The sequence below is a fragment of the Pseudomonas plecoglossicida NBRC 103162 = DSM 15088 genome (assembly GCF_000730665.1).
Classification (GTDB): Bacteria; Pseudomonadota; Gammaproteobacteria; order Pseudomonadales; family Pseudomonadaceae; genus Aquipseudomonas; species Aquipseudomonas plecoglossicida.
This window is the reverse complement of record NZ_BBIV01000013.1, coordinates 1-166,597: the sequence shown is the minus strand read 5'-3', so window position 1 is coordinate 166,597 and position 166,597 is coordinate 1. Positions and strand designations below refer to the sequence as shown.

Here is a 166,597-nt window from a genome sequence, read left to right as displayed (position 1 = left end):
CGATAGGACCCTCGAACACCCTATAATGCCCGCCTGTTGCCCACGAGACCCATCATGAGCGCCATCCACATCAAGTACCCCGCCCTGACCTTCAAGGCCGGCCAGCGCGCCCTGCGCCAGATCCGCGAGCGTGGCTTGCGGGCCGAGGACGTCGGCGTATTGCCAGGCGCCGCCGGTGGACCGAAACCGTTGGGTATCCAGGGCCTGGACCTGGCGCTGTTCGGTGAGTGGTTGCCGTCGGCACCGCGCCAGCGTGCGTTGATCGGCGCCTCGATCGGCTCCTGGCGCTTCGCCAGTGCCTGCCTGGACGATCCGCTGGCGGGCATCCGCCGGCTGGGTGAACTGTACACCGAGCAGGATTTCGCGATTGCCGAAAGCCGGCGCCTGGGTGACGAACTGCTGGAGCTGATTGCCACCGGGCGGCTGCATGAACGCCTGCAAGCCTTGTAGCGGTCATGCTGGTAGAATCGCCTCCAGTAATGATTCCTACAGAGTTCTGACAGCGTGGAAATTTTCAAAGAGTTCACATTCGAATCGGCCCATCGCCTGCCCCACGTGCCTGCCGGGCACAAGTGCGGCCGCCTGCACGGCCACTCGTTCAAGGTCGGCCTGCACCTGACCGGCCCGCTGGACCCACACACCGGCTGGATCCGCGACTTCGCCGAGGTCAAGGCGATCTTCAAGCCGATCTACGAGCAGCTGGACCACAACTACCTGAATGACATTCCCGGGTTGGAGAACCCCACCAGCGAAGTGATCGCCAAGTGGATCTGGGAGCAGGTCAAGCCGCTGATGCCGGAATTGTCGAAGGTGCGCATTCACGAGACCTGCACCAGCGGGTGTGAATACACCGGGGATTGATCCGGCATCTCGTTGACATCATCGCGGGCAAGCCCGCTCCTACAGGTACACCACTGACCTGTAGGAGCGGGCTTGCCCGCGATGAGGCCCGCACAGTCACAACAGAACCTCAGCCCTGTTGCCCATTTCCCAGGGCATCCCGCAAGAACCCTGGCGCGATATAGCGCTGGTAATGCGCCTCTGAAAGCAGGAAGAACTCGCGGTCGATGGCATCGCGCAACTGTGGCAGCTCCCAGTCGCGAAACTCCGGCAGCAAGACCATGCCGTAGGCTTCCAGGTCACGAATCATCCGCGCTCCGCGGGCAATCAGCTGATACGCCCAGCAATACTCTGACTGCTGCTCGACGAAGCGGATCGACCGTTGCTGCAGTTGCTGGCGCAACAGGCCTTTGTCGAACACCTCGAGCTTGGCCATCATCACCTGCACCAGCAGTTGCTCCAGGCGCAGCCACACGGCGCGTTTCTGATCGTCGTCGTAACCGTTCCAGTGAATCACTTCATGGTGGAAACGCTTGCAGCCACGGCACACCGTGTCTCCATACACCGTGGAGCAAAGGCCGACGCAAGGGGTCTTGATGGACTGGTTGGACATGAAAAACAACAGTTTGGCGGTGGAACACCGGCCCATGTTAGCCCTTTGTCTAACCAGGGTCACCCGTTAAAGTCTCGTCCAGCGCCTTACCTTCCACAAATTTTTGCCGTAGAATCATCCGGCCTTTTCAAAGGCAACAATGTCCGTTGGAAGCTGTTTTCAAAGCGTCACGAGCACAGTCAATCCGGTAGAACGGCGTTGGCCCGGGTCATGCCCCCTCGCATACCCGTGCCAGCCCTCATCAGCTCCCCGTTCTGCAGGCGTAAAACTTTGAAAGCAGCTTCTGTAAGGATTCTCTGCGACCCTGGCTGGGCGGCTCACAAAGCCGTTGTAGCGCATGGGTGCATGGAATGCTGGATGAGCGTCCCGGACTCCCTTTAGGGACCACTGATGAGGGTAATAACTGTGCTTGAAGCCTACCGCAAACACATCGAAGAGCGTGCCGCCCTGGGTATCGTGCCCCAGCCGCTGAACGCCGAACAAACTGCAGGCCTGGTCGAGCTGCTGAAAAACCCGCCGGCCGGCGAAGAAGCCTTCCTCGTAGACCTGATCACCAACCGCGTTCCGCCAGGCGTGGACGAAGCTGCCTACGTCAAGGCCGCCTTCCTGTCCGCCGTGGCCAAGGGCGAAGCCAAGTCGCCGCTGATCGACCGCAAGCACGCTGCCGAGCTGCTGGGCACCATGCAAGGTGGCTACAACATCGAGACGCTGGTCGCGCTGCTGGATGACGCCGAACTGGGCGCCGTCGCGGCCGAACAGCTCAAGCACACCCTGCTGATGTTCGACGCCTTCCACGATGTGGCCGAAAAAGCCAAGGCGGGCAACGTCCACGCCAAGGCCGTGCTGGACTCGTGGGCTGCCGGCGAGTGGTTCACCTCGCGCCCGGCCATCGCCGACAAGTACACCCTGACCGTGTTCAAGGTGCCTGGCGAAACCAACACCGACGACCTGTCCCCTGCCCCGGACGCCTGGTCGCGCCCTGACATCCCGCTGCACGCCCTGGCCATGCTGAAAATGGCCCGTGACGGCATCGAGCCCCAGCAGCCAGGTTCGGTCGGCCCGCTGGCCCAGATCGAAGCGGTCAAGGCCAAGGGCTTCCCGGTCGCCTACGTCGGTGACGTGGTCGGTACCGGTTCCTCGCGCAAATCCGCCACCAACTCGGTGCTGTGGTTCTTCGGCGACGACATCCCGAACGTGCCGAACAAGCGCGCCGGTGGTTTCTGCTTCGGCACCAAGATCGCCCCGATCTTCTACAACACCATGGAAGACGCCGGCGCCCTGCCGATCGAATTCGACTGCACCAACCTGGCCATGGGCGACGTCATCGACGTCTACCCGTTCAAGGGTGAAGTACGCCGTCACGGCAGCGACGAACTGGTCACCAGCTTCCAGCTGAAAACCGAAGTCCTGCTGGATGAAGTCCGCGCTGGCGGCCGTATCCCGCTGATCGTCGGCCGTGGCCTGACCGAGAAAGCCCGTGCCGAACTGGGCCAGGGCCCATCGGACCTGTTCAAGAAGCCGGAGCAGCCTGCCGACACCGGCAAGGGCTTCACCCTGGCGCAGAAGATGGTCGGCCGTGCCTGCGGTCTGGCGGAAGGCCAGGGCGTTCGCCCAGGCGCCTACTGCGAGCCGAAGATGACCACCGTCGGCTCCCAGGACACCACTGGCCCGATGACCCGCGACGAGCTCAAAGACCTGGCGTGCCTGGGCTTCTCCGCCGACCTGGTCATGCAGTCGTTCTGCCACACCGCGGCTTATCCGAAGCCGATCGACGTCAACACCCACCACACCCTGCCAGACTTCATCCGCACCCGTGGCGGCGTGTCGCTGCGTCCGGGCGACGGCATCATCCACAGCTGGCTGAACCGCATGCTGATGCCTGACACCGTGGGCACCGGTGGCGACTCGCACACCCGCTTCCCGATCGGCATCTCGTTCCCGGCCGGTTCCGGCTTGGTGGCCTTCGCCGCCGCCACCGGCGTCATGCCGCTGGACATGCCCGAGTCGATCCTGGTGCGTTTCAAGGGCAAACTGCAGCCTGGCATCACCCTGCGTGACCTGGTCCATGCCATCCCTTACTACGCCATCCAGAAGGGCCTGCTGACCGTCGAGAAGAAAGGCAAGAAGAACGCCTTCTCCGGCCGCATCCTGGAAATCGAAGGCCTGGACGACCTGACCGTCGAGCAAGCGTTCGAGCTGTCCGACGCTTCGGCTGAGCGTTCCGCTGCCGGTTGCACCATCAAGCTGCCAGAGAAGGCCATCGCCGAGTACCTGCAGTCCAACATCACCCTGCTGCGCTGGATGATCGGCGAAGGCTACGGCGATGCCCGCACCCTGGAGCGCCGCGCCCAGGCCATGGAAGCCTGGCTGGCCAAGCCTGAGCTGCTGTCGGCCGACGCCGATGCCGAATACGCCGAAATCATCGAGATCGACCTGGCCGACGTCAAGGAGCCTGTGCTCTGCGCGCCGAACGACCCGGACGATGCCCGCCTGCTGTCGACCGTACAGGGCGAGAAGATCGACGAAGTGTTCATCGGTTCGTGCATGACCAACATCGGTCACTTCCGCGCTGCCGGCAAGCTGCTGGACAAGGTCAAGGGTGGTATTCCGACCCGTCTGTGGCTGGCTCCGCCAACCAAGATGGACGCTCATCAGCTGACCGAAGAAGGCTACTACGGCATCTACGGCAAGGCCGGTGCGCGCATGGAAATGCCAGGCTGTTCGCTGTGCATGGGTAACCAGGCACGTGTGCAGACCGGTTCGACCGTGGTCTCCACTTCGACCCGCAACTTCCCGAACCGTCTGGGCGACGCCACCAACGTGTACCTGGCATCGGCCGAGCTGGCTGCTGTCGCTTCGATCATCGGCAAGCTGCCGACCGTCGAAGAGTACATGCAGTACGCGAAAGACATCGACAGCATGGCTGCCGACGTCTACCGCTACCTGAGCTTCGACCAGATCGCCGAGTTCCGCGAAGCGGCTGCCAACGCCAAGATCCCGGTGGTTCAGGCGTAAGCTGAGTTGTAAGGTGTAAAAAAAGCCCTGGCAGAAATGCCGGGGTTTTTTTATGGCTCTTTCGGGCCCTATCGCCGGCAAGCCGGCGATAGGGCCGGTGAAGCCAGCCTAGATCACAAACAGATCCACAAACCTGTGCACTGCCGTGCCCTCCAGCGCCTGCTGGTCCTTGCACAAGGCAAAAATCGCCTCACAGCGCTGCCGCGCAAAGCGTGTCGCCAGGTTCTCGCGGAATTTCGCCTCCAGCAAGGGTATGCCCTCCTCCCGCCGACGCCGGTGCCCAAGCGGATACTCCACCACCACCTGTTCGGTACTACTGCCATCCTTGAAGAACACCTGCAACGCATTGGCAATCGAGCGCTTGTCCGGTTCCAGGTACTCGCGACTGAAGCGCGGATCCTCCACCACTTCCATCTTCTCGCGCAGCCGGTCGATGCTCGGGTGCGCCGCATGGAACGCATCCTCGTAATCCTCGGCCTCCAGGCGCCCGAAGATCAGCGGTACCGCCACCATGTACTGCAGGCAGTGGTCGCGGTCGGCGGCATTGGCCAGCGGGCCGACCTTGGAAATGATGCGGATCGCTGACTCTTGAGTAGTAATGACGATGCGGTCGATCTCATGCAGGCGATTGCGCACCTTTCGGTGCAGCAGCAGCGCCGCCTCGCAGGCGGTCTGGGCGTGGAACTCGGCGGGGAAGCTGATCTTGAACAGCACGTTTTCCATCACGTAGCTGGCCAGGGGCTGTGGCAGCCGCAGTTCGTGCTGCCCGGCCGGCTTGAGCGCCAGGTCCTTGTTGGTGTGGCTGAACGACACGTCGTAGAACCCCCACTGCGACGCCGTGAGCACGCCGGGCACCCCCATTTCGCCACGCAGGGCGATATCGGCCAGGCGCACGCCGCGGCTCGACGCATCACCCGCAGCCCACGACTTGCGCGAGCCCGCGTTAGGCGCATGGCGGTAGGTACGCAGCGCCTGGCCGTCGACGAATGCATGGGACAACGCCGAGAGCAGTTGCTCGCGGCTGGCCCCCATCAGCTTGGCGCAGACTGCAGTGGACGCCACCTTGACCAGTATCACGTGGTCCAGGCCCACCCGATTGAAGGCGTTCTCCAGCGCCAGCACGCCCTGGATCTCGTGGGCCATGACCATGGCTTCGAGCACTTCGCGCATCAGCAGCGGGGCTTCGCCATTGGCCACGTGTTTTTGCGACAGGTGATCGGCCACCGCCAGGATCCCACCCAGGTTGTCGGAGGGGTGACCCCACTCGGCCGCCAGCCAGGTGTCGTTGTAGTCCAACCAGCGCACGGTGCAACCAATGTCCCAGGCGGCCTTGACCGGGTCGAGGCGGTAGGCGGTGCCGGGCACACGGGCGCCGTTGGGGACCACGGTTCCTTCGACGATCGGGCCGAGGTGTTTGCTGCATTCGGGGAAGCGCAGGGCCAGCAGGCCACAGCCAAGGGTGTCGATCAGGCAGTTGCGTGCAGTGTCCAGTGCCTCGGGGGATTCGACCTCATAGGTGAGGACGTAGTCGGCGAGTGTCTGCAGCACCCGGTCGTAGTCCGGGCGGTCGTTCAGGTCCACGTTGGCGCTCATCTTCAGCTCCTGTGAATGGGGGCTGCCGCGCAGCCCTTTGGCGACACAAGGTCGCTCCTACAGGTAATCGCGTACCGCTGTAGGAGCGGCCTTGTGTCGCGAAAGGGCCGCTCAGCAGCCCCAATCATCGAAAGCCGAGCGCCGTTGGTGCGTCAGAAGCTGTCGCCAGGCACCCTCACCCAGCCTTCCATCAGCACGCGAGCACTGCGGCTCATGATTGCCTTGGTCACCGTCCACTCGCCATTCACCTGACGCGCCTCGGCACCAACGCGCAAGGTGCCGGACGGATGCCCGAAACGCACGGCGCTGCGTTCGCCCCCGCCAGCGGCGAGGTTGACCAGGGTGCCAGGAATGGCAGCGGCGGTACCGATCGCCACCGCGGCAGTGCCCATCATTGCGTGGTGCAGCTTGCCCATGGACAGCGCACGCACCAGCAGGTCGATGTCACTTGCCGCGACAGCCTTGCCACTGGACGCAGTGTAGGTGCTTGGTGGCGCAACGAAAGCGACCTTGGGCGTGTGCTGACGCCCGGCAGCCTGGTCGACGTTCTCGATCAGGCCCATGCGCACGGCGCCATAGGCGCGGATCGTCTCGAAACGCAGCAGCGCCTGCGGATCACCATTGATGGCGTCCTGCAGCTCGGTGCCGGTGTAGCCGATATCGGCGGCGTTGACGAAGATGGTCGGGATGCCGGCATTGATCAGCGTGACCTTGAAGCAGCCGACACCTGGCACGTCCAGCTCATCCACCAGGTTACCGGTGGGGAACATGGCGCCACCGTCACCGTCTTCGTCGGCAGCCGGATCGAGGAACTCGAGCTGCACTTCGGCCGCTGGGAAGGTGACACCGTCGAGTTCGAAGTCGCCGGTTTCCTGCACTTCACCTTCGGTCATCGGCACGTGGGCGATGATGGTCTTGCCGATATTGGCCTGCCAGATGCGCACGGTGGCGATGCCGTTGCGCGGAAGGCGCGCCGGGTCGACCAGGCCGCTGCTGATGGCGTAGGAACCGACAGCGGCGGACAGGTTGCCGCAGTTGCCGCTCCAGTCGACGAATGCCTTGTCGATGGAGACCTGGCCGAACAGGTAGTCGACATCGTGGTCGGGCTTGCTGGCGGGCGAGAGGATCACGGTCTTGCTGGTGCTCGACGTGGCGCCGCCCATGCCGTCGATCTGCTTGCCGTAAGGATCCGGGCTGCCGATCACCCGCAGCAGCAGGGCATCACGGGCCGGGCCAGGAACCTGGGCGGTTTCGGGGAGATCTTGCAGGCGGAAGAACACGCCCTTGCTGGTGCCGCCACGGATATAGGTGGCAGGGACTTTGATCTGGGGTACATGTGGCATCGGGTGATTCCTGTCTTGAAGGTAAGTTGCCGCTTGGGGGCGCTGCGCCCCCATCGCTGGCAAGCCAGCTCCCACAGGTACAGCGCTCGCCTCAAAGGCAGTGCAATCCCAGTGGGAGCCGGCTTGCCGGCGATGGGCTGCAAAGCAGCCCCGCTACCCCTTAGGCCGAGGCCTCGAGGAAGTCCTGGGCAAAGCGCTGCAGCACCCCGCCGGCCTCGTAGATCGACACTTCCTCCGCGGTATCCAGGCGACAGGTCACCGGCACCTCGATGCGCTCACCGTTGGCGCGCGTGACCACCAGGGTCAGGGTCGCACGCGGGGTACGCGCACCCAGCACGTCGTAGGTTTCGCTGCCATCGAGCTCCAGGGTCTTGCGGTCGGTCCCCGGTTTGAACTCCAGCGGCAGCACGCCCATGCCCACCAGGTTGGTGCGGTGGATGCGCTCGAAGCCTTCGGCAACGATCGCCTCGACACCCGCCAGGCGCACGCCCTTGGCCGCCCAGTCGCGGGACGAACCCTGGCCGTAGTCGGCACCGGCGACGATGATCAGCGGCTGCTTGCGCTCCATGTAGGTCTCGATGGCTTCCCACATGCGGGTTACCTTGCCTTCCGGCTCGATGCGCGCCAGCGAGCCCTGCTTCACGCTGCCGTCTTCCTTGCGCACCATTTCGTTGAACAGCTTGGGGTTGGCGAAGGTGGCGCGCTGCGCAGTCAGGTGGTCGCCACGGTGGGTCGCGTAGGAGTTGAAGTCTTCCTCCGGCAGGCCCATTTTCGCCAGGTACTCGCCCGCCGCGCTGTCGAGCATGATGGCGTTGGACGGCGACAGGTGGTCGGTGGTGATGTTGTCCGGAAGTACCGCCAGCGGGCGCATGCCACGCAGGGTGCGCTCACCGGCCAGGGCGCCTTCCCAGTACGGCGGACGGCGAATGTAGGTGCTCATCGGACGCCAGTCGTACAGCGGCGCCACTTTCGGCCCACGGTCTTGCTCGATGGCGAACATCGGGATGTAGACCTTGCGGAACTGCTCGGGCTTGACCGCCGCACGCACCACCGCATCGATCTCCTCGTCGCTCGGCCAGATGTCCTTGAGGCGGATTTCCTTGCCATCGACCACGCCCAGCACATCCTTTTCGATGTCGAAGCGGATGGTGCCGGCAATGGCGTAGGCCACTACCAGTGGCGGCGAGGCGAGGAACGCCTGCTTGGCATAGGGGTGGATACGCCCGTCGAAGTTGCGGTTGCCCGACAGCACGGCGGTGGCGTACAGGTCGCGGTCGATGATCTCCTGCTGGATCACCGGGTCCAGCGCGCCGGACATGCCGTTGCAGGTGGTGCAGGCGAAGGCGACGATGCCGAAGCCCAGTTGCTCCAGTTCCTTCTCCAGGCCCGCCTCTTCCAGGTACAGCTGCACGGCCTTGGAACCCGGGGCCAGGGACGACTTGACCCACGGCTTGCGGCTCAGGCCGAGCTTGTTGGCGTTGCGCGCCATCAGGCCGGCGGCGATCACGTTGCGCGGGTTGCTGGTGTTGGTGCAGCTGGTGATGGCGGCGATGATCACCGCGCCGTCAGGCATCTGCCCAGGCACTTCTTCCCAGGCGCCAGCGATGCCCTTGGCCGCCAGGTCGCTGGTGGCGACACGGGCATGCGGGTTGGACGGGCCGGCCATGTTACGTACCACGCTCGACAGGTCGAACTGCAGCACACGCTCGTACTCGGCCTTGGCCAGGCTGTCGGCCCACAGGCCGGTTTCCCTGGCGTAGGTTTCCACCAGCTTGACCTGCTGCTCTTCGCGGCCGGTCAGCTTGAGGTAGTCGATGGTTTGCTGGTCGATGGCGAACATGGCGGCGGTGGCGCCGTATTCCGGAGCCATGTTGGAGATGGTCGCGCGGTCGCCCAGGGTCAGGGCACGCGCGCCTTCGCCGTAGAACTCCAGATACGCACCCACCACTTTCTGCTTGCGCAGGAATTCGGTCAGGGCCAGCACCAGGTCGGTGGCGGTGATGTTCGGCGCCAGCTTGCCAGTCAGCTCGACGCCGACGATTTCCGGCAGGCGCATCCAGGAGGCACGGCCGAGCATGACGTTCTCGGCTTCGAGGCCGCCGACGCCGATGGCGATCACGCCCAGGGCGTCGACATGCGGGGTGTGGCTGTCAGTACCGACGCAGGTGTCCGGGTAGGCGACGCCGCGGTCGTTGTGGATCACCGGCGACATCTTCTCCAGGTTGATCTGGTGCATGATGCCGTTGCCGGGCTGGATCACGTCGACGTTCTTGAACGCCTTCTTGGTCCAGTTGATGAAGTGGAAGCGGTCTTCGTTGCGACGGTCTTCGATGGCGCGGTTCTTTTCGAACGCTTGCGGGTCGAAACCACCGCACTCGACGGCCAGGGAGTGGTCGACGATCAGCTGCACCGGCACCACCGGGTTGACCTGGGCCGGGTCGCCGCCTTTGTCGGCAATGGCGTCACGCAGGCCGGCGAGGTCGACCAGGGCGGTCTGGCCGAGGATGTCGTGGCACACCACGCGGGCCGGGAACCAGGGGAAGTCGAGGTCGCGCTTGCGCTCGATCAGCTGGCCGAGCGAGGCGTCGAGGGTGGCCGGGTCGCAGCGGCGCACCAGGTTTTCAGCGAGCACGCGAGAGGTGTATGGCAGGCCGTCGTAGGCGCCGGGCTTGATCGCCTCGACCGCGGCGCGGGCGTCGAAATAGTCCAGGTCGGTGCCTGGCAGGTTCTTGCGAAATGCAGTGTTCATATCGTTATCAGGCTCGGTCACGGTGCGGTCGTGGAATGTGTAGCGCTGGGTTGTCTGTTCCGGCCTCATCGCCGGCTTGCCGGCGATGAGGCCAGCACAGCCAGACTCACTGTTCGAATCAGCGCTGCTCGATCGGCACGAACTGGCGCTGTTCGACGCCGACATACTCGGCGCTCGGACGGATGATACGGTTGTTGGCGCGCTGCTCGAACACGTGCGCCGCCCAGCCGGTCAGGCGCGAGCAGACGAAGATCGGGGTGAACAGCTTGGTCGGGATGCCCATGAAGTGGTACGCCGAGGCATGGTAGAAGTCGGCGTTCGGGAACAGGCGCTTCTGCTCCCACATGGTCTTGTCGATGGCTTCGGAGACCGGGTACAGGACCTTGTCACCGACTTCGTCGGCAAGTTGCTTCGACCAGCCCTTGATCACCTCGTTGCGCGGGTCGGACTCTTTGTAGATCGCGTGGCCGAAGCCCATGATCTTGTCCTTGCGCTCGAGCATGCGCAGCAGCTCGGCAGTGGCTTCCTGCGGGCTCTGGAAGCGTTCGATCAGCTCCATGGCCGCTTCGTTGGCGCCGCCGTGCAGCGGGCCGCGCAGCGAGCCGATGGCAGCGGTGATGCACGAGTACAGGTCGGACAGGGTCGAGGCGCAGACGCGGGCAGTGAAGGTCGAGGCGTTGAATTCGTGCTCGGCGTACAGGATCAGCGAGACGTTCATCACCTTGACGTGCAGCTCGCTCGGCTTCTTGCCGTGCAGCAGGTGCAGGAAGTGGCCGCCAAGGGTGTCTTCGTCGCTGGTGCAGTCGATGCGCACGCCCTGGTGGCTGAAGCGGTACCAGTAGCACATGACGGCCGGGAAAAGCGCCAGCAGGCGGTCGGTCTTCTCGCGCTGCTGCTCGAAGGTCAGCTCGGGCTCCAGAGTGCCGAGCACCGAGCAACCGGTACGCATCACGTCCATCGGGTGAGCATCGGCCGGGATACGCTCGAGCACTTCCTTCAGCGCCTGGGGCAGATCACGCAGACCCTTGAGCTTGCGCTTGTAGTCGGCCAGCTCGGCCTCGGTCGGCAGCTCGCCGTACAGCAGCAGGTAGGCCACTTCTTCGAATTCGGCACCGGCCGCCAGGTCACGGACGTCGTAGCCACGGTAGGTCAAGCCGGCACCGGCCTGGCCAACGGTCGACAGCGCGGTCTGGCCGGCTACCTGGCCGCGAAGGCCTGCGCCGCTGAGTACTTTTGCTTCGGCCATGGTGTTTCTCCTTTCTTGAATTTGTTATGGAATCTTTCAAGCTAATTCGGGGTGTCGTGTCCGGCCCTATCGCCGGCAAGCCGGCTCCTGCACCTGTGGGAGCCGGCTTGCCGGCGATGAGGCCAGCACAGGCTCAGCCTTTCTTCTGCGCGAACAACGCATCCAGGCTCTGCTCAAAGGCGTGGTAGCCGATGGCATCGTAGAGCTCCATGCGAGTCTGCATGGTGTCGACCACGTTCTTCTGGGTGCCGTCACGGCGCAGCGCGGTGTAGACGTTCTCGGCCGCCTTGTTCATCGCGCGGAATGCCGACAGCGGGTACAGCACCAGCGATACGTCGACCTCGGCGAGCTCCTGGGTGGTGTACAGCGGGGTGGCACCGAACTCAGTGATGTTGGCCAGGATCGGCGCCTTCACGCGGTCAGCGAAGGTCTTGTACATCTGCAGTTCGGTGATGGCTTCAGGGAAGATCATGTCAGCGCCGGCTTCGATGCAGGCGGCGGCACGATCCAGTGCGGCGTTCAGGCCTTCGACGGCCAGGGCATCGGTACGCGCCATGATCACGAAACTGTCGTCGGTACGGGCATCGACTGCAGCCTTGATACGGTCGACCATCTCCTGCTGGGTGACGATCTCCTTGTTCGGGCGGTGGCCACAGCGCTTGGCGCCGACCTGGTCCTCGATATGGATGGCGGCAGCACCGAACTTGCACATCGAGCGCACGGTGCGGGCAACGTTGAAGGCCGAGGCACCGAAGCCGGTGTCGACATCCACCAGCAGCGGCAGGTCGCAGACATCGGTGATGCGGCGCACGTCGGTCAGGACGTCGTCCAGACCAGTGATGCCCAGGTCAGGCAGGCCCAGGGAGCCGGCGGCGACACCGCCACCGGAGAGGTAGATGGCCTTGAAGCCGGCGCGCTTGGCCAGCAGGGCGTGGTTGGCGTTGATGGCACCAACCACTTGCAGTGGATGTTCAGCGGCAACGGCATCGCGGAAACGCTGACCGGGGGTCTTCACACTCATTTCTCACCTCGTGGGCTGTTGTTCTGAGCGTCCAGATAGTGACGCTCGATATTGCGCTTGGATGCACCGATGTGACGGCGCATCAGGAGTTCGGCCAACTCGCCGTCACGGTCGGCGATGGCATCGAGAATGCGGTGGTGTTCGGAAAAGGCCTGGCGTGGCCGATTGGGCGTGGCGGAGAACTGGATCCGGTACATGCGCACCAGCTGGTACAGCTCGCCGCAAAGCATCTTGACCAAGGTCTGGTTGCCGCTACCCTGAATGATCCGGTAGTGGAAGTCGTAGTCGCCTTCCTGCTGGTAGTAGCCCCGCCCGGCCTGGAACGCGGCGTCGCGCTCATGGGTGTCGAGCACCCGGCGCAATTCCTCGATGTCGGCCTGGCTCATGCGCTCGGCAGCCAGGCGGCAGGCCATGCCTTCGAGCGACTCGCGGATTTCGTACAGTTCGATCAGCTCAGAATGATTGAGCGAAACCACCCGCGCCCCGACATGCGGCACCCGCACCAGCAGGCGCTGGCCTTCGAGGCGGTGAATGGCCTCGCGCAGCGGGCCGCGGCTGATGCCGTAGGTGCGCGCCAGTTCAGGCTCGGAGATCTTGCTGCCCGGGGCGATCTCACCTTTGACGATGGCCGCCTGGATACGCCGGAAGACGTTCTCGGACAAGGTTTCCGTTTCGTCTGTGGGTGCGGGGCTTGGGGCGCTGAGGTCCAGCATATTGTCGACACCTTGCTAATCACTGGGGCAGAAATTAGCGAATTCAGCTTCGACAGTCAAAGACAAAATGAATATTGTCGACAATCGTCTAAGAACGAACTTACACAGCCGATGCGCTGTCAGATCGCGATGCGCTGGCGTCAAGCCATCGTCGTGATAGAATGCCGCGCCGCCGAAGTATGGATAGTGTGTTTGTCATCAATTCATGTTGTTGACAGTTAACGAGGAAGCTTGCGCAACCGTTGCCAGTCGCCTTGCCCCGAACCCTGCACAGCACCGCACCAGGATTATGAGACTTACACCCGCCTTAATGCTGTTATGCCTGACCCTGCTGCCGGCCTTTGGCCAGGCGGCAGGCAAGACCGTTTACGGCCTGAACGAATACGCCAGCCTTGGCGACCTCGACCTCGAGGTGGCCGCCAAGCTCGACACCGGCGCCAAGACCGCCTCCCTGAGCGCCCGCGACATCAAGCGTTTCAAGCGCAACGGTGAAAGCTGGGTGCGCTTCTACCTGGCCATCGACGCCGCCCATTCGCACCCGATCGAGCGCCCGCTGGCCCGGGTGAGCAAGATCAAGCGCCGGGCAGGCGACTATGATGCAGAGTCAGGCAAGGCCTACACCGCCCGCCCGGTCATCGAACTCGACATCTGCATGGGCCAGGCCCGGCGCACCATCGAAGTCAACCTCACCGACCGCAGCGCGTTCCAGTTCCCGCTGCTGATCGGCTCCGAGGCGCTCAAGCACTTCGACGCGCTGGTCGACCCAAGCCTTAAATACGCGGCCGGCAAACCTGCCTGTGCCACCGAAGCTCCCAAAGCAGAGTAATCCCGATGCGCTCTCTTACCCTCCATCTGAAAGTCCTGATCACCGTCCTGGTGTTGCTGGGCGTGGCGGTCACGGCTTATCAGATCTTCTTCCTCGGCATCCCGGTGACCGAGGATGAAACCGACGACCTGTGGAACATCGACGCCAAGGTCGAATTCGTCGCCAGCACCAAGGACCCGGTCAAGGTGCAGATGTTCGTGCCGCCGCTGAACCGCGACTATGTCAGCCTCAACGAGAGCTTCATCTCCAACAATTATGGGGTCAGCGTCAACCGCGCCGACGGCAACCGCAAGGTGACCTGGTCGGCCCGCCGCGCCAGCGGCAACCAGACCCTGTACTACCGCCTGGTGCTGACCAAGCGCTACAGCAACGAAAAGACCACCATCAAGGGTGCGACCTTCCGTGACAGCCTGGCGGTCGAGGGCCCCGAGAAGATTGCCGCCGAAGCCCTGATGGCGCCGATCCGCCAGCATTCGGCCGACGTCGAGACCTTCGTCAGCGAAACCATCAAGCGGGTCAATAACCTCAACGACGACAACGTCAAGCTGCTGCTGGCCGGCGACACTTCGTCCTTGAAGAAAGCCCAGGTCATCGACCTGCTGCTGTCCATCGCCCACGTGCCGATGGAGAAGGTGCACACCATCCGCCTGGTCGCCGACACCCCGCAGACCCCTGAGCTGTGGCTGCGCAGCTTCAACGGCACCGACTGGCTGTACTTCAACCCGGACACCGGCGAACAGGGCCTGCCGAGCGACCGCCTGCTGTGGTGGACCGGTGACGACAACCTGATCACCGTCGATGGTGGCAAGAAGGCCAACGTCACCTTCAGCATGAACAACAGCGAGATGAACGCCATCCGCCTGGCCAAGCTGACCGACGAGAACACCGACGCCGACTTCCTCGAGTACTCGCTGTACGGCCTGCCGCTGCAGACCCAGCAGACCTTCATGATCATGGTGATGATCCCGATCGGCGTGCTGGTGATCCTGGTCCTGCGCAACCTGATCGGCATCCAGACCCTGGGTACCTTCACCCCGGTACTGATCGCCCTGGCCTTCCGTGAAACCCAGCTGGGCTTCGGCATCGTGCTGTTCACGGTGATCACCGCGCTGGGGCTGTCGCTGCGCTCGTACCTGGAGCACCTGAAGCTGCAGATGCTGCCACGCCTGTCGGTGGTACTGACCTTCGTCGTGGTGCTGATTGCCGCCATCAGCCTGTTCAGCCACAAGCTGGGCCTGGAGCGGGGCCTGTCGGTGGCGCTGTTCCCGATGGTGATCCTGACCATGACCATCGAACGCCTGTCGATCACCTGGGAAGAGCGCGGTGGCGGCCATGCCATGAAAGTGGCCATCGGCACCCTGTTCGCCGCGTCGCTCGCGCACCTGCTGATGATGGTGCCGGAGCTGGTGTACTTCGTCTTCACCTTCCCGGCAGTGCTGCTGATCCTGGTGGGCTTCATGCTGGCGATGGGTCGCTACCGCGGCTACCGCCTGACCGAGCTCGTTCGCTTCAAGGCATTCGTGAATAAGGCTGACGCCTGATGTTCGGCCTGATCAAGACCTGGAAAGCCCTGGAGGCCCGGGGCATCATGGGTATCAACCGGCGCAACGCGGACTACGTCCTGAAGTACAACAAGCGCCACCTGTACCCGATCGTCGACGACAAGATCATCACCAAGGAGCGCGCGCTCGCCGCCGGCATCCATGTGCCGGAGATGTACGGCATCATCGAGACCGAAAAGCAGATCGAAAAGCTTCACGAGATCATCGGCGCACGCAACGACTTCGTCATCAAGCCGGCGCAGGGCGCCGGCGGCGACGGCATCCTGGTCATCGCCGACCGCTTCGAGGACCGCTATCGCACCGTGTCGGGCAAGATCATCAGCCACGAGGAAATCGAGCATCAGGTCTCGAGCATCCTCACTGGCCTGTACTCGCTCGGCGGGCACCGCGACCGCGCGCTGATCGAGTACCGGGTCACCCCGGACCAGATCTTCAAGAGCATCAGCTACGAAGGCGTGCCGGACATCCGTATCATCGTGCTGATGGGCTACCCGGTCATGGCCATGCTGCGCCTGCCGACCCGCCAGTCGGGCGGCAAGGCCAACCTGCACCAGGGCGCCATCGGTGTCGGCGTTGACCTGGCAACCGGCGTGACCCTGCGCGGCACCTGGCTGAACAACATCATCAGCAAGCACCCGGACACCACCAACGCGGTGGATGGCGTGCAACTGCCGAACTGGGATGGTTTCATGAAACTGGCAGCCGGTTGCTACGAGCTGTGCGGCCTGGGCTACATCGGCGTGGACATGGTGCTGGACCAGGACAAGGGGCCGCTGATCCTGGAGCTCAATGCCCGTCCCGGCCTGAATATCCAGATCGCCAACGACACCGGGCTGACCCAGCGCACCCATGCCATCGAGGCGCACATCGAGGCGCTGGCCAAGGATGGGGTGACCGAGGATGCCGAACAGCGCGTGCGTGTGGCGCAGGGACTGTTCGGTCACGTGCAGCCGCGCTGACCGCGATGACACAATCGCCGGCAAACCGGCGATTGTGTCAAACGCGATGTTTGAATGTCGCACCAGCGCTAGGCGCTTTTCCTACACAGGTCTACAATCGCCCTCCTCGCTTTTTCATCGCCGTCCACACTGATGCCGACCTGTACGCTCCACCCCCTGCCCTACCAGCCCGACCCAGCCGCCTACTTCGCCCGACTGCGCCGTGCGCCCGGCGCGATTCTGCTCGACAGCGCCCGCCCCGGTGCCGAGCGCGGTCGTTTCGACCTGATCAGCGCCTGGCCGCTGCAGCAGTTGCAGGCCCGGCCCGACGAGGCCGGCCGCAACTTCCTGCAGCGCCTGCGTGACGGCCTGGGGCAATTGGGACAGGCGCAGCTACCCGAGGGCAGTGAGCTACCCTTTGCCGGCGGCCTGATCGGCTACCTGAGCTATGACTTCGGCCGCCGCCTGGAGCACCTGCCCAGCCAGGCTGTCGACGACCTCGGCCTGCCGGACGCACAACTGGGTCTGTATGCCTGGGCCATGGTCACCGACCACCTGCTCGGCAGCAGCCAGCTGGTGTTCCACCCGAGCCTGGCCGGGACGGAACGCGAACGCCTGATCGCCCTGTTCGAACCCAGCGAAAGCACGGCAGTCTGTGACTTCAAGTTGCTTGCCCCCATGCAGGGCGATCTGCAACCCGATGAGTACCAGGCCGCCTTCGATCGCGTTCAGCAGTACATCCAGGCCGGCGACTGCTACCAGATCAACCTCACGCAACGTTTCCGCGCCCCTTGCCTGGGCGACCCGTGGCGCGCCTACCAGGCGCTGCGCAAGGCCTGTCCGACCCCCTTCTCCGGCTACCAGCAACTGGCCGACGGCAGCGCGCTGCTGAGTTTTTCCCCAGAGCGCTTCATCCGCGTCAGCCATGGCCAGGTGGAAACCCGGCCGATCAAGGGCACCCGCCCCCGCTCGGCGGACCCGGCCGAAGACCTGCGCAACGCCGAGGAGCTGCGCCACAGCCCCAAGGACCGCTCGGAAAACCTGATGATCGTCGACCTGCTGCGCAATGACCTGGGGCGCACGTGCGAGATTGGCTCGGTGAAAGTGCCGGAGCTGTTCAGCCTGGAGAGCTACCCCAACGTGCATCACCTGGTCAGCAGCATCACCGGACAACTGGCCGCCAACAAGGATGCGCTGGACCTGATCGGCGACAGCTTCCCTGGCGGGTCGATCACGGGCGCGCCGAAAATCCGCGCCATGCAGATCATCGACGAACTGGAGCCTACCCGACGCGCCCTGTATTGCGGCTCGCTGCTGTACGTGGATGTGCGCGGCGAGATGGACAGCTCGATCGCCATTCGCAGCCTGCTGGTCAAGGATGGGCAGGTCAGTTGCTGGGGTGGCGGCGCGGTGGTGGGCGATTCGGACTGGCAGGCGGAATACGAAGAATCGATCGCCAAGGTGCGGGTGCTGATGGAGACCTTGCAGGGGCTGTAGCCTGTACCGGCGATAGCGCCAGTACAGTCGCTGCAAAGCCCCCAGGCCAGGACGTCTACCCTGCCATTTTTTGTTACCATCAACCCACTACGAGCGCACAGCGCCACAGCCAAGATGGAAACCGCCTGATGAGCCAACCCTTCGACGTCGCCGCCCTGGCCGCGACCTATGCCGACAAGTCCCCGCAGGACATCCTCAAGCTCGCCTTCGAACACTTCGGCGACGATTTGTGGATTTCCTTCAGCGGCGCCGAGGACGTGGTGCTGGTCGACATGGCCTGGAAGCTGAACAAGCAGGTCAAGGTATTCAGCCTCGACACCGGTCGCCTGCACCCGGAGACCTACCGCTTCATCGACCAGGTGCGCGAGCAGTACAACCTGCCTATCGAGATCCTCAGCCCTGACCGCGCCAAGCTTGATCCCTTCGTCAAGGAAAAGGGCCTGTTCAGCTTCTACAAGGACGGCCACGGCGAATGCTGCGGCATCCGCAAGATCGAGCCGCTGCGACGCAAACTCGCCACTGTCAGCGCCTGGGCCACCGGCCAGCGCCGCGACCAGAGCCCCGGCACCCGCAGCCAGGTGGCGGCACTGGAAATCGACAGCGCCTTCTCCACCCCGGAGCACACCCTGTACAAGTTCAACCCGCTGGCACAGATGACCAGCGAGGAAGTCTGGGGCTACATCCGCATGCTCGAGCTGCCGTACAACAGCCTGCACGAGCGCGGCTTCATCAGCATCGGCTGCGAGCCGTGCACACGCCCGGTATTGCCGAACCAGCACGAGCGCGAAGGCCGCTGGTGGTGGGAAGAGTCGACCCAGAAGGAATGCGGGCTGCATGCCGGCAACCTGATCAGCAAGGCTTGAGGAGCAGCTGCAAGCTGCAAGCTGCAAGCTGCAAGCTGCAAGCTACAAGCTACAAGAAAAAAGAGCAGCCCGCGTACGGACTGCTCTTTCTTGAAGCTTACAGCTTGTAGCTTGTAGCTTGTAGCTTGTAGCAGTTTTCAGTGCACCGGCAGTTCGACGCCGTCGAACAGCTCTTCAAGCTCTTGCTTGTTATGGCACTGAATCGCCTTGGCCATCACTTCACGGGTCAGGTGCGGGGCGAACTTCTCGATGAAGTCGCACATGAAGCCGCGCAGGAAGGTGCCGCGGCGGAAGCCGATCTTGGTGATGCTGGCCTCGAACAACTCGCTGGCATCCAGCGCCACCAGGTCACTGTCGAGCTTGCTGTCGACAGCCATCTTGGCCACGATGCCCACGCCCAGGCCCAGGCGCACGTAAGTCTTGATCACGTCGGCGTCGGCCGCGGTGAACACCACCTTCGGCGTCAGGCCGCGGTGGTTGAAGGCCTCGTCCAGTTTGGAACGGCCCGTGAAGCCGAACACGTAGGTCACGATCGGGTACTCGGCGACCGCTTCCAGGGTCAGCTTCGGCAGCTTCGCCAGCGGGTGGCCCTGCGGCACCACCACGCAGCGATTCCACTTGTAGCACGGCATCATGATCAGGTCGCCGAACAACTCCAGCGCCTCGGTGGCGATCGCGAAGTCGACGGTGCCATCGGCGGCCATTTCGGCGATCTGCATGGGCGAACCCTGATGCATGTGCAAGGCCACTTCCGGGTACTGCTTGATGAAGCTGCTGATCACCGGCGGCAATGCATAGCGCGCCTGGGTGTGGGTCGTAGCGATGGACAGCGTACCCTTCTTCTCGTTGGAGAATTCCTGGGCGATCTGCTTGATGCTCTCGACCTTGCGCAGAATCTCGCCAGCGGTGTTGATGATACGCTCGCCGGCGGGAGTGACGCGGGTCAGGTGCTTGCCGCTGCGGGCAAAGACTTCAACGCCCAGCTCATCTTCGAGCAGGCGGATCTGCTTGCTGATACCAGGCTGCGAGGTATACAGACTCTGCGCCGTCGCGGAGACGTTGAGGTCATGGTGCGCCACTTCCCAGATGTAGCGCAGTTGTTGAAGCTTCATAGGTTTCCCTCGAATCGGCGGTAAGTCAGCGGCAGCAGGCAGCGACGAGATATAACTATATTAGTGGTTCTCGAAATAAAACTAGAACTATTTTGTTACATACCCTTCCGGCAACCCCACTTTCAGCTTCACGTTTTCCTACGCCCGAGATGCTGCGAAAGCGGCACCATGTACACCGGGACCGGTGACAGCTGAAGCAGCCGTACCGCCGTTCGCCCGAGCGGCACATCCACCCCGGCCCCGGCGCTATGGCTACCGAAGATCAGCAGATCGACACTCAGCCGCTGCGCCTGCTCAAGGATGACCTGCGACGGATCCCCCTGCCGTACCCGCACTGCCTTGATCACGGCCAGGTCAGCGTCTTCGCCCAGCTCATCACGAAAGTTTTCCAACACACGCTGCTCGATGTTGGCCATCACCGTGTTCACGCCCTCACTGTGCAACTCATCCAGGGTCTGCTCGTCGAGGTAGCTTTGCAGGAGCGATTCGGCGAACTGCCCCATGGGTTCCACTGCGTGGATGACATACAGCTCCGCACCGAAGGTGCGGGCCAAGGCCAAGGCATGCTGCATGACAAAAGGGGCGTAGACACCGAGGTCGGTGGCGTACAGCATGGAGCGGATCATTCGACCTCCTCGACTGCCGTTGCGGCAGAGCAAGCTTCAGCTTAGCAGCGCGCCGGACGCTCGCTTGGCCGTCCGGCGCGCTGCCAGCGCGGCTTGCAGAGGTTTCAGCCGGCCCGATTGGCGCGGTCGATGAACGCCAGCGACTGGTAGAGCATCTGCATGCGCGGCAGGCTGCAGCCGGCTGCGCGCGCCTGTGCCAGCGGCTCGGCATAGATAGCCTGAAGCTCCAGCGGGCGCTGCTCGGTATGGTCGTGATACATGCTCGGCCAATAGTCAGGCATCTTCTCGGTGATGCGGAACAGGTGCTCGGCATAGCCTTCCGGCAGCACATGGCCACAGGCCGCAGCGCCGTGCACCACTTCGGCCATCAAGGCCTGGATCAGCCCACGACTGTCGACATCGGCCATCAGTGGCGTGGTACTGGCGCCCAGCAACACCGACAGGCCATTGTAGGGCACGTTCCACACCAGCTTCTGCCAGCGCGCCTGGGCAAGACTGTCCATTGCCTGGGAATCGATGCCTGCGGCGCGGAACAATCCGGCGCCTTCTTCGACGATGGCAGCCCCACCATCACCCGCAGGCCCGCTGTGATAGCCGAGGTTGACCGCACCCAGCGCCTGGTGACGGATCTCGCCGGGGCCCTGGCGATTGGCGCAAATGAAACACAGGCCACCGAGCAGGTGCAGGTTGTCGGGCAAGGCTGGCCGCAGCTGCTCCTCGGCACCAAGGCCGTTCTGCAACAGCACGACCCTGGCATCGGCCGCGGCGGCCTTGACGATCAGTGGCGCCAGTTCGGCATTGCTGGTGGCCTTGGCACCTACCAGCAACCAGTCGCACGCCGGCATGTCGGCGGCGCTGACATAAGCCTGCACAGGCAACTGCAGCACACCATGCAGTGCGCTATCGAGTTTCAGGCCCTGCTCACGGACCACGGCATACTCGCTGCGCAGCAGGAAATGCACGTCGAAACCCGCACGAGCCAGCATCAACCCATAGAAGCCTCCGATGGCGCCACTGCCGATAATACCGATGCGCGGTTTACGCGGGGTCATGCTGATCTCCTGAATAGTTGTGGATGCGCTTTTTTTACACATATTACAGCTTTATGCGCACCCTATAGCAGCACTGGCCCAAATGCCCAGGGAAAAACCCTGCTACAGCAGGCTCAGGCCATTGTCGCGCCCCCTGTAACGCGCTAAGGTTCGGCTCCCCGCTGCGAACATTCTTGCTGCTGGGCCGCACGGGGATTGCTGGCGGCCGGCACCCGTGACCTGACGAGTAACACGATGGCTGATTTACCGATCGATGACCTTAACGTTGCCTCCAACGAGACCTTGATCACCCCCGATCAGCTCAAGAAGGAAATCCCCCTCAGCGCCAAGGCCCTGCAGACCGTGACTGCTGGCCGCCAAGTCGTGCGCAACATTCTCGACGGCAAGGACCATCGCCTGTTCGTCGTGGTCGGCCCGTGCTCCATTCACGACATCAAGGCCGCGCACGAATATGCCGAACGCCTGAAAGTGTTGGCCGAGGAAGTGTCCGATACGCTTTACCTGGTGATGCGCGTGTACTTCGAGAAACCGCGCACCACGGTCGGCTGGAAAGGCCTGATCAACGATCCGTACCTGGATGACTCGTTCAAGATCCAAGACGGTTTGCACATTGGCCGCCAACTGCTGCTCGACCTGGCCGAAAAGGGCCTGCCGACCGCCACCGAGGCACTCGACCCGATTTCCCCGCAGTACCTGCAGGACCTGATCAGCTGGTCGGCCATCGGCGCCCGCACCACCGAATCCCAGACCCACCGCGAGATGGCCTCGGGCCTGTCCTCGGCGGTCGGCTTCAAGAACGGTACCGATGGCGGCCTGACCGTAGCGATCAACGCCCTGCAATCGGTGTCCAAACCGCACCGCTTCCTCGGCATCAACCAGGAAGGCGGAGTCTCCATCGTTACCACCAAGGGCAACCCGTACGGGCACGTGGTGCTGCGCGGCGGCAACGGCAAGCCGAACTACGATTCGGTCAGCGTCGCCCTGTGCGAGCAGGACCTGGCCAAGGCCAAGATCAAGCCGAACATCATGGTCGACTGCAGCCACGCCAACTCCAACAAGGACCCGGCACTGCAACCTCTGGTCATGGAGAACGTCGCCAACCAGATCCTCGAAGGCAACCAGTCGATCATCGGCCTGATGGTCGAGAGCCACCTGAACTGGGGCTGCCAGTCGATTCCGAAGAACCTGGACGAATTGCAGTACGGCGTTTCGATCACCGATGCCTGCATCGACTGGTCGGCCACCGAGAAAACCCTGCGCAGCATGCACGCCAAGCTCAAGGACGTACTGCCTCAGCGCAAGCGCGGCTGATCAAAAAAAACAGGGCCGCTTCACGCCCCTCTGCCGACTTGCGGCGCGGGACGTGAAGCGGCCCTGTTTTTTTTCAAGGACTCAGGCCTTGCTCGAATGGCGCTGCTGGCGCTCCATGTAGCGCTCCACATACGAGCAGGAAGGAATCACCGTGTAGCCCATCTGGTCGGCGTACTCCAGGGCCTTTTCGGTCAGCGCGGCAGCGATCCCGCGGCCGCGCAGGGCGTTGGGCACGAAGGTGCGATAAATGTCCAGCGTCTGCTTGCCCAGGTCCATGTACGTCAGGTAGGCACGATGACCGTCCACGCTGGTCTCGAACTGATGACCGGCCTGGTCATGGTGGATGGTCAGCGCTTCATTCATCACTACTCCTCGCAGGCCTTTTCGGCAGACCCTTACCTTAACCGATGGTGGTTTATCCGGCGAAGGAACCTCTACGCCACCTTTGCCCCCTTTGACCGCAAGCCAATTGCAATGGTTCTGCCGGGTCGGGCACCCCAAATAGTAGGCGCGGCAACCGCGATTGCTCAAGGTGGTGGTGGTTAAAATTTAGCAGGATCGGGCCTTTGCGCCGCTCCCGCCGGACGCACAACAGCAGCCGGATGTTCTAGGGCTAAGACGAGCAGGGACAGTTAAAGTCACCGTTAGTTCAACAAAAAAGTTTCTGTACTACAATCGGTTGCGCCCGCTGTACGTTTTTTTCACAAAAGCGCCGCAAATCTTGTCGGAGCCACCTGCAGCAACATTTTTTTTGCAGTTCTTGCGCTCTGTCAGTTTACTTACTACAAGTAATGGGTACTATGTACGCCGGCCAGTTTCTCTTTTCCGAGAGATGGCTATTTAATAGAAAGTCCTTGAAGGGGAACACGATGAACAACGTTCTGAAATTCTCTGCTCTGGCTCTGGCCGCAGTTCTGGCTACCGGTTGCAGCAGCGTATCCAAAGAAACCGAAGCTCGTCTGACTGCGACTGAAGACGCAGCAGCTCGCGCTCAAGCCCGTGCTGACGAAGCCTACCGTAAGGCTGACGACGCTCTGGCGGCCGCTCAGAAGGCTCAGCAGACCGCTGACGAAGCCAACGAGCGCGCTCTGCGTATGCTGGACAAAGCCAGCCGCAAGTAATAATCCTCACGGATTGTTATGGAGCCGACCCACTTGTGGGTCGGCTTTTTTATTGCCTCGGCAAAAGCGTCTGGCAGATAGCACAAGGCCTGCCCTCGACGTTCAGCCGGGGGCAGGCCTTGATGTAACGCTAGAGCCGTTACTGCAGTTCTGGCGGGATGCTCGAAACCATGGGTGCCGCGCCCTGGTTATTGACCGGCACTGCGATCTCGACAGGCATGCCGTCTTCCGCGGCAACCACATCACGCACCATGTCCCAGTTCATGCGCAGGTTGTTGGCGAGGTCTTCACGCTTGAGCAACGCGTTGATCACCGCCGTATGCTTGTCGACCACCGACGGGTTGCCGTGATCGTCCAGCGGCGTGTGCGCTTCCAGATAAACCTTGCCAGCACTGATACCGAACTTGTAAGGCTCGTTGATGATGCGCACCGGTGTTCCTACAGGGACCATCTTCGAAAGTTCGAGCACATTGTTGTTGAGCATGCGGAAGCAGCCATGGCTGGTACGCATGCCGATACCGAACTTCTTGTTCGAACCATGAATCAGGTAGCCCGGAACGCCCAGGGTGAACTTGAAGGGGCCCAGCGGGTTGTCTGGACCTGCCGGCACCACGGCGGGCAGGATGTCGCCGTCCGCAGCATGCTCTTTGCGGATCGAGGCAGGCGGCGTCCAGGTCGGGTTCGGCGTCCTGGCGGTAATCTTGGTGTTGGCGATAGGCGAGCCCCACCCTTCACGACCGATGCCCAGGGGGAAGGTATGCACCACGTTCTGCCCTTTCGGGAAGTAGTACAGGCGGTACTCGGCGAGGTTGATGACGATGCCTTCACGCGGACCCGGCGGCAGGATGTAGCGGGTCGGCAGGATGATTTCGGTGCCGGCGCCCGGCAACCAGGGGTCGACACCCGGGTTGGCGGCGATCATCTCCAGGTAGCCAAGGTCGTTGGCGGTGCCGATGTCGGCGAAGGTGTCCTCGTACTTGGCCTTGATCACCTGTACCTGGCCAACGATGTCTTCACCGGGTGGCGGCAGGGGCAGCTCCAACGCGACGGCGGGGCCCGCAACCAGCAGGGCGGCCAGGGTCAGGCAACGGGTGACGGCGGGAAAGCGCGGCAACATCCGGTAAATCCTTCGAAAGGTGGGTCAAGACCATCGATTGTACACCCGCTCCGATGCGAGCGGGAGGCATTGGCGACCCACAAGCGTTTCAGATGATGAAAGGCGCTCAGAGTTCCGGCCAGATAGGGCGCATTCCGCGCCGCTGGGCATCGAGAATCGCCCGGCACAGGTCGCACAACCGACCGTCTCGGTAGATCGCGCGGGGCACGCCGGACCAACGGGGCTGTGCCGGCAGCAGGCCGCCGCACAGGGTGCGGTCGACCGGCACGCCAAGCTCGAGTTGGCGGGCCACCAGGTGGACGCGGATTTCCTGGCAAGCGAACAGGTCGAGCTGCTCATCGGGCTCGATCAGTTGATAGGCATACAAGGACCAGGCAGGGCGCGGCATCGGGGGCTCTCGAAACGGGGGGCGCAACATTAGCCGAAAGCCAGTCCCGTTTAAAGCGTCACAGCAAGGGTTTTATCGCCGGCCAGGCATTTTCCAGCAAACGCTGCTGGGCCCCTTGCGCCGGATGTATGCCATCGGCCTGCATCAGTTCCGGCACACCCCCTACCCCCTCGAGGAAAAACGGCACCAGCGGCACCTGTTCATCCGCCGCCAGCTGCTCGTAGACCTTGGCGAACGCCGTGGTGTACCGCACACCGTAATTGGGCGGCAGGCGCATGCCCAGCAACAGCACCTTGGCCCCCGAGGCGCGCGAGCGCTCGATCATCGAAGCAAGATTTTGTTGCAATTGCTCCGGCGGCTGCCCGCGCAGCCCATCATTGCCACCCAGCTCCAGCACCACCAGGCTCGGCTTGTGCGCCGCAAGCAGCGCCGGCAGGCGAGCCTGACCGCCTGCGCTGGTATCGCCGCTGATCGATGCATTGATCACCTGGTCGTCGAAACCTTCGTCCCTGAGCCGGGTCTGCAACAGAGAGACCCAACCCTGGCGGGTATCCAGGCCAAAACCGGCGCTGATACTATCGCCGACAATCAGCAGCGTTCCCGCCACCGCGCTCTGGGCCAGGCAATACAGGGCCAGACCGGCACTCAACCACCACACTCGCATCGGATTCTCCATGGGCCCCAGCATTCTCGTTGCGCAGCACCTTAGCAAAGTGGTCCCCAGCGCGGAAGGCGACCTGACCATCCTCCACGCGCTGTCCCTCGACCTGGCCCAGGGCGACAGCCTGGCCATCGTCGGCGCCTCGGGCTCGGGCAAGTCGACCCTGCTCGGGCTGCTCGCTGGCCTGGATCGCCCGAGCGCCGGCAAGGTCGTGCTCGCCGGGCATGACCTGGGCCCGCTGGACGAAGACCAGCGCGCCCGGGTGCGCGCCGAGCACGTAGGCTTCGTGTTCCAGTCGTTCCAGCTGCTCGACAGCCTCAACGCGCTGGAAAACGTGATGCTGCCGTTGGAGCTGGACGGCCGCCGCGATGCCCGCGAACAGGCACGCACCCTGCTCGAGCGCGTTGGCCTGGGCAAGCGCCTGAGCCACACCCCGCGCCAGCTGTCGGGCGGTGAACAGCAACGGGTCGCGATTGCCCGTGCTTTCGCCGCGCAGCCCGCCGTGCTGTTCGCCGACGAGCCCACCGGCAATCTCGACAGCCACACCGGCGAACGGATCAGCGACCTGCTGTTCGAGCTGAACAAGGAACGTGGCACTACCTTGGTGCTGGTCACCCACGATGAGCGCCTGGCCCGCCGCTGCCGACGCCAGATCCGCCTCGATGCAGGTCGCCTGGTTGCACCGATGGAGGCCTGATGAACCACATGCCGCTGTCCCGCCTCTGCGGCCTGGCGCTGCGCCAGCTGCTGCGCGATATCCGCGCCAGCGAAGTGCGCGTGCTGTTCTTCGCACTGCTGGTCGCCGTTGCCGCCAGCACCGCCATCGGCTACTTCGGTGCACGCCTGAACGGCGCCATGCAATTGCGCGCCAGCGAGTTCCTGGGAGCCGACCTGGTGCTGCAGGGCAGCGCTCCGGCCCGCGCCGAACAGATCGAGGCCGGCGAGGCACTTGGACTGCGCCACGCCCAGGTCGTCGAGTTCACCAGCGTGGTGGGGGGTGATAGCGCAATACAGCTGTCGAGCATCAAGGCCACGGACCACGCCTACCCCTTGCGAGGCCAGGTACGCAGCGCCGCCGCACCGTACGCAGAGGAATCGCCCGGCGGCGGCCCTGCAGCGGGCGAGGCCTGGGTCGAGCCTCGCCTGCTGGCAGCGCTGGGGTTGAAGGTCGGCGACAGCATCGACGTCGGCATGAAGACACTACGCTTGAGCCGCGTGCTGACCTACGAGCCGGACCGCGCCAACAACTTCTACAGCCTGACGCCACGGGTCATGATGAACCTCGCCGACCTGCAGGCCACCGGCGTGATCCAGCCCGGCAGCCGGGTCAGCTACCGTGACCTGTGGCGTGGCGATACCCAGGCCCTGGCCCAGTACCGGCAAGGCCTGACAAAGGGCCTGGCGGCCAACCAGCGCCTGCTCGACACCCGCGACGGCAACCGCCAGGTGGGCGGTGCCCTGGGCAAGGCCGAACGCTACCTGAACATGGCCAGCCTGGTGGCGGTGCTGCTGGCAGGGGTTGCCGTGGCCTTGTCGGCCAGCCGCTATGCGGCGCGCCGCCTGGATGCCAGCGCCCTGTTGCGCTGCCTGGGGCTCTCGCGCCACCAGGCACTGGGCCTGTATTGCCTGCAACTGGCCATGCTCGGCCTGGCCGCCGCACTGGCCGGCGCCGTGCTCGGCTGGCTGGCGCAGCTGGGCCTGTTCCGTCTGCTGCAAGGCCTGCTGCCCAACGAGGTGCCATCGGCAGGCATCGTGCCCGCCCTGGCCGGCATCGCCACCGGCCTGGTCGCCCTGGCCGGATTCGCGCTGCCGCCCATCGCCGCCCTGGGCAAGGTGCCGCCGCTGCGCGTGCTGCGCCGGGACCTGCTGCCGGTGCCGGCGAGCAGCTGGCTGGTGTATGGCGCCGCCCTGTTCGCACTGGGCCTGATCATGTGGCGCCTGAGCCTTGACCTGCTGCTGACCTTCGCCCTGCTCGGCGGCGGCCTGCTGGCGGCCTTGTTGCTCGGCGGCCTACTCCTGCTCGGCCTGCGCAGTTTGCGCCGACTGCTGGCGGGCGCACCGCTGACCTGGCGCCTGGGCCTGGGCCAACTGTTGCGCCACCCCATGGCGGGCGCCGGCCAAGCCCTGGCGTTCGGTCTCATCCTGCTGGCCATGGCGCTGGTGGCCTTGCTGCGCGTGGAACTGCTCGATACCTGGCAAGCGCAGCTGCCCAAGGACGCGCCCAATCATTTCGCCCTGAACATCCTGCCCGATGATCGCGATGCCTTTGCCCAGCGCCTGCATGAAGTGAATGCAGCATCGGCACCGCTGTATCCAGTGACGCCCGGCAGGCTCATCCAGATCAACGGCCAGCCGGTACGGCAGCTCGTCAGCAAGGACACCGCCGGCGAACGTGCGGTGCAGCGCGACCTGAGCCTTACCTGGGCGGCCGACCTGCCCGCGGGCAACAGCCTGACGGCAGGCCAGTGGTGGCAGGCGCCACCTCCGGCCGAGCAGATCCCGGGGGTTTCGGTGGAGGCGGAACTTGCCACAAGTCTGAAGCTGCAACTGGGTGACCTGCTGACCTTCGACATTGGCGGCGACCAACGCCAGGCACGCGTGAGCAGCTTGCGCAGCGTGCATTGGGACAGTTTCCAGCCGAACTTCTACATGATCTTCCAGCCCGGCACCCTGCAGGGCCTGCCAACCACCTACCTCACCAGCTTCTACCTGGCGCCGGGGCATGATCTGGACGTGATAGCCCTGTCGCGGTCCTTCCCGGCGGTCACCATCCTGCAGGTCGATGCCCTGCTGGAGCAGCTGCGCAGCATCCTCGCGCAGGTCACTCTGGCGGTGGAGTACGTGCTGCTGTTCGTGCTGGCTGCGGGGCTGGCCGTGCTGTTCGCCGGCCTGCAGGCGACGCTGGATGAGCGCGTCCGCCAGGGCGCCTTGCTTCGCGCCCTGGGCGCGGCGCGACCGCTGCTGGTCAAGGCCCGGCGCATCGAGTTCGGGCTGCTCGGCGCGGTCAGTGGTGCACTGGCGGCGATCGGCTGCGAGTTGATTACGCTGGTGCTGTATCGCTATGCGTTCGACCTGCAGTGGAGCCCGCATCCTTGGTTGCTGGTGCTGCCTGTGGTTGGGGCGCTGCTGGTCGGTGGGGCTGGGGTGCTGGGGACACAACGGGCTCTGAATGCCAGCCCGCTGGCGGTGTTGCGGGAAGGATAGGGTTGCCTGGGCCGGCGATGAGGCCAGCACGGCCCACCATCATTTCATTGGCCGTAGCTGATCTTGTTCACATACCAGGTCGCCTCGCCTGTCGGCGTATGCACCACCACCTCATCGCCCTCCTGCTTCTTGAGCAAGGCACGGGCCATGGGGGAGTCGATCGAGATGTAATCGTTGCGACCATAGATCTCGTCGTAGCCGACGATGCGAAACTTCATGGTCTCGCCCTCATCGTTCTCGATCTCGACCCAGGCGCCGAAGAACACCCTGCCCTCCTGCTGCGGGGAGTAGGCGACTACCTTGACGTCTTCGAGGCGCTTGCGCAGGTAACGGACCCGGCGGTCGATCTCGCGCAGCAGCTTCTTGTTGTACTGGTAGTCGGCATTCTCGCTGCGATCACCCAGAGAGGCTGCCCAGGCGACCTTCTGGGTGATTTCCGGGCGATACACCCGCCACAGATGGTCGAGTTCCTTCTTCAGGGCCTCGTGACCTTCCGTCGTGATGATATTGGTGCTCAACGGCGCGCTCCTCAGCGTCGGGTGATCAGGCCCTGGCGCGCGATCCGGGTGAGATGTCCGATCACTTCGGCAGCGTCTTGCGCAGCCGGTGCCTGGATCACCGCGAGGTCGAACCGGTCATTGCCGAACTGCCCCAGGTGGCAGGCGGTTTCAGCGAACTGGATAAGGAATGCGCGAGCCTGGCCCTTGCGCCGGGAAAGGCCTTCGAGGTGCCGCAAAAGGGTGGGCTGATGCAGGCCACCGAGCAGGATGCGCGGTGTGCGGGATGCCTGCGGGGCAGGCAAAGGGCTCAAACAGACACTGGTACGTGGGCAACTCATGGAGTTTTCTCTCCGCCTCGCAAAACCCGCTGGGCAGCGGTGGGAGGCGTCACCGAACCAGCGCTTTAGCGGTATTTCGGATGACCCGGTGTGGGGCGTCCCGCGCCCCGCAAGTAGCTGTTTAAATCGGCGCAAGCGGTATCCTAGAGCCTCGAGCGGCAAGCTGCAAGCAGACCTTGATCGCAACCGGCCTTCAGCGCTTGGCCACACGCTCCAGCACTGCCCGTTCACGGTTGAACGCCAGGAAGTACTTGTTCACGCTGTTGACGAAATTGACCGGCCCCATGCCAACCTGCTCCATCGCCACCCGCTCGGTCTGGAAGAACCATTGGTTGCCGTTGAGGCCACGCTTGCGGGCTTCGACGCGCATGGCCTGGACCCGCTCCGGGCCGAGGTTGTAGGCCGCCAGGGTGAACGCCATGCGCTCGCGCTCGTTGATCTTCGGGCTGGCGAAGAACTTGCGCCTGATCAACGCCAGGTAACGGGCACTGGCCTGAACATTGCCGTCCACCGTGGCCGTGTTGCCGACCCCGACCCGCTGGGCTGCCGACGGGGTGATCTGCATCAGGCCATGCGCGCCGCCACTGCCGCGTGCCTGGGTATCGAGGGTCGACTCCTTGAAAGCCAGCGCGGCGAGGTTCAACCAGTCGATCTGCTGCGCCTGGGCATGTTTCTGCAAGACTGGCCGCAGCGCGACCAGGCGCTGGCGATCCTTGCTGGCCAAGGGGTTGTGCACACGGTACTGGCGCCGGTAGATGCGCTCGAACGCCGCGTCCTGGTTCTCCGGGGCGCGGTAGCCTTGCAGGTAGCGGTCGACCGTCGCCAACAGCATTGTCGCGTCGCGCCGTACATACCAGCGCATGGCTTGTGGCTGACCGAGCTGCAAGCGGCTGTCCAGGCGCAGGTGCGGCATGACCCTGGCCCAACGCTGGGCGATCGGTCGCTCGACCATGGTCAGCGGGTAGATCCCGGCCTGGACCATTTCCAGCACGTCTTCCACCGCCAGAGTCGAATCGACCCATTCGATCTTGATCGGCGGCCGCTTGCGCAAGGCCAGCTGCTGGTTGAGCTGCTGGATCACCGCGCCTGCAGCGCTGGCGCTGGTCAGCGCCACGGTACGGCCGGACAACTGTTCGACGCGGGTGAAGCTGCGCTCGCCCTTGCGCCCGACCAACCACAATGGCACCTGGTCCAGTACCGGGGCACTGCCGCTCACCTCGCCCACCGTGGCCGGGTCGAGCAACTCGCCCGGTGCGGCAAGGTCACCTTCGCCGCGCTGCAGTGCGCCCAGCAGCTGCTCCTTGGCCCGGGGAACGAGTTGCAGACGGATCTGTTGCCCATCACCGGCACGGGCATTGAGGTAATGCTCCAGCCCACGCAGGCGGTAGTACTCGATACCCACGGGCTCGCCCTTGACCTCTCCGGAGCTGTTGCGGCTCTGGTTGACCAGTACGCGCAGCACCTTGCGGCTGCGAATCTGATCGAGGTCTCGGGATGCGCTCGCCGGCACATGCTGCTCGGGCCCCGGCAAGCGTGCGTAGGCCGGCCCCACGGCGGTCAGCCCCAACATCAGCAACAGAGTCAGCAGGTATCGCAGCATGCGAGAACGTGTCCGAGGTCGGTGGGCGCTGTTCATGTGGAACGAGCAACAGGTGATAAATGACAGTAAATGACCGCGGCAACAGCCTGAAGTTCTGGGCTTTTTCCGATTATCGCGCTTTTTGCTATGCTGGCCGCCCCGCGGCACGAGCTAGCACCATGCAACTGATCGATATCGGCGTCAACCTGACCAACAGCAGTTTTTACGACCAGCAAGCAGCCATCGTCGAGCGCGCCATCAAGGCCGGCGTGGTGCAGATGGTCCTCACCGGCACCAGCCTTGCTGTCAGCGAACAGGCGCTTGAAATGTGCCATCAGCTCGATGCCGACGGCCAGCACCTGTTCGCCACTGCAGGTGTGCACCCCCACGATGCCAAGGCCTGGAATGCCGACAGCGAGCGGCAACTACGCCAATTGCTCGGGGAATCGCGCGTTCGCGCCGTGGGCGAATGCGGGCTGGACTTCAACCGTGACTTCTCCCCTCGCCCCCTCCAGGAAAAAGCCTTGCAGGCCCAACTGGCATTGGCTGCCGAGTTGCGCCTGCCAGTATTCCTGCATGAGCGCGATGCCAGTGAGCGCCTGCTGGCCATCCTCAAGGATTACCGTGACCAGTTGCCGGCTGCGGTGGTGCATTGCTTTACCGGTGAACGAGAGGCGCTGTTCGCCTACCTGGACATGGACCTGCACATCGGCATGACCGGCTGGATCTGCGATGAGCGTCGGGGTACCCACCTGCACCCGTTGGTGGGCAACATCCCGCAAGGGCGCCTGATGCTGGAGAGTGACGCGCCGTACCTGCTGCCACGCAGCCTGCGGCCGAAACCGAAGAACGGGCGCAACGAGCCGGCGTTCCTGCCCGAGGTGCTGCGCGAGGTGGCGCTGCACCGGGGTGAAAGCCTCGAGGCCACGGCCGCGCATACCACTGCGACCGCCCGGGCCTTCTTCCAGCTTGCTTGAGCCAGACGCCGCACCCCTGACCGTTTGTTGATACACGTCAACGCCTCCCTGGCGTGGGCGGGCACAATGATGGCACCTTGCCAAGACTGTTTCCGCTCAACTCAGAGAAGACCTACCCATGGGTGCCTGGCTTAGCAATATTTCCCTGAAGTACAAGTTCTGGGCCGTCAACGCGGTGGCCTTCGTCACCACCCTGCTCCTGGTGCTCTACGCCGTGCATCTGGAGCAGCAGGCCCGGGCCGAAGCGGCGCGGGCTCAGGCCCAGGCCCAGGCTGAACTGCTGTCGGCCTGGCCCAGCGAACAACCCCTTCCCCATCAGGCCAACCTGATTGCCTGGCAGTCCGGCCAAGCCCCGAGTGTTGCCGGCCAAACCCAGGATGCCCTGCGCGATGCCCAAGGCTGGGTGGCACTGCCCACCGCCTGGATCCTGGGCGACGACCCACTTCGCGGTGCGCATGTGCTGCGCCATGGCGAGCAACAGGTCGCGGTGCTGGCCCACGCACCGAGCCTGCGCCAGGTGTTCTTCGAGCGCTTTGGCAATTACGCCGTGTGCGTGCTGATTCTGATGCTGGCCATGCTCTACGCCTCGCAGTTGCTGATCCGCTTCCTCCTGAGCCAGCTCAACACCCTCAAGGATGTGATGCTGCATGTCGAGAAGACCGGCGACCTGTCCGCCCGGGTGCCGCTGGCCAGTGGCGATGAAGTCGGCCAGATGGCGGGCGCCTTCAACGCCATGCAAGCGACTTACCACCGCGTGGTGGGCACCGTGGCCCGGACTGCCGCACAACTCGACGCCGGCGCAGCTCGCCTGGCGACGAGCATGAACGAGGTGCGCCACGGGATGCTCGGCCAGCAGAGCGAAACCGACCAGGCCGCCACGGCGATCAACGAGATGTCGGCCACGGTTCACCATATCGCCCAGCACGCCGGGGCCACCCGCGACCTGTCACAGACTGCCGACACCCTGGCCGGCAGCGGCAAGGAAGTGGTCGGCCGGGTGCAGGATTCGATTGCCGGGCTGTCCACCGGCGTGCAACAGACTGCCGAGATGATTCGTCAACTGGCCGACGACAGCCAGAAGATCAATGGCGTGGTCGGGGTAATCCACAGCATCGCCGAGCAGACCAACCTGCTGGCGCTCAACGCTGCCATCGAAGCCGCCCGCGCCGGCGACCTGGGCCGCGGTTTCGCCGTGGTAGCCGACGAAGTGCGCAACCTGGCCAAGCGCGTGCAGTCTTCCACCGACGAAATCACCCACATGGTCGCCGACCTGCAGGCCGGCACGCGCGATGCGGTGGAGTTCATGCAGGAAAGCTCCTACAAGGCCGACGACTGCGTGCAGCAAGCCCAGGAAGCGGGCGCGGCGCTGGCCGAGATCACCGGCGCGGTGGCGCAGATGCGCGAGAGCAACACCCAGATCGCCGTGGCCGCGCAGCAGCAGAGCCAGGTGGCTGAAGAGATGAACCGCGCAGTGGTGAGCATTCGCGATGTGACCGAACAGACCGTGCAGCAGACGGTCGGGTCGGCCACCACCAGCAATGAGCTGGCAGCGTTGGCCGGCGAGCTGAACAAGGCCATTGGCCAACTGAAGCTATAGTCGCCATAGCCAGCCTTGATTGGCTGGCGTTGCGCCGCAGCACTAAGCTTTGGGCATGACTGCGAGGAAATGCCCATGAGACGACTGCCCAACCTGCCCGCCTGGCAATGGCGCGGCTATCACCACAACCACCGCCACCCGACCAACCTGGTACTGCACCTGATTGCCGTGCCGCTGTTCATACTCGGGGTGTTGCTGGTGCTGTCCGGCCTGTTCGCCCTGGACCTGGGGCAGATCGCAGTAGGCATCATCGCCCTGCTCGCGGGCCTGGGTCTGCAGCGCCATGGCCACCGGCTCGAGTCAGAACAGCCAGAGCCGTTCGCCAACCGCAAGGACGCCATGCAGCGCCTGCTGACCGAACAGTTCATCACCTTCCCGCGTTTCGTGCTCAGCGGCGCCTGGTGGAAGGCTTGGCGCGAGCGGCACAAGCATCGGCATTGAAATCCATCGCCGGCAAGCCGGCTCCCACAAGGTTCCTGCAGCGTTGCACTAACCCTTGTGGGAGCTGGCTTGCCGGCGATTGGCCCACCTCGCTCCTCAGGCAAACACCGTCACAGTCTGCCGGCTCAACGCCAACAGCTCACCTTCCGCCGTCCACAGCGCAGCCGCCGCATGCCCGTAGCCATCCCGGGCATGTTCGGTCTCGACGCAGTAACGGCACCAGTCCAAGGTCGACAAGGTCGCGACCGGCTGAATGAACTCGATGGTCCAGGTCAGCGTGCTGCCGGCAGCAGGCTGCTTGAGAAACGGCATCAGGCTCGGCGGCCAGGCATCCACCAGGGCCAGCAGGTGAGCCTCATTGAGCTGCTCCTCGGCCACATCGCGCAAGCGCACCCAGCCACCCATCCGGCGTGATTGATTGCCACTGAAGGGCAACCCGCCGACTGCCCAGCGCAAGGCGACATGGCGCATGAATTCAGGGGTGACGCCCTTGACATAGGGAAGCTCCGGGGCAGCCTGGTCGAGCGGCTTCATCTCCATGGCCGGCAGCGCAGACACCTCGACCACCGAGGGCCTGCCCGCACCGAAATTGCCCTGCACCAAGGTCACCACCTGCCCTTGCTGGATGGCCCGCCCCAGCAGCGTGCTGACCGCCTTGCCCTCGCGCAGCACCTCGACTTCGAAGCGCGTAGGCACATCCGGCGCAGCCGGGGCGACGAAACTGATCGCCAGCGAGCGCACAGGGCGGTCATCGGACAGTTTCTGGCACATGGCCTGGTAGACCATCGCTGCCATCAGGCCACCGAAGGCGGCTCTGCCCTGGGCCCAGCTGGCCGGGATGCCGACCCCCTCGGGCGCTTCTCGCACGGCGTCGAGCAGTTGATTGAAATTCATGGGCCGGCTCCTGCAAGGCTATGGGTATCCGCCCATACTATCCAGCCGAGCAAGCAGGATCAGCCCGCATATCGGTCATTTGCCAGGCTTGCACCGCTCAAGCGCAGCCTGCAAGGCCGCCAGGGTGGTATCTGACTGCGCTTGCGCTGCGTGCAACTCCCGCTCCCAATCGATCTTGCAGGGCGCGAGATCGGCATGGTCGCGCGCTTGCAGGAGCCATTGCAGCCGGTCATGCCAGTCGCCCAGATCGCCCTGGGCCTGTTTCAGCAGCCTCTGCAGCTTCGTGCCTGCATGCTCGAGCTGCGGATAAGCCTGGTCGCCATAGCGCACGCGCTTGATCAACAAGCGCAGGCGATGGCGGTCATGAGCAGGATCTTGCAAGGCTTCGAGCAACTTGCGCCATTGCTTGACCAGGCGCTTGTCCACGCGTTTGCCCAACGACTTGGCCAGGCCCTCGCGCCCCGCAGCGCGCAGGAACAGCGGAAACGCGTCGAGGATGGCCAACACCCTGCCCAACTGTGCACTGCCCGCCACACCGGCGAAGGTTGCGGCGCGCCCCTGCAGGCGGCGCTGCGCGGCGTCGACAAGACCGCGCCTGGCCAATTCGCCCGCCAGCACCTCGCGGTCGCGCAGAGGCGTCGTCAACGTGCCCAGGGCCTTGGCCGCATCCTCGAGCTGCTCCACCCCAGGCAACCCGCGCAACGGGCGCAAGAGGCTGCGCAGGCGTCGGACGCCGATGCGCAGGTCATGCAGTGCCTCGCTGTCGGTATCGGCAGCCAGACGCTCGCGACAGGCCAGCAGGCGCACCTGCAAGGCGACGATCTGGGCAACCACATGATCGAGCATGGCGGACATAGGACGCTCCTCGGTCAGCGACCGGCGCGCGACTCACGAATGTAGAAACGCGCCTTTTCGGCTTTATGGGTGCAACCTTCGAAACCTTCGAACTGCTGCTGGGTCTTGGCACCGGTCAGCAGCGACAAGGCCTTGGAGTAACTGACAGTCCCGGCAAAACCTTCGGCCTTGGCCAGGTCGAGCTCCTTCCAGGCGGCATCCAACTGCGTCGCGCAGCTATCACGGTAGGCCGTCTTGCCCGCGCAGCCAGCCAGGGCCAGGGCAATCAGAGGAAGGGAAATCCAGGCTTTCATCAGGGGAACCTCAGTGGTTGGAATACAGTGGCTGTTCGACGCTCGGGCACCTGAAAAGTGCCGCTTCCGGCAGGTTTTGCCTAAAGTCTACATTGAAGCACAGGCAACGCTCGGTGCATTGTATGACCATGGTTGTAAAGCGCGGGGGACGATCATGAGCAAACGAGTAGCACTGGTGCTGGGATCAGGGGGCGCCCGGGGTTACGCCCACATCGGCGTGATCGAGGAGATCGAACGGCGCGGCTACGACATCGCCTGTATCGCCGGCTGCTCCATGGGCGCGGTGATCGGCGGCATCTACGCGGCTGGCAAGCTTGAGGAGTATCGCAACTGGATCGAGAGCCTGGACTACCTGGATGTGCTGCGGCTGGTCGATGTGAGCTTTCGCCTTGGCGCGATTCGCGGTGACAAGGTGTTCGGCCAGATTCGCAAGATCGTCGGCGAGATCAACATCGAACAACTGCGCATCCCCTACACGGCAGTCGCTACCGACCTTACCCACCAACAGGAAATCTGGTTCCAGGAAGGCTGCCTGCATCAGGCGATGCGTGCTTCGGCGGCAATCCCCAGCCTGTTCACGCCAGTGATGCAGGGCAACCGCATGCTGGTCGACGGCGGCATCCTCAATCCGCTGCCGATCGTGCCGGTGGTGTCCAGCCATTGCGACCTGATCATTGCGGTCAACCTCAACTCCACCAATCAAAAGCAGTACCAGCTGCCTGTGATCGAACGGCCGGCGGCGTTCAGGATGCGCTTCGATTCGCTGCTCAGCTCGCTGGGCTCGCGCCTGCCGTTTCGGCGAAAGCCCGCCGAGGAGCTGATGCGCATCGAGCAGGAGATCGTCGCCGAAGGCCTGGCCCCGCCCAACCCCTGGCTAGCCGATGCGGCCGACCCTGAAGCCCAGCAACCGGCGGCGGCGCCGGAGAGCGAGGGCGCGCCGAGGTCAGCCACGGGGTCGTTCATCATCGACAACGTCGGGCCGGCGTCACTGCTGGACCTGATCAACCAGAGTTTCGAGGTGATGCAGACTTCACTGGCGCAGTACAAGATCGCGGGGTACCCGCCGGATGTGCTGATCAACGTGCCCAAGCGTGTATGTCGGTTCTTCGAGTTCTACAAGGCGCCGGAGCTGATTGCCCTGGGGCGTGAGATTGCGCGGGATACGCTGGATAACTACGAGGGGGAGAAGCGCTAGCCTGGTCAGGCCCTTTGCCGGGCAGCCGGCTCCCACAGGCACCGCGCAGCAGCTGTGGGCGCTATACAACATTCGGAAACGAAACAGGCCGCATCAAGCGGCCTGTTTCGTTACAAGACACCCACTCAGTAGCGAGTGATGTCTGCACTGCCTTCCAGCTGCTTGCGGTACGCCGCGAAGTCTTGCTGGCCAGCACGCGATGCGAGGTAGCGGTGGATCTGCTGCTTCTCTTCATCGCTGGCTGCTGCGCCTTCATTGACGCCCTTGAGCTGCAGCACGACCAGACTGCCATCGGCCAGGACAACGCTGCCATACACCGGCTTGTCCTTGGTTTGCGGCTTGGCCAGGCGGAACAGCGCCTGCAGCTCGGCCGGGTCGATGCCCTCCTGGCCGCGAGTGACCGCTTCGAAGGCCTTCCAGCTCTGCCCTTCCTGGCTGGAAGTGGCAGGGATCGAACCGTCACGCAGGCCGGCAATCAGCTTGTCCGCCTTGACCTTGAGCTCGGCGGTCGCCTTCTCCTTGGCCAGGTGCTCGCGGATGTTCTTGGCAACGGCTTCCAGCGGCATCTGCTCAGGCTTGCGATGCTCCTTCACGCGCAGGACCACGGTGGTTTCCGGGTCCAGCTCGATGGCGGTGCTGTTGGCAGCCTCCTCCAGCACTTCCTCGGAGAAGGCAGCCTGGATCACGCCGCGGTTGGCAGTGATACCTTCGCCACCCTCGCGGCCGAACGGCGCCGAGGTATGTACCTTGAGGTTCAGGTCCTGGGCCGGCTGGGCCAGGTCGGCGGCCTCGTAGGCGGCGTCCTGCAACTGCTTGCTGGCGTCGACGTAGCGCTGCTCGACCAATGGCATCTTCAGGTCGTGGGTCAGCTTGTCCTTCAGGCTGGCGAAGCTCGGCACTTCCGGCGCCTGCTTGCCCAGCAACTTGATCAGGTGGTAACCGAAATCGGTGCGAACCGGTGCCGATACCTGGCCATCCTCGAGCTTGTAAAGGGCGGTTTCGAATGCCGGGTCGTACACGCCCGGGCCCGCGAAGCCGAGGTCGCCACCGCTGTTGGCAGAGCCTGGGTCCTGGGAGAATTCCTTGGCCAGCTTGGCGAAGTCCTCACCCTTGGCCAGACGCTGCTCGACTTCTTCGATGCGGGCCTTGGCCTGGGCATCGGTGACCTTGCCGTTGACCTCGATGAGAATATGCGCCGCATGGCGCTGCTCGGCGAGGTTGGCGATTTCCTTCTCGTACTGGGCCTTGAGCTCTTCGTCGGTGACCTTGACCTGGTCGAAGAACGCCGACTTCTTCAGCTCGACGTAGTCGATGACCACCTGGTCCGGAGTCATGAACTCCTTGGCGTGCTGGTCATAGTGCGCCTTGACCTCGTCTTCGCTCACCTGAACCGCCGCCGGGTCGGCCTTGAAGGTCAGGGAGGCGAAATCGCGGGTCTGGTTTTCCAGTCGGGCGAAGGCATCGACCTGCTGGTCGGTCACAAAGCTGCTGCCCGCGATGCCGGTACGCAACTGGCCGATCAACATTTCTTCGGCGAGCATGTCGCGGAACTGCATGCGGCCATAGCCCATCTGGCGGATGACCTGGTCGTAGCGGTCGGCGTTGAACTTGCCATCTACCTGGAACTCAGGGGTCTGCAGGATCACTTGATCCAGCGAAGCCTCGGAGAAGGCGAACTTGGCATCTTCGGCACCCTGCAACAGCAGCTTGCGGTCGATCAGCCCCTTGAGCGCGGCATCGCGCAGCAGCTTCTCGTCCAGCAGTGCCGGGTCGAAGTCCTTGCCCAGCTGTTGCATCAGCTGGCGGCGCTGCATGTCGGCCGCCTGGCTCAGCTCGTTCAGGCTGATGGTTTGCCCGTTCACCTTGGCGGCGTCCTGGCTATGGGTGGCGGCCTGGAAAATGGCTTCGAAGCCGGTCAACGCCATCAGCACGACGATGAGGCCGATGATGGTCTTGGCAATCCAACCTTGTGAATTGTCCCTGATATTTTGCAGCATGCGTCCCCCAGAAACGGCTGTACCACTGCGTCGACAACCGCGGAGCGTGGGTAGAATCCTGATAAAAGAAAGGCGCATCCGAGGATGCGCCTTTTCTTAGCAAACGTGTCAGGCGGGAACGTTTGCGGCCCGCCATCAGCGTGCTCGGACCAGGCCAGGCCTAGATCCGGCTGAAAGAGACGACTTAGTTGACGGCGTCTTTCAGGCCTTTGCCAGCCTTGAAACCTGGAACCTTGGCGGCAGCGATCTTGATCGCGTTGCCGGTTTGCGGGTTACGGCCGGTGCGCTCGGCGCGCTCTTTGACCGAGAAGGTACCGAAGCCAACCAGTACGACATCGTCGCCTGCTTTCAGGGCACCGGTTACGGAGTCGATCACAGCATCCAGAGCCTTGCCAGCGGCAGCCTTGGAAATGTCAGCCGATACAGCGATAGCGTCAATCAGTTCCGACTTGTTCACTCTAAGTCCCCTTATTTCTCTATTGAGTTTGTTTCTAAGTATGTAATGAAAGCGTATGAAACGTGTGCTGGGTGGCTTGATGACAATAGCGTGCCGCTTTATAGCAAGGCCCCGAAAAAACTGTCAAGGAAAGCCCCCCAAGCAAAAACTACTAGTGCGTGCTGATTCTTTCCTTGGCATCGCCGTCGCGCTTTTCGTCTTTCGCGACAATCTCAGGAGCCACATCTGGCAAGGGCTCCGGGGCGTATTGCAGCGCAATTTGCAGGACTTCGTCAATCCATTTGACCGGTTTGATCTGAAGATCCTGTTTGATATTTTCCGGAATCTCCTTCAAATCGCGAACATTCTCCTCCGGAATGATCACCGTCTTGATTCCACCCCGGTGTGCTGCCAGCAGTTTTTCCTTCAGCCCGCCAATCGCCAGAACCTGGCCACGCAGGGTGATTTCGCCGGTCATGGCGACATCGGCGCGCACCGGAATCTGGGTCAGGGCCGATACCAGTGCCGTGCACATGCCGATACCGGCACTCGGACCATCCTTCGGCGTGGCGCCTTCGGGCATGTGAATGTGCACGTCGTGCTTCTCGTGGAAGTCGGCGGCAATGCCCAGGCTGCGGGCGCGGCTGCGGACCACGGTCTGTGCAGCGGTAATGGACTCGACCATGACGTCGCCGAGCGAACCGGTCTTGATCAGTTGGCCCTTGCCAGGGATTACCACCGACTCGATGGTCAGCAGCTCACCGCCCACCTGGGTCCAGGCAAGGCCGGTGACCTGGCCGATCTGGTCCTGTTGCTCGGCCAGGCCGTAGCGGAACTTGCGAATGCCGAGCAGGTGCTCGAGCTGCTCGCTGGTGACCTTGACCTTCACCTGCTTCTGACCGATGTGTTCCTTGACCACCTTGCGGCAGACCTTGGCGATCTGCCGCTCGAGGCTGCGTACACCTGCCTCGCGGGTGTAATAACGGATGATGTCGCGAATCGCCGAGACGTCGATCTCCAGCTCTTCCTTCTTCAGCCCGTTGGCCTTGACCTGCTTGGGCGTCAGGTACTTGACCGCGATGTTGATTTTCTCGTCCTCGGTGTAACCCGGCAGACGGATGACTTCCATGCGGTCGAGCAGCGCCGGCGGAATGTTCATCGAGTTCGAGGTGCACAGGAACATCACGTCCGAGAGGTCGTAGTCGACTTCCAGGTAGTGGTCGTTGAAGTTGTGGTTCTGCTCGGGGTCAAGGACCTCCAGCAGCGCCGAGGCAGGGTCGCCACGCATGTCGCTGCCCATCTTGTCGATCTCGTCGAGCAGGAACAGCGGGTTGCGTACACCCACCTTGGTCATCTTCTGGATCAGTCGGCCCGGCATGGAACCGATGTAGGTACGCCGGTGGCCACGAATCTCGGCCTCGTCACGCACGCCACCCAAGGCCATGCGCACGAACTTGCGGTTGGTCGCCGAAGCGATCGACTCGGCCAGCGAGGTCTTGCCGACGCCGGGCGGACCGACCAGGCACAGGACCGGACCACGGATCTTCTTCACGCGCTTCTGCACCGCGAGATATTCGAGAATGCGTTCCTTGACCTCTTCCAGGCCATAGTGGTCGGCGTCGAGGATTTCCTCGGCCTTGGCCAGGTCCAGGCGCACCTTGCTCTGCGCCTTCCACGGCACCTGCACGAGCCAGTCGAGGTAGGAACGTACCACGGTGGCCTCGGCCGACATCGGCGACATCTGCTTGAGCTTGTTCAGCTCGGCCTGGGCCTTGGCCAGGGCGTCTTTGGGCAGACCCGCAGCTTCGATGCGCTTTTTCAGCTCTTCGACTTCGTTGTGGCCTTCGTCGCCGTCTCCGAGCTCTTTCTGAATGGCCTTCATCTGCTCATTCAGGTAGTACTCGCGCTGGCTACGCTCCATCTGCTTCTTGACCCGGCCACGGATGCGCTTCTCGACTTGCAGCAAGTCGATTTCGGCGTCCAGCAGGGCCAGCACGTGCTCGACACGGGTCGACAGGTCGACGATCTCGAGGATTTCCTGCTTCTGCTCGATCTTCAGCGCCATGTGCGCGGCCATGGTGTCGACCAGGCGCCCTGGCTCCTCGATGCTGTTGAGCGAGGACAGCACTTCGGCCGGGACTTTCTTGCCCAGCTGCACGTACTGCTCGAACTGCGACAGCAGGGTGCGCACGAACACTTCCGACTCGCGCTCGGCGGCATCGGTTTCGTCGATCAGGGAAACTTCGGCACGGATGTGCCCTTCCACTTCGCTGAACCGCTCGACGGCACCGCGCTGCTCACCTTCGACCAGCACCTTGACGGTGCCATCGGGCAGCTTCAGCAGTTGCAGGACGGTCGCGACGGTACCGACCCGGTACAGGGCGTCTTCGCCCGGATCGTCATCGGCTGGATTCTTCTGGGCCAGCAGGAGGATCTGCTTTTCGCCCGTCATCGCCGCCTCGAGGGCTTCGATGGACTTTTCACGCCCCACGAACAGCGGGATGACCATGTGCGGGTAAACGACGACATCGCGCAATGGCAAAAGAGGCAAGTCGAGGGTGGTCTTCATGATTTCGCCTCTACAGCGGCCTTATGGCCGGAAACCGGTGGAAATGGTGCTTGGACCTAATGTGGGGGCATGCCTGGGAAATTACAAGCGCTTGTATAGGAAAAGCAGAAAGGGGCCCGTAGGCCCCCTTCTGCTTGCTACCCGCAACCGACAATGACCTGAATCAGGCGTCGGGGGCGGCCTTGGCTTGCGGTTCGCTGTTCTCGTAGATCATCAGCGGCTGCGAAGTGCCTTCGATGACGCTCTCGTCGATCACCACCTTGCTGACATCCTTCTGCGAAGGAATCTCGTACATGGTGTCGAGCAGCACGCCTTCGAGGATCGAACGCAGGCCACGGGCGCCAGTCTTGCGCTCCAGGGCTTTGCGGGCGACGGCCTTGAGGGCGTCGGTGCGGAACTCGAGGTCCACGCTTTCCATCTCGAACAGCTTGGCGTACTGCTTGGTCAGGGCGTTCTTCGGCTCGGTGAGGATCTGCATCAATGCAGCCTCGTCGAGCTCGTCGAGGGTCGCCAGCACCGGCAGACGGCCGACGAATTCCGGGATCAGGCCAAACTTGACCAGATCGTCCGGTTCGACTTCACGCAGCGATTCGCCAACCTTCTTGCCTTCTTCCTTGCTGCGCACTTCGGCGCCAAAACCGATGCCACCTTTGGTGGAGCGGTTCTGGATGACCTTTTCCAGGCCCGAGAAGGCGCCACCGCAGATGAACAGGATATTGCGGGTATCGACCTGCAGGAATTCCTGTTGCGGGTGCTTGCGACCACCCTGCGGCGGCACGGAAGCCACGGTGCCTTCGATCAGCTTCAGCAACGCCTGCTGCACGCCTTCACCCGAAACGTCGCGGGTGATGGACGGGTTGTCCGACTTGCGCGAGATCTTGTCGATCTCGTCGATGTAGACAATGCCCATCTGGGCCTTTTCCACGTCGTAGTCGCACTTTTGCAGCAATTTCTGAATGATGTTCTCGACGTCCTCACCCACATAACCGGCTTCGGTCAGGGTGGTGGCGTCGGCAATGGTGAACGGTACGTTCAGCAGACGTGCAAGGGTTTCGGCGAGCAGGGTCTTGCCCGAGCCGGTCGGCCCGATGAGCAGGATGTTGCTCTTGCCGAGCTCGACTTCGTCGCCCTTCTTGTCACGCTGGTTCAGGCGCTTGTAGTGGTTGTACACCGCTACCGCCAGCACCTTCTTCGCGCGCTCCTGACCAATCACGTACTGGTCTAGGATGCCGCTGATTTCTTTCGGCGAAGGCAATTTGTGCGCGCTGCTCTCGGCCTGGGCTTCCTGCACCTCCTCACGGATGATGTCATTGCACAGGTCGACGCACTCGTCGCAGATAAATACCGAGGGCCCGGCAATCAGTTTGCGCACTTCGTGCTGGCTTTTGCCGCAGAAGGAGCAATAAAGCAATTTGCCGCTGTCCTCGCCGTTACGGGTGTCAGTCATTCGATCGATCCAATCCGGTAGGCTTGCAACACAAGATGAAGGCAATTGCGGGCTTTTTCAAGTCCGCAGGTAGGCGCTTTCGACACCTACCTGCTCTGGCTCCTGGGTTCAGGAGGCCAGTTGCCGCTTGTCGTATACCGAGTCGATCAGGCCGTACTCGGCCGCGCGCGAGGCGCTCATGAAGTTGTCACGCTCGGTGTCGCGCTTGATGGTCTCGAGGTCCTGGCCGGTGTGGTAGGCCAGCAGCTCGTTCAGGCGCGCCTTGATATTGAGGATTTCCTGAGCGTGGATCTCGATATCGGTGGCCTGACCCTGGAAGCCGCCCAGCGGCTGGTGGATCATCACGCGCGAGTTCGGCAGGCAGTGACGCTTGCCCTTGGCACCTGCGGCCAAGAGGAAGGCGCCCATGCTGCAGGCCTGGCCGATGCAGATGGTCGAGACGTCTGGCTTGATGAACTGCATGGTGTCGTAGATCGACATGCCAGCAGTCACCGAACCGCCTGGGGAGTTGATGTACAGATGGATGTCCTTGTCCGGGTTTTCCGCTTCAAGGAACAGCAGCTGCGCCACTACCAGGTTGGCCATGTAGTCCTCTACCGGGCCAACCAGGAAGATCACTCGCTCCTTCAACAGGCGCGAGTAGATGTCGTAGGCACGTTCGCCACGGGCGGACTGCTCGATAACCATCGGGACCAGGCCGCCTGCGGCCTGGATGTCAGAGCTCTGCTGAATATAAGAATTGCGGGACATGTCCTGCGCTCACTCCCAAATAGTCATGGCTTGAATACGCACAAGCCAGCGCGAAGGCTGGCTTGTGGGGGTTTCCTACGAGAGAAAACGTATTACTCAGCTTCGGCAGGTGCCTGTGCTGGTTTTACGGCATCTTCGTACGAGACCGACTTGTCGGTCACAGTCGCTTTCTGCAGAACAGTATCTACAACTTGCTCTTCCAGCACAACCGAACGAACTTCGTTCAGCTGCTGGTCGTTCTTGTAGTACCAGGCGATGACCTGCTCAGGCTCCTGGTAAGCCGAAGCCATTTCCTCGATCATCTCGCGAACCTTGGCGTCGTCCGGCTTCAGTTCGAACTGCTTGACCACTTCGGCGACGATCAGGCCCAGCACCACTCGGCGCTTGGCTTGCTCTTCGAACAGCTCGGCCGGCAGTTGCTCAGGCTTGATGTTGCCACCGAACTGCTGAACAGCCTGCACGCGCAGACGGTTGACTTCGTTTTCCAGCAGGGCTTTCGGCACTTCGATCGGGTTGGCGGCCAGCAGACCGTCCATGACCTGGTTCTTGACCTTGGTCTTGATCGCCTGACGCAGTTCACGCTCCATGTTCTTGCGAACTTCGGTGCGGAAGCCTTCCAGGGTCGATTCCTTGATGCCGAACTGGGCGAAGAACTCTTCGTTCAGTTCTGGCAGCTGAGGCGCCGATACGCTATTGACGGTGATGGTGAACTCGGCGGCCTTGCCGGCCAGATCCAGGTTCTGGTAGTCCTCAGGGAAGGTCACGTTGACAACGCGCTCTTCGCCCGCCTTGGCGCCAACCAGGCCATCTTCGAAGCCCGGGATCATGCGGCCGGAGCCCAGAACCAGCTGGGTGCCCTGGGCCGAACCGCCGGCGAAGGCTTCGCCGTCGATCTTGCCGACGAAGTCGATGTTGACCTGGTCGTCTTTCTCGGCGGCACGCTCGACGGCCTCGAAGCGCACGTTCTGCTTGCGCAGCACTTCCAGCATGTTGTCCAGGTCGGCATCGGCCACTTCGGCGCTCAGGCGCTCGACATTGATCGACTCCAGGCCGGCAACGGTGAACTCAGGGAACACTTCGAAGACGGCGACGAATTCCAGATCCTTGCCCTTTTCGAAGGACTTCGGCTCGACAGCCGGAGCGCCAGCCGGGTTCAGCTTCTGCTCGACGATGGCTTCGTAGAAGGAAGCCTGGACCAGGTCACCGAAGGCTTCCTGACGGGCATCGGCTTCGAAACGCTGGCGGATCACGCTCATCGGCACCTTGCCCGGGCGGAAGCCCGCGACCTTGGCGCGCTTGGCAGTCTGCTGCAGACGCTTGTTGACTTCGTTCTCGACGCGCTCGGCCGGAACGGCGATGGTCATGCGGCGCTCGAGAGCGGAAGTGTTTTCAACAGAAACTTGCATGGATATTCCTCGTTGCACAGACGTTAGCCGGCGATAGCCCGACTCCAGAATCAAGGGCAAGCATTCTAGTGAGTCACGCAGCAGAAGTCACCCCACCCGGGACGACGGGAAACTACGCCGGTCGATTAGCTTCAAAGACCCGCACGGCGTGCCGCCGGGCCTCTTTATATAAGTGCGCCGCGCAGCGCCTTGGCGACGCGCAGCCGAAATAACTTGTCAAACAACCGCAGCCCTGGAAAACGCCCTTATTCAGGGTCGATTTCATTGAACTGGCAGTACTCTTCCCACTCCATGCCCAGGGCCTCGGCCACTTCGCGATGGGTTTCCAGGCGCATCGCCTGGAGCTGCTCAGGGCTTTCGGCGATCAGCTGCAGCGCAAGCTCCCAGGGCTCGATGCCCTGCTCATCGGCTGCATCCTCGAATGCCCACTCGATCTGCTGGGCCTGCTCACGCGCATCCAGCTCACGGATTTCTTCGAGCAGTTGCGGGTTCGCCTCGGCGAAACGCTGCAGCGCCAGGGCCTGGCGGGCTTCTTTGGCAATCATGGGGCAATTCCTCTACCGACCTAACGGGCCGGGGTTTCAACCGGCTGAAATCTATCAGCTTTTATTGGGGTGCCACCAGAGGATTACAAGGGGGGGGGACCGCGTGATGGTTGCGAAGTGAGCGGCCGGAGGCTTTGTGGCGATCTCAAGATCGAGCGCCGCCCGCGCGGCGCATCGCGGGCAAGCCCGCTCCTACATTTGTTGCAACGTGCCTATGTCTGATAGGCCATGGTTGCCAGCCTTGGTGGCATGACGCGATTTTTGGGTTGGCGCAGGGGACCGGCGCGATACCTCGTCGAGCACAAAAGGCGGACAACCATGGCCTGACAGACCGTGGCACGTTGCAACAAATGTAGGAGCGGGCTTGCCCGCGATGCGCCGCGCGGGCGGCGCTCGATTTGCGCAACACCATTACTCCCAAGGCAGGCACCCGGCAATCACCCACCACAAAAACCAAAAAAGCCGCAATCAGCGGCTTTTTCAGATAATCATGGTGCGGACGAAGAGACTCGAACTCTTACAGCTTGCGCCGCTGGAACCTAAATCCAGTGTGTCTACCAATTTCACCACGTCCGCACAAAGCAGAAAAAACAAAGGCGCCTGATTATACAATCAAGGCGCCTTCGAAAAATATGGGGTGGACGATGGGAATCGAACCCACGACAACTGGAATCACAATCCAGCGCTCTACCAACTGAGCTACGCCCACCATATATCGGTCTTGCGATGTTGCGGCATTGTCCTTACAGAAGCATGGTGCGGACGAAGAGACTCGAACTCTTACAGCTTGCGCCGCTGGAACCTAAATCCAGTGTGTCTACCAATTTCACCACGTCCGCGTAGCGCTTAAAACAAAGGCGCCAGATCTGCAATCAAGGCGCCTCTGAAGAATATGGGGTGGACGATGGGAATCGAACCCACGACAACTGGAATCACAATCCAGCGCTCTACCAACTGAGCTACGCCCACCATATCGCTATACAGCCTTACTTGCTTGCCCAAGCTGCCTAATGGCGCACCCGGCAGGACTCGAACCTGCGACCATCCGCTTAGAAGGCGGATGCTCTATCCAGCTGAGCTACGGGCGCATAAGCTTAAAGCCTAACCGAACGAGCGTTGAACCACTCATTCTGCCCGACCAAGCCAACCAGTGCTAGGCTGTGCCCGACAAGTGCGGCGAATCTTATAGACGAGCGGCTAGAGCGTCAACACCTTTCTCAAAAAAATTTAAATTATTTAAGGGGTTAGGGAATTTGCCCGACCACCCGCCTTTGCCCTCGGGCTGTGTCGTGCGAGAATACGCCCTCTTTATTGTTCCTTTCTCGATGGTTAATCACGCGTCTATGACTGCACACCTAATCGATGGCAAGGCGATCGCCGCCAACCTGCGCAAAGAGATCGCTCAACGTGTCGAGGAGCGTCGCCAGCAAGGCCTGCGCACGCCGGGCCTGGCGGTGATCCTGGTCGGCACCGACCCTGCCTCCCAAGTCTATGTCTCGCACAAGCGCAAGGACTGCGAAGAGGTCGGCTTCATTTCGCAAGCCTTCGACCTGCCCAGCGATACCACGCAGCAAGCCCTGACCGAGCTGATCGACCGCCTCAACGACGACCCGGCCGTCGATGGCATCCTGCTGCAGCTGCCGCTGCCGGCACACCTGGACGCCTCGCTGCTGCTCGAGCGTATCCGCCCGGACAAGGACGTCGACGGCTTCCACCCCTACAACATCGGCCGCCTGGCCCAGCGTATCCCGCTGCTGCGCCCATGCACCCCGAAAGGCATCATGACCCTGCTGGAAAGCACCGGTCAGGACCTGTACGGCATGAATGCGGTGATCGTCGGCGCCTCCAACATCGTTGGCCGGCCGATGGCCATGGAGCTGCTGCTGGCCGGTTGCACCGTCACCGTCTGCCACCGCTTCACCAAGGACCTGCCGGGCCACGTCGGCCGCGCCGACCTGGTGGTCGTGGCTGCCGGCAAGCCGGGGCTGGTCAAGGGTGAGTGGATCAAGGAAGGTGCCATCGTCATCGACGTCGGCATCAACCGCCAGGACGACGGCAAGCTGGTCGGCGACGTGGTCTACGAGACCGCCCTGCCCCGCGCTGGCTGGATCACGCCGGTGCCGGGTGGCGTCGGGCCGATGACCCGCGCCTGCCTGCTGGAGAACACGCTGTATGCGGCAGAAGAGCTGCACAAGTAAGATTGCGTGATATGAAAACGGCACCTCTGGCAGGTGCCGTTTTTTTTGCCTGTGATTTTTTTTGTGGCTGTACTGGCCCTATCGCTGGCAAGCCAGCTCCCACACAAGGGGGATGCAATTCCCTGTGGAGCCGGCTTGCCGGCGATGGGGCCACCTCGGTCTCTAGTCAATCACTTGCGCGCCGCCTCCCACGACTTCAGCAGCTGGTCGTAGCTGACGGTCTCGCCCTTGGGTTTCTCGTTCGCCAACTTCGGCTTCGGTGCCCCGGGCTGGTCGAACCAGTACTGGGCGTCCTTCTCCGGATTGAGCTTCGGCGCACAGGTGGCCTGGGCATTGGAGCGCTGCAGCCGCTCCATCATCTTGTCCTGGTCACGCGCCAGGCCGTCCAGCGCCTCCTGCGGGGTCTTCTCGCCACTGGCCACTTCGGCGATATGGCTCCACCACAACTGCGCCAGGCGCGGGTAGTCCGGCACGTTGGTGCCGGTCGGCGTCCATTGCACCCGCGCCGGGCTGCGGTAGAACTCCACCAGCCCGCCGAGCTTGGGCGCCAGGTCGGTCATGGCCTGGGAGTTGATGTCAGATTCGCGAATCGGCGTCAGGCCGACGATGGTCTTCTTCAGCGATACGGTCTTGGAGGTCACGAACTGCGCGTACAGCCACGCGGCCAGGCGCTGCTTTTCCGGCGTCGACTTGAAGAAGGTCCAGGACCCGGTGTCCTGGTAGCCCAGCTTCATCCCCTCCTCCCAGTACGGCCCCTTCGGCGAGGGCGCCATGCGCCACTTCGGCGTGCCGTCGGCATTGACCACCGGCAGTCCCGGCTTGGTCATGTCGGCGGTAAAGGCGGTGTACCAGAAGATCTGCTGGGCGATGTTGCCCTGGGCCGGCACCGGTCCGGCCTCGGAGAAGGTCATGCCCTGGGCTTCCTTGGGCGCGTAGGCGCGCATCCAGTCGACGTACTTCTGCGTCGCATAGACCGCCGCAGGGCCATTGGTATCGCCGCCGCGAGTCACACTGGAGCCGACCGGGTGGCAATCTTCCACGCGAATCCCCCATTCATCCACCGGCAAGCCGTTGGGCAAGCCCTTGTCGCCACCACCGGCCATGGAGAACCAGGCATCGGTGAAGCGCCAGCCCAGCGAGGGGTCCTTCTTGCCGTAGTCCATGTGGCCGTACACCCGCTTGCCGTCGATTTCCTTGACGTCTTCGGTGAAGAACTTGGCGATATCCTCGTAGGCAGACCAGTTCACCGGCACACCCAGCTCGTAACCGTACTTTTCCTTGAACTTGGCCTTGAGCTCCGGCCGCTCGAACCAGTCGGCGCGGAACCAGTAGAGGTTGGCGAACTGCTGGTCGGGCAGCTGGTAGACCTTGCCGTCCGGCGCGGTGGTAAAGGACAGACCGATGAAGTCCTTCAGGTCGAGGGTCGGCGAGGTGTAGTTCTTGCCTTCGTTGGCCATCAGGTCGGTGATCGATTCCACCTTGCCATAGCGAAAATGGGTGCCGATCAGATCGGAATCGTTGACCCAGCCATCGTAGATATTCTTGTCCGACTGCATCTGCGTCTGCAGTTTCTCCACCACGTCGCCTTCCTGCAGGAGGTCGTGGGTCAGCTGGATGCCGGTGATTTCGCTGAAGGCCTTGGCCAGTACCTTGGATTCATATTCATGAGTGGTGATGGTTTCCGACACCACGTTGATCTTCATGCCACGAAACGGCTCGGCAGCCTTGATGAACCACTGCAGTTCGGCCAACTGCTGCTCGGGCGTCAGGGTGGAGGGCGTGAACTCGCTGCCTATCCACTTTTTCGCCGCGTCTTCATACTGGTCGGCCCACGCCGTGCCCTGCACGCTGGCCAGTACCAGCCAGGCGGCCAGGGTCAAATGTCGCCGTTTGTGATTGTTCTGGAACATTGTGATCTCCCGATTGAGTTATTCCCCGGAGCCGTCGCTCAGCCCCAGCGCAACACCAGCACCAGCCAGCCCAGCGACAGCAGCGAGGCCACCCACAACGGCCAGTCGCTCAGCCCTACCACCAGCAGGTGCAGGTAGGCGCTGACCAGCAGGCCGATGAACAACCGGTCGCCACGGCTGGTGACGATCGGCAGGAAGCCGCGCCGCTCGACGCACGGGCGGCGCAGCTCGAACAAGGTCATGCACAGCAGCAGCACGCCAATGGCGGTGAAGAACAGTGCGGTGGGCAGGGTCCAGGCCATCCATTCCATGCGCCTGCCCTCCTACACCCGGCCCAGGGCAAAGCCCTTGGCCACATGATTGCGGACGAACCAGATCACCAGCATGCCGGGCAGGATGGTCAGCACGCCGGCCGCCGCCAGCACGCCCCAGTCGATCCCTGAGGCGGACACGGTACGGGTCATCACCGCCGCGATCGGCTTGGCATTGACCGACGTCAGGGTGCGCGCCAGCAGCAGTTCGACCCAGGAAAACATGAAGCAGAAAAACGCCGTCACACCGATGCCGGAGCCGATCAGCGGTATGAAGATCTTGACGAAGAAGCGCGGGAAGCTGTAGCCGTCGATGTAGGCGGTTTCGTCGATTTCCTTGGGCACGCCGGACATGAAACCTTCGAGGATCCACACCGCCAGCGGCACGTTGAACAGGCAGTGGGCAAGAGCCACGGCAATGTGCGTGTCGAACAGGCCGATCGAAGAATAGAGCTGGAAGAACGGCAGCAGGAACACCGCCGGCGGCGCCATGCGGTTGGTCAGCAACCAGAAGAACAGGTGGCGGTCACCGAGGAAGCGGTAGCGTGAGAAGGCATAGGCCGCAGGCAGCGCGACGAGCAGCGAGATGAGCGTGTTCAGACACACGTAGTACAGCGAGTTGAGGTAGCCGTTGTACCAGCTGGGATCGGTGAAGATCACCCGGTAATTGTCGAGGGTGAAGGCCTGCGGCCAAAGGGTCAGGCCGCCGAGGATCTCGGTGTTGCTCTTGAACGACATGTTCAGCAACCAGTAGATCGGCACCAGCAGGAAGAAGAAATACAGCAGCAGGGCCAGCGTCTTTCTCGTGCTCATGGCCTAGTCCTTGTCGGCGTGGGTCATGGCCGTATAGAACAGCCACGACACCAGCAGGATGATCAGGAAGTACACCAGCGAAAACGCCGCCGCCGGGCCCAGGTCGAATTGCCCCACGGCCATGCGCGTGAGGGTCTGGCTGAGGAAGGTAGTGGCGTTGCCGGGCCCGCCGCCGGTGAGCACGAACGGTTCGGTGTAGATCATGAAGCTGTCCATGAAGCGCAGCATCACTGCGATCAGCAGGACATTCTTCAGCTTGGGCAACTGAATGTGCCGAAACACCGCCCAGTTCGAGGCGCGGTCGATGCGTGCCGCCTGGTAGTAAACATCCGGAATGGCACGCAGGCCCGAGTAGCACAGCAGCGCCACCAGCGAAGTCCAGTGCCAGACATCCATCACCAGCACGGTCAGCCAGGCGTCGAACGTGTCGCCGGCATAGTTGTAGCTCACCCCAAGCTTGGCCAGCGTCGCGCCAAGCAGGCCGATGTCGGCACGCCCGAAGATCTGCCAGATGGTGCCCACCACGTTCCACGGGATCAGCAGCGGAATGGCCATGACGATCAGGCACACCGACGCCCTGCGCCCCTGGGTCGGCATGGTCAAAGCGATGGCGATGCCCAGCGGGATCTCGATGGCCAGCACGCAGGCCGAATAGATGAACTGACGCAGCAACGCATCGTGCAAGCCCGGATCGCGCAGAACCTGGCGGTACCAGTCGGCACCGACGAAGTAGCGGTTGGACTGGTCGAAGATGTCCTGCAGCGAATAGTTGACCACCGTCATCATCGGCACCACGGCGCTGAACGCCACCAGCAGGAACACCGGCAGCACCAGCCACCAGGCCTTGTTGTTGGGCACCTTGTTCATGGGCCGACCTCCAGCAGCACATCGTCCACGTACAGCATCAGCCACGCCGCCGGCAGGCTGACCCAGGCCTGTGCCGCGGGCAATGGCCGGTCCTCGCCCAGGCGGGCCTTGAGCGTCGCACCGCCCAGCGCGAGGGTGACGATGCGGTAGGTGCCCAGGTCCTCGACGTCCAGCACCTGCGCCGCATGGGCCTCGTCGAACGGGCTGTCCCACAGCTGCACGAACTCGGGGCGAATCCCGACCTGCAGGCGCCCGCCGCCCGTTGCGGCCAGGCGCTCGCGCAGCCCTGGCGACAAGGTCAGGTGAACATCACCGAAGCTCACGCCATCCGCCTCGGCATGCACGTCGACAAGGTTCATCCCGGGGCTGCCGATGAAGTAGCCGACGAACGTATGCCGGGGCCGCTCGAACAGTTCGCGCGGGGTGCCGAACTGGACGATGCGGCCACCGTGCATCACCGCGATCTTGTCGGCGAAGGTGGAAGCCTCCAGCTGATCGTGGGTGACGTAGATCATGGTGATGTTGAACTGCTCATGGATCTGCTTGAGCTTGCGCCGCAGCTTCCATTTCAGGTGCGGATCGATCACCGTCAGCGGCTCGTCGAAGAGAATCGCCGAGACGTCATCGCGTACCAGCCCACGGCCCATGGACACTTTCTGTTTTTCGTCGGCGCTGAGATTTCTCGCTTTCTTCTGAAGTACCGCCGACAGGTCGAGTACCTCAGCGATTTCCTCGACCCGGCTGCGCACCCGCTCCTGCGCCAGGCCCTGGTTGCGCAAGGGGAACGCCAGGTTGTCGAACACCGTCATGGTGTCGTACACCACCGGGAACTGGAACACCTGGGCAATGTTGCGCTGCTGTGGCGGCAGGTCATTGACCGGCTCGCCATCGAACAGCACCTGGCCATGGGAAGGCGTGAGCAGGCCGGAAATGATGTTCAGCAGGGTCGACTTGCCGCACCCCGAAGGCCCCAGCAAGGCATAGGCACCGCCCTGCTCCCACACATGGTCAAGGGCATGCAGGGCATAGTCCGCCTCGCCGGTGGGCTGGCGGCTGTAGCTGTGGGCCAGTTGGCGCAGGCGGATCTCGGCCATCAGACACTCCTCGCCTGGCGCAGGCCCGGGGCCTGTACCAGTGCGCCCGCGCTGTCGAACACGAACAGCTTGTGGGTAGGAATGAACACGCGAATCGGCGCGTCCACCTGATACTCGTGTACGCCGGGCAAGTGCAGGACCATCCGCCAGTGTTCGTTGCGCACGTGCAGGAAGGTTTCCGAACCACTGATCTCGGCCAACTCCACCAGCACGGCCAACTCCAGGTCGTCGTCGTGGGATGGCACCAGGGTGATGTGGCTGGGGCGCACGCCGAAGCGGTAGTCGCCATCCCCCAGCCGTTGCAGGTCGGCGTTGCGGGCAAAATGCACGGCCTGCGCCAGGCTTACCTCGTTGCCGCTGATGCGCCCCGGCACCAGGTTGATCGGGGGTTCGGAAAACAGCTCGGCGGCCAGCACACTGCAAGGCCGCTGGTAGACCTCGGCGGTGGCGCCGCTCTGGACGATGCGGCCCTCGTGCAGCAAGGTCGTGGTACCGCCCAGGGCCAGTGCTTCATTGGCTTCGGTGGTGGCATACACGGCGATGCAATTGCGCGCGGCGAAAAGCTCGCGCAGCTCCTGGCGCAGGCCCTCGCGCAGCTTGTAGTCGAGGTTGACCAGTGGCTCGTCGAACAGGATCAGCCCGGCATCCTTGACCAGCGCCCGGGCCATCGCCGTGCGCTGCTGCTGGCCGCCGGAAAGCTCCAGCGGCAGGCGCTGCAGGTAGGCCTCGATGCGCAGCATCTCGGCGGTTTCCTGCACCCGCCGGCGAATCTGGGCCTCGGCCAGCCCGGCCTGGCGCAAGGGCGAGGCGATGTTCTCGAAGACGCTCAGGGTCGGGTAGTTGATGAACTGCTGATACACCATCGACACGTTGCGGTGGCGCACCGCCACCCCGGTCACGTCCTTGCCATCCATCGACACGCGGCCGCAATCCGGATGATCGAGGCCGGCCATCAGGCGCATCAGGCTGGTCTTGCCGGCCAGGGTGCGGCCTAGCAGCACGTTGAACGAGCCGGGCTCGAAACGCAGGGAGGCATCGATGATCCAGGCATGGCCATCGACACTTCGGCTGACCTGATCCAGCACCAGGGACATGGCTGCGACCTTTGTGATTGTTGTCCGTCACACAGAGCCAGTTCCATGCCAGCTTCCCCCTTTGGCTCTGGCACGCGCCTTTGCCGACGCCGGTCGACCAACAACGGTTCGCAACTGAACAGTTTCGCTGAACAACTGAACACTAGCGGGTTTGACATTGAACAACCGTGAACGACACTGAACTGCGGTCGGCCGATAACAACAATCACACAGGACGGGCCCATGGCCACATCCGCTTCGACCCACGCCCAACTGATCCAGGCCTCCTGGGCCCGCTGTCGCGAACACGGCCTGCAGCCGCAGAGCCCGCCGGACTTCGACTGCCTCACCCGCACTGAACTCGATGCCCTGCTGGAGCGGCGCCAGACGTTGCTGCGCCTGACCCGCGACGACGTGCTGCCGCAGTACGCGCACCTGCTTGGCAATGCCAGCTACCTGGTGATGCTGGCCGACGCCAGCGGCTGCCTGCTCGACACCTGGGGCTCGCGACGCTTCGTCGAGCCACGCCAGCAACACGGTTTCAGTGCCGGGGCCCATTGGCACGAACGGGGCGTGGGCACCAACGCCCTCGGTACGGCGCTGGTCTGTGCCGAGCCGATCCATGTCGGCCAGGACGAGCACTTCCTGCGCCAGAACCGTTACCTTGCCAGCGCCGCAGCGCCGCTGTTCGATCACGAGCGGCAGCTGGTCGGGGTACTCGATGTGGCGAGCGACGGCTACCTGCCAGCCACCCAGACCCTGGGCCTTGTGCGCATGATGGGCCAGAGCCTTGAAAACCGCCTGATTCTCGCGCAGTACGCAGGCCGCCACGCGCAACTGCTGTTCAACAGCGCTCCCGACAATCTGGACAGTCCTTGGGCCGGGCTGCTGGTCTTCGATGAACGCGGCCAGGTACTCGCCGCCAATCACCGGGCCGACAGCCTGCTGGGTGGCGACCCGCGCGGGCAGAACCTCGAACAGCTGTTCCAGATTCCGCTGCAGCAGCTGCTCGCCCGGCCCCAACGCCAGGCCTTCGCCCTGCAAGCGGCTGGGCGCAACCGCTTCCACTGCCAGTGGCAACCCCGCCAGAGCCCGCCGCGCACCCCCTCGCCTGGCAGCGACCCACGCCTTGAAAAAGCCCTGGCCCAAGCCAGCCTGTTGCTGGAAAAAGACATTCCCCTGTTGGTCCAGGGTGAGACCGGCGTCGGCAAAGAGCTGTTCGTCGAGACCCTGCACCGCGCCAGCAGCCGCGCCGGCCAGCCGCTGATCGCGGTCAACTGCGCCGCCATCCCTGCGGAACTGGTGGAATCCGAGTTGTTCGGCTACGACAAAGGCGCCTTCACCGGCGCTCACCACAAGGGCAACCCTGGCCTGATCCGCAAGGCCGACCAGGGCATCCTGTTCCTCGACGAGATCGGCGACATGCCACTGCCCACCCAGGCCCGCCTGTTGCGCGTGTTGCAGGCGCGCAGCATCCAGCCGCTGGGCAGTGGCGAGCCGGTGGCGGTGGATATCCGCGTGGTCTCGGCGAGCAACCGCGATCTGGCCGAAGAGGTACGCGCCGGGCGCTTTCGCCAGGACCTCTACTACCGCATCGCCGCCATGGCGGTGGTCGTGCCAGCGCTGCGCGAACGCAGCGACCGGCGCCAGCTGATCGAACAGGTGCATGCCCGCCACCGCGACGCCGGGCAGCCGGAACGGCTGCCGCAGGCCATCCTCGAGCTGCTCGATCACCACCCCTGGCCCGGCAATGTGCGCGAACTGGTCAGCGTGATGCAGGTGGCACTGGCCTTGGCAGGCGCCGGGCCGATCAGCGTAGATCACCTGCCGAGCGCCTTTCTGGCCGAGGCGCGGGGGGCCCTCGCACTGCCCCCTGAAGCGTCCGACGACGACCTGCAGACCCGACTGAACAAGGCCAATGGCAATCTCTCGGCCGTCGCCCGCGAACTCGGTATCAGCCGCACCACCCTGTACAAGCGACTGCGCGAACAGTGATGGCAGAGCCCTCACAGCCGATTCGGCTGCCACGCGCCTGAAATCAGCCGGTCCCGCTGGGCGCCGACCCTGCTTCAGCCAGCATGTGCCCCTGGCCCGCGCGACAATGGACCTACGCCCATTTCTGGAAGCGCTGCTGCAGGGAGACTGCCATGACCCGCTATATCGATGTGCAAGACCTCGCCCGCCTGGTCAACCGCAAGGGCCTGGCCACCTGCCTGGTGGAAATGGCCGAGTACATCCGCCAGGACTACCTGCGCTGGCAGGCCTTCGAGAAGTGCGCGCGGGTGGCCAACCACTCCCCTGACGGTGTGATCGAGCTGATGCCGGTTGCCGATGCCGGCCTGTACGCCTTCAAGTACGTCAACGGCCACCCGAAGAACACCCGCCTCGGCCTGCCCACGGTCATGGCGTTCGGCGCCTTGAGCGATGTCGCCTCCGGTGCGCCGCTGCTGCTCAGCGAAATGACCCTGACCACGGCGATCCGTACCGCGGCCACCTCGGCCCTGGCCGCCCGCTACCTGGCACGCGAGGACAGCCGCAGCATGGCGCTGATCGGCAATGGCTCGCAAAGCGAGTTCCAGGCCATCGCCTTCAAGACCCTGCTGGACATCGATGAAATCCGCCTGTACGACATCGACCCCAAAGCCACGGCGAAACTGGTCGCCAACCTGGCCGGCCGCCCTGGGCTGAAGCTGACCGTCGCCAGTTCGGTGGCCGAAGCGGTCCGCGGCGCCGACATTGTCACCACGGTCACCGCCGACAAGGCCTATGCCACGATCCTGACCCCGGACATGATCGAGCCCGGCATGCACCTGAACGCCGTGGGTGGCGACTGCCCCGGCAAGACCGAACTGCACCGCGACATCGTCGATCGGGCCCGGGTGATCGTCGAGTACGAACCGCAAAGCCGGGTCGAAGGCGAGATCCAGCAAATGCCGGCCGACTCACCGGTGACCGAGTTCTGGCAAGTGCTCGCAGGCACCGCTCCCGGTCGCGAGAACGCCGCGCAAGTGACCCTGTTCGACTCGGTCGGTTTCGCCCTGGAGGACTACTCGGCGCTGCGCTACGTGCTGGATACCGCGCGGGCCCTGAAAATCGGCCAGGGCATCGCACTGGTGCCTTCGCTCGAGAACCCGAAGGACCTGTACGCGCTGTTGCAACCCAAGGTGGTGGAAATCCGCGCCAAACCCAAGGCCGACTCTGCCTGTGCCTGATCGATTGACCCGGGGCTGCTGCACGGCAGCCCCATAACGCCTACCCTGTCCATGCCCCTTCGACAAAGAAGCCACGCGCATGGACACCAAGGACACCCCTCTCCCACCGCTGGACCGCATCGACGAAGCCATCATCAACGTGCTGCGCGTTGACGGCCGCATCACCTTCGAAAAGCTTTCCAGTCTGGTCCACCTCACCCCACGCCCGTGCCTGGAACGCGTGCGCAAGCTGGAACGACGCGGTGTGATTCGCGGCTACGGCGCGATCATCGATCAGCAGAAGATCGCCCCAGGCCTTTCCCTGCTGGTGCTGGTGGCACTGTCCAACCAAAGCGGGCGCGCCGCGCAGAAAGCCTTCGAGGCCACCATGCGCGCCTGCCCCGACGTTCATGAATGCCAGTTGATCAGCGGCCACTTCGACTACAGCCTGCGCCTGCACTGCCGTGACCTGGAGCACTACCGGGTGCTCAGTGAAAGCTGGATGAACACCGAGGCGCTGCACATCGACAAGCTGGTCGCCCACCCGGAACTGGCGGTGGTGAAAAGCAGCGCAGGAACTGTGACCGGGTAGTGTCTATCTACCCGCCTGCCTGTACAGCGCGTCGCTAGCCTTCCTGCTCCCCCCCAGCAGGAGCCTGCGATGACCCATGCCCTTCACTCCCATCTCGCGCTGATCCAGCGTCAGATCCCGCAGTGGCTGCACCAGGCCACCCCGGCACAGCGCGCCGAACTGGCGCTGCTGATCCGTGACAGTCAGCGCCAGACACAGCGCCTGAAACGGGCCTTCGCGCCGTTGCAAGCGGTCGATGCCTTCTGCCGTCCGTTGCTGAAACAGGCGCTTGCCCACTGGTTCCCGGATACACCGGCGGCGACACTGCTTCAGGCACGGGTACTGTTCAATGAAGATCCGCGCTTGAAGCACCTGTCCATGCTGGAAGCTGCCCTGCAGAATTTCTCCTCCGACGGCCAGATCAAGCTGCTCGCAGCGGATTACAGCCCGCTGGCGCTGGATACCTCGACCTTCATCAAAGGCGTGCGAAACCTTGACCTGGGCCAGCGATACCGTTTTCACCTGGGTGATGTGGTCGACAACGACGCGTTTCGTGCATTGCTCGCGGCCCAGGATCGTGCCAGTTTGCGCGCCGAGACTGCCTTGGCGAAGCTGCGTGGCCACATCGACAGCCGCGGCGAAGCACTCGCTACAGCGGCGCTGGCGAACCACTCGGCCGTGGCTACGCCCTACAGTACGCGCGCCTTGCAGTGTGCGTTTGTGAGCTTGTTCGACACGCCTCTGTACGGCCCGCTGGTGATCCAGCTGGAACAGCCGAGCGCCAGCGAACCCTGCCTCTTTTATCTGCCAGGCGACCCGCAAGGCCCGCTGCGCCAGTACGACTCCCTGGCGACGCTGAAGACCGCGCTGACACAGCGTTTGGCCGATCACGATTTTCGAGCTTTTTTCTGCCGCCACGTGCCACTGGCCGAACAGACCGGATTCAGCAAGCGCCTGCGCGAATGCCTCTACCCGCATTACCCCTACGCCGAACTGCACGCCACGCCACCGGTACTGGACAAGGGTGAGCGTTTCAGTTGGCTCAAACGTGCCTTCCCCTCGCCCCACGGCATATGGCAGGAAACCCGCGACCTGAACGCGCGCCTGCCGCTCACCCTGACGCCCTGGAAAGGCGATTGCTTCAAGGCCCGGGCGCGGACGCTGGTGCAACGCAAGTTCGTCGATGCTGCCAGCGTGGCCGTCCCGGTCCGCCAGCTCGACGCGCGTGCTCAAATGGCACGCCTCGAAAGCTGGCTGGGCACCGGGCTGACTGTACTGAACCTGGCGAGTTTCTTCGTTCCCGGCCTGGCCGAGTTGATGCTGGTGGTAGGCGGCGGACAAATCGTCGACGAATTCCTCGAAGGCGTCCACGCCGCCAACGAGCAGGACAGTGACGAGGCCATTGCCCACCTGTTCAGCGTTGTCGAAAGCCTGGCGCAGTTCGCGGCCTTGGGCGCTGCCGCCGGGCTGGTTGCGCCTGCCGGGCCATTGCAGGCCTGGCACATGGTCGACAGCGAGGTCGGCACGCGACTCTGGCACGGCGACCTGACACCCTTCCAGCGCGAGTCGGCCCCCCCGCTGACAGCAGGTGCCGACGGCCTGCATCAAGGGCAAGGACAACGCTGGCTGAAGATGCAGGGCCAGCGCTACCTGCTGGAAACGCCCCCTGCTGGCGGTCGACGCCTGGCTGCAACCCCTGGGCATCGCATCCGCCCGACCTTGCAGGGCATCGAACCAGGGCCTTGGATCTTCGCCCATGAACACCCCCTGCACTGGGATCGCGCCCAGCTGCTGCAGCGGCTGGCCAGTACCGCCACGGGCATGGACCAGCCGATGCTGCAGCGCGCGTTGCAATGCAGCGGGTACGACGAAGCGATACTGCGACGGGTGATGGTCGACCGCGAACCCGCCCCTGCATTGTTGTTCGATAGCCTGGAAGCCTTAGGGGGACAGGTCCCTCCGCCACCGGCCGTTGCACCCAATGGCAATCTGCTGGCGCGGGACTTCCCGTCGCTCAGCGCAAGGGTACGGGCCGAAATACTCGCCCAGGCGCGTCCAGCGGAACTTGAGCAGATGCAACGCACCCAGCGCCTGCCCCTGCGCCTGGCCGAAACCGCACGCCTGTACCTGCGTGATGCCCGCCTCAACCGCGCCCTGGCCCGGATGCAGCTGCGCAGCGGCCCGGCCGCTGATCGTGACGCCTTGGTATTCGGTGCCCTCGAGCACCTGCCAGGCTGGACAGGCAGCGTGCGAGTCGAGCTGCGCGAAGGATCGTCATCCGGTCGCCTGATACACGCCAGCGGCAATGAACAGTTGCCGACGAAAACGCTCATTCGCAATGAAAAAGGGTATGAGCCACGCAATGAACGGAATGAAACCCTGGCCGATCCGGTGGACATCTTCCAGGCGATCCTCAATGCGCTGCCCGACAGCGAGCGCCTGTCGCTCGGCCTGCAGATCCATGAACCCGAGGCGCTCAACGATGCGCTTTTCGACATCCTGACCGCCGACCGGAGTAATGCGGCACGCCACCTGGGCATGCAACCTGTGCGCCCCCTGTATCGCTTGCCACGACGCCTACCGGGCGGCCAGCTTGGCTATCCGCTCAGTGGCCGCGGCCAGGGCTGGATCAGCGAAGACGAGCTGTTCAACCGACTGTTCCCTGCCACCGAGCCAGAAGCCCGGGTGGTCTTGCGTCAACGCCTGATCCAGGAAGCCGGTGAACAATCGTTCGGCGCACTGCTCGAACGCCTCAGGGTCGAGTACCTGCAGCTTGAGAGCGCCCTGCAGCTGTGGATTCACGAGCCCTATGTCGCTGAAAACGGCGCCTTCATCGTGCAACGCAGTGCCCGCGCCGAAGCAGCCAGGCGCTTGCGCATGGCCTGGCGCCGAGAGTCGACCAACGTGACCAGCAGCATCGAGCATGTGATCCTGGAACTCGATGGCCGCAACCTCGGCGCCCTGCCCACGCTGCCTGCGCCGATGCCCCATGTGCGGCAGTTGGGCATCACGTTCCTGTACGAATCATCCCTGGCCAGCCTGGACCCGTTTCTCGGCAACTTCCCCAGCGTTCAGGCACTGGACCTGGAGTGCAACCTGCTCGAGCACATCCCGTCCTCCATCGAGCGGATGGGCGAATTGCAAAGCCTGGATCTGTCGAACAACGCCCTTGACCTTGACGACGGCAGCAACCTCGATCTGTTGGCAGGACGCAGCAACCTGCTGCGCCTGAACCTCAGCAATACCCTGCAGGCACTTCCGGTCGCAGCGCTCGATCGCCTGGCCAGCCTGCCGACCCTGGCGACCCTGGCCATCGACAGCAATGGCCTGAACCTCACCACCGAGCACTTCCAGGCACTGGAGCGCTGGCCGTCATTGATCGACCTGAGCATGTCCGGCAACGACACCACCCTGACCGAGCAAAGCCGCGCCGCCCTCGCCCGCCTGAACCGCCTGCACACGCTGTTCATGAGTGACAACCCGCTCGACATGGCCCCTGATGTCAGCGGCTGGCACCACCTGCAGGCACTGGACCTGCAGCGAACCGGCATTGGCCAATGGCCCAGTGGCCTCGCCGAGCTGATGAACCGACGCCCACTTCAACTGCAGAGCCTGGACCTCAGCGAAAACCAGATCATCGACGCGCCGGACCTGCAAGGTTGCGCCTTCGCCGAGGCGGTGCATGGGGGCGAACCGCGTGCCAGTTTCGACTTCGACAACAACCCGTTCAGCGAGCACGCGCAACAGCGCCTGGCCGACGCAGGTTTGCCCGCGATCAGTGTCGGCGACGCCGAAGACCCTTGGTACATCGGTTGGCCAGACGACCTGCTGGAGCACCAGGCGCTGACCGCCAACGAGCCCGCCTGGCAGCCGCTGTACCAACTGTTCGAGCGCCTGAACCAGACCGCGGACTACCTGAGCCAACCGACCCACATGCGCGCCCGCATGCAGCATGTGCTGCGTACGCTCAGCGCCACGCCTGGCGAAGCCGACAGCGGTGGCTGGGGCCGGGCGCAACTGCACGAACAGGTCATGGAGGCGATCAACGATGCCACCCAAGGCTGCGTCGACCAGGCCAGCCTGCTGTTCCAGCAGATCGAAACCGACGTGATGCTGTGGGACGCGATCAACGTCGCCGATGCCAGCGCGGCCAGCGAACAGGTCGCCGTGGACAGCGCCGCCGGGTTGCTGCGCCAGCAGCGCCTCGACGAACGCGTGGGCGACTTGTACAACGCCCGCGTGGCCAGGCGCAGCGCGCTGGCAGAGGCGGCGGACGATGCCGCGCGTGAAGCCGCGCCACCGCTGGATGCGGACGATGACCTGGACGATGGCGCACTGACCGACCCCGACTACAACATCGACGAAATCGAGATGGCCCTGCATGCGCGCATGCATCTGCGCGAATCCCTCGGGCTGCCGCCGCAACCGCAGCAGATCATGTTCGACTACCTGGCACGCCTGAGCCCGGCGACAGTAGACCGTCTGGGTGCCGCCGTAAGGTCGGATGTGAATCGCACCGTTTTCAGCCAATGGGCCTGCGAGCAGCGGTTCTGGCAGAGTTGGCTACGTCGCCTGCATAGGAATGATTTCGACGCGCTGGCCAGGGAATGGGACGCTGCAGTCGAGTACCACAGCGAATTGTTCGTAGCGACGGATAACCTTGGGGACTATACCGGGCCGAGCGTGCCGTCAGCCTACATCGATGCGCTGGAGCGGGAACTGGGCAACATCGATGGCCTGCACTGGCGGCGCGACGGTGTCGTGCAGCGGGTCGACCTGGTTTCCGACCGCTATGTCGATGAAACCGGCATCTACACCCGGGCCAGCAAGTTGCTGCTCAGTACCCGTGCACAGGCAGAACAGGCGCTGCTGCGCAGCTTGACCGAGGCCATGGCCAGCACGCTCGCCTGAGCCGGTCAGGCGTGCTTCCACTCGCTCGGTTGCCGGTAGCTCGCCACCCACTGCACCACCTGGGTGGCGGGCATCGGTGGGGCGATGCAGTACCCCTGCGCCAGCTCGCAGCCCAGCGACATCAATACCCGGCCATGTTCGACACTCTCCAGCCCTTCGGCCACCACTTCGCGGCCAAAGGCCCGCGCCAGGCCGATGACCGCGCCGGTCAGGGCCAGGTCGTCCTGGTCGTGCAGGATGTCACGCACGAACGACTTGTCGATCTTGATGGTCTGGGCTGGCAGGCGCTTGAGATAACTGAGCGACGAATACCCGGTGCCGAAGTCATCCAGGGAAAAGCGTACCCCGAGTGCCTGGCAGGCCTCCAGGCAGCGGCTGACGTGCTGCAGGTTGTCGATCGCCACCGACTCGACGATCTCCAGGTCCAGCCGGGTCGGGTCGACGTGCGGATAAGCCGTCAGCAACTGCTGCAGACGCTCGACGAAATCGTCGCGCTGCAGATGGCGAGCCGCGATGTTGACACTCAACGACCAGGGCCGGCCTTGCCGCTGCCAGGCCTGCAGGCGTTGCAGGGCCTGCTCGATCACCCACTCGCCGATCTCGACGATCAGGTCGGTCTGCTCCACCAGCGGCAGGAACTGGCCCGGCAGGACCAACTCGCCACCTGGGCGCTGCCAGCGCAGCAGGGCTTCGAAACCCAGCACCTGGCCGGTGCGCAGGTTGACCTTGGGCTGGTAGTGCAGGCACAGCTCACGGTTGCGCAGGGCCCAGCGCACCCGCGCCACGGTCTGGTGGGTGGCCTGCAGTTCAAGCTCCTGGGACACGTCGAACACGTGGTAGCGGTTACGGCCCCGTTGCTTGGCCACGTACATGGCCTGGTCGGCATGGCGCACCAGGGTGTCGGCATCCTCATCGTCCTGGGGCACCCGCGTGACACCGATACTGGCACTCAACGACAACCGGTGCTCACGTATCGCGTAGGGCGCGGCCAGCGCCCTGAGCACGCGCTGCAAGGCGACATGCAACTCTTGCGGGGTGTCGACATGCCGCAGGATCAGCACGAACTCGTCGCCCGACAGGCGTGCCACCGAATCCCCCGCCCGCAGGATGCCCTTGAGCCGCTGCGCCACCTCGACCAGCAACAGGTCGCCGGTCGCGTGACCGTAGCCATCGTTGACCGCCTTGAAACCATCGAGGTCGAGCATGCACACCGCCAGCGCGATGTCATCCCGGCGAGAGAACGCCAAGGCCTGGTTGAGCAGATCCGACAGGTAGGTGCGATTGGGCAGGCCGGTCAGCACATCGTGTCCTACCCGCCATTGCAGGGTGTGCAGCAATTGGCGCTTCTCGGTGACGTCGAAGCGGATCGACACGTACTTGCGCACCTGGCCGGTCGCAGGGTCGACCAGCGGCACCATGGTGCTGTCGACCCAATACAGCGAGCCGTCCTTGGCGCGATTGCAGATCTCGCCCTTCCACACCTTGCCCGCGACCAGGGCACGCCACATGCCCAGGAAGAATTCCGGCTCGTGCAGGCCCGAGTTGAGGATGCGGTGGTTGGCCCCCAGCAGCTCGTCGCGGCTGTAGCCGGAGATGCTGCAGAACTGCTGGTTGACGTAGGTGATTCGCCCGCGCAGGTCGGTTTCGGAAAAGATCGCGGCCGCGTCCACGGCAGCGCGATAGATATCGTCCATAAGCATCCTGGGTCAGCGGTCGAAGCGCGCTACCAGGGCACGTAGCCCGACGCACACCTGCTCGAGCTCCGCACCGCGCGAAGCCGCGGCATTGGCACTGCGGGCGCTGTCCTGAGCGATGGCCGCCACGCCAATGATCTGCCGTGACACGTCCTCGGCCACCGCCGATTGCTGCTGCGAAGCGGCCGCCATCTGCTGGCTCATGCTGCTGATGCGCTGCACCGCGTCGCGGATGCCGTGCAGCGTCTGCTGTGCTTGCTGCACTTGCGCCACGCCCTCTCCGGCACCGGCGATGCCCTGGCTGGCCATGTCCACGGCCTGCTCGGCACCACTGCGCAGGCCATCGATGATGCCTTGGATGTGCAGGGTCGACTGCCGGGTCTGCTCGGCCAGCGCCCGCACTTCATCGGCAACCACGGCAAAGCCGCGGCCCTGCTCGCCGGCCCGTGCCGCCTCGATCGCGGCATTGAGGGCGAGCAGATTGGTCTGTTCGGCGATGGCGCGGATCATTCCGGTCGCTTCACCGATCGCGGCGCACTGGCCGGCCAGGTGCAGCACGGCCTGGTTGATCTGCTCGACCGTATCGGCCAGCGCGCGGATCGCCGCACCACTGGCGTCGGCCACCTGGCTGCCTTGTTCGGCGAGCAGGTGCACGGTATGCGCTTCGCCGGCGGTGAGTTGCACGTGGCTGGCGACGTCGCGGATCGAGGCGGCCATTTCAGTCATGGCGGTGGCGCTGAGGTCGGTCTCGGCACGCTGTTCCAGCAAGGCTGACTCGGTGCCGCGCGACAGACGCCCGGCGTCCTGCGCAGCCACGGCCATCTGCGACGCCAGGTCGCTCAGGCGGGTGAGCGCGGTCTTCAGGCGTGCCTCCTCGCTGATCAGGATCAGCTGCAGCTGCCCCGCCGCACTTGGCAAATCGCTGTAGGTCAGCGCGGCCAGCGGGTCGGCGAAGGTGCCCTCGGCGCCCTCGATCACCCGCCGCAACTGCCGCCCGAGGTCATTGCGCGCCCACAGCCCATAGGCTGCAAATACCGCCAGGGTCAGCCCTTGGCCAAGCGGCCCCGGCCACAGCTGGTTGGCGCCCACGGCAACAATCCCGCCCAGCAGCGGCAGGGCCAGCGCCTGGCCCAGCAATGCCAGGCGGCGCCCAACCGAGAGCGAACCTTTACCCTCGCGCAGGCGTGCATACAGGGCCTCGGCCCGGCGTATCTGCTCACGGGTCGGGCAGACCCGCACCGACTCGTAGCCGACGACCCGCCCGCCTTCGAGGATCGGCGTGACGTAGGCATTGACCCAGTAGAAGTCGCCGTTGCGGCAGCGGTTCTTGACGATCCCCATCCAGCTCTTGCCCGCCTTGAGGTAACGCCACATCAACTCGAACACCGCTTCAGGCATGTCCGGGTGGCGCACCAGGTTGTGCGGGCTACCGATCAGCTCGGCTTCGCTGTAGCCGCTGATGGCGGCGAATTCGGGGTTGCAGTAAGTGATCAGGCTGGCCATGTCGGTGGCCGAAATCAGCCGCTGATCCTTGGGAAAACATTGCTCGACCGGGGTAACCGGCAAGTTGAGGCGCACGATGAAACTCCATTCACTGACGTACCGGCAGCTGTCCAGGCAGGCCGCGGAAACAATCCACGCCGTGAATTCTACGTAATTCATTACATGAATGATACAAATGTAACTGGATATAGCGTCGGGCTATGGGAGGCAAGCACACGACCGAGCTAGAGCCTGGCAGACCTTCCACGCCTCAACTGGTCAGACCGGTAAGGCCAAAATTCCTTGCAATGTAGGTTCTTTCGCGGTTTTATGGACCTCGCGCTGAACAAACCGGTAAGACCACAACAATAATGAAGTCCTGCGCTCTTTCGCCCCGTGCGGCACCGAAGCAAGGACACCGACCAGAGATCCCTCCCATGCTCAAATGGTGCTCGCGTTCGATCTTCCTGCAAGTGGTGCTCGGCCTCGCCCTCGGCATCGCCTGCGGCCTCAGCTTCCCCGAAGTGTCCCTGCAACTCAAACCCCTTGGCGATGGCTTCATCAAGCTGATCAAGATGCTCATCGGCCTGATCGTCTTCTGTGTGGTGGTCAGCGGCATTTCCGGTGCCGGTGACCTGAAAAAGGTTGGCCGTATCGGTCTGAAATCGGTGATCTACTTCGAAGTGCTGACCACCATCGCCCTGGTGATCGGCTTGGTGTTCGCCTTCAGCAGCGGCATCGGCAGCGGCGCCAACATCCACCTGGACCAGCTGTCCAGCGCCGACGCCAGCAGCCTGGCCGAACGTGGCCAGCACATCCACGGCGCCACCGCGTTCTTCATGGAGCTGATCCCGACCTCGGTGGTCGGTGCCTTCGCCGACAACAACATCCTCCAGGTATTGCTGTTCTCGGTGCTGTTCGGCAGCGCGTTGAACCTGGTGGGCGAATCGGCAGCCGGCATCTCGCGGCTGATCAACGAGCTGAGCCATGTGATCTTCCGCATCATGGGCATGATCGTGCGCCTGGCACCGATCGGCGTGTTCGGCGCCATCGCCTTCACCACCAGCAAATATGGCCTGGAATCGCTGCAGCACCTGGGCGGCCTGGTGGCCCTGTTCTATCTGACCTGCGCCGGTTTCGTGCTGATCGTCCTCGGCACGGTGATGCGTTTGTCGGGCCTGAAGCTGCTGCCGTTCATCAAGTACCTGCGCGAGGAACTGACCATCGTCCTCGGCACCGCATCGTCCGACGCGGTGCTGCCGCAGATCATGCGCAAGCTCGAACACCTGGGGATCGGCAGCTCCACCGTCGGCCTGGTGATCCCGACCGGCTACTCGTTCAACCTGGACGGCTTCTCCATCTACCTGACCCTGGCCATCGTGTTCATCGCCAACGCCACCGGCACACCGCTGGAGATGACCGACCTGCTGACCATCCTGCTGGTCTCGCTGGTGACCTCCAAGGGTGCCCACGGCATCCCGGGCTCGGCGCTGGTGATCTTGGCTGCCACCCTGACTGCCGTGCCGGCCATTCCGGTGGTGGGCCTGGTGCTGGTGCTGGCGGTGGACTGGTTCATGGGCATCGGCAGGGCCTTGACCAACCTGATCGGCAACTGCGTGGCCACGGTGGCCATTGCCCGCTGGGAAAAAGACATCGACCTTGAGCGCGCGCAGAACGTGCTCGATGGCAAGCCCGGCTTCGCCCACGCGCCACGCAAGCAAGCCAACCCCCATCAACAGGAATTCTGAGACCATGCGGCCGGTGCTGACGCCGGCCCTTCCAGGAGCGAAACGTGATCAGTTCTTCGACCGTCGTCACCTCAGTGGTGGAAAAACTTCGCCAGGCCCTGGCCCGCGGGCAATGGCGTTCCGGCGACATGCTGCCCGGCCAGCGCGAACTGGCCGAACAGCTGGGCATCAGCCGCCCCAGCCTGCGCGAAGCGATGACCGTGCTGGAAACCCTGGGCCTGGTGCGCTCGATGCCGGGCAAGGGCGTGCTGGTGCTGGATGCCGAGGCGGCCATGCACGAGCCCGGCAGCGATACCGCCGCCGCCAGCCTGGCCGACGTGCTGGAGCTGCGCTACACCCTTGAACCCTTCATCGTCGGCCTGGTGGCGCAGTCGGCCAACAGCCAGGACATCGGCCAGCTGCGCCTGACCCTGATGGACATGCGCGAAGCCCTGGAAGCCGATGACAGTGAAGCCGGCGCCAAGGCCTACATCGCCTTCCACGAGGCGCTGTTCGCCCTGACCACCAACCCGATCTTCCAGAGCGTGGTACAGCAGACCGGCAATGCCCTCAAGCAGAGCGCCGACATGCTGCGAAATTCGCCCGAACACCTGGCCGCGCGGCTCAAGGAAAACGAAGCCGTGGTCCGCGCCATCCGCGAACGCAACAGCGCCCAGGCCAGTGCCCAGATGCGCCGGCACATCCTCGCCGAGGGCCTGCGCATGGGCATCGAACTGAACATTCCGGACGACCATCCGCAGCCCTGAACCAAGGAGAGCGACCATGACCGCCTGCGCCCACGCCGCCCCCCGCCTGCCTGCCCTGCTCGCCGCTGGCGAAACCCGCCTGTCGGCCGAACAGATCTACCCACGCCTGTTCGACGCCATCCTCGAACAACGCCTGCCGCCTGGCAGCCTGCTGCCCGAACAGGCACTGGGCAACGCCTTCGGGGTCAGCCGCACGGTGATCCGCCGGGTGCTCGGGCGCCTGTCGGACCAGCAGGTGGTGGTGCAACGCCCCAGTCAAACCGCGCACCTGGCCGCGCCAGACCCGCAGCAGGCTCGCCAGGTACTCAGTGCCCGGCGCCTGGCCGAGACCACCTTGATCAGCCTGGCGGCCCGGCGCGCACGCCCCGCGCAGGTACGCCAGCTGCGCCAGCTGGTGGAGCGCGAGCGCCAGCATCACCAACGTGGCGAGCGCTGCGCGGCGATCCGGCTGGGCGGCGAGTTCCACCTCAAGCTCGCCCAGGTGGCCGCCAACGCGCCGTTGGCCAGGTTCCTCAATGGGCTGGTGCCGATGACCTCGTTGATCATCGCCCGCTATGAGTCGCCCTGCTGCGATCACTGCGCCTGGCAGGAACATGCCGCGATCATCGATGCGGTAGAGGCCGGTGACGAGGCGGCGGCGCTGGCGTTGATGCATGAGCACCTGGACCGTCTGGAAGAAAAGCTGGAGCTGGAGTGACAGCGGCCGCTGCGCGGCCATCGCCGGCAAGCCGGCTTCCACAGGGACTACACAGAACTTGAAGCCTGCGGGGTCCCTGTGGGAGCCGGCTCGCCGGCGATGGACTGCAGCGCAGTCCCCTTGGCCGCGCCCTATACTCGAAGTACTACCCAGCCTCTACCCCTGGGAGGCAGCCGAGTGACCCTGCGCATCCCCATCCTGCTCTGCCTCCTGCTGGCCCTCGCCGGCTGCGCCGGCAAACGCCCCGCCCCCCCGCCGCCACCTGCCGTGCTCGACCCCGCCGCCTGGCAACGCATCGATCAGGAGCTGATCGACGCCTCGGTCGGCGCCGCAGGCTCTGCCAACGACTATGCGCGACGCTCGATGCGGGTGTGGAAGGAGCAGGTCCAGCAACGCACGGAAAGCGACTTCATCCCGTGGTTCACCGGTTACTGGACCCAGCAATGGCTCACCCTCAAGGTCGCCTGGTACAAGCTCGACAGCGGTGAAGGCCGCGAGTCTGCGGAAAAACGCCTGGCCCTGTACCTGCAGGAGCAGTACCACGAACGGGTCATCGAGCCGGTCGCCGAACAGATCAACCCCGAAGGCATCCGCGACCGTGCCAGCGAACTCTACCTGCAGTTGTTCGGCCAACAGCTGCCGGCGATCATCCAGCGCTACAACGCCGCGCCCGACCAGCTCAGCCAGCGCCTGAACCGCATCCCGGCCATCCACCTGGGGCCGCCACCGGCGCGCAATGCCAGTCTCTACCAACTGTTGCGGGCCAAACCCCTCGAGCAGCAACCGGCCTGGCTGGCCCTGCGCGACCACTTGCACCGGCAAGCCGCCAAAGGACCTGGCAAGACCGACGCAGGCCTGTCGTCGGTGGCCACAAGCGCCAGCGAGAAACTCGGTGCCACCCTGGCCCCGCGCGGCATCGCCAGCGCCGTGGCGAGTGCCGTGGGCAAGGTGGCGGGGGCGATGATCTCGATCGCGGCGACAGGGTACGGGATCATCAGCCATGACCGCGAGCAGCCGCAGATGGTCGAGCAGTTGCGGGTGATCCTCAACGTGGCGCTCAACCAGGAATGGCGGGAGTTGATGGAGAACCGCCAGAGCGGCGCCATGGCGGGGGTGTACTACCTGTCGGGGCAGGTCGAGGACAGCCTGCTGGCCAGTGCGCCGCACCCCGAGGAGCCGGAGACCCCTCAGGCGCAGGCGCCGCGGCAAGAGCCGCTGTTGATTCGCATACCGCCCTAGAGGTTGATCTTGCCGGCGATAGGGCCAGTACCGTCACCCTCAAGCCGCGGCCAGCGCCGACTTGGGCAAACCAAAGATCCGGTCAAACGCCCAGTTATAGGCAAAGGTGTAACAAGGCACCAGGATGATGAACGCCAGGTCCACCAGAAACGCCTCGACCAGGCTCATGCCCAACCACCAGGCAATCAGCGGAATCAGATACACCACCAAGGTAAGCTGGAAGCCGATGGCATGCGCCACCCGCCGCGCCACGCTGCGCCCGCGTTTGGCCTGGCGGCTTTCCCAGCATTCGAACAGGCTGTTGTAGATCAGGTTCCAGAGCATGGCGATGGTGGTGATCATTACCGCCAGGGGCCCGGTGTGCGAGGCCTGGGTGTCCGACAGGTAGGCCAGCCCCAGCGTCGACATGCACAGGCCGATCAGTTCATAGAAGGTCACATAGACCAGTTTGCGTTTGACTCCCTGCACCGGGACGACCTCGTATGGCGAAAAGCGAAGGGGCGCAAGGATGCTTCAATGTTCTTGACAGAAAAAGTCGGCAGCTATCAGATTTGCTGACAGGAGGCTGCCATGAACTTTTCCAGCGACAATATCCAGCTGTTTCTTGCGGTACTCGACCACGGCTCGTTTTCCGCCGCCGCGCGCGCCTTGCAGCGTGTGCCATCGGCGGTGAGCATGGCGATCGGCAACCTTGAGGCAGAGCTGGGCTACACCCTGTTCGAGCGTGGCCCGCGGGAGGTCCGCGCCACTGCCCAGGCGCTGGCGCTCGAACCCCACGCACGGCTGATCGCCGAACAGCTGGGGCTGTTGCAGGTACACGCCCTGGAGCTGTCCCAAGGGCTGGAGAGCTGCCTGACCCTGGCGGTGGTCCCCGACATCGACCACCGCCCGCTGCTGGCCGCCATTGCCACCCTCGGCGAGCGCTTCGCCCTGCTGGACATCGAGCTGCTCAGCGCCCCTCAGGAGCAGGCCTTGCACCTGCTCGACAGCGGCCGCGCCGACCTGTGCCTGGCCTTCGCCGGCCTGCAGGTCGATGCCCGGCGCGGCTTCCAGCACATCGGCATGGAATCGCTGGTGGCGACCCTGGCGCCCAGCCACCCGGCCGTGCACGAGGGCCGCATCCAATACCTGGAAGACCTGATCCAAGTGCGTCAGATCCTGGTGCGCAGCCGCGACTTGCCCCTGCTCGATCCGCGTGCGCTGATCGGCGCCACGCACTGGACCACCGACAGCTTCGACCTGGCCCTGCAGATGGTCGAGGCCGGCCTGGGCTGGGGTGACCTGCCACTGGCCCGAGTCGCGCCACTGATCGACAGCGGGCGGCTGGTGCGCCTGGCGTTTCGCAACACCCGCAACGAACTGCAGTTGCCCGTGCACGCCTTCTGGCGCAAGCAACAACCGCTGCGCCAGGCCGCGCGCCTGCTGATCGAACTGCTAGCCGCCCGGTAGGCTGCCGTCCGTCGTAATTCCCCCAAGACAATGCTCAGATATTCAATGTTTTACACCGTCAGCCGATAGCTCAGGAGACAGGTCCCGCCGCTGCGTCACGAGCGCGTGGCACCCTCCCCTCCATGGCTCAAGGTCTCGAAACATGAAGCTGAAATTTCGCCACAAGATCCTGCTCAGCGCCTGCGGCGTCGTGGTGCTGGCATTTGCCTTGTTCACCCTCTACAACGATTACCTGCAACGCAACACCCTGCGCCAGAACATCGAAGCGTCGGTCCAGCAGGCCGGTGCGCTGACCGCCAGCAGCGTGCAGAACTGGATGAGCGGGCGCATCCTGGTGCTGGAAAACCTGGCCCAGGACATCGCCACACAAGGGCCGGGCGATACCTTGGGCGGGCTGATCGAGCAGCCTTCCTATACGCGAAACTTCCTGTTCACCTACCTTGGCCAGGCCAATGGCACGTTCACCCAGCGCCCCGACACGCAGATGCCCGCCGGTTACGATCCGCGCCAGCGGCCCTGGTACGCCAGCGCCACGAGTGCCGGGCAGACCGTGCTCACCGCGCCTTACCAGGGTGCGCTCGGTGGCATGATGGTGACCATCGCCACGCCGGTGAAAAGCAAGGCCAGCGGCGAACTGATCGGCGTGGTCGGCGGTGACCTGACCCTCGACACCCTGGTGCAGATCATCAATTCGGTGGACTTCGGCGGCATCGGCCACGCCTTCCTCACCGACAGCGACGGCCAGGTGATCGTCAGCCCCGACAAGGACCAGCTGATGAAAAACCTCAAGGACATTTACCCTGGCAGCGGCCTGCGGGTGACCTCGGGGATGCAGGACGTGGTGCTCGACGGCCAGGACCGGTTGATTTCCTTCGCCCCGGTGGCCGGCCTGCCCTCGGCGAAGTGGTACATCGGCCTGTCGATCGACAAGGACAAGGCCTACGCCGCCATCGGCCAGTTCCGCACTTCGGCGATCATCGCCATGCTCATCGCCGTGGCCGCCATTGCCGTCGTGCTGGGCCTGCTGATCCCGGTGCTGATGCGCCCGCTGACCACCATGGGCCGCGCCATGCGTGACATCGCCGAAGGTGAAGGCGACCTGACCCGCCGCCTGGAGGTGGTGCACAAGGACGAGTTCGGTGAACTGGCCACCTCGTTCAACCATTTCGTCGAGCGCATCCATACCTCGATCAGCGAAGTGTCCTCGGCCACGCGCCTGGTGCATGACCTTTCGGAAAAAGTGGTCAACGCTTCCAATGCCTCGATCATCGGTTCCGAAGAGCAGAGCATGCGCACCAACAGCGTGGCCGCCGCGATCAACGAACTGGGCGCCGCCACCCAGGAGATCGCCCGCAATGCCGCAGATGCTTCGCAGCATGCCAGCGGCGCCAGCGAACAGGCCCACGGTGGCCGAGCGGTCGTCGAGGAAGCGATCAGTGCCATGACCGCCCTGTCGCAACGCATCAGCGAATCCTGCGCGCAAATCGAAACGCTCAATGCCAGCACCGACGACATCGGCAAGATCCTCGACGTGATCAAGGGCATTTCCCAGCAGACCAACCTGCTGGCGCTCAACGCCGCCATCGAGGCCGCCCGGGCGGGCGAGGCCGGGCGCGGGTTCGCCGTGGTCGCCGATGAAGTGCGCAACCTGGCGCACCGTACCCAGGAGTCGGCCGAGGAGATCCACCGCATGATCACCAGCCTGCAGGTGGGCTCGCGCGAGGCCGTGCACACCATGAACACCAGCCAGGTCTCCAGCGAACAGACCGTGCAGGTGGCCAACCAGGCCGGCGAGCGGCTGGCCAGCGTGACCCAGCGCATTGGCGAGATCGACGGCATGAACCAGTCGGTGGCGACAGCCACCGAAGAGCAGACCGCGGTGGTCGGGAGCCTGAACCTGGACATCACCCAGATCAATGCGCTGAACCAGCAAGGGGTAGAGAACCTCAACCAGACGCTGCAGCATTGCGATGCGCTGGCGCAGCAGGCTGGGCGCCTGAAGCAATTGGTGGGCAGCTTCCGGATCTGAGTTGAGCCCCATCGCCGGCAAGCCGGCGATGGGGTTGCGCAGCGCCCTCCGATATCGAACGCAACCCCGTCATCCCGGTGCGCTCGCTGAAGTGCAAACCCAAGCCTGAATCAAAATCTAGTCCAGTTTTGCATCTTCAGATGACGCGGCGACCCTCTTGTCAACACAGTTCACCCTCGGTGAGTCGCGGAGGACTGCCAGGTGCCGCATACGGATCTGCATAAATCAAGGGGTTCTTTTTAAACCTCTTCATAAGCATCTCCGGTGTGTACTGGCGTACACGCCTTAATGGGTTTGACGGGTCAAGCAAATTGGCATGGTAAGTTACCGGCTTCCAGTACTCATACTGCTTCAAGAATGGGTTGCCGCTCTCAGGATACACCCAGTCCAATTTTCTTGGCTGTAAGTGAGCGACACCAACGTCCCGCCCTTTCCGCATAACATACTCTTCAAACGGCCTATCAAGATGATACTTTGTAGTAGTAGCATTCCCGAACGCATGTGGATCCGTATAATTATACTTCCCCACCAACCCTGCCAATTCAAGCTCCCCTTCATAGCCTTTCACGGTCACGCCTAACTTTAAGTGAAGGTCTCCGGCAAGACTATTATAGCCGGCATCATAGAAGTCGGCCGAGTGGCAAACATGCAATTTAAACTCCATACCCTTGTATTTCACACCCTTCGCATCAAGATATTTCAACAGACCTTTCGCATCAAGCAACTTACCTTCAACTTGTATGATACCGGGCAACCCATGTCCCTCCAGCACGATCCGCGGCTTCCCCTTGTGCACATCATAAAAATATCTAAAATCATCGCTCAACGTTTGGAATCCTGACTCCCCCCCCATTCTTTTACTTACAACAGCCGCTGTGCTCGGGCGAGCGCCGTTATTCGCTATACGACCTGGCCCCTCCGCCAACCCTGCCCCCATACTTGCTAAACCGAAGCCGAACCCAAGCACTGAGAATGCACCTGCTAATTCTGGATCGCTGTCTTCAAGCAGGATTGAAGCGATATCAAAGCCCGCCGAAACCATTGCAAGGCCTGTCGCCCCCACCGCAACGGCAAGGCTTGCTCCCCCGGTAAACGGGGCGACTGCAACGTTCACTATCGCCATGGCAATACGAAATTCCTTGCTATACATCGCCGCCGTCCCATCTTGTCGCTGGTACTGCGCAACGATCTGGTGGCCGCTCGGGTCGTGATAGTTCACTGGGTCACCCGCACAATAAGCATAGGCAGCCGGCCCACCGCGTCCGAAGGGGCTCCAACTGTCAGGACTGCAGAACGACATAAGTTTCGGATCATATGCCCTGTAACTTCCGAAGTAGTAGGTTTCATCAGGTAGCAGGACTTCCCCTTTGAAACCAAGCCAATCCTCCCATTCGCCACCCCGCCAGCGCTGCCCATAGGGAGAATAAAGATGATAATGGAGCTTTCCATCTCCGTTCAGCGTCGCAAATACTGTACCCGTAGCATCACGCAGTTCGAACGTGTATTGCGCTGGCTGCTCAGTACCTTTTTTTAAATCACAGCATTGCTGCAAAAAGCAACCGGGGCTTTCATTGAGGAGGATCATTTTTCGCTGAGTGACACCGTTCCACATGTGACTATTCGTTGTCACCTGTGAGCGCGCATAAATTTTGCCCTCTCGGTAGTGAAACTGGAAACCACGTGGACTATCATTATTCCCGAATGTGAACAGCGCACGTAGGCGACCCAGATCATCGTAGCCAAACTTTAAGCGCGTGGTGCCTGTCGAATAGACTGGACCATGCCACTGTGAGCAATCAACTTGTCCATTCGCATGGTAGCTCTTGCGATTATTGGTCCAGCGCCCCTGACTGTCACTACCTATCGACGTTTCGTTCTCTTGTTTCTGGAGCAGACCTGGCTTTCCTTCAGCAAAGGTACGATCCATTTTAGGGCCCCAAGGGAATGAGTGATAATTCTGGGTTGGCCGAGTTGAAACAACGTTTCCGAGCGCATCGTAGCTATACGTCTGCTTATTCACTCGAAGACCGTCTCTATAGTAGTAACCGCCATCAGTTGAATTCCATTTTACTAGCCGACCCTGAGCGTCATACTCATAATTTTCAGTACCGTCTTCTTTCCCATCTATCTTGATCGTGCGTTTCTCAAGTCGCCCGTCTTTCTTGAGCGTGCGTTCCACGACGTGCTCCTTCATACCGTCGCAGGTGAAGGTACGAGAGGTTTCATTGCCAAGCAAATCATAGGCGTAACTGACTTTCATACTGCGCTGGTTGGTCAGATCTTCGACAGTCTCTTCCTTGAGCCGACCGTCGTCAGCGAAAACGAAGGAACACTTGCACACAGCGCTACTCGTCTCGCTAATACGCCCGTCAACATCGTATTTATAGGTAGTTACGTTGCCGCCAATATCGGTCATCTCCAACAAACGTCCACGCAGGCTGAAGCGGCTGACGGTCGATAACTGATTTTCGCTGTCCCCCGCAATACTGTCGCTTACTGGGCACGTCTCGGTGTAGGTGAGCGCATCCCAACCGGATGTATAACCACTCATCGTCTCCGGCCCGGCAGGCTCAGCGGTGAAGCCGGGTAACGAAGCCGAGGAATAACTGAACGTCTGCGCGTTACCATTGACCGTACGCTCAACTACTCGGCTCAGGGCATCCAAGGATTGACTCCCCAGCGTGGTAGCAACACCATCTGCCCCCGTGATTGCTGCCCCCGTCGCAATAGCACTATTCGAGAAGGGTGAGTAGCCCCAGCTCACGACGCTTCCGCTATTGTCTTGCTTGATCAGGCGGCCGTAGGCATCGTATTCATAGGCCGCTAGCTGCTGCGCATTCACCGTCTGGCTTTCGAGCAGCCCTTCGGCGTTGTAGTTGTTGGCCGATTCAAAGAGCACTTTGCGTTGCTTGTCGAGACCGGAGGTGATTTTCAGCGATGTAGGCAAGCCCGCAGCGTTAAAAGCAACGGTGCGTTCCACCTGGGAAGCTTTCCCGTCGCTATTGCTTTCAATCACGGTAAGGCTTTTGCTCGTAACGTCTAACTTACGGAGCGTTTTCAAAGTGCCCCGTGTCACGCTGAGCCCCTCATCTGTCGATGCCACAACCTGCGAGCTACGGCCTATCTCCTTGTTATCACCGCCACGCAAAATTTTCGTGATCGTGCAGTTTTTCTTCGTTTTATCAAATGCCCAACTGGTTTCATGGCTGGAGAGCCGTTTACCCACTCCGTCATAGTCGTACTCGGTACTCTTGCTGGTACGCCCCTTGCTGTCATAGCTAACCTGCGACCATAACAGCCAAGCCTTGCCATCCCGCGACCGATACACCTCGCATTCACGCCCCAGGCCATCGAACGTCACACGTAGCCCGTCACCTGACTCGCTATCGGACACTTGATAACGCATCAGACCGCTGTCAAGCAGGTCGGTGCTGTAGACAATCTTGGCTGTCTCTACATGGCCCAGTTTATGCTGCTCACTCGCCACCAAACCGTTCTTGCCGTACACCCAATGGGTTTGTAGGCCATCGCTGTCCTGTGTCTGCAGAATGTGCTCGTCCACCCCAGCACGTTTCTGGCTTGACACCAGTTCTATTTTATCGGCCTTGACTTTAATGGTAATGGCGTGCTCGCGTTTATCTTCGGCATCGGCAGCATGCTCGATAGACGTCCTCTTGCGCGACTTCTCGACCTCTTTGCCATCCTTGTCGATCAAATAACTGGTCTGTGATTTGACATTTCCAAAAGCGGGTGATTCTTCATCCGTATAATAAGTCAACTCCTCGACCTGGATATTTGTAGCATTCAAGTTTTTCAGTTTGAACCCTTTCGAATTTAACTTGCTCTGCGCTTTCAGGCTTTCTTCAAGAAAGCTTTTTTGTGCTTTATAGGCATCCTTCTCGTCATCGGATTGGGCTTTATCAATCTGCTTGTCCAATAGCGAAAACCAATCGGCGGCCCCTTTTTTTGCCAAACCGTGTTGAATCTCGGTGAGATCCACGTCTTCGATTTCCGGATTGAGCACCGTGAGTTTCTTCGTCGGTACGACGATGTGAGATCGCGATACGCCATCCCTGGGTTTGCAAGGCAATTTTTCATAGCCAAAGTAGGTCACCTGCACCACCTTGGGTTTGCCGTTCACGACCCGGCTGACCTTCTGCGACTCCACATGAACGGAGAGTCCGTCGAAATCGCCGGGATAATTAATTTCTACCGGTAGATTGAAGGACGCCTTTGCATAATCACACGCGGCAACGGATGACAATACGGACGAATAGGAAAACACACTACTGGTCAAACCACTGTTGCTGCCGAAGACGATGGGGGCCACGTCAGTATTTATAACGCCGAACAATGTTCGATAAATATAAGCCGCTATATTTTTCTCGGCCCGCGCTACTCGCCACTCTCTGACCTCGAAATTCCGATAGTTATTAAAATAACTCCACTCAATGATCTGATCACCTTCGATCAATTTGACGAGATTACCCAACGCATCTAATGTAATCTCGCTTTTCTGTTCAGAGTTGTCACCTACCTTGCTTGACGTCGTGAACGTTATCCTGCCCTGTTTTTCATCCATTTCGGTGGAAAAACGGCGCCGAGTAGTTACCCCTTTGACAACGTTCTCTTCTGCAACTTGCATGCCTTCCTTGTATTCAAGGGTTCGTTTGGCAACCTCTTCGGCACCGTGCTTGGCCACTACGGTGGTTTTTTCAGTTTGATACGTATACTCGTGAGCGCTAGAATCCAATTTGTCGGCCATTGCAATCTCATGGCGCAAGATTTTACCTTCTTTATACGTCAACACTTCCTGATCGACCCGAACTTTATCAACGTTGTTGAATGTTCCATACTTTGTCTTCAGCTCAATGCCATTAATCTTGCCAGCGGTCGTATCAATGCGATAAACCTGGTTTTCCGCCAGAGGGTCATCCCCCTCTACTTCGATTTCCCAGGCGTTGTCCTTCAGGCTGACATCATAGGTCATTGCACGAGGCGTATTAGGGTACACCGCCAACTGGAATTTTTTGTCGGATGTCCAAGTCACACTCAGCAAATCACCGAGGCCATCATTGATGGACGCCAACCTCGGCTTATCAGAATTTTGATTTTTCCATGAGAACGTTAACGCCCGGGCTCTCGGCTGCGCGACACGCGTCAATAACATATTTGAGATACTGTGCGGCCGCCCTGTACCCCAGCATTCGAACTCGTACACAACGCCGTTCTTGGCAATGAGCCCGACGGTTTTATTATCGATTTCCTTAAAATGCGAGTACTTTTCTTGGTGCGCCTTCAACTCAGCATCTGTCATGTTTTCCAGCTCAGCTTCAGTGGCTTCGCGGCTGCCCCTTTGCTGTTGGATGGCATACTCCGTCCTGGCCTTGGCGAACGTTACCGCGTCCAGTACAAAGTCCGAACCATCGGTACGGCCCTTATTATTCAAATGCGCCTTGATCGAACGTCCATCTGGGTGCATAACCTCGTCGAAATCAAGCTCATAGTCCATATCGATGCGCGGGTCATCCGCACCCCCGGACAACTTGAATGATTGCGACCAAGTGCCAATCGGTATCAGATGCAACACCGGATTATTACAAGCGCTGGTTAGTGCCAGCTCAAAAAAAGCCCCTCCGTCGGCACTGCCTAGGTTCGCAATCGGAAGTTTGAACTGACCGTCTCCCGTCATCGGGTTGACGGTGATGGTGCCTAGGCCTGGTAACTTCGTATAAAGACCTTCGCAGGATTTTACCGGTGAAGTGCCGTGAGCAGTATCTTTTGAGGTGGCCATGACTTCTCCTTCCAAAGTAAAACCGAAATACAAATTTGATTATTGTTTCTCACTGCGCTTGGCAAATACTAAGGACATGTGGCTTTTCCACAACTGATAAAAATGTCAGTTTTCTAAAGCACACATTCATGTTTGACTGCTCTCCATGTGCGTCACTTGTGAGAGCGGGGTTACCCGCGAATAGGCCTGCATGGCCATCAGCGCGAGGCTCTGTACGAAAAAAGGTGTCGTAAATACCGCATGGAACACACCAACAAACCATAGCGGCATAGCTTTTCGCGGGCTCTTCGAAGCGTGTCACGATCCGACGGTTCTCTTTCAGCCAGCCGTACATGCGCGCGATGATGTTGCGCTGTCGGTACTTGGGCCGATCAAACAGTCTGGGTAAGCCAGGCTTGGGGTTGCGCTTCATCGAGCGCATAGGAATGACGGGCTGCATTCGATATTGGTCGCAGGGGCGGCGCAGCGCTCCGGCGTCGCAGCCCTTGTCGGCAAGCAACCATTTACAGCGTTTACGCGGACGGCCACTTTGGCTCTATGGAATGCTGACTTCGTCCAACAGGGGTTGGGCGTAGCTATCACTGGCTTGACCGCCAGAGAGAAGGAAGCGCAACAGTGTCTCGTTGGCGTCGCAGAGCATGTGGATTTTGGTTGTCAGGCCACCGCGACTTAGGCCTAGAGTGAGATCGACAGGCTCGTTAGCCCCCCTTTTTTTCGGTTCTTCACGGAATCCCGGGAAAGACAGAAACAAGAACGCCGATTGGGTTTCTCGGGATTTCGTACAAAGCCTAAGCCACCACCACCTTCCCCTGCCTCCCCCGCCGCACCCAGGCCAGCAACACCGCCGCCATCAGCACGAACCCCAGGTACCCAAACAGCGGATACACCTCACCCACCAGGCTGATGAACCCCACCAGGCTGCAGACAAACGCCGCCGCCCCCGTCACCACCGAGCCCCAGCGGAACTTCGCCGTGCCCGCCGGCAGCAGCCGCGACAGGAACGAGAACAAGGTGCCCACCGCCGTGTTGACGATCATCCCGAAGATGATCAGGCACATCACCAGCCCCAACAGCGGTGAAACCTCATTGGCGATCGACAGCATCGGCATCGGCAAATCGGCGACGCTGTCCAGGCGCGACAGCAACCCGGCACTCATCACCAGCATCAGCCCGCCCAGTGCCGCGCCCCCAAGCAAGCCGCCCCACACCGCCGTCTTCTCGCCCTTGGCCGAGCCGCCCAGAATCGCCAGGATCGGCGCACCCGCGACGATGTTGTACGACACATACAAAAAAGCCCCCAGCAACCAGTGGCGCGTACCTGCCTGCTGCTGACTGGCCAGTTGATCGAGCATGGCGAAACTCTGCCCGCGAGTGAACACGGCGTACAGCGCGATGGCCGAGGCCACCAGGATCAGCAGCGGCGTGATGGCGCCGATGGCGACGATCACCTTGCGCACGTCCAGGCACACGATGCCCACCACCAGCAGGGTCACCAGCACACTGCCGGTCAGCGCCGGAATACCGAACTGCTGCTCCAGCAAGGCACCGCCGCCGGCCAGCATGACCACGGTCACGGCGAACATGAAGAAGGTGATCAGCCAGTCGACGAACAGGCCCAAGTGGCGCCCGCAGATGGCCTGGATCACATCTTTGTGCGAGGTCGCGCGCTGGCGGTTGCCAAGCCCGGCCAGGGCCATGCCGAGGAAGGTGAACAAGGCGGCGCTGACCAGCGCACCGACCAGGCCCCAGACGCCAAAATCGACAAAGAACAACAGCAATTCCCGCCCGGACGCGAAGCCCGCTCCCACGATCACGCCGACGAAGGCCCCGGCGATCTTCAGTTGCTCTTGCATGTGAACCTCAGGTTATTTTTGTTGTGCGCGCCAAGGTCCTTTCGCGGGCACGCCCGCGAAAGGGTTCTACTCAGCGCTCGCCGACATACGCTTGCACTTCGATTTCCACATCCACCCCCAGCGCCAGCGCCGAAGCGACGGTGGAACGCACTGGCAACGCATCGCCGAAGAAGGTTTTGTAGACCTCGTTGAAACCGGCGAAGTGGGCCATGTCGGACAGCCACACGGTCACCTTGACCACCTGATCAAAGCGCGCGCCGCACGCCTCCAGGCTTTCGGCAATACGCTCGCAGGCAGCGCGGGTCTGGGTCTGGATATCACCGCGCACCACCTCGCCGCCGGCACTCATCGGCACCTGCCCGGAGAGGAACAGGAAACCGCCGGCCTTCACGGCACGCGAGAACGGGAATGGCAGGCTGCTGGGGAAACGCTGGATGTCGTTGCTCATGGGGAACTCCTTTCAGGATGACTGGAAACGTGCCGGGGACAGGCGCTCGGGCGCCACCCCCTGGGCGATCAGGCTCGGGCACAGCGGTTGCCCGAGCAGCAGGTCGGCGGCCAGGCGCGAAGCACCGGCTGCCGACTGGATACCATAGCCGCCTTGCGCCGCCAGCCAGAAGAACGCCGGCATCTGCGCATCGAAGCCGATCACCAGGTCGCCATCCGCGACGAAGGAGCGCAGGCCGGCCCAGCTGTGGCTCGGGCGTCGAATCGCCAAGGTGGTCATGGCTTCGATGTTGTAGATGCCCAGGGCGATATCGAGCTCCTATACCGAGAGCCGCGAATGCCCGATGACCGCCCTGCCGCCACAGGCCGCCCCGATGCCCTGCCTCTGCTCGATCGCGCCGAGGTCGGCGGGCGCCTGCGCCAGGTGCGCAAGGCCCGCCAGCTGACCCTCAAGCAATTGTCCGCGCTCAGTGGTGTACCGGTCTCGACCTTGTCGAAAATGGAGCTGGCGCAGGTCTCGGTGGGCTACGAAAAACTCGCCGCCGCGGCGCGGGCGCTGAATGTCGACATCGCCCAACTGTTTCGCGCCAGCGGGCCGGTAAGCGCCCCAGTACCTGTGACCGTGGTGGTCGATTCCTTGCCCGCATCATCGCGCGCGAACGCGGCCAGTTCGACGATTTCATCCGCCACCCCGGGCAGGAGTTCGCGGTGGTGCTGAGCGGGCGTGTGCGCATCGAGTTCGAAACCGGCGAAGCCGTGCGCATCGGCCCGCAGGAGACGGCGTACTTCGACAGCCAGGTGGGGCACATCTACCTGTCGGAAAGCGAAGACGGTGGCGATGCCTATGTGATGGTGGTGATGACCGAGCGTTGATCGGCAGTGGGTTATAACCTAATAACGAACAAGTCTATTTGGCTATAAAAAACTCCCTATATGCTGGCGACCATCCGATCACGGGCAAAGCTGGGCAGTCGAGTAGCGTATGGATGTAGGTTCTTTCGGTTTCACCCTCGCCGGACTGGTGGTGGGCTTCATCGTCGGCATGACCGGCGTGGGTGGCGGTTCGCTGATGACGCCAATCCTGCTCTGGTTCGGTATCAACCCCGCCACCGCCGTGGGCACCGACCTGCTCTATGCCGCCATCACCAAGGCCAGCGGCGTCTGGGTGCATGGCCGCAACAAGAACATCGACTGGAAGATCACCGGCCTGCTCAGCCTGGGCAGCGTGCCGGCGGCAGCTCTGACCCTGTGGTTCCTCAGCACCCTGCACACCGACACGTCGTCGCTCAATGCCGTCATCAAGCAGGGCCTGGCGGTGGTGCTGATCCTCACCGCGCTGGCGATCCTGTTCAAGTCGCGTCTGCAAGCCTTTGCCAGCCGCCATGCCGGTGACCACTACCACCTCAGCGACCGCAACCTGAACATCCTCACGGTGCTGACCGGCGTCGTGCTCGGGGTCATGGTCACCCTCACCTCGATCGGTGCCGGCGCGCTGGGCACTGTGGCACTGTTCCTGCTCTACCCGTTCCTGGCCACCCGCCGCCTGGTCGGCACCGAGATCGCCCACGCCGTGCCCCTCACGCTGGTGGCAGGCCTTGGCCATGCCGGCATGGGCAACATGGACTGGTCGCTGCTGGGCTACCTGCTGCTCGGTTCGCTGCCAGGCATCTACCTGGGCAGCCACCTCACCGGCCGCATCTCCGACCGCGTGCTGCGGCCGTGCCTGGCGGCGATGCTGCTGCTGATCGGCTACAAGCTGGCGTTCTGAATGGCGCCTGGGGTCACTGCGCCACTCGACTGACCCACTGCAAGCATGCCCACAGCGGCAGGGCGACGACCAGCCCCACCGCCAATCGCGGCCGGTAGGGCAACAGCATGACCAGCAGCAGCCCCGCCAGCGACATCATCGCGAACCAGGCCACCGGCCCCATCGCCCAGCCCCAGGCCTGGGCGCAGAGCCACAGGCTGAGCGCCAGCGCCAGCCATCCCGCACCCCGCAACAGGCGCCGCAAGGTGGCTGGACACCCCTGGTTCCAGACCTGCTTGTAATGCCGCTCGATGCCCTGGCAAAGCCCAAGCATCCCGGCGTAGGCAAACAGCAACCCTCCTGTCATCAGCATCATCTTGCGTCCACCTGCGCACTGCGCCCTGCCCTGACTTTGCCGGCCACCGGGACCGCGCGCCAAACGCGCCAGGCAACCAGGCCCAGCAGGAAGCCCAATACCAGCGAGCACATCGCCACGCCCTGACGCAAGGCATCATCCAGCGTACCCAGGCCAACCAATCCGATACACAGCAACGCCGTCATCGCCAATTGCTCGACCCAGGCTCGCCGCGCCGGGCGCAGGCTCGCATGCAGCAGCGCCAGCAGCCACACAGCAAAGAACGCACGCACCTCCCAGGCCTCGCGCTGCGTCAGGTCCATCGGCAGCAACCGGCTGGCCCACAGCAAGCCCACGCATGCCAGCAGCAATCCTGCGACGAAGCCGACGTTGCACACCTCGGCCAGCCGATACCCGCGATGTCCGGGCGACTCGGCAGCGGCGTACTTGCGCCCGCGCTTGACACAGAACAGCACCAAGCCACTGGCAATCATCACGCAGCTGATCACGCCGCAGACGAAATACAACCAGCGCATCGGGTAGCCGCCGAACTGGGCGAAATGCAGGCCGACCATCACCCGCTGGGTCAACGGCGCTGCTCGCCACTCGCTCACATCGCTGAGCAACTGGCCGCTGACCCCGTCGAAGACCATGGCCTGGCCCTTGGACAGCGCAATGCGATTGCCCAGCTCGGGGCGGATCTCGATGCGTGCCCCGGCGGTGTTGGGGTTGCGGATGTTGAAGCCGGCGATCGGGCCCAGGCGCGCCTCGGCCTGGGCCAGCAGCGGCGCCACGTCGACCAGTTCGGCCGGTTGCTTGCTCAGGCCCCGAGGCTGCTCCAGGCGGGTGTTGCCCTGGGCCTGGAAATAGGCGCGGTTGTCACCTTCGAACAACGCATCGACCCCTGCCGGGATGTAGATCAGCATGAAGATGACCAGGCCGGTGTAGGTGATCATCAGGTGGAACGGCAGCAGCAGCACCGCGCTGGCGTTGTGGAAGTCCAGCCAGGAGCGTTGGCCCTTGTCGGGCCGGAAGGTGAAGAACTCCTTGAAGATCTTCTTGTGGATGACGATGCCGGTGACCAGCGCCGCAAGCATCACCAGGGCCAGCGCACCGACCACGAAGATGCCCCAGTTGCGCGGCAGGTCGAGGGTGAAGTGAAAGCGGAAGAAGAAGTTGCCACCGACGCTGTCGCGTACCGCGACGGCCTCGCCGGTGCGCGGGTCGAGCTGCACCCCGCCGCCGTGACGCCGCTCCCCGGTGGAAACGCGCAGGCCCGGCGAACGCTCGGTGGGCAAGCTCACGCCCCAGTTGCCGGCCTGCGGCTCATGGGCTTGCAGGTAGGCGATGGCGCGCTGCGCGGCAACGGCCTGGGGCACCTGGCTGGCCGGAATCTCCGGCTGCATCCCGTGGTTGAGTTCCTTGTCGAACACCGCCAAGGTGCCGGTGACGAAGATGGCGAACAGCAGCCAGCCGAAGATCAGCCCACCCCAGGTATGCAGCCAGGCCATCGATTGCGTGAAGGTGTTCTTCATGGGAGCCACTCCAGGGCCTGGGGCCAGAAGCCGATCGACGCCAGGGGCGCGGCCAGGGCCAGGGGGGCCCAGGCGCGCAAGGCGTCACGGCTGGCGAAGGCCCAGAGGATGGCCAGGGTGTAGAAGAGGAACGATGGCAGGGTGGCGACGATCACTGCGTCGCCCGGTGACAGTGGTAGCAACCGGGCAACGCAGGCTGTCGCGGCGTAACTGAAGGCGTAGCCGCCGAACAGTGCGGCGCTGCAGCGGGAGAGGATCTGCAGCCAGGTGGGGGGCTTGCTCATGCGAGAGTCCTTGAGGTCATGGTGGGACCTGGGGCTGCTGTGCAGCCCAATCGCCGGCAAGCCGGCTCCCACACCGATCGGGTCAACAACGGAGATCTCTGTGGGAGCCGACTTGCCGGCGATTGGGCCGCGAAGCGGCCCCTGCATCAGAAGGTGATGTTCAGCGAAGCGAACAACGCTCGCCCCGGCTGGTTGTAGGTATTGGCCCCCGAACTGCTGGCATTGCCGCCACGCAGGATCTGCTTGTCGAACAGGTTGTTCACGCCCACCCGCACGTCGTAGTTGGCGTTGAACTTGTACCCGGCGCTCACGTCCACCAAGCCATAGGCCTCGACCTCCTGCTGCGCCTCGATGTCGTAGTTTTCCTGGGTGCGGTAGTTGTAGCTCGGCGACTTCTGCTTGCCGTAGTAGGTGCCCGCCAGCTGCAACGACAGCTGGTCGGTGGCGCGCCAGTCGAGGGTGCTGTTGACCGTGTATTCGGGGATCACCGACAGCGGCTCGCCCGTCTCGCGGTTGTCGTTGTCGAGCATCCAGGTCAGGTTGGTGTTCCAGTCCAGCACCGGGCTCAGCTCGACGAACAGATTGCCCTCGATGCCTTCCACCCGCGCCTCGCCGGCGTTTTCCCACTGGGTCACGCGGCGGCCGTTGTTGATCGCGTAGATCACATCGGTGCCACCGATGATCTTGTTCTGGTAGTCGTTGCGGAAATAGGTCGCACTGGTACGCCAGGTGCCGCGGTCGTACTGCAGGCCGATTTCCTTGTTGACGCTGATCTCCGGCTCGAGGTCGGCGTTGCCCTGCAGGTAGCAGCCACCGGCGTTGGTCTGCTGCACACTACAGCCCTGGCCACGGCTGTACAGCAGGTAGTTGGGGTTGGACTGGTACAGGTTCGGCACCTTGTAGGCACGGGCGATGCCGCCCTTGACCGTCAGCGCCTCGGTGAGCTTGTGCGAGAGGTTGAGGCTCGGGCTGAAGTTGTCGCCGAAGGTCTCGTGGTGGTCGAAGCGCAGGCCCGGGGTGACGGTGGTGTCGCCGATGATGATGTTGTCCTCGACGAACAACGCATGGCTCTTGGCGGTCATCTTCGAGTCGCTGCGGTCGAAGCCCGCGATCACGTCGTTGCCACCCCCGCTGGGGTCGAAGCTCTGCGGGCGGAACGAGCCCTGGTCGTTGAGCGATTCGTACAGGTACTCGCCACCGAGGGTCAGCACGTGCTCGGCGCTGCCCATGGCGAACGGCAGGTTCACTTCGCTGCTCAGGCGCGTGTTGCGCAACCGCGACATGGCGTCGCCGCTGTCGTTGATCGCCCCTTCCGGGCCACCGGCCAGGCCCTCGTTGAGACGCCAGTTGCGCACGTACTCGTAGGCCAGGGTGCTCTTGCTGGTGCCCCAGGTGAAGTCGCCCAGGTGCGTCAGGTCATAGGTGCTGCGCTGCATGACGTTGGTTTCGTGGCCATACAGGCTGGAGATCAGTTCGACGTCGCTGCCGCCGTTGCTGTTCATGGTGTCGCCGGCGTAGATGTTGCCCTGGCGGCTGTAGCCGGCACTGGCTTCGAGGCGGTGCTCATCGTTGAGCTTCCAGCTCAGCAGGCCGTTGATGTCCTTGTTGCGCACACCCTCGCGACCAGCGACCAGCGCGCTGTTGGCGTGGCTTGCGTTGATGTCCAGGTCGTCGGCGTCGATCTTGGCCAGGCCACCGTAAAGGCGAAACCCGAGGTTGTCGGTGAGCCCGCCGCTGAGGTTGAGGTTGGCGCGGCGGCTGGCGCCCTCGGCGCTGTCTTCAGGCAATTGCGTGTAGAAATTGAGGTTGCCCTTGAATTCGTCGGTGGGGCGCTTGGTGATGATGTTGACCACCCCGCCCATGGCACCGGAACCGTAGCGTGCCGCTGCCGGGCCACGGAGGATCTCGATGCGCTCCACCGCCTCGGCCGGCACCCAGTTGGTCTCGCCGCGGGTGTCGCGGTCGCCGTTCCAGCCGTAGCGCACGGCGTTGCGGGCGTTGGACGGCTTGCCGTCGATGAGGATCAGGGTGTTCTCCGGGCCCATGCCGCGCAGGTCGATCTGCCGGTTGTTGCCGCGTGCGCCGCTGGCACTGTTGCCGGTCAGGTTGACCCCTGGCTCGCGGCGGATGATGTCGGACAGGTCGTTGCCCGGAGGCCGACGCTGGATGTCCTCTGCGGTGATGATCGACGAGCCTAGCGCCTGGCGCGCTTCGCGTTCGGCGGTGACCAGGGTGTCCTGGATCACCAGCGCCTTGTCGGCCACCGGCACTTCCAGCACCTCACCGGCACGCGGCTCATCGGCTTCGGCGGCGTTCGCCAGCATGGCCGGCGATGCCAGGGCTACGAAGGCCAGGGCCAGGCTGTTGGGTGAGGTTCTGCACTGCATTGACACATCTCCTGCGAATCATGGGCAAAAAGGCACATCCCTGCCGCAAGCCGGGAGCCCTCGCCCACCGGCCTCGCAAACAATGTTTGGGGGCCAACAGGGATGGTGAATATAGTGATTCTCAAATGAGTTTAAATCTTATTTACGAAACTTACATGTTTGTAACGGAACTTGTCTAAATCAACGGCGCCCCGTGTAGAGTCGTCATCGCCTACTCACCCCTGTCGAGACAACGTGTTCATGCTCACCGCCGCACTGATCTTCCTGTTCACCCTGACCCTGGTCATCTGGCAACCCAAAGGCCTCGGCGTCGGCTGGAGCGCCACCCTCGGCGCAGTGCTGGCCCTGCTGTTCGGCGTGGTCTCGCTGCATGACATTCCGGCCGTCTGGGCGATCATCTGGAACGCCACCGGCACCTTCATCGCCCTGATCATCATCAGCCTGCTGCTGGATGAGGCCGGCTTCTTCGAGTGGGCAGCCCTGCATGTGGCACGTTGGGCGCGGGGGGACGGGCGCCGGCTGTTCGCCTTCATGGTGCTACTGGGCGCAGCAGTATCGGCGCTGTTCGCCAATGACGGTGCGGCGCTGATCCTGACTCCGATCGTCATGTCGATGCTGCTGGCGCTGCGCTTTTCCCCTGCCGCGACCCTGGCCTTCGTCATGGGCGCCGGCTTCATCGCCGACACCGCGAGCCTGCCGCTGGTGGTGTCGAACCTGGTCAACATCGTTTCGGCGGATTACTTCGGCCTGGGCTTCAACACCTATGCCGCGGTGATGGTGCCGGTCAACCTGGTGGCGGTGGCGGCCACGCTGCTGGTGCTGTGGCTGTACTTTCGGCGCGACATTCCACAGCGCTATGCGACCGATGAACTGAAGCTGCCGGCAATGGCCGTGCGTGACCGCGCGACCTTTCGTGTCGGCTGGGTCGTGCTGCTGGCGTTGCTGGCCAGCCTGTTCGTGCTCGAGCCTCTGGGCATCCCGGTCAGTGCCGTGTCCGCGGCCTGCGCGGCGGTGCTGTTCGCCGTTGCGGCACGTGGCCATGTGATCTCCACCCGCCGCGTGCTGCGCGAGGCGCCGTGGCAGATCGTGGTGTTTTCGCTGGGGATGTACCTGGTGGTCTACGGATTGCGTAATGCCGGCCTGACCGATTCGCTTACCGGCGTGCTGAACTGGCTGGCCGGGCACGGGCTGTGGGCAGCCTCGCTGGGTACCGGGCTGATTGCCGCGCTGTTGTCTTCGGTGATGAACAACCTGCCCAGTGTGCTGATCGGGGCGCTGTCGATTCATGCCAGCGAAGCGCAGGGGGTGGTCCGTGAGGCGATGATCTATGCCAACGTCATCGGCTGCGACCTGGGGCCGAAGATCACCCCCATCGGTAGCCTGGCCACGTTGCTGTGGCTGCATGTACTGGCGCGCAAAGGGGTGAGTATCGGGTGGGGGTACTACTTCAAGGTGGGGGTGTTGTTGACGGTGCCGGTGTTGCTGGTGACCTTGGCGGCGTTGACAATCCGCTTAGGCGTGTGACGTGCCTCCCTGCACCGCTGAGCAACAAAAAGGGGTCAAGGGAGGCCCGAGTACTTGTCTAGCCACACTATCAAGTCCTCGCCTGTCATCGGTCGGGCGCAGAGATAACCTTGGCCGTGGACGCAGCCCATTTCCAGCAGTAACCGACGTTGCTCTTCTGTTTCAATACCTTCCACCACCACGCTCATACCCAGAGCATTACCCAGACTAAGCGCACTTTTTACCACCGACATGTACCGAGGCTCCTGCGTGAGCGTCCGGACAAAGCTAGCGTCTAGCTTGAATTCACTGAAGGGTAATTGACACAGACGTGATAACGACGAAAACCCGGTGCCAAAATCATCCATCGATAAACTGCACCCCATCATCCGCAGGCGCAGCAGGTTCTCCAAGCTGATTACCGAGGCTGCCAACCATCCACTTTCAGTCAGCTCGAAAGTCAACCCAGTGGCCGCCGCCGCATGGCGCCTCAATACCGCCTTGAGATGGGGAAGCAAACTGGCGTCCGCTAGTTGCTCAGCCTGCAGATTGAATGCAAGGTTCAGTCGATGACCGCGCGCCTCAGCACACCGCTGCAGACTAAGACCTTGCTGCATTTGGTCGAACAGCAGTGCGTTTAGCAAACCACAGCGCTCAACGTCAGACATGAACTGCGCTGGCGCCAGCGTGCCCCGTGTTGGGTGATGCCAACGCGCTAGAACCTCGGCGCTGCAGACCTCTCCCGTTTTCAGGTTGAATTTGGGCTGATAATACGCATGCATATGCCCAGCCTCGATTGCCTGGCGCATTTCATGCTCACCGACCGCTTCGAAAAACGCTCCCGTTGGCGGCTTCTTGGTTTCGCTCACATAACTTTCCAGCAACAAGTCCAGGGACTTACCGCGCAGGGGCTTTCCCACATCCCCCAGCACCCTCAAACCCAACAAGGGGATGATCTGCCGGACGACGCTACGCAGGTCGGCAGATAGCGCACTGCTGATGATCACCGCATCCAGGAAGCGACGCTGAGCGGCGCGTTGCAAGAACTCCAGACCGTCCACACCCTCCATGCGTAAATCGCAAAGTACGATATTTACGGCGCCATAAGTCTGCAACATTTCCAACGCTTCGCTACCACTGCAAGCCGCCAACACCTGAGTACACCCTAACTGGCGCAGTGTTTCGGACGCGACTGCGCGCTGGAATCCATCATCGTCAAGAACCAGAACACTGACATCATGAAAAACCATAATTGAACTCAATAGACCGGTTACAAGATTCACCGAGAACGTTCATTCCAACCCTGAATAAACAATCGTTCATACCTCGACCTGCGATCGAGCCTCGCGACAGCATGGAAATTTTCGAACGCCAGCAGCCGCCTGCTGGCGTCGAAGCGAAACGGGCATTGTTATAGAAATCCGTCTTCACCGCTGTTAAAACTGGTCGCAGTGCAATGGGTAATTCCACGATGCACGTCAATGACCTCGTACATGACCGTGCCCAACTAACTTGTCATTGCCTGGCGCCAGCTGGAGACGCTAAACGTGCAGGCGTAACATTGAGTTTGGCGATAACGTCATTAAGCGCTTTGCGTGCACCAGCATTATCGGCAAGACCCGCCACCCATAGCCGTTGCAAGTTCTGGCCGAGAGGGGCCGGAACGGGCTCGCTGCGCGTTTCATAACCCATCGCCTGCAACTGGACCAGTAGCTTTCTGACACGAGCGTCACCCGCAAAGACCCCCAGCTCCACCTCGTGCAGGCGTTGTGGCGCCCCCTCGGTTACAGCAGGAGGACGTCGCCAGCACCAGGCGATTTGCTTGGGCGGCAACACCTCAGCCAATCCTCGTCCAGTAACGCCCCCCCCGCCCGCGCGACTGACCTGTTGCGCAGCTCCCTGCTCGTCCAGCATCGCCAACTGCGTTTCTATCGTCTTGAGCTGACCCGCCAAGGCGCTCAGCTGTTGCTCTACCTGATCGATTTGAGCATAACGCTCCAGCAAGCCGTTCTCGCCCTGTTGCCGATAGTTCAACTGAATAGAGGTTAAATTTTCACTTCCCATCCAATTGCGCTGGTTCGGAAAGTCATCGGGCGTGAAGGTATGCTGGCCGCCATGGAATGTACGAAGAAAATCGATGAAGGCACGATCACCGGTCCAGTGGCGAGCCAACTTGAACGCGGAAAATGTCACTTCCAAAGAAACGTGACTACACCCCTGAGGTGCCCACAAAAAAGTGGCACTGGTGGGGAAATTGTAATTATCCAGAACCGTCGAACGTCCATTGCATTGCACAGTCAAGCGGGTCTGTCGAGGCAACTGCCGGGCACCCAAATTAACCTGGGACGCTGTGGTGGAAAGCTCCACCACAGCGCTGACTGCCTGTAAGGCCGCCAGCTTTTGTTGGCCTTCGAGTCGCGCGCCTTGCAATACCTTCTGTTCGTTTTCCAATGCCTGTTTTTTTTGCTCCCGGGTAGCGTCTGCAATCTGCCGTCTGCGGGCCTGACTAGCGTCGTCATTTTGAACGTGCCGCATGCGATTGAGGTACGCATAGAATGCCCCGTTGAGTGGCACCTCGACGCCGAGCGCCTCACGAGGGCTGTAACGGTGAACCAGACGCTGAGTGAACGTTTTAACAGAACCGTTCATGAAAGTAGGGAGCGCACCCCGTTCACTGTAAAGCAGAGCGTTGACGACAAGCGGATCATCCACACCCTCGATAACGCCAAGTAACTCACCATTCCATTCCCGTTGTAGCTGACACGCCGCAATTTGCCCAGCGTAGCGCACACTGAAATCCAGAGCCCCGGTAGCCAAGCGCCAAACCACGTCCTCATTCGCGTTACAACCCTTAAAGGAACGGACCAGTTTCTCACGCAGATCGTAGGCAACCCACAAAGGTGCCGACGTGGCCTGTGGGTCACTCGCAAAACTCCAGGTATCAAGGGCAACCTGAAATGCCTGGGCGTCATTTTTTTTCAAATCATCCGTCACGGCGGCCATCACCTGCTGAAATTTCAACATCAACTTAGCCTGGGCCAACTCAGTACGTAACTGACCGACCCCCTCCGCAACGTCCCCGCCGTCGGCGATACCTTTGAGCACGTCTCCGCCCATGCTATTGGTCACAGCGAGGTTTCGCAGGACGCCAGAGGTGTCATGCAAATCACTTTGGCTCGCCAGGTTGATCAGTCGATCGACCTCTACTACCCGGCTTGCCCAACCGGCCCGCCGAGCAGGGGCGATCAGCTCGAAACGCTCGGCAGCACGTTGCAACAGCTTGAGATACGGATCGTCCTTCGTCCCCACTGCATTCAGGGCCTGGCGCCAATCCTCCTGACTGCTCAAACGGGTTTCGTCATTCAGCAAAAAGCGTTGAATAAACTGATACCAGGCACTTTGCGCATCCGCCTCGTACTCGTTCAGCAACCGCGCCTGCTGATCGCTCCATCGTGGTTGATCGCGATGCGCTTGAGCGAGCTCGTTCAGCAACTTGAGGACAGCGTGATGGCCGAGCGAGGTATAAGCGCCTGGCAGCGTGACAGAAGGCGCTGCTTCATCTGCCCAGTATTCGCCAAGGCGCATGGGCGGCAGGCTGCCGTGCTGCTCCGCCCAAGCAACCAACCAGCTAGCAGAGCGATTATCCAGGGCGATGCTGCCCAATTGCGACAGCGCGTGTGCACGCTGACGGCGCAGCTCACCCAGATCCTGTTGCCAATCCAGATAGTTAACATACAACTCGTCAGCGCCGGTCCATTGCTCGGCGCCGGGCATTGCAGGGGAGCTGCATGCCTGATAAAGCATGCCCCAGTCAGGAAGCTCGTGAGTATCGTGTAACGGCTGGTTCTGCAAGCGGGCATCGAGCAGGTTGATTTGCCTGACGTAGAATTCTACATAGGCGGCAATTAGCCGCGGGTCATCGCTGGTGAGTGCTTGCTGAAGTCCCCTTACCAGCAGACCCTCAAAAATCGGACTACGTATCTGCTCATCGAACAGCCGTACAAAGTGCGCACGATTATCGTCTCGAAGGCGCTCGAAGTACCCGGCATACGGCAACCATCGCTTAGGGCCACTCAAGGCTTGTTCAGAGAGGCTGGTGATGACCTGACTCAAACGCTGCAGTGTTTCGTGCGTCCCGTCTAATTCGTCGCTAACTTCATACGCCCACGGCAGGGGCGATTCTGCGAGAAATGTCGAAATGACATGCTGAGACCGATTATAGCCATAGATCATCAGCCCGCCACTTGCAATGCACACGCCCAACCAAGCGATGATCGCGGCCTGGCCGACAGGCAGCCAGCGACGCCAGCTGGTGACGTTCAGATACGCATACCGTTGTGCAGGTAACACCTGACTCAACAGCTGTTGGCTGAACCAGCCTTCTACCTGCCCATCGTCAAGCGTTGCTCGAGCAGTCAAGAACAAGCCACCTAGCAGCGGTAACTCATAGTAAGGACTGCCCGCGAACGCAGGCAGCAACAGCTGCTCCAGGCGAGGGCGCAGACTGGCTACACATTCCGGCAACTCAAATACCGAATCATCGGGCAGGTGGCGCATGCCCTGCTCGATACGCAGTTCCGACAGCCGCTCAACCAGACCCGACATCATGTCGTCCAGAAACACAGCGGCAGAACTTTCGCTACGCTGGTTCAACAAACCAACAGGTTGCTCGCGCTCAACCGGTGTCAGGCCCGAACTCCATTGGCTAAAGCCCGGCAAGGCTTCCGCGCCCGTGAGGATGATGTAAATCGGCAGGCGCGCCTTGGAAATCTTCACCAGTTCATCGACGCGTTGCCGCAAGTGCTGCCCCTGCTCAAGCAATTGCTCATGGCTGCCACTCAGCAGCTGCCCGCAATCGACGACCATGACAACCCCATTCAGTGGCTCTCGCCGACGAGAACGGCGCAGCCAGTAAAGCAAACGTTTCCACTCAGCGTTATTGCCAGTGCTCCCCTCGACAGCCTTGCCCAGAGGCTGAACCACAACACTCTGTTCGAGAAACCACCAGCCCACTGCGCTGGCATCATCCGTCTGCTGATCGGTCGGCGATAGTGCGGACGTTAAGCCGCACTGGTTCAATAGGCCATTCGTGCCACGAGCGCCTTCACCCAGCAACAAAAACCATGGCAACGCATACAAGGGCGAATGCAGCGTTCCCAAGCGCGACCGGTACAGTTTTCGTAACCCTGCGACCCAGTCGCGATCAACGTTGGCAACGGTATCGTGCTGTGCCTTGGAGCGCTCACCTTTCAAACGCCGGCGCAATTGCCAGGCATGCAGCCGCCTGACCGTCCAACGGCCGAACACAATCAACAGGAGGGTGCCGACAAGGAGGGGGGCAATGTACCAAAGTGGCCAGTTCTGGAAGAGCACCAGCGCCCAGAACAACACCCCCAAGGCAACCCCGAGCGCCACGACAAGAAAAGCAATGCCGATATTCAGGAGCATTTAAAACCCCCTCACCAGCAGAAGAAATTTTTGCCCTAACAGCAAATCAAAATATTCATACAACCCGCAGAGCAGGAGCAACGGAACCACCGTGAGCAGGGTTAGAGCCAGATCGGAAAGGCCGCGACGGTTAAGGCGCGAGCGCTGCGGAAGCAGGTATTGAGCGTGCGCAAACAAGGGGCTGGAGCCATCTGTCAGGGGCACCTTGTTTTCCGCCAATATCTGCCTCAGGCACGCGCGGCGATAACGCACCAGCTCAACGCTCGGGCGAGTAGCGAATGCACCTTGAAAACCGCTCAACAATGCCAAGCCAAAGACCTCTCTCACACCCTGGCTGTCTGCTGGCAATGCCTCCAACCGCTGAAAGAATTCGACACCTGCCCGCCCCGTCGAAAAATAACGCTGTTGTAAAGGTGCCTGCCGCCATGACGCAGCGCCACACCAAGAGGTTGTCAACGCGGCTTCGTCCATCCAGGCAACGAGAGCAAACATGGCCTCGTTAATCTGCGCATCTGGAAAACGTTGTTCGCGAGCGGTCGCCGCCGCACTGTCGAGCGATGACACCAACAGCGGGGTCAACGTCTCGAACGTTTGTACAGGGTCAGCCAAGCCGCGCTTGGTAGCAGAGAAAACGGGCAGCCAGCAGGCAGCAAAACGGTGAACCATCATGCGCAGACAACCATCAGCTCAACTCTAAGATCATCGGGTTCATCTGGCAGGAACAGGGCCACCTGGCGCTCGCGCTGCACGTGATCCCAAGCCTCACTAACCGTTTCAAGACGGAAATATTCCGCGTCCGACGCCCTCGGCAAACGTTGCGGCGGTGTCTGCAGGTGGATCAACTCCACCCCGGGTAAGGCACGGGCGACCATCGCACCCAGGGAGCCCGGCGTGCCGAGCTTGCCATTACAAGGCAAGGTTTCTGCGAGCCAGGCACCACCGCGCTGGCTGTGAGCCACCAGGAAGTAACGATGCCGCGCACCAAAAAATGCGTCTGGCAGGTCAGCCTGCTGGTAGCCCCCCTGCAGGTGCAGGCGCACCACCATTTCAGAGCCGACGTTGATGTCGCTCAACATTTGGCCGATCAACGCGATCAGTTCGATGATGATCAGGCCCGCGTCACTGTGGTTATAGCCACGAATCAAAGAACGCCCGTCCGGCGCTTCACCGGACGAGTCGCAGCGATCGGAAAATTGGCTCAACTCACTCACCAATTGGTGTAGAGAGGAATAGATCTGCAAAAGAGAAACCTGCGGGGCGTTGAGAAAATGTGTCAGCAAGGGGCCATAGCGATTAAGGACATTGAGGGCTAGCAGGCGATTGAGCTGTGTGCCATTGACCTCCCCGTAGCTGCCGCCTGGAGCTAGCTTGAACACCGAAAGCTGGCGCGCGCGCCCCAGCAGCTCGTTGCGTAGATCACGTAGCCTTTGCTCGAGGATGGGTGCGCCAGCCAAATTGAGGCATGGCGGCACGTACCATGCGGCAGGACGAAGACGATCCCCCTCCAGCTCCAACCGGAGAATCGGCAACAACTCATACGCCCCCAAGTGCTCCAGCTCTTCCTCCCAGAACAAGCGCAGCACGTAGGACATGGCGCGTACATGCGCCGGCGATGCCACGCTGAACTGATCGCTCACCACTTCAGGTTCCGCAGCAACGACAAACCGAGCTTCAGCCTGCGCACCATCACTCAACGTTTCAAACACCTGGGCGTTTTTCCCATCCGGGGATAACCGCCGCAGCCCCACATAAAGCGTGCGTCCGCCGCCAACGAATTCCCCAAGGTCCAGACTGCGTGCCTGCAACATCGAATTACCGGGATACTCCACCAACGTCCCCTCGGCGAAGCGCACCGAAAGTTGATCGAGTTGACATTGTCGAGCACCGAGCGCGCTTTCGTTGATTGCCAGCGAAATCACCCCCCATGGATAGGGATGTAGCAACTCGACAGTACGACTCAGGCGATGTTCAAGCACTGCATCGTTTTGTTGGAAATGCTGGGGCTGCAGAAACAGGCCCTGATGCCAATACAACATTTGATTAGTATTCATAAGTTTCCGGTATTGCCGAAGCAGCAGAAAATTGCTCACAAGAGGCGCGGATGATTACTGCCCCTCGCCGGACAGGCGAACTTCGCCTTCCCTGGGCTGAATGGGCGTCGGTGCTGACAGGCCACTTTGCGAACCTCGCAGCAAGCCATCAGCCCCCACCCACAGATCGATCGCAATGGGTTGTGGGCTGGCCTGCCAGGTTCTACTGAAAAAACCACTTGAGGTGACATCGACACCAATCTGGTACAGCTTCGCACTGCGCGCGGGGTCAAGATGCGCGTAGCCGGCGGCGATGCCGACCATCCGTGTGCCCTCCAGGCGCGGCAAAGTGATCCGCTGATTCTCACCTGGTTGAAGGAACACTCGCGTCAGGCCCACCATCCCCTCGGGAGCACTTTCTGAAAGCAACAAGTTGCTCAGTTGCTGTGAACTTCCAACACTATTGGCAAACACATTGTTTTGCTCGAGCTGAGCCACGACTACCAGCAGGCTATGGGCTTGCCCATCGTACTGGTTGAGATCAGGAACAACGGTAAAGTCCAGTTCAATGGCACCTTCGGCGTAACTCCATTTGAGGTCGTTGAGCGCTTGCTGTTCAGGCGTAAGCCCCTTGCTCGAACAACCTGTCAGGAGCAGCACCGCCATGACTGCCCCATAGATGCTATGGGTCATCCAAGCACCATGACTTGCGTCTGGCTTGGCGCACTGACCAGTCCCATCGTATTGGGCGGAGAGCCGTTGTGGGTGGTCTGGCAGGTCACTCGAACGGCGGGCTTTCCGCCAACCTTGACCTGCAGGCTGCCGTTGACGAAGGTCATCTCCCCCATGATCTTGGCGCTCACGACCCCTCCCCCGACACCGGCCTGATCACCGTTGGTGGTCGTCACCTTGCTCATCTGGTTCATCGCTGGCATGCCTGCAACCAAGACATCCCGCACCAGGCCTCCCGGATCTGCCATGCTGGTGTCGGCGAGATTGGGATAGGGCACCGGTATCTGCCCTGCAGGGTTCGGCGTCTGGCAGACATCCGGGGCGGTGGAATTTGCCTTGGCCCCTCCGCTATTGAGCATGAACATCGCGAACACCTACCCCAGGTTGATACGTGGACCGCGCAGTGTGACGCTCACCTGCGAAAGCAGATCCACTGTCTCGCCACGCAGGCTGAAGTCTTTGCTCACGCGCTGGCGCACAGACCCTGCGCTCAACTCTTCGTGGCCTTGGACATGTCGTCGGCTATCACCGTACTCGGCACGATGACGAATAACCTGCTGGTGCTGATGCAGGGAATTGTCGTGACGTTCAAGCCAGCAGCTATCAGCGCGTTCACCACTGATGCGCAAGTTCCCGCAGACGACCTGGGCCTGATCGACCAGCGATGTCACAGCATGCGCTTGCACGGCCAGTGTCGGGCCGGCGTTGAGCGCGAGTCCATCACGGGCCTCGATGCTCAATGCACCGCTGGGCAGGCTCACGCGCAGATCTCCCGCGATACGCAGCTCCCCAACCTGTGCCTGGCCGCGTTCCAGAACACTAAGAATGAAGCCTTCGTCACCTGCCAGCGAAACCAGAACACAATCACCAACAGCAGGTTGCAGCAGGCAACCGACTGCGGGCTTCAACCAGTAGCGATGCCCTTCGCCGCTGACCATGCCGAAACGGTGCCCGTCGAAGGCGTTGATCCGCGCATGGCACAGCCTAACCGGGCCATTGCGAACGGGCTGAGCATCATTCATACATTTAACTCCTTACAAAGTCGGGACCCAGCTCAACGCCGCCTGACGCTCTCGGTCAGCAGGGCATACCGCCTCACAGTTGCTGTGGTGCCAGGAACAATCGCTCAGCTCAGCGCCATTGAAGTCGGCACCCGCCAAGTCCGCAGCCATAAACGAGGCGTGACAAAGCTGCGCACCATCAAAACTGGCGTATCGCAAAAAAGCCTCGTCAAACGAACTGGAGGCAAGGTTCGCCCCTGCAAAGTTGCTGCCTTCCAGGTGGGCCTGGGTAAAATTTGCAAATGGCATTTGCGCCCGGGTGAACAGACACTGCGTAAACCGAGCCAGATTGAAGTTCAGGCCTTCTCCCTGGCTGAGATAAAGGGACGTCATCGTCGCGACGGCCTGTGAAAAATCAACACCGTTGAAGGTACATTCCTCAAGCGCGCAGTTCTGCAGCATAGAAGCCGTAAATTTTGCGTTTTCAAGACGGCAAGCATTGAAACGCGCTTGTATATAGGTCGCGTCAACGCCCAGGAGCGCAGCCAGCACGCAGCCCCCCCATTGACAGCGAGTCATTGTCGAGCGCTGCAGATCAAGGCAGGAGAACTGGCCTTCAATGACTTCCAAGCCTTCCAGGCGCGCGCCTACCAAACGTGTCGAGTCTCCGACGCAGCGCAACCACCGCCCGTGATCAAGGCTTGCGCCAGCAAAGTCGGCTTGGTCAAGTTTGCAATCGCTCAGGTACCAGTTCAGCGCTGTGCAGTTGCTGAAATTCGCTTGAGAAAGATCACAGGAAATCCATGTGCAATGCTCGAACCGAGCGCCCTCCAGGTTGGCCCCGCGAAGGCTCACCCGCTCCAGACGCACGTTGTCCAGCACGATGTCGGTTAAATCCGCACCGCTCAGATCCAGGTCGCATACAAGCGGTTGGGATAACAATTCTCTGAGTTGCGCAGCCTTGGCGGTATCAGGCACGGGCAAGATCCTCCCGTATCCGGCAGCGCGTCAGCAATGCATGATCAAGTCGAACCTGCGTACCACGCACGGCATCGGTAAACGCCGCATGCAAGTTGCTACCGCTGAGGTCCACGCCATCAAGCGTTACCTTGCGCAAGCTGGCCTCCATGAGATTTGCACCGAGCCAACAGGCACGCGTGAGATCACTCCCGGTGAAATCCGCACCGCGGGCGCTCAAGCGATTGCCATTGCTTGCACTCAGGTCGCAAAGGCTGAACAACGCACGGTCAAGACAAGCACCGCGCAAACTCGCCCCTGTTAGACTCGCGCCATCAAGACTTGCATTGGACAGGTTGGCCTGATCGAAGCAGGCAGCGGACAGCCGGCTCATCTGATCGACGCGCAGGTCATTCAAATTGGCACCGCGAGCACTGATCCTTTGCCCACTGAGCGCAGACCACAACGTGCTTTGCAGATTTGCACCATCGATATTCAAGGCGTGAGCAGTACAGCTCTGCCACTGGCTGCCGACCAGGCTTGCCTGCTGTGCGCAGACAGCATCAAGCACGCAGCTCAGCAAGCGTACGCCATGCAACTGCGCCTCGGTGAAGTTCGCCATGCGAAATACACAACCGGAAAATTGCCCGTCGGTAAGCTGTACTTTGGCCAGGCTTGCCTCGGCGAAACTTGAGTCCTCGGCATACCCAACGTTGATCGACGCGCCGTCGAACAGCCCCCTCTCCAGATCACAGCGCTGGAAAAACGCGCCATCAAGGCACGCCCGCTGCAGGCGCACCTCATTCATGGCGCAATCGATAAACACACACTCGCGCAAATCTGCCGCAGTCAGGGTGCAACCCTGCAACTGACAGCCCTCGAACTGGCTAGTGCGCAAATCAGCATTGCTCAAGTCGAGTGCAGACAAGTCAAGGTTTACAAATCGCTGCCCCGCCAATGAGTTACCCGCCTGGTAAACCGCCTGGACCCGCTCACGAGTCCAGTCGGCAGGCACCTGCACTTCACCTTGCGGCGCGGTCGTCGCAGCGGGGGTAATGGCCGCCAGTTCCTCTCGTGCCGCATCAACCTTGGAGCGGATCTCTGCCTCCAGTTCATTGGCGCGAAGCAAACCGGCCGCCAGACTGGCGCGCAATGCTGCCTGCTCCGCGGGGAGATGCTGCGTGACGTCGTCTAGGTCCATAGCAGCCAATGGCACCCCATCCACAGCCATGGCCTGTACCTGCTGCAACTGAGCTTCCAGGCCAGCAGCGCCAACCAGGCGCGCTGCCTGCTCGTTCGCCTGGATCTGCGCCTGGGCCACGGCCGTGCGAATGCTCGCCTCATGAGAAACCGCATCGAAAGGTGTGCTCGAGGTGTCTTTGATTTGCGCCACCATACCCGCAATATCGGGGCGCGACGGTGGTTTGAACGACGCAGGATCAAAGGCCACACCTAGCTTCGCGGTCAGTGCCTTCACGGCATCCACAGCTTGCGTAAAACCGTTGGCCACTTCGTCATAAACACGGTCGGCCGCTGCCTGCGCCACGCTGGCCAGTGCGGGTACATCACACGCTGGCATGGCCTCTGGGTCGATCTGCTCGTCGATCTGCACCTCGTCCGCACCGGGACTGACCCACAGATGTCGGACCCATGCCTGACCCGAGACGACTGGATCGTCGGCCAACTCGCAAACCAGCCCCAGAGCAGTGATATCGGTCGCGTCCGGATCCCGAACCGGTATTTGTACTCGATAGAGCAACAGCAGCCGCTGGGCATCGGGGAACAGCCAAATGGTGTCCAAATCCAGATGCGCTTCTTCAACCGAATCCGGGCGCTCCTGGAACTCGACGAACAACCGCGGCCGATGGCCCGGCAGGCACCCCTCAAGGCGCGGCAGATGCGGATGCATACCCGTCACGGACCACGCCTCATCGCCACGCCAGTACTGGTCATGGCATTGGTCCTGGGCCACCTCATCGAACCAGCGTGGGTCTACATCCAGCGGCGGCCAAGGCGCACGGTGGGCGGTCCATTGCGCATCCAGCGTTCCCAGAAAACCGGCGCGCGCGGCACTGTAAGGTGGCAATGGCAGGAAAGTGGCGGGCGCGGGCTGGTCGGCAGGATGCAGTGCCGGGCACCCCGCGGCCTCGATAGGCGCCACGACGCTGCCCTCGAATGCCTTGGGATCGAGCTGATACCCCTGACCGATGGGGTTGTCGGCATACATCTCGCCCCCGAAGGTATTCTCCAGGGTCAGAGGCAGCGACTCGAGCCTTCCCTTCGCCACAGCGCGCCAACCTAAAAGATGCTTGTTCCACGAACGCGGAGGGAACGCATGCAAGCACTTGTGCCTGGCCCCTACCTGGACCCGGACTTCCATACCCGCACCCTGGGCATCGTTCAGCGCATACGCCTGGCCGTGAACGGCAAAGGTCCCCGTGCGTTTCTTCAGGCCGCGATCAAACGCCTGGCCTGCAAAACGCTGCGTTACCCACACCCAAGCGTCTTCGGTGGCAAACACCTCACCAGTGTCGCTGTCCACCAGCAAGCCAACAGTGACCACCAGGCATTCTGATTCAGGTGACCGATAGCGAGCGGTCAGCAGCAGACCTTTACCATCAATTTTATGTTGCATTCACTTGGCCCCTGCCCTGTGCGTGTTTCGTCATAACAGCGGATTGAGCAGCACGGCGGCCATGCGCGGTGCCTGAGCAACCTCGCCGGCGACTACGCCCGCCGCATGCACAACACCACTGGCAATACCCGCGGCCGTCTGCACCGTGCCCTTGGTTACCATCGACGCCTTCACCACCTCCTCGCCGACCATCAACTCTGGCGCCATGGGTTGGGCCAAGTTGGTCTTGCCGGCGTTCAGCGTGCCTGCGTTCACTTTCGGTGAGCCCACCGAGTCCCCGGCTTTGAGCTTTTTGGCCACAGCACAATTGGCGGCGCAGAAGACGTCACCGTCCACCGTCAATTTGCCCGTGACACGCACGTCGGACTTCAACGTCAGGACAGAGGAGGAGCCGATCACGATGCCTGCTGGCGTCAACGTGATTTCATGTGAACCGCAGCTGATGTTGACCAAGGCCGCACCGCTGATCTTGAGCGTGGCGGCAGTCATGGAGCGCGTCACCGAAGTCTCCATCAGGGCAACGTTCTCCTCTCGCTTGGCCACCGCGATTTCCTCCTCGGCCGCGATCAGGCGGGTGTGACCCAACTCGATGGACCGGGTGCCTGGGTTGATTACCAACGTGGTTTTAGGGCCGAGGATGTTCAAATCCAGCGTTTTCAGGCGGCCGTTGATCTGCGTTTTGGAAATACCCGCCGAGACTTCGGTTTCAACCATCGCGGTCTTGAGCTCGGTAGACACCGTGTCTGCCCTCAAGGTCGGGATGAAACTGCCCCAGTTCTTGCCAGCCCAGGTCGAGCTTGCCAATTCCGAGGAAGGCACACTGCCATTGACGCCGATCGTCAGCGAATAAATGCCAGGCACTGCCTGATGATGTGAGGAAGATGAAAACTGCAGATGCGCATCGGTATTCAACCGCGCACCACAGACATCCCCATGACCTAGGGTCAGCGTGCTGTTGCCGGCGGGTGCGCCAAGCTTGAGCAGCCCAGCGGACGAACTGTCGTCCATGGCCAAGTAGTGTCCACCCGCAGTGGAAATGCCACTTTGTGTCGAGTTCCCCTCGTTCACCATGTTGGCGTTTTCCGAATTCGGCACACTGCCAATGATGATTGGCCTATCGGGATCACCGCCCAAGAACGAGACCAAAACCTCCGTTCCCTTGAGCAAAGGAAAATGCATACCATGCCCGCTGCCACTGGAGGGACTCGCCAGGCGTAACCATGCGGAGCCGCGGGTTGCTTTTGCCTCACCACGTATGAAGGGAAAGCTGACCTTGTAACGCCCATGTTTGTCGAGCAATGGCCGGCTCGAATCGCCATCGCCGTCGACGACTGCACTGATCACCCCCTGTACATAGGGCCGAGGCGTTACGCAGGGGCTACGGAACTGTACGTCGTCCGGCAAGGCAATGAACCGCGTGCTGAAAACAAAATCGCCTTGGGTGTCATGCCTTACAGCAGCGTGTCCTCGCAACGGTTGCTGACCCTCGTGCTTGACCTCGATCACCTGGTAAAGGCTGTTGAAAGCCGGCTGGGGATGATCCGACAATTGCATCGGATACCCCGCACGCAAACCACAGGCTTGGCCCGAACCATGAAATTCCCGATGGCGGCAGCCCATGGCCTGGGCTCGCCGTGTCGCCAGCCACTCACCCTCTTTGTTGGAGCCGAAGTGCTCCCCGAACAGCCGATAGTCACCCTGAAAAGCGGCTGAGGCGCTAGCGGACGCCGCAGTGGCGACCGAAGCGGACGCACGCAGTCGCAGATGCGCCCCCGCCCCGGAAAAGTCCTGCAGAGTAACCTTCTGGGTGCGGTTGACCATCTGCCGGTTGAACGTTTGGGCTACCGCCCCCTTTACATCGGTCGCCAGTCCGCTATGCACCGGGCGGTAACCGACGGCCACCGGCTTTTGCGGCTGATATCGGCGCTCTGCGCACAACACCAACGCCTCATGGCTGTCATGCTGCTCGAAAAAATAATAAACACCGTAGTACTCCAGCAGCCGTGAAAGAAACGCAAAGCTGGTTTCTTCGAACTGGCAGGTAAAGCTCACCGGGCGCTGCACGATGTCATCCGACCCTAACCGAATGTCAAAATCGTACTGAGCACCTGGGCTGCCCCCCCGGCCGCTGCCTTCGTTGACCATGCCAATTTCTTTGAGAACCAGACGAATCAGGTCCGCAAGGCTCTTGTCTAACCAGATTTCGGAAAAGCAATACTGGCGCAACAACGCCACGCGCGGTTCCAATACTGCGCGGTAATAGGAAAACTGAGCATCACTGTCCAGCTGCATCACTTCCGTGACGATACCGTGGTAGCGATGCGGTAAGCCTTGCTTGTCTAACAGCGTGAAACACGCTGGTTTCCCAAGCATCTTCTCCTCATTCAGCGATGGATCAGGCGTGGCCAGAAAAATTTCAAAACGATAAAGTTTCGACAAGGCTTCCTCACCCTGCCATTTAAAGACCTGCAGGTCTTTTTTTTGCAATGCGCTACTACTGAAACTACAAGTAAGAGTATCCATCGGCACGCTCTATAATCTTCCTATCCATGCGATCAGACGGGCGTCACTGTCTCTGCATTTGCTGCAGGGCTAGCGGTGACAACGCCTGCATTGTCGGCCTCCACAACAACCGGATCGACGCGCTCGACAGCCGTGATCAACCACTCGCCCGTCGGGCTCACTGCAACCGTCAGCGTGCACAGCGGTCGCTGCTGCGCAATGGCCGCCAACAGGGCCTCGGAAAGCCGCGGGGTGAGACTTTTACGCAAGATGTAATCGATATTGCGCGCACCACTTTCCACTTCCGTACAGCGCTCGGCAATGACCGTGGCGACCTCTTCGGCGAAGCTCAGGTTGACCCGCGATGTCCACCAAAGGCGTTCGGTCAGACGCGCCAACTTCAGCCGCACAATCTCTTCCAATTGCGCGCCCGCCAGGGTGAAATAGGGCACAATCGTCATTCGCGCCAATAATGCAGGCTTGAAGTATTGAGACAGCCGTGGGCGAACATGCTCGACCAGCGCTTCCGCGTCTGGACGTGCGCCTGCGCAACGCGCTTGAATTTCATCACTGGCCAAGTTGCTGGTCAGCAGAATCACGGTGTTTCTGAAGTCGATCTGCCGCCCCTCGCCATCTGTCAAAAAGCCCTTGTCGAATACCTGGTAGAAAATATTCACTACTTCCAAGTGCGCCTTTTCCACTTCATCCAGCAACACGACCGAATAAGGGCGTTTGCGCACGGCTTCGGTCAACATGCCACCCTCGCCGAAACCGACATACCCTGCAGGCGAACCGACCAAACGGCTGACGGTGTGCTTTTCTTGATACTCGCTCATGTTCACGGTAATCAACGCCTGCTCGCCGCCGAACAATTGCTCTGCCAGCGCCAGCGCTGTTTCGGTCTTGCCGACTCCCGAGGGCCCGACCAGCAAGAAGACCCCCAACGGCTGCTGAGGGTCACGCAAGCCCGATTGGGCAACTTTAATGACCTCGGCAATCTGCTCCACGGCGGCTTCCTGGCCGCAGATACGCTGCTTGAGGTGGCTGGCCAGCGCCAGCAGGCCATCAGAGGCATCACGCTGAACCTTACCTAACGGTATCCCCGTCCAGTCCGAGACCACCTGGGCAATCGTGTCGGGACCGACCTCGGTAAAGAGCAAAGGCTCGTCGCCCTGCAACGTCGCCAGTGCATCGCGAGCCTGTTCGAGCTCCATCTGGTGTGCGTCGAGCGAGCCCAGCGCTGTGCTGCCGTCACCGGCCTGCTTGAGCGTTGCGAGGTTGGTGCGCGCCTCCAGCACCCGCATCGCCGCCTGCCGTTCATTGGCCCAGCGCGCCTCCAGAGCATCCACAGCCCCCTCAATGTGCGCTTGCTCATCGGCTATGGTTTCCAGGCGCTGAGGTTCGATCGGGAAGCCGTCGGCCTGGTCCCGCTCCAACGCCGCCCGTTCACGCATCAGGCCCGAAAGCTGTCGCTCCAGACGTTCCAGTTGCGCAGGTTTGATACCAAGGCCAATGCGCACGCGGGCACTGGCCGTATCGAGCAGGTCCACCGCCTTGTCCGGTAGCAACCGGCCGGTGATGTATCGATCGGACAACTCAGCCGCCGCAACGATGGCATCATCACGCACGCTGACCCCATGGACCTTTTCATAATGCCCTTTGAGCCCTCGCAGAATGTGCACTGCAGTGCCGACACTGGGCTCATCCAGCTTGACCAGCTGAAAGCGTCTGGCCAGCGCCGGGTCCTTCTCGAAATACTTTTTATATTCCGACCAGGTTGTTGCGGCGATGGTGCGCAGTTCACCACGGGCCAACGCAGGCTTGAGCAGGTTGGCCGCATCCGAGCCACCCGCCGCCCCGCCTGCGCCGATCAACATGTGTGCTTCATCGATAAACAAGACCACCGGTGTGGTCGAGGCCTTGATCTCCTCAATGACACCACGCAGACGGTTTTCGAACTCACCCTTGACGCTGGCGCCTGCCTCAAGTGCCCCCAGATCCAGGCTGAGCAGGCGTGTGCCCTGGAGAAACGCCGGCACGTTGCCCTCATTGATCAACAGCGCCAAGCCCTCGACCACTGCCGACTTGCCAACACCCGGCTCACCCACTGCAATAGGGTTGTTCTTGCGACGACGCGCGAGAATATCGATCATCTGACGCACTTCGTCATCGCGCCCGAAGACGGGGTCGATTTTCCCCTGCCGGGCCTTCTCGGTAAGGTCTTCGCAAAAGCGTGCGATTTGGTTTTCTGCGACAGCGCCCTCGACAGGGTTGGCGGCCCCGGCCGCACTGTGCAAAATGTCCAAGGGCCCTTCGCTTGAGCTGGCCACCAGCGCGGCGAATTCGGCGGTCAACGCGTCTACGGAAATGCGTTTGAACACTGCACTGTAACGAGCACCGGCGGTGTAGTAGCTTGCGCGCGACACCAGCGCCAACAGCAGCGATCCGCCGCGGATACGTCCACAGCCCAAAACCAGCGAGCTGATCAACCAGGCATCCTGCACCCACTCGGTCAGCAAACTTGCGAATACCGGACGCCCGGGGTTACCACTCTTGAGTTGGGCCAGGCTGTCATCCAGCAGCGCTCGCAGATGCGCAGGATCTATTTCAAAACGGCCGAGGATCCGCCAAACATCTGCATCGCGCTCCTCAAGCATTTGGCGAAGCATATGGTCGATAGATATTTCATAATGGCCACGAGCCATTGTCATGCCAGCCGCATTTTCCAGCACTTTGACCGCATAACTGTTGAGTTTTGCGAAAAGCGGTTTTAGTTCAACTTGAATCATGACCTGGCCCCTGTGCCGGATAGCGACCGATTTTCAGTGCTCAACATAAAACTGACCTCATCTTTAACGTGTGTCCCGCCAAGCCAGGTATTACGACCTAAGCGGTGGCGATGCGCGCCCAGTACAACAATTTGACGCTCCACGGCATTGACGCAAATGACCAAGCGCACCCGTAGAGACGCCTGCAGATACAAGAACACTGTCTGCTGCAGTTTTTTGAATAGCGCTTGACCCGGCAGCAACTGATGAAAGCGCTCGGCGCACAATGGGCCAACTCGAATCTCCAGCGCGCCACGTCGATCGACCACCTCAACGCCGATAACAGAGTCCTCACCGAGCACACCACACTGCACGCCGAGATAAGTTCGCGCGGGCTCATCGATGGCCACAGGCATTTCAACGCACGGCACTACTTCGACCGATTTATCGTCCAGCACTGCCCTGAGCAATTGTTGCAACCCCAACGCCGAGCGCGGATATTGGTTGAACAAACCGGCGTAACGCAGCAAATCGATCGATTGTGCGCGAACAGTGGAGCCGGCCCCCGCCAACCCGAGCAACGCGTGCAAGTAATGCAGGCTTTTACCCCCGGGACGCTCGCTGATTGCACTCCAGATGCGGTGCTTTTGCCAGGCCCGAAACTGCAAGGGATATAACGCGGCATGCAAGATATCGAGGAAGTCCCGACCGGCCGACGTGCCTTGCAGTTGCTCGTCAATCAAGTCTTCCGTGTAGAATGTCGGCAACGGTGACGTCACGCCGTAGAGGCCAAAAAAGTTAGCGTCTATTCGATAACGACCGTCGTCGCTGCGGTGTGTCCTTTCCATATCGCGCTGGGGAAACCCCAAGCTTAAATGCGCACGAATACGCACATTATCAAAGAAGGTTTGTTCACTTGGAAAACGCAAGCGCAATAGGCGAAGGAATTGAAAAAAACCATGCTCGCGGCCGTTGCGCAGCAGCGGGTCATTCAAAGAATCCGCTGCTTGCCTATCTTTGCCGGCCATTTCAACGTCTCATAGGTAACACTGTCGAAAAGAATAAAAGCGGTAAAACAATTTATTGCAGCGCAGCCAGCGAAGAACTCATCGAGCAAGCAACCAAACAGATAAAGGCTGCCGTTGTTGCTGAAATGATCCCCCCGGCAGTCAACCCGAACGACGCTACCATCGACGGGCAGTCCGCGAATGAACCGTCGCTCGGTGCTCACCGACACGTTTTCAATTGAATCGATGAGTCGCTGGTTGCCATCTTGAACATGCTCGCCCAGCGTGGGCAGGTACAGTGACAACAATGCTTTCAGGTAACCGCAATCAGCCAAACGAAAGTGATTGGTATTGAGTTGCGACAGCACTCGCCATAGCAACCTTGAATCGAACCTTGGCGGCTGGAACGGCGTAATACCTCGAATGTTCTTGAACTCAAGCCTTGGCGGCGCGTTATCACCCGGTTGGCTTAGATCCCCCAGCCGCAAGTTCTCCGCCAACTTGCCATTGGTGCACAATAGCCCGGCAGACAAGGTGACTTCACTGAGGTCGGCGTCGACGCTGTAAGGAAGGCTCAGGTAATGGTCATAGCCGTGCACGTCAACGCTCGATGCGCGAATGGTGAGGTGGTAGACATCACGCGCGGCAAAAGCGTCGAACGGTTTGAGCCGCTTTTCGATGCCACTGGCGGTGTAGCAATCGACCTTCGTCACCGAATGAATACGTACACTCACGCGCTGCCCATGATCAATCGGTTGCACCCGGTACTCGGGATAGCGATGGTCCACTTTTATCGGGTGCGCCTCATGCTCGAACAAATTCACTGCCGGCGTTACCCCGAGCATGAAACTGTTGGCGCTCACCCCTGGCGCCCACTCGGGCACACTGTCGAACGTCAGGCGCACGCTGAAGGTACCGTCGTCACCACGGGCTCGCCACTGTGTAAACCCGGAAAGCTCCATGAATAGAAACTTTTCTGGCAGCGCGAAATACTCTTGCAGGTATCGATACGCCGGATGCGCATTATCCGGAAACGGCAACAGGCCCTTGTCGTCGTCAAAACCCACTGCACGCAGATGGTCAGGCGTTAACTGCGTCAATGGCTGACCCGCCGCGAAAATAGAAACATTCCGCAAATGAAGTTGTAACAATCGCAGCAGCTTGGCGGCCTCGGCCAAACCATCACCTAAATACAGCATCAGGCTATCCGCCGCCCAAAGGCTGGGGTTGGCGGTGGTGAACCGAAAATCCAGAACCAAGCTGCGCGCCTCGCCGCTGGAACCGTCCCAGCGAGTGCTCACGAGCTGCACAGGCTGCAAATCGACCGCCAGCGTGCTGCGAAAGCGTAAGCGCTGGCCATCTACCGGCACCGATGTGACTTCGCAACCAGCGGCCACCTGCATGGGCTCCTCCAACGGCATGCGCGGCTGGAGCTGCACCAAGGTCATGCAGGGCAACGGTTGCAGGTAATGCGGGTAAAGCAACTGGGCCAACGGCTGAACGAACTCGGAAAAATCATCATCCAAACGTTGGTGCACCATGCCGGTCAGGAACGCCACACCTTCAAGTAGCCGTTCGACATCCGGGTCGCTGGCAGCATCTGCGCCCAGCAATGGGGCCAACGCGGGGTTGGCATGGGAGAACTCGTCAGCCAGCTGGCGTAGACGTCCCAGTTCACTTTGATAATAGCGATTGAGCATGACTTAGCGCATCGACAGCGAAACACGGCCATCCGAAGACACTCGGGTGGCAAGATGTAAGGGCATATCGCGATCGTTGATCGAAACGACCCCGCTAAGGCTAAAGCTCAGCGATAGCACTTCCTGAGCATCTTCCCCCATGACAATGCGCGGTGACTTCAGCCGGGGTTCATAGCGTGCGACCATGCGGGTAATGTTTTCGATCATTTGAGACGTCTCGCCTGTAACAAAAGAACCTGCAAGGTTTGTAAAATCGGGAACACCAAATTCCGGGTCGATCAAAACAGTACCCTGGCGCGTATTAAGTATGCGTTGCAGGTGCTGTAGAATTGATTGCGTCAACACCTCTACTTCGCTCACACCCGAGCGCTGTTGAGAGGTTTCGGATATCACGATTCGCTCTAGCAGCCGCCTATCGCGCATTGCCCTTCCCCCTGAAAAGCCACCGCCCAACTGGGCAGTGGCCACTAGCCGTTTTTACGTTCGATTGCGAATATCATCAACCGTTGAAATACCACCATCAACCCATGTATCAGTAGTGACCTTACAGTTAAAAGTAATACGCTCCATATGCCCTGACAACGCGTCCTCATTCGACGCACCACTATCCAGAAACTCTTGACGGTTAGAGATTACTCCACCCTGAAGTTTTTTGGTGTAAAAGACCTCCTCTACGCCCTTCTTTTTATTGATCCACATATATTCCAGCAGCACCTCACAAGCCTCACCCTTATTAAATGCCTGAATCAACAGCGGCGTAGCCGGATCGAGCTCTTTGACCACGGTGACACCCTTATGCTGACGCTGGGAAACCGCTGTACCGGTTTGCTGGTGCACCTTAACTTCGGACTCGCTAACCACCTCAAACACTCGAATTTTTTCTTTATGACCCTCTTCTTCGACCCCCCCTTTAAACTGCCCTTGTGCCGCGCCAGTTACGGTCATATAAATAGGAAATGCCATGTGTCAACCCTCTTGATTTTAGTTTATTGCAACCACTGAAAAGCCTGTAACAGCCAAGCCATATAAGAATTGCCCTACAAGAAACCATTCGCCCTTGAGGCCATGTGACGACCCGTCAGGACACTCAAGACTTATCGAGCTTCCCGACCAAAGACAATGTAAAAGATGCACCCATGTACTTGAAATGAGGGCGAACTTTCAAGCTAACCCGATACCAACCCGGATCACCATCCACATCGCTCACGATGACCTGCGCCTGGCGCAAAGGACGCTGGCTGCGGACGTCCGCAACGGGGTTATCCATGTCTGCCACGTATTGGCGAATCCACGTATTGAGCTCGGACTCAAGATCACCTCGCTCTTTCCAGGTACCAATATTTTCGCGCTGAATAACTTTGATATAGTGAGCCAGGCGGCTGACCACAAAAATATAAGGCAACTGTGTACCCAGCTTATAATTGAGCTCAGCGGCCTTGCCTTCTTTATCACCACCGAAATATTTTGGTTTCTGGCACGAGTTCGCGGAAAAGAACGCCGCGTTATCCGAATTTTTACGCATGGTCAAGCCGATGAAACCTTGCTCCGCCAGCTCAAACTCTCGACGTTCGGAGATCAGCACTTGCGTTGGGATCTTGGTCTGAATTTCACCCATGGCATCGAAGTTGTAAATCGGTAAATCACCGACCGCACCACCGCCCTGTGGGCCAATGACGTTGGCACACCAACGGTATCGGGCGAAACTGTCAGACAAGCGACTGGCAAAAGCAAAGGCGGCGTTACCCCACAAGAAGTCGTCGTTGCCGCCACTCACGTTCTCCGTGTAACAGAACGTCTTACTGGGTACCGTATTCTCCGCGTAAGGTGTACGCAGCAGGAAATTAGGCAGCGTCAACCCGACAAAGCGCGAATCATCGCTCTCCCGAAATGCATTCCACTTGATGTACTGAGGGCCTTCGAACATCGCCTTCAGGTCTTTCAGATTGGGCAACTCGGAAAAGCTGTCGACGCCAAAGAACTGTGGGCCCGCTGCTGCGATAAACGGTGCGTGTGCCATGGCACCGAGGGCAGCAGCATATTGCAAAAGCTTGATGTCCTGCTGACCTGGGCCGAACGAATAGTTGGCGATGATCGAACCGATCGGTTGCCCGCCAAACTGACCAAACTCAGCACTGTACACCGACTTGTACAAACCCGAACGGGTAATCTCTGGCGCATCCTCAAAGTCCTCCAGCAGCTTCTGCTTGGACACATTGAGAATTTCCAATTTATTGTTTTCACGAAAATCCGTGCGATCGACCAAAAACTTCAAAGAGCGCCACGCCGACTCCAACGTCTGAAATTGTCGGTCGTGCAGAATCGCATCCACCTGACGGCAGAGCTTGGCATCGATACCGGCAATCATCTCATCGATCAAACCCGCACTGACTTTCTCTGTTTGCCGTGCCGGCTCCAGCAACTCCGCCACGAACGCCTCGAGCCCTTGACGGGTAACCGCGTACGCCTCATCGTCAGGCTTGATACGGGCAGCCTCGACCAATTGATCGAGCAAGGTACCCGACTCACTCAGTTGTTCAGTGGCCGCCGTCGCTTCTGTTTGCGCCTCACTCATTAGGTTGTTCTCCTTGCGCTACGCCCAACTCCGCCAGCAAACGCTCGCGCGAACCCTCATCGCTGACCAGACCTTGCAGCTGCTTACGAAACTCCGGCAAGTTCCCCAGCGGGCCTTTCAGCGCCTTCAACGAGTTACGCAACGCAATAAGCATTTGAAGTTCTGGCACTTGGGCAACAACTGAATCGGGTTCGAAATCGCTTAGCGACTCAAACTGCAAACGAACAGGCAGACACTCGTCTTCGCTGACGCTTTCGCAAAGACGGTTAGGCACTGCCATTTCCAGCGTCAAGCCTTGCGCCTTCATGACTTCGCCAAAGTTGTCTTTGTCGACACGAATAGGTTTGATGTCTTCAACCGGCGTGCTGTCTTCCTTCAGCGTAAAGTCACCCACTACCAGCTGCTTGAGCGGCAGCTCGACCTGCTCTTTGGCATCGCCGATATCAGGCTTATATACAATGTTTACACGCTCTTTGGGCGCAACCGAACCGTCACTCGCCATGAGATATCACCCACATTAAAGTACTGCGCAACGCAGCAAAAAAATAGAATTGAAGAAACTTGCCGCCCTGCACATCCAGAGCATTATCCTTGCGACGCTATCCCTCCATGGGTCAAGCGCCAGAAGGCCGGCAAGTCCATTGCCACCAATTGTTCACTGCCCAAGGCCCTGAAGCCGCCTTCACGGTATTGCAGCGTCAACTCCAGCAATGGCCGAAGCAACTCAGGCTCCCAACGGTCCACGCCCCGCTCCAGGGCCTCCTGAATGATTACATCCAGCACCAACCGTAGTTGCGGCTTCGGGTCGAAACGGTGCAGCAGCTCACACTGAGCACGGCGCAGGCGAAAACGATCACGACCAGTGCTGAGCCCTCCCAAATGCACATGCAATGATTGCAATGCACTGTCAAGGCGCCCCATTACCGCCTCAGCGCCGGCCTCGTCGATCATCGCCCCGATGGCGTCACCCCGCTCAGCCTGCACGGGAGCAGGGGATATCGCCTCCAACCAGCTCAGTGTGGCACCGTCGGCGAATGGCACACCCGATGCGAACTTCAACTCGGCCAACCCAGGGAGGCGCGCCATCAAATGCCGCACCTCCAAGACGACGCTGGCCGCGGCTGACCCTCCGTCCGGGCCTAACTCCAACAGCGCCGCATGGCACACGCGATTTAGCTCAAGCCAATAGGGATAGGTCAGTAAGCGAGACTCGCAAAACTGCACAATGGCCAACGCCGACCCCGCTGACCGTATCGCGGCAAAGGCCTTTACCTGAGAATTCGGTGGCGGCGGAATACGCGTGATGCTCTGCTGCGCCGGAGGCTCCGCCTCCAACGTCACCCAAGCCACTTGTCGATTTATCCGAAACAACATTGCCGGCGGGTAGTCGCCCTGAAGGCCCAATGGGATCAAGGCCCCCAATGAGTGCAAGCCCTCCTCTATGGCTCGCACAACCCCTTTCGCATCCATATTCTCGGGATGCACACGCACAAGTTCAGGCGCTGGCGCTGGGGCCGAGATCGGCTCATTGCACTGCAAGGGCATCTGCTCATCCCCAGACAGAGCCGATGAGGGCTCTGCCGCCGGCGATGCCACCACGAGGCACTCTTGCTCAACCGGCAGGCTCGCCAAACAGCGTCGCAAGCGAAAGAATCCCGGCGACTGGGCATCACGCTCAGACCAGATCTCTTCAAGGGCATCCCAGTCCGCCAGAAGCCCTTCGATACATTCCGGCATCACAGGATCGCTACCTTTACTCAACGCGCGATCCAACCAATCGAGCATCCACTCGATCTGGCCGCGGCGTGCACGTACACGCGCCTCTGGCGGAGTAAGTTCAGCCCAATAGTGCTGCAACAAATCGCGCAGCACTCGGACTCCGGAACGCAAGCCTGTTACACCATGCAACGAATACCAAGCGCATAACAACCACACAGCTGCGCCGAGATCCTTACCCTCCTCACGCAGCACACTGACACACGAGGTGGATACTTTCACCCAATCGACTGCCTCACGCGCATTAATGTTATTGAGCTTTTCAACTTCTGCTTGCGCCAGTAGATAAGCCGCCCCCTCGCGCGCATCGACACCTGCTGCCGATGGGCCCGCAATCGCGACCCGGCCAACTTCATCATCCAATAACATACAGCCGCCTTGGTGCAGTTCATTAAGCAAGTTCGAACCGGAACCTGCAATTTGAATAACTCAAGACTAAAGACCAACCGACCCGCACGCTATCAGTATCGGCCCAATGATTATCAAACACACAAAAAGTAACCAATGGGAGGGCGCTACTACAGAGGGCGGGTACCGCTGCCATTACAGTTAGGGAAACAAGGCAGTGGACGCAAAACCATGACGGCGTCTTCATCCGGCGAAACCACCATAGAATTCACCGCCTGCTCTGGGCCTCCCTGTCGCAAGGACAAACTGCCGATCAAGGTCAAGCGCTGAGGCGAACCTTCACCGAGCCGAAAGCTGAACCGCAATGGCAGGATATCGATGCAGTACCGTTGCCGTGCAACCTCTCGAAGCCCACCATCACGCTCTTCATAAAGCCGCAAAGTAAGATGTGCCGTACGCGTGAGTGGCCCAGGGAGAACGACACGCCCGGCAACCTCTGGCCTCAAGGGAACCGATACACAACCAACCAGCCAAAACACACAGCAGTACAAAGCGAATTTCACCCAGCACCCTAAAATATTCGTCTTCAGCAACGTGCCCTTATACCCGTCGCATGCTTTTATGCAGCCATATCAGGGTAACCGCTAGTAAGGCACAAACCTTCCCACAAAAGCTGACGCCCAGTCCGCGCATGGCGGCTGGGCGTCTGAATCCCTAGATACGACCTGCGGCCTGGTAACCGCTAAGTTCGATCTTGGCAGCTTCCTTCAAAAGTTCTACTGACTCTTGCCAGCTGCGCTCGAGATCACGCACATACTCGGCACTTTTATCTGCGCGCCGCTGCGTACTCGTAGCGCTGTATTCTTCCTCCTGCACCTGCGCCTGCGCTAACTCGCCATGATATTGAACAGCCCCATTGATCACCGGTGTGACCGCCCCCAGAGCAGTGTTGCTGTGTTTCACTACACTGGCGCCAGTCGATACAGGACCCGCCACTTTAGCCAATGGATCTACCTTGGGCCCTGTAACCGCACCCATGATACCTTGCCCAGCTGCAAGCGCTGCCTGGAGTGCCCCCATCACTAATGGGCCAATTTTAAAACTCGCCGCCTTTTTCATCGTGGCTACTTTTTCAAGCTGCGCCAGCATTGCACTCTTGTTATCAATATCTCTTTGCGCAATGCCATTTTCCCGAAGCTCACGCAAGATTTTGCGCAACAAAGCACCACTCGACCGGTCTGCGCTGTCAGTACCGCGAGGCCAATCCAAATGGCCACTCGCCTCAACATGCTTGAGCGCGTCGAGCGGCGCAGCCTGATTGGCAGTCGCGGCCCGCTCCTGGTTGAAGACCGGGCTGACATCCTCAACAACAGTGTTCGTGTGTTTATCTACAGGACCTAGGCCACCCATCAGACACCCCCTGGTACATTATTCATTCGATTGAACACGCGCTCCTGCGTCTCCGCGTTATCTCTCAACATTCCCAGCATCGAGTCCAGTGCATCCTCCAAGGCCTTGTTGCTGGGTGCATACGCCTCTACCAAGCGCCTGACAAGCGCTTCGCCCGCATCGAGCTCCGCACGGGCTTGTGCCGTGTCAGCCTCTGTGCTAGCGAGCTTATAGTCCATGACAGACGCAGCGAGCTTTGAAGCCCCACCACCAACATCTGCAACAAGTTTAGGGGCAGAGGTCGCCACCTTGACGCCTGTGCTTACGCTCTTGCCAGCAACGTCGAACGCTTTCGTAGCCAAGTTTGCCGCTTTGGTTGCTTTTTGCGACAGGCTGGCGGCAAGCTCCCCTACCGTCCCACCCACCTCGGTCGCAACCTTGCTCGCGACTTTTGCAACAGCCCCTGCCGCCGAGGCCCCCAGGGTCACGACCAGAGAAGCCACGGCGACCAATATCTCCACTGCCATCATCACCGGCCCGAGAGCCTCCATGGCCTTTTTGCTGATCAACCCGTCCTGGGCAGCTTGCTGTAATGCGTTGGAAACAATGCCGACCACCCCGCCGGCGATCATCAGCGCGCCAGCCGCAGCGCCCACGCCGGTGGCGCACATGACGATGCCGACAATCACCGAGGCAATCGCCCCGATCCAGCCAAAGATCTTCGCCGCCAGGCCCGACTTCTTCGCTTCCTTGGCGGCATTGAGGGACTCCGCCATCTTGTCCTGGTTCTGCTGAATCCTCTCGATATTTTCGGAGCGGGCTTGGAGAATGCGCTCTCGGTCAATCTTCGACTTGTCGGTAATGATGGTTGCAAGCAGCGCCTGCAATTCCAAATCGGCTGCGTCTGGCGAGAGGCGCCCAGTTTCCTTTGCCACCAGCAAACCAGCAGCTTGCGATAAATCTTTAACAATAGGCTCAATAAGCTCAGAGCGCTCAAACAGGGCACCGAGAGCAGCTTCAAGTTGTTTTGTCGCCTCGGCGCTCAACGAACCATTCAACGCCTGCGGCAACGGCAATGCCGGTGCTACGTCAACAGAGCCCATAACGCCCAGCTGCCCGGGCGTCGCGCTAATGGTGACTACCGCATCTGCCTGGTTCGGAGACTCAGTAACCCGCGACACATCAAGCAACCCGACATCTGCCGGCATTACAGTAACATCCGATTGAATGGGCTTCATCGTTCAATGCTCCTCAGTGATACAGCCTCCAACATACCCTCCGCCCGCCGGGCCAACGCGGAATACTTCGCATCTGCCGAAGCCAAGAGTCCTGCCGAATAAAAACCGCTCTCAGCAGCCTCCAAATCATCAAGCTGCAACTGACACTCACCGGCGTAAAACGGAAAGCGCGGGTCTTTGATGTCAATCAAAGCGCCATAGGTATAACTCTCTATCGCAGCCTGGAACATGCCGAGTTGCTGTCGACACGCCCCAAGCCCGAGAAAGAACCGCGTATCGTAATGATCGAGTGCACACAAACCTTGAAACAAGGTATGGGCCTCGCGCCACTTGCCTACCTGGTAGTGATTGAAGGCAAGTGAATACATCTGATCAAGGCTGTCCTGCGAGATGCCTTTAAGCATTGCGAACGTCCCACCCTCCCGAAGGAACAACTCCAGGGCGTCCTCCTCTTCCTCTGCCTGAGACCCACCTAAAATATCCATCCTTCCTCCCGTGCTACCCTAAAGCGGTTTTCAGCAACTTATCAAACTTATCAACTATCCTGCTAAAGGCATCTATCACGGCATTATAACGAGCGTTTTTCTCATTTAGTTGCGCTGATTTTTCATTCACACTATCCCCCAGAGGCCGGGAGCGATCTGCAAGCGTTGTAGAAAAATTCTGGAGCGGATTATTATCCTTTTCGTAAGCATAGCTGTTTTGCAAGTTACTCAGTTTGCCCGTCTCCTTTGGCCCACCCTCAAGAAACTCTCTGATGCTCATGCCCTCGCGGGAATGCGTATCCAGCTTTTCTAAAAAGACGCGCTCCTTTGAACCGGCCCACTGTTCAGCGCTGGTATAACCATACAACTTGTAATCCATCAGGTTCACGCCAGATGCCGAAATATCAAACGCTTCTTTTTTGGCAAGCGCGGCACTGACTTGCGACTGAATAACGCTATAGATTTTCAACTCTACCGACAGGCTCTTTAATTCGTCACTTTGACTATTTTTTTTTGCGGCCTGCCCCTGAAGGATTTCAGTGAACCCCGCAATAATCATGACATCAAGCCGCTGCGATGGCAGGTGCATGAACAACTCACCAACTTCTAAGGCTTTTCCGGCCTGCCCCTGAATTGCCTTGCGGATTGCCTGCACATTTTCGTCTGGCGAGCCACCCTCACTGCCACCATCACTCAGCAGCGCTACAAATATTTTTTCGGCCTGCTTAGCGGTCAACCTGTGCCCATCCAGCACTAGTTCAACCTTGTTTTCGTGCAAGCTCTTCAGCAGTCTCGCCACCGCATCCGGCGACACTTCTGATTCCTGCACCGAACCTAGACGATTTACTCCAACCTCTTCGATCCTTGCCATGACGACCTCACACCAGAATTCTGCGCATGCCAAGTGAGCAACTAAAACCTGGAGGAAGCTCACCACTGAACACGTACTCACTCCACAGGCGATTTACCGACTGCAAAAGCTCTTGTTCCGCCGCTGGCGTCAAGGCAGCGGTAATACCCTGTCGCACATGGGCGATCTCCGCCCAAGATAGCCCTAAGCGTTCCTGCAATTCGGTGATCCGCTGATCCTGCATGTCACTGCATTCGATCGCGCGCACCGCCAACATCAGGTTGTAGCTGTTTGTATTAGCGTAATTGTTCATGTTTCGACACCGACGCGTGACAACAAGACTTGTGTTGACGGCAACGAGGGTTATCGTTTTCTCATCACCCGCAATGAAACGACCTGGCTGACATCCAGCTCAAACCAACCGGGAGAGACTTCCGCAGCGCCCGTCCAACGTCGATAGAAATGCGCCAACCTGGCTGCTCGCAAGGGACTACCCGCCAACACATCGACATTGCCATATAACGTCGCTCCCGGCCCCAAGGTTGACAGTACCGCGTTGGCCAGCAGGTAAAGTGCAGCGAACGGATTAGCCAGCCCATCCCGCTTGTCGGCACGTCGTACCATGACAATCCATACCCGCAGACCGTCGCAGCGCCAGGAAACCCGACACCCCAAATGCGTGAACTGCCAACCTAACTGAAACGTTGTTTCAGCCCAAAAAGCAGGTGAAACTTCATAACCCTGAGCAGCCAACCAATCCTTTATCAAACCCGCGCTCATTGCTTCAACAGCATTGCCAAGAAATACTTATCAAACGGTCTCAAATTACGCCGCCTCGCGCAAAATAATGAATATAAACCTTGAGCCAATCAAACAAACTCATTAGCACTTGACACGCCTTCCTTTGCCAGTGCGAACTCGCTTTCGTAAGTAAGCGGCGCAGCGACCGAGACTAGGTTGTCAGCACTAAAGCGCAATGCAAAGCGAGCATTGAAGCGGCTATTTTCACCTTCCGTCAGCACCATCTCCGGCCCTTCTTTCTCACCTCGATCCAGCCAGGCATGCTTAATACAATCCGCGTCATAATTGAAATCCAGGCGAATACTGCCGTCCTTCTCTTTGGCGATTGAATAGAATGAATTCCCGGAAGGGACATGCCTCACATCACCCCCATCGGGCAGGCGTAAATGAAGGGAGCCCCCCTGCATTGCTCGAATCACGGGAGCCAATGCCCCTTGATTGGCATATCGACTGATCAAAGCACTTAGTTCTCGATTGCCGGTCAGGGCATGCAACGCATCGGCAGCGGCCGCAGGATCACGGTTGTAAACCTGCCCAGCGATGTTCAGTTCAGTCCGATTCCAATCGTTAGCTGCCTGGATAGAAATGCCCGAAGGCTCCAAATCTCCGGCGACAGGCTCCAGTAGTTCTTTAGTGAACGCCGACTGAGCCTCAGGGGACAACGTTACTGCGGCAGGAGAAGGATGCTGCAAACGCCACTCCTTGACGGCTGGGTGGTTTCGATTCTCGATAAGGTAAGACGCAACCTCTGGGTTATCTCTTATTACCGCCTCAAATTTCTTGCCTACCCATTGCCCGAGTGGGGAGCTATGCACTTCACCCGACGATTCATTGTAATTTCGGTCAAACGCCTGCTGCAGCGCGGCATGAAGACCATCGGAAAACGCTTTAAGTACCGCTACATCCTTGTAGCTAGCGACAAAGCCCTGCTGATCATCCAGTGCCGCCGCATAGAAGTCGCCATAATGCTTTACCAGGAACGCCGCGCTTTCTTCCTCCCACAGCGGCACTGCCTGCGAAAATACGCGGCCCTCGCCTACATTGATAATCAAACGTCGGCTCTGCGTCGCGATGTCAATTTTTTCCTCGAAGTTCCCTGCGTATTTTTTCTCACAATTACCTTTCAGGAAGTCGAACGCCTGTTCCTTTTCATCGCTCACTCCGTGAAAGAACGTGTAAAGCTCGGTCAACGCCCGGCGCTGAACCCCCCCACCAAACCAATCCTTGATGGATTCCCAGCAGGTCATCTCAGTCGCCTGCTCAAGGCTGGTGGCATTCTTGCTGCGTTCGATATCGACTGCACTAAAGCGCACATCATCAAAAATCAAAGAGTGCCTTGGGACAACAAGGGCTGGTTCTATCACTTCTTCACCTCTACTTTGACTGCTTTTGACTGCTACCTCACCTTAATAGTAGATACTGGCCAAGCGCTATCAAAATCAGCCGCTTTTCTTAATCCAATGGAGCGAAGTTCAGCTAGTCACACGACAGCCGACCCAAGGGCTGAATATTAATCTGCGGTGTCAATTCTTGATAAGAAAGCACCGGCAAATTGTAATGATCGCCTTCTATCAGCTTCCTTACATACCGACGAATATCCATGGAGACCACCAGGACCGGGCGGACCTGCATCGTGGTGATATCACCCACCATTTGACGAAGCCTCTGCAGGAATGCCTCTGTAATAGCGGGGTCCAACGCAAGGTAACTGCCCGCACTAGTCTGACGGATACCGCTGCGAATCTGCTCCTCGACCTCTTGATCCAGCAAGTAGGCGGGCAACATATTGTTACCGCTGGAATATTTGTAACAGATGTAACGTTTAAGATTGCTTCTGATGTACTCAGTCAACTGAACGACATCTTTCTCTTTCTGCCCCCACTCCACCATCGCCTCCAGAATGGCACGCATATTACGGATCGATATGTCTTCACTGACCAGACGCTGCAACACCTCCGTCATCCGCTGCAGCGGCATGATGCGTTGCGCCTCCTTTACCAGCTCCGAATAGCTGTGCTCCATTTGCTCAAGCAGGTAGCGTGTTTCCTGAATACCAATGAAGTCCGCGGCGTACTCACGCAGGACATGAGCAAGGTGCCAAGCCAACACTTGATCCATCCCCATGCAACTGCAAGAAGATCGCTCAAGCCGCTCTTTGTGCTCCGTCCCCACCCATAGCGTGGGCTGCCCAGGCAGCACAGGCTCCCCTTGCTCATAGGGCACGCCCATCAAATCAAGCTGCGATGCGCGCTCTTGAACCAGCCAACAATCAGGTCGCAATCGCCCCCTTGCAACCGGCACTTCTTGCAATTGAATAATGTAACGGCCCTCGCCCAGCTCACCATTGAAGCGCAAGCTGATACCGGGAAATGGCACGCCAAAATCCAAATACAGCGCCCGACGCACCCTGGCCAATTCGGTGTTCAACGACAATGACTCCAGCCCCGACTGCAAACTCGCATCCACATCGATCAGCAGGGGGACGGTCATGGCAAAGCCTTCCTTCTCCGCCACCGAAGCGGACTTGTCATTGCCCACCCTGGCCTTAGGCTTGACCTCCGGCGCACCCGCTCCTCGCGCCAGCAAGGCAGGCAAGCCGCCAGAAGGAGGCACCGCCGCCGACCGACGCTTAAGATAGATCGCCGCCGCCCCGCCGCCGCCCACAACCACGGCCAGCAGTAAAAAGGTCAACACGGGAAACCCCGGAATCATTGCAAAGACCATGAGCAATGCACCACCAATCAGCAGCGCCTTGGGTTGAGCCATCACTTGCTCACCTATATCGGCACCCAGGTCGTTGTTGCTGCTCGAAGCATCTCGGCTGACGATGATCCCTGCGGTGATCGCGATGAGCAATGCGGGAACCTGCGCAACCATGCCGTCACCGATGGTGAGAACCGAATAGAGCTGCAAAGCCGACGAAGCACTCATCCCACCTTGGAGCATCCCGATGGTGATCCCCCCCAGGATATTGACGACAATAATGATCAAACCCGCGATGGCATCGCCCTTGACGAACTTCATCGCGCCATCCATCGCCCCAAACATCTGGCTCTCTTTTTCGACCAGCGCACGCCGCTCACGCGCCTCGTTCACGTCGATCACGCCAGCACGCATATCCCCATCAATACTCATCTGCTTGCCTGGCATGGCATCCAGGGAGAAACGCGCGCCCACTTCGGCAATCCGCTCAGCCCCTTTGGTGATGACGAGAAACTGAACAATCGTAATGATCAGAAAGATGACAAACCCCACCACCAGGTTGCCGCCTACCACGAAGTTTCCGAACGTCTGGACGATGTCTCCCGCATCGGCCTCCAGCAAGATCATTCGCGTCGTGCTGACCGACAAGGCCAGCCTGAACAACGTCATGACCAGCAAGACGGCAGGAAACACGGAAAACTGTAAAGGAGAACTGATATAGATGGACATCATCAACAACACGACCGACACCGTGATGTTGATCGCAATCAGAATGTCAAGAAGGAAGGCCGGCAAGGGCAGTACCATCATGAACACCACGGCCAACAACAAAATGGCCAACATGATGTCCTTGCGCGCCGCGACCAGGCGCAGCACATCAAAGAGCGTATTCATCGGCATCCTGGTTATTCAAATAATGCTGGAATGCCTCTTGCGCTTCTTCCAATCGACCCGCCAACTGGCGGGCACGACCAATGCACAACCACAAAGCCCTTGGCTGCTCACCTGCAGCGAGCAACTCGTCACAGGCCCGCTCAGCCGATACACCTTCCCCCAGCTCAAGCAATGCCAGCATACGTATGCGCCGACCGGCAGGGTGCCCGGGACTTGCCAACAGCAACGCATCCGCCAGTGTCCGGGCACGCTCAGCCTGGCCGCATTGCAGCTGCAACCATGACAGCAATAACAACATATTTCGTTGCTCCTCACTGAGCGTCATCAGGTCATACCTTATGCAAAAGATGCTTGATCATGCCCATCAACTTGCCTGCTTCTTCCATCTCTTGAAGCTGCTGCGAAGCGGCGACGCCTTCGGCGATACCCGACGCCCCCAACGAGCTCAGCAATCCACTGAACACGCGGCAAAAAATGGGAGGCGGAAAAAAGGGCTCGAACAATGCTTGATCAGGTCGGACAAAATCGAACATTTTTTGCTCAACCCCATTCGCGGGATAGAGGCTTTCAATTTGCCCCTCCATCGCACCGTCGTCCGGCGGCAACAAATAGCGCTCCGACAGCACTACCGAGTCAACTTGATGGACCGCCACCTTGGGAGCCCTGACCCAACGCCCCCTGAACCGTGACGATGACTGCTCAATCCGACTCACGAGCCGAATACCTGTTGGTCAGCCACATTTCCTCCTACCCGACATAGTGCGCCTCGTTAACCACACGGTTTTCCTGTTCCGCACCAATCGCCCGATCCAGGGCCGACTGACACGCCGCCAGCAGTATCAGTCGCTGCTCATCATTACGAAATAGAACCAGGGGGGCGCGGCGAATAGACTGGGTTATTGCTTGATAAAATTGGGCCTTACCCACAGCACTTCTCACCCCCAAAAAACGCTCCAAACGCTGCACATCATCCACCTCAGCACCGCGCATGCCACACAACGCAATAAACTGCCCCATCATTTCAGTAACTTCAGCGGCGCCCACCACTGCCTCCCCACGAAGTCCACGCAACAACAAATCGACTTGCTCACGCACACCCAGCAAAGCCCGCAATTGCGCCATTTCCTTTATCACCCAACCAAACCTGACACGATCGACGCATACACCTTGGACTTCTAAATCAGCCCCCAGGGCTTTGAGGGCGACACCAACGACCTGCTCAAGCTCCGCATGAGGAAACTGCCCGCTAATACGCCGCCACAGCGAAGCCAAGTCTGCGCAGCCCCTGATCGCCTGATGAGAGTTAGCAGCCACACCGGAACCCTGCGAGCGCTCCTTATCACCCACACCAGCAGCCATCCACCCCTCCGTTAATGCGCACTCATGAAATATCCACACCATGCCTGCACATGCTAATTAGCCGCCGCCCAACAAACCCTGCGCAATCATCGCCATGTTACGTGATGCCAGGCATACCCCCGGCAACGATCGGTCGCATATTTTTATATTGAACACCGAATCACTAAAAACTTGAGACCAACTCTGCTACCCACCCCTTATCCCTACTGCTGATAATTCCACTATCCCCCCACGAACCAGCGAATCATGCATGAGCTAGCGGATATTACCGGCGATCTCCAGCGCGCCATTGACAAGGCCCGCCTCATTCAGGTTCGCGGGAAAGTGATACAGGCCACTGGCACCTTGCTAAAAGCCGTGATCCCCGGCGTACACATCGGTGAGCTCTGTCAACTGAACTCACCCAGCCAAACCCAGCCCTTACTGGCGGAGGTCATCGGCTTTCAACAACACCAGGCCTTGCTGACACCGCTCGGTGAAATACTTGGGCTGTCTTCCGACACCGAAGTCAGGCCTACGGGCGGACCACTTCAGGTCGCGGTGGGCGATCACCTGCTTGGCAAGGTCCTCAACGGTTTAGGGCTCCCCCTAGACGGCCAGCACTCTCACGTGCCTTCAGTCTGGTACCCGGTTTACCGGGACGCCCCCCCCCCTTTGAGCCGAAAGATGATCGTGCAGCCCATTTCGCTGGGCGTCAGAGCTATCGATGGCCTGCTGACCTGCGGTGAAGGCCAGCGTTTGGGCATATTCGCCGCTGCCGGCGGCGGTAAAAGCACGCTGCTGGCCACGCTCATGCGTAATGCAAATGCGGATGTCATCGTCCTGGGGCTTATTGGCGAACGTGGCCGGGAAGTTCGCGAGTTCATCGAGCATGACCTCGGCGAGGCGGGCCTTCGTCGATCGGTGGTGGTAGTTGCGACCTCTGATCGCCCTGCGATGGAGCGCGCCAAAGCAAGCTTCGTTGCCACAACTATTGCCGAATATTTTCGCGATCAGGGCAAGCGCGTTTTGCTACTGATCGACTCCGTCACCCGCTTTGCTCGTGCTCAACGCGAAATTGGACTTGCAGCCGGGGAACCCCCGACCCGCCGAGGCTACCCGCCATCGGTTTATGCCCAGCTTCCGCGCCTGATGGAAAGAGCCGGTCAATCGGACAAAGGCTCCATCACCGCGCTCTACACCGTTTTGGCGGAGGATGAGGAGATGACCGATCCAATTGCCGAAGAAACCCGCTCCATTCTTGACGGACACATTGTCTTGTCCCATGCATTGGCTGCGGCCAATCACTACCCGGCCATCGACGTTCTGCGATCAGTAAGCCGAGTAATGAACAATATTGTGTCGAAAGAGCACCGCGCAGCCGCAGGCCAGGTACGCCAATGGCTGGCTAAGTACGCGGAGATGGAGTTGCTGATAAACATAGGGGAATACAAGCAGGGTCAAGACCCTGCAGCCGACCGCGCCGTCGAGAAGCGCGAAGCCATTCATCAGTGGCTGCGCCAAGGTACGCATGAGGCGTGTGACCTGACGCAAAGTGTTGAACAACTCACATCATTAAGCCAATGCGCCTGAATCGGTTACTCACCCTAAAGGTTTCGCGAGTTGAACAAAGCAAGCGAAACGCGTCCCTCCACACGTCACGCCTGCACATGGCCCAGGCGACACTTGCACAAAGCAGGCAGCAGCACCGGCAATACCAGCAATGGCGCCGTGATGAACAGTATCGCCTGTTTGAACGCTACAAAGGCCAGGTGCTCGATGGCAGGCAACTCGAGCAATGGAAGCATGCCAATGCAGCGCTGCGGGAAAAAGAAGCTCGCCTTGCACGGACGGTGATTGAGCACGCGCAAGCAGTGACTGCCGCACAAGAGGCACTGTTCGCCTGCGAACAACAACTAAAAAGCGACCAGCTCCAAGTCGAAAAATTTACCCGCCTCAACCTTCTACTAATCGCAAAAAAACACAAGGTTTTTGAATATCGCGAAGAGGAGGAGCTTGATGAGTTCCGCCGCCCGGAGGTCCCGTCTGAATGAAACTATCCCCAGTAACTTCGCGCTCATCGGGTGTGCCCGTCTCACCCACTGAGCCACTCGATCATGCAGCTAAAAGCGAGTTCGAGCGCGCGATGGGTACGCAGCAACCCACCCGGCATGATGCGCTGCAGGCGCACCAACACCTATTGCACACAGCGCTGGGGGCAAAGAAACCAGCTATCCCTACTCGCGAACGCGAAGGCCTGCAAAAGAAGAATACCGACGACGCGAACCCGACCTCTTGCTCTCAGCAAGAGATTACGCTGCAGCAACCAATGCCCCACACCGGTCAGCCCGCCCAAGGCCATGAGAAAACGCTTGGCCCGCTGACTCAAAAGTACAATGACAACCGCCGGGGCGCGGAGCAACTACCGACTGCAATACCCTCTGGCCGCGAGCGCGCAAAGGCCAATCTAAAAATGGCAACTGATGTACCGGGCGATAGCAGCCCCCGTCCACACGTGGGTGGAGCGAGCGACACTAGATCAAACGTTGAATTGCTACATCATCCTGCAGGTAACAAAGCGGATGCATGTTTGCCCCCCAGGGACACGCGTCGTACTTCCCCCCTCCAAGACGAATTCGCCTTGCCCATCAACACCGTTCAAACGCCCGGCGACAAGCTGCTTTCCACATTGCAAGGGACCGCGGCCCCTCAGGCCGTGGCACGGGACCTGACGCAACTGATAGAAACGCTACAGGTCCATCTTCAGAGCCGTTCATCTTCAGGTAACACCACCGTCCTGCACATAACGCTGCCGACGCTGGGCGCTGTGGAAGTGAAACTTGCGCAGGCCGCTGGCCAGCTGCAAATAGACTTCGTCACCAGCACGAGCTCGCTGTTACCGCTACAGCTCGCCCGTGCAGATCTGCTGGAACGTTTGCAGAAACTCAACCCTGAGCACAGTGTCACGTTGCAGTTCTCAGATGCCCAACAGGACAGCAAACATGGCTCACGGCAACGACGACATGTATTCGAAGAGCGTGATGATCTCGCATGAACTCATTAACACTTCCCTACGTTGAACTCATCGAGTTGCAACTGCAGCAGCACCTGAGCCGCTATCGCCGGCATTTTCAGCTAGGTGATCTTGGGGCGTCATTGGCGATTGCAGCGCCAGAAGATGACTTGGACCTTGTGCTCTCCGCCATCTGGCGCGGAATCCCCTTGCGCTTGTTTTGTACACATGCCGCGCTGGCCCGCTGGTTCGCTCATCTTCTTGACGGGGCCGACTTTGCGAGCATTCCCACCCTGCTAAAACTGGCATTGCTGGACCAAGAAGCCGGCCTTTTGCCGGGGCTCACGTTCAACGCCATCGAACCCCATCGCAGCAGCACCTACAGAGCTTATCTCACTGTCACGTTTTCTCGCGGCGATGAGCGGTTGAATCTCTGGCTGGAAGGCAATCCAAGGTCACTCGTAAGGTATTTACCTCAACGACCAATAGAAGACCTCCTGCCTGTAAAACTGTGCGTGTCTCTGCAAACTGCGTCCATACAGGTCACGCAAAGCGAGCTGCGCAGCCTGGAAGGCGGCGATGTTTTTCTCTTGCCCCCTGGCAGCGATCTCGTAAACCTTCATGGCTTTCTGGAAGGCCAGCCGTGGGCCCTCTTCCGACAACACGGAAATCAATTGGAATTACTCACCATGCATGAAGATGCCCCTGTGGAACCTTTCAACAACCTGTCCAACTTCGATCAACTGCCCGTCCCCGTCACTTTCGAGGTAGGTAGAAAAAGCCTGGACTTACAAACCCTTGCAACCCTACAGCCAGGTTCGTTGATCGATCTGGGTACCCCCCTGCAGGGTGAAATACGCATATTGGCCAATCACCGCTACATCGGCACCGGTGAACTGGTAAACATTCAAGACCGGCTAGGGATACGTATCGTGCGACTGATGACGGACGCACCCTCATGATTGATCTTTCCGGCCACCTCGGCCTGATGGTCGGGTTGGCGTTGATGTCGCTATTGCCGTTGATCGCAGTGATGTCCACTTCCTTCATCAAGATGGTCGTGGTGTTTTCGCTGTTGCGTAATGCCCTGGGTGTTCAGCAAATCCCCCCGAACATGGCCATGTATGGCCTGGCGATCATACTGAGCGTGTACGTGATGGCGCCGGTGGGGTTCGCCATGCATGACTATCTTCATCAAAATGACCTGACCCTCACTGACCCCGACTCCGTTACTCGCTTCGTCAATGAAGGCATGGCGCCGTTTCGCGATTTCCTGAAACGCCATATTAACGAGCGCGAGCTGACCTTCTTCCTCGACAGCGCCAAGTCGGTATGGCCACGTGAGTATGCCGACCGTCTCGACCCCGACAGTTTGCTGATTCTCCTGCCCGCCTTTACCGTCAGCGAACTGACCCGCGCCTTCGAAATAGGCTTTCTGATCTACTTACCGTTTATTGCGATCGATCTGATCATCTCGAATATTCTCCTCGCCATGGGCATGATGATGGTTTCGCCGATGACCATATCACTGCCGTTCAAACTTCTGCTTTTCGTAGTGCTGGACGGCTGGGCAAGGCTCACGCACGGATTGATCCTCAGCTACGGGGTCGCACAGTGAACAACGCCGATGTGCTTCACTTCACCAGCCAATGCCTGTGGTTGGTACTGATACTGTCGATGCCTACGGTAATCATCGCTGCAGCCGTGGGCACATTGGTGTCACTCGTTCAGGCACTCACCCAGATTCAGGAGCAAACACTAGGGTTCGTTGCAAAATTGATCGCCGTTGTGGTGACACTGTTCGCCACCGCTGGATGGATTGGCCATGAGCTTCATGCCTTCGGCGAAATGATCATGCAAAAGATCCCGCTGGTACAATGAACATTCAAGACCTGGAGCAATTACTGCTGAGCTACGCCTTGATATTACCACGGCTCCTCACCTGCTTCGTCGTCCTGCCAATATTGGGTAAACAAGTGCTCGGGGGCGCACTGATCCGGAATGGGATCTTGTGCTCGCTAGCACTTTTTATCTATCCGCTTGTAGCCATCAGCCCCCCCGCGAACACTGAGGGCCTTGAGATCGTGCTGTTGATAGGCAAAGAAGCGCTATTAGGCTTAATGATCGGCTTTATCGCCAGTGTTCCATTCTGGGCAACCGAAGCGTGCGGTTTCATCATAGATACTCAACGCGGTGCCGCGATGGCATCGCTTGCGAACCCAATGCTAGGCAACCAATCCAGCCCAACCGGCGTACTGTTGACGCAAACGTTGATCACCCTGTTCTACTCAGGTGGCATGTTTCTGGTACTGCTCGGTGCGCTGTTTGAAAGCTATGCCAGCTGGCCGATTGACACATTCTACCCACGTGTCGGTATGCAATGGGTCGACTTCTTCTATGGCCAAATTAGCCAACTGCTGCAACTCTGCCTCTTGATGGCCGCCCCGCTACTGATTGCAATGTTCCTCGCCGAGTTCGGCTTGGCGTTGGTCAGCCGGTTCGCCCCCTCACTCAATGTGTTCATTCTTGCCATGCCGATCAAGAGCATCATCGCCAGTTTGCTGCTGGTGCTCTATCTCCACACTGTGATGGACGCAGCCTACGACAAACTGTATTTAGCACTTAACCCTGTAGCGCTTCTAGCCCCGATAATCGAACGACCATGAGCGAACAAAAAACCGAAAAACCCACGCAAAAAAAAATTAGAGACGCACGAAAAAGAGGACAAGTAGTCAAAAGCAAGGAAGTTGTTTCAACCTTTCTAATACTCAGCCTGGCAGCGCTACTCACTGGCTACAGCGCATTTTTTCTTGAGCACATGAAAGCTATTCTCCTGCTGCCCGAAAACTTCATCCATCTGCCGTTCATGCAAGCACTGACCTCCATGGCAGAACAACTGCTGATCGAAATGCTCTTGATCAGTCTGCCCATTTTTGGCGTTGCGGCGCTCTCTATCATCGTTGCTCACGTTCTGCAGTTCGGCGTTTTACTCAGTGGTGAGTCGATCAAACCGGACATTAAAAAAATCAACCCCATAGAGGGTGCAAAAAAGATATTTTCCTTAAAGAGCCTTATCGAGTTCTTCAAGTCCATTATCAAAGTGTCGTTGCTTACGACCCTGGTCTGGCTGACGCTCGAAAGTCACCTGAAATCGCTGATGATGCTGGCGACATGCGGCATCGCTTGCGTATCGCCCATCCTGGGTCTGATGCTTCAGCAGATGTTGCTGCTGTGCGCCGGAGGCCTGATCATCATTTCAGCAGCCGACTATGCATTCGAACGCTATCAACACTTGCGGGAATTGCGCATGGGCAAGGATGAGGTCAAACGTGAACACAAAGAAAACGAAGGTAGCCCACAACTGAAACAAAAGCGTCGGCAATTTCATAAAGACTTGCAAAACAATAGCCTGCGCAACGACGTTAAACGTTCATCGGTGATTGTGGTGAACCCCACGCATATTGCCGTGGGCATCCACTACGCACGAGGAGAAACCCCTCTGCCAATTATTACTCTGAAGCAGTCGAACGAGCAGGCATTGGTGGTAAGAAAAATGGCGGAAGAAGAAGGCGTCGCTGTGGTCGAGCGGATTCCGCTGGCCCGCGCACTGTATAAAGACGGGCGACTCGACCAGTATATTCCCAGCGAGCTGATCAAAACTACTGCAGAAGTTCTACGCTGGCTGGAGGAGCAGAACAACCAGACTTGAGCACTGTCGCAAAAAATTCCACTCAACAATTCTTTGCGACAGTGCCTTGGCCAATCAGAAGAAACCACTAGGCATTTTTTGCAGCGGTACGCCAAGCCTTCGCCATTTCAACAGTGTGGGGTGTTTGTGCCGCGAACAAAATAGAGTGCCTTGACTGGTAATGCTCGATAATACTATCGAGCACGCGATCAATCTGCGCTCTGCTGTTGCAGTCAGTCAGGTCCGCCTTAGCGTTAGATAGCAGCTCGATATTACTATCGGTTTGACCGTATCGACACAGTGCCGGGTCGATGATTTCTCTTACGATATTTTCAGCGATCACTCTGGCGTCGCCCTGCTTTACCAGTTCGATCGCAGTGTTCAGCACTGAGCAGTCGATGGGTTGATCTCCTGCAAATGCCAGCAACCGCTGCAAGTCCGGGTTGTCTTTCTGAAGCAGTTGGGTTGCTAGCCAGGTTTGACGCACTGGTGTGGACGCCAAGCCATCAAGCCGGCCAAGGGCAGCCATGAGTTCAGGTGTTCTCTGCAGGTCACCGGCTGGTGTTTCAGCCACAGCGATGGCACCGACCAAAGCTTGCAGCTCTGTGCGGCACGCCAGGCGAAACTGAACAGCACCTTGTGCGGCGGTCATCCCCTGCTCCATGACCCCATCGAAAACTTCCTCGCCAATCGCCAGAAACGCTTCTTCCGCCGAAGAAAAATCGTGACAGGTAGTGCCACGACTCGCCAGATGCTTTTCAACGGCACTTGCCAACAGTGCTTGCAAACCCAGCTTTTCCTTATCCGACATAAAGAAATTCACGGTACCTGTCAGCATGCCCCTGAAGTCACCAAAATCGGTATTAAGAGGTACAGTGACAATTTGGTCCTTGAGCGGCTCCAGGCCTCTGGCCTGCGCCATTCCTTGAGCGGTACGGGGCGCACCGAGAAACCAGTCGGCCAGAGCCTGAAGTTTGCCAGGTCGACTGTCCTGCGGTGCAGTCTTGTTCGACTCGAACTTGAAGATCAATTTATCCGAATCGTGCAAGCCCGCGGGAGTGTTGGCGGGATCGAAAATCTCGGGTGCCGGCGTATTCAACATGACCCCGCCGTCCTGAAAATAAGTATGCTCACCATTTTCCTGGAAGGGGTGGCCTTGCTCATCGACCTGTGAGAAGACAACCGGGAATGAAGCTGAAATATGCGCCGCACGCGCGATACTCATATCAGGGGTAAGGCGGTCACTGAAAACAACCAACTGCGCGCGTCCCTCGAACATCGCAGTGCCCGTGATGTTCAGCTTTTTGATTTCCGGCACATGTCTATTCAGCAGCGCCACATCGCCGAAGGTAACCTCACCCCCACCCTCGAGCTTACTTTTAATTGCTGCGACTGTGGGATCTGCAAGCACCTCAGGGTGCTTCTCAAGCACCGCCAATGTAGACGCGCGACACTTGTTAACCAGCAAGGTTTCCAACGGAACGGCAGAAGACTGGATCCGCGGCAAAATATTCAGCAGTAACGCCAGGGTGCTCCATATCTTTTGCAGTGCGTCACCGACGACGGTAAACAAATGCTGAATGAAGCTAATCTTCTCATTTGGGTCATCCAGTAACCCAATCAGGTCAAGATTATTGGACAACTCGGTAAACGCATCGGCGGAGACGCCCGATGACACCAACGCCGCCGTTATCGCACCTACAGAGGATCCAGAGACCGTTTGAACCCCCCCAAGAATTCCCCGGTCTTCAAGGACCTGAAGCGCCCCTGGATAGGCAACCCCTTTCGCCCCTCCCCCGCTAAATACCAAATCCGAAATAGGAGCAGGATCGATTTCAAGCCTGACACGACCATCTTCCTTCTGGATCAGTTTGACTTTGCGCTGTGCCCCACCCTCCATTAATAGCTGGTCCCGCTCGGAAGCCAGCAATTGATGGTCCTCCTCTGATGACTTTATCGAAGGGTTATTAGAACTTTCAGATAGCGTGCCCGCGGGCAGAAAAGAGACGCTTATCCCGTCGCCGGGCATCAGTGGCCTTGCGTTCTGTCTTTCCTCTGGTTCTAAACCATTTTGTAGCGCGCCAGCTTCAATTCTCATACCCTCTCCAACATCACAATTAACTATTGCAATATTAGTCAGATCCGGGCTTGCTTCATCGTGATTTTCGTCGCGCTTTTTTATTACATTTACAACGTCAGACCCGCTCCGCCCTATTGCCTCAGGGCGGATTCAAGCGCGGAAAGCTGCGCCTCGATACTGGCATCCACAATGCCGACTTCGGTTTCCAGAATACACCCGCCCTCTTTCAAGCGAGGGTTTGCGACCACCTCGATGTGGTCAACTTCAGCACCATTGTGCTGTGCACTCAAGATCCGACGGCGTATGCTGTCCACCTGTTCTGGCAGGACATGGATGAGCACGTTTTCCTGCTTACCAACCAAGGCCAATGCCTCACGCGTTGCCTTGATCGTCAACTCGACAGCATCATAGTCATGCACTATTTTCCGCACCGCACTCAGCACAACTTCCCTCATTTGTTTTTCTACTGATCGGTAGTAACTTCGGCTTTGCAAAACCGTCTCGTGAATGAGCGCCGCCTGCTGCTCACGCGCTTCATCAATCCCTGCCTGATAGCCAAGCGTCCGCTGCTCTGCATAGGTATCCTCTGCGTTTTGCTCGACCGCCTCCAAACATGCTCGTGCACGCGCCAGCAGGTCGTTAGCTCGCACATACGCCAGATAGTCAGCACCTCGCAGGAGTACCGCATCCGGGGCTAACGTTAGCTGATCGGTTTTTATTTCAATAAATGCACGCATGCTGGGCTCACTTTTCGGGTAATTTTCAAGCAGAGCGCTCGGGCCAGCCCGGCATCCAACGGATTGAACGGCAACGGCTCCACGCATGAACGCTTGGGAATCCGCAATGCCAGGCGCCGCGAAAAGGCCTCATCCGCATCCCCCATGGCAAATAGCCAAAAAACCAAGCCGTAGTGGAGGAAGTACTCGGAGAGTTCATGTGTTGGCAAGCGCTGCTGCCACCCTGCAGGCCAAGGGCCGATAATGTAATCCAACTGTTCCAGGCAGAATCGGTGGCCAGCCTCACCAATCGCCGCATGCACCGGCTGCAGACTTTTACCATCCATCAGTTGACGAATCGCCCCTCCATGCAATATCGCCCCCACTAAAGTCATTATTCGCTCCAACTCGGGCCGTTCAAAAAAAGCTATCTTGGCCAACCCCTGAGGCATATCGTAATGCGTCGGCAATATCAATTCACCGAGCAACCAGGCATTAATGGGCGGTTGTTGCCGCCAGCCAGGCAATCGCTTCAGCCACCCCAGCAGCGGGCGCGGCACGTGGCTATCATGCATATAACTCGCAGGGCAAAAGCGAAGCTGATAATCGGTCAACGGCATATTTGTTGCCGTCATCTGCTGCGCCACCATATCAACTGCGCCAGATTGCTAAGTACAAGCAGAACCATCAGAAGGCCGAAGACCATCATCAATCGAGCGCGCGAGCTTTCCGCTACCTGGATTGAAAGAAACGTATCCAGGGCCGGCATCGCCGGTGCCTGCCGGACGTTGGCGGAAGGGATCAACACCACACTGATTCGCTCGTATTCGAGCCCCTCGAGACTGTTGCTCAGCAACTGCTTTATCTGCGGCACGTAGGCGTCGAACTGCATCCCAGCCACATACTTGATAAATACCGACGCCGAGGCCGGCGACGTTTTTTTTCCTAGCCCCTCCCTTTCTTCCGGCAATACCACATGAACGCGAGCTGTCAATACACCATCTATTTCTGAAAGCGTCTTCGACAGTTCTTGTGCTTTTGCGTAGTTCAGTCTCGCTCGCTCCTCCAGAGGCGATGAAATCAAACTGTCCTTGGGAAATACATCCTTTAGTGACGAATAGGCCTCACGTGGGAGACCTTCACGCTTCAATACCTCGATTGCCCTGGCAATCTTCGCGTCATCAACTATTACTTTGGTTTTCCCACTTTTGTCCGTTTCTTTAGAAGCTGAGATTCCTTCCGTAGCCAAGAGAGCGAGCATTTCGTTCGCTTCCTTCTGGCTCAGCCCTTGGTACAGTTCAACCCTGCAACCCACCAACAACAGCAACACAACGACCATGAGAACTTTGTTTAACCTTCGCATGGCCTACTGAATCTTCGTCAAGGTTTCTATGCTCTGCACCGCTTTGCCGGCGCCCTTGGCCACCAAATCCAGGGTATTGAACAGCTTCAGAAACTCCATTTGCACGCCAAGCAGTTTCATTGGATCGTCGGCTGCTGCCGCGATGGATTCTGAAATTTTCTTCTCCTGGAGCTCGAACCCAGCAACGCCTTCATTAAATCCGTTTACCAAGTCAACACCCAGACCATGATGCGTGTTCGAATCTTGCAGGGCCTCGAACTCTGCAACCGAGTCGGCATCCGCGATTTCTCGTTCCATGGATTGTTCTTGGGCTATAATAGCACGATCACTCACTTCCATTGGCATTTTCCACTTCCTCTCACGTTTACTTTTCATTTCCCCCGTGGCTTCTGCCCGCGGCGGTTTAAACTATCAGCACTTGCATCTGCTTCGCGAATGCTACTAGCTGCGGATCTTTACTCTTCAACAAACGCACAAGCCTTTCCTCCAATCTGGCGCGCAAGGCAAGCCGTAGCTCACACAATGCGAACCACGGTGAAAGCGACTCCATGTCTTGCTCGCGCTCCAATAACAGCGCTTCTTCACAACGCCCCTGCGCCACGTAGCTAAATACACGAATGGCCGTTGCTGCCTCGTATTTCCCCTCGACCAGCTCCAGCCACTCGGCAATCGTGAGGGCCTCTTGATGATGTCCGCGCTCGGCGCCTGCAAATCCCAATGCTGCGATAATTTCAGTGAGCGTGCTGTCCATTAAAACTTCTGCAACATGCTTTGAAAGAGATCCTTGTACAACTTTAGCATGGTTGAGCCAAGGGAAAAGTTGTGAGAATACTTATTCATCTCGTGCTGAAGTTGGGCAAGTAGAATTGGGTCATCAGGCGTCGCCTTTAGCGCGTCCATCGCGGCTTTCACCCGGTCTTGGGCCGCTTGATTAGATTCCATTGTCAATTGGTACGCCGCATCGAACATGGATGCCATATTAATCCCTCTCTCTATCGTCCAGAATATACAGCGCAGCGCTCAGCGCGTTTAGCGTATGTTGCCATTGCTGGTAAAGCTTGGGTTCTCCACCTTTCCTCAAGCGTTGTTGAGAGGCTTGCCTCTCGGCTTCGAGCCTGTCTCGCCAGACTTTTGTGTTGCCAATATCCAAGCTCCTATTATCTAGCGTACTTGCCATTAACCTCGCCCCCCTGCCACAGTATCAATCGTCAGCCGCTGTGTGCCCACACCAATACAGATCGTTTCCTTGGTAATCTCCAGCAACCGTCCAACCCCTGGAATCAGCGCCCCAACGGGGTATTTTTGGCTATTTTCCAGTACGATGTACGGTACAGCCCCGAGGGACACATAGCGAATTACCAGATTCGTTTTTTTCCCCCGTGCCGTGGCTGTTTTATTTATCAACCTTAGTTCTGGATTGTCACCAAATGCGACCTTGAACTCTCGATTCAACTCGACGAACCGGGCGTACTGATGCGCATCAAGCTCACCACTCAGTTCGATATGCGCACCCTCTTGCGAGTACGCCAACGCTGCCGCCAAGCTATGGTCGCGAAGCAGTTGCTCCAACTTCTCCCGCGGTGTCTGCCTTGCCGGCTCTGCAACCTCCACCCCTAAAAAACCCGGCAAATCCGCCTTCAACACATGCTCTACATGCTGCCGGTCTGCTTCGTCCAATGCACTGGCGCCTGAAATACGAAGCCACCCTGGGCGCTCGGCATTACTGCTGGTCCATCCCTCGAAGCCAAGTTTGTTCAAGATGAAGTCAGCATCTTGGCGGATGTCCTCCAGGCTGAACACCTCCCAATGGACCGCCAAACTGCTGTGCTCCAGATAATGCTGCAAAGTCAAACGCTCACGATTGTTTTCTACGTACCCACGGATGGGCACTTTCCCGTCCACGCCCGTATCGCCGACTTCCACATGAAGCAGATGCTGGCCCTTCAAAAAAGTGCGTAAGCTCGAGATTCGACTGTCGAGCGCTTGGCCTTTACTGGAGACGAACCACGACTCACTCAGCAGGCCAATGATTATCACCAGCACGAGCACGCTGCCCCCAGCCGTTAGCCACCCCGTCCACTTGAGCCCATGTCCTGCCAGGGGGACAGGACGTACCGGGCCAGTCAACTTCAACTGCTCATCAAATGCCTGACCTTCACCGCAGTAGGCCCACAACAAAGACCCGCAACGCTGGGCTGCCAAAGGTTGCAACGCCGCCGTTTCAGTCAGCGCCAACCCGGATTCCGTCGGCGAACACCCCTCATTCCACTCCAGCAGTCGAATACCCTGTGCGCTGACATCCAAGACCACATGGACAGCAGCGATACCGGGGTCGACCACCACAAGATCGGCCAACAGCGGGTCAGAACCGATGGCCACCCGCCCTTCAAAAAGCGGAACTTCTATGCCCTGACTGAGGCCGTTGTAAAAACGAATTTTCCAAGCCATTTCGTCACCCCATGGCGCAGCGCGCTAATGGCGCATTACAACCCTTCCCATGCCCGCCGCCCTCGGCCGCTAGCAAGCAGGCTCGATCCGCGAAGCCGCTGTCCGCGCCACTTCGCCCACGCTGCAGCGAACTTTTCGAGCCCACTGGCGGGCACTGAACGACTGGCTGCAGCACCTGCCCCGAGGAATATCCATGGGTCTGTTCAGTTGGCCAAGGTGCGGGGCTCGCGCCCGCCGCTGCTCCAGTGCCGAAGCTAGTCCCCGTATCGATCAACCGTGGCTCGATCAAGAACAAACGCACGGAACGGCGAGACATACCGGACTTGAAGCGGAATAGCGCCCCCAGGTAAGGAATATCGCCCAACCACGGAACCTTGCGCACATACTCGCTCTGTTCGTCCCGGTGAATTCCCCCAATCAACAGGCTCTGACCAAGGCCGACCCGCGCCACGGTGTCGATCACCGTGCGTGCGATGGTCGGCAGGCCATCCGGCCCGGAACTGTTGAGCTTCTGAGCGCCATCTTCGATATGCAAACTCAGGCTGATTTCCGGGCGCTCGCCCAACTGAGTCACACGCGGCGTCATCTTCAACATTGTTCCATAGGTAATGGCGCGCAATTCAGCAACCCGCTCCCCCGCGACCTTGACATAAAAGGTTTCGCTGTGATCGATCACCGCCAGGGTATTTTCTTGCGTCAGCAATGTTGGCCTCGAACCGATCTGCGCGCGCCCTTGGCTTTGCAACAAGGTCACCTTGGCCATCAGGCTGCTGCGCCCTTCATCATCTACCAGACTGCCGATCGCGCCTTTTTCCGCGCCTGCGCCCGTGGTGCGAATTTCAATTAGTTTGTTACCTCCGCCGCCAACAGCAACACGCCAATCCACACCAAGCTCAGATAGGTTTTCGGCATTGATATCGACAATTGACAACCCCACTTCAATACGCGCAGAAGGCCGGTCCAAGGCCATGATCAAACGCCGATACATAGGCATGCGCTCTTTGCTGTCCCGCACGATAATCGCATTCAACGAGGGGTCTGCTTGAACCACAGCACCAGCACCAAGACGCTGTATATTGTCTGCCCGTGCCTCTCCCTCCACTGACACGACATTGGCGTCACCTAAGACACGCGAGAGAATGGTCGCAACGCCAGGCGCGTCCACCGTATCGTCGCGATATTTTATTTGGCGGTCCTCTGCCACTGCGTATTTGAGGGGGAATATCTCGACGGACAACTCCCCGACGCCTTCAGTACGCAATACGTTCTGCTGCTCCAGCGCTTGTGCCACCTGATCGACAAGGTCCAGGTAGCGAGGTGGCCCCGAGACATAAACGATCTTTCCCTCCGCGCTTGGCCGCCAGCCAAAACGCGCTTCCCAGATACCCGCCTCTTCCAGTGCCTGGCGTAACGCCGGCGGGCCCACCTGCGTCAACCGAACCAGGCGGGACTGCATTTCGGTGGCTTTGAATACGTAAAGCACTGCCCCGTCGTAATACCAATTCAGCCCGTATAGCCCACTTAGCAGTGTCAAAAAGGACTGTGGGTTCTGCAAGTCGAAAGACGCATTCACTCGATCGCTGACTTTCTCGCTGACGATGAGTGAGCCGTTGTAATTCGCCGCAAAGTTGACCAGGACATCCCGCAGGGTCTCACCCCTGGCCTCATAACTGTAGGGGATCTGGGGCCAGTCCAGCTCGCGCGCGTGCGCGGCCGGCGACAGGGCTAAGGCAATCATCACGGCGCCAAGCAGATACGAAAGGCCACCCACCAACGCCCCGCTACCTTTCCATATACCTACCAAGACAAACTCCTCGCCACCTTGACATTTTTATCAGCCAGCGCCCATCTGCCGCGTACGAGAAGGCGTACAGCCGAAGCGCCGACGATAACTTTGAGAGAAATAGGACTGGCTGGAGAACCCACTTTCCATGGAAATGTCGACAATACTTTCTTTGCTATTGAGCAAGAGATGATGTGCATACAAAATGCGCTGCTCACCTATCCAAACCCTCGGTGGCACACCATAGACCGAATTGAACAGCTCCTTGAACACCGTCAGGCTAGTGCCGAATTGACGGGAAAACTCATCCAGCCGCCAGTCCTTCAAGTAGTTCCGTTCCATGAACAGCTGCAAACGCTCAACGTTGCGATTACTGTTTTTCCGGAAAATTGACATCAACGCTGGCCCCTGAGGGCTCAGCAACAGAAGCATCAGCAACTCCTCGACTCTGAATAGTTTCAGCAGCGGCGGGTGCTCAATGTCCATCAGCCGGCGGAAGTTCGCGATGCAGTCGGACAGCAACCGGGTTCGCGGAAAGGCAACCGCTGCGCCGCAATCGACGTCGCAACGTTTGATCTCGCTGAGCAATGCACCGTGCCGGCGTATGAAATCCTGCGTCTGCGCAGGCGTTATTGGGATCCACAACAGGTGGCTATCCCGAGTGTCACTGCCAATGATGTACGTGCCTCGCCGAACAAAGTAGAACTCCTCGGTGGACAGGATCAGATCTTCCTTTCGAGCCCGAACGATGGCCTCTCCCTCGACTACAGCGTAGAAACCATCCTCGCCAGTCGACAGGAAATCAGACGCCCGAATTTGTAAAGACTTTACTCCAATACAGCTAGAACTCCGCGACTCAGACGACATAGCAAGCCTCCTACAGCGTGTACGTATCACCACTATTTTACTGGCTCCCTGCTCCCAGCCCCTCGCAGAGCTCGCGCAGCTCAAAACACCTTTGAAGCGCGGAAAAAACCCGAGACTCTTGTCGAGTGCCGCGCACAAGCGCCAGGGCAGCCATAGGCAAAAGATAGTGTCAGAACGCCACAACTAGCGAAGGACAATTCTCCATCAACAACATGATTTTTCCTTCATTAATGAGCGAAATTTCCTACAGAAATCAATTAGAGCGAAATTTCCTACACGCAACCTCCGTTTATCTCTCGCCATTTGCCGCAGCAAGCCGGCGACAGCCAAGAAATCGCCTACACATTCGCAAGATTAGACCTTCCTGTGCCGACGGAGACCGTGAATAGAATAGCCAGCAGCAAGGGCTTCAACGTTGCAGGTGTCACTGAGAACTACTGCGCGCTAAATCCTCCCGCGCGCCTACCTCAAACATAGGCAGCTATCAGGAAGCACTCACCTAAGCGTAAAGGGGGCAATGAAAAATGACTCTCTGGCTTTGTACATTGATGGAACGGTTTTACGCCACCACAATTCCTTCATCGGCAGTGCAAATATGGTTGATTTAAAGCACGCACATGGAATCACAGAAGGTACGACCGAAGGGCGCTTTTTTGGAAACGAAGCTTCCGCTGTAGCCGGCATTGCTGTATTCAACAAACCGCAGTACGACACTTCCTTTGGTGGCGTGCAGGTCCCCTCGACCAAGCCAAAGTAAGACTAGGCTCTGCACGAAAAGAGATGTCGCAAACAGCGCATGGAACAAACCGGCGAGATCATTGCTGCATAGCGTTTCGCGAGTTTCAGCCAGCCTAACATGCGCTCAATGATGTTGCTTCGTCGCCACTTGGGTTTTCGCTTCATCGTCCGCTCGCCGCTCCTGCGAGAGCGGCGGGCCTCTGTTACTTTGAATAGAGCTTAAGAAATTCGGTATGCCCAGGCGTAATAGCACACATTTATTTCATCTATTGTTTACGTTCCCTCTCCTGGTAGGGATCAACACACTGCCATTGGCCAAAGCCGCCAATCAGGACACCGAACTGCGCCTTAACCAGGCCATCGAACAGCGTGCAGTCTCACAAGAGCGTGCACTGCTGGAAAGCAGCGTGCCAACCGGCCCGGATGCGCCGCTATTGGAGTTAGATGGCCAATACTATGGCATCGGCAATACCGTAGATGAACTCGGCGCAGCGGTTTACCTGTCCATCGAGCGCAAACAATGGCCTGCTGCTAGCGACTATCTGGCCCGTTACACCGCTCTACCTGAACATGACCCTATGCTCATTGCCTATGCGCATGGGGCGCTGGCCCGCACAAAAGGCAACCTCGAACTGGCAGAGTCTTACTACCGCGAACTGTTGACAATGCAGTCTGACTTTCTACCGGGCCAACTTGAATTAGCCCGTGTGCTGTTTGAGAGCCGCAAGGATCGCGAGTCCACTTCAGCCTTCCAACAGATTCGAGCAGAGCTCGATGCTTCGGATGCCCGGGCAATGGGCCTCGGCAGATCCGTCGACAGCTTCCTCGAAGTGCTGGATGAGCGCGAACGGTGGCATGGCTCGCTCGCGGTGGGCCCGATATGGGCCAGTAATCTGAACCAGTCTTCAGAAGGCGTCCATACGCTGTACTCATTTTTCGGCCCCTTGACTTACAAGCAGCCCAAAGCCGTATCTGCACAGGGCATTGACTATGAAGCCACGTTGAGCAAGCGTCTGCCCGTCAGCAACCACCATGGCATTTATCTTCGCTCGCTGCTGTACGGCCAGCACTACAAAAACACAAGCCTGTATAACGTGAGCACGCTGACCAACAACATCGGCTACAGCTACCACGGCCCCCGTGACCAATACGCATTCGGCCCTACATTCGAACTGAACACGCACGGCGATGAAACCTTGTACAAGGCCTGGGGGCTCCACGGCGAATGGCAGCGCGTACTGTCGAGCACGCGCATGTTCAAGCTAGAGGGCGATTACAAGAAAATTGCCTTCCAGCAAACCGTCCATGATTACCTGAACGGTAATATGAGCACACTCTTCGCCACACTTTGGCAAGCGCTACCTTACCAGTGGATGCTGTTCGGAGGCGGGGATCTTGCTGTCCGCAATACCCAGTATCGAACCAACGATTACTTCCAGAAGGGGCTGCGCCTCGGCGTCGCCAAAGAATTCGACATGGGCGTCAGCGCGGTGTTGTTCACGTCCTACCGGCAGCGCCAGTATGACGGCTACAACGCTTGGTTGGGGGACCGGCGCAATGAAGATGAGCAAAGCTATACGCTCTCGGTGCGCGCACCCCGCTTAGCAATATACGGTGCGGTGCCCAGCCTTACCGCGAAATATTACCAAAACAAAAGCAATATCGACTGGGCCTACTCTTACGACAACAACAGCGTCTCTCTGAAACTCGAAAAACAATTCTAGACGCTCAATTCACGTACAAATCAACCGAAAAGCGTACTATCAGGCCTTTTATGAAGCCCATCACCCTCAGTCTTTTGATTATTTCAAGCTTACTACTAATCATGAGCAAATCTGCCCATGCAGGCACACCTAATATGATTTACCTCACCTCTGACTCTGGTGCGCCATCGCTGTTGGAAAGAGCCCACTCCTACATAAAAGAACTATTCGGCCAACCGCCCATTGCAGGGCCTATCCGCTCAGGGCAAACACCTTCAGCCCATGTAAAGGTGGGTGCTGGAAAAGTAGACTGCCAGGACGAAGACACATTCAAACACCTGCTTCAACCCAGCACGATCTTTTCCTACGCGGGTAGCGACATACACATTCCATTTTCCTTCTTTCAGCATAGCAAGCCCAGCGACACCAACAACGTTCAACGCATTGAACAGAAGCTGCTGCGCCCAGTGGGCCACAATGTTGGAGTAAGCATTGCCGGCAATTTCATTCAGGTGCGTGATCAACCGCTGTACTTCGGCGAATGGTCGCTCACTGGCGAATTAGGGGAACAGTCCCATATGTTGTATTACAGCGGTGACCTCAGCACCTCGAGACTGCCAGAACACACCTTGACCTATAACACTCAAGGCCTCAACAACTATGATGGCGAGAATCTACTTTATGGTCACCTCATCGCATCGTTTGGCGCCGAACAGCCACAGCTATCTGGCTTGATCTACAACGAAGACACGATCATCAAACTCGATGCTTTCATTACCCCCGACGGAACGTTCAGCGGAGATGCGACCGCTTACTCAATTTCCAGCCAAACCCGTCGCAACGGAATCACCAAAGGTAATTTATTCGGAGTCGATAGCAACGCGGCAATAGCCGGCATCGCCACGTTTGCAGACAGCGACTATGACAGTGCATTCGGCGGCCCAGTTAGCCTGCCAGTCAACGCAACTTTCTCAAGATAAAAATCTTTATCACTCTACCACAATTGGAGCACCACCACATGACTGCATTACGTACCCCGCTGCTAGCCATTGCACTTTTCAACCTGGCGACGACTGCCATCGCCGCAGATATTCCCTTCCACAAATTGGCTGTTATTCACAACTTAGCCAACCGCGATTACAACGGCTTCGCATATGGCACCGTAGTTCACGACCAAAAAACCTCAAAATTTATCTTCAATACAGTGGGCGGTCAGAATGTATTCTTCGGAGAGTGGGCTGACACGAAAGCTACCGCCCCACAGAATGGTAAGGTATTTTACAATGGCCCAACAAATAATATTGAATTACCTACCAAGGATATCAGTTACACCGTCAATGGGGTCAACAACGGACAGCCTCTATCGGGCACGCTTGATTTTTCAGCCCAGCAGCAAACCCTCAAAGGCGACCTCATGAAAAAAAGTATTACCGACAAAAGTCTTACCTTTAAAATCGACACTCATATCGACCGAGTTTCGCGCACCTTCAAAGGCGAGGCGAGCGCATATGAAACTACACGCCGCGGCACAGGCACAGCGATCGCATATGAAACTGGTGCTCTCCTCGGCAAAGGCGAGGTTATCGGTCAGTTCTTCAATGGTTCGGAAGCTTCGCTAGCAGGGGTCGCCACCTTCGAAAATCCTAATTATGACATCGCATTCGGCGGCATTGACAAAATCGCAACTCAATGAATCCATTTATTAAAGTTCAATTTCAATAGCTATTCACGTTAATAGCATGACGACTGGGACAACCCCAATTGAATCCTTCTGCAATTGGGGTTTCCTTGCGTCATACCTTCAGTGAGATAAAAATGCGATTCACCCTCATGCGTTTATTGAGCACCTTGGTCTCATCACTAATCTCATTCAACGCCCTAGCCGATATCGCCTTAGCCATCCACGGGCCTGATAACATAGCGCTCATACCCGACAGAGGGGCCGACTCGAGCCTGCCTGCATTAGTCATTTCCCATGCAGGCCGCGAGCAGAAGGTACCGCTAACTCTACCCGCACAGAGTGCCAACCCAACCTTCAGGCAGATGACGGTAAAGCAACTGTCCAATCTTCCTGTCTATTTTGGTGCCCTCCAAACGCATGCCAATACCGTAGCAGTATTCCATTATTGCGATACTGATCAACGAGCACTCCCGACCGAGACCGTCACCTTGCCGGTTCAGGGGATCAATATCCAAGGGATGGGAAATCTACTATCAGGCTCCCTGACTGCGTCATACGACCAGGCGCAGCCGAGGCTGACCGGCCACCTGAGCAATGGCGAGTTGTCAGCAAGGTTCTCTTCTGTCATCAGAGCCGATGGGAGTTTTTACGGCACTGTGAAACTGCATGACCTGAATCGCAGCGGCGCACACTTGTGCACCGGCAGGATTCACGGACACTTAGGCTGGGCAGGCGAAACTTTTATTCTGGTTGGCCTTGCAACGTTCAAGCATAAAGCGAATGGCCTGTCTGGCGACTTCGCTTTCGGCGGGAGCCGCGGCATAGCCTTCATGGTGCAACCTCCAGCTTACCCCGCCAACGCCCCCTTTATTCCAACGCACTGGTAGTCTTCTCGCCCCGCACGCAGGCGCTCGCTCATCCTACTGTATCGGTTCAATTTCACAGGTTTCGAGCAAGGAAATCATATGCTCCATTGCCTGCTGCAAATCATCCAATGCTTGAAGCAAGCGCCCCTCGTCCTCCTGAACGCAAACCTCCTCCAGCGCCTCGCACCGTGCGATCAACCCTTGAGCATTGACGATCCGCGCTCCACCTTTTACCCGATGCGCTAAATCGGCAAGCCCCGGCAAGTCGCGTCGCGCCAGCAACTTGAGCAGCAGACCCAAATCTTTCTCCAGGCAGCTGCTGAGTTCACCGAGTAAACCGTTGATAGCCGAAGGCTTACCATGAGCTACGTGCCTGAGCTCGGACAAATCGATTTCATCGCAGCCGGCAGAGCAGGCACACGGGGGGGGGGCGTCCGGACAAAGTGACTCTATGGTTGCAAGGTACGCCTTAAGCCCCTGCAAACCTATCGGCTTAAATAGGCAATTGTCCATTCCCGCCTCGATGCAGCGCTCCCGCTGCTCTGGCTGGGCGGCAGCCGTCAGGCCTAGAATACGGCAAGGTTCGCGCCCCAATGCGCGCTCTTCCTGGCGGATCGCACTGCTCAACTGGTAACCATTCATGTGCGGCATATTGCAGTCGGTTATAACCACGTCGAAATGGCCTGAACGCCAATCACGAAGCGCCTGTACACCGTCCTCGGCATCCCGCACACAGTGGCCCAGGTAACTCAACTGCTGGCCCAGCAACATTCGATTGGCCGAGTAGTCGTCAACCACCAAAATATTCAGTTTTCGCCCCGGGCTCGCGATATCTTCAACTTCCGTTAACACCTCACCTGCTGGCTCAGCTTGTGGCACCACCAGATTGACGTGAACTTGCGTGCCTTTGCCCAATTCGCTGGTGAGTTGTAACTGCCCGCCCATCATTTCACACAGGGTACGAGAGATCACCAGGCCGAGCCCCGACCCCCCCTGCGCAGCTTGAAAATTACTGCCCACTTGGGCGAACGGGCTGAACAAGCATTGTTGGTCTTCTTCAGAAATTCCCACTCCACTGTCCTCAACCCTCAACAGCAAAGCACAATGGCCTAATTGAGCTTCCTCCAGGCAAAGCGACACGCGTACTCGCCCCTGATGGGTGAATTTGATAGCGTTGCTCAGCAGGTTGGAAAGTATCTGCTTGAAGCGCAAGGGGTCGATCACCACTTCAGTGCCGATGCCCCCCTCAACTTGCAACTGCAAATCAATGCCTTTTTGCCGAGCCAGACCGTCAAATGTCCTGACCACCGAGCGGACAATATCTCGCACGTTGGCCCGCTCCGGCGCCAGTGACAGCCGACCTGATTCAATGCGAGCTATATCAAGGATGTCACCGATCAAACCGAGCAGATCATGCGCGGCACCGGAGGCAACCTCAATAGCCGTGCGATCGATTATTCCGTGATCCGACTTCCTCAATGCCAATTCCAGCATGCCTATCACTGCGTTCATCGGGGTGCGAATTTCGTGACTCATGGTCGCGAGAAATGTGGTTTTTGCGCGGTTCGCGTCATCAGCGACTTGCTTCGCCTCTTGCAACTGCTCAAGCAGTTGCTGACGCTCACTGACATCGATCCAGCCACCGATCATACCGCTAACCTCACCCGCTCGGGTTTTGTAAGGTAGCATCCAATGATAGATAGTACGCACCCGCCCACCCGATAAACGCAGCGGTCGATCCTGCACTTGCGGCACCCCTCGCTTCATGACCGCCAATGCTTCCTGATGATAGTGATAAACTTCATCCGATAGGCACACCGCCAGCTCGTCCAGCGTTTTACCTAAGATGTCCTCACGGCAGACACCAAAGACATCGAGATAGCTGGAGTTACAAATGAGCATGCGCCCGGCACGATCACTGACAAAGATCGGATGAGGCGTTCCATCTATCAGCGCTCGCATGAACTCCAGCTGGTCGCTCAACGCATGTTCGGCCTTCTTGCGCTTATCGACCAAATAGCGCAAGTACAGGATCCAGCCAAATGCCAACAGCAGCAACACGGCGGCAATCAAAAAACCCTGAATGATGGTAGAGCGGTTACGCGCCCAATAACTGCCCTCAATAACAATATCACCCCGCCATCGATCCATGACCTGGTCCATTTCTTCGGGCGTGATACTTAATAGTGCCTTGTTCAAAATGGAATCCAGCGCGGGCTCACCCCGTGTCGTCGCCAAAGAGACGTGCGCCTGCTCAGTCCCGACCGTACTGGTCATGCGCAGCCGCCCGCGATAATCCCAAGCGATAAAGTACTTTGCCATTAAGAATGGCAGCACTGCAGCATCCACCTTGCCCGTTGAAACCATCTCCATGGCAGCCACTACATTGTCGGCAAACGTAATGTTCACACCGGGGTAGTAAGTGGCGATAAAGTCATGCACCACGCACCCTCTGGTCAAGACCAGTGTGCGACCCGCCATGTCATCCAAGGTACTGGGCTGACGCGCGCGCTGTCGGCTGACAAAGACAAACGGGGTCGTCAGGTAGGGCCTGCTGAAATCAAGTTGTTCAGCACGCGGGACACTAGGCACGACCGCCGCCAATATATCTGCCTTACCAGTCGCGACCCAGTCCATCAAATCACTTGCAGACGTACTTGGCAGGACCTCGAACTTGAGCCCTGTGCGCATTTTAATTTTCGTCAAGATGTCAGCGGTAATACCACGAAACTGATCCTGTTCATCGAAGTACGACAGCGGTGCCAGCTGCTCGTGGATGGCGACTTTCAAGCTGGGGTGCTCATCGATCCAACGCTGCTCCTCTGCCGTCAACTGCAGACGAACAATACCTGGGCGCATGACTTCCTGGGCGTTCCACCGATGGAGTATCGATGTCCGCACAGCGGGCGGAATGGCGTCCATTGCAGCATTGATTACTCGCAACAACGGCTCATTAGGGCGGGCCATGGCAAAAGAAAAACCCTGCCCCTCAAGGCGGGAGAAATCTGTCACCTGAACGTTGTTCAGATAATTTTTATTGATTAGGTAATTTGCGCTTATGGAGTCGCCAAGGTAAACGTCTGCCTGGCCGAATGCTACGGCTGCCAAGGCGCTCAACAAAGAAGGGTGCAACTGAATATGCGCTTCAGGATAAAATTTTGAAACGATTTCAGGCGATAGGTAGTGATAGAGCATTGTAACTTTTTTGCCTTCCAGGCCGGACGACAGTACCTCAGTATCGCCCACACGTGTCACCAGGACAGGCTGGTCCTCGGCATAGGGATTGGATTCGACCAGATCAGGATCATTGACCTCGAAACCATTGGCCGTACCCAATAAGTCAACATCGCCATTTTTCAATGCCCTGACCACTTCCCCCCGACTGGAAAACACACGGACATCAATTTCCATGTGCAGCAACTGCCCGATCAGGCCGGCAAAGTCGGCAGTAATCCCCTCTAACCCCTGTGCATTTGCAGTTATCTCGAACGGCGCATAGTCAGGCTGCGACAACCCCAGCACTAAACGCTTCTTCTGCCGCAACCAAATCCAATCGGACTCATCCAGACCAACGCTGTAGCCGTCGACCTGCGCACGGCCAAACAACTTGGCAGGTGATGACTCAGTCGCAAGAATTTCTGCACCAAAGCTCGCAGCAAATAAAAATATAAAGACCGTTAAAATACGCAAAAGCAAATACTCAGATCAGTCCATTGCGCCTTGCAAAATCCGCCAAATAAACAAGCGATTTCACATTGAGCTTGTCAATCAGCCGGATTTTGTACGTGCTCACCGTCTTGCTGCTAATTTGCATGGATTCAGCAATTTCTTTATTACTCATACCCAGTGCCAGCTGTCGCAGAATGATCATTTCTCGATCGGACAGTCGCCTGACCAACTCACGCTCAGTAACTTCTACATCACTTCGACGAACCGAGTTGGCGGACAAGTTTGGGAAATAGGTGTATCCTGACATCACCGCCCGGATGCCCTTGATCAGTTCATTCAGGCCATCGCCCTTTGAAATGTAGCCGGCCGCCCCTGCCTTCATACAGCGCATGGCATAGAATTCCGGCGATTGAGAAGTCAATACGAGAACCTTGGTAGGCACTTCCAGTGCACTAATACGCGCAAGCACCTCTAACCCATCCAATTTCGGTATAGCGATATCGAGCAGAATCAGATCGGGTTGATGATCACAGGCTAGCTGTACGGCCTCTGAGCCATTATCCGTTTCCGCGACCACTCCAAAATTTTCGTCCTTAAGTAGCAGCTTCCCGGCCACTCGAATAACAGCATGGTCGTCAACAATCAAAGCCTTGTACATTTACCCCCCTTCAAGGCACGTGAAAAACGTATTGATAAAGCGAGTCAGAAGCCAATCATCCACCGGCAGTTTTTTTGCGAATACAAAAATATCAACGCTAAAAACAGCTTGATTGCCGACAATAATTTGGCGCGGGTGTTTGTAGCGATTGGCCGCCGAAAATTATCCCATATCAGCAACGTAAATAGCTACACCCTATCAAGCGTGGGCCTGCCCTCTGTAGCGTGATCACCCCAGCTCCTCCTGCACCACGCCAACGCGCATTTACGCCGACAATGCTCCCTCAGTAAACTTCGGCTAAATACCTACCCCAGACGGCGTTGATAACGCGCCCCATCATCGCTTGGATTTGCAACTGTATTAACATACCCATCGTCCACCAGCATAAGTCCTATTGTGATTCTCACCTTTAGTGAACGGCTGTGCATTTTTAACAATCCAACGTGCCGCATGCCCAGCTGCGCCTTCCTTTAGGCTCATTGCGCAGCTAAGCTCCAGCGTCAGAAGCCGATAGTGAGCTTGTGCGGGAATACCATGCAGACAGACACCGCCAGGTCGTTGACCAAGCTTCCGCGCAGCGTCTGGGCACTGGGTTTCGTTTCGATGTTCATGGACATTTCATCGGAGATGATTCATGCCCTGCTGCCGCTGTACATGGTCACCGTACTCGGCACCTCGGTCGTGGCTGTTGGCTTCATCGAGGGCATCGCCGAAGCGACTGCATCGATCACCAAGGTGTTCTCCGGCGCGCTCAGCGATCGACTGGGCAGGCGCAAGCTATTGACGGTGCTGGGTTACGGCCTGGGAGCCGTTGCCAAGCCGATGTTTCCTATGGCGCCAGGGCTGGAGTGGTTGACTGTGGCGCGCTTTGTTGATCGCATCGGCAAGGGTGTCCGTGGCGCCCCAAGAGATGCTCTGGTGGCTGATGTGACCCCACTCGAATTGCGCGGGGCGGCATTTGGCCTACGCCAGGCACTCGATAACGTCGGCGCGTTTTTGGGACCATTGTTCGCGATCATGCTGATGTGGCTTACGGCGAGCCACTTCCGGACGGTGTTCTGGCTGGCGGTGATACCGGCCTTCATGGCCGTCTATATCCTCGTTGCCTTCGTAAGCGAACCCGAGACTGCATTCAGCACGCGACCGCGGCCGCCCCCATTGACGCCGCATCAACTCAGGCGCTTGAGCCCAACGTACTGGCGCCTGGTCGGCCTGGCCTTGATATTCACCTTGGCCCGCTTCAGCGAAGCATTCTTGCTGCTGCGCGCGCAGGACATGGGCCTGGCGCCATTATGGGCGCCGGCAGTGCTGGCACTCATGGCTCTGGTCTATGCGCTATCGGCCTATCCCGCCGGCGTTCTGTCAGACCGCGCAGGCCGCCGTGGTGTGCTAATCATGGGGTTAGCCTTGCTGATCGCCGCTGATTTGCTCTTGGCCCTATTGCCCGGTTGGGTCGGGCTTGTGCTCGGGGTGGCCGCCTGGGGGCTGCATCTGGGCTTTACCCAAGGCACCTTCGCCGCACTGATCGCCGACAATGCGCCAGCCAACCTGCGCGGTACGGCGTTCGGCATTTTCAACTTGTTGACGGGCATGGCACTACTGGCCGCCAGCGTTGTCGCCGGCCTGCTGTGGGACGGCGCCGGGTTTCAGGCGACCTTTCTAGTGGGGGCCGTATTTGCGAGCATCACCCTCGCGGGAGTAGTGCTATTGCGCTTTGGCTAATAGGCAAGCTCGGCGCAGTAGGCCGGCGCGAGGATGCAAGGCCTGGCACGGCCGTGAGCTATAACTGTACGCAGAAGCCGGAACCGCGAAACAGATCACGATAACGTAGGGGGGCAAACGCCATGTGTGGACGCTTCGCCCAGTATCAGGGCCACGCCGACTATCTGGGTGCGTTGGACGTCGCACAAAGTGACATCAGCGGCTACGACAACCGGCCCGTCGGCCGTTACAACGTCGCCCCCGGCAGCCGCGTGCTGATCCTGCACAACGCCGCCGACGGCCTGCGCATCGACCCGTGCCATTGGGGCTGGGCGCCGTTCTGGGCCACCGGCAAGCGGCCCGCGCCGATCAATGCGCGGGTGGAGACGGTGACCACCGGCAAGTTCTTCAAGGCGCTGTGGCCCCAGGGGCGGGCGCTGGTGATGGCCGACGGGTGGTACGAATGGGTAGTCGACCCGCAGGATCCCAAGCGCAAGCAGCCCTACTTCATTCACCTGAAAAGCCGGGCGCCGATGTTCATGGCGGCACTGGCCGAGGTGCATGTGGGGCTGGAGCCGAACGAGGGGGATGGATTCGTGATCATCACCGCCGCGAGTGACGCGGGGATGGTCGATATCCATGACCGGCGGCCACTGGTGCTGGGGCCGGCGGATGCGCGGGCCTGGATCGACCCCGAGGTGCCCGCCGAGGAGGCCGAGCGCCTGGCAAGGGAGCAGTGCCTGCCGGTGGAGGCGTTCGAGTGGTTTGCGGTGGGCAAGGAGGTGGGGAATGTGCGCAATGAGGGGGCGCAGTTGATCGTGATGCACGACGTTTGAATGTCTGGGCATTGAAAGGCCCTATCGCCGGCAAGCCGGCGATAGGGCCTGTACAGAAGCAGCTAGACCTGCAGTTCAACCTCCGGCCGCTGCTCCAGGAACGACCACCCACCCTGCCCGTCCACTTCCAGCCGATGGGTATGGAAATTCGCCAGCGTACTGCGGTGCCCGACGCTCACCAGCAAGGTCTGCGGCATCTCGCTACGCAACAGCGAATACAGCGCATGCTCCAGCCCTTCATCCATCGCCGAAGTGGACTCGTCGAGGAACACCACCTGTGGCCGGTTGAACAGCACCCGGGCGAATGCCAGGCGCTGCTGCTCGCCGACCGACAGGATGTGCGACCAGTCGCAGCTCACCTCCAGCCGCTCGGCCAGGTGTGCCAGGTTGACCTGGCGCAGGGCCTGCTGCATGCGCGGCATATCCTCGGGCGTACTGCCCGACGGATAGGCGATGGCGGTGCGCAGGTCGCCCAACGGCAAGTACGGGCGCTGCGAGAGGAACAACGCCTCACTGCCCATGGGCCGCCGGACCTCACCTTCGGCATAGGGCCACAGGCCCGCCAGCGCGCGCAGCAAGGTGGTCTTGCCGCTACCCGAGGGGCCCTTGATCAGCAGCGCCTGGCCGGCCCGCAGGCGCAGGTCGAGGTCGGCGATCAGCGCGTGGCCATCGGGGCGCAGCACCTGCAGGCCGCTGATATCCAGGGCCTGGGCCTGCTCCTCGGTGAGCACCCGCGGCAGCGCGCTGGCCTGCTGGTTGGCGTCGAGAAAACCGGTCAGACGGTCGAGCGTGGCGCGGTACTGGGCGAAGGTGTCGTAGGACTCGCGGAAGAACGACAGCGAATCCTGCACCTGGCCGAATGCCTGGGAGGTCTGCATGACATCGCCCAGCTTGATCGCGCCACTGAAGAACCGGGGCGCCTGGAGAATGAACGGAAACACCACGGCAACCTGGCTGACGCCCAGGTTGAAGCCGCTGAACTTCAGGTTCCGGAACACCAACGCCCAGACATTGACGATCAACGCACCGAAGCGGCCGAGCAAGGTCGCACGCTCCACCGGTGCACCCTGGTAGAAAGCGATGTTCTCGGCGTTCTCGCGCAGGCGCATCAACGCGTAACGGAAGTTGGCGGTGAGTTTTTCGTTGAGGAAGTTCAGGCGGATCAACGGCTGGCCAAGGCGGAAGGCGATCCAGGTGGCGACCAGCACATAGACGTAGACCGCGAACACCATCGCCCGCGGTATTTCGTACCCGGCCACCGCCAGCGGCGCCGACAAGCCCCAGAGGATGCCGGTGAAGGCGACCAGCGACACCAGCGCACTGACCGCGCCCAGGGCCAGCGACACCGAGTTGGTGACGTAGGCGTTGATGTCCAGTTCGATACGCTGGTCGGGGTTGTCCACCGGGTGTTCGAGGAACTGGCCACGGTAGTAGGCATCGCCGTGCATCCAGTCGCCGGTCAGGCGCTCGGTCAGCCACACACGCCACTGGATGCTGAACGCCTGGGTCACGTAGAAGGTGAACAGTGAGCGCAGCACATGGATGGTCGCCAGCACCGCGAACACCCCGAGCAGGTACCAGAACGCCGTTTGGTCGAGGGCCTGCAAGGCGCTGTAGAAGCCGTTGTACCAGAACGAGAACAGCACGTTCAGGCGCACCGAGAACAGCGTCAGTACCAGCAGCAGGGCGAACACCAGCAAGGGCCGCCAGCTACGGCGGAAGGTGAAGTAAGGCCCGGCCAGTTGCCAGAACTGACTGCCCCAGCGCGTGTAGCGCACAGCCAGGGCGGCGGCGCCGGTGAAGCCGATGAGGGTGATGAACGAGGCGATTGCAAGCCAGCTCAGGCTCTCTTGCAGGGCCTGGTGCCAGTTCATTTCCATGGTGGGGTATCCGTGCAGAGTGTTTCCGCGAGCGTAGCATTGCCCCGGGATGACTTTGCTTTATATGACGGACATTTCATTTTGTCCGTACCGGCCTTATCGCCGGCAAGCCGGTTCCCACAGGGATCACCACAGACCTCATGCTCTGTGGGTTCCCTGTAGGAGCTGGCTTGCCAGCGATAGGGCCCGTGCAGCCAACCGCTAACCCAGTGCCTCCACCACCTTGGGGTCCAGCCCCTCCCCCGCATGGGCCGCTATCCATTCCCCCAGCTGCTGACGCATGGCCGGCGTCCAGAAGCTCTGCAGATGCTGCCTGACGCCTTTCACCGCCAGCTCATGACTCGGTTCGCTGTCGAAGTAATGGGCAATCTGGTTGGCCATCTTGACCAGGTTGTCGCTGCTCATCGGCGCACCTCGGCTTTCTCCGCAGTCCGCCGTTCCTCGAGCAGGCGCCGCTGTTCATCACTGAAGTCCTGGTAACGCTTCTGCCACTGCGACGGCTGGAACACCTTCACCACCTCCACAGCCGTGACCTTGTACTCGGGGCAGTTGGTGGCCCAGTCGGAATTGTCGGTGGTGATCACGTTGGCACCGGACTCGGGGAAGTGGAACGTGGTGTACACCACCCCCGGCGCCACCCGGCCACTGACCTTGGCGCGCAGCACCGTCTGCCCCGCACGGCTGCCGATGCCGACCCAGTCGCCATCACGGATACCCCGGCTTTCGGCGTCGGTCGGGTGGATTTCCAGGCGGTCGGCATCATGCCAGGCGACGTTGCCGGTGCGTCGGGTCTGGGCGCCGACGTTGTACTGGCTGAGGATGCGCCCGGTGGTCAGCAGCAACGGGTAGCGGCTGTTGACCTTCTCGTCGGTGGGCACGTAGCCGGTGAGCATGAAGCGCCCCTTGCCGCGCACGAACTGGTCGATGTGCATGGTCGGGGTGCCGTCGGGCGCTGCGTCGTTGCACGGCCACTGCAGGCTGCCATGGCGGTCGATCTCGGCGTAGCTGACCCGGTGGAACGTCGGCGTCAGGCGGGCGATCTCGTCCATGATCTCGGACGGATGGCGGTAGTTCATCGGGTAACCCAACGCATTGGCCAGGGCCACGGTAGCTTCCCAGTCGGCCTTGCCGGCCAGCGGCTCCATGACCTTGCGCACCCGCGAAATACGGCGCTCGGCGTTGGTGAAGGTGCCGTCCTTTTCCAGGAACGAGCTGCCCGGCAGGAACACGTGGGCGAACTTGGCCGTCTCGTTGAGGAAGATGTCCTGCACCACCACGCACTCCATGGCCCGCAAGGCTGCGGTGACGTGCTGGGTATTGGGGTCGCTCTGGGCGATGTCCTCGCCTTGGCAGTACAGGGCCTTGAAGCTGCCGTCCAGGGCTGCCTCGAACATATTGGGGATGCGCAGGCCCGGGTCGGGCTGCAGGGTCACCCCCCAGGCCTGCTCGAACTCGGCGCGCACGCCTTCGTTGGAGATGTGCCGGTAGCCAGGCAACTCGTGGGGGAACGAGCCCATGTCGCACGAGCCCTGCACGTTGTTCTGACCACGCAGCGGGTTCACCCCTACCCCTTCGCGGCCAATGTTGCCGGTGGCCATGGCCAGGTTGGCGATGCCCATCACTGCGGTACTGCCCTGGCTGTGCTCGGTCACGCCCAGGCCGTAGTAGATCGCAGCATTGCCACCGCTGGCATACACCCGGGCAGCGGCGCGGATCTGTTCGGCGGGCACGCCGCACACCGGGCCCAGGACTTCCGGGGCATTGTCCGCCAGGCTGACGAAATCGCGCCAGCGGGCAAAGTCCTCGGTTTCGCAGCGGGCGTCGATGAAACGCTGGGCCAGCAGGCCCTCGGTGACAATCACGTGGGCCAGGGCATTGAGCATGGCGACGTTGGTGCCCGGGCGCAGTTGCAGGTGCAATTCGGCACGGGCGTGAGGCGAGTCGACCAGGTCGATGCGCCGCGGGTCGATGACGATCAGCCGCGCGCCCTGGCGCAGCCGGCGCTTGAGCTGCGAGCCGAACACCGGGTGCGCGTCGGTGGGGTTGGCGCCGATCACCAGGATCACGTCGGCCTGCATCACCGAATCGAAGCTCTGGGTGCCGGCCGACTCGCCCAGGGTCTGCTTGAGGCCGTAGCCGGTAGGCGAATGGCAGACCCGCGCACAGGTATCGACGTTGTTGTTGCCAAACGCCGTGCGCACCAGTTTCTGCACCAGGTAGGCTTCCTCGTTGGTGCAACGGCTGGAGGTGATGCCACCAATCGAGTCGCGCCCGTACTTGAGCTGGATGCGCCGGAACTCGCTGGCCGCGTAGGTGACGGCCTCGTCCCAGCCGACTTCCTGCCACGGGTCTTCCAGGCGCTTGCGGATCATCGGTTTGGTGATGCGATCCGGGTGGGTGGCGTAGCCCCAGGCGAAGCGGCCCTTGACGCAGGCGTGGCCGTGGTTGGCGCCGCCGTTCTTGTCCGGGACCATGCGCACCAGCTGATCGCCCTTCATCTCGGCGCGGAACGAACAGCCGACCCCGCAATAGGCGCAGGTGGTGATCACCGCACGCTCTGGCTGGCCAAGCTGGACCAGGCTCTTTTCAGTCAGCGTTGCCGTCGGGCAGGCCTGTACGCAGGCACCGCACGAGACGCATTCGGACGACAGGAAGTCGTCGCCGCCCGCAGCCGCCACCCGCGACTCGAAGCCACGCCCGGTGATGGTCAGGGCGAAGGTGCCCTGGATGTCCTCGCAGGCGCGCACGCAGCGGCTGCAGACGATGCACTTGCTGGGCTCGTAGTCGAAGTACGGGTTGGACACGTCCTTTTTCTCGGCCAGGTGGTTGGCACCGTCGTAGCCGTAACGCACTTCACGCAGGCCGACCTGGCCGGCGACGGTCTGCAGCTCGCAGTTGCCATTGGCCGAGCAGGTCAGGCAGTCCAGCGGGTGGTCGGAGATGTACAGCTCCATGACGTTGCGCCGCAGGTCGGCCAGGCGCGGGGTTTGCGTGCGCACCACCATGCCCTCGCTGACCGGCGTGGTGCAGGACGCCGGGTAGCCGCGCATGCCGTCGATCTCCACCATGCACATGCGACACGAGCCGAAGGCTTCCAGGCTGTCGGTGGCGCAAAGCTTGGGGATGCTGGTGCCGAGCATGGCGGCGGCGCGCATCACCGACGTGCCGACAGGCACGCTGATGCTGCGGCCGTCGATGTTCAGGCTGACCTGCACGTCGCTGTCACGGGCGGGCGTTCCCAGGTCGGTCTCAGGGTCGAAGTAGTTGATCACTGCGCGGCCTCCGGGGTGGTCAGGCCGAAATCGGCGGGGAAGTACTTGAGGGCGCTGGCCACCGGATAAGCGGTCATGCCGCCCATGGCGCACAGCGAGCCGTACTGCATCGTGTCGCACAGGTCGCGCAGAAGCAGGGCCTGGTCGTGGCGCTCACTGAAGTCGCTGGTGGCGATCAACCGATCGACCACCTCCATGCCACGCGTCGAACCGATCCGGCACGGGGTGCATTTGCCGCAGGACTCCTCGGCGCAGAACTGCAGGGCGAAGCGCGCCATGCTGGCCATGTTCAGGGTGTCGTCGGCCACCACCACGCCACCGTGGCCCAGCATCGCGCCCATGGCGGCGAAGGCCTCGTAGTCCAGCGGTGTGTCGAAATGGCTGGGCGGGACCCAGGCACCGAGCGGGCCGCCGACCTGGGCGGCCTTGAGCGGTCGGCCGCTGGCGGTGCCGCCGCCGTAACCTTCCACCAGTTCGCGCAAGGTCAGGCCGAAAGCCCGTTCCACCAGGCCGCCGTGGCGAATGTTGCCGGCCAGCTGGAACGGCATGGTGCCCAGCGAGCGGCCCATGCCGAAGTCGCGGTAGAACGCCGCGCCCTTGGCCAGGATGGTCGGCACCGAGGCCAGGGTGAGCACGTTGTGCACCAGCGTCGGCAGGCCGAACAAGCCCTGCAAGGCCGGTAGCGGCGGCTTGGCGCGAACGATGCCGCGCTTGCCTTCGAGCGATTCGAGCAGGGCGGTTTCCTCACCACAGATGTAGGCGCCGGCACCTACCCGGACTTGCAGGTCGAACGCCTGGCCGCTGCCGGCCACGTCAGTGCCGAGGTAGCCGGCGTCGCGGGCGATGGCCAAGGCCTGGTCGAGCACGCGGATCGCATCGGGGTATTCCGAGCGCACATAGATGTAGCCCTTGTCGGCTGCCACGGCGAGGCCGGCGATGATCATGCCTTCGATCAGCAAAAACGGGTCGCCTTCCATCAGCATGCGGTCAGCGAAGGTACCGGAGTCGCCTTCGTCGGCATTGCAGACCACGTACTTCTGCCCTGCCCCGGCGTCACGCACGGTGCGCCACTTGATCCCGGCGGGAAACGCCGCGCCACCCCGGCCGCGCAGGCCGGAATCGAGCACGGCGGCAACCACCTCGGCGCCGCCCAGTGCCACGGCCTGCTCCAGGCCCGTGAAGCCGCCATGGGCACGGTAGTCCTCCAGCGACAGCGGCCGGGTCACCCCCGCCCGGGCGAACAGCAGGCGCTGCTGACTCTTCAGGTAAGGGATGTCGTCGACCAGCCCCAGCGCCAGCGAATGCCCGCCAGGCTCGCCGAGCAAGGCGTCGAGCAGTGCGGGCGCATCCTCGGGGGCAACCGGGCCAAAGCCCTGGCGCCCTTGCGCGCTGTCACACTCCACCAGTGGCTCCAGCCAGTACAGGCCGCGCGAACTGGTGCGCTGGATATCGATCGCCAGCTGGCGACGCTCGGCCTCACGTTGCAAGGCCACGGCGACTTGGTCAGCCCCCACGGCACGCGCGACGGAGTCGCAGGAAATGAACAGCTTCAGCATGCTGGCTCCTCCAGGCAACCGTTCACCAGCGCGCGCAGGCGCTCGGGGGTGAGCCGTGCGTGTACCTGACCATCGAGCTCCAGGGCCGGCGAACAGGCGCAGGCGCCCAGGCAATACACCGGGCGCAGGCTGATGGCCCCGTCGGCGCTGGTGCCATGGTCGTCCAGCGCCAGTTGCTCACGCAGTTGCGCAGCCAGGGCCTCGCTGCCCCGGCTCTGGCACGACTCGGCCCGGCACAGGCGCAGGGTGTGGCGGGCCGGCGGCGTGCTGCGGAAATCGTGGTAGAAGCTGATCACCCCGCGTACTTCGGCAAGGCTGAGGTTGAGGGCGTGGGCAATGTCGGGCACGGCGGCATCGGGAATGAAACCGATGGCCTCCTGGATGGCGTGGAGGATCGGCAACAAGGCGCCGGGCGTGTCCTTCTGGCGATTCAGGATGCTGTGGATCACGGGCAGGTGAAGCAGTTCATCAGGCATACAGCGGACCTCGGCATCACGGACCCTGCCTGAATGATTGTAGGGGGGCAGGTATCCAGCGTGTTCTGCTGCGGCAAACCTTCCACGTCACGGTTGCGTGGCTGTCTGTCTGTCGCCTCCTTTGCCGATGGCCGTGCGTCTGCGCGCACTGGGCTCATGGGCATCCACAAGCATGGCATTTGTGACGCCGCGAGGTTGCATGCGAGCGACCAGGCGCATCCTGAAACCGACCTGAGCGAAGATGAGCAAAGTGCCAGTTCAGCAACGATAGAGACGTTTTCGGCGCCACCTTGACGTTATTTTCACACCCTTCCCGTTAGCGTCACCCCCCTCTTCGGCAGTCGCCCATCTGGCTGCCGCCATGGTTTACGAGGCACACGTGGCAAACACTGCATCCCCATCCTCGCCTACGCGCGTGGACTGGGCCGGCCTGGGCTGGCTCCTGCTGTTCTTCTGGTATTTTTCCGGCGTCACCCAGGCGCTTCTGCTGTTCAGTGGCACCACCGGCTTCGCAGGCTTTCGCGATTCGCTGTTCCTCAGCACCCTGTGGCTTGCCCCGGTGCTGTTGCTGCCGCGCTTCACCCGCGCCACGGCTGCGGTCATCGGCCTGGTGCTGTGGGCTGCCTCGCTGGTCGGCCTGAGCTATTTCGGCATCTATCGCCAGGAATTCTCGCAAAGCGTGATCTTCGTGATGTTCGAGTCGAACACCGCCGAAGCGAGCGAATATTTCAGCCAGTACTTCAGCCTCTGGATGATGCTGGCATTGCTGCTGTATACCGTGGGCGCCGTACTGCTGTGGAAACGCCTGCGCCCGGTCACCCTGCCCCTGCGCAGCCGCCTGCCGGTGGTCGTGCTGTTGCTGGCCGCCACCCTGGTGTTCCCGTTCTACAAGCAGATGGTCAAACAGGAGCGCAACTTCGCCGATGCCCTGGAGAAGGTCCAGCAACGCATGGAGCCCGCGGTGCCCTGGCAGCTGCTGGTCGGCTACAAGCAGTACCGCCAGCAACTGGACAACATGCAGTCGCTGCTGGCCAAGAACGCTGCGCTGCCGCCCCTGCAGGCGCTGAAGGACAGCAGCGGTGACGCCCCCCGCACCCTGGTGCTGATCCTCGGCGAGTCGACCACCCGCGAGCACATGCGCCTGTATGGCTACAACCGCGACACCACGCCAAACCTCGACGCCCTGGCCGCCAGCGACAAAAGCCTGACCGTGTTCCAGAATGTGGTTTCACCGCGGCCCTACACCATCGAGGTGATGCAACAGATCCTGACCTTCGGCGACGAGCAGAACCCCGACCGCTTCCTCACCGATCCGTCGCTGATCAACCTGATGAAGCAGGCAGGCTACAAGACCTTCTGGATCACCAACCAGCAGACCATGACCAAGCGCAACACCATGCTCACCTCCTTCTCGCAGCAGACGGATGTGCCGGTGTACCTGAACAACCAGCGCAGCCAGAACGCCCGGCAATATGACGATGTGGTGCTGGCGCCCTTCGAGAAGGCCCTGCAGGACCCTGCCAGGAACAAGTTCATCATCATCCACCTGCTCGGCACGCACATGGACTACCGCTATCGCTACCCGAAAGCGTACGAGCACTTCACCGACCGCCAGGGCGTGCCGGGTGCGCTGAGCGACAGCCAGGCGCAGACCTACAACTTCTATGACAATGCCGTGCGCTACAACGACTACGTGGTGTCCAGCCTGATCAAGCGCTATGCGGCCAGCACCCCCAATGGTTTCCTGATGTACCTGTCGGACCATGGCGAGGATGTCTACAGCTCGGGCACGCATGACCGCCTGGGCCGCAACGAAGGCGCGCCGACCCGGCCGATGTACACCATCCCGTTCCTGCTGTGGACCTCCCCGAGCTGGCAGGCCGCCCACCCGCGCGACCTGCAGGCCATGGCCAACCGGCCCTACAGCAGTTCGCACCTGATCCATACGCTGTCGGACCTGGCCGGGTTGAGCTATGACCGCTTCGAGCCGGCGAAAAGCCTGGTGAGCGCGCAGTTCGTGGTGGCGCCGCGGTGGATCGGCGACCCGTACCGCAAGGATGGCCTGCATGAGTTCGACCTGTTGCCGCAGGACAAGGCGCAGCGGGTGCAGGAGACTGCGGCCAAATAGGGCAACCCACCCTGCAAAGGCCGATCCGGCGGGTCTATGACTGCGCCGGATCGGCCTTTTTGTTTGTTGCGCTGGTGGACTGCCCAGCCTTCCCGCCGGTCCAGCCTTGCACCGGTACCGCGCTCAAATACTGCAGGGCCAGCCCCCTGACGCTTGACCCGAGCTGCAACCTCGCTAAATATTCTACGACGTCGCAGAAACCCGCACAGCGCAGGAAGGCACCCATGCGTCTCGCACAGTTCATTCTCGGCAATCTTGAATCGATCCTGCAGGAATGGGACACCTTCGCCCGGACAGTCGAGACCTCACAGCCCGCCCTGAATCAGAAGAGTCTGAGAAACGACGCAGAACAGATTCTCAAAACGGTGGCCAAGGACCTTCTCACGCCGCAAACCGCCCAGCAGCAGCAGGACAAGTCCCGCGGTCTGAGCCCTGTATCCGCAGAGGATAGCGCCGCACAGACCCACGCCGTGCTGCGTCTTACCGATGGTTTCACCCTGGATCAGATGGTCGCGGAATACCGTGCCCTTCGGGCGAGCGTGCTCAGGTTGTGGCTGGCGGACGAACAAGGCCCGGTTTCCCTGCAGCTCGAGGACATGGTGCGCTTCAACGAAGCCATCGACCAGGCACTGGGCGAGTCCATCACCTCGTATGGCAATGCGGTCGAAACCACGCGCAAGACAGTGCTGGCGGTGCTCGGGCACGACTTGCGCACGCCACTGACGGCCGTGCTGATGGGCAGCCAGTTGCTGGAAAGGAGCCTGCCGAGCCCGAGCCGAGAGCGTGATATCGCCACTCAAATTACGGTCAGTGCCCAACGCGCCAACCACATGATTCACGACCTGCTCGACCTGGCCCGTTGCAACCTGGGTATTGGCTTGCCTGTCGAGCCGGAAAACACCGAACTGTGTGGCATTTGTCGCTCGATCATCGACGAAGTCAGATTGGCGAACCCGAAAGTCGACATCATTTTCGACGACGCCGAACAGGTCACCGGGCAATTCGACCCGAACCGCATCGCTCAGGTCTTCTCCAACCTGATCAGCAACGCGGTGCTGCATGGCGATGTCCACCGTCCAATCAGGGTCGACCTCAAGCGGGAAGTCTCGGCAGTACGGTTTCAGGTACAAAATCACGGCGACCCCATACCACCCAGTGCCCTGCCCCATTTGTTCAATCCGCAGGGCCGGTACTCTTCATATTCGGATGACTCGAAAGATCGGTCACAGGGCCTGGGCCTGGGCCTGTTCATCGCGGCGCAGATCGTCGAAGGGCACGGCGGACGCATCGATGTCACCTCCGATGCAGAGCAAGGCACGCGTTTTGCGATCATTTTGCCGAACCCGTAGCGGGCTACTCCTGCGGCCTGCGCGCGCGATGGCTGGGGTCTGTTGTAGAATGTCGGCCTTGTCGCGCCTTATCCCTTATGGGTGAGTCGTACCGGGCACTCCTCCGTAATTCGGTAACAAACACGTTGAACGAAATCACTGCAAAACCCGGCTCAAAGCCAATGACCACGCGCCCTGAGCCGTCCCGCCGCTTCAGCGTTGCACCGATGATGGATTGGGCACATTTTTCCCTAAAGCCTTAATTTACAAGCCATTCAGCCACACCAATGTCATCGCGTACCATTTTTGTACCACCTACGTAACGAAACAAGCGAAGCCTCGGACCGATTCATCCCACCTAGCGATGGCGTCATGGGCGTCTACCCATTCTCTTTATAAAACAGAAAAAAGCTGGCAAAGTGCCACAAAAATCGCGTTCCACTTTTTGCCGAGGAGCACCCTGCCATGGAAGCGCCAAAAAACCTCTACAAATATATGGGTCCAGATATCTCTAATAGATTTTTGGTAGACGGCGAGAGATGCACAATTAAGCTCTCATACCTAAAAGACTACAATGACCCATTTGAGTTCTTTTTGACGATCGACTACAACCAAGAACCTGAGATTCTTGCGTACTACAACGAAATTATCTCAATGGTAACGCAGCAGCCCGTCACCTGCTTCTCAAAATCCCCAATTAGCACTCCGATGTGGGCGCACTACGCCTCAAATTCTCAAGGCTTTGTAGCCGAAATCAATGAGACGGCACTTAATCAATGGTTGGACTCACAAGAGGCTGATCCAAGTTTTGGCGACATCGACTACAGAGACACCCCTAGCGAAGGGATACTGAACCTGCTGCAGCAAGCGTACGTTACTTGCAAACCACGACACACTGGATGGCTCTGGCAAAGCGTAGGGGCCAGAGCCTACTTCACCAAGCAGACTTGTTGGAGCTACGAGCAAGAGCGCCGACTTATCACAAGTAAGAAGGTGGCAAGTAAAATAAACGACAACCTTTCGCTACTATACTTTCCATCAAACTGCGTTACAGCAATAATCGCAGGCGCCAAAGCTTCGAACGAAACAAAAGAAACACTTAAAGAAGTGGCAAAATCTGCCAATTGCAAATATTTCGAAATGCATATAGGTAAAAGTTCTACAAGTCCATTCCTATTGGATAGCACTAACAACACACACGTCTTCCAAAATGGCGGAATTACACCGCACCCTGAAAACTGCGACAATTGCAAAGAACCCAAAACCAATCAAGCTTCAAAGCTTTGCTCATGGTGCAACATCAATGAACGACACGAAAATAATGCCGCGTCGAGAAATGCATTTCGAACGCTGAACAATGCCGGGATCCTTGATATGTATCTCGATAGGTTCCTTGAGATCGGCAAAAATCTCGGGAAATAGAACTATCTTGGCATACTCCAATTGTGCTGCAGTAGGAAAGGGAAAAGGCGCCCAAGCCCCACAGTACCGGGGTTTGGGCGCTTTTTTGCATTCTGGCGTCAACAGGGGCACGGGCATGGATTGGCATTGAATGGCGCATGGTTTGCCCCATTTTTGCCCCAAGGAAAGACCTAGTCGCGCTCACGGAGGCCGAGCCGAACACGCACCGAGAGTGCCTCAACCAAGGATAGGGATTTGAACCCGCCCGCGCAACCTCACAGGCCTGAACACGCCCTATTTTCCAACTGACTCAGCTTCTGCGATTGGCCTCAGAAGGCCCAACGCGGCCCTAATTTTGCCCTAGAAATTTCACCTTTCGACTGGAAATCCGCAACGAGTGGGTTTAGTCGTTTG

137 protein-coding genes, 5 tRNA genes and 7 pseudogenes are annotated in these 166,597 nt (G+C 60.2%); 50 read left to right on the top strand and 99 right to left on the bottom strand.

Annotated features, from left to right (window positions below; genetic code table 11):
- Nucleotides 1-54: 54 nt before the first annotated feature.
- Together PPL01S_RS10340 and queD are read left to right on the top strand one after the other, a co-directional pair.
- A pseudogene (locus PPL01S_RS10340) lies at nt 55-405 on the top strand (patatin-like phospholipase family protein); the annotation flags it as partial.
- 99 nt (nt 406-504) lie between these two features.
- A complete protein-coding gene (gene queD, locus PPL01S_RS10335; protein ID WP_016392794.1) occupies nt 505-861 on the top strand; it encodes a 6-carboxytetrahydropterin synthase QueD in 357 nt (118 codons plus the stop codon).
- Between the two features lie 109 nt (nt 862-970).
- Here the strand turns inward: queD and PPL01S_RS10330 are convergent, their stop codons facing one another.
- Nucleotides 971-1,453 carry a DUF1289 domain-containing protein gene (locus PPL01S_RS10330; RefSeq protein ID WP_162176869.1) on the bottom strand — a complete coding sequence of 161 codons (483 nt, stop codon included), beginning with the start codon at nt 1,451-1,453 and terminating at the stop codon, nt 971-973.
- Between the two features lie 405 nt (nt 1,454-1,858).
- On the opposite strand from PPL01S_RS10330, the gene acnB reads away from it, so the two are divergent.
- The gene (gene acnB, locus PPL01S_RS10325) at nt 1,859-4,468 is read left to right on the top strand and encodes a bifunctional aconitate hydratase 2/2-methylisocitrate dehydratase (protein ID WP_042155827.1); all 2,610 of its coding nucleotides are present in this window, start codon (nt 1,859-1,861) and stop codon (nt 4,466-4,468) included.
- Between the two features lie 108 nt (nt 4,469-4,576).
- Here the strand turns inward: acnB and prpD are convergent, their stop codons facing one another.
- The 6 genes from prpD to PPL01S_RS10295 all read right to left on the bottom strand — a co-directional run bounded on the left by prpD (nt 4,577) and on the right by PPL01S_RS10295 (nt 13,133).
- Entirely contained in the window at nt 4,577-6,061 is a 1,485-nt protein-coding gene (gene prpD / locus PPL01S_RS10320; protein ID WP_016394389.1) for a 2-methylcitrate dehydratase, read from the bottom strand.
- Between the two features lie 152 nt (nt 6,062-6,213).
- Nucleotides 6,214-7,404, bottom strand: coding sequence for a 2-methylaconitate cis-trans isomerase PrpF (gene prpF, locus PPL01S_RS10315; protein ID WP_016394390.1), 1,191 nt, complete (start codon nt 7,402-7,404; stop codon nt 6,214-6,216).
- 160 nt (nt 7,405-7,564) lie between these two features.
- Nucleotides 7,565-10,153 (bottom strand): Fe/S-dependent 2-methylisocitrate dehydratase AcnD, encoded by a 2,589-nt coding sequence (acnD, locus tag PPL01S_RS10310; protein ID WP_028625633.1) that lies wholly within the window; start codon nt 10,151-10,153, stop codon nt 7,565-7,567.
- 118 nt (nt 10,154-10,271) lie between these two features.
- Entirely contained in the window at nt 10,272-11,399 is a 1,128-nt protein-coding gene (gene prpC / locus PPL01S_RS10305; RefSeq protein WP_016394392.1) for a bifunctional 2-methylcitrate synthase/citrate synthase, read from the bottom strand.
- 133 nt (nt 11,400-11,532) lie between these two features.
- A complete protein-coding gene (gene prpB / locus PPL01S_RS10300) occupies nt 11,533-12,420 on the bottom strand; it encodes a methylisocitrate lyase (RefSeq protein WP_016394393.1) in 888 nt (295 codons plus the stop codon).
- On the bottom strand, nt 12,417-13,133 hold the full coding sequence (locus PPL01S_RS10295; RefSeq protein WP_016394394.1) for a GntR family transcriptional regulator: 717 nt from the start codon (nt 13,131-13,133) through the stop codon (nt 12,417-12,419). The genes prpB and PPL01S_RS10295 overlap by 4 nt, the downstream gene beginning before the upstream one ends.
- 289 nt (nt 13,134-13,422) lie before the next feature.
- On the opposite strand from PPL01S_RS10295, the gene rloA reads away from it, so the two are divergent.
- From rloA to PPL01S_RS10270, 5 genes are all read left to right on the top strand, one after another.
- On the top strand, nt 13,423-13,959 hold the full coding sequence (rloA, locus tag PPL01S_RS10290; RefSeq protein ID WP_028625634.1) for a retropepsin-like aspartic peptidase RloA: 537 nt from the start codon (nt 13,423-13,425) through the stop codon (nt 13,957-13,959).
- 5 nt (nt 13,960-13,964) lie between these two features.
- Entirely contained in the window at nt 13,965-15,500 is a 1,536-nt protein-coding gene (gene rloB / locus PPL01S_RS10285) for an osmotic stress tolerance membrane protein RloB (RefSeq protein ID WP_016394396.1), read from the top strand.
- A complete protein-coding gene (locus tag PPL01S_RS10280) occupies nt 15,500-16,480 on the top strand; it encodes an alpha-L-glutamate ligase-like protein (RefSeq protein ID WP_016394397.1) in 981 nt (326 codons plus the stop codon). Before rloB ends, PPL01S_RS10280 begins: the two co-directional genes overlap by 1 nt.
- 132 nt (nt 16,481-16,612) lie before the next feature.
- The gene (gene pabB / locus PPL01S_RS10275) at nt 16,613-17,956 is read left to right on the top strand and encodes an aminodeoxychorismate synthase component I (protein WP_016394398.1); all 1,344 of its coding nucleotides are present in this window, start codon (nt 16,613-16,615) and stop codon (nt 17,954-17,956) included.
- A 128-nt stretch (nt 17,957-18,084) separates the two neighbouring features.
- Entirely contained in the window at nt 18,085-18,819 is a 735-nt protein-coding gene (locus PPL01S_RS10270; protein ID WP_016394399.1) for a phosphoadenylyl-sulfate reductase, read from the top strand.
- Between the two features lie 137 nt (nt 18,820-18,956).
- On the opposite strand, the gene cysB is transcribed toward PPL01S_RS10270, so the two are convergent.
- The 3 genes from cysB to PPL01S_RS10255 all read right to left on the bottom strand — a co-directional run bounded on the left by cysB (nt 18,957) and on the right by PPL01S_RS10255 (nt 21,609).
- Nucleotides 18,957-19,931 (bottom strand): HTH-type transcriptional regulator CysB, encoded by a 975-nt coding sequence (cysB, locus tag PPL01S_RS10265; protein ID WP_016394400.1) that lies wholly within the window; start codon nt 19,929-19,931, stop codon nt 18,957-18,959.
- Between the two features lie 128 nt (nt 19,932-20,059).
- Nucleotides 20,060-20,557, bottom strand: a complete 498-nt coding sequence (locus tag PPL01S_RS10260; RefSeq protein ID WP_016394401.1) for a universal stress protein — start codon at nt 20,555-20,557, stop codon at nt 20,060-20,062.
- A gap of 104 nt (nt 20,558-20,661) precedes the next feature.
- Complete coding sequence (locus tag PPL01S_RS10255; protein ID WP_028625635.1) at nt 20,662-21,609, bottom strand: putative 2-dehydropantoate 2-reductase; 948 nt, start codon at nt 21,607-21,609, stop codon at nt 20,662-20,664.
- A gap of 234 nt (nt 21,610-21,843) precedes the next feature.
- On the opposite strand from PPL01S_RS10255, the gene PPL01S_RS10250 reads away from it, so the two are divergent.
- Nucleotides 21,844-22,920 carry a 3-deoxy-7-phosphoheptulonate synthase gene (locus tag PPL01S_RS10250; protein ID WP_016394403.1) on the top strand — a complete coding sequence of 359 codons (1,077 nt, stop codon included), beginning with the start codon at nt 21,844-21,846 and terminating at the stop codon, nt 22,918-22,920.
- An 81-nt stretch (nt 22,921-23,001) separates the two neighbouring features.
- Here PPL01S_RS10250 and PPL01S_RS10245 read toward each other — a convergent pair whose 3' ends face one another.
- Nucleotides 23,002-23,283, bottom strand: coding sequence for a GNAT family N-acetyltransferase (locus PPL01S_RS10245; protein ID WP_016394404.1), 282 nt, complete (start codon nt 23,281-23,283; stop codon nt 23,002-23,004).
- A 506-nt stretch (nt 23,284-23,789) separates the two neighbouring features.
- Between PPL01S_RS10245 and oprI the strand changes: the two genes are divergently transcribed.
- Entirely contained in the window at nt 23,790-24,041 is a 252-nt protein-coding gene (gene oprI, locus PPL01S_RS10240; RefSeq protein WP_003259780.1) for an outer membrane lipoprotei OprI, read from the top strand.
- Nucleotides 24,042-24,180: 139 nt separating this feature from the next.
- On the opposite strand, the gene PPL01S_RS10235 is transcribed toward oprI, so the two are convergent.
- The 3 genes from PPL01S_RS10235 to PPL01S_RS10225 all read right to left on the bottom strand — a co-directional run bounded on the left by PPL01S_RS10235 (nt 24,181) and on the right by PPL01S_RS10225 (nt 26,210).
- Nucleotides 24,181-25,158, bottom strand: coding sequence for a L,D-transpeptidase family protein (locus PPL01S_RS10235; protein ID WP_016394405.1), 978 nt, complete (start codon nt 25,156-25,158; stop codon nt 24,181-24,183).
- Between the two features lie 106 nt (nt 25,159-25,264).
- Nucleotides 25,265-25,546 carry a hypothetical protein gene (locus tag PPL01S_RS10230; RefSeq protein ID WP_016394406.1) on the bottom strand — a complete coding sequence of 94 codons (282 nt, stop codon included), beginning with the start codon at nt 25,544-25,546 and terminating at the stop codon, nt 25,265-25,267.
- A 58-nt stretch (nt 25,547-25,604) separates the two neighbouring features.
- Complete coding sequence (locus PPL01S_RS10225) at nt 25,605-26,210, bottom strand: arylesterase (protein ID WP_016394407.1); 606 nt, start codon at nt 26,208-26,210, stop codon at nt 25,605-25,607.
- 10 nt (nt 26,211-26,220) lie between these two features.
- Between PPL01S_RS10225 and PPL01S_RS10220 the strand changes: the two genes are divergently transcribed.
- Both PPL01S_RS10220 and PPL01S_RS10215 read left to right on the top strand, forming a co-directional pair.
- Nucleotides 26,221-26,904: an ABC transporter ATP-binding protein gene (locus PPL01S_RS10220; RefSeq protein WP_028625636.1), complete on the top strand. Its 684-nt coding sequence runs from the start codon at nt 26,221-26,223 to the stop codon at nt 26,902-26,904.
- Nucleotides 26,904-29,411: an ABC transporter permease gene (locus PPL01S_RS10215; RefSeq protein ID WP_028625637.1), complete on the top strand. Its 2,508-nt coding sequence runs from the start codon at nt 26,904-26,906 to the stop codon at nt 29,409-29,411. The genes PPL01S_RS10220 and PPL01S_RS10215 overlap by 1 nt, the downstream gene beginning before the upstream one ends.
- A gap of 44 nt (nt 29,412-29,455) precedes the next feature.
- Here PPL01S_RS10215 and greB read toward each other — a convergent pair whose 3' ends face one another.
- From greB to PPL01S_RS10200, 3 genes are all read right to left on the bottom strand, one after another.
- Nucleotides 29,456-29,929 carry a transcription elongation factor GreB gene (gene greB / locus PPL01S_RS10210; RefSeq protein ID WP_016394410.1) on the bottom strand — a complete coding sequence of 158 codons (474 nt, stop codon included), beginning with the start codon at nt 29,927-29,929 and terminating at the stop codon, nt 29,456-29,458.
- 11 nt (nt 29,930-29,940) lie between these two features.
- Complete coding sequence (locus tag PPL01S_RS10205) at nt 29,941-30,249, bottom strand: hypothetical protein (protein WP_016394411.1); 309 nt, start codon at nt 30,247-30,249, stop codon at nt 29,941-29,943.
- Between the two features lie 193 nt (nt 30,250-30,442).
- Nucleotides 30,443-31,849 (bottom strand): MltF family protein, encoded by a 1,407-nt coding sequence (locus PPL01S_RS10200; RefSeq protein WP_016394412.1) that lies wholly within the window; start codon nt 31,847-31,849, stop codon nt 30,443-30,445.
- 158 nt (nt 31,850-32,007) lie between these two features.
- Here PPL01S_RS10200 and PPL01S_RS10195 point away from each other — a divergent pair, with 158 nt between their 5' ends.
- The 3 genes from PPL01S_RS10195 (at nt 32,008) to PPL01S_RS10185 (ending at nt 34,843) form a co-directional block, all read left to right on the top strand.
- Entirely contained in the window at nt 32,008-32,805 is a 798-nt protein-coding gene (locus tag PPL01S_RS10195; protein ID WP_016394413.1) for a TatD family hydrolase, read from the top strand.
- Nucleotides 32,806-32,923: 118 nt separating this feature from the next.
- Nucleotides 32,924-34,402 (top strand): methyl-accepting chemotaxis protein, encoded by a 1,479-nt coding sequence (locus PPL01S_RS10190; RefSeq protein WP_028625638.1) that lies wholly within the window; start codon nt 32,924-32,926, stop codon nt 34,400-34,402.
- A gap of 75 nt (nt 34,403-34,477) precedes the next feature.
- Nucleotides 34,478-34,843, top strand: a complete 366-nt coding sequence (locus tag PPL01S_RS10185; protein WP_016394415.1) for an Mpo1-like protein — start codon at nt 34,478-34,480, stop codon at nt 34,841-34,843.
- Nucleotides 34,844-34,939: 96 nt separating this feature from the next.
- On the opposite strand, the gene PPL01S_RS10180 is transcribed toward PPL01S_RS10185, so the two are convergent.
- From PPL01S_RS10180 to PPL01S_RS10170, 3 genes are all read right to left on the bottom strand, one after another.
- Nucleotides 34,940-35,737 (bottom strand): acyl-CoA thioesterase, encoded by a 798-nt coding sequence (locus tag PPL01S_RS10180; RefSeq protein WP_028625639.1) that lies wholly within the window; start codon nt 35,735-35,737, stop codon nt 34,940-34,942.
- 75 nt (nt 35,738-35,812) lie between these two features.
- Nucleotides 35,813-36,592 (bottom strand): CHAD domain-containing protein, encoded by a 780-nt coding sequence (locus PPL01S_RS10175; protein WP_016394417.1) that lies wholly within the window; start codon nt 36,590-36,592, stop codon nt 35,813-35,815.
- A 14-nt stretch (nt 36,593-36,606) separates the two neighbouring features.
- A complete protein-coding gene (locus tag PPL01S_RS10170; RefSeq protein WP_016394418.1) occupies nt 36,607-36,885 on the bottom strand; it encodes a hypothetical protein in 279 nt (92 codons plus the stop codon).
- A 154-nt stretch (nt 36,886-37,039) separates the two neighbouring features.
- Here PPL01S_RS10170 and PPL01S_RS10165 point away from each other — a divergent pair, with 154 nt between their 5' ends.
- Complete coding sequence (locus tag PPL01S_RS10165; RefSeq protein ID WP_016394419.1) at nt 37,040-38,080, top strand: patatin-like phospholipase family protein; 1,041 nt, start codon at nt 37,040-37,042, stop codon at nt 38,078-38,080.
- Nucleotides 38,081-38,205: 125 nt separating this feature from the next.
- Here the strand turns inward: PPL01S_RS10165 and PPL01S_RS10160 are convergent, their stop codons facing one another.
- The 12 genes from PPL01S_RS10160 to PPL01S_RS10105 form a co-directional block, all read right to left on the bottom strand.
- A complete protein-coding gene (locus PPL01S_RS10160) occupies nt 38,206-40,077 on the bottom strand; it encodes a SurA N-terminal domain-containing protein (protein ID WP_028625640.1) in 1,872 nt (623 codons plus the stop codon).
- Nucleotides 40,078-40,261: 184 nt separating this feature from the next.
- Nucleotides 40,262-40,534, bottom strand: coding sequence for a non-specific DNA-binding protein Hbs (hbs, locus tag PPL01S_RS10155; RefSeq protein WP_016394421.1), 273 nt, complete (start codon nt 40,532-40,534; stop codon nt 40,262-40,264).
- A 151-nt stretch (nt 40,535-40,685) separates the two neighbouring features.
- Entirely contained in the window at nt 40,686-43,082 is a 2,397-nt protein-coding gene (gene lon, locus PPL01S_RS10150) for an endopeptidase La (RefSeq protein WP_028625641.1), read from the bottom strand.
- 163 nt (nt 43,083-43,245) lie between these two features.
- On the bottom strand, nt 43,246-44,529 hold the full coding sequence (gene clpX / locus PPL01S_RS10145; RefSeq protein ID WP_016394423.1) for an ATP-dependent Clp protease ATP-binding subunit ClpX: 1,284 nt from the start codon (nt 44,527-44,529) through the stop codon (nt 43,246-43,248).
- Between the two features lie 108 nt (nt 44,530-44,637).
- On the bottom strand, nt 44,638-45,279 hold the full coding sequence (gene clpP, locus PPL01S_RS10140) for an ATP-dependent Clp endopeptidase proteolytic subunit ClpP (RefSeq protein WP_003259400.1): 642 nt from the start codon (nt 45,277-45,279) through the stop codon (nt 44,638-44,640).
- Between the two features lie 92 nt (nt 45,280-45,371).
- Nucleotides 45,372-46,685 (bottom strand): trigger factor, encoded by a 1,314-nt coding sequence (gene tig, locus PPL01S_RS10135; RefSeq protein ID WP_028625642.1) that lies wholly within the window; start codon nt 46,683-46,685, stop codon nt 45,372-45,374.
- Between the two features lie 245 nt (nt 46,686-46,930).
- Nucleotides 46,931-47,230: a DUF6388 family protein gene (locus PPL01S_RS10130; protein WP_016394425.1), complete on the bottom strand. Its 300-nt coding sequence runs from the start codon at nt 47,228-47,230 to the stop codon at nt 46,931-46,933.
- A gap of 491 nt (nt 47,231-47,721) precedes the next feature.
- Nucleotides 47,722-47,806 (bottom strand) — tRNA-Leu (locus PPL01S_RS10125).
- Between the two features lie 57 nt (nt 47,807-47,863).
- Nucleotides 47,864-47,939 (bottom strand) — tRNA-His (locus PPL01S_RS10120).
- A 45-nt stretch (nt 47,940-47,984) separates the two neighbouring features.
- Nucleotides 47,985-48,069: transfer RNA gene (locus tag PPL01S_RS10115), tRNA-Leu, on the bottom strand.
- A gap of 54 nt (nt 48,070-48,123) precedes the next feature.
- Nucleotides 48,124-48,199: transfer RNA gene (locus PPL01S_RS10110), tRNA-His, on the bottom strand.
- A 42-nt stretch (nt 48,200-48,241) separates the two neighbouring features.
- Nucleotides 48,242-48,318: transfer RNA gene (locus PPL01S_RS10105), tRNA-Arg, on the bottom strand.
- 255 nt (nt 48,319-48,573) lie between these two features.
- On the opposite strand from PPL01S_RS10105, the gene folD reads away from it, so the two are divergent.
- Nucleotides 48,574-49,428 carry a bifunctional methylenetetrahydrofolate dehydrogenase/methenyltetrahydrofolate cyclohydrolase FolD gene (gene folD / locus PPL01S_RS10100; protein WP_008089453.1) on the top strand — a complete coding sequence of 285 codons (855 nt, stop codon included), beginning with the start codon at nt 48,574-48,576 and terminating at the stop codon, nt 49,426-49,428.
- Between the two features lie 170 nt (nt 49,429-49,598).
- On the opposite strand, the gene PPL01S_RS10095 is transcribed toward folD, so the two are convergent.
- Genes PPL01S_RS10095 through PPL01S_RS10070 form a run of 6 tightly spaced genes read right to left on the bottom strand, consistent with a single transcriptional unit; the run spans nt 49,599 to nt 55,517 of the window.
- Complete coding sequence (locus PPL01S_RS10095) at nt 49,599-51,338, bottom strand: ABC transporter substrate-binding protein (protein WP_016394426.1); 1,740 nt, start codon at nt 51,336-51,338, stop codon at nt 49,599-49,601.
- Nucleotides 51,339-51,376: 38 nt separating this feature from the next.
- Nucleotides 51,377-51,649, bottom strand: coding sequence for a DUF2160 domain-containing protein (locus PPL01S_RS10090; RefSeq protein ID WP_016394427.1), 273 nt, complete (start codon nt 51,647-51,649; stop codon nt 51,377-51,379).
- 12 nt (nt 51,650-51,661) lie between these two features.
- A complete protein-coding gene (locus PPL01S_RS10085) occupies nt 51,662-52,462 on the bottom strand; it encodes a carbohydrate ABC transporter permease (RefSeq protein WP_016394428.1) in 801 nt (266 codons plus the stop codon).
- Between the two features lie 3 nt (nt 52,463-52,465).
- Nucleotides 52,466-53,329 carry a carbohydrate ABC transporter permease gene (locus tag PPL01S_RS10080; RefSeq protein ID WP_016394429.1) on the bottom strand — a complete coding sequence of 288 codons (864 nt, stop codon included), beginning with the start codon at nt 53,327-53,329 and terminating at the stop codon, nt 52,466-52,468.
- Entirely contained in the window at nt 53,326-54,423 is a 1,098-nt protein-coding gene (locus tag PPL01S_RS10075) for an ABC transporter ATP-binding protein (RefSeq protein WP_016394430.1), read from the bottom strand. The genes PPL01S_RS10080 and PPL01S_RS10075 overlap by 4 nt, the downstream gene beginning before the upstream one ends.
- Complete coding sequence (locus PPL01S_RS10070) at nt 54,423-55,517, bottom strand: ABC transporter ATP-binding protein (RefSeq protein WP_016394431.1); 1,095 nt, start codon at nt 55,515-55,517, stop codon at nt 54,423-54,425. Before PPL01S_RS10070 ends, PPL01S_RS10075 begins: the two co-directional genes overlap by 1 nt.
- Nucleotides 55,518-55,739: 222 nt before the next feature.
- On the opposite strand from PPL01S_RS10070, the gene PPL01S_RS10065 reads away from it, so the two are divergent.
- The 4 genes from PPL01S_RS10065 (at nt 55,740) to PPL01S_RS10050 (ending at nt 64,169) form a co-directional block, all read left to right on the top strand.
- Nucleotides 55,740-57,491, top strand: coding sequence for a sigma-54-dependent Fis family transcriptional regulator (locus PPL01S_RS10065; protein ID WP_016394432.1), 1,752 nt, complete (start codon nt 55,740-55,742; stop codon nt 57,489-57,491).
- Nucleotides 57,492-57,643: 152 nt separating this feature from the next.
- Nucleotides 57,644-58,708, top strand: a complete 1,065-nt coding sequence (ocd, locus tag PPL01S_RS10060) for an ornithine cyclodeaminase (protein WP_016394433.1) — start codon at nt 57,644-57,646, stop codon at nt 58,706-58,708.
- Nucleotides 58,709-58,787: 79 nt separating this feature from the next.
- A complete protein-coding gene (locus tag PPL01S_RS10055) occupies nt 58,788-59,279 on the top strand; it encodes an Lrp/AsnC family transcriptional regulator (RefSeq protein ID WP_016394434.1) in 492 nt (163 codons plus the stop codon).
- Between the two features lie 69 nt (nt 59,280-59,348).
- Nucleotides 59,349-64,169 (top strand): dermonecrotic toxin domain-containing protein, encoded by a 4,821-nt coding sequence (locus PPL01S_RS10050; protein WP_028625643.1) that lies wholly within the window; start codon nt 59,349-59,351, stop codon nt 64,167-64,169.
- Nucleotides 64,170-64,174: 5 nt separating this feature from the next.
- On the opposite strand, the gene PPL01S_RS10045 is transcribed toward PPL01S_RS10050, so the two are convergent.
- From PPL01S_RS10045 to PPL01S_RS26000, 3 genes and pseudogenes are all read right to left on the bottom strand, one after another.
- Nucleotides 64,175-65,863, bottom strand: coding sequence for a putative bifunctional diguanylate cyclase/phosphodiesterase (locus PPL01S_RS10045; RefSeq protein WP_016394436.1), 1,689 nt, complete (start codon nt 65,861-65,863; stop codon nt 64,175-64,177).
- A gap of 12 nt (nt 65,864-65,875) precedes the next feature.
- Nucleotides 65,876-66,952: a methyl-accepting chemotaxis protein gene (locus PPL01S_RS10040; RefSeq protein WP_415639462.1), complete on the bottom strand. Its 1,077-nt coding sequence runs from the start codon at nt 66,950-66,952 to the stop codon at nt 65,876-65,878.
- 159 nt (nt 66,953-67,111) lie between these two features.
- Nucleotides 67,112-67,525 (bottom strand): annotated as a pseudogene (locus PPL01S_RS26000) (PAS domain-containing protein); the annotation flags it as partial.
- Between the two features lie 257 nt (nt 67,526-67,782).
- Between PPL01S_RS26000 and PPL01S_RS10035 the strand changes: the two are divergent.
- The 4 genes from PPL01S_RS10035 (at nt 67,783) to PPL01S_RS10020 (ending at nt 71,775) form a co-directional block, all read left to right on the top strand.
- Nucleotides 67,783-69,093: a C4-dicarboxylate transporter DctA gene (locus PPL01S_RS10035; RefSeq protein WP_016394438.1), complete on the top strand. Its 1,311-nt coding sequence runs from the start codon at nt 67,783-67,785 to the stop codon at nt 69,091-69,093.
- 44 nt (nt 69,094-69,137) lie between these two features.
- A complete protein-coding gene (locus PPL01S_RS10030; RefSeq protein WP_016394439.1) occupies nt 69,138-69,839 on the top strand; it encodes a FadR/GntR family transcriptional regulator in 702 nt (233 codons plus the stop codon).
- Nucleotides 69,840-69,855: 16 nt separating this feature from the next.
- Nucleotides 69,856-70,536 carry a GntR family transcriptional regulator gene (locus PPL01S_RS10025; protein WP_016394440.1) on the top strand — a complete coding sequence of 227 codons (681 nt, stop codon included), beginning with the start codon at nt 69,856-69,858 and terminating at the stop codon, nt 70,534-70,536.
- A gap of 177 nt (nt 70,537-70,713) precedes the next feature.
- Nucleotides 70,714-71,775, top strand: a complete 1,062-nt coding sequence (locus tag PPL01S_RS10020) for a hypothetical protein (protein ID WP_016394441.1) — start codon at nt 70,714-70,716, stop codon at nt 71,773-71,775.
- Between the two features lie 39 nt (nt 71,776-71,814).
- On the opposite strand, the gene PPL01S_RS10015 is transcribed toward PPL01S_RS10020, so the two are convergent.
- A complete protein-coding gene (locus PPL01S_RS10015) occupies nt 71,815-72,243 on the bottom strand; it encodes a PACE efflux transporter (RefSeq protein WP_016394442.1) in 429 nt (142 codons plus the stop codon).
- Between the two features lie 102 nt (nt 72,244-72,345).
- On the opposite strand from PPL01S_RS10015, the gene PPL01S_RS10010 reads away from it, so the two are divergent.
- The 3 genes and pseudogenes from PPL01S_RS10010 to PPL01S_RS25990 all read left to right on the top strand — a co-directional run bounded on the left by PPL01S_RS10010 (nt 72,346) and on the right by PPL01S_RS25990 (nt 75,253).
- Complete coding sequence (locus tag PPL01S_RS10010; RefSeq protein ID WP_016394443.1) at nt 72,346-73,224, top strand: LysR family transcriptional regulator; 879 nt, start codon at nt 72,346-72,348, stop codon at nt 73,222-73,224.
- A gap of 142 nt (nt 73,225-73,366) precedes the next feature.
- Nucleotides 73,367-74,395, top strand: a pseudogene (locus tag PPL01S_RS25995) (HAMP domain-containing protein); the annotation flags it as partial.
- A gap of 117 nt (nt 74,396-74,512) precedes the next feature.
- On the top strand, nt 74,513-75,253 hold the full coding sequence (locus tag PPL01S_RS25990; protein ID WP_373271135.1) for a methyl-accepting chemotaxis protein: 741 nt from the start codon (nt 74,513-74,515) through the stop codon (nt 75,251-75,253).
- Between the two features lie 160 nt (nt 75,254-75,413).
- Here the strand turns inward: PPL01S_RS25990 and PPL01S_RS10000 are convergent, their stop codons facing one another.
- From PPL01S_RS10000 to PPL01S_RS09985, 5 genes and pseudogenes are all read right to left on the bottom strand, one after another.
- On the bottom strand, nt 75,414-81,047 hold the full coding sequence (locus tag PPL01S_RS10000; RefSeq protein ID WP_028625644.1) for an RHS repeat domain-containing protein: 5,634 nt from the start codon (nt 81,045-81,047) through the stop codon (nt 75,414-75,416).
- Between the two features lie 197 nt (nt 81,048-81,244).
- A pseudogene (locus PPL01S_RS24620) lies at nt 81,245-81,762 on the bottom strand (IS5 family transposase); the annotation flags it as partial.
- A 73-nt stretch (nt 81,763-81,835) separates the two neighbouring features.
- Nucleotides 81,836-82,900, bottom strand: a complete 1,065-nt coding sequence (locus PPL01S_RS09995; protein ID WP_016394446.1) for a YkvI family membrane protein — start codon at nt 82,898-82,900, stop codon at nt 81,836-81,838.
- A gap of 70 nt (nt 82,901-82,970) precedes the next feature.
- Nucleotides 82,971-83,348, bottom strand: a complete 378-nt coding sequence (locus tag PPL01S_RS09990) for a RidA family protein (RefSeq protein ID WP_008099827.1) — start codon at nt 83,346-83,348, stop codon at nt 82,971-82,973.
- A 12-nt stretch (nt 83,349-83,360) separates the two neighbouring features.
- Nucleotides 83,361-83,666, bottom strand: a pseudogene (locus PPL01S_RS09985) (FAD-dependent oxidoreductase); the annotation flags it as partial.
- A gap of 18 nt (nt 83,667-83,684) precedes the next feature.
- Here PPL01S_RS09985 and PPL01S_RS09980 point away from each other — a divergent pair.
- Nucleotides 83,685-84,220 (top strand): annotated as a pseudogene (locus PPL01S_RS09980) (helix-turn-helix domain-containing protein).
- A gap of 109 nt (nt 84,221-84,329) precedes the next feature.
- Nucleotides 84,330-85,115 carry a sulfite exporter TauE/SafE family protein gene (locus tag PPL01S_RS09975; RefSeq protein WP_016394448.1) on the top strand — a complete coding sequence of 262 codons (786 nt, stop codon included), beginning with the start codon at nt 84,330-84,332 and terminating at the stop codon, nt 85,113-85,115.
- Between the two features lie 13 nt (nt 85,116-85,128).
- Here PPL01S_RS09975 and PPL01S_RS09970 read toward each other — a convergent pair whose 3' ends face one another.
- From PPL01S_RS09970 to PPL01S_RS09955, 4 genes are all read right to left on the bottom strand, one after another.
- On the bottom strand, nt 85,129-85,470 hold the full coding sequence (locus PPL01S_RS09970) for a DUF3325 domain-containing protein (protein WP_016394449.1): 342 nt from the start codon (nt 85,468-85,470) through the stop codon (nt 85,129-85,131).
- Nucleotides 85,467-86,984 (bottom strand): PepSY-associated TM helix domain-containing protein, encoded by a 1,518-nt coding sequence (locus PPL01S_RS09965; RefSeq protein ID WP_016394450.1) that lies wholly within the window; start codon nt 86,982-86,984, stop codon nt 85,467-85,469. The genes PPL01S_RS09970 and PPL01S_RS09965 overlap by 4 nt, the downstream gene beginning before the upstream one ends.
- Nucleotides 86,981-87,268: a hypothetical protein gene (locus PPL01S_RS09960; RefSeq protein WP_016394451.1), complete on the bottom strand. Its 288-nt coding sequence runs from the start codon at nt 87,266-87,268 to the stop codon at nt 86,981-86,983. The genes PPL01S_RS09965 and PPL01S_RS09960 overlap by 4 nt, the downstream gene beginning before the upstream one ends.
- A 146-nt stretch (nt 87,269-87,414) precedes the next feature.
- The gene (locus PPL01S_RS09955) at nt 87,415-89,655 is read right to left on the bottom strand and encodes a TonB-dependent siderophore receptor (RefSeq protein ID WP_028625646.1); all 2,241 of its coding nucleotides are present in this window, start codon (nt 89,653-89,655) and stop codon (nt 87,415-87,417) included.
- Between the two features lie 240 nt (nt 89,656-89,895).
- Between PPL01S_RS09955 and PPL01S_RS09950 the strand changes: the two genes are divergently transcribed.
- Nucleotides 89,896-91,179, top strand: a complete 1,284-nt coding sequence (locus PPL01S_RS09950) for an arsenic transporter (RefSeq protein WP_016394452.1) — start codon at nt 89,896-89,898, stop codon at nt 91,177-91,179.
- Between the two features lie 35 nt (nt 91,180-91,214).
- Here the strand turns inward: PPL01S_RS09950 and PPL01S_RS09945 are convergent, their stop codons facing one another.
- From PPL01S_RS09945 to PPL01S_RS09810, 29 genes are all read right to left on the bottom strand, one after another.
- A complete protein-coding gene (locus tag PPL01S_RS09945; RefSeq protein WP_244212809.1) occupies nt 91,215-92,441 on the bottom strand; it encodes an EAL domain-containing response regulator in 1,227 nt (408 codons plus the stop codon).
- A 232-nt stretch (nt 92,442-92,673) separates the two neighbouring features.
- Nucleotides 92,674-96,606: a type VI secretion protein IcmF/TssM N-terminal domain-containing protein gene (locus PPL01S_RS09940; protein WP_016394454.1), complete on the bottom strand. Its 3,933-nt coding sequence runs from the start codon at nt 96,604-96,606 to the stop codon at nt 92,674-92,676.
- Nucleotides 96,607-97,275 (bottom strand): DotU/TssL family secretion system protein, encoded by a 669-nt coding sequence (locus tag PPL01S_RS09935; protein ID WP_016394455.1) that lies wholly within the window; start codon nt 97,273-97,275, stop codon nt 96,607-96,609.
- Nucleotides 97,272-98,657, bottom strand: a complete 1,386-nt coding sequence (gene tssK, locus PPL01S_RS09930; RefSeq protein WP_028625647.1) for a type VI secretion system baseplate subunit TssK — start codon at nt 98,655-98,657, stop codon at nt 97,272-97,274. Before tssK ends, PPL01S_RS09935 begins: the two co-directional genes overlap by 4 nt.
- 54 nt (nt 98,658-98,711) lie before the next feature.
- Nucleotides 98,712-99,329: a type VI secretion system lipoprotein TssJ gene (tssJ, locus tag PPL01S_RS09925; RefSeq protein ID WP_016394457.1), complete on the bottom strand. Its 618-nt coding sequence runs from the start codon at nt 99,327-99,329 to the stop codon at nt 98,712-98,714.
- Nucleotides 99,326-99,733: a DUF4150 domain-containing protein gene (locus tag PPL01S_RS09920; protein ID WP_016394458.1), complete on the bottom strand. Its 408-nt coding sequence runs from the start codon at nt 99,731-99,733 to the stop codon at nt 99,326-99,328. The genes tssJ and PPL01S_RS09920 overlap by 4 nt, the downstream gene beginning before the upstream one ends.
- 9 nt (nt 99,734-99,742) lie before the next feature.
- A complete protein-coding gene (locus tag PPL01S_RS09915; protein WP_016394459.1) occupies nt 99,743-100,390 on the bottom strand; it encodes a DUF3540 domain-containing protein in 648 nt (215 codons plus the stop codon).
- Between the two features lie 12 nt (nt 100,391-100,402).
- Nucleotides 100,403-101,347 (bottom strand): pentapeptide repeat-containing protein, encoded by a 945-nt coding sequence (locus tag PPL01S_RS09910; protein ID WP_016394460.1) that lies wholly within the window; start codon nt 101,345-101,347, stop codon nt 100,403-100,405.
- Nucleotides 101,340-103,961, bottom strand: coding sequence for a DUF2169 family type VI secretion system accessory protein (locus PPL01S_RS09905; RefSeq protein WP_028625648.1), 2,622 nt, complete (start codon nt 103,959-103,961; stop codon nt 101,340-101,342). The genes PPL01S_RS09910 and PPL01S_RS09905 overlap by 8 nt, the downstream gene beginning before the upstream one ends.
- 30 nt (nt 103,962-103,991) lie before the next feature.
- Nucleotides 103,992-106,484, bottom strand: a complete 2,493-nt coding sequence (locus PPL01S_RS09900; protein WP_016394463.1) for a type VI secretion system Vgr family protein — start codon at nt 106,482-106,484, stop codon at nt 103,992-103,994.
- Nucleotides 106,485-106,516: 32 nt separating this feature from the next.
- Nucleotides 106,517-109,252, bottom strand: a complete 2,736-nt coding sequence (gene tssH / locus PPL01S_RS09895; RefSeq protein WP_081663600.1) for a type VI secretion system ATPase TssH — start codon at nt 109,250-109,252, stop codon at nt 106,517-106,519.
- Nucleotides 109,249-110,259 carry a type VI secretion system baseplate subunit TssG gene (gene tssG, locus PPL01S_RS09890; RefSeq protein ID WP_028625649.1) on the bottom strand — a complete coding sequence of 337 codons (1,011 nt, stop codon included), beginning with the start codon at nt 110,257-110,259 and terminating at the stop codon, nt 109,249-109,251. The genes tssH and tssG overlap by 4 nt, the downstream gene beginning before the upstream one ends.
- The gene (gene tssF, locus PPL01S_RS09885; protein ID WP_016394467.1) at nt 110,223-111,938 is read right to left on the bottom strand and encodes a type VI secretion system baseplate subunit TssF; all 1,716 of its coding nucleotides are present in this window, start codon (nt 111,936-111,938) and stop codon (nt 110,223-110,225) included. Before tssF ends, tssG begins: the two co-directional genes overlap by 37 nt.
- A gap of 3 nt (nt 111,939-111,941) precedes the next feature.
- Nucleotides 111,942-112,361: a type VI secretion system baseplate subunit TssE gene (gene tssE / locus PPL01S_RS09880; protein ID WP_016394468.1), complete on the bottom strand. Its 420-nt coding sequence runs from the start codon at nt 112,359-112,361 to the stop codon at nt 111,942-111,944.
- Between the two features lie 54 nt (nt 112,362-112,415).
- A complete protein-coding gene (gene tssD, locus PPL01S_RS09875; protein WP_016394469.1) occupies nt 112,416-112,901 on the bottom strand; it encodes a type VI secretion system tube protein TssD in 486 nt (161 codons plus the stop codon).
- 124 nt (nt 112,902-113,025) lie between these two features.
- Nucleotides 113,026-114,510 carry a type VI secretion system contractile sheath large subunit gene (tssC, locus tag PPL01S_RS09870; protein ID WP_016394470.1) on the bottom strand — a complete coding sequence of 495 codons (1,485 nt, stop codon included), beginning with the start codon at nt 114,508-114,510 and terminating at the stop codon, nt 113,026-113,028.
- A complete protein-coding gene (tssB, locus tag PPL01S_RS09865) occupies nt 114,503-115,012 on the bottom strand; it encodes a type VI secretion system contractile sheath small subunit (protein ID WP_016394471.1) in 510 nt (169 codons plus the stop codon). The genes tssC and tssB overlap by 8 nt, the downstream gene beginning before the upstream one ends.
- An 83-nt stretch (nt 115,013-115,095) precedes the next feature.
- A complete protein-coding gene (gene tssA / locus PPL01S_RS09860; protein WP_248694076.1) occupies nt 115,096-116,685 on the bottom strand; it encodes a type VI secretion system protein TssA in 1,590 nt (529 codons plus the stop codon).
- 663 nt (nt 116,686-117,348) lie between these two features.
- Nucleotides 117,349-118,044, bottom strand: a complete 696-nt coding sequence (locus PPL01S_RS09855) for a YopD family type III secretion system translocon subunit (protein WP_028625651.1) — start codon at nt 118,042-118,044, stop codon at nt 117,349-117,351.
- Entirely contained in the window at nt 118,044-119,261 is a 1,218-nt protein-coding gene (gene sctE / locus PPL01S_RS09850; protein ID WP_016394475.1) for a type III secretion system translocon subunit SseC family protein, read from the bottom strand. The genes PPL01S_RS09855 and sctE overlap by 1 nt, the downstream gene beginning before the upstream one ends.
- Nucleotides 119,258-119,746, bottom strand: a complete 489-nt coding sequence (locus tag PPL01S_RS09845; RefSeq protein ID WP_016394476.1) for a SycD/LcrH family type III secretion system chaperone — start codon at nt 119,744-119,746, stop codon at nt 119,258-119,260. Before PPL01S_RS09845 ends, sctE begins: the two co-directional genes overlap by 4 nt.
- A gap of 13 nt (nt 119,747-119,759) precedes the next feature.
- A complete protein-coding gene (locus PPL01S_RS09840; protein ID WP_081833306.1) occupies nt 119,760-120,617 on the bottom strand; it encodes a virulence-associated V antigen in 858 nt (285 codons plus the stop codon).
- Nucleotides 120,618-120,624: 7 nt separating this feature from the next.
- A complete protein-coding gene (locus PPL01S_RS09835) occupies nt 120,625-120,909 on the bottom strand; it encodes a hypothetical protein (RefSeq protein WP_016394478.1) in 285 nt (94 codons plus the stop codon).
- 50 nt (nt 120,910-120,959) lie between these two features.
- Nucleotides 120,960-121,376: an LcrR family type III secretion system chaperone gene (locus tag PPL01S_RS24615; protein WP_081833307.1), complete on the bottom strand. Its 417-nt coding sequence runs from the start codon at nt 121,374-121,376 to the stop codon at nt 120,960-120,962.
- An 89-nt stretch (nt 121,377-121,465) separates the two neighbouring features.
- Nucleotides 121,466-122,761, bottom strand: coding sequence for a hypothetical protein (locus PPL01S_RS09830; RefSeq protein ID WP_016394480.1), 1,296 nt, complete (start codon nt 122,759-122,761; stop codon nt 121,466-121,468).
- A 112-nt stretch (nt 122,762-122,873) separates the two neighbouring features.
- On the bottom strand, nt 122,874-124,994 hold the full coding sequence (sctV, locus tag PPL01S_RS09825) for a type III secretion system export apparatus subunit SctV (protein WP_016394481.1): 2,121 nt from the start codon (nt 124,992-124,994) through the stop codon (nt 122,874-122,876).
- Nucleotides 124,978-125,319, bottom strand: a complete 342-nt coding sequence (sctY, locus tag PPL01S_RS09820) for a type III secretion apparatus assembly chaperone SctY (protein ID WP_016394482.1) — start codon at nt 125,317-125,319, stop codon at nt 124,978-124,980. Before sctY ends, sctV begins: the two co-directional genes overlap by 17 nt.
- Before the next feature lie 4 nt (nt 125,320-125,323).
- A complete protein-coding gene (gene sctX / locus PPL01S_RS09815; RefSeq protein WP_162176854.1) occupies nt 125,324-125,647 on the bottom strand; it encodes a type III secretion apparatus assembly protein SctX in 324 nt (107 codons plus the stop codon).
- 94 nt (nt 125,648-125,741) lie between these two features.
- Nucleotides 125,742-126,353, bottom strand: coding sequence for a TyeA family type III secretion system gatekeeper subunit (locus PPL01S_RS09810; RefSeq protein ID WP_016394484.1), 612 nt, complete (start codon nt 126,351-126,353; stop codon nt 125,742-125,744).
- A 246-nt stretch (nt 126,354-126,599) separates the two neighbouring features.
- Between PPL01S_RS09810 and sctN the strand changes: the two genes are divergently transcribed.
- Genes sctN through sctU form a run of 8 tightly spaced genes read left to right on the top strand, consistent with a single transcriptional unit; the run spans nt 126,600 to nt 133,054 of the window.
- Nucleotides 126,600-127,925: a type III secretion system ATPase SctN gene (gene sctN / locus PPL01S_RS09805; protein ID WP_028625655.1), complete on the top strand. Its 1,326-nt coding sequence runs from the start codon at nt 126,600-126,602 to the stop codon at nt 127,923-127,925.
- Entirely contained in the window at nt 127,916-128,386 is a 471-nt protein-coding gene (gene sctO / locus PPL01S_RS24610; RefSeq protein WP_016394486.1) for a type III secretion system stalk subunit SctO, read from the top strand. Before sctN ends, sctO begins: the two co-directional genes overlap by 10 nt.
- Nucleotides 128,383-129,387: a type III secretion system needle length determinant gene (locus PPL01S_RS24605; protein WP_081833308.1), complete on the top strand. Its 1,005-nt coding sequence runs from the start codon at nt 128,383-128,385 to the stop codon at nt 129,385-129,387. The genes sctO and PPL01S_RS24605 overlap by 4 nt, the downstream gene beginning before the upstream one ends.
- Nucleotides 129,384-130,307: a type III secretion system cytoplasmic ring protein SctQ gene (sctQ, locus tag PPL01S_RS09790; protein WP_016394488.1), complete on the top strand. Its 924-nt coding sequence runs from the start codon at nt 129,384-129,386 to the stop codon at nt 130,305-130,307. Before PPL01S_RS24605 ends, sctQ begins: the two co-directional genes overlap by 4 nt.
- Nucleotides 130,304-130,963 (top strand): type III secretion system export apparatus subunit SctR, encoded by a 660-nt coding sequence (gene sctR, locus PPL01S_RS09785; protein ID WP_016394489.1) that lies wholly within the window; start codon nt 130,304-130,306, stop codon nt 130,961-130,963. The genes sctQ and sctR overlap by 4 nt, the downstream gene beginning before the upstream one ends.
- Nucleotides 130,960-131,226, top strand: a complete 267-nt coding sequence (gene sctS / locus PPL01S_RS09780; protein ID WP_016394490.1) for a type III secretion system export apparatus subunit SctS — start codon at nt 130,960-130,962, stop codon at nt 131,224-131,226. Before sctR ends, sctS begins: the two co-directional genes overlap by 4 nt.
- A complete protein-coding gene (sctT, locus tag PPL01S_RS09775) occupies nt 131,223-132,011 on the top strand; it encodes a type III secretion system export apparatus subunit SctT (RefSeq protein ID WP_016394491.1) in 789 nt (262 codons plus the stop codon). The genes sctS and sctT overlap by 4 nt, the downstream gene beginning before the upstream one ends.
- Nucleotides 132,008-133,054, top strand: coding sequence for a type III secretion system export apparatus subunit SctU (gene sctU / locus PPL01S_RS09770; protein WP_016394492.1), 1,047 nt, complete (start codon nt 132,008-132,010; stop codon nt 133,052-133,054). Before sctT ends, sctU begins: the two co-directional genes overlap by 4 nt.
- Before the next feature lie 67 nt (nt 133,055-133,121).
- Here sctU and PPL01S_RS09765 read toward each other — a convergent pair whose 3' ends face one another.
- From PPL01S_RS09765 to PPL01S_RS09715, 11 genes are all read right to left on the bottom strand, one after another.
- Nucleotides 133,122-135,131 carry a patatin-like phospholipase family protein gene (locus PPL01S_RS09765; RefSeq protein ID WP_028625657.1) on the bottom strand — a complete coding sequence of 670 codons (2,010 nt, stop codon included), beginning with the start codon at nt 135,129-135,131 and terminating at the stop codon, nt 133,122-133,124.
- A gap of 113 nt (nt 135,132-135,244) precedes the next feature.
- Nucleotides 135,245-135,850, bottom strand: coding sequence for an HrpE/YscL family type III secretion apparatus protein (locus PPL01S_RS09760; protein WP_033743450.1), 606 nt, complete (start codon nt 135,848-135,850; stop codon nt 135,245-135,247).
- Nucleotides 135,829-136,479: a SctK family type III secretion system sorting platform protein gene (locus tag PPL01S_RS09755; protein WP_016394495.1), complete on the bottom strand. Its 651-nt coding sequence runs from the start codon at nt 136,477-136,479 to the stop codon at nt 135,829-135,831. Before PPL01S_RS09755 ends, PPL01S_RS09760 begins: the two co-directional genes overlap by 22 nt.
- Nucleotides 136,461-137,192, bottom strand: a complete 732-nt coding sequence (sctJ, locus tag PPL01S_RS09750; RefSeq protein ID WP_016394496.1) for a type III secretion system inner membrane ring lipoprotein SctJ — start codon at nt 137,190-137,192, stop codon at nt 136,461-136,463. Before sctJ ends, PPL01S_RS09755 begins: the two co-directional genes overlap by 19 nt.
- 3 nt (nt 137,193-137,195) lie before the next feature.
- Nucleotides 137,196-137,489 carry a type III secretion system inner rod subunit SctI gene (sctI, locus tag PPL01S_RS09745; protein WP_162176855.1) on the bottom strand — a complete coding sequence of 98 codons (294 nt, stop codon included), beginning with the start codon at nt 137,487-137,489 and terminating at the stop codon, nt 137,196-137,198.
- Nucleotides 137,490-137,595: 106 nt separating this feature from the next.
- Nucleotides 137,596-137,943 (bottom strand): YscG family type III secretion protein, encoded by a 348-nt coding sequence (locus PPL01S_RS09740; RefSeq protein WP_016394498.1) that lies wholly within the window; start codon nt 137,941-137,943, stop codon nt 137,596-137,598.
- The gene (gene sctF, locus PPL01S_RS25900) at nt 137,943-138,134 is read right to left on the bottom strand and encodes a type III secretion system needle filament subunit SctF (RefSeq protein ID WP_081663631.1); all 192 of its coding nucleotides are present in this window, start codon (nt 138,132-138,134) and stop codon (nt 137,943-137,945) included. The genes PPL01S_RS09740 and sctF overlap by 1 nt, the downstream gene beginning before the upstream one ends.
- Before the next feature lie 37 nt (nt 138,135-138,171).
- Nucleotides 138,172-138,369: an EscE/YscE/SsaE family type III secretion system needle protein co-chaperone gene (locus PPL01S_RS25895; RefSeq protein ID WP_016394500.1), complete on the bottom strand. Its 198-nt coding sequence runs from the start codon at nt 138,367-138,369 to the stop codon at nt 138,172-138,174.
- Entirely contained in the window at nt 138,369-139,640 is a 1,272-nt protein-coding gene (gene sctD, locus PPL01S_RS09725) for a type III secretion system inner membrane ring subunit SctD (protein WP_016394501.1), read from the bottom strand. Before sctD ends, PPL01S_RS25895 begins: the two co-directional genes overlap by 1 nt.
- 4 nt (nt 139,641-139,644) lie before the next feature.
- Nucleotides 139,645-141,378 (bottom strand): type III secretion system outer membrane ring subunit SctC, encoded by a 1,734-nt coding sequence (gene sctC / locus PPL01S_RS09720; RefSeq protein WP_081663634.1) that lies wholly within the window; start codon nt 141,376-141,378, stop codon nt 139,645-139,647.
- 96 nt (nt 141,379-141,474) lie between these two features.
- Nucleotides 141,475-142,290 carry a helix-turn-helix domain-containing protein gene (locus tag PPL01S_RS09715; RefSeq protein WP_016394503.1) on the bottom strand — a complete coding sequence of 272 codons (816 nt, stop codon included), beginning with the start codon at nt 142,288-142,290 and terminating at the stop codon, nt 141,475-141,477.
- A 517-nt stretch (nt 142,291-142,807) separates the two neighbouring features.
- Between PPL01S_RS09715 and PPL01S_RS24600 the strand changes: the two genes are divergently transcribed.
- The gene (locus tag PPL01S_RS24600) at nt 142,808-143,047 is read left to right on the top strand and encodes a HupA family protein (protein ID WP_081663619.1); all 240 of its coding nucleotides are present in this window, start codon (nt 142,808-142,810) and stop codon (nt 143,045-143,047) included.
- Between the two features lie 2 nt (nt 143,048-143,049).
- On the opposite strand, the pseudogene PPL01S_RS25625 reads toward PPL01S_RS24600, so the two are convergent.
- Nucleotides 143,050-143,199: pseudogene (locus tag PPL01S_RS25625) on the bottom strand (IS5/IS1182 family transposase); the annotation flags it as partial.
- A gap of 140 nt (nt 143,200-143,339) precedes the next feature.
- On the opposite strand from PPL01S_RS25625, the gene PPL01S_RS09710 reads away from it, so the two are divergent.
- The 4 genes from PPL01S_RS09710 to PPL01S_RS24265 all read left to right on the top strand — a co-directional run bounded on the left by PPL01S_RS09710 (nt 143,340) and on the right by PPL01S_RS24265 (nt 147,299).
- Nucleotides 143,340-144,752, top strand: coding sequence for a surface lipoprotein assembly modifier (locus tag PPL01S_RS09710; RefSeq protein WP_033743461.1), 1,413 nt, complete (start codon nt 143,340-143,342; stop codon nt 144,750-144,752).
- A 50-nt stretch (nt 144,753-144,802) separates the two neighbouring features.
- Complete coding sequence (locus PPL01S_RS09705) at nt 144,803-145,711, top strand: HupA family protein (RefSeq protein WP_144062891.1); 909 nt, start codon at nt 144,803-144,805, stop codon at nt 145,709-145,711.
- Between the two features lie 38 nt (nt 145,712-145,749).
- Entirely contained in the window at nt 145,750-146,424 is a 675-nt protein-coding gene (locus PPL01S_RS09700; protein WP_016394506.1) for a HupA family protein, read from the top strand.
- Nucleotides 146,425-146,546: 122 nt separating this feature from the next.
- Nucleotides 146,547-147,299, top strand: coding sequence for a hypothetical protein (locus PPL01S_RS24265; protein WP_016394507.1), 753 nt, complete (start codon nt 146,547-146,549; stop codon nt 147,297-147,299).
- A gap of 33 nt (nt 147,300-147,332) precedes the next feature.
- On the opposite strand, the gene PPL01S_RS09690 is transcribed toward PPL01S_RS24265, so the two are convergent.
- Both PPL01S_RS09690 and PPL01S_RS09685 read right to left on the bottom strand, forming a co-directional pair.
- Nucleotides 147,333-150,974: a transporter substrate-binding domain-containing protein gene (locus PPL01S_RS09690; protein WP_028625661.1), complete on the bottom strand. Its 3,642-nt coding sequence runs from the start codon at nt 150,972-150,974 to the stop codon at nt 147,333-147,335.
- Nucleotides 150,975-150,978: 4 nt separating this feature from the next.
- Complete coding sequence (locus PPL01S_RS09685) at nt 150,979-151,605, bottom strand: response regulator transcription factor (protein WP_016394509.1); 627 nt, start codon at nt 151,603-151,605, stop codon at nt 150,979-150,981.
- On the opposite strand from PPL01S_RS09685, the gene PPL01S_RS25090 reads away from it, so the two are divergent.
- From PPL01S_RS25090 to PPL01S_RS09675, 3 genes are all read left to right on the top strand, one after another.
- Nucleotides 151,576-151,833: a hypothetical protein gene (locus tag PPL01S_RS25090; RefSeq protein WP_144062892.1), complete on the top strand. Its 258-nt coding sequence runs from the start codon at nt 151,576-151,578 to the stop codon at nt 151,831-151,833. The two genes, PPL01S_RS09685 and PPL01S_RS25090, sit on opposite strands and share 30 nt — an antisense overlap.
- A gap of 306 nt (nt 151,834-152,139) precedes the next feature.
- Nucleotides 152,140-153,327, top strand: coding sequence for an MFS transporter (locus PPL01S_RS09680; protein ID WP_016394510.1), 1,188 nt, complete (start codon nt 152,140-152,142; stop codon nt 153,325-153,327).
- Nucleotides 153,328-153,449: 122 nt separating this feature from the next.
- Nucleotides 153,450-154,142: an SOS response-associated peptidase family protein gene (locus PPL01S_RS09675; RefSeq protein ID WP_016394511.1), complete on the top strand. Its 693-nt coding sequence runs from the start codon at nt 153,450-153,452 to the stop codon at nt 154,140-154,142.
- 62 nt (nt 154,143-154,204) lie between these two features.
- On the opposite strand, the gene PPL01S_RS09670 is transcribed toward PPL01S_RS09675, so the two are convergent.
- The 5 genes from PPL01S_RS09670 to PPL01S_RS09650 form a co-directional block, all read right to left on the bottom strand.
- The gene (locus PPL01S_RS09670) at nt 154,205-156,022 is read right to left on the bottom strand and encodes an ABC transporter ATP-binding protein/permease (protein WP_016394512.1); all 1,818 of its coding nucleotides are present in this window, start codon (nt 156,020-156,022) and stop codon (nt 154,205-154,207) included.
- A 201-nt stretch (nt 156,023-156,223) separates the two neighbouring features.
- A complete protein-coding gene (locus tag PPL01S_RS09665) occupies nt 156,224-156,427 on the bottom strand; it encodes a formate dehydrogenase subunit delta (protein ID WP_016394513.1) in 204 nt (67 codons plus the stop codon).
- On the bottom strand, nt 156,424-159,294 hold the full coding sequence (gene fdhF / locus PPL01S_RS09660) for a formate dehydrogenase subunit alpha (RefSeq protein WP_016394514.1): 2,871 nt from the start codon (nt 159,292-159,294) through the stop codon (nt 156,424-156,426). The genes PPL01S_RS09665 and fdhF overlap by 4 nt, the downstream gene beginning before the upstream one ends.
- The gene (locus PPL01S_RS09655) at nt 159,291-160,850 is read right to left on the bottom strand and encodes a formate dehydrogenase beta subunit (RefSeq protein ID WP_016394515.1); all 1,560 of its coding nucleotides are present in this window, start codon (nt 160,848-160,850) and stop codon (nt 159,291-159,293) included. Before PPL01S_RS09655 ends, fdhF begins: the two co-directional genes overlap by 4 nt.
- Entirely contained in the window at nt 160,844-161,326 is a 483-nt protein-coding gene (locus PPL01S_RS09650; RefSeq protein ID WP_016394516.1) for a formate dehydrogenase subunit gamma, read from the bottom strand. The genes PPL01S_RS09655 and PPL01S_RS09650 overlap by 7 nt, the downstream gene beginning before the upstream one ends.
- Nucleotides 161,327-161,705: 379 nt before the next feature.
- On the opposite strand from PPL01S_RS09650, the gene PPL01S_RS09645 reads away from it, so the two are divergent.
- From PPL01S_RS09645 to PPL01S_RS24595, 3 genes are all read left to right on the top strand, one after another.
- On the top strand, nt 161,706-163,454 hold the full coding sequence (locus PPL01S_RS09645; protein WP_028625662.1) for a phosphoethanolamine transferase CptA: 1,749 nt from the start codon (nt 161,706-161,708) through the stop codon (nt 163,452-163,454).
- A 224-nt stretch (nt 163,455-163,678) separates the two neighbouring features.
- The gene (locus PPL01S_RS09635) at nt 163,679-164,803 is read left to right on the top strand and encodes a sensor histidine kinase (RefSeq protein ID WP_028625663.1); all 1,125 of its coding nucleotides are present in this window, start codon (nt 163,679-163,681) and stop codon (nt 164,801-164,803) included.
- Between the two features lie 444 nt (nt 164,804-165,247).
- On the top strand, nt 165,248-166,204 hold the full coding sequence (locus PPL01S_RS24595; protein ID WP_081833309.1) for a DUF2971 domain-containing protein: 957 nt from the start codon (nt 165,248-165,250) through the stop codon (nt 166,202-166,204).
- Nucleotides 166,205-166,597: the final 393 nt, after the last annotated feature.

Excerpts from the sequence above, each read along its gene's own strand:
- sctN (WP_028625655.1), top strand. The coding sequence starts at position 126,600 with ATGCATGAGCTAGCGGATATTACCGGCGATCTCCAGCGCGCCATTGAC.
- PPL01S_RS09995 (WP_016394446.1), bottom strand. The coding sequence starts at position 82,900 with ATGCAAGAGCAACTGAAGATCGCCGGGGCCTTCGTCGGCGTGATCGTG.
- PPL01S_RS09670 (WP_016394512.1), bottom strand. The coding sequence starts at position 156,022 with ATGGAAATGAACTGGCACCAGGCCCTGCAAGAGAGCCTGAGCTGGCTT.
- tssC (WP_016394470.1), bottom strand. The coding sequence starts at position 114,510 with ATGAGTGAGGCGCAAACAGAAGCGACGGCGGCCACTGAACAACTGAGT.
- clpX (WP_016394423.1), bottom strand. The coding sequence starts at position 44,529 with ATGACTGACACCCGTAACGGCGAGGACAGCGGCAAATTGCTTTATTGC.
- PPL01S_RS09915 (WP_016394459.1), bottom strand. The coding sequence starts at position 100,390 with ATGAATGATGCTCAGCCCGTTCGCAATGGCCCGGTTAGGCTGTGCCAT.
- PPL01S_RS10175 (WP_016394417.1), bottom strand. The coding sequence starts at position 36,592 with ATGTCCGCCATGCTCGATCATGTGGTTGCCCAGATCGTCGCCTTGCAG.
- sctY (WP_016394482.1), bottom strand. The coding sequence starts at position 125,319 with ATGACGCTCAGTGAGGAGCAACGAAATATGTTGTTATTGCTGTCATGG.
- PPL01S_RS09760 (WP_033743450.1), bottom strand. The coding sequence starts at position 135,850 with ATGCGTGCATTTATTGAAATAAAAACCGATCAGCTAACGTTAGCCCCG.
- PPL01S_RS10250 (WP_016394403.1), top strand. The coding sequence starts at position 21,844 with ATGGCTGATTTACCGATCGATGACCTTAACGTTGCCTCCAACGAGACC.
- PPL01S_RS10090 (WP_016394427.1), bottom strand. The coding sequence starts at position 51,649 with ATGGAATGGATGGCCTGGACCCTGCCCACCGCACTGTTCTTCACCGCC.
- PPL01S_RS10080 (WP_016394429.1), bottom strand. The coding sequence starts at position 53,329 with ATGAACAAGGTGCCCAACAACAAGGCCTGGTGGCTGGTGCTGCCGGTG.
- PPL01S_RS10190 (WP_028625638.1), top strand. The coding sequence starts at position 32,924 with ATGGGTGCCTGGCTTAGCAATATTTCCCTGAAGTACAAGTTCTGGGCC.
- PPL01S_RS09955 (WP_028625646.1), bottom strand. The coding sequence starts at position 89,655 with ATGCAGTGCAGAACCTCACCCAACAGCCTGGCCCTGGCCTTCGTAGCC.
- PPL01S_RS10215 (WP_028625637.1), top strand. The coding sequence starts at position 26,904 with ATGAACCACATGCCGCTGTCCCGCCTCTGCGGCCTGGCGCTGCGCCAG.
- PPL01S_RS09845 (WP_016394476.1), bottom strand. The coding sequence starts at position 119,746 with ATGGATATTTTAGGTGGGTCTCAGGCAGAGGAAGAGGAGGACGCCCTG.
- PPL01S_RS10045 (WP_016394436.1), bottom strand. The coding sequence starts at position 65,863 with ATGGACGATATCTATCGCGCTGCCGTGGACGCGGCCGCGATCTTTTCC.
- sctJ (WP_016394496.1), bottom strand. The coding sequence starts at position 137,192 with ATGCGAAGGTTAAACAAAGTTCTCATGGTCGTTGTGTTGCTGTTGTTG.
- PPL01S_RS09905 (WP_028625648.1), bottom strand. The coding sequence starts at position 103,961 with ATGCAACATAAAATTGATGGTAAAGGTCTGCTGCTGACCGCTCGCTAT.
- PPL01S_RS10260 (WP_016394401.1), bottom strand. The coding sequence starts at position 20,557 with ATGATCCGCTCCATGCTGTACGCCACCGACCTCGGTGTCTACGCCCCT.
- PPL01S_RS10065 (WP_016394432.1), top strand. The coding sequence starts at position 55,740 with ATGGCCACATCCGCTTCGACCCACGCCCAACTGATCCAGGCCTCCTGG.
- ocd (WP_016394433.1), top strand. The coding sequence starts at position 57,644 with ATGACCCGCTATATCGATGTGCAAGACCTCGCCCGCCTGGTCAACCGC.
- prpB (WP_016394393.1), bottom strand. The coding sequence starts at position 12,420 with ATGAGTGTGAAGACCCCCGGTCAGCGTTTCCGCGATGCCGTTGCCGCT.
- PPL01S_RS09835 (WP_016394478.1), bottom strand. The coding sequence starts at position 120,909 with ATGAACAATTACGCTAATACAAACAGCTACAACCTGATGTTGGCGGTG.
- tssB (WP_016394471.1), bottom strand. The coding sequence starts at position 115,012 with ATGGCGAGTGACGGTTCGGTTGCGCCCAAAGAGCGTGTAAACATTGTA.
- acnD (WP_028625633.1), bottom strand. The coding sequence starts at position 10,153 with ATGAACACTGCATTTCGCAAGAACCTGCCAGGCACCGACCTGGACTAT.
- PPL01S_RS09855 (WP_028625651.1), bottom strand. The coding sequence starts at position 118,044 with ATGGGTGGCCTAGGTCCTGTAGATAAACACACGAACACTGTTGTTGAG.
- tssJ (WP_016394457.1), bottom strand. The coding sequence starts at position 99,329 with ATGACCCATAGCATCTATGGGGCAGTCATGGCGGTGCTGCTCCTGACA.
- tssK (WP_028625647.1), bottom strand. The coding sequence starts at position 98,657 with ATGAATACTAATCAAATGTTGTATTGGCATCAGGGCCTGTTTCTGCAG.
- PPL01S_RS09685 (WP_016394509.1), bottom strand. The coding sequence starts at position 151,605 with ATGTACAAGGCTTTGATTGTTGACGACCATGCTGTTATTCGAGTGGCC.
- PPL01S_RS10280 (WP_016394397.1), top strand. The coding sequence starts at position 15,500 with ATGTTCGGCCTGATCAAGACCTGGAAAGCCCTGGAGGCCCGGGGCATC.
- PPL01S_RS10130 (WP_016394425.1), bottom strand. The coding sequence starts at position 47,230 with ATGATTGCCAAAGAAGCCCGCCAGGCCCTGGCGCTGCAGCGTTTCGCC.
- PPL01S_RS25090 (WP_144062892.1), top strand. The coding sequence starts at position 151,576 with ATGGTCGTCAACAATCAAAGCCTTGTACATTTACCCCCCTTCAAGGCA.
- PPL01S_RS10025 (WP_016394440.1), top strand. The coding sequence starts at position 69,856 with ATGACCGCCTGCGCCCACGCCGCCCCCCGCCTGCCTGCCCTGCTCGCC.
- PPL01S_RS09650 (WP_016394516.1), bottom strand. The coding sequence starts at position 161,326 with ATGCCTGATGAACTGCTTCACCTGCCCGTGATCCACAGCATCCTGAAT.
- sctO (WP_016394486.1), top strand. The coding sequence starts at position 127,916 with ATGCGCCTGAATCGGTTACTCACCCTAAAGGTTTCGCGAGTTGAACAA.
- PPL01S_RS09810 (WP_016394484.1), bottom strand. The coding sequence starts at position 126,353 with ATGGCTGCTGGTGTGGGTGATAAGGAGCGCTCGCAGGGTTCCGGTGTG.
- tssG (WP_028625649.1), bottom strand. The coding sequence starts at position 110,259 with ATGGCCGGCAAAGATAGGCAAGCAGCGGATTCTTTGAATGACCCGCTG.
- oprI (WP_003259780.1), top strand. The coding sequence starts at position 23,790 with ATGAACAACGTTCTGAAATTCTCTGCTCTGGCTCTGGCCGCAGTTCTG.
- PPL01S_RS10230 (WP_016394406.1), bottom strand. The coding sequence starts at position 25,546 with ATGCCGCGCCCTGCCTGGTCCTTGTATGCCTATCAACTGATCGAGCCC.
- PPL01S_RS10220 (WP_028625636.1), top strand. The coding sequence starts at position 26,221 with ATGGGCCCCAGCATTCTCGTTGCGCAGCACCTTAGCAAAGTGGTCCCC.
- cysB (WP_016394400.1), bottom strand. The coding sequence starts at position 19,931 with ATGAAGCTTCAACAACTGCGCTACATCTGGGAAGTGGCGCACCATGAC.
- sctI (WP_162176855.1), bottom strand. The coding sequence starts at position 137,489 with ATGGAACGAGAAATCGCGGATGCCGACTCGGTTGCAGAGTTCGAGGCC.
- PPL01S_RS09965 (WP_016394450.1), bottom strand. The coding sequence starts at position 86,984 with ATGAAGAACACCTTCACGCAATCGATGGCCTGGCTGCATACCTGGGGT.
- PPL01S_RS10085 (WP_016394428.1), bottom strand. The coding sequence starts at position 52,462 with ATGAGCACGAGAAAGACGCTGGCCCTGCTGCTGTATTTCTTCTTCCTG.
- PPL01S_RS10165 (WP_016394419.1), top strand. The coding sequence starts at position 37,040 with ATGAGCAAACGAGTAGCACTGGTGCTGGGATCAGGGGGCGCCCGGGGT.
- pabB (WP_016394398.1), top strand. The coding sequence starts at position 16,613 with ATGCCGACCTGTACGCTCCACCCCCTGCCCTACCAGCCCGACCCAGCC.
- PPL01S_RS10055 (WP_016394434.1), top strand. The coding sequence starts at position 58,788 with ATGGACACCAAGGACACCCCTCTCCCACCGCTGGACCGCATCGACGAA.
- PPL01S_RS24600 (WP_081663619.1), top strand. The coding sequence starts at position 142,808 with ATGAAAAATGACTCTCTGGCTTTGTACATTGATGGAACGGTTTTACGC.
- lon (WP_028625641.1), bottom strand. The coding sequence starts at position 43,082 with ATGAAGACCACCCTCGACTTGCCTCTTTTGCCATTGCGCGATGTCGTC.
- tssF (WP_016394467.1), bottom strand. The coding sequence starts at position 111,938 with ATGCTCAATCGCTATTATCAAAGTGAACTGGGACGTCTACGCCAGCTG.
- rloB (WP_016394396.1), top strand. The coding sequence starts at position 13,965 with ATGCGCTCTCTTACCCTCCATCTGAAAGTCCTGATCACCGTCCTGGTG.
- PPL01S_RS10035 (WP_016394438.1), top strand. The coding sequence starts at position 67,783 with ATGCTCAAATGGTGCTCGCGTTCGATCTTCCTGCAAGTGGTGCTCGGC.
- PPL01S_RS09970 (WP_016394449.1), bottom strand. The coding sequence starts at position 85,470 with ATGATGCTGATGACAGGAGGGTTGCTGTTTGCCTACGCCGGGATGCTT.
- PPL01S_RS10255 (WP_028625635.1), bottom strand. The coding sequence starts at position 21,609 with ATGACCCCGCGTAAACCGCGCATCGGTATTATCGGCAGTGGCGCCATC.
- folD (WP_008089453.1), top strand. The coding sequence starts at position 48,574 with ATGACTGCACACCTAATCGATGGCAAGGCGATCGCCGCCAACCTGCGC.
- PPL01S_RS10295 (WP_016394394.1), bottom strand. The coding sequence starts at position 13,133 with ATGCTGGACCTCAGCGCCCCAAGCCCCGCACCCACAGACGAAACGGAA.
- PPL01S_RS10170 (WP_016394418.1), bottom strand. The coding sequence starts at position 36,885 with ATGAAAGCCTGGATTTCCCTTCCTCTGATTGCCCTGGCCCTGGCTGGC.
- PPL01S_RS10010 (WP_016394443.1), top strand. The coding sequence starts at position 72,346 with ATGAACTTTTCCAGCGACAATATCCAGCTGTTTCTTGCGGTACTCGAC.
- PPL01S_RS10225 (WP_016394407.1), bottom strand. The coding sequence starts at position 26,210 with ATGCGAGTGTGGTGGTTGAGTGCCGGTCTGGCCCTGTATTGCCTGGCC.
- PPL01S_RS10200 (WP_016394412.1), bottom strand. The coding sequence starts at position 31,849 with ATGCTGCGATACCTGCTGACTCTGTTGCTGATGTTGGGGCTGACCGCC.
- PPL01S_RS24615 (WP_081833307.1), bottom strand. The coding sequence starts at position 121,376 with ATGAGCGCGGGTTTGATAAAGGATTGGTTGGCTGCTCAGGGTTATGAA.
- PPL01S_RS24605 (WP_081833308.1), top strand. The coding sequence starts at position 128,383 with ATGAAACTATCCCCAGTAACTTCGCGCTCATCGGGTGTGCCCGTCTCA.
- PPL01S_RS09705 (WP_144062891.1), top strand. The coding sequence starts at position 144,803 with ATGAAGCCCATCACCCTCAGTCTTTTGATTATTTCAAGCTTACTACTA.
- PPL01S_RS09680 (WP_016394510.1), top strand. The coding sequence starts at position 152,140 with ATGCAGACAGACACCGCCAGGTCGTTGACCAAGCTTCCGCGCAGCGTC.
- tssD (WP_016394469.1), bottom strand. The coding sequence starts at position 112,901 with ATGGCATTTCCTATTTATATGACCGTAACTGGCGCGGCACAAGGGCAG.
- PPL01S_RS09840 (WP_081833306.1), bottom strand. The coding sequence starts at position 120,617 with ATGGCAAGGATCGAAGAGGTTGGAGTAAATCGTCTAGGTTCGGTGCAG.
- PPL01S_RS09950 (WP_016394452.1), top strand. The coding sequence starts at position 89,896 with ATGCTCACCGCCGCACTGATCTTCCTGTTCACCCTGACCCTGGTCATC.
- sctE (WP_016394475.1), bottom strand. The coding sequence starts at position 119,261 with ATGAAGCCCATTCAATCGGATGTTACTGTAATGCCGGCAGATGTCGGG.
- PPL01S_RS09655 (WP_016394515.1), bottom strand. The coding sequence starts at position 160,850 with ATGCTGAAGCTGTTCATTTCCTGCGACTCCGTCGCGCGTGCCGTGGGG.
- clpP (WP_003259400.1), bottom strand. The coding sequence starts at position 45,279 with ATGTCCCGCAATTCTTATATTCAGCAGAGCTCTGACATCCAGGCCGCA.
- tssE (WP_016394468.1), bottom strand. The coding sequence starts at position 112,361 with ATGCGCGATAGGCGGCTGCTAGAGCGAATCGTGATATCCGAAACCTCT.
- PPL01S_RS09990 (WP_008099827.1), bottom strand. The coding sequence starts at position 83,348 with ATGAGCAACGACATCCAGCGTTTCCCCAGCAGCCTGCCATTCCCGTTC.
- sctU (WP_016394492.1), top strand. The coding sequence starts at position 132,008 with ATGAGCGAACAAAAAACCGAAAAACCCACGCAAAAAAAAATTAGAGAC.
- PPL01S_RS10205 (WP_016394411.1), bottom strand. The coding sequence starts at position 30,249 with ATGAGTTGCCCACGTACCAGTGTCTGTTTGAGCCCTTTGCCTGCCCCG.
- PPL01S_RS24265 (WP_016394507.1), top strand. The coding sequence starts at position 146,547 with ATGCGATTCACCCTCATGCGTTTATTGAGCACCTTGGTCTCATCACTA.
- PPL01S_RS24595 (WP_081833309.1), top strand. The coding sequence starts at position 165,248 with ATGGAAGCGCCAAAAAACCTCTACAAATATATGGGTCCAGATATCTCT.
- PPL01S_RS09635 (WP_028625663.1), top strand. The coding sequence starts at position 163,679 with ATGCGTCTCGCACAGTTCATTCTCGGCAATCTTGAATCGATCCTGCAG.
- PPL01S_RS09960 (WP_016394451.1), bottom strand. The coding sequence starts at position 87,268 with ATGAGCAAGCCCCCCACCTGGCTGCAGATCCTCTCCCGCTGCAGCGCC.
- sctC (WP_081663634.1), bottom strand. The coding sequence starts at position 141,378 with ATGATTGCCTTAGCCCTGTCGCCGGCCGCGCACGCGCGCGAGCTGGAC.
- sctT (WP_016394491.1), top strand. The coding sequence starts at position 131,223 with ATGAACATTCAAGACCTGGAGCAATTACTGCTGAGCTACGCCTTGATA.
- PPL01S_RS10000 (WP_028625644.1), bottom strand. The coding sequence starts at position 81,047 with ATGGCCACCTCAAAAGATACTGCTCACGGCACTTCACCGGTAAAATCC.
- PPL01S_RS10160 (WP_028625640.1), bottom strand. The coding sequence starts at position 40,077 with ATGCTGCAAAATATCAGGGACAATTCACAAGGTTGGATTGCCAAGACC.
- PPL01S_RS10180 (WP_028625639.1), bottom strand. The coding sequence starts at position 35,737 with ATGAATTTCAATCAACTGCTCGACGCCGTGCGAGAAGCGCCCGAGGGG.
- tssH (WP_081663600.1), bottom strand. The coding sequence starts at position 109,252 with ATGATTCAAGTTGAACTAAAACCGCTTTTCGCAAAACTCAACAGTTAT.
- sctD (WP_016394501.1), bottom strand. The coding sequence starts at position 139,640 with ATGGCTTGGAAAATTCGTTTTTACAACGGCCTCAGTCAGGGCATAGAA.
- PPL01S_RS09935 (WP_016394455.1), bottom strand. The coding sequence starts at position 97,275 with ATGATGGTTCACCGTTTTGCTGCCTGCTGGCTGCCCGTTTTCTCTGCT.
- sctF (WP_081663631.1), bottom strand. The coding sequence starts at position 138,134 with ATGGAATCTAATCAAGCGGCCCAAGACCGGGTGAAAGCCGCGATGGAC.
- rloA (WP_028625634.1), top strand. The coding sequence starts at position 13,423 with ATGAGACTTACACCCGCCTTAATGCTGTTATGCCTGACCCTGCTGCCG.
- PPL01S_RS09900 (WP_016394463.1), bottom strand. The coding sequence starts at position 106,484 with ATGGATACTCTTACTTGTAGTTTCAGTAGTAGCGCATTGCAAAAAAAA.
- PPL01S_RS10330 (WP_162176869.1), bottom strand. The coding sequence starts at position 1,453 with ATGTCCAACCAGTCCATCAAGACCCCTTGCGTCGGCCTTTGCTCCACG.
- PPL01S_RS10070 (WP_016394431.1), bottom strand. The coding sequence starts at position 55,517 with ATGTCCCTGGTGCTGGATCAGGTCAGCCGAAGTGTCGATGGCCATGCC.
- PPL01S_RS10075 (WP_016394430.1), bottom strand. The coding sequence starts at position 54,423 with ATGGCCGAGATCCGCCTGCGCCAACTGGCCCACAGCTACAGCCGCCAG.
- PPL01S_RS10050 (WP_028625643.1), top strand. The coding sequence starts at position 59,349 with ATGACCCATGCCCTTCACTCCCATCTCGCGCTGATCCAGCGTCAGATC.
- PPL01S_RS09665 (WP_016394513.1), bottom strand. The coding sequence starts at position 156,427 with ATGAGCAGCGACAACCTGGTCAAGATGGCCAACCAGATTGCCCATTAC.
- PPL01S_RS10185 (WP_016394415.1), top strand. The coding sequence starts at position 34,478 with ATGAGACGACTGCCCAACCTGCCCGCCTGGCAATGGCGCGGCTATCAC.
- prpF (WP_016394390.1), bottom strand. The coding sequence starts at position 7,404 with ATGCCACATGTACCCCAGATCAAAGTCCCTGCCACCTATATCCGTGGC.
- sctV (WP_016394481.1), bottom strand. The coding sequence starts at position 124,994 with ATGAATACGCTCTTTGATGTGCTGCGCCTGGTCGCGGCGCGCAAGGAC.
- sctQ (WP_016394488.1), top strand. The coding sequence starts at position 129,384 with ATGAACTCATTAACACTTCCCTACGTTGAACTCATCGAGTTGCAACTG.
- PPL01S_RS09700 (WP_016394506.1), top strand. The coding sequence starts at position 145,750 with ATGACTGCATTACGTACCCCGCTGCTAGCCATTGCACTTTTCAACCTG.
- PPL01S_RS10235 (WP_016394405.1), bottom strand. The coding sequence starts at position 25,158 with ATGTTGCCGCGCTTTCCCGCCGTCACCCGTTGCCTGACCCTGGCCGCC.
- tig (WP_028625642.1), bottom strand. The coding sequence starts at position 46,685 with ATGCAAGTTTCTGTTGAAAACACTTCCGCTCTCGAGCGCCGCATGACC.
- PPL01S_RS09675 (WP_016394511.1), top strand. The coding sequence starts at position 153,450 with ATGTGTGGACGCTTCGCCCAGTATCAGGGCCACGCCGACTATCTGGGT.
- PPL01S_RS09940 (WP_016394454.1), bottom strand. The coding sequence starts at position 96,606 with ATGCTCCTGAATATCGGCATTGCTTTTCTTGTCGTGGCGCTCGGGGTT.
- PPL01S_RS09765 (WP_028625657.1), bottom strand. The coding sequence starts at position 135,131 with ATGAGAATTGAAGCTGGCGCGCTACAAAATGGTTTAGAACCAGAGGAA.
- PPL01S_RS10245 (WP_016394404.1), bottom strand. The coding sequence starts at position 23,283 with ATGAATGAAGCGCTGACCATCCACCATGACCAGGCCGGTCATCAGTTC.
- PPL01S_RS10095 (WP_016394426.1), bottom strand. The coding sequence starts at position 51,338 with ATGTTCCAGAACAATCACAAACGGCGACATTTGACCCTGGCCGCCTGG.
- PPL01S_RS09740 (WP_016394498.1), bottom strand. The coding sequence starts at position 137,943 with ATGGACAGCACGCTCACTGAAATTATCGCAGCATTGGGATTTGCAGGC.
- prpD (WP_016394389.1), bottom strand. The coding sequence starts at position 6,061 with ATGAGCGCCAACGTGGACCTGAACGACCGCCCGGACTACGACCGGGTG.
- prpC (WP_016394392.1), bottom strand. The coding sequence starts at position 11,399 with ATGGCCGAAGCAAAAGTACTCAGCGGCGCAGGCCTTCGCGGCCAGGTA.
- PPL01S_RS10195 (WP_016394413.1), top strand. The coding sequence starts at position 32,008 with ATGCAACTGATCGATATCGGCGTCAACCTGACCAACAGCAGTTTTTAC.
- PPL01S_RS09920 (WP_016394458.1), bottom strand. The coding sequence starts at position 99,733 with ATGTTCATGCTCAATAGCGGAGGGGCCAAGGCAAATTCCACCGCCCCG.
- PPL01S_RS09715 (WP_016394503.1), bottom strand. The coding sequence starts at position 142,290 with ATGTCGTCTGAGTCGCGGAGTTCTAGCTGTATTGGAGTAAAGTCTTTA.
- sctR (WP_016394489.1), top strand. The coding sequence starts at position 130,304 with ATGATTGATCTTTCCGGCCACCTCGGCCTGATGGTCGGGTTGGCGTTG.
- PPL01S_RS09975 (WP_016394448.1), top strand. The coding sequence starts at position 84,330 with ATGGATGTAGGTTCTTTCGGTTTCACCCTCGCCGGACTGGTGGTGGGC.
- PPL01S_RS25895 (WP_016394500.1), bottom strand. The coding sequence starts at position 138,369 with ATGGCAAGTACGCTAGATAATAGGAGCTTGGATATTGGCAACACAAAA.
- PPL01S_RS09755 (WP_016394495.1), bottom strand. The coding sequence starts at position 136,479 with ATGGTGGCGCAGCAGATGACGGCAACAAATATGCCGTTGACCGATTAT.
- PPL01S_RS10270 (WP_016394399.1), top strand. The coding sequence starts at position 18,085 with ATGAGCCAACCCTTCGACGTCGCCGCCCTGGCCGCGACCTATGCCGAC.
- PPL01S_RS25990 (WP_373271135.1), top strand. The coding sequence starts at position 74,513 with ATGCGCACCAACAGCGTGGCCGCCGCGATCAACGAACTGGGCGCCGCC.